194 protein-coding genes, 3 tRNA genes, 3 rRNA genes, 1 pseudogene and 1 riboswitch (2 of these 202 running past the window's edge) are annotated in these 230686 nt (G+C 54.5%); of the genes and pseudogenes, 76 read left to right on the top strand and 125 right to left on the bottom strand.

Annotation, left to right across the window (positions count from 1 at the left end; all coding sequences use genetic code 11):
• Both proA and proB read right to left on the bottom strand, forming a co-directional pair.
• Nucleotides 1–1103 carry the 5' portion of a glutamate-5-semialdehyde dehydrogenase gene (proA, locus tag AC6I8K_RS04125; RefSeq protein WP_483817955.1) on the bottom strand. 151 nt of this gene lie to the left of the window's left edge, so only the first 1103 of its 1254 coding nucleotides appear in the window; it begins with the start codon at nucleotides 1101–1103; its stop codon lies off the left edge, out of view.
• A 10-nt stretch (nucleotides 1104–1113) separates the two neighbouring features.
• Entirely contained in the window at nucleotides 1114–2217 is a 1104-nt protein-coding gene (proB, locus tag AC6I8K_RS04120) for a glutamate 5-kinase (protein ID WP_064740359.1), read from the bottom strand.
• 245 nt (nucleotides 2218–2462) lie between these two features.
• Here proB and ompC point away from each other — a divergent pair, with 245 nt between their 5' ends.
• Nucleotides 2463–3581 carry a porin OmpC gene (ompC, locus tag AC6I8K_RS04115; protein ID WP_064740358.1) on the top strand — a complete coding sequence of 373 codons (1119 nt, stop codon included), beginning with the start codon at nucleotides 2463–2465 and terminating at the stop codon, nucleotides 3579–3581.
• Between the two features lie 84 nt (nucleotides 3582–3665).
• Here ompC and crl read toward each other — a convergent pair whose 3' ends face one another.
• From crl to gpt, 3 genes are all read right to left on the bottom strand, one after another.
• Nucleotides 3666–4067 (bottom strand): sigma factor-binding protein Crl, encoded by a 402-nt coding sequence (crl, locus tag AC6I8K_RS04110; protein ID WP_008108946.1) that lies wholly within the window; start codon nucleotides 4065–4067, stop codon nucleotides 3666–3668.
• Nucleotides 4068–4168: 101 nt separating this feature from the next.
• Nucleotides 4169–5416 carry an esterase FrsA gene (frsA, locus tag AC6I8K_RS04105; RefSeq protein ID WP_497826266.1) on the bottom strand — a complete coding sequence of 416 codons (1248 nt, stop codon included), beginning with the start codon at nucleotides 5414–5416 and terminating at the stop codon, nucleotides 4169–4171.
• 121 nt (nucleotides 5417–5537) lie between these two features.
• A complete protein-coding gene (gene gpt / locus AC6I8K_RS04100; RefSeq protein WP_007887137.1) occupies nucleotides 5538–5996 on the bottom strand; it encodes a xanthine phosphoribosyltransferase in 459 nt (152 codons plus the stop codon).
• A gap of 255 nt (nucleotides 5997–6251) precedes the next feature.
• On the opposite strand from gpt, the gene pepD reads away from it, so the two are divergent.
• Nucleotides 6252–7712, top strand: a complete 1461-nt coding sequence (pepD, locus tag AC6I8K_RS04095) for a beta-Ala-His dipeptidase (protein WP_064741183.1) — start codon at nucleotides 6252–6254, stop codon at nucleotides 7710–7712.
• 161 nt (nucleotides 7713–7873) lie between these two features.
• Here pepD and dinB read toward each other — a convergent pair whose 3' ends face one another.
• Nucleotides 7874–8929: a DNA polymerase IV gene (gene dinB, locus AC6I8K_RS04090; RefSeq protein ID WP_483816865.1), complete on the bottom strand. Its 1056-nt coding sequence runs from the start codon at nucleotides 8927–8929 to the stop codon at nucleotides 7874–7876.
• Between the two features lie 243 nt (nucleotides 8930–9172).
• On the opposite strand from dinB, the gene dpaA reads away from it, so the two are divergent.
• Entirely contained in the window at nucleotides 9173–9916 is a 744-nt protein-coding gene (gene dpaA, locus AC6I8K_RS04085) for a peptidoglycan meso-diaminopimelic acid protein amidase (protein ID WP_064740355.1), read from the top strand.
• On the opposite strand, the gene AC6I8K_RS04080 is transcribed toward dpaA, so the two are convergent.
• Complete coding sequence (locus tag AC6I8K_RS04080) at nucleotides 9887–10654, bottom strand: class II glutamine amidotransferase (protein ID WP_064740354.1); 768 nt, start codon at nucleotides 10652–10654, stop codon at nucleotides 9887–9889. The two genes, dpaA and AC6I8K_RS04080, sit on opposite strands and share 30 nt — an antisense overlap.
• 48 nt (nucleotides 10655–10702) lie before the next feature.
• Complete coding sequence (gene lpcA / locus AC6I8K_RS04075) at nucleotides 10703–11284, bottom strand: D-sedoheptulose 7-phosphate isomerase (protein ID WP_064740353.1); 582 nt, start codon at nucleotides 11282–11284, stop codon at nucleotides 10703–10705.
• Nucleotides 11285–11527: 243 nt separating this feature from the next.
• On the opposite strand from lpcA, the gene fadE reads away from it, so the two are divergent.
• Complete coding sequence (gene fadE, locus AC6I8K_RS04070) at nucleotides 11528–13972, top strand: acyl-CoA dehydrogenase FadE (RefSeq protein ID WP_497826265.1); 2445 nt, start codon at nucleotides 11528–11530, stop codon at nucleotides 13970–13972.
• A gap of 163 nt (nucleotides 13973–14135) precedes the next feature.
• The gene (locus AC6I8K_RS04065; protein WP_497826264.1) at nucleotides 14136–15296 is read left to right on the top strand and encodes a pyridoxal phosphate-dependent aminotransferase; all 1161 of its coding nucleotides are present in this window, start codon (nucleotides 14136–14138) and stop codon (nucleotides 15294–15296) included.
• A gap of 61 nt (nucleotides 15297–15357) precedes the next feature.
• On the opposite strand, the gene katG is transcribed toward AC6I8K_RS04065, so the two are convergent.
• From katG to hpxU, 10 genes are all read right to left on the bottom strand, one after another.
• Complete coding sequence (katG, locus tag AC6I8K_RS04060; protein ID WP_064740350.1) at nucleotides 15358–17556, bottom strand: catalase/peroxidase HPI; 2199 nt, start codon at nucleotides 17554–17556, stop codon at nucleotides 15358–15360.
• 248 nt (nucleotides 17557–17804) lie between these two features.
• Entirely contained in the window at nucleotides 17805–18140 is a 336-nt protein-coding gene (uraH, locus tag AC6I8K_RS04055; RefSeq protein ID WP_483816862.1) for a hydroxyisourate hydrolase, read from the bottom strand.
• Nucleotides 18137–18631, bottom strand: a complete 495-nt coding sequence (gene uraD, locus AC6I8K_RS04050; protein WP_497826263.1) for a 2-oxo-4-hydroxy-4-carboxy-5-ureidoimidazoline decarboxylase — start codon at nucleotides 18629–18631, stop codon at nucleotides 18137–18139. The genes uraH and uraD overlap by 4 nt, the downstream gene beginning before the upstream one ends.
• Nucleotides 18632–18643: 12 nt before the next feature.
• Complete coding sequence (hpxK, locus tag AC6I8K_RS04045; RefSeq protein ID WP_497826262.1) at nucleotides 18644–19903, bottom strand: allantoate amidohydrolase; 1260 nt, start codon at nucleotides 19901–19903, stop codon at nucleotides 18644–18646.
• Nucleotides 19900–21135: a pyridoxal-phosphate-dependent aminotransferase family protein gene (locus tag AC6I8K_RS04040; protein ID WP_064740346.1), complete on the bottom strand. Its 1236-nt coding sequence runs from the start codon at nucleotides 21133–21135 to the stop codon at nucleotides 19900–19902. The genes hpxK and AC6I8K_RS04040 overlap by 4 nt, the downstream gene beginning before the upstream one ends.
• Before the next feature lie 21 nt (nucleotides 21136–21156).
• The gene (locus AC6I8K_RS04035) at nucleotides 21157–21888 is read right to left on the bottom strand and encodes an amino acid ABC transporter ATP-binding protein (protein WP_064740345.1); all 732 of its coding nucleotides are present in this window, start codon (nucleotides 21886–21888) and stop codon (nucleotides 21157–21159) included.
• On the bottom strand, nucleotides 21869–22525 hold the full coding sequence (locus AC6I8K_RS04030; RefSeq protein ID WP_007887184.1) for an amino acid ABC transporter permease: 657 nt from the start codon (nucleotides 22523–22525) through the stop codon (nucleotides 21869–21871). Before AC6I8K_RS04030 ends, AC6I8K_RS04035 begins: the two co-directional genes overlap by 20 nt.
• On the bottom strand, nucleotides 22522–23187 hold the full coding sequence (locus AC6I8K_RS04025) for an amino acid ABC transporter permease (protein ID WP_064740344.1): 666 nt from the start codon (nucleotides 23185–23187) through the stop codon (nucleotides 22522–22524). Before AC6I8K_RS04025 ends, AC6I8K_RS04030 begins: the two co-directional genes overlap by 4 nt.
• 3 nt (nucleotides 23188–23190) lie before the next feature.
• On the bottom strand, nucleotides 23191–23976 hold the full coding sequence (locus AC6I8K_RS04020; protein ID WP_064740343.1) for a transporter substrate-binding domain-containing protein: 786 nt from the start codon (nucleotides 23974–23976) through the stop codon (nucleotides 23191–23193).
• Nucleotides 23977–24168: 192 nt separating this feature from the next.
• Nucleotides 24169–25008, bottom strand: coding sequence for a MurR/RpiR family transcriptional regulator HpxU (gene hpxU / locus AC6I8K_RS04015; RefSeq protein ID WP_497827217.1), 840 nt, complete (start codon nucleotides 25006–25008; stop codon nucleotides 24169–24171).
• Nucleotides 25009–25236: 228 nt separating this feature from the next.
• Here hpxU and AC6I8K_RS04010 point away from each other — a divergent pair, with 228 nt between their 5' ends.
• Genes AC6I8K_RS04010 through hpxZ form a run of 4 tightly spaced genes read left to right on the top strand, consistent with a single transcriptional unit; the run spans nucleotide 25237 to nucleotide 28801 of the window.
• Nucleotides 25237–26823: a gamma-glutamyltransferase family protein gene (locus AC6I8K_RS04010; protein ID WP_497826261.1), complete on the top strand. Its 1587-nt coding sequence runs from the start codon at nucleotides 25237–25239 to the stop codon at nucleotides 26821–26823.
• A 12-nt stretch (nucleotides 26824–26835) separates the two neighbouring features.
• Nucleotides 26836–27021 carry an oxalurate catabolism protein HpxX gene (hpxX, locus tag AC6I8K_RS04005; RefSeq protein WP_061723592.1) on the top strand — a complete coding sequence of 62 codons (186 nt, stop codon included), beginning with the start codon at nucleotides 26836–26838 and terminating at the stop codon, nucleotides 27019–27021.
• On the top strand, nucleotides 27018–28415 hold the full coding sequence (locus tag AC6I8K_RS04000; protein WP_483816858.1) for an AtzE family amidohydrolase: 1398 nt from the start codon (nucleotides 27018–27020) through the stop codon (nucleotides 28413–28415). Before hpxX ends, AC6I8K_RS04000 begins: the two co-directional genes overlap by 4 nt.
• A gap of 2 nt (nucleotides 28416–28417) precedes the next feature.
• Nucleotides 28418–28801 carry an oxalurate catabolism protein HpxZ gene (hpxZ, locus tag AC6I8K_RS03995; protein ID WP_064740339.1) on the top strand — a complete coding sequence of 128 codons (384 nt, stop codon included), beginning with the start codon at nucleotides 28418–28420 and terminating at the stop codon, nucleotides 28799–28801.
• A gap of 766 nt (nucleotides 28802–29567) precedes the next feature.
• Here the strand turns inward: hpxZ and puuE are convergent.
• From puuE to AC6I8K_RS03980, 3 genes are read right to left on the bottom strand one after another with little or no spacing between them, the layout of a single operon-like run.
• Complete coding sequence (gene puuE, locus AC6I8K_RS03990) at nucleotides 29568–30527, bottom strand: allantoinase PuuE (protein ID WP_064740338.1); 960 nt, start codon at nucleotides 30525–30527, stop codon at nucleotides 29568–29570.
• 35 nt (nucleotides 30528–30562) lie between these two features.
• A complete protein-coding gene (gene hpxA / locus AC6I8K_RS03985; protein ID WP_064740337.1) occupies nucleotides 30563–31294 on the bottom strand; it encodes an allantoin racemase in 732 nt (243 codons plus the stop codon).
• The gene (locus tag AC6I8K_RS03980) at nucleotides 31291–32013 is read right to left on the bottom strand and encodes a GntR family transcriptional regulator (RefSeq protein ID WP_497826260.1); all 723 of its coding nucleotides are present in this window, start codon (nucleotides 32011–32013) and stop codon (nucleotides 31291–31293) included. Before AC6I8K_RS03980 ends, hpxA begins: the two co-directional genes overlap by 4 nt.
• Nucleotides 32014–32158: 145 nt before the next feature.
• Here AC6I8K_RS03980 and AC6I8K_RS03975 point away from each other — a divergent pair, with 145 nt between their 5' ends.
• Nucleotides 32159–33652 (top strand): NCS1 family nucleobase:cation symporter-1, encoded by a 1494-nt coding sequence (locus AC6I8K_RS03975; RefSeq protein WP_497826259.1) that lies wholly within the window; start codon nucleotides 32159–32161, stop codon nucleotides 33650–33652.
• A gap of 116 nt (nucleotides 33653–33768) precedes the next feature.
• Here AC6I8K_RS03975 and AC6I8K_RS03970 read toward each other — a convergent pair.
• A tRNA-Asp gene (locus AC6I8K_RS03970) sits at nucleotides 33769–33845 on the bottom strand.
• Nucleotides 33846–33979: 134 nt separating this feature from the next.
• Complete coding sequence (gene dnaQ, locus AC6I8K_RS03965) at nucleotides 33980–34711, bottom strand: DNA polymerase III subunit epsilon (protein ID WP_483816854.1); 732 nt, start codon at nucleotides 34709–34711, stop codon at nucleotides 33980–33982.
• Between dnaQ and rnhA the strand changes: the two are divergent.
• Nucleotides 34665–35232, top strand: a pseudogene (rnhA, locus tag AC6I8K_RS03960) (ribonuclease HI). The gene dnaQ and the pseudogene rnhA sit on opposite strands and share 47 nt — an antisense overlap.
• Here rnhA and AC6I8K_RS03955 read toward each other — a convergent pair.
• On the bottom strand, nucleotides 35217–35951 hold the full coding sequence (locus tag AC6I8K_RS03955; RefSeq protein ID WP_064740332.1) for a class I SAM-dependent methyltransferase: 735 nt from the start codon (nucleotides 35949–35951) through the stop codon (nucleotides 35217–35219). The pseudogene rnhA and the gene AC6I8K_RS03955 overlap by 16 nt on opposite strands.
• 40 nt (nucleotides 35952–35991) lie before the next feature.
• Here AC6I8K_RS03955 and gloB point away from each other — a divergent pair, with 40 nt between their 5' ends.
• Entirely contained in the window at nucleotides 35992–36747 is a 756-nt protein-coding gene (gene gloB, locus AC6I8K_RS03950) for a hydroxyacylglutathione hydrolase (protein ID WP_483816853.1), read from the top strand.
• 71 nt (nucleotides 36748–36818) lie between these two features.
• Nucleotides 36819–38192: a murein transglycosylase D gene (gene mltD, locus AC6I8K_RS03945; protein ID WP_483817953.1), complete on the top strand. Its 1374-nt coding sequence runs from the start codon at nucleotides 36819–36821 to the stop codon at nucleotides 38190–38192.
• Nucleotides 38193–38342: 150 nt separating this feature from the next.
• Here the strand turns inward: mltD and AC6I8K_RS03940 are convergent, their stop codons facing one another.
• Together AC6I8K_RS03940 and AC6I8K_RS03935 are read right to left on the bottom strand one after the other, a co-directional pair.
• On the bottom strand, nucleotides 38343–39146 hold the full coding sequence (locus AC6I8K_RS03940) for an endonuclease/exonuclease/phosphatase family protein (protein WP_483816852.1): 804 nt from the start codon (nucleotides 39144–39146) through the stop codon (nucleotides 38343–38345).
• A 148-nt stretch (nucleotides 39147–39294) separates the two neighbouring features.
• Nucleotides 39295–40473, bottom strand: coding sequence for an MFS transporter (locus AC6I8K_RS03935; RefSeq protein ID WP_497826258.1), 1179 nt, complete (start codon nucleotides 40471–40473; stop codon nucleotides 39295–39297).
• Between the two features lie 100 nt (nucleotides 40474–40573).
• Between AC6I8K_RS03935 and yafC the strand changes: the two genes are divergently transcribed.
• Entirely contained in the window at nucleotides 40574–41482 is a 909-nt protein-coding gene (gene yafC / locus AC6I8K_RS03930; protein ID WP_064740327.1) for a DNA-binding transcriptional regulator YafC, read from the top strand.
• A 13-nt stretch (nucleotides 41483–41495) separates the two neighbouring features.
• Here the strand turns inward: yafC and dkgB are convergent, their stop codons facing one another.
• The 7 genes from dkgB to gmhB all read right to left on the bottom strand — a co-directional run bounded on the left by dkgB (nucleotide 41496) and on the right by gmhB (nucleotide 48785).
• Nucleotides 41496–42299: a 2,5-didehydrogluconate reductase DkgB gene (dkgB, locus tag AC6I8K_RS03925; RefSeq protein WP_497826257.1), complete on the bottom strand. Its 804-nt coding sequence runs from the start codon at nucleotides 42297–42299 to the stop codon at nucleotides 41496–41498.
• A gap of 169 nt (nucleotides 42300–42468) precedes the next feature.
• Nucleotides 42469–42545 (bottom strand) — tRNA-Asp (locus AC6I8K_RS03920).
• A gap of 102 nt (nucleotides 42546–42647) precedes the next feature.
• Nucleotides 42648–42763 (bottom strand): 5S ribosomal RNA (rrf, locus tag AC6I8K_RS03915).
• Between the two features lie 227 nt (nucleotides 42764–42990).
• Nucleotides 42991–45898 (bottom strand): 23S ribosomal RNA (locus AC6I8K_RS03910).
• Nucleotides 45899–46112: 214 nt separating this feature from the next.
• A tRNA-Glu gene (locus AC6I8K_RS03905) sits at nucleotides 46113–46187 on the bottom strand.
• 87 nt (nucleotides 46188–46274) lie between these two features.
• A 16S ribosomal RNA gene (locus AC6I8K_RS03900) occupies nucleotides 46275–47817 on the bottom strand.
• The 16S, 23S and 5S rRNA genes sit together here with 2 tRNA genes alongside, the layout of an rRNA operon.
• Before the next feature lie 407 nt (nucleotides 47818–48224).
• On the bottom strand, nucleotides 48225–48785 hold the full coding sequence (gene gmhB / locus AC6I8K_RS03895; RefSeq protein ID WP_258144638.1) for a D-glycero-beta-D-manno-heptose 1,7-bisphosphate 7-phosphatase: 561 nt from the start codon (nucleotides 48783–48785) through the stop codon (nucleotides 48225–48227).
• A gap of 187 nt (nucleotides 48786–48972) precedes the next feature.
• Here gmhB and metN point away from each other — a divergent pair, with 187 nt between their 5' ends.
• The 6 genes from metN to proS all read left to right on the top strand — a co-directional run bounded on the left by metN (nucleotide 48973) and on the right by proS (nucleotide 54545).
• The gene (metN, locus tag AC6I8K_RS03890; protein WP_064737492.1) at nucleotides 48973–50004 is read left to right on the top strand and encodes a methionine ABC transporter ATP-binding protein MetN; all 1032 of its coding nucleotides are present in this window, start codon (nucleotides 48973–48975) and stop codon (nucleotides 50002–50004) included.
• Nucleotides 49997–50650: a methionine ABC transporter permease MetI gene (locus AC6I8K_RS03885; protein WP_008108449.1), complete on the top strand. Its 654-nt coding sequence runs from the start codon at nucleotides 49997–49999 to the stop codon at nucleotides 50648–50650. Before metN ends, AC6I8K_RS03885 begins: the two co-directional genes overlap by 8 nt.
• Nucleotides 50651–50687: 37 nt before the next feature.
• On the top strand, nucleotides 50688–51503 hold the full coding sequence (locus tag AC6I8K_RS03880; protein WP_064737494.1) for a MetQ/NlpA family lipoprotein: 816 nt from the start codon (nucleotides 50688–50690) through the stop codon (nucleotides 51501–51503).
• Between the two features lie 128 nt (nucleotides 51504–51631).
• Nucleotides 51632–52033, top strand: coding sequence for an envelope stress sensor lipoprotein RcsF (gene rcsF / locus AC6I8K_RS03875; protein ID WP_483816848.1), 402 nt, complete (start codon nucleotides 51632–51634; stop codon nucleotides 52031–52033).
• Nucleotides 52030–52737 (top strand): tRNA (N6-threonylcarbamoyladenosine(37)-N6)-methyltransferase TrmO, encoded by a 708-nt coding sequence (tsaA, locus tag AC6I8K_RS03870; RefSeq protein WP_064737496.1) that lies wholly within the window; start codon nucleotides 52030–52032, stop codon nucleotides 52735–52737. The genes rcsF and tsaA overlap by 4 nt, the downstream gene beginning before the upstream one ends.
• 89 nt (nucleotides 52738–52826) lie before the next feature.
• A complete protein-coding gene (proS, locus tag AC6I8K_RS03865) occupies nucleotides 52827–54545 on the top strand; it encodes a proline--tRNA ligase (RefSeq protein WP_064737497.1) in 1719 nt (572 codons plus the stop codon).
• 30 nt (nucleotides 54546–54575) lie between these two features.
• Here the strand turns inward: proS and arfB are convergent, their stop codons facing one another.
• Nucleotides 54576–54986, bottom strand: coding sequence for an alternative ribosome rescue aminoacyl-tRNA hydrolase ArfB (gene arfB / locus AC6I8K_RS03860; RefSeq protein WP_064737498.1), 411 nt, complete (start codon nucleotides 54984–54986; stop codon nucleotides 54576–54578).
• Nucleotides 54987–55200: 214 nt separating this feature from the next.
• Between arfB and AC6I8K_RS03855 the strand changes: the two genes are divergently transcribed.
• Complete coding sequence (locus tag AC6I8K_RS03855; RefSeq protein ID WP_483816846.1) at nucleotides 55201–55401, top strand: YaeP family protein; 201 nt, start codon at nucleotides 55201–55203, stop codon at nucleotides 55399–55401.
• Nucleotides 55388–55648 (top strand): Rho-binding antiterminator, encoded by a 261-nt coding sequence (gene rof, locus AC6I8K_RS03850; RefSeq protein WP_064737499.1) that lies wholly within the window; start codon nucleotides 55388–55390, stop codon nucleotides 55646–55648. Before AC6I8K_RS03855 ends, rof begins: the two co-directional genes overlap by 14 nt.
• Nucleotides 55649–55687: 39 nt before the next feature.
• Here rof and AC6I8K_RS03845 read toward each other — a convergent pair whose 3' ends face one another.
• From AC6I8K_RS03845 to rpsB, 21 genes are all read right to left on the bottom strand, one after another.
• On the bottom strand, nucleotides 55688–55996 hold the full coding sequence (locus tag AC6I8K_RS03845; protein ID WP_064737500.1) for a c-type cytochrome: 309 nt from the start codon (nucleotides 55994–55996) through the stop codon (nucleotides 55688–55690).
• Nucleotides 55997–56010: 14 nt separating this feature from the next.
• Entirely contained in the window at nucleotides 56011–57312 is a 1302-nt protein-coding gene (tilS, locus tag AC6I8K_RS03840; RefSeq protein ID WP_483816845.1) for a tRNA lysidine(34) synthetase TilS, read from the bottom strand.
• A gap of 54 nt (nucleotides 57313–57366) precedes the next feature.
• Nucleotides 57367–57756, bottom strand: coding sequence for a VOC family protein (locus AC6I8K_RS03835; RefSeq protein WP_064737502.1), 390 nt, complete (start codon nucleotides 57754–57756; stop codon nucleotides 57367–57369).
• 65 nt (nucleotides 57757–57821) lie between these two features.
• On the bottom strand, nucleotides 57822–59969 hold the full coding sequence (locus tag AC6I8K_RS03830; RefSeq protein WP_483816844.1) for a lysine decarboxylase LdcC: 2148 nt from the start codon (nucleotides 59967–59969) through the stop codon (nucleotides 57822–57824).
• 458 nt (nucleotides 59970–60427) lie between these two features.
• Complete coding sequence (accA, locus tag AC6I8K_RS03825) at nucleotides 60428–61387, bottom strand: acetyl-CoA carboxylase carboxyl transferase subunit alpha (RefSeq protein ID WP_064737504.1); 960 nt, start codon at nucleotides 61385–61387, stop codon at nucleotides 60428–60430.
• A 12-nt stretch (nucleotides 61388–61399) separates the two neighbouring features.
• The gene (gene dnaE / locus AC6I8K_RS03820) at nucleotides 61400–64882 is read right to left on the bottom strand and encodes a DNA polymerase III subunit alpha (RefSeq protein ID WP_064737505.1); all 3483 of its coding nucleotides are present in this window, start codon (nucleotides 64880–64882) and stop codon (nucleotides 61400–61402) included.
• A gap of 31 nt (nucleotides 64883–64913) precedes the next feature.
• A complete protein-coding gene (rnhB, locus tag AC6I8K_RS03815; RefSeq protein WP_064737506.1) occupies nucleotides 64914–65540 on the bottom strand; it encodes a ribonuclease HII in 627 nt (208 codons plus the stop codon).
• The gene (lpxB, locus tag AC6I8K_RS03810; protein ID WP_064737507.1) at nucleotides 65533–66681 is read right to left on the bottom strand and encodes a lipid-A-disaccharide synthase; all 1149 of its coding nucleotides are present in this window, start codon (nucleotides 66679–66681) and stop codon (nucleotides 65533–65535) included. The genes rnhB and lpxB overlap by 8 nt, the downstream gene beginning before the upstream one ends.
• A gap of 3 nt (nucleotides 66682–66684) precedes the next feature.
• On the bottom strand, nucleotides 66685–67473 hold the full coding sequence (gene lpxA / locus AC6I8K_RS03805) for an acyl-ACP--UDP-N-acetylglucosamine O-acyltransferase (RefSeq protein WP_064737508.1): 789 nt from the start codon (nucleotides 67471–67473) through the stop codon (nucleotides 66685–66687).
• Between the two features lie 3 nt (nucleotides 67474–67476).
• The gene (gene fabZ / locus AC6I8K_RS03800) at nucleotides 67477–67932 is read right to left on the bottom strand and encodes a 3-hydroxyacyl-ACP dehydratase FabZ (RefSeq protein ID WP_007893924.1); all 456 of its coding nucleotides are present in this window, start codon (nucleotides 67930–67932) and stop codon (nucleotides 67477–67479) included.
• 190 nt (nucleotides 67933–68122) lie between these two features.
• Nucleotides 68123–69148, bottom strand: coding sequence for a UDP-3-O-(3-hydroxymyristoyl)glucosamine N-acyltransferase (gene lpxD / locus AC6I8K_RS03795; protein WP_064737509.1), 1026 nt, complete (start codon nucleotides 69146–69148; stop codon nucleotides 68123–68125).
• A gap of 3 nt (nucleotides 69149–69151) precedes the next feature.
• Nucleotides 69152–69652 carry an OmpH family outer membrane protein gene (locus tag AC6I8K_RS03790; RefSeq protein ID WP_007893920.1) on the bottom strand — a complete coding sequence of 167 codons (501 nt, stop codon included), beginning with the start codon at nucleotides 69650–69652 and terminating at the stop codon, nucleotides 69152–69154.
• A 95-nt stretch (nucleotides 69653–69747) separates the two neighbouring features.
• A complete protein-coding gene (bamA, locus tag AC6I8K_RS03785; RefSeq protein WP_064737510.1) occupies nucleotides 69748–72159 on the bottom strand; it encodes an outer membrane protein assembly factor BamA in 2412 nt (803 codons plus the stop codon).
• 51 nt (nucleotides 72160–72210) lie between these two features.
• On the bottom strand, nucleotides 72211–73560 hold the full coding sequence (gene rseP, locus AC6I8K_RS03780; RefSeq protein ID WP_064737511.1) for a sigma E protease regulator RseP: 1350 nt from the start codon (nucleotides 73558–73560) through the stop codon (nucleotides 72211–72213).
• A 12-nt stretch (nucleotides 73561–73572) separates the two neighbouring features.
• The gene (gene cdsA, locus AC6I8K_RS03775; protein ID WP_064737512.1) at nucleotides 73573–74430 is read right to left on the bottom strand and encodes a phosphatidate cytidylyltransferase; all 858 of its coding nucleotides are present in this window, start codon (nucleotides 74428–74430) and stop codon (nucleotides 73573–73575) included.
• Between the two features lie 18 nt (nucleotides 74431–74448).
• Nucleotides 74449–75201 (bottom strand): (2E,6E)-farnesyl-diphosphate-specific ditrans,polycis-undecaprenyl-diphosphate synthase, encoded by a 753-nt coding sequence (gene ispU / locus AC6I8K_RS03770; protein WP_064737513.1) that lies wholly within the window; start codon nucleotides 75199–75201, stop codon nucleotides 74449–74451.
• Nucleotides 75202–75367: 166 nt separating this feature from the next.
• Nucleotides 75368–76570, bottom strand: a complete 1203-nt coding sequence (ispC, locus tag AC6I8K_RS03765) for a 1-deoxy-D-xylulose-5-phosphate reductoisomerase (protein WP_483817952.1) — start codon at nucleotides 76568–76570, stop codon at nucleotides 75368–75370.
• A gap of 114 nt (nucleotides 76571–76684) precedes the next feature.
• On the bottom strand, nucleotides 76685–77242 hold the full coding sequence (gene frr / locus AC6I8K_RS03760; RefSeq protein WP_064737967.1) for a ribosome recycling factor: 558 nt from the start codon (nucleotides 77240–77242) through the stop codon (nucleotides 76685–76687).
• 142 nt (nucleotides 77243–77384) lie between these two features.
• Nucleotides 77385–78110 (bottom strand): UMP kinase, encoded by a 726-nt coding sequence (gene pyrH / locus AC6I8K_RS03755; protein WP_007893903.1) that lies wholly within the window; start codon nucleotides 78108–78110, stop codon nucleotides 77385–77387.
• A 155-nt stretch (nucleotides 78111–78265) separates the two neighbouring features.
• Complete coding sequence (tsf, locus tag AC6I8K_RS03750; RefSeq protein ID WP_064737515.1) at nucleotides 78266–79117, bottom strand: translation elongation factor Ts; 852 nt, start codon at nucleotides 79115–79117, stop codon at nucleotides 78266–78268.
• 180 nt (nucleotides 79118–79297) lie between these two features.
• The gene (rpsB, locus tag AC6I8K_RS03745) at nucleotides 79298–80017 is read right to left on the bottom strand and encodes a 30S ribosomal protein S2 (RefSeq protein WP_007893898.1); all 720 of its coding nucleotides are present in this window, start codon (nucleotides 80015–80017) and stop codon (nucleotides 79298–79300) included.
• A 318-nt stretch (nucleotides 80018–80335) separates the two neighbouring features.
• On the opposite strand from rpsB, the gene map reads away from it, so the two are divergent.
• The 4 genes from map to AC6I8K_RS03725 all read left to right on the top strand — a co-directional run bounded on the left by map (nucleotide 80336) and on the right by AC6I8K_RS03725 (nucleotide 85553).
• Nucleotides 80336–81130: a type I methionyl aminopeptidase gene (gene map, locus AC6I8K_RS03740; RefSeq protein WP_064737516.1), complete on the top strand. Its 795-nt coding sequence runs from the start codon at nucleotides 80336–80338 to the stop codon at nucleotides 81128–81130.
• 70 nt (nucleotides 81131–81200) lie between these two features.
• On the top strand, nucleotides 81201–83855 hold the full coding sequence (gene glnD / locus AC6I8K_RS03735) for a bifunctional uridylyltransferase/uridylyl-removing protein GlnD (protein WP_064737517.1): 2655 nt from the start codon (nucleotides 81201–81203) through the stop codon (nucleotides 83853–83855).
• Nucleotides 83856–84042: 187 nt separating this feature from the next.
• Nucleotides 84043–84867, top strand: a complete 825-nt coding sequence (dapD, locus tag AC6I8K_RS03730) for a 2,3,4,5-tetrahydropyridine-2,6-dicarboxylate N-succinyltransferase (RefSeq protein WP_008108489.1) — start codon at nucleotides 84043–84045, stop codon at nucleotides 84865–84867.
• A gap of 293 nt (nucleotides 84868–85160) precedes the next feature.
• Nucleotides 85161–85553 (top strand): DUF3461 family protein, encoded by a 393-nt coding sequence (locus AC6I8K_RS03725; protein WP_007893894.1) that lies wholly within the window; start codon nucleotides 85161–85163, stop codon nucleotides 85551–85553.
• A gap of 41 nt (nucleotides 85554–85594) precedes the next feature.
• Here the strand turns inward: AC6I8K_RS03725 and AC6I8K_RS03720 are convergent, their stop codons facing one another.
• From AC6I8K_RS03720 to dgt, 4 genes are all read right to left on the bottom strand, one after another.
• Nucleotides 85595–86821, bottom strand: a complete 1227-nt coding sequence (locus AC6I8K_RS03720; RefSeq protein WP_497826256.1) for an alginate lyase family protein — start codon at nucleotides 86819–86821, stop codon at nucleotides 85595–85597.
• Nucleotides 86821–87978, bottom strand: coding sequence for a CdaR family transcriptional regulator (locus AC6I8K_RS03715; RefSeq protein WP_064737519.1), 1158 nt, complete (start codon nucleotides 87976–87978; stop codon nucleotides 86821–86823). The genes AC6I8K_RS03720 and AC6I8K_RS03715 overlap by 1 nt, the downstream gene beginning before the upstream one ends.
• A gap of 186 nt (nucleotides 87979–88164) precedes the next feature.
• A complete protein-coding gene (gene degP / locus AC6I8K_RS03710; RefSeq protein WP_064737520.1) occupies nucleotides 88165–89610 on the bottom strand; it encodes a serine endoprotease DegP in 1446 nt (481 codons plus the stop codon).
• Between the two features lie 136 nt (nucleotides 89611–89746).
• Complete coding sequence (dgt, locus tag AC6I8K_RS03705) at nucleotides 89747–91240, bottom strand: dGTPase (RefSeq protein ID WP_483816839.1); 1494 nt, start codon at nucleotides 91238–91240, stop codon at nucleotides 89747–89749.
• Between the two features lie 97 nt (nucleotides 91241–91337).
• Between dgt and mtnN the strand changes: the two genes are divergently transcribed.
• The 3 genes from mtnN (at nucleotide 91338) to AC6I8K_RS03690 (ending at nucleotide 93197) form a co-directional block, all read left to right on the top strand.
• Nucleotides 91338–92036, top strand: a complete 699-nt coding sequence (mtnN, locus tag AC6I8K_RS03700) for a 5'-methylthioadenosine/S-adenosylhomocysteine nucleosidase (protein WP_064737522.1) — start codon at nucleotides 91338–91340, stop codon at nucleotides 92034–92036.
• A complete protein-coding gene (gene btuF / locus AC6I8K_RS03695) occupies nucleotides 92029–92838 on the top strand; it encodes a vitamin B12 ABC transporter substrate-binding protein BtuF (RefSeq protein ID WP_497826255.1) in 810 nt (269 codons plus the stop codon). Before mtnN ends, btuF begins: the two co-directional genes overlap by 8 nt.
• Nucleotides 92839–92945: 107 nt before the next feature.
• The gene (locus AC6I8K_RS03690) at nucleotides 92946–93197 is read left to right on the top strand and encodes a hypothetical protein (RefSeq protein WP_064737524.1); all 252 of its coding nucleotides are present in this window, start codon (nucleotides 92946–92948) and stop codon (nucleotides 93195–93197) included.
• A 35-nt stretch (nucleotides 93198–93232) separates the two neighbouring features.
• On the opposite strand, the gene erpA is transcribed toward AC6I8K_RS03690, so the two are convergent.
• On the bottom strand, nucleotides 93233–93580 hold the full coding sequence (gene erpA, locus AC6I8K_RS03685) for an iron-sulfur cluster insertion protein ErpA (RefSeq protein WP_007893884.1): 348 nt from the start codon (nucleotides 93578–93580) through the stop codon (nucleotides 93233–93235).
• Nucleotides 93581–93779: 199 nt separating this feature from the next.
• On the opposite strand from erpA, the gene hemL reads away from it, so the two are divergent.
• Complete coding sequence (gene hemL / locus AC6I8K_RS03680; protein WP_064737525.1) at nucleotides 93780–95060, top strand: glutamate-1-semialdehyde 2,1-aminomutase; 1281 nt, start codon at nucleotides 93780–93782, stop codon at nucleotides 95058–95060.
• A 30-nt stretch (nucleotides 95061–95090) separates the two neighbouring features.
• Here hemL and fhuB read toward each other — a convergent pair whose 3' ends face one another.
• Genes fhuB through fhuA form a run of 4 tightly spaced genes read right to left on the bottom strand, consistent with a single transcriptional unit; the run spans nucleotide 95091 to nucleotide 101017 of the window.
• Nucleotides 95091–97067: a Fe(3+)-hydroxamate ABC transporter permease FhuB gene (gene fhuB, locus AC6I8K_RS03675; protein ID WP_497826254.1), complete on the bottom strand. Its 1977-nt coding sequence runs from the start codon at nucleotides 97065–97067 to the stop codon at nucleotides 95091–95093.
• Nucleotides 97067–97945, bottom strand: a complete 879-nt coding sequence (fhuD, locus tag AC6I8K_RS03670) for a Fe(3+)-hydroxamate ABC transporter substrate-binding protein FhuD (protein ID WP_483816835.1) — start codon at nucleotides 97943–97945, stop codon at nucleotides 97067–97069. The genes fhuB and fhuD overlap by 1 nt, the downstream gene beginning before the upstream one ends.
• 9 nt (nucleotides 97946–97954) lie before the next feature.
• Complete coding sequence (fhuC, locus tag AC6I8K_RS03665) at nucleotides 97955–98749, bottom strand: Fe3+-hydroxamate ABC transporter ATP-binding protein FhuC (protein WP_497826253.1); 795 nt, start codon at nucleotides 98747–98749, stop codon at nucleotides 97955–97957.
• Nucleotides 98750–98794: 45 nt separating this feature from the next.
• The gene (gene fhuA, locus AC6I8K_RS03660; protein ID WP_497826252.1) at nucleotides 98795–101017 is read right to left on the bottom strand and encodes a ferrichrome porin FhuA; all 2223 of its coding nucleotides are present in this window, start codon (nucleotides 101015–101017) and stop codon (nucleotides 98795–98797) included.
• Between the two features lie 334 nt (nucleotides 101018–101351).
• On the opposite strand from fhuA, the gene AC6I8K_RS03655 reads away from it, so the two are divergent.
• Nucleotides 101352–103178 carry a glycosyl transferase gene (locus tag AC6I8K_RS03655; protein WP_497826251.1) on the top strand — a complete coding sequence of 609 codons (1827 nt, stop codon included), beginning with the start codon at nucleotides 101352–101354 and terminating at the stop codon, nucleotides 103176–103178.
• A gap of 43 nt (nucleotides 103179–103221) precedes the next feature.
• Here the strand turns inward: AC6I8K_RS03655 and mrcB are convergent, their stop codons facing one another.
• Together mrcB and hrpB are read right to left on the bottom strand one after the other, a co-directional pair.
• Entirely contained in the window at nucleotides 103222–105774 is a 2553-nt protein-coding gene (gene mrcB / locus AC6I8K_RS03650) for a bifunctional glycosyl transferase/transpeptidase (RefSeq protein WP_497826250.1), read from the bottom strand.
• A 98-nt stretch (nucleotides 105775–105872) separates the two neighbouring features.
• The gene (hrpB, locus tag AC6I8K_RS03645; RefSeq protein ID WP_497826249.1) at nucleotides 105873–108347 is read right to left on the bottom strand and encodes an ATP-dependent helicase HrpB; all 2475 of its coding nucleotides are present in this window, start codon (nucleotides 108345–108347) and stop codon (nucleotides 105873–105875) included.
• A gap of 36 nt (nucleotides 108348–108383) precedes the next feature.
• Here hrpB and thpR point away from each other — a divergent pair, with 36 nt between their 5' ends.
• From thpR to panD, 9 genes are all read left to right on the top strand, one after another.
• Nucleotides 108384–108923 carry an RNA 2',3'-cyclic phosphodiesterase gene (gene thpR / locus AC6I8K_RS03640; protein ID WP_483817951.1) on the top strand — a complete coding sequence of 180 codons (540 nt, stop codon included), beginning with the start codon at nucleotides 108384–108386 and terminating at the stop codon, nucleotides 108921–108923.
• Complete coding sequence (gene sfsA, locus AC6I8K_RS03635) at nucleotides 108924–109628, top strand: DNA/RNA nuclease SfsA (protein ID WP_064737534.1); 705 nt, start codon at nucleotides 108924–108926, stop codon at nucleotides 109626–109628.
• A 264-nt stretch (nucleotides 109629–109892) separates the two neighbouring features.
• Nucleotides 109893–110348: an RNA polymerase-binding protein DksA gene (gene dksA / locus AC6I8K_RS03630; protein WP_007888770.1), complete on the top strand. Its 456-nt coding sequence runs from the start codon at nucleotides 109893–109895 to the stop codon at nucleotides 110346–110348.
• A 70-nt stretch (nucleotides 110349–110418) separates the two neighbouring features.
• A complete protein-coding gene (gene gluQRS, locus AC6I8K_RS03625; protein ID WP_497826248.1) occupies nucleotides 110419–111348 on the top strand; it encodes a tRNA glutamyl-Q(34) synthetase GluQRS in 930 nt (309 codons plus the stop codon).
• A 37-nt stretch (nucleotides 111349–111385) separates the two neighbouring features.
• Nucleotides 111386–112804 (top strand): polynucleotide adenylyltransferase PcnB, encoded by a 1419-nt coding sequence (gene pcnB, locus AC6I8K_RS03620; RefSeq protein ID WP_231102680.1) that lies wholly within the window; start codon nucleotides 111386–111388, stop codon nucleotides 112802–112804.
• On the top strand, nucleotides 112801–113286 hold the full coding sequence (gene folK, locus AC6I8K_RS03615) for a 2-amino-4-hydroxy-6-hydroxymethyldihydropteridine diphosphokinase (RefSeq protein ID WP_497826247.1): 486 nt from the start codon (nucleotides 112801–112803) through the stop codon (nucleotides 113284–113286). The genes pcnB and folK overlap by 4 nt, the downstream gene beginning before the upstream one ends.
• Nucleotides 113287–113328: 42 nt before the next feature.
• Entirely contained in the window at nucleotides 113329–114123 is a 795-nt protein-coding gene (gene panB, locus AC6I8K_RS03610) for a 3-methyl-2-oxobutanoate hydroxymethyltransferase (RefSeq protein WP_064737537.1), read from the top strand.
• Nucleotides 114124–114138: 15 nt separating this feature from the next.
• On the top strand, nucleotides 114139–114993 hold the full coding sequence (gene panC, locus AC6I8K_RS03605) for a pantoate--beta-alanine ligase (protein WP_483816827.1): 855 nt from the start codon (nucleotides 114139–114141) through the stop codon (nucleotides 114991–114993).
• Nucleotides 114994–115034: 41 nt separating this feature from the next.
• Nucleotides 115035–115415 carry an aspartate 1-decarboxylase gene (gene panD / locus AC6I8K_RS03600; RefSeq protein WP_007888760.1) on the top strand — a complete coding sequence of 127 codons (381 nt, stop codon included), beginning with the start codon at nucleotides 115035–115037 and terminating at the stop codon, nucleotides 115413–115415.
• 76 nt (nucleotides 115416–115491) lie between these two features.
• Here panD and AC6I8K_RS03595 read toward each other — a convergent pair whose 3' ends face one another.
• The 3 genes from AC6I8K_RS03595 to hpt all read right to left on the bottom strand — a co-directional run bounded on the left by AC6I8K_RS03595 (nucleotide 115492) and on the right by hpt (nucleotide 117922).
• A complete protein-coding gene (locus tag AC6I8K_RS03595; RefSeq protein WP_064737539.1) occupies nucleotides 115492–116262 on the bottom strand; it encodes an ABC transporter permease in 771 nt (256 codons plus the stop codon).
• The gene (locus AC6I8K_RS03590) at nucleotides 116259–117185 is read right to left on the bottom strand and encodes an ABC transporter ATP-binding protein (protein ID WP_064737540.1); all 927 of its coding nucleotides are present in this window, start codon (nucleotides 117183–117185) and stop codon (nucleotides 116259–116261) included. Before AC6I8K_RS03590 ends, AC6I8K_RS03595 begins: the two co-directional genes overlap by 4 nt.
• 200 nt (nucleotides 117186–117385) lie before the next feature.
• A complete protein-coding gene (gene hpt, locus AC6I8K_RS03585) occupies nucleotides 117386–117922 on the bottom strand; it encodes a hypoxanthine phosphoribosyltransferase (protein WP_064737541.1) in 537 nt (178 codons plus the stop codon).
• A gap of 165 nt (nucleotides 117923–118087) precedes the next feature.
• On the opposite strand from hpt, the gene AC6I8K_RS03580 reads away from it, so the two are divergent.
• On the top strand, nucleotides 118088–119377 hold the full coding sequence (locus AC6I8K_RS03580; RefSeq protein ID WP_497826246.1) for a cystathionine gamma-synthase family protein: 1290 nt from the start codon (nucleotides 118088–118090) through the stop codon (nucleotides 119375–119377).
• On the opposite strand, the gene cueO is transcribed toward AC6I8K_RS03580, so the two are convergent.
• Complete coding sequence (gene cueO, locus AC6I8K_RS03575) at nucleotides 119370–120959, bottom strand: multicopper oxidase CueO (RefSeq protein ID WP_497826245.1); 1590 nt, start codon at nucleotides 120957–120959, stop codon at nucleotides 119370–119372. The genes AC6I8K_RS03580 and cueO overlap by 8 nt on opposite strands.
• A gap of 177 nt (nucleotides 120960–121136) precedes the next feature.
• Here cueO and AC6I8K_RS03570 point away from each other — a divergent pair, with 177 nt between their 5' ends.
• On the top strand, nucleotides 121137–121484 hold the full coding sequence (locus AC6I8K_RS03570; protein ID WP_064737544.1) for a YacC family pilotin-like protein: 348 nt from the start codon (nucleotides 121137–121139) through the stop codon (nucleotides 121482–121484).
• Nucleotides 121485–121615: 131 nt separating this feature from the next.
• On the opposite strand, the gene yacL is transcribed toward AC6I8K_RS03570, so the two are convergent.
• The 3 genes from yacL to AC6I8K_RS03555 all read right to left on the bottom strand — a co-directional run bounded on the left by yacL (nucleotide 121616) and on the right by AC6I8K_RS03555 (nucleotide 125983).
• Entirely contained in the window at nucleotides 121616–121978 is a 363-nt protein-coding gene (yacL, locus tag AC6I8K_RS03565) for a protein YacL (protein ID WP_497826244.1), read from the bottom strand.
• 172 nt (nucleotides 121979–122150) lie between these two features.
• The gene (acnB, locus tag AC6I8K_RS03560) at nucleotides 122151–124748 is read right to left on the bottom strand and encodes a bifunctional aconitate hydratase 2/2-methylisocitrate dehydratase (protein ID WP_497826243.1); all 2598 of its coding nucleotides are present in this window, start codon (nucleotides 124746–124748) and stop codon (nucleotides 122151–122153) included.
• Between the two features lie 239 nt (nucleotides 124749–124987).
• A complete protein-coding gene (locus AC6I8K_RS03555) occupies nucleotides 124988–125983 on the bottom strand; it encodes an aldo/keto reductase (protein WP_497826242.1) in 996 nt (331 codons plus the stop codon).
• A gap of 98 nt (nucleotides 125984–126081) precedes the next feature.
• Between AC6I8K_RS03555 and AC6I8K_RS03550 the strand changes: the two genes are divergently transcribed.
• Both AC6I8K_RS03550 and AC6I8K_RS03545 read left to right on the top strand, forming a co-directional pair.
• Nucleotides 126082–127011 carry a LysR family transcriptional regulator gene (locus AC6I8K_RS03550; RefSeq protein ID WP_497826241.1) on the top strand — a complete coding sequence of 310 codons (930 nt, stop codon included), beginning with the start codon at nucleotides 126082–126084 and terminating at the stop codon, nucleotides 127009–127011.
• Between the two features lie 248 nt (nucleotides 127012–127259).
• Nucleotides 127260–127406 (top strand): Hok/Gef family protein, encoded by a 147-nt coding sequence (locus AC6I8K_RS03545; protein ID WP_137385164.1) that lies wholly within the window; start codon nucleotides 127260–127262, stop codon nucleotides 127404–127406.
• A gap of 144 nt (nucleotides 127407–127550) precedes the next feature.
• Here AC6I8K_RS03545 and lpdA read toward each other — a convergent pair whose 3' ends face one another.
• From lpdA to pdhR, 4 genes are all read right to left on the bottom strand, one after another.
• On the bottom strand, nucleotides 127551–128975 hold the full coding sequence (lpdA, locus tag AC6I8K_RS03540) for a dihydrolipoyl dehydrogenase (RefSeq protein WP_007888688.1): 1425 nt from the start codon (nucleotides 128973–128975) through the stop codon (nucleotides 127551–127553).
• Between the two features lie 173 nt (nucleotides 128976–129148).
• Entirely contained in the window at nucleotides 129149–131044 is a 1896-nt protein-coding gene (gene aceF, locus AC6I8K_RS03535; RefSeq protein WP_497826240.1) for a pyruvate dehydrogenase complex dihydrolipoyllysine-residue acetyltransferase, read from the bottom strand.
• A 14-nt stretch (nucleotides 131045–131058) separates the two neighbouring features.
• Nucleotides 131059–133725 carry a pyruvate dehydrogenase (acetyl-transferring), homodimeric type gene (gene aceE / locus AC6I8K_RS03530; RefSeq protein WP_064737559.1) on the bottom strand — a complete coding sequence of 889 codons (2667 nt, stop codon included), beginning with the start codon at nucleotides 133723–133725 and terminating at the stop codon, nucleotides 131059–131061.
• A 127-nt stretch (nucleotides 133726–133852) separates the two neighbouring features.
• Entirely contained in the window at nucleotides 133853–134617 is a 765-nt protein-coding gene (pdhR, locus tag AC6I8K_RS03525; RefSeq protein ID WP_064737560.1) for a pyruvate dehydrogenase complex transcriptional repressor PdhR, read from the bottom strand.
• Between the two features lie 513 nt (nucleotides 134618–135130).
• Between pdhR and aroP the strand changes: the two genes are divergently transcribed.
• From aroP to AC6I8K_RS03510, 3 genes are all read left to right on the top strand, one after another.
• Complete coding sequence (gene aroP, locus AC6I8K_RS03520; RefSeq protein WP_497826239.1) at nucleotides 135131–136486, top strand: aromatic amino acid transporter AroP; 1356 nt, start codon at nucleotides 135131–135133, stop codon at nucleotides 136484–136486.
• A 162-nt stretch (nucleotides 136487–136648) separates the two neighbouring features.
• On the top strand, nucleotides 136649–138055 hold the full coding sequence (locus tag AC6I8K_RS03515; RefSeq protein WP_483816820.1) for a glycoside-pentoside-hexuronide (GPH):cation symporter: 1407 nt from the start codon (nucleotides 136649–136651) through the stop codon (nucleotides 138053–138055).
• Nucleotides 138052–139005, top strand: a complete 954-nt coding sequence (locus AC6I8K_RS03510; RefSeq protein WP_497826238.1) for a glycoside hydrolase family 43 protein — start codon at nucleotides 138052–138054, stop codon at nucleotides 139003–139005. The genes AC6I8K_RS03515 and AC6I8K_RS03510 overlap by 4 nt, the downstream gene beginning before the upstream one ends.
• Here AC6I8K_RS03510 and ampE read toward each other — a convergent pair.
• On the bottom strand, nucleotides 138987–139841 hold the full coding sequence (ampE, locus tag AC6I8K_RS03505; protein ID WP_064737564.1) for a beta-lactamase regulator AmpE: 855 nt from the start codon (nucleotides 139839–139841) through the stop codon (nucleotides 138987–138989). The genes AC6I8K_RS03510 and ampE overlap by 19 nt on opposite strands.
• Nucleotides 139842–139857: 16 nt before the next feature.
• Entirely contained in the window at nucleotides 139858–140409 is a 552-nt protein-coding gene (gene ampD / locus AC6I8K_RS03500) for a 1,6-anhydro-N-acetylmuramyl-L-alanine amidase AmpD (protein ID WP_064737565.1), read from the bottom strand.
• A 182-nt stretch (nucleotides 140410–140591) separates the two neighbouring features.
• Between ampD and nadC the strand changes: the two genes are divergently transcribed.
• The 4 genes from nadC to hofC all read left to right on the top strand — a co-directional run bounded on the left by nadC (nucleotide 140592) and on the right by hofC (nucleotide 144690).
• A complete protein-coding gene (gene nadC / locus AC6I8K_RS03495; RefSeq protein WP_483816818.1) occupies nucleotides 140592–141488 on the top strand; it encodes a carboxylating nicotinate-nucleotide diphosphorylase in 897 nt (298 codons plus the stop codon).
• Between the two features lie 178 nt (nucleotides 141489–141666).
• A complete protein-coding gene (gene ppdD, locus AC6I8K_RS03490) occupies nucleotides 141667–142110 on the top strand; it encodes a prepilin peptidase-dependent pilin (RefSeq protein ID WP_483816817.1) in 444 nt (147 codons plus the stop codon).
• A complete protein-coding gene (gene gspE, locus AC6I8K_RS03485) occupies nucleotides 142110–143498 on the top strand; it encodes a type II secretion system protein GspE (RefSeq protein ID WP_497826237.1) in 1389 nt (462 codons plus the stop codon). The genes ppdD and gspE overlap by 1 nt, the downstream gene beginning before the upstream one ends.
• A complete protein-coding gene (gene hofC / locus AC6I8K_RS03480; protein WP_497826236.1) occupies nucleotides 143491–144690 on the top strand; it encodes a protein transport protein HofC in 1200 nt (399 codons plus the stop codon). The genes gspE and hofC overlap by 8 nt, the downstream gene beginning before the upstream one ends.
• Nucleotides 144691–144723: 33 nt before the next feature.
• Here hofC and AC6I8K_RS03475 read toward each other — a convergent pair whose 3' ends face one another.
• Nucleotides 144724–145764: a GMP reductase gene (locus tag AC6I8K_RS03475; RefSeq protein ID WP_064737570.1), complete on the bottom strand. Its 1041-nt coding sequence runs from the start codon at nucleotides 145762–145764 to the stop codon at nucleotides 144724–144726.
• A 218-nt stretch (nucleotides 145765–145982) separates the two neighbouring features.
• Between AC6I8K_RS03475 and coaE the strand changes: the two genes are divergently transcribed.
• The 3 genes from coaE to yacG are packed head-to-tail and all read left to right on the top strand — an operon-like array spanning nucleotide 145983 to nucleotide 147545.
• Nucleotides 145983–146591: a dephospho-CoA kinase gene (coaE, locus tag AC6I8K_RS03470; RefSeq protein WP_483816815.1), complete on the top strand. Its 609-nt coding sequence runs from the start codon at nucleotides 145983–145985 to the stop codon at nucleotides 146589–146591.
• A gap of 4 nt (nucleotides 146592–146595) precedes the next feature.
• Nucleotides 146596–147339, top strand: coding sequence for a cell division protein ZapD (zapD, locus tag AC6I8K_RS03465; protein WP_483816814.1), 744 nt, complete (start codon nucleotides 146596–146598; stop codon nucleotides 147337–147339).
• Between the two features lie 8 nt (nucleotides 147340–147347).
• Nucleotides 147348–147545 carry a DNA gyrase inhibitor YacG gene (gene yacG / locus AC6I8K_RS03460; protein WP_064737573.1) on the top strand — a complete coding sequence of 66 codons (198 nt, stop codon included), beginning with the start codon at nucleotides 147348–147350 and terminating at the stop codon, nucleotides 147543–147545.
• A 28-nt stretch (nucleotides 147546–147573) separates the two neighbouring features.
• Here the strand turns inward: yacG and mutT are convergent, their stop codons facing one another.
• Complete coding sequence (mutT, locus tag AC6I8K_RS03455; RefSeq protein ID WP_064737574.1) at nucleotides 147574–147969, bottom strand: 8-oxo-dGTP diphosphatase MutT; 396 nt, start codon at nucleotides 147967–147969, stop codon at nucleotides 147574–147576.
• A 186-nt stretch (nucleotides 147970–148155) separates the two neighbouring features.
• On the opposite strand from mutT, the gene AC6I8K_RS03450 reads away from it, so the two are divergent.
• Nucleotides 148156–148542, top strand: coding sequence for a winged helix-turn-helix domain-containing protein (locus AC6I8K_RS03450; RefSeq protein WP_483816813.1), 387 nt, complete (start codon nucleotides 148156–148158; stop codon nucleotides 148540–148542).
• 39 nt (nucleotides 148543–148581) lie between these two features.
• On the opposite strand, the gene secA is transcribed toward AC6I8K_RS03450, so the two are convergent.
• From secA to ilvI, 21 genes are all read right to left on the bottom strand, one after another.
• Entirely contained in the window at nucleotides 148582–151287 is a 2706-nt protein-coding gene (secA, locus tag AC6I8K_RS03445) for a preprotein translocase subunit SecA (protein WP_064737576.1), read from the bottom strand.
• Nucleotides 151288–151363: 76 nt separating this feature from the next.
• Nucleotides 151364–151864, bottom strand: coding sequence for a secA translation cis-regulator SecM (secM, locus tag AC6I8K_RS03440; RefSeq protein WP_483816812.1), 501 nt, complete (start codon nucleotides 151862–151864; stop codon nucleotides 151364–151366).
• Between the two features lie 274 nt (nucleotides 151865–152138).
• A complete protein-coding gene (lpxC, locus tag AC6I8K_RS03435) occupies nucleotides 152139–153056 on the bottom strand; it encodes a UDP-3-O-acyl-N-acetylglucosamine deacetylase (protein ID WP_497826235.1) in 918 nt (305 codons plus the stop codon).
• A gap of 101 nt (nucleotides 153057–153157) precedes the next feature.
• The gene (ftsZ, locus tag AC6I8K_RS03430) at nucleotides 153158–154312 is read right to left on the bottom strand and encodes a cell division protein FtsZ (protein WP_008108602.1); all 1155 of its coding nucleotides are present in this window, start codon (nucleotides 154310–154312) and stop codon (nucleotides 153158–153160) included.
• A gap of 71 nt (nucleotides 154313–154383) precedes the next feature.
• Nucleotides 154384–155640 (bottom strand): cell division protein FtsA, encoded by a 1257-nt coding sequence (ftsA, locus tag AC6I8K_RS03425; protein ID WP_007888634.1) that lies wholly within the window; start codon nucleotides 155638–155640, stop codon nucleotides 154384–154386.
• A complete protein-coding gene (gene ftsQ / locus AC6I8K_RS03420; RefSeq protein ID WP_483816811.1) occupies nucleotides 155637–156476 on the bottom strand; it encodes a cell division protein FtsQ in 840 nt (279 codons plus the stop codon). Before ftsQ ends, ftsA begins: the two co-directional genes overlap by 4 nt.
• Nucleotide 156477: 1 nt before the next feature.
• Nucleotides 156478–157398, bottom strand: coding sequence for a D-alanine--D-alanine ligase (locus tag AC6I8K_RS03415; protein WP_483816810.1), 921 nt, complete (start codon nucleotides 157396–157398; stop codon nucleotides 156478–156480).
• A complete protein-coding gene (gene murC / locus AC6I8K_RS03410; protein ID WP_483816809.1) occupies nucleotides 157391–158866 on the bottom strand; it encodes a UDP-N-acetylmuramate--L-alanine ligase in 1476 nt (491 codons plus the stop codon). Before murC ends, AC6I8K_RS03415 begins: the two co-directional genes overlap by 8 nt.
• 70 nt (nucleotides 158867–158936) lie before the next feature.
• On the bottom strand, nucleotides 158937–159995 hold the full coding sequence (gene murG / locus AC6I8K_RS03405; RefSeq protein ID WP_497826234.1) for an undecaprenyldiphospho-muramoylpentapeptide beta-N-acetylglucosaminyltransferase: 1059 nt from the start codon (nucleotides 159993–159995) through the stop codon (nucleotides 158937–158939).
• The gene (gene ftsW / locus AC6I8K_RS03400) at nucleotides 159992–161206 is read right to left on the bottom strand and encodes a cell division protein FtsW (RefSeq protein ID WP_483816807.1); all 1215 of its coding nucleotides are present in this window, start codon (nucleotides 161204–161206) and stop codon (nucleotides 159992–159994) included. The genes murG and ftsW overlap by 4 nt, the downstream gene beginning before the upstream one ends.
• The gene (murD, locus tag AC6I8K_RS03395) at nucleotides 161206–162522 is read right to left on the bottom strand and encodes a UDP-N-acetylmuramoyl-L-alanine--D-glutamate ligase (protein WP_497826233.1); all 1317 of its coding nucleotides are present in this window, start codon (nucleotides 162520–162522) and stop codon (nucleotides 161206–161208) included. Before murD ends, ftsW begins: the two co-directional genes overlap by 1 nt.
• 2 nt (nucleotides 162523–162524) lie before the next feature.
• Nucleotides 162525–163607, bottom strand: a complete 1083-nt coding sequence (gene mraY / locus AC6I8K_RS03390; protein ID WP_007888613.1) for a phospho-N-acetylmuramoyl-pentapeptide-transferase — start codon at nucleotides 163605–163607, stop codon at nucleotides 162525–162527.
• On the bottom strand, nucleotides 163601–164962 hold the full coding sequence (gene murF / locus AC6I8K_RS03385) for a UDP-N-acetylmuramoyl-tripeptide--D-alanyl-D-alanine ligase (RefSeq protein WP_497826232.1): 1362 nt from the start codon (nucleotides 164960–164962) through the stop codon (nucleotides 163601–163603). The genes mraY and murF overlap by 7 nt, the downstream gene beginning before the upstream one ends.
• Nucleotides 164959–166446, bottom strand: a complete 1488-nt coding sequence (murE, locus tag AC6I8K_RS03380; protein ID WP_497826231.1) for a UDP-N-acetylmuramoyl-L-alanyl-D-glutamate--2,6-diaminopimelate ligase — start codon at nucleotides 166444–166446, stop codon at nucleotides 164959–164961. The genes murF and murE overlap by 4 nt, the downstream gene beginning before the upstream one ends.
• Complete coding sequence (locus AC6I8K_RS03375; RefSeq protein ID WP_483816803.1) at nucleotides 166433–168199, bottom strand: peptidoglycan glycosyltransferase FtsI; 1767 nt, start codon at nucleotides 168197–168199, stop codon at nucleotides 166433–166435. Before AC6I8K_RS03375 ends, murE begins: the two co-directional genes overlap by 14 nt.
• A gap of 16 nt (nucleotides 168200–168215) precedes the next feature.
• Nucleotides 168216–168536, bottom strand: a complete 321-nt coding sequence (gene ftsL, locus AC6I8K_RS03370) for a cell division protein FtsL (RefSeq protein ID WP_008108617.1) — start codon at nucleotides 168534–168536, stop codon at nucleotides 168216–168218.
• Nucleotides 168533–169474, bottom strand: a complete 942-nt coding sequence (gene rsmH / locus AC6I8K_RS03365; protein WP_008108618.1) for a 16S rRNA (cytosine(1402)-N(4))-methyltransferase RsmH — start codon at nucleotides 169472–169474, stop codon at nucleotides 168533–168535. The genes ftsL and rsmH overlap by 4 nt, the downstream gene beginning before the upstream one ends.
• A gap of 2 nt (nucleotides 169475–169476) precedes the next feature.
• Nucleotides 169477–169935 carry a division/cell wall cluster transcriptional repressor MraZ gene (gene mraZ / locus AC6I8K_RS03360; protein WP_007885013.1) on the bottom strand — a complete coding sequence of 153 codons (459 nt, stop codon included), beginning with the start codon at nucleotides 169933–169935 and terminating at the stop codon, nucleotides 169477–169479.
• A gap of 493 nt (nucleotides 169936–170428) precedes the next feature.
• The gene (gene cra, locus AC6I8K_RS03355; RefSeq protein WP_497826230.1) at nucleotides 170429–171439 is read right to left on the bottom strand and encodes a catabolite repressor/activator; all 1011 of its coding nucleotides are present in this window, start codon (nucleotides 171437–171439) and stop codon (nucleotides 170429–170431) included.
• A gap of 197 nt (nucleotides 171440–171636) precedes the next feature.
• Nucleotides 171637–172128, bottom strand: coding sequence for an acetolactate synthase small subunit (gene ilvN / locus AC6I8K_RS03350; protein ID WP_064737588.1), 492 nt, complete (start codon nucleotides 172126–172128; stop codon nucleotides 171637–171639).
• 2 nt (nucleotides 172129–172130) lie between these two features.
• Nucleotides 172131–173855: an acetolactate synthase 3 large subunit gene (gene ilvI, locus AC6I8K_RS03345; RefSeq protein ID WP_483816801.1), complete on the bottom strand. Its 1725-nt coding sequence runs from the start codon at nucleotides 173853–173855 to the stop codon at nucleotides 172131–172133.
• 734 nt (nucleotides 173856–174589) lie between these two features.
• Between ilvI and leuL the strand changes: the two genes are divergently transcribed.
• From leuL to leuD, 5 genes are all read left to right on the top strand, one after another.
• Complete coding sequence (gene leuL, locus AC6I8K_RS03340; RefSeq protein ID WP_155726360.1) at nucleotides 174590–174673, top strand: leu operon leader peptide; 84 nt, start codon at nucleotides 174590–174592, stop codon at nucleotides 174671–174673.
• A gap of 93 nt (nucleotides 174674–174766) precedes the next feature.
• Nucleotides 174767–176329 (top strand): 2-isopropylmalate synthase, encoded by a 1563-nt coding sequence (gene leuA, locus AC6I8K_RS03335; protein ID WP_064737590.1) that lies wholly within the window; start codon nucleotides 174767–174769, stop codon nucleotides 176327–176329.
• A 2-nt stretch (nucleotides 176330–176331) separates the two neighbouring features.
• Entirely contained in the window at nucleotides 176332–177423 is a 1092-nt protein-coding gene (leuB, locus tag AC6I8K_RS03330) for a 3-isopropylmalate dehydrogenase (RefSeq protein ID WP_007885003.1), read from the top strand.
• A gap of 4 nt (nucleotides 177424–177427) precedes the next feature.
• Entirely contained in the window at nucleotides 177428–178834 is a 1407-nt protein-coding gene (leuC, locus tag AC6I8K_RS03325; protein ID WP_064737591.1) for a 3-isopropylmalate dehydratase large subunit, read from the top strand.
• A gap of 3 nt (nucleotides 178835–178837) precedes the next feature.
• Nucleotides 178838–179443 (top strand): 3-isopropylmalate dehydratase small subunit, encoded by a 606-nt coding sequence (gene leuD / locus AC6I8K_RS03320; RefSeq protein WP_064737592.1) that lies wholly within the window; start codon nucleotides 178838–178840, stop codon nucleotides 179441–179443.
• A 36-nt stretch (nucleotides 179444–179479) separates the two neighbouring features.
• Here leuD and AC6I8K_RS03315 read toward each other — a convergent pair whose 3' ends face one another.
• Complete coding sequence (locus AC6I8K_RS03315) at nucleotides 179480–180667, bottom strand: MFS transporter (protein WP_483816800.1); 1188 nt, start codon at nucleotides 180665–180667, stop codon at nucleotides 179480–179482.
• Nucleotides 180668–180921: 254 nt separating this feature from the next.
• Here AC6I8K_RS03315 and sgrR point away from each other — a divergent pair, with 254 nt between their 5' ends.
• The 4 genes from sgrR to thiQ all read left to right on the top strand — a co-directional run bounded on the left by sgrR (nucleotide 180922) and on the right by thiQ (nucleotide 186120).
• Nucleotides 180922–182583, top strand: a complete 1662-nt coding sequence (sgrR, locus tag AC6I8K_RS03310) for an HTH-type transcriptional regulator SgrR (RefSeq protein WP_483816799.1) — start codon at nucleotides 180922–180924, stop codon at nucleotides 182581–182583.
• Nucleotides 182584–182720: 137 nt separating this feature from the next.
• Nucleotides 182721–182816: riboswitch (TPP riboswitch) on the top strand.
• Between the two features lie 46 nt (nucleotides 182817–182862).
• Nucleotides 182863–183849 carry a thiamine ABC transporter substrate binding subunit gene (gene thiB, locus AC6I8K_RS03305; RefSeq protein WP_497826229.1) on the top strand — a complete coding sequence of 329 codons (987 nt, stop codon included), beginning with the start codon at nucleotides 182863–182865 and terminating at the stop codon, nucleotides 183847–183849.
• Nucleotides 183849–185435 (top strand): thiamine/thiamine pyrophosphate ABC transporter permease ThiP, encoded by a 1587-nt coding sequence (thiP, locus tag AC6I8K_RS03300; RefSeq protein WP_497826228.1) that lies wholly within the window; start codon nucleotides 183849–183851, stop codon nucleotides 185433–185435. Before thiB ends, thiP begins: the two co-directional genes overlap by 1 nt.
• Entirely contained in the window at nucleotides 185419–186120 is a 702-nt protein-coding gene (thiQ, locus tag AC6I8K_RS03295; RefSeq protein WP_064737597.1) for a thiamine ABC transporter ATP-binding protein ThiQ, read from the top strand. The genes thiP and thiQ overlap by 17 nt, the downstream gene beginning before the upstream one ends.
• On the opposite strand, the gene AC6I8K_RS03290 is transcribed toward thiQ, so the two are convergent.
• A complete protein-coding gene (locus tag AC6I8K_RS03290) occupies nucleotides 186117–186881 on the bottom strand; it encodes a DedA family protein (RefSeq protein ID WP_064737598.1) in 765 nt (254 codons plus the stop codon). The two genes, thiQ and AC6I8K_RS03290, sit on opposite strands and share 4 nt — an antisense overlap.
• Nucleotides 186882–187046: 165 nt before the next feature.
• On the opposite strand from AC6I8K_RS03290, the gene polB reads away from it, so the two are divergent.
• The 3 genes from polB to rluA all read left to right on the top strand — a co-directional run bounded on the left by polB (nucleotide 187047) and on the right by rluA (nucleotide 193145).
• Entirely contained in the window at nucleotides 187047–189407 is a 2361-nt protein-coding gene (polB, locus tag AC6I8K_RS03285; protein WP_483816795.1) for a DNA polymerase II, read from the top strand.
• A 152-nt stretch (nucleotides 189408–189559) separates the two neighbouring features.
• Complete coding sequence (gene rapA / locus AC6I8K_RS03280; RefSeq protein ID WP_497826227.1) at nucleotides 189560–192466, top strand: RNA polymerase-associated protein RapA; 2907 nt, start codon at nucleotides 189560–189562, stop codon at nucleotides 192464–192466.
• Between the two features lie 19 nt (nucleotides 192467–192485).
• Nucleotides 192486–193145, top strand: a complete 660-nt coding sequence (gene rluA, locus AC6I8K_RS03275; protein ID WP_497826226.1) for a bifunctional tRNA pseudouridine(32) synthase/23S rRNA pseudouridine(746) synthase RluA — start codon at nucleotides 192486–192488, stop codon at nucleotides 193143–193145.
• A 189-nt stretch (nucleotides 193146–193334) separates the two neighbouring features.
• Here the strand turns inward: rluA and djlA are convergent, their stop codons facing one another.
• The gene (djlA, locus tag AC6I8K_RS03270) at nucleotides 193335–194144 is read right to left on the bottom strand and encodes a co-chaperone DjlA (RefSeq protein ID WP_483816792.1); all 810 of its coding nucleotides are present in this window, start codon (nucleotides 194142–194144) and stop codon (nucleotides 193335–193337) included.
• 182 nt (nucleotides 194145–194326) lie between these two features.
• On the opposite strand from djlA, the gene lptD reads away from it, so the two are divergent.
• From lptD to apaH, 6 genes are read left to right on the top strand one after another with little or no spacing between them, the layout of a single operon-like run.
• A complete protein-coding gene (gene lptD / locus AC6I8K_RS03265) occupies nucleotides 194327–196708 on the top strand; it encodes an LPS assembly protein LptD (protein ID WP_497826225.1) in 2382 nt (793 codons plus the stop codon).
• Between the two features lie 54 nt (nucleotides 196709–196762).
• Nucleotides 196763–198058, top strand: coding sequence for a peptidylprolyl isomerase SurA (gene surA / locus AC6I8K_RS03260; protein ID WP_064737604.1), 1296 nt, complete (start codon nucleotides 196763–196765; stop codon nucleotides 198056–198058).
• Nucleotides 198048–199040 (top strand): 4-hydroxythreonine-4-phosphate dehydrogenase PdxA, encoded by a 993-nt coding sequence (gene pdxA, locus AC6I8K_RS03255; protein WP_064737605.1) that lies wholly within the window; start codon nucleotides 198048–198050, stop codon nucleotides 199038–199040. Before surA ends, pdxA begins: the two co-directional genes overlap by 11 nt.
• Nucleotides 199033–199857: a 16S rRNA (adenine(1518)-N(6)/adenine(1519)-N(6))-dimethyltransferase RsmA gene (rsmA, locus tag AC6I8K_RS03250; protein WP_064737606.1), complete on the top strand. Its 825-nt coding sequence runs from the start codon at nucleotides 199033–199035 to the stop codon at nucleotides 199855–199857. The genes pdxA and rsmA overlap by 8 nt, the downstream gene beginning before the upstream one ends.
• Nucleotides 199858–199861: 4 nt before the next feature.
• Nucleotides 199862–200239 (top strand): Co2+/Mg2+ efflux facilitator ApaG/CorD, encoded by a 378-nt coding sequence (gene apaG / locus AC6I8K_RS03245; protein WP_064737607.1) that lies wholly within the window; start codon nucleotides 199862–199864, stop codon nucleotides 200237–200239.
• Nucleotides 200240–200288: 49 nt separating this feature from the next.
• Nucleotides 200289–201158, top strand: coding sequence for a bis(5'-nucleosyl)-tetraphosphatase (symmetrical) ApaH (apaH, locus tag AC6I8K_RS03240; RefSeq protein ID WP_497826224.1), 870 nt, complete (start codon nucleotides 200289–200291; stop codon nucleotides 201156–201158).
• Between the two features lie 70 nt (nucleotides 201159–201228).
• Here the strand turns inward: apaH and folA are convergent, their stop codons facing one another.
• The 10 genes from folA to ribF all read right to left on the bottom strand — a co-directional run bounded on the left by folA (nucleotide 201229) and on the right by ribF (nucleotide 214971).
• Nucleotides 201229–201711 carry a type 3 dihydrofolate reductase gene (gene folA, locus AC6I8K_RS03235; RefSeq protein WP_064737609.1) on the bottom strand — a complete coding sequence of 161 codons (483 nt, stop codon included), beginning with the start codon at nucleotides 201709–201711 and terminating at the stop codon, nucleotides 201229–201231.
• Nucleotides 201712–201995: 284 nt separating this feature from the next.
• Entirely contained in the window at nucleotides 201996–203138 is a 1143-nt protein-coding gene (locus tag AC6I8K_RS03230) for a porin (RefSeq protein WP_064737610.1), read from the bottom strand.
• Nucleotides 203139–203377: 239 nt separating this feature from the next.
• Nucleotides 203378–206602 (bottom strand): carbamoyl-phosphate synthase large subunit, encoded by a 3225-nt coding sequence (gene carB, locus AC6I8K_RS03225; protein ID WP_483816787.1) that lies wholly within the window; start codon nucleotides 206600–206602, stop codon nucleotides 203378–203380.
• Nucleotides 206603–206615: 13 nt separating this feature from the next.
• Entirely contained in the window at nucleotides 206616–207764 is a 1149-nt protein-coding gene (carA, locus tag AC6I8K_RS03220) for a glutamine-hydrolyzing carbamoyl-phosphate synthase small subunit (protein WP_483816786.1), read from the bottom strand.
• Nucleotides 207765–208233: 469 nt separating this feature from the next.
• The gene (gene dapB, locus AC6I8K_RS03215) at nucleotides 208234–209049 is read right to left on the bottom strand and encodes a 4-hydroxy-tetrahydrodipicolinate reductase (protein WP_497826223.1); all 816 of its coding nucleotides are present in this window, start codon (nucleotides 209047–209049) and stop codon (nucleotides 208234–208236) included.
• 222 nt (nucleotides 209050–209271) lie between these two features.
• Nucleotides 209272–210225 (bottom strand): 4-hydroxy-3-methylbut-2-enyl diphosphate reductase, encoded by a 954-nt coding sequence (gene ispH / locus AC6I8K_RS03210; protein WP_064737614.1) that lies wholly within the window; start codon nucleotides 210223–210225, stop codon nucleotides 209272–209274.
• Complete coding sequence (gene fkpB / locus AC6I8K_RS03205; protein WP_064737615.1) at nucleotides 210206–210676, bottom strand: FKBP-type peptidyl-prolyl cis-trans isomerase; 471 nt, start codon at nucleotides 210674–210676, stop codon at nucleotides 210206–210208. Before fkpB ends, ispH begins: the two co-directional genes overlap by 20 nt.
• Nucleotides 210677–210679: 3 nt before the next feature.
• Entirely contained in the window at nucleotides 210680–211186 is a 507-nt protein-coding gene (lspA, locus tag AC6I8K_RS03200; RefSeq protein ID WP_064737616.1) for a signal peptidase II, read from the bottom strand.
• Nucleotides 211186–214005, bottom strand: a complete 2820-nt coding sequence (gene ileS, locus AC6I8K_RS03195; RefSeq protein WP_497826222.1) for an isoleucine--tRNA ligase — start codon at nucleotides 214003–214005, stop codon at nucleotides 211186–211188. Before ileS ends, lspA begins: the two co-directional genes overlap by 1 nt.
• 27 nt (nucleotides 214006–214032) lie before the next feature.
• Nucleotides 214033–214971, bottom strand: coding sequence for a bifunctional riboflavin kinase/FAD synthetase (ribF, locus tag AC6I8K_RS03190; protein WP_483816783.1), 939 nt, complete (start codon nucleotides 214969–214971; stop codon nucleotides 214033–214035).
• Nucleotides 214972–215289: 318 nt separating this feature from the next.
• Here ribF and rpsT point away from each other — a divergent pair, with 318 nt between their 5' ends.
• The gene (gene rpsT, locus AC6I8K_RS03185) at nucleotides 215290–215553 is read left to right on the top strand and encodes a 30S ribosomal protein S20 (protein WP_036619798.1); all 264 of its coding nucleotides are present in this window, start codon (nucleotides 215290–215292) and stop codon (nucleotides 215551–215553) included.
• Between the two features lie 53 nt (nucleotides 215554–215606).
• Here rpsT and nhaR read toward each other — a convergent pair whose 3' ends face one another.
• The 4 genes from nhaR to dnaK form a co-directional block, all read right to left on the bottom strand.
• On the bottom strand, nucleotides 215607–216509 hold the full coding sequence (gene nhaR, locus AC6I8K_RS03180; protein ID WP_064737619.1) for a transcriptional activator NhaR: 903 nt from the start codon (nucleotides 216507–216509) through the stop codon (nucleotides 215607–215609).
• Between the two features lie 35 nt (nucleotides 216510–216544).
• Complete coding sequence (gene nhaA, locus AC6I8K_RS03175) at nucleotides 216545–217723, bottom strand: Na+/H+ antiporter NhaA (RefSeq protein WP_483816782.1); 1179 nt, start codon at nucleotides 217721–217723, stop codon at nucleotides 216545–216547.
• 232 nt (nucleotides 217724–217955) lie between these two features.
• A complete protein-coding gene (dnaJ, locus tag AC6I8K_RS03170; RefSeq protein WP_064737621.1) occupies nucleotides 217956–219092 on the bottom strand; it encodes a molecular chaperone DnaJ in 1137 nt (378 codons plus the stop codon).
• A 104-nt stretch (nucleotides 219093–219196) separates the two neighbouring features.
• The gene (gene dnaK, locus AC6I8K_RS03165; protein WP_483816781.1) at nucleotides 219197–221101 is read right to left on the bottom strand and encodes a molecular chaperone DnaK; all 1905 of its coding nucleotides are present in this window, start codon (nucleotides 221099–221101) and stop codon (nucleotides 219197–219199) included.
• A gap of 298 nt (nucleotides 221102–221399) precedes the next feature.
• On the opposite strand from dnaK, the gene satP reads away from it, so the two are divergent.
• Nucleotides 221400–221960 (top strand): acetate uptake transporter, encoded by a 561-nt coding sequence (satP, locus tag AC6I8K_RS03160; RefSeq protein WP_483816780.1) that lies wholly within the window; start codon nucleotides 221400–221402, stop codon nucleotides 221958–221960.
• 29 nt (nucleotides 221961–221989) lie between these two features.
• On the opposite strand, the gene AC6I8K_RS03155 is transcribed toward satP, so the two are convergent.
• The 3 genes from AC6I8K_RS03155 to tal form a co-directional block, all read right to left on the bottom strand.
• Nucleotides 221990–223300, bottom strand: a complete 1311-nt coding sequence (locus AC6I8K_RS03155) for an MFS transporter (RefSeq protein WP_483816779.1) — start codon at nucleotides 223298–223300, stop codon at nucleotides 221990–221992.
• A gap of 112 nt (nucleotides 223301–223412) precedes the next feature.
• Nucleotides 223413–224000: a molybdopterin adenylyltransferase gene (gene mog, locus AC6I8K_RS03150; protein WP_497826221.1), complete on the bottom strand. Its 588-nt coding sequence runs from the start codon at nucleotides 223998–224000 to the stop codon at nucleotides 223413–223415.
• Between the two features lie 120 nt (nucleotides 224001–224120).
• The gene (gene tal, locus AC6I8K_RS03145; protein ID WP_064737626.1) at nucleotides 224121–225074 is read right to left on the bottom strand and encodes a transaldolase; all 954 of its coding nucleotides are present in this window, start codon (nucleotides 225072–225074) and stop codon (nucleotides 224121–224123) included.
• A gap of 213 nt (nucleotides 225075–225287) precedes the next feature.
• Here tal and yaaA point away from each other — a divergent pair, with 213 nt between their 5' ends.
• Entirely contained in the window at nucleotides 225288–226064 is a 777-nt protein-coding gene (gene yaaA, locus AC6I8K_RS03140; protein WP_064737627.1) for a peroxide stress protein YaaA, read from the top strand.
• Nucleotides 226065–226242: 178 nt separating this feature from the next.
• Here yaaA and thrC read toward each other — a convergent pair whose 3' ends face one another.
• The 3 genes in view from thrC to thrA are tightly spaced (at most 3 nt apart) and all read right to left on the bottom strand, a layout consistent with a single transcriptional unit that may run on beyond the window.
• Nucleotides 226243–227526, bottom strand: a complete 1284-nt coding sequence (gene thrC, locus AC6I8K_RS03135) for a threonine synthase (RefSeq protein WP_483816777.1) — start codon at nucleotides 227524–227526, stop codon at nucleotides 226243–226245.
• A 3-nt stretch (nucleotides 227527–227529) separates the two neighbouring features.
• Nucleotides 227530–228459 carry a homoserine kinase gene (gene thrB, locus AC6I8K_RS03130; protein ID WP_497827216.1) on the bottom strand — a complete coding sequence of 310 codons (930 nt, stop codon included), beginning with the start codon at nucleotides 228457–228459 and terminating at the stop codon, nucleotides 227530–227532.
• Nucleotides 228460–228461: 2 nt separating this feature from the next.
• A protein-coding gene (gene thrA, locus AC6I8K_RS03125; protein ID WP_497826220.1) for a bifunctional aspartate kinase/homoserine dehydrogenase I crosses the window boundary here: on the bottom strand, nucleotides 228462–230686 show its 3' portion. It continues 238 nt past the right edge of the window; only the last 2225 of its 2463 coding nucleotides appear in the window; its start codon lies beyond the right edge, outside the window — the gene reads right to left on this strand; it ends in the stop codon at nucleotides 228462–228464.

The following is a 230686-nucleotide window of genomic DNA, read 5'->3' as shown; positions in this document are numbered from 1 at the left end:
GCATTAACGTATACCGCGGATGAGTCAACCTGGTTGACGAAGCGATTGGCGTTACCAATGCTGCGCGTCAGAATGCCATCAGAATGCTGCGTGCCGTGCTCACGGATATGCGCGATGGCTTCATCGATATCCGCCACCAGCTTGACGTTAAGATCGTTGGACAACCATTCGTCATCATAATTTTCCGCCTGCACCGCGACCACTTCGGCGGCACCGTTTTGCAGCAGCGCCAGCACATTTTCGTCGGCGTGCAGCGCAATGTTCTCTTGCGCCATACGTTGCAGGAATGCAGGAATAAAGCGATCGGCTTGATCGTTATGGATCAGCAGCGTTTCAAGCGAGTTGCAGGCGCTTGGGCGCTGCTTCTTCGCGTTGACGATCACCGCCAGCGCCGCCTCTGTCTCCATGGTTTCATCGAGATAAAGATGACATACGCCGATGCCGCCGGTGATCACCGGAATCGTCGAATTCTCGCGACACAGTTTGTGCAAACCTGCGCCGCCGCGCGGGATCAGCATATCGACGTAGCGATCCAGCTTCAGCAGCTGATTGACCAGTTCACGATCCGGGTTTTCAATCGCCTGTACGGCACCCGCCGGTAAACCGTGCTGGGTCAGCGCATTTTGGATCACGCGCACCGTGGCCGCGTTGGTGCGGTAGGTTTCTTTGCCGCCCCGCAGAATCGCCGCGTTACCGGTTTTCAGGCACAGCGACGCGACATCAACGGTGACATTCGGGCGCGCTTCATAAATCACACCGATAACGCCCAGCGGCACACGACGACGTTCGATGCGTAAGCCGCTATCAAGCTGGCCGCCATCCATCAACTGACCGACCGGATCCGCAAGGCGACACACCTGACGTACGTCATCCGCAATGCCCTTCAGGCGCTGCGGATTGAGCGTCAGGCGATCGAGCAGCGCTTCGCTCATGCCATTTTGGCGCGCATCTGCCAAATCCTGCGCGTTTGCCGCCAGAATATCGGCGCTTTCCGCTTCCAGACGATCGGCGATGCTGAGTAGCACCTGATTTTTTTGTTCGGTGGAGAGTGCTGCCAGTTTGTACGACGCAGCACGCGCCGCTTTACCCATCTCTTCTAACATCATCCGCTCCTTAACTGACGATCATGTCGTCGCGGTGCACGGCGACCGGACCATATTCGTAACCGAGAATCTCGCCGATTTCCTGGCTGTGATGTCCGGCAATCATGCGCATGGCATCGCTGTTATAGCGCGTCACACCGTGGGCAATATCGCGCCCCTGCAGGCTACGAATGCGGATCACTTCACCGCGTGAGAAGTTGCCCTGCACCTCACGAATGCCTTTTGGCAGCAGCGAGCTGCCGCGCTCTAGCATGGCGGCCAGTGCGCCATCATCAATGGTGATTTCACCCGCGGGCGGTGCGCCAAAGATCCAGCGTTTACGGTTTTCCAGCGGTGACTGCTGCGCGTGGAAGCGCGTGCCAACCGGTTTGCCATACAACACGTCGCTGATCACGTCCGGACGACTGCCAGCGGCGATGATCACATCGATCCCCGCGCGGCACGCCACGTCCGCCGCTTGCAGCTTGGTCGCCATGCCGCCCGTTCCCAGGCCAGACACGCTGCCCCCTGCAAGGGTGCGCAATGCGTCGTCGATCTGGTGCACGTCGCTGATCAACTCCGCTTCAGGATTGGTGCGCGGATCGGCAGTGAACAGCCCTTGCTGATCGGTCAGCAGCAGCAGTTTATCGGCGCCGCCGAGCATTGCCGCCAGCGCCGACAGGTTGTCGTTGTCGCCCACTTTGATTTCTGCAGTTGCCACCGCATCGTTTTCGTTAATCACCGGCACGATGTGGTTGTCGAGCAGCGCGCGCAGCATGTCACGCGCGTAAAGGAAGCGTTCACGATCTTCCATATCGGCGCGCGTCAGTAGCATCTGACCGATATGAATACCGTAAATAGAAAACAGTTGTTCCCACAGCTGAATCAAACGGCTCTGCCCCACCGCAGCCAACAGCTGCTTTGAGGCGATGGTGGGCGGCAGTTCGGGGTAACCAAGGTGTTCGCGTCCGGCCGCAATCGCGCCAGAAGTGACGATAACAATGCGATGGCCCGCGGCGTGCAACTGCGCACACTGACGCACCAACTCCACCATGTGCGCCCGATTCAGCCGACGTGAACCGCCGGTGAGGACGCTAGTACCCAACTTGACCACAAGGGTCTGACTGCCACTCATGTTTTTCCTGCCATATAAGAAAAAAATCTGCGAAGGGACGTTTTATCAGGAGTGAGCAAGGAAGCCAACAACAGCAAGGGGAAAAGCACAAAAATCCCCGGACAATGCGCTAGACCAAAAGTTCGCAATTAACAAGAAATCCGAAAAAATGTCATAAAACGTTCATCGCCAACCGGTAAAAAGTCCGTGTTTTACAAAACCTTTCACGGGTACAACAAATTTTACTCATTGGGATTGATAGCAAAATGAAGAAGAGCACACTGGCATTCGTTGTATCAGCGCTGGCACTGGCTTCCACCGCAAACGCTGCAGAAGTTTATAACAAAGATGGTAATAAACTGGACTTCTACGGCCGTGTTAAAGCTGAACATTACTTCAGCGATAACGCGTCAAGCGACGGCGACAAATCTTATGTGCGTATCGGTTTCAAAGGCCAGACGCAGATTAATGACCTGATGACCGGTTACGGTCAGTGGGAATATCAGTACAACGTGAATAACTCTGAAGGTTCTGATGCCAACAACGGCAACAAAACCCGTTTGGGCTTTGCCGGTCTGAAATTCGGTCAATACGGTTCATTCGACTATGGGCGTAACTACGGCGTACTGTACGACGTAGAAGCCTGGACGGACGTCTTCCCAGAATTCGGCGGCGACGGTACTGCGCGTACCGATAACTTCATGACTGCACGTGCCACCGGCGTGGCAACTTACCGCAATAGCAACTTCTTTGGTCTGGTTGATGGCCTGCGCTTCGCGCTGCAATACCAGGGCAAAAACGATTCCACCAGCGCCAACGCACGCGGTAGCGCTACCGATACGTCTCGCCAGAACGGCGACGGTTACGGCGCATCTCTGGGCTACACCATTGGTGATACCGGCATCAGCGTGATGTCCGCCCTCACCTCTTCCGATCGTACTAATCAGCAGCAAGCGCGCGCATACGGTTCAGGTGATAAAGCGGATTCATGGGGCGCGGGCATCAAATATGATGCTAACAGCGTTTACCTGGCGGCCATCTACACCGAAACCCGTAACATGACGCCGATCAGTGGCACGGACACAGCGACCGGCGCATCAGTATCAGGTGCGGCGAACAAAGCGCAGAACATCGAATTGGTTGCTCAGTATCAGTTCGACTTCGGCCTGCGTCCTTCTATCGGTTACGTTCAGACTAAGGGCAAAGACATCGAAGGTATCGGCGATGCGGACCTGGTTAAGTACATCGATGTGGGCGCGACTTACTACTTCAACAAAAACATGTCGACCTTTGTTGATTACAAAATCAACCAGTTGAGCGACGACAACCGTCTGTCACTCAACAACGATGATGTTGTAGCCGTTGGTCTGACTTACCAGTTCTAAGACGTTGGCTTTACCCTCAATGTGTCGATAAAAAAAGAGCCGGCTCATCACCGGCTCTTCTCTTTTTAAACCCTTAAATACCTATCAGGCGCTCAGTTTCACCGGCTCTTCTTTAAAGCCTTCCGCCGGTCGCAGATCGAGTTTCTGTTCCAACAGCATCGCTTTCAGACGCTCATGGAAATTACGCAGCGTGCTTTCCACTTTGGCATTGTTCTCTTTGCCTTTGATTGTCGCAGCGCCCCAATCACCCGCTTTATCAAACAGGCCAAAATGATATTCGTAAGTGAAGTGATCTTCATAGGCTTCCAGCGTCATCCACCAGCCCCAAAACTCACGCAGTTCTGGCGCAGGCTTAACATTGACACACGCTGCCAGGCAATCGAAGAAGAAGCGTGTCTCTTCACATTTGCCTTCACGGATATACGGCCCCAATTCGGTGAAGCGCTTAAGCAGGCGACTACGGGGGTGACCACTCGGTAATGTCATCTCGTTTCCCTTAACCCTTTAAATGGCACTTCCAGCTTTCCATTAACAAAAAATGGAAAATCCCGGGTATTAGTTGTAGCAGAGCTGTGTCGTTTCGCCAGTTAGTTTTTCAACTGTTTTTCAATCCAGTCACAAATTTGATTCAAGGCTTTGTCAAAACTGGCAAACACCGGCTTAGCAGGAATTGCCAGCGTCTTGCCCTGCGAGGATGAATTAGCAATCAACTGGGCATCCGCTTCCGGACCGAAAATATCGTCCGGCCAATATGCCGCCAGCATGGGCGTTGGCGTGCGGCGTCCCAGCAAACCTTGCACTTTAAGGGAATAGCGATTGAGCTCCGTGCGCAGATTACTGTCGGAAGTGGACGACATGCCAAGACGGCTCGCCAGCATATCCATGTACATGTCCGGCAACTGCTGCTGCTGTTGCGCATCTACAAACACGCTATGCACCATCGCCCCCAGCGTCGCAACCGCACGCACCCGCGGCACTTCCAGATAAGCCAAACGTGTTGCAACGTTGGCGCCAAAACGATAACCCAGCAGCGCCACACGCGTGTGATCGATCCACGGCACATTGCTCAACTCGCGCAGCACCTGTTGATGTACCTGGCTGGTGTCCTGATTGAGTGTCCATTTACTGCTGAATCCGACTGACGGCATATCCAGCGTCAGCATGGCAATGCCGCGCGGGGCGAGATAGTCATGGAACAGGCGATAGTGATCGCTCTGCAGCGAATCAAGACCGCCGCACAGCAGCACCGTGGGATACGGCGCTTCCGCCTGCGCTGGCATGTGCAGGAAGCCGGTAACCGGACTGCCACCGCTCATCGGGAAGGTCAGGGATTTCAGTTCACCCGGCAGACGCTGCGTGGCCTCTTCGTAGGCGCGATTGGCCAGCACCTGGGCCTGATCGGCCAGCTCGTCGCCCTTGATATACGGATACGCTGCGAGGCTGAACAGGTTGGCGGCATGCAGCCAGTGTTGTCCCGCCTCGTCATGGTTCGCGCTTTCCAATGCGCGCTGCTGCCAGATGGCCGCCTGCTTTGACCACTCATAATTCCAGTTGCCGCCGCGATAGCCAATCACGGTATCAAGCAAAGCCTCATTGGTGCGTTCGAAGTTGCTCACCGCAATACGCGCCAGCACTTCGCTGATCTCCTGCGGCAACAAACCGCGCCATGTCCACAGCAGTTTGTTCAGCATGCGATACCAGCCGCGCTGCGTATCGCCTTCGAGGGCGTTATGCACCTGCACCGGCGCGTGATGCTGGCGGTGTACTAATGAGGAGGTCTCCGGGTGTTTAAAACGCGGTTTGAAAAGTTCTTCGCTCAGGTTTTTATCCGACATCTCAGCTATTCTCCTGCCAACAACGTGGCGATGGCTAAGAGTGTACTGCACCCGTCATACGTGCGCGAGGCGCAGAAAGCACAACGCCCGGCATAACCGGGCGTTGTTTGCGATGCATCAATTAGCTTTTAACGATAGGCGGGATGTACACCACGCCCATGTCCCAAGGCTGCTCGATCCAGGTATTCTGCGGGATATCGACAATATAGTCGTCCACTAACGCACGGCCGGCGGGCTTGGCGAAGATGGTGCAGAAGCGCGCTTTGGGATACATGTCGCGGATCGCCTGCGCGGTGCCGCCGGTATCAACCAGGTCGTCAATTACGATGAAGCCTTCACCGTCGCCTTCGGCACGCTTCAGCACTTTCATTTCGCGCTGATGATCGTGATCGTAGCTGGAGATGCACACGGTATCGACATAGCGAATACCCAGTTCACGTGCCAGCAGCGATGCCGGAACCAGACCACCACGGCTTACCGCGATGATACCTTTCCACTGTTCCACAGGAAGCAGGCGCTGGGCCAGTTTACGGGCATGGATTTGCAACATGTCCCAGGTTACGACGTATTTTTCGCTCATATAAAGGAATCCCGGCCAAGAAACTTGGCTTAAAAAATATGCAAGGGGGAAAAGGTTGCGCGAGATTATAAGGATCTGACGCCTTAAAAACCAGCACCTGTCTTACTGGTTGCAGGTTTTTAGCGCGCCTGATTGCGCACCCGGCGAGAAACAGTGATATTCTCAGGCCCATCACGTCAGATTTTCTGACGACGATTTTCACTGGAAACCCGCGTGCGTGCGGTCTGTCCGCCACGCTGACACAGGAGATGCATGGTGTCTGAATTGTCGCAACTTTCACCCCAACCGCTGTGGGATATTTTTGCCAAAATCTGTTCCATTCCACACCCTTCTTACCACGAAGAAGCGCTGGCCGAACACGTTGTAGGCTGGGCAAAAGAGCAAGGTTTTTGGGTTGAGCGCGATCAGGTTGGCAACATCCTGATTCGTAAACCCGCGACCGCTGGCATGGAAAAACGCACGCCGGTGGCGCTGCAGGCGCACCTTGATATGGTGCCGCAGAAGAACAATGACACGGTGCACGACTTCACCACCGATCCGATTCAGCCGTACGTTGATGGCGAATGGGTGAAAGCGCGCGGCACCACGCTGGGCGCGGATAACGGCATTGGTATGGCTTCAGCGCTGGCAGTACTGGCTGACAACAGCCTGATTCACGGCCCGCTGGAAGTGCTGCTGACCATGACCGAAGAGTCGGGCATGGACGGTGCATTTGGTTTACAGCCGAACTGGTTGCAGGCTGACATTCTGATCAACACCGACTCTGAAGAGGAAGGTGAGATCTATATGGGTTGCGCCGGTGGTATCGACTTCATCACCACCCTGCCGCTGACCCGTGAAGCGATTCCGGCTGGTTATGAAACGCTGAAGCTGACGCTGAAAGGCCTGAAAGGCGGCCACTCTGGTGCCGACATTCATCATGGTCTGGGCAACGCCAACAAACTGCTGGCACGTTTCCTGGCGCTGCACGCGCGTGAACTCGATGTACGTCTGATCGAATTCACCGGCGGTACGCTGCGTAACGCCATCCCGCGTGAAGCTTTCGCTACGCTGGCGATCGACAGCCATAAAGTAGACGCGCTGAAATCTGCTGCGGCACATTTCCAGGCGACGCTGCTGAACGAGCTGGGCATTAAAGAGAAGAACATCGCTGTGGTCACCGAGTCGCTGGCGCATCAAGGCCAGGCACTTAATGCAGATAGCCGCGATCGTTTCCTCAATCTGCTGAACGCCACGCCAAACGGTGTGATCCGTAACTCCGACGTCGCCAAAGGCGTGGTGGAAACCTCGCTGAACGTTGGCGTAGTGACCATGGATCGCGACAATGCCGAAATCATCTGCCTGATTCGTTCACTGATCGATACCGGCAAAGATTGGGTAGTGGAAGTTCTGACTTCGCTGGCCGAGCTGGCGGGCGCAAAAAGCGCACCGAAAGGCGGCTATCCTGGCTGGCAGCCCGATGCCGATTCACCGGTGATGGCGCTGACGCGTAAAACCTATGAAGCGCTGTTTGGCAAAACGCCAAACATTCAGGTGATTCACGCCGGTCTGGAGTGTGGTCTGTTCAAAAAGCCGTATCCGAATATGGATATGGTTTCGATCGGTCCAACCATCACCGGCCCGCACTCACCGGATGAGCAGGTACACATCGAGAGCGTCGGTCTGTACTGGAAACTGCTGACCGGGCTGCTGAGCGTGGTGCCCGAAAAAGCGTAAATTTATGCTTTGTTGATTGGTCGCCATGAATGGCGACCCTACGTTTAATTCGCTGAGTTTTCGTAGGGTGCGCATTCATGCGCACCAGCATATATCGTCGATTTATTGCTTATGTGAGCGGCATTACGGCTTCGGTCGGTTTTTTTATTGATGCCGCATTTTCATAATCCCAACACCAACTGCCGCTCCAGCTGCGGATCAACCATCGTGACATGCAATCCCACCAGCCGTACGCCGCGCCCTGCCCGACGCTCATCCCACGCCTGACGCGCTACCGCAATGATGTCGTCTTTATTCAGTACCGGCCAAACATGTTCCTGTGTGGTTTGCTGGAAGTCGTTGAACTTCAGCTTTACGCCTTGCCTTGCGATCTGTTTATCCGGCTTGATAGCCGTTAAACGGCGCTCCAACTCAGCATAAAGAAAATCAATAATTTCCAGACACTGTTCCCAGCTATGGATGTCTTCCATCAGCGTGCGCTCAACGCCGAGCGATTTGCGCTCACGCTCGACCACCACATTTCGCTCGTCGATGCCGTTGCTGCGTTCCCACAAGATGCGGCCAAATTTGCCAAAGCGTTTAAGTAGCAGTACCAGATCGGTACGCTGCACATCGGCGCAGGTGCGCAAACCCATCTCTTCCAGCTTTTTGGTTGCGACTTTACCTACGCCAGGAATTTTGCTCAGCGGCAACGTCAGTAAAAAATCGGCCATCGCGTCCGGTGTAATCACATATTGCCCGTCGGGTTTGTTGAGATCGGAAGCGATTTTGGCGAGGAACTTAATCGGCGCAATACCCGCGGAAGCGGTTAAGCCGGTTTCACGCAGGATATCGGCGCGAATCGCCTGTGCCATAAGCGTGGCCGAGCCATGACAGTGCAGGCTATCGGTAACATCCAGATAGGCTTCATCCAGCGACAGCGGTTCAATCAGCGAAGTATAACGCGAGAAGATGTCACGGATCTGATGGGAAGCTTCTTTATACGCCTCAAAACGGCCAGGCAGCAGCCGCAGATGCGGACAGAGTTTGAGCGCCATGCCCGTTGGCATCGCGCTGCGCACGCCATATTTGCGTGCCGGATAATTGGCGGTACTGATTACCCCACGTTGCACACGGCTACCACCGATAGCGATAGGAATATCACGTAAAGAGGGATCGTCGCGCATCTCAACCGCTGCATAAAAGCAGTCCATATCGACATGAATAATTTTGCGCATACGCCCTCCGAATACTGGGTAAGTATACAGTAGAGAAAAATATCGGCAATAATTGTTGAGTGAGAGATTAAAGTTTACAAATATTGGGTCGTATTCCTTTTAGGAACGCGCCATTTTCTAAGACATCGGCTTGATTAAAAGCCAGACAATGTTAATGTTGCGCTGCGATAGCGGATATTTCCGATAATGCAATACCCGGACGCTTAGCGTCATCGTCTCTCTTCACTTCAAGGTATCTACAGAATGGGCAGAATCGCATTATTGCTTGCGATGATTCTTATGCCAGCCCTTAGCTGGGCAATTAACCCCGAGCCTACGCAACCGCTGGCTCCGGTGAGCAAAGAGTTAAAGAAACAATTAATTGGTACACCTGTATTTATTCAGATTTTCAAGGAAGAGCGTACGCTGGAACTGTACGGCAAAATCGGCAATGAATATCGTTTGCTGGACAGCTATCGCATCTGTAATTTCTCTGGCGGTTTAGGGCCTAAACGTCGCCAGGGCGATTTCAAAAGTCCGGAAGGCTTTTATAACGTCAAGCTAAACCAGTTAAAACCTGATAGCCGTTTTTATCGCGCCATTAATACCGGTTTTCCCAACCAATACGATCGCGCCAAAGGCTATGACGGTAACTATTTAATGATTCACGGTGATTGCGTATCGATTGGTTGCTACGCGATGACCAATGCGTCAATGGATGAGATCTTCAACTACACCAACGCCGCACTGCGTAATGGTCAGCAGGAGATTCAGGTCAACATCTATCCATTCCGCATGACAGACAGCAACATGCAGCGCCACCGTTATTCGACTTACATTACCTTCTGGCGTGAACTGCAGCCGGGCTATGCCTACTTTGCGAAGTACCGTGTGCCGCCCACCGTGAACGTGACGGCAACCGGTCAATATGCGGTGAACAACACGCCAGCGATTTCGACGCTGGATGCTGCCTCGAAATCATTCCTGGCGCTCACCCAGACAAAATAATGCCCACTCGCCTGGCACTATCCGGTGCCAGGTTTCATTTCCCGTCAGCGGTTGCGTGGCAATCACCGTCACCACATCTTTTGGCGTGGTCTGCTGCTGAAAATCAATCTCCACATCTTGATCGAGCAGCGTGGCTTTGCCAAACGGCGCGCGACGCGTAATCCAATAGAGATTGGTCGAGCAAAACGCCATTAAGTAGCGCCCGTCTGATAACAGCATGTTGAACACGCCCTTCCCACGCATTTCCGCTGCCAGCTCGGCAATATAGCGGAACACCGCTGGCCAGTTGCCCGGCGTGCGTGGATAGCGCTCGGTGAGTTTATGCAGCATCCAGCAGAAGGCCTTCTCGCTGTCAGTTTCACCGATGGGGCGGAAAGGCCCGGTATCCAGTTGTCGATATCCTTTGAGCTGGCCATTGTGCGCGTAGGTCCAGTTACGGCCCCACAGCTCACGCGTGAACGGATGGGTATTTTCCAGCGACACTTCACCACGATTCGCCTGGCGGATATGCGCGACTACCGAATGCGATTTGATCGGATATTCCTGTACCAAACGGGCAATCGGTGAGTTATAGCTCGGCTGCGGATCTTTAAAGGTGCGGCAGCCTTTACCTTCGTAAAAGGTAATGCCCCACCCATCTTTGTGCGGCCCGGTTCCACCGCCACGCTGCACCAGACCGGTAAAACTGAAACAGATGTCCGTTGGGACATTGGCGCTCATCCCGAGCAATTCGCACATAGCAACCGCCTTAAGTTAGCACCTCTCACACGCGGCGAGAGGAACGCATCATGACTTAACCATCTCTTTTTCAATCAACAGCATCAGGATATGGATCACTTTAATGTGGATCTCCTGAATGCGATCGGCATAGCCAAAGTGCGGTACACGAATTTCAATATCCGCTGAACCTGCCATTTTGCCCCCATCTTTGCCGGTCAGGGTGATCACTTTCATCCCCTTCGCGCGTGCCGCTTCAACGGCTTTAATGATGTTGGCTGAGTTACCGGAGGTGGACAGCCCCAACAGCACATCACCTTCGCGCCCTACCGCCTCGATATAGCGTGAGAACACGTAGTCGTAACCAAAATCGTTGCTGACGCAGGAGAGATGGCTGACATCAGAAATGGCAATCGCCGGGTAGCCAGGACGGTTTTCACGATAGCGGCCAGTTAACTCTTCAGCAAAATGCATCGCATCGCAGTGCGAGCCGCCATTACCGCAGGAGAGCACTTTACCGCCCGCTTTAAAGCTATCGGCCAGCAGAACGGCGGCGCGCTGAATCGCGTGAATATTGGCTTCGTCACTCAGGAACGTATTGAGCGTATCGGCTGCTTCATTGAGTTCTGAGCGAATAATGTCCTGATACATAGAGATGTCCTTTAGAGGAAAGATTGACCCGGCAAGTTTAACGGAATGGGAGTAAGCCGCAAAGCGCCCGCAATAAGGAAAAGCGCGGCGTCTCGAGGAAGTTTGGCAGTTGTTGCGCATCCTGCAACGAATTTGTGAGATGCGTTGTAATTGCGATGTAAACAGATTGATAAATTTTATCCCATATTCTAAACCTACACCCATAACAGGTCAGACCTCTTACTACTTATGGAGTGGTTCATTATGTTGGTTGCCTCAATCGTTGCGACGCTGATTCTGCTTAGCGTTTTGTTCTACCACCAGATTTCACTGCAACTCAGCAGTGTCATCTCACTGCTGTGGACCGGCGCGCTGGCCGCGGCGGGCGTGTGGACGCCATGGATGTTACTGCCGCTGGCGATCATTCTGCTGCCGTTTAACCTGCCCGTGATGCGCCGCAGCCTGTTCTCTAAACCGGCGCTGAACAGTTTCCAGAAAGTGATGCCGCCGATGTCGCGCACCGAAAAAGAGGCGATCGACGCCGGTACCACGTGGTGGGAAGGCGATCTGTTCCGCGGCAAACCGGATTGGCAGAAGCTGCACAATTACCCGCAGCCGCGCCTGACTGAAGAGGAGCAAGCCTTTATTGATGGCCCGGTTGAAGAAGCCTGCCGCATGGCGAATGACTTCGAAATCACTCATGAAATGGCCGATCTGCCGCCGGAGCTGTGGGCATATCTGAAACAGCATCGCTTCTTCGCCATGATCATTAAGAAAGAGTATGGCGGCCTGGAATTCTCAGCCTATGCGCAGGCGCGTGTGCTGCAGAAGCTGGCGGGCGTGTCCGGTATTCTGGCCATCACCGTCGGCGTACCTAACTCACTTGGCCCAGGTGAACTGCTGCAACATTACGGTACCGATGAGCAGAAAGATCATTATCTGCCCCGCCTGGCGCGCGGTGATGAGATTCCTTGCTTTGCGTTGACCAGCCCGGAAGCGGGTTCTGATGCCGGCGCAATTCCCGATATCGGCGTGGTGTGCATGGGCGAGTGGCAAGGTCAGCAAGTGTTGGGCATGCGTCTTACCTGGAACAAGCGCTATATCACGCTGGCACCGATTGCCACCGTGCTTGGGCTGGCGTTTAAACTTTCCGATCCGGATCATCTGCTGGGCGATACTGAAGAACTCGGCATCACCTGCGCATTGATCCCAACCCAGACACCGGGTGTGGAGATCGGCCAGCGCCACTTCCCGCTCAACGTGCCCTTCCAGAACGGCCCGACGCGCGGCCAGGATATTTTCGTACCGATTGATTTCATTATTGGCGGCCCTTCGATGGCCGGCCAGGGCTGGCGCATGCTGGTGGAGTGTTTGTCGGTCGGTCGCGGTATTACGCTGCCATCGAACTCAACCGGCAGCGTGAAAAGCATTGCGCTGGCGACCGGTGCGTATGCGCATATCCGTCGTCAGTTCAAAGTCTCCATCGGCAAGATGGAAGGTATCGAAGAACCGCTGGCACGCATTGCCGGTAATGCTTACGTGATGGACGCCGCCGCTACGCTGATCACTAGCGGCATCATGCTCGGTGAAAAACCGGCAGTGCTGTCGGCGATTGTGAAGTATCACTGCACCCATCGCGGTCAGCGCACCATTATCGACGCCATGGATATCGCCGGTGGGAAAGGCATTATGCTGGGCGAAAACAACTTCCTGGCGCGGGCTTATCAGGGGGCTCCCATTGCCATCACCGTGGAAGGCGCCAATATCCTGACGCGCAGCATGATCATCTTCGGCCAGGGCGCGATCCGCTGCCATCCGTGGGTGCTGGAAGAGATAAATGCCGCCGCGAAAAACGATGTGGTGACCTTTGACCGCGCACTCTTCAGCCATATCGGCCACGTGGGCAGTAATAAAGTACGCAGCCTGTGGCTGGGCTTGACCGGCGGTCGCACCAGCGCCACGCCAACCCGCGACGCCACGCGCCGCTACTATCAGCACCTTAACCGTTTGAGCGCGAACCTCGCGCTGCTGTCAGATGTGTCGATGGCGGTATTGGGTGGCAGCCTGAAGCGTCGTGAGCGCATCTCGGCACGTCTCGGCGATGTGTTAAGTCAGATGTATCTGGCCTCCGCCACCCTGAAGCGCTATGACGATGAAGGTCGTAACGAAGCCGATTTGCCGCTGGTACATTGGGGCGTGCAGGATGCGCTGCATCAGGCCGAAGTGGCGATGGATGACCTGCTGCGTAACTTCCCGAATCGCATGGTTGCCGGTGCGCTGCGATGTGTGATTTTCGCTGGTGGTCATCACTGCCCGGCGCCGTCCGATAAACTGGATCACAAACTGGCGAAACTGCTGCAGCTGCCCTCTGCAACACGCACCCGTTTGGGCCGCGGCCAGTATCTGGCACCAAGCGCGCATAATCCTGCCGGTCAATTGGAGCAAGCATTACAGGACGTGATGGCAGCCGAAGTGATTCACGATCGTCTGTGCCAGCAGCAGAAAAAGCACCTGTCGTTCACCCGGCTGGATGCACTGGCACAGCGTGCACTGAAAGAAGGCTGGATTGATCAGAATGAAGCGCAGGTGCTGATCCGCGCTGAAGCCAGCCGCCTGAAAGCGATTAACGTGGATGATTTTGCACCGGAAGCACTGGCAGTGCCAAAGCCGCAAGGTAAGCCCACCGCGCGAACAAACGAAGCCGCGTAAAACACTAAAGCCTCCCTCTGGAGGCTTTTTTTTCGTTTAGTTTTCAATGTGTCGATCTGTTTAGACCTCTAAGCGTCTGGATTGCCCTATATTCTCATCCTGTTTATAGTGACAACGACATGAGGTGACTTCGCAACGACATTCGTGCTTAAGGCCATAAACAATGACGCAGCCCAACCTGATCCCCGAGAGCAAATTACCGGCGCTCGGCACCACTATTTTCACGCAAATGAGCGCACTGGCGCAGCAACACAACGCCATTAACCTTTCGCAAGGCTTCCCCGATTTCGACGGTCCGCGCTATTTGCAAGAACGTCTGGCCTATCACGTTAGCCAGGGCGCCAACCAATATGCGCCGATGATCGGCGTACTGCCGCTGCGTGAAGCTATTGTAGAGAAAACCGCTGAGCTGTATGGTCACACGCCCGACGTCAACAGTGACGTCACCGTGACAACCGGCGCGACTGAAGCGCTGTACGCCGCGATTACCGCGCTGGTACGTGAGGGTGACGAAGTGATCTGCTTCGACCCAAGCTATGACAGCTACGCGCCTGCCGTGCAGCTGGCGGGTGGCGTATTGAAACGCATCGCCTTGCAGCCGCCTGGTTTCCGCGTGGACTGGAGCGAATTCCGCAGCCTGCTGAGCAGCAAAACCCGCTTAGTGATTCTGAATACGCCGCACAATCCTTCCGCCACCGTGTGGCGCAAAAGCGATTATGCCGAGCTGTGGCAGGCAATTGCGGAGCAGGAAATCTATGTGCTGAGTGATGAAGTGTACGAGCACATCTGCTTCACCGCAGAAGGCCATGCCAGCGTGTTAGCCCATGCCGAACTGCGACAGCGTTCGGTTGCGGTGGCGTCATTTGGTAAAACTTTCCATATGACTGGCTGGAAAGTAGGTTACTGCATCGCGCCTGCTGCAATCAGCGCTGAAATCCGCAAAGTGCATCAGTATCTGACCTTTTCGGTCAATACGCCGGCGCAGTTGGCGATTGCCGATATGCTGCGTCAGGAGCCAGAGCACTACCGCGAACTGCCGGAATTTTACCGCGCACGCCGCGACCGCTTTGTTCAGGCACTCTCCACCAGCCGTTTTAAGGTGCTGCCCTGTGAAGGCACCTATTTCCTGCTGGTGGATTATAGCGCGATTTCCGATTTGGATGACGTGAGTTTCTGTCAGCTGTTGACCAAAGAAGTGGGTGTGGCAGCCATTCCGCTCTCGGTATTCTGCGCCGATCCCTTCCCGCATAAGCTGATTCGTCTGTGCTTTGCCAAACAGGAAGCCACGCTTGACGCTGCTGCGGAGCGTCTGACTCAGCTTTAAACATTGTCTTTGAAGTAATAAAAAAACCCCGGCAAGCCGGGGTTTATTTTTCCTTGATGAATTACAGCTCGAAGCGATCCAGGTTCATCACTTTGGTCCATGCAGCCACGAAGTCGGTAACGAACTTCTGCTTCGCATCGCTACTGGCGTAAACTTCAGCCAGCGCACGCAAAATCGCGTTCGATCCAAACACTAAATCGGCACGCGTGGCGCTGAACTTAACTTCGCCACTCAGACGATCGCGACCTTCAAACAGCTCTTCGCTCTCATCGGTCGCTTTCCACGCGGTGCGCATATCCAGCAGGTTAACGAAGAAGTCGTTGCTCAGTACGCCAACACGATCGGTGAACACGCCGTGTTGGCCGCCGTCGAAGTTGGTGCCCAGCACGCGCAGACCACCTAACAACACCGTCAGTTCTGGCGCGCTCAGCGTCAGCTGCTGTGCTTTGTCTAATAGCAACGTTTCGGTTGAAGAACCTTTCGCGCTACGACGATAGTTACGGAAGCCGTCGGCCAGCGGCTGCAGGAAGTTGAACGACTCCACGTCGGTTTGATCCTGACGCGCATCGACACGGCCCGGCGTGAACGGCACTTGCGTTGCCACGCCCGCTGCGGCGGCGGCCAGCTCAATACCCACGCTACCCGCCAGCACAATGACATCGGCGAGTGATGCCTTGCCCGATTCCTGCTGAATCTTCTGCAAGGTTGGCAGCACATCCGCAATAACGCTGGCATTCACCGCCCAATCTTTTTGCGGCGCTAATGCCAGACGCGCACCGTTGGCACCGCCGCGTTTGTCGCCACCGCGGAAAGTCGAGGCCGAGGCCCACGCGGCAGAAACCAACTGGCTGACGCTCAAGCCTGAAGCGGCAATGCGCGCTTTGATATCACTGATATCTGCAGGCGTTGGCTGATGGGTGGCCTGCGGTAACGGATCCTGCCAGATCAGATCTTCCTTCGGCACTTCCGGACCGATATACCGCGCTTTTGGTCCCATATCGCGGTGTGTCAGTTTGAACCACGCGCGTGCAAAGGCTTCGTTGAACGCCTGCGGATCGTTAAGGAAGCGGCGCGAGATCTTGCCGAACTCTTCATCGAAACGCAGCGTCAGATCGGTCACCAGCATGGTCGGCTTACGTTTTTTCTCGGGATCAAACGGATCCGGGATAATCGCTTCGGCATCAACCGCTTCGAACTGGATCGCGCCCGCCGGGCTGTGCGTCTGTACCCATTCGTATTTGAACAGGTTCTCGAAGAAGTAGTTGCTCCACTGCGTTGGGGTTTGCGTCCACACCACTTCTAAGCCTGAAGTGATGGCATCTTTACCCACGCCGCTGGCGTAGCTGCTGGTCCAGCCCAGGCCCTGTGCTTCAATCGGTGACTCTTCAGGATCGACGCCCACATGGCTGGCTTCTGCCGCACCGTGCGTTTTACCCAACGTATGACCGCCAGCAATCAGCGCCACGATCTCTTCGTCGTTCATGCCCATATTGCCGAAGGTGGCACGAATCGCCGGCGCGGCAGATTTTGGATCGCCGCTGGCTTCCGGACCTTCCGGGTTCACGTAGATCAGGCCCATTTCGGTGGCACCCAACGGGGCGTTGGCAAGCGCTTCTGGATGGCGATGCGCCAGCCATTCGGTTTCGTGGCCCCAATCCACATCCATATCCGGTTCCCACACATCTTCACGACCGGCACCAAAGCCGAAAGTGCGGAAGCCGGCATTTTCCAGCGACACATTGCCCGCCAGAATATAGAGATCGGCCCAGGAAATTTTTTGACCATATTTTTGTTTCACCGGCCACAGCAGGCGACGCGCTTTATCGAGGCTGACGTTATCCGGCCATGAGTTAAGCGGGGCAAAACGCTGCTGACCACGACCTGAACCGCCGCGACCATCGATGGTGCGATATGTACCCGCGCTGTGCCACGCCATGCGAATGAACAGCCCAATATAGCTGCCCCAGTCGGCTGGCCACCAGGATTGCGAATCGGTGAGAAGTGCACGGATATCGGCTTTTAATGCGGAGTAATCAAGCTTGCTGAATTCGTCGCGGTAATTGAAAGTGTCACTGAGCGGATTGGAACGGTTGGAGTGCTGGTTTAACAGATCGACACGTAGCATATTCGGCCACCAGTCGCGGTTGGACGTCCCGCCACCGGCGCCGCGCGCCAAAACACTCTTCTCTTCAGATGCCCCGTGATGAAAGGGGCATTTACCTGAGGCTGCTGCATTATCGTTATTGTCGTGCGTGCTCATTTTTCGGCTCCATTGGCTTCACATTACTTTCTAATATGCGACTAAGATTAGCCGTACTTTAGTCAAGAATATATTTGGATGAACCGAAGGTTTTGATAGTTGCTGGCTTTCAAGCGCAGCCGTGTGATGTGAGCCACATTTTAGGTTTATTAAACGCATCTGTCGTAGCGGCGCAATTTATTGCGCATCCTATTCGCGATGGAATGCGCGATAAATCGCGCCGCTACGACCGGTGCGAGGGAGATGAATCAGCTACCGCGATAGGTTGACCACGACCACGGCGAGATGAGAAACGGCAGATGATAATGGCTGCCCGTGGCAGCAATCACGAAATCAATCTGCGCACTGACATACAGCGCATCGCGCCCTTCAGCGGCAAAGTAGTCGCCGATCTCCGCCGTCAAACGATAATGACCCGGCGCGAGCGGCTCGGGCGTCAAATCTTTGATGCGCCCGTCGCTGTCAGTTTTGCCTTCCACCAGCGGCAGCCACCCTTCCGGGCTGTTCTGCTCCAGCGAAACCGCCACGCCAATCGCCGGTCTACCCAGCGCGGTATCGAGAATATGCGTCGTAATAGTGCTCATGTGATGCTCTCCTTCAGCCGTAACAGGGTGATTTCTCGCAGCTGCGTCAGCGCTTCACGCTGTTCAGTCTGTGCATCGTTATTGAGACGACGCTGCAATTCCGCCAGCATCTCCTCGCCGCTGCGCCCTTTAGCGCGAATCAAAAATACCTGACCAAAACGCTGCTCGTAGGTTTGATTGCCGGCCAGCATCGCCAGCTGGAGCGCGCCGTCCGCCTGCTGCATCGCCGACTGCTCACTGCGCGACAACGCCGCTTCCTTGTCCGCTCCCGCCACCTTGTCGCCAATGCGTGGATGGGCGCTCAGCGCCTGCGCCAGATCATCGGCTTGCCACAACTGACCCAGGCGATCGGATTCGGCCTGTAACGCCGCGATGTCGGCAAAAGGCCGTGCCGCCACCAGCGCCTGTTGCCACGCTGGAATCGCCACACAGTGCGCAATGGTCGCCTGCGCGGCTTGCGGTGAGAGCTGATTAAAACTTACCAGATCCATATTTCGCTTCCTTTAAGCACGGGCGATGTCGCAAACCGCTTGCAGATAGGCCTGCACGCCCAGCGCCACATCGTCCGCCTGCACCGACTCCGCCGGATGATGGCTGATGCCGCGATGGTTGCGCACAAACAGCATGCCGACCGGCCAGCGCTCGGCGATGGCAATCGCATCGTGGCCCGCGCCGCTCGGTAGCGACAGACTGCGCCCCTGCACCGTTTCCACCGCGTGACTCAGCGCCTGCTGTAAGCGCGCATCACAGGCGGTGGCGGCAATGTGGTAATACTCATTGGCATTAAAAGTGAGTCCGCGACGCAGTGCAATCGCCTGTGCCTGGGTGAGCAGCGTGGAGAGCAAGCGCTCCAGCGGCTCATCCTGCGGGCCGCGTACGTCAAGCGACAGCTGCACTTCGCCGGGAATCACGTTGACCGCGCCCGGTAAACAGCTCAGCGTACCGACCGTCGCCACCAGCTGCGGGTCGTGCTCGGCGGTGGTGTGTTCGATAAACACCATCCATTCGGCGGCGGCGGCCAGCGCATCTTTGCGATGCATCATCGGCACGGTACCGGCGTGACCGGCTTCTCCGATAAAACTGCAGTTAAGACGACGCGCGCCATTGATCGCCGTGACCACGCCGAGCGCTAAATCTTCCTGTTCAAGACACGGACCTTGCTCAATATGCAGCTCCAGATAGGCAGCGATATCATTCACATCGCGCGCTGCATCAAGAATTTTTGCCTCATCGAAACCGACATCCTGCATCGCTTCCGCCACGGTGATGCCGTTGCCATCGGGATGTGTTACCCAGCTGTCGGGCCAGCTGCCGGTAATGCCACGACTGCCGAGCAGCGTGATGCCGAAGCGCGTGCCCTCTTCGTCGCCAAAACCCACAATCTCAATCGCCAGCGGCAAACGCTGTTGACGATCGTGCAGCCACTGAACGGTTTCGATGGCGCTTAACACGCCGAGCATGCCGTCATAGCGACCGGCATTACGCACCGTATCCAGATGCGAACCGAGCAGCAGCGCCTGCGCGCCCGACTGTGCCGCTTCATAGCGGCCACAAATATTGCCCACCGCATCCTGCCACGTCGTCATGCCTGCGGCCTGCATCCATTCGCCGACGCGCGCGTTGGCACGCAGCTGTTCCGGTGACAGATAAACGCGCGTCAGGCCATCTTCGCTTTCGCTGATCTCCGCGAGGGCGTCACAGCGCGCCATGACGCGAGCGGCGGCAATTTGCGCCTCGCTGGCAGTCATCAGGCTTTGATTCATGCGCGGCTCCCGTAGAGATCCCATGCCGCTTGCATCGCCGCACCTTGCGTGGTGCGGAAGCCAACATGATTCAGCACCGCTTCCAGCGCGCTTAAGGTTTGCATCACGCAATCTTTGCGCGCGTTGTAGCCCATGGTGCCGATGCGCCACACTTTGCCATGCAGCGGACCAAACGAGGTGCCGATTTCAATGCCGAAATCCTCCAGCACCAACTTACGCACCTGATCGCCATTTACGCCCTGCGGGATCACCACGCCGAGCACGTTATTCATTTTGTGTTTAAGATCGCCGAAGGTTTCCAGGCCCATGCCCTGAATCCCTTTCAGCAGCGCCTCGCCGTGCAGTTTATGGCGCGCGATGCCGTTATCCAGTCCTTCCTGCATCATCAGGCGCGCACATTCACGCGCGCCAAACAGCGCGGTAGTGGCTTCGGTATGGTGATTAAGGCGTTCCGGACCCCAGTAATCCATGATCATGCCAAGATCAAAATAGTTGGAGTAGATCATCTCGTCGTCGCCATCCTGATGTTCGGCGGTGCGGATGCCCTCTTCCACGCATTTGCGCTTGCGGATCACCGCTTCCATCTGCGGGCTCAGCGTGATCGGCGAGGTGCCGGACGGTCCGCCAAGGCACTTCTGCATCCCGGCAGAGACCGCATCGAGGCCCCACGCATCGGTTTCCAACGCATTACCGCCGAGCGAGGCGGTGGCATCGGTATAGAACAGCACGCCATATTTCTGGCAAATGGCGCCCAGCTCTTCCAGCGGCTGCAACATGGTGGTGGACGTATCGCCCTGCACCGTCAGCAGCAGGCGCGGCTGCACTTTTTTGATCGCATCTTCAATCTGATCCGGCGTGAATACTTCGCCCCACGGCACGTCGATGGTATGCACTTCCGCGCGGCAGCGGCGGGCAATTTCACACAGCAGATGACCGAAGCGGCCAAACACGGGCACCAGCACTTTGTCGCCCGGACGGATCGCCGACAGCAGAATCGCCTCGATACCGGCGCGTGAAGTGCCGTCGATCAGCATCGTCCAGCGGTTTTCAGTGCGGAATACGCCACGGTATAGCGCCATCACTTCGTTCATGTAGTGCGTCATCGCCGGATCGTACTGACCAACCAACTGGCTCGACATGGCGCGCAGCACGCGCGGATCGGCGTTGATCGGGCCCGGTCCCATCAGCAGACGCTGTGGCGGATTGATTTGCGAAAACTGGCTGATATCCATGAGGGTTTCCTTGTTATTCGTTTACAGACGCACCGTCGAGATAAACTGTTTCAGCTCCGCGGTTTGCGGATTGGCGAACAGCGTTTTGCTGTCGCCCTGCTCCCAGACGCGCCCCTGATGCATAAAGACCACACGATCGCCCACGTCGCGGGCGAAGTTCATTTCATGGGTGACGAGAATCAGCGTCATGCCTTCGGCGGCTAATTGCTCCAGCACTTTCAACACTTCGCCCACCAACTCGGGATCGAGCGCTGAGGTGATCTCATCACAGAGTAAAACTTTAGGCTGCATTGCCAGCGCACGGGCAATCGCCACGCGCTGCTGCTGGCCGCCAGACAGATTGGCAGGGTAATAATTGATGCGCTCACCGAGGCCGACTTTCTCCAGCATCTGTGTCGCCAGTGCGCGGCATTCGGCTTCGCTTTTCTTCAGCACGCGACGTGGTGCCAGCATCACGTTTTCCAACGCCGTCATATGCGGGAAAAGGTTGAAGTTCTGGAACACCATGCCGACCGAGCGGCTAATTTCACGCGCTTGTGATTCACGATCGGTGATGGTCATGCCACCGAGTTTGATGCTGCCATCCTGATAACCTTCCAGCCCGTTCATGCAGCGTAGCAAGGTACTTTTGCCCGATCCGCTGCGGCCGATAATCGAGATCACTTCGCCGTGGTCGACATCGAGATCGACCCCTTTCAGCACATGGTTGTCGCCGTAGTACTTCTGTACCTGATTAATGGTGATGAGCGGCATTGAATTTTTTCTCCAGGTACTGGCTGTAACGCGACAGCGGATAACACATCAGGAAATAACCGAGCGCCACCAGGCCAAATACCTTGAACGGCTCATAGGTCACGTTATTCAAAATGGTGCCGGCTTTAGTCAGCTCGACGAAACCGATAATCGAGGCCAGCGCAGTGCCTTTGATCACCTGCACGGCAAAACCCACGGTGGGTGCAATGGCAATACGAATCGCCTGCGGTGCGACCACGCGAAACAGCGTTTGACCAAAGGTCAGGCCAAGACAGCGCGATGCTTCCCACTGCCCTTTTGGCAGGGCGCGAATGCTGCCGTACCAGATATCCACCAGAAACGCGCTGGTGTAGAGCGTTAAGGCCAGCGAGGCGGCAGTCCAGGGCGCCACATCGATGCCAAACAAGCCAACACCGAAGAAGGCGAGAAACAGCTGCATCAGCAGCGGCGTGCCCTGAAAAAGCTCGGTGTAAGCGCGCACCAGGCGCATTGGCCATTTACGCTTCAGCAAGCGCATAAACAGCAGCGGCAAAGTCACCAACGTGCCGCCAAAAAACGCCACCAGCGAGAGTAAAATTGTCCAGCGCGCTGCCAGCAGCAGGTTACGCAGGATGTCCCAGTCGGTAAAAGTCGTCATGCCGGCTGCGCTCCCAACCATTTACGTCCCAGCGCCAGCAGCAGTTGGCGCATGGCAATCGACAACGCCAGATAGATCAGCGTGGTCACGAAATAGACCTCAAAACTCAAAAAGGTACGCGACTGAATCAGGTTGGCGGCGAAGGTCAACTCTTCGTACGACACTTGCGACACCACCGATGAGCCGAGCATCACAATGATGCATTGACTGACCAGCGCCGGATAAATGCGCTGCAGCGACGGCGGCAGCACCACGCGGATAAAGGTTTGCGTGCGGGTTAATCCCAGCACGCGCCCTGCTTCCCACTGACCGCGCGGCGTCACCTGAATCCCGGCACGAATGATTTCGGTGCTGTATGCCCCAAGGTTAATCAACATCGCCAACAGCGCGGCTTCGCCCGCCGTCAGTTTCAGGCCCAGATTGGGCAAACCAAAGACGATAAAAAACAGCTGCACCACAAATGGCGTATTACGGATCAGCTCGACATACACGCCCCAGATGCGGCTCGCCCAGCTCGGTTTGCCGCTGCGCAGCGCCGCGCCGAGAATGCCGAGGCTGACACCGCCGACAGTGGCGAGCACGGTGATCTGAATCGTGACCCACAGCCCGGCCAGCAACTCTGGCCAGTGCGGCCAGAGATCTGCAAAATTAAGTTGCCCCATGTTTTATGCGCCGAGATTGGCTGGCAGCGGCGCTTTGAGCCACTCTTCCGACAGCGTGTTCAGCGTGCCGTCTTTGATGCCTTGCTCAATCAGCGCATTCACTTTGTCTTTCAGTGCCGGCTCACCTTTTTTCAGGCCGATGTAGCACGGCGAATCTTTCAGCATGAACTGGGCCACCGGCGCTTTTTCGGCGTTCTGACGCGCAATCGCTGCCACCACCAGGTTGCCAGTGGCAACGTACTGCACCTGGCCAGAGAGGTAGGCCGACAGCGTGGTGTTGTTATCTTCATATCGCTTCACCTGCGCTTCTTTCGGGGCGATATCGCTTAACACCATGTCTTCCACCGCACCGCGCGTTACGCCAATGGATTTGCCGCTCAGCGCCGCCGCATCTTTCAGCGTTTCACCTTTCGGACCAAACACGCCGAGGAAGAACGGCGCATAAGCGCGGGTGAAATCGATCACTTTTTCGCGCTCGGCGTTTTTGCCCATGCTGGAGATCACCAGATCGACTTTATCGGTTTGCAGATACGGCACACGGTTGGCACTGGAAACCGGCACCAGCTGCAACTTCAGTTTCATCTGTTTGGCCAGATACTTCGCCATGTCGATATCGTAGCCCTGCGGTTGCAGGTCAGTACCGACGGAACCGAACGGCGGGAAGTCTTGCGGGACGGCGACACGGATCACGCCGCGCTTCTGAATATCCTGCAACTGATCGGCCATCGCACTCCCGACCTGCGCCATCAGCAATGCCGCGCCCGCTACCGCCAATAATACTTTTTTCATTATGCACCCCGGTGAGTTTACGTGAAACAAAAGATTCTTGATGAATCATTCTGCAACTAATGTGCCAACCGCAGTGCCGATAAATGAAAGGGGAAAAAGCGGGGTTTTTCTTAGCAGGAGGCAGCAAAAACGGGCATCAAGCCCGTTTGAATTAACGATCTAAAATAGTGCATTGCACCATTATGGCGCCCGCTAACGGTGTTCGAGCTCATCAAGATGCTGATAGAGATCGGCGATTTGGTGGATACGTTGACGCCCTTGCGACAACATTTCGTGCAGTAAGGCGTTGGCCAGCAGGTTAATCAGGCTCATGGCGGAAGCATAGCTATCAAAGGCGGAAACGCTGTCGAGTGGCGCGCACAGTTGCCAGCGCGCCAGCGTAATGATGCCCTGCGCCTGCGGCTCACACAGCGCCAGCACCGGAATGTTGCTCTGCTGCAGTTGCTGCATTAAAGGGCGAATGATGCGTGGACGGCGGCGAAACGCCATCACCACGACAATATCGTCGGGCGTGATATCCACCAGCTCTTCGCCCAGCGTCTGGCCCGGCTGTGGCAGCACATGCACCTGCGGGCGCGCCTGCATCAGCTGCTGACGCAGGTGCAGCGCCACCGGATAGGCGTTACGCATACCAATGATAAACACCCGTTTAGCCGAGCCCAGCGCGGTGATCACGTCGCCAAACTGCTGCGGATCGATGCTGTTCACCCATTGTGTCAGGTTCGCCATCTCTTGCTTATAGTGGCGTGACAGCAGCGTGTTGCCCTGCACCGCATCGCGGTTGTCGGTGAGCGGCATACCGCTCTGGCGCAGGATGCGCAGCTCATCGCGCATATCCTTGTATTTCTCGTAACCGAGACGCTTGAACAAACGGCTGACCGTGGCCTTCGAGACGCCGCTCAGCCGCGCCAGCTCGGCGCTGTTGTAGCTGATCAGGTCATCAAAATGGTCAAACACGAAGTCGGCAATGCGCTGCTCCTGCGGCGACAGTTGCGGGTAGTGACTACGAAGGCGTTCATCAAGTTGTTTCATCATCGGTCCTGTAACTTTCGTTTCACCACAAGCTAGCATAAATCGATCCAGATTGATGTCCGACCAAAACTGGAACAGCTCTTGCTTAGATTTGTGCAGTATCTACCAGGTGCGCATAAATGCGCACATTCCGTAGCGGCGCAATTTATTGCGCGATAAATCGCGCCGCTACGGAATGTGCGGGGGATTAAACAGCGTACTCACATAAGAACAAGAGAAGAAATTACTATGATACAGAGCAACATGGCGCCGTTAGGCATGGCCGTTACGCCACATCATCTCGCCAGCGAAAGTGCGCTAGCCGTGCTGCGCGAAGGCGGCAATGCGCTGGAAGCAATGGTGGCCGCCGCCGCGACTATCGCCGTGGTTTATCCGCACATGAACGGTTTGGGTGGCGATGGCTTCTGGCTGGTGGTGCCGCCCAACGGCGATCCCATCGCCATTGACGCCAGCGGCGCTGCCGGAACGCTCGCTCATGTCGATTTCTATCACGGTGAAACCCATATTCCGCATCGCGGACCGAAAGCCGCATTAACCGTCGCGGGCACCGTGAGCGGCTGGCAGGAAGCGTTGACGCTGGCGCAGGAACTCGGCGCGACGCCGCTGCCGTTAACCCGCCTGCTACGCGATGCGATTCGCTATGCCGCCGATGGGATCCCGGTCACCGCCTCGCAAGCCGCTGCCACCGCCGCCAAGCAGCACGAGTTACAGCATCAACCCGGTTTTGCCGCCACCTTCCTGCCGGACGGTAGCGTGCCGATCGCCGGTAGCCGTTTTACCCAACCCGCGCTGGCGAATACGCTGAGCATGCTGTGCGAACAGGGGCTGGAAAGTTTTTATCGCGGTGAACTGGCGCATCATCTGGCACGCGAAATGACCGCGCTGGGGATGCCGATCACGCTGGAAGATTTGCAGACGCACCACGCTCGGCGCTGCACGCCGCTGCATCTGGCGCACAGTGAAGGCGATATCTGGAACATGACGCCGCCGACGCAGGGTTTGGTGTCGCTGGCGATCCTCGGCATTACCGATCGGCTCGCAATGGCAGACGCCGATGAAGCGCAAACCGTGCACCGCATCGTCGAAGCCACCAAAAAAGCCTTCGCGCTGCGCGACCAGCACATTACCGATCCGCGCCACATCGACATCGATGTACAAAGCCTGCTGGATGCTGAGCATCTCAGCACGCTGGCGGCGCAGGTGGATGACCAACACGCCGCGTCATGGGGTACCGGGCGCGGACCTGGCGACACCGTGTGGATGGGCGTGATGGACAGCAGCGGGCTGGCGGTTTCCTTTATCCAGAGCATTTATCACGAATTCGGCAGCGGCGTGGTATTGCCGGGCACCGGCATCACCTGGCAAAACCGTGGCGCCGCCTTCAGCCTGCAACCCGACCACTTACTGACGCTGCAGCCGGGCAAACAACCGTTTCATACCCTTAACCCTGCCGCCGCACGCCTGAAAGATGGCCGCACCATGGTTTATGGATCGATGGGCGGCGACGGCCAACCACAAACCCAGGCAGCAATTTTCACCCGTCACGTGATTCAGGGGCATCCGCTGCAACAGGCGGTGAGCGCGCCGCGCTGGCTGCTGGGCCGGACATGGGGACAATCATCCGATTCCCTCAAGCTTGAAGCGCGCTTCGCCCCAGAAACGGTACAGCAGCTGCGCGCGCTCGGCCATGAGGTTGAACTGCTGCCCGATTTCAGCGAAGTGGTCGGCCATGCGGGTGCGATCGTTCGACACAACAACGGCATGCTGGAAGGCGCGTTCGATCCGCGCAGCAACGGCAGCGCCGCCGGTTTCTAACGGAGAGTAATCATGAGTTCACAACCGGACTGGGCCACCTACATCGCCCAAATGGAGCAGATTCTGGCGCTGGAGCTGGATGATGCGCGCCGCGCCGAGCTGCTGACGCAGTTCAACCGCATCGCCGCGATGGCCGAGCCGCTGATGGCGCTGCCACTCGACGATCGCCTGGAAGTGGCGGGAGTCTTTCATCCATGAAGCTGTCATCATTATCGATTAACGCCCTGCAGCAGGCGCTGAGTCAGGGCGAGATCAGCGCCCGCGATATCGCGCAAACTACGCTGGCGGCGATTGAGCAACACAACCCGGCCATCAACGCCTGGACCGAAGTCACCGGCCAGCGCATGCTGCGCGAAGCCGATCAGATCGATCAGCAGCGCCAGCGTGGCGAGAGCTTGCCGCCATTGGCCGGCATTCCCTATGCGGTGAAAAACCTGTTTGATGTCGCCGGACACAGCACCCTGGCCGGTGCCAGCCTGTTCAGCGAACGCGCGGCGGCACGCGATGATGCGTGGGCGGTGAACAAACTGCGTCAATCCGGCGCGCTGCTCTCCGGCATGCTGAATATGGATGCCTACGCCTACGGCTTTACCACCGAAAATACCCATTACGGCGCGACGCACAATCCGCGTGATGTCACCCGCGTGGCGGGCGGATCGTCAGGCGGTTCGGCGGCGGCGGTTGCAGCCGGTTTGGTGCATTTTTCACTCGGCACTGACACCAACGGCTCGATCCGCGTGCCCGCTTCACTGTGTGGCATCTTCGGTCTGAAGCCGACCTTTGGTCGCCTGTCGCGCAGCGGCAGCCACCCGTTTGTCGCTAGCCTTGATCACATCGGCCCGTTTGCCCGTTCGGTAGAAGATTTGAGTCTGGTTTATGACACTTTACAAGGTGCCGATGCCAGCGATGCCTTCCAGGCCGCGCAGCCGGTTGCGCCGGTCAGCGCAGGGCTAAGCATGGGTGCAGAAGGTGTGCGCAGCGCGGTACTTGGCGGGTTCTTCTCAACCTGGTGCAGCGATGAAGCGCGCGCCGCCGTGGCGGTTGTCGCCAAAGCGTTAAATGCCGTGGAGGAAGTCAGCTTACCCAATGCTGAAATCGCGCGATCGGCAGCCTTTATCATGACCGCCGCAGAAGGTGGTAATCACTACTTGCCACTGCTGCGCAGCCAGCCGGAACAGTTCGAGCCTAATTCGCGCGAGCGTCTGCTGGCCGGTGCGATGCTGCCATCAGCATGGTACGTGCAGGCACAGCGTTTCCGTCGTCACTTCCAGCAGCAGGTGCTGCCGCTGTTTGATCAGTTCGACGTGCTGATTGCGCCTGCCACGCCGTGCACTGCCACCACCATCGGCCAGGAAACCATTCATATTAACGGCCAGGATTTGCCGACGCGCGCCAGCATGGGCATGCTGACCCAGCCGATTTCTTTCCTCGGGCTGCCGGTGTGTACCGTGCCGCTGCACACCGCCAGCGGCTTGCCCATCGGTTTGCAATTGATCGCGGCACCGTTTAAAGAACATCTGGCACTGCGCGCCGCCTGGGCGCTTCAACAGCAAGGGCTGACGCTGCCACAAACTACCTTAATGGACGCCTGAGAATGACATCTGAAGATATCGATCGTCCGGCGGTACTCGCCGAAGTCACCGCCGCCTTTTACCGTTACGAACAAGCGCTGATCGGCAATGATGTTGAGGTGCTGGATGAACTGTTCTGGCACGACCAACGCACCGTGCGCCTCGGCGCAGGCGAGAATCTGTATGGCATCGACGAGATCCGCGCGTTTCGCGCCGCGCGCCCGTCAAAGGGCCTGGATCGTACGCTGCGCAATACGGTGATCACCACTTTTGGTGATGATTATGCGGTGTGCAGTACTGAGTTTACGCGTGAGGGTGTGGAGAAGATTGGGCGTCAACAACAGACGTGGGTGAAGATGCCTGGCGGCTGGAGAATCGTGGCAGCGCAGGTTAGCTTGATGAGCTGAGGGCGCAGCGTTTCGCCTTGATTGGCAAACAGACTGCTGCTTTCAACTTCAAGTGCAAGGTCAAGGGCGGTTTCGTTCGGCTTTCAGCCGACCGACCCAGGGGAGGCAGTCGCCCCTCCCCTGGGAACCCGGGCTTTTCGGCAGCACACTCGCCCGCTACGCGGGTTCCCTCGTCAAATCCCACTTCCTGACGGACCGGCCCTGATTCGCCATCCTGGCTCAGCAGGCCCTTTCGCCGCCGTCCTGGCGGCTCATCCTGGAAGCAGGCTTCTCCTCGGCGAGAGTGATGCCGACTCAACACCCCCGCGGTAAGCTTTCAAATAAAATCAAAACAACATTATCGCGATGCGATCTCTTGTTAGGGCAGAGATAAAATCAAAATAATACTATCGCGATACGATCTCTTTTTAGGGCAGAGGTTTGGCGGCTGGGTGGGTGTCGTCAGAATTGCCGAACGGAGGGGGAAATTCCAGGATGAGCCGCCAGGACGGCGGCGAGAGGCTGCGCTGAGCAGGAGCGAATCGCAGCCGGTCCGTCAGGAATTCACCTGAAGTGAGGGGACCGCGTAGCGGCAATTCTGCCGACAAAGAGACCGGGTCCCCAGGGGAGGGGCGACTGCCTCCCCTGGGTCGGTTGTCCGCAGGACAATCGAAACCGCCCTTGACCTTGAAGTTGCCTTTAAGCCTTTAAGCCTTTAAGCCTTTAAGCCTTTAAGCCTTTAAGCCTTTAAGCCTTTAAAAGCAGTCTGGCAGCCCGCCAGCGCCCCTCAAGCATCCGGCGCGGGATGCGTCTTAATCCAGTGATCGGCAATTTGCTGCCGGGTACACACCCACACATCCTCATGCTGCTGAATATGATCGAGAAAACGCTGCAATCCACGGAATTTCCCCGGCCGTCCCAGTAAGCGGCAGTGCATACCAATCGACATCATCTTCGGCGCGCTTTCCCCCTCTTCGTACAGCACATCAAAGGTGTCGCGCAGATAGGTGAAGAACTGCTCTGCCGTATTAAAGCCCTGCGGCGAGGCGAAGCGCATGTCGTTGCACTCCAGCGTGTAGGGAACGATCAGGTGCGGTTTAACCGTGCCATCCTGACAGGTGACCTGCGTCCAGAACGGCAGGTCGTCGCCATAGTAGTCGCTGTCATAGCTGAAGCCGCCCTGCTCTACCACCAAACGTCGGGTGTTGGGGCTGTCGCGGCCGGTGTACCAGCCGGTTGGCGCTTTGCCGAACAAATCGGTCAACACGTCCACCGCCTGCTGCATATGCTGGCGCTCGGTTTTGGCATCCATCGCTTGATAGTGGATCCAGCGCCAGCCGTGGCTTACCACGTCGTAATCGGCCGTTTTAATCGCCTCGACGATGTCCGGATGACGCGCCAGCGCCATCGCCACGCCAAACACCGTGAGCGGCAAACCGCGCTTTTGAAACTCATTATGGATGCGCCAGAAACCGGCGCGCGAGCCGTATTCATACAGCGAATCCATCGACATATGGCGATCGGCGTAGCTGGCGGCGCCGATGATATCGGAAAGAAACTGCTCGGAACCGGCGTCGCCGTGCAGCACGTTATTCTCGGCACCCTCTTCGTAATTGAGGACAAACTGCACCGCAACACGCGCCTTGCCTGGCCACTGCGCATGCGGCGGATTGCCGGCATAGCCGATTAGATCGCGTGGATAGTTTTTGTTGAAGCTGTACTCTTTCTTTTCAGATACATCATTCATTCTGCAAGTTCCTGTCGTCAGTCCTCAACCAGCACTTAGTTTAGGTGCTGAAATGCCCCGCTGAGCGGTTTTTCGAGGGGATAATCGAGATCGCCATGCTTGCTGGTGCCAAAGCCTAACGCCACCAGCGACTCCACCATTTTTACGGCGGCGCTGACGCCGTCGATCACCGGTAATCCCAGTTCTTTGGTGAGATCCTGCGCCAGCGCGGCCATGCCGCCGCAGCCCAATACAATTGCGCCGCTGCCATCTTCGCGTTTGGCCTGAATGCAGCGCTGACGCACTTTCTCCTGCGCCACGCCGCTGCCGTCTTCCAGCGCCAGCACCGGCAGATCGATGGCATGCAGCGCAGCACAATGGTGGGTAAAGCCGTATTGCTGCAGCAGATGCCGCGCAATCACCAGCGTACGTGGCAGGGTAGTGACGATCGAGAAGCGGGTCGCCACCAGCGTGGCGGTGTGCATCGCCGCCTCTGCAATGCCGATCACCGGTCCGCTCGCCAGTTCGCGCGCCGCCAGCAAACCCGGATCGCCGAAGCAGGCAATGATATGGCCGCTGACGCCTTGCGCTTTGCCGCGTTTGACTTGCTCCAGTACGCCAATCGCCGCAATGGCTTCATCAAAATGGCCTTCAATCGACGGCACGCCGTGGCTCGGGCACACCGCCAGAATCTCGGTGCCCGGCGCGGCAACAGCACGCGCGGCAGCACCGATGGTTTCGGTCATCGCCAGGCTGGTGTTGGGATTGATCACCTGAATCAGGCTCATGATGCCGCTCCTTTGTTACCGGCAAATAACCGGGAAAAATCAGGCAAGGTTTCGCCGCTGCGCTCAAAGTGCAGGCTGGCAACAATGTGTTCGAAGTGATGCTGCAGCGAGGCGGTTAACGCCGGCAGATCTTTTTTCCGCAGCAGATCCACCAGCCGATCGTGATGATCGCAACGGCAGCCGCGCTGCCAGGGCGCACCGTAAGCCGCGATCACCAGCGACGAGCGCTGCGTCAGGCGCGTCACCAAATCGGTAAGCACTTCGTTGCCAGAAATCGCCTGCAGCTGAATATGAAAAGCGGCGGAGAGACGAATCGCTGCGGCACCATCGTGCTGATCGTGTGCTTGCTGTTCTTCCTCGATAAGTGCCGTCAATGCCGCGATGTGCGGAGGCTGCACGTGACCTATAACCGTAGGTAAGTTTGCGCACTCCACTAAACTGCGGGTGGCAAAGATGTCGCGTGCTTCATCCACCCCCGGCGTCGCCACGTGTGCACCACGCCTGGGCGACAAGGTGATCATTTGCACCGCGGCGAGGCGTTGCAGCACCTTGCGAATGCCGGTGCGGCTCACGCCGAAGACATCTGACAACGCTTCTTCTGGCAATTTACTGCCCGGCGGCAGTTGATGCTCAACGATGGCGGTAAGAAGCGCCTGATAGATAGGTTCATCGCGATCGTTCAGATCGGCAGCCGTTTTCTGGCCTGTTTCACTCTTCATTACCTGCTCCGGTAAGTGACTGTGTGTTGCACATCGTATACGTGAAATTAATTTTTTGTATACAAGAAATCAATTCTGGCCTGGATCCTGCAATACCGTTTCACGCTGTGATTATTCTTCCATGATGTAGAGAGGAGCAGGTTTCATGCCAAATCATTCTGAAGTGACCTCGCGGGTGGCCTCTGAAGCCAACGCGCAATACAGTCCGCGCCTGTGTAACGACGATCTGGCGCCAACGCGCGACCAGAATTGGTCGTGGTACAACATCTTTTCTTTCTGGATGTCCGATGTGCACAGCATGGGCGGTTATGTGGTAGCCGCCAGCTTCTTTACTTTAGGGCTGGCGAGCTGGCAGGTGCTGCTGTGCCTGTTAGTGGGCATCTGCATCGTGCAGCTTTGCGCCAATCTGGTGGCCAAACCCAGCCAGATGGCGGGCGTGCCCTATGCGGTGATTTCGCGTCAGGCGTTTGGTGTGTTTGGTGCCAATATTCCGGCCATCATTCGCGGATTGATCGCTTTCGCGTGGTACGGCATCCAGACTTATCTGGCAGCCAACGCACTGATGCTGGTGCTGCTGAAGTTCTTCCCAACGCTCAGCAGCATGACGCAAAGTAGCTGGCTCGGCTTATCGCAGCTGGGCTGGTGCTGTTTCGGCGTGATGTGGTTACTGCAGGCGATGGTGTTCTGGCATGGGATGAGTGCGATAAAACGCTTTATCGATGTCGCCGGTCCGGCGGTATACGTGGTGATGGTGGCGCTGGCCGGCTGGATTGTATACAAAACCGGTTTTGACGGCATCTCCTTCACGCTGGCCAGCAAACAGTTAAGCACCGGCGAGCAAACCTGGCAGATGATCACCGCCACCGCGCTAGTGGTCTCTTACTTCTCCGGTCCGCTGCTCAACTTTGGTGACTTCTCGCGCTACGGTAAGAGCATGGGCGAAATTCGTCGCGGTAACCGCTGGGGATTACCGTTCAACTTCCTGCTGTTCTCGATTGTGACCGTGGTGATTGTTTCTGGCACCCAGTCGCTGTTCGGCAGAATGATCACCGATCCGATTGAGACGGTTAGCATGGTCGGTAACGATGTGGCGGTGGCGATTGGTCTGCTGACTATGATTATTGCCACCATCGGCATTAATATCGTGGCGAACTTTGTCTCGCCAGCGTTCGACTTCTCTAACTGCTCGCCACAGAAAATCAGCTTCCGTACCGGTGGCATGATTGCCGCCGTTGGCTCGGTATTGCTGACGCCGTGGAATTTGTTCCAGTCACCGGAGTTGATCCACTATACGCTGGATGTGCTGGGTGCCTTTATCGGCCCGCTGTTCGGTATTCTGATTGCTGATTTCTACCTGATTAAACGCAGCAAGGTGTACGTGGACGATCTGTTTGATGATACGCCGAAAGGGTGTTATTGGTATCGCGGCGGCTTCAATCCTAAAGCGATTGCGGCGCTGCTGCCGTCAGTGGGCATTGGCCTGGTGATCAGCTTTATTCCCTCACTCCACGCCGTGGCGAACTTTAGCTGGTTTATCGGTGTGGCTTTGGGTGCGGGTTGCTATCGCTGGCTGGCGCGTGCTGACCGTGAAGCGTCTGTGGCGGCGTACCGCGCGACGGTGGCGGTGCAGAAGGATTAATGGTGTGGTGGTCGCCATGAATGGCGGCCCTACGTAGGATGTGTAGGGCTGGCATTGATGTCAGCCAGGAAAAGCAAAAAGCCGATGCATTTCTGCATCGGCTTCTTTAAATAGATTGGCGGAACGGACGGGGCTCGAACCCGCGACCCCCTGCGTGACAGGCAGGTATTCTAACCAACTGAACTACCGCTCCGCGCTTTGTTCCCCGTCGAGAACGAGGCGCATATTAATAGCAGCTTTGGTACCCGTCAACGCTTTTTCTGTGGGAATGTTTCGTTTGGCGTTTTTTTCAGCTTAACGTCGGTTTTACAGGCAAAAACAGCCGTTTTACAGTCGCCACAGGCAACTGCCGCCCTTCTTCTGCACTAAATCCAGACGCCCTTCATGCGCCATAATCTCTTCATCACTGGCACTGACCACGCGCAGACCCGAACTCGGACGTACAATGCGCTGAATACTTTCCCCCGAGCCCTGGCTGTTTTGCTCTCCCTCCAGTGAAAACGACAGCGAGGTTTGACCGCCGGTCATCATCAGGAAAACTTCCGCCAGAATCTCGGCATCGAGCAGTGCGCCGTGCAACGTACGCTTGCTGTTATCGATTTCATAACGGTTGCACAACGCATCAAGGCTGTTGCGCTTGCCGGGGTACATCTTACGCGCCATCGCCAGACTATCGGTGATCTGGCAGAAGGTTTCGGTTTTGCCGATATCCCGCTTCAGCATACCGAATTCGTAATCCATAAAGCCGATATCGAACGATGCGTTATGGATCACCAGCTCCGCGCCACGGATGTACTCAAGAAACTCATCGGCGATATCGGCAAAAATCGGCTTATCGGCGAGGAATTCATCGGCGATACCGTGCACGCCGAACGCTTCCGGATCCACCAGCCGATCGGGTTTCAGATACATGTGGAAGTTGTTGCCGGTCAGGCGACGGTTGATCACCTCAACCGCACCAATTTCAATGATGCGATGTCCTTCATAATGCACACCGATCATGTTCATGCCGGTGGTTTCGGTATCGAGGACGATCTGGCGGTTATTTGCAGTGCTCATAGGACTCGTTTTATGTCAGACTTGGCGTTTTGTCAGAAGGAAGTCTACCAGAGATGCGCAAACAGGTAGAAATATTCACCGATGGATCCTGCCTGGGCAATCCCGGTCCCGGCGGCTACGGCGCCATTCTACGCTATCGCGAACACGAAAAATTGTTCAGTACCGGTTACCGCCTCACCACGAATAATCGCATGGAATTGATGGCCGCCATCGTGGCACTTGAAGCCTTAACGCAGCCGTGTGAAGTGGTGATCAGCACCGACAGCCAATATGTTCGTCAGGGTATCACCAGTTGGATCCATAACTGGAAGAAGCGCGGCTGGAAAACCGCCGATAAGAAACCGGTGAAAAATGTCGATCTGTGGAAACGGCTCGATCTGGCACTCAGCAACCATGAAATCAAGTGGGAATGGGTTAAAGGCCACGCGGGGCATCCGGAGAACGAACGCTGCGACGAACTGGCGCGCAGCGCGGCGGGAAATCCTACCCAGGATGATGTCGGCTATCAGGTTGAATCCTGATCCTTCACTTCGCGAAACTGGCGCGTCACGTTAACCGTTTGACGTAGCTGGCTTTGACTCAGATTCTTCTTCATTTTGGTGGGCGTTAACGGGAACGTACGTTTACGTGCCACCACAATGTTCAGACAGCCTAGCGCCGGCAGATGCGCGCTGATCACCTTGCCTCCCTGCCGATGCCACGGCACCACCTGAAAACGCGTGCGGTAAACCACTTCATAATTCAGCAGACTTAGCCAGTCGAGCAAACGCACCTGGCTGAACATGCGCCCACTCCATGGCGCGCGTGAATGCAAACCCGGAATGCCTTTGCTCATCCCTAATAGACTGAAGGGATTGAAGCCGCTAATGATCATCCAGCCATCATCGATCAACACCCGATCTACTTCGCGCAACACGCGATGCGGATCCTGGCTCCAGGACAAGGTATGTGCGAGTAAACAGGCATCAACGGATTTAGATTCAAAGGGTAATTGTGTGTTATTGGCGATCACTTGTAGCTCATCGCCCTCAATGCCCACATTCACCTGATGCGATATGGCACACTGGCTGGTATTGATTTCTGCGCTTAGGCTACCAATTTTAAGCATATGAAAGCCATACAGCTTGCCGAGATAAGGCTGCAGTTGCTGAGTGAGTGCGTCGCGAAAATAGTCCCCCATTGGCATATCGCGCCAGGAGCGCGGTGCAGTCAGGATTTGGCGCGTTTTAGCTGGCTTCATGCTCTACCATTTTCCTTTTTCTACGACCTGAGAGGTGTTTATGAATCTTACCAGTATTCCCGCATTGCAGGATAACTACATCTGGACACTGACGGACGATGACAATACATGTCTGATTGTCGATCCCGGCGAAGCGCAGCCAGTGCTGGATAAACTGAGGGCGAATCGCTGGCAACCCGTCGCGATTTTGCTGACGCATCATCATCACGATCATGTCGGCGGCGTGAACGAACTGTTGCAGCACTATCCCGATTTGGAGGTTTTCGGTCCACAGGAAACGGCAGATAAAGGGGCAAAGCGCATTGTGGCTGAGGGGGATGAATTTACCCTGCTTGGGCTTAGCTTCCGCGTCATCGCAACGCCTGGTCACACTTTAGGACATATCTCATATTTCAGTTCCCCTTATCTTTTCTGTGGTGACACGATGTTTTCTGGCGGCTGCGGACGCTTATTTGAAGGCACGGCAGAACAAATGTTTGAATCATTTCAAAAGCTTAATCAGCTTCCTGAAGATACCCTCATTTGCTGTGCGCATGAGTACACTTTATCCAATATGAAGTTTGCTGCGGCTATTCTGCCTCACGACCCTAAAATTTTGGCAAGGTATCAGCAAATTAAGGACTTACGCGCGGAAAACCGCATTACTTTACCTACAAAACTGGCCTTAGAGCGGGAAATAAATTTATTTTTGCGCACGCAAGATGCTGATTTAAAACAGGCTTTAGGAGCTAATGTCTCATCGTCAGCGTTATGGCAAACTTTCGCTGATCTACGCGAGAAGAAAGACCGCTTTTAATATTTGAGGTTGTGTTGTGCCAGACCGTCACGTATAGTTGCTCGTCTTTTAAGCGAACTATTGACACACACATGAAGGCTAAAGCGATCTTACTCGCCTCGGTCTTGCTGGTGGGATGTCAGGCATCAAGGAATGACGCCAATATCCCCGTTCAGCATGCACAGAGTCTGTCTTCAGCTGGTCAAAGTGAAAATGGAAAGTACGGAGATCGATTGTTGTCGCCGCGATGGCAGGATGATGGAACAAGCCTCGCAGAAGATACCGATCTCTGGAATCACATTAGTGACGAGTTGAAGATGGGGATTCCGGAAAACAGCCGGATCCGCGAACAAAAAACAAAATTTTTAAGAAATAAGAGCTATCTCCACGATGTAACATTACGGGCAGAGCCGTACATGTACTGGATAGTCGAGCAGATACAGAAACGTAAAATGCCGATGGAACTGGTACTGCTACCCATAGTGGAGAGCGCTTTTGACCCACACGCAACCTCTTCTGCAAATGCCGCTGGCATCTGGCAGATCGTTGCACAAACGGGCAAAAACTATGGTTTGAAACAGAACCAATGGTACGACGGACGCCGCGATGTGGTGGCCTCAACCAAAGTAGCGCTGGATATGATGCAGCGTCTGAACGGCATGTTTGACGGTGACTGGTTACTGACCATTGCTGCCTATAACAGCGGTGAAGGGCGTGTGCTGAAGGCGATGAAACAGAATAAGGCGCGCGGTAAGCCCACTGACTTCTGGAATTTATCGCTGCCACGCGAGACCACGGTTTATGTACCTAAAATGTTGGCCTTGAGTGACATCCTCAAGAACAACAAGCGTTACGGTATCAAACTGCCGACCCCGAACGAAAGCCGTGCATTGGCTCGCGTTGAAGTGGGACAGCAGATTGAACTGACGCAGGCCGCTGATATGGCCGGTATGTCTCTGAGTAAATTGAAGACATTTAATGCCGGTTATAAAAACGGTGCTACTGCGCCAAATGGACCGCACTACATTATGGTGCCAAAGTCCAACGTTGCTAAGTTGCGTGATTCACTGGCTTCCGGTGATATCGCCTCCGTGCAGCCCACCGAAATGGCGAAAGTCAGCGCGGCGGGAAACAGCTACACGGTACGCAAAGGCGACACCTTGTCTGGTATTGCCAGCAAGCTTGGCGTAAGCGTCAGTGCACTGAAACAGCAGAACAATCTGCGCAGCGCTTCAGTTCGTACCGGTCAAACTCTGACCGTCAGCGGCAAAGCGAGCACGCAATTGGCTGATAACGGCAACAGCATCACCTACCGTGTACGTAAGGGTGATTCTTTTGCCAGTATTGCAAAACGTCACGGTGTGAATACCAAAGACGTTATGCGCTGGAACAGTGAGGCTAAAGACATTCAGCCGGGCGACAAGCTCACGCTGTTTGTGAATAATAGCGCAACACCTGATACCTAATGCCCCGAAAAGGCTGACTTTTGTCAGCCTTTTTCATTTTCTACTTCCGTTAAATTCTGCATATCCCTTCTTCAGGTACTTATTGCCCTTCGCAGCACCCTCTTCAGATGAACGTTGATTGTTGCGAGGTGGGAGCTCGAGCGTATTAACTTAACGCTCAATGCCGTACAGAGAGTTGAACTCAACCAGCAGAGGATTGTGGTCGGAGGCGCGAGTCACCAGCACAGAAGCTTCACTGACCTTCATGTCGCGGTAGAAGACGAAATCCAGCGGGCGACCAAAGGCTTTGCGACGATGATCATCGGTGAAGTTCACCTCACGCAGTGACATCTCACGTGCAAAGCGATACAGCGCGTTCATCCGCTGTCGGCTCCAGGCGTTGAAATCTCCCGCCATGATCACTGGCCCACGATGATGCTGAATCTGTTCGCCAATCGGTCCGAGCTGTTTGCTGTAGACATCAACACCGAGGCTGAAATTCACCGCGTGAATATTTACTACCATTAGCATTTCGCCAGTGGGCAACGGATAAGCCGTAACCAGCGCAGATTTGGCCAAACGTAGCAACGGCTCACGCTCGCGAAGTGGGCAGCAGTAAACAGGATGCGCAGACGCCAACGTCATGACACCAGAAGGATGTTGCGGTAAGACAAAGGCTGGCACCTGATCGGCCGCGAGATAGTGACTGGTGGCGAATTTGACCAGTTCAGGCGTGGCCTGTGCCTCTTGCAGCAGTACAAGATGGGCATCTTTGCCAAAACCTTGCAGGACCGACATCCATTCTGCACGCTGTTGCTTGAAGATATTCCAGACTAAAACCCGCAGGGTGGGATCGGCTGGCAAGGGTGCACCAGGCGGCAATGCCTGTCCAGGATGCAGCATTGCCCCCGGCGGAAAGATCCGCTCTGCTGGCTGACCGGCTACATAACGCATTGAATAAGTTTTTTTCCGCACTTTCCCGCCTGACTGGTTTACGACTCGTACTTCACCTGACTGTTATAGGGATTTTAGCGCGGGGTTTCAATTGGTGTTCTGGATTGTCGGAATTCACCTCACAGCATACCAACGCAAAAGCCTGCCACTTGGCAGGCTTTTATGCGTATTATTCCATCGCCATCGCCGTCATTGGTTTATCAAGTTGACCACTCAATCGCACCAGCAGCAGCGCACCCAATACAATCACCGCGCCAACCCAAGGAGTTTGTGCCAGTCCATAATGCTCAACAATATAACCACCTACCGTTGAACCCAGTGCAATACCAATATTGAATGCCGCGATATTCAGGCCTGATGCAACATCTACCGCGCCTGGCGCATAGTGTTCAGCTTTCTGCACCACATAAACCTGCAAACCCGGTACGTTAGCAAAAGCGAAGATGCCCATAATTAATACTGTTACCACTGACATGAAGTGCATGCTGGCAGTGAACTGGAACACCATTAGCAAAAGGGCCAGCGCCATAAAGATCAGTGTCAAAGCGGGAACAGCACCACGTCGATCGGCCAGCTTGCCACCCCAAATATTACCGACGGCGACCGAAACACCATAACCCAACAGAATAACGCTTACCGCGGTGGGTGAGAAACCAGCCAGTGACTGCATCATTGGCGCAAGGAAAGTGAAAGCAGTAAATACGCCCCCATAGCCCAGCGCAGTAATGGCATAAATCAGCAGCAGACGAGGATTAATCATCACACGCGCCTGCTGTGCCAGCGTTGTCGCGGGGGGTTGTGCAATGTTGCGCGGAATAAGCAGTTGGCTTGCCACTAAAGCAATGACCCCGAGTAGCGACACAGCCAGGAAACTCTCACGCCAGCCAAAGTGTTGCCCAATGAGCGTACCCAACGGCACCCCTGTCACTAATGCTACGGTCAAACCGCCAAACATGATGGCAATAGCACTCGCCGCTTTCTCTTTGCTTACCAGGCTGGTCGCAATCGTCGAGCCGACAGAGAAGAACACACCGTGAGCAAGGCCGGTAAGCAATCGGGCTATTACCAGCGTTTCATAGTTTGGTGCCAGCCAGGCCACCAGATTGCCGACGGTGAAGAGCGCCATCAATCCCATCAGTAATTGTTTGCGCGCTAATTTGCCGGTTAATGCAGTTAACACCGGAGCGCCAAAGGCTACACCCAAAGCATAAATTGAGACCAGCATTCCCGCAGAAGGCAGCGTAATACTGAGTTGTTCAGCGATAGTTGGGATCAGTCCAACAATGACAAATTCTGTCGTTCCGATCGCATAGGCACTGATAGTCAGCGCCCAAAGTGCAAGTGGCATAATTAACTCCCAATAAGGTTTCGATGGGCGTTAGTATTGCCGCATGCTTTAATGACAAAAAGATGCAAAGTGAGAATAGACTTTTGCTTTTGGAGGGATAATGAAAGCATCGTCAGATGAGCTAAAGGTGTTTATCGCGGTAGTGGAAAGTGGCAGCTTTAGCCGCGCAGCAGAACAATTGCAGATGGCTAATTCAGCGGTAAGCCGTACCGTTAAGAAGCTGGAGAATAAACTGGGTGTCGCATTATTAACGCGCACTACACGCCAGTTAGCGCTTACTCTTGAAGGCGAGCATTACTTTCGCCGCGTGCAGAAGTTGATGCAGGAGATGTCTACAGCCGAGAGTGAGCTGGTTGAGCGTCAAATGGCACCAAAGGGCATACTGCGTATTGATGCAGCTACACCCGTAATTTTGCATCTGTTACTGCCGATAATTAAACCTTTTCGCGAACGCTATCCAGACGTAACCTTGTCGCTGATTTCTTCCGAGAGCTTTATTAATCTCATTGAACGCAAAGTTGACGTTGCGATTCGCGCTGGCAATTTGGCGGATTCATCGCTGCGCGCTCGCCTGCTATTTATTAGCTATCGCAAGTTAGTAGCGACACCCGCTTATGTAGCGAAGCATGGATTTCCTGCGTCAGTGGCTGATTTAAAACAGCATGAATGCCTCGGCTTTGTGGAGACGCCACGGTTAAATCGCTGGCCTGTCGCCGAAGTAGGCGGCGATCTTTATGACATCATTCCGACAATGTATTCAAACAGCGGCGAAACGCTTAAACAGTTGGTTCTGAATGATCAAGGCATTGCTTGTTTATCCGACTTTATGGTGGATAAAGAGATTGCGGATGGCACCTTTATTGAGCTATTGGCTGATCAGCGTGTTCCGGTAGAGATGCCGTTTAATGCGGTCTATTACAGTGACTTGGGTGTTAGCCAACGTGTCAGGGCGTTTATCGACTTTCTGAGTGAGTGGGTGAAAGACCAGCCCTGGCGAGTGCAGGGCTGATTAATGAGCATGATTAATCCCAGTTTGGTGCCAGCCCTTCTGGACTCACTAAACGCTGTTGGCGATCCAGTGTTGCAATGCTTGCCATATCTGCATCATCCAGTTGCAGGTCAACCGCAGCCATATTGCTGGCCAGGTTTTCACGTTTAGTGGATGACGGAATTACCGCATACCCTGACTTCATTGCCCATGCCAGAACAACCTGAGCCGGAGTAGCGTTGTGCTTCTGTGCAATCGTATTAATCACCACATCCTTTAGCGCCTCTCCATAAGCCAGCGTCATGTAAGAAGTAATGTGAAGACCCTGCTGTTTTGCGAAATCAACCACCTGGCGGTTCTGCAGGAAAGGGTGAAGCTCAATCTGGTTAGTCGCAATATTTTCCACACCTACCGCGTCTATCGCCTGTTTCATCAGGGCAATAGGGAAGTTTGAGATACCAATCTGACGCGTCAGACCGGCTTCTTTTGCTGCCATCAACGCCAACATGCTCTCTTTGACTGACACCGCAGATCCCGGTGAAGGCCAGTGGATCAATGCAAGATCGACATAATCGGTGCGCAGTTTTTTCAGACTCTCTTTTAAACTGGGGATTAACTTCTCAGCTGAAAGATTCTCAATCCATATTTTGGTGGTCACGAACAACTCATTACGCGCTATACCACTCTCGGCGATTGCCTGCCCCACAGCCGCTTCGTTTTCGTAGATTTGCGCGGTATCAATAGTGCGGTACCCAAGTTCCAAAGCATTTTTAACTGAATGAATTACAACATCGTCTTGCAGACGGAAAGTACCTAAACCAAAGGCGGGGATAGTCATGATTTCCTCATCGTATAGCGTTATGTTTCGATGGGAACTATTCTGGCAGGTTTATTGTTGCTGAAAAATCCGCTTATAAGCAGAAGAATTTTGATTATTTATCAACAATAATGGTGAAATCATAGACATGAAAAAGCCCTGACTTTTCAGTCAGGGCTTATCAATTAAGTGGCGGAACGGACGGGGCTCGAACCCGCGACCCCCTGCGTGACAGGCAGGTATTCTAACCAACTGAACTACCGCTCCACCGATTCTGTACTGATATCAGACAATCTCTCTGATTTCAGGTGTTTCGCCCTTCCCGCGTCACGGAGAAGGTCACGACCCGATAAGGGGTCTTAAATTGATGCCTGGCAGTTCCCTACTCTCGCATGGGGAGACCCCACACTACCATCGGCGCTACGGCGTTTCACTTCTGAGTTCGGCATGGGGTCAGGTGGGACCACCGCGCTAAAGCCGCCAGGCAAATTCTTTTCGCTCTGTCCTGTGTCTTTTACGCTGCTGCTGCGTTGGCCGCACTCGCGCTACTCCGTCACATACCCTCGTATGCTCCGTCGTATCGTCTCGTTTGCCGCCTTGCTTCAGCGCAAAATCCTTCGGACTTAACTCCGCAGGACAAAACTGGATTCTTTATCCGGTAAAACAAGTTGAAAATTTCAGGTCTCTCAGACCAAAACGCCTCTGGCGTTGTAAGGTTAAGCCTCACGGGTCATTAGTACCGGTTAGCTCAACGCATCGCTGCGCTTACACATCCGGCCTATCAACGTCGTAGTCTTCAACGTCCCTTCAGGACCCTCAAGGGGTCAGGGAGAACTCATCTCGGGGCAAGTTTCGTGCTTAGATGCTTTCAGCACTTATCTTTTCCGCACTTAGCTACCGGGCAATGCCATTGGCATGACAACCCGAACACCAGTGGTGCGTTCACTCCGGTCCTCTCGTACTAGGAGCAACCCCCCTCAATTCTCCAGCGCCCACGGCAGATAGGGACCGAACTGTCTCACGACGTTCTAAACCCAGCTCGCGTACCACTTTAAACGGCGAACAGCCGTACCCTTGGGACCTACTTCAGCCCCAGGATGTGATGAGCCGACATCGAGGTGCCAAACACCGCCGTCGATATGAACTCTTGGGCGGTATCAGCCTGTTATCCCCGGAGTACCTTTTATCCGTTGAGCGATGGCCCTTCCATTCAGAACCACCGGATCACTATGACCTGCTTTCGCACCTGCTCGAGCCGTCACTCTCGCAGTCAAGCTGGCTTATGCCATTGCACTAACCTCCTGATGTCCGACCAGGATTAGCCAACCTTCGTGCTCCTCCGTTACTCTTTGGGAGGAGACCGCCCCAGTCAAACTACCCACCAGACACTGTCCGCAGCCCGGATCACGGGCCTACGTTAGAACATCAAACATTAAAGGGTGGTATTTCAAGGTTGGCTCCACGCAGACTGGCGTCCACGCTTCAAAGCCTCCCACCTATCCTACACATCAAGGCTCAATGTTCAGTGTCAAGCTATAGTAAAGGTTCACGGGGTCTTTCCGTCTTGCCGCGGGTACACTGCATCTTCACAGCGATTTCAATTTCACTGAGTCTCGGGTGGAGACAGCCTGGCCATCATTACGCCATTCGTGCAGGTCGGAACTTACCCGACAAGGAATTTCGCTACCTTAGGACCGTTATAGTTACGGCCGCCGTTTACCGGGGCTTCGATCAAGAGCTTCTCCTTGCGGATAACCCCATCAATTAACCTTCCGGCACCGGGCAGGCGTCACACCGTATACGTCCACTTTCGTGTTTGCACAGTGCTGTGTTTTTAATAAACAGTTGCAGCCAGCTGGTATCTTCGACTGGCTTCGGCTCGGGGAGCAAGTCCCTCCACCTACGCGCCAGCGTGCCTTCTCCCGAAGTTACGGCACCATTTTGCCTAGTTCCTTCACCCGAGTTCTCTCAAGCGCCTTGGTATTCTCTACCTGACCACCTGTGTCGGTTTGGGGTACGATTTCGTGTTACCTGGAGCTTAGAGGCTTTTCCTGGAAGCAGGGCATCAGTTACTTCACCACCGTGGTGGCTCGTCGTCACGCCTCAGCCTTAAGACACCCCGGATTTACCAAAGATGTCAGCCTACACGCTTAAACCGGGACAACCGTCGCCCGGATAACCTAGCCTTCTCCGTCCCCCCTTCGCAGTAACACCAAGTGCAGGAATATTAACCTGCTTCCCATCGACTACGCTTTTCAGCCTCGCCTTAGGGGTCGACTCACCCTGCTCCGATTAACGTTGAACAGGAACCCTTGGTCTTCCGGCGAGCGGGCTTTTCACCCGCTTTATCGTTACTTATGTCAGCATTCGCACTTCTGATACCTCCAGCAGCCCTCACAGGCCACCTTCAACGGCTTACAGAACGCTCCCCTACCCAACAACACATAGTGTCGCTGCCGCAGCTTCGGTGCATGGTTTAGCCCCGTTACATCTTCCGCGCAGGCCGACTCGACCAGTGAGCTATTACGCTTTCTTTAAATGATGGCTGCTTCTAAGCCAACATCCTGGCTGTCTGTGCCTTCCCACATCGTTTCCCACTTAACCATGACTTTGGGACCTTAGCTGGCGGTCTGGGTTGTTTCCCTCTTCACGACGGACGTTAGCACCCGCCGTGTGTCTCCCGTGATAACATTCTTCGGTATTCGCAGTTTGCATCGGGTTGGTAAGCCGGGATGGCCCCCTAGCCGAAACAGTGCTCTACCCCCGAAGATGAGTTCACGAGGCGCTACCTAAATAGCTTTCGGGGAGAACCAGCTATCTCCCGGTTTGATTGGCCTTTCACCCCCAGCCACAAGTCATCCGCTAATTTTTCAACATTAGTCGGTTCGGTCCTCCAGTTAGTGTTACCCAACCTTCAACCTGCCCATGGCTAGATCACCGGGTTTCGGGTCTATACCCTGCAACTTAACGCCCAGTTAAGACTCGGTTTCCCTGCGGCTCCCCTATACGGTTAACCTTGCTACAGAATATAAGTCGCTGACCCATTATACAAAAGGTACGCAGTCACCCCCATAAATGGAGGCTCCCACTGCTTGTACGTACACGGTTTCAGGTTCTGTTTCACTCCCCTCGCCGGGGTTCTTTTCGCCTTTCCCTCACGGTACTGGTTCACTATCGGTCAGTCAGGAGTATTTAGCCTTGGAGGATGGTCCCCCCATATTCAGACAGGATACCACGTGTCCCGCCCTACTCTTCGAACTCACAGAATGTGCACTTTCGTGTACGGGGCTATCACCCGGTATCGCGCGACTTTCCAGACGCTTCCACTAACGCACAAACTGATTCAGGTTCTGGGCTGTTCCCCGTTCGCTCGCCGCTACTGGGGGAATCTCGGTTGATTTCTTTTCCTCTGGGTACTTAGATGTTTCAGTTCCCCAGGTTCGCCTCGCAACACTATGTATTCATGTTGCGATGATGCACTGAGTGCACCGGGTTTCCCCATTCGGACATCGTCGGCTGTAGCGGTTCATATCACCTTACCGACGCTTTACGCAGATTAGCACGTCCTTCATCGCCTCTGACTGCCAGGGCATCCACCGTGTACGCTTAGTCGCTTAACCTCACAACCCACAGGCGTTTTTCAACGCTGCAGACTGCAAGCATTTGAGAGACTCGAACATGTCGTTATTCATTTCCTATTACGGAGAAATGAGCCAACACGTCGTTTCAATTTTCAGCTTGTTCCGGATTGTTAAAGAGCAATATCTCAAACATGACGGTTACGTCAGTTTTGAGATATTTCGTGGAGACACCTTTCACCTGTCACCAAGCAAGTGGCGTCCCCTAGGGGATTCGAACCCCTGTTGCCGCCGTGAAAGGGCGGAGTCCTAACCGCTAGACGAAGGGGACACGATGTGTCACGACTTCGCAGCCGTCTTGCTCATTACTTTCTATCAGACAATCTGTGTGAGCACTACGCGGGAAGGTATCTTCAGGTAAGGAGGTGATCCAACCGCAGGTTCCCCTACGGTTACCTTGTTACGACTTCACCCCAGTCATGAATCACAAAGTGGTAAGCGCCCTCCCGAAGGTTAAGCTACCTACTTCTTTTGCAACCCACTCCCATGGTGTGACGGGCGGTGTGTACAAGGCCCGGGAACGTATTCACCGTAGCATTCTGATCTACGATTACTAGCGATTCCGACTTCACGGAGTCGAGTTGCAGACTCCGATCCGGACTACGACGCACTTTATGAGGTCCGCTTGCTCTCGCGAGGTCGCTTCTCTTTGTATGCGCCATTGTAGCACGTGTGTAGCCCTACTCGTAAGGGCCATGATGACTTGACGTCATCCCCACCTTCCTCCAGTTTATCACTGGCAGTCTCCTTTGAGTTCCCGGCATTACCCGCTGGCAACAAAGGATAAGGGTTGCGCTCGTTGCGGGACTTAACCCAACATTTCACAACACGAGCTGACGACAGCCATGCAGCACCTGTCTCAGAGTTCCCGAAGGCACCAAAGCATCTCTGCTAAGTTCTCTGGATGTCAAGAGTAGGTAAGGTTCTTCGCGTTGCATCGAATTAAACCACATGCTCCACCGCTTGTGCGGGCCCCCGTCAATTCATTTGAGTTTTAACCTTGCGGCCGTACTCCCCAGGCGGTCGACTTAACGCGTTAGCTCCGGAAGCCACTCCTCAAGGGAACAACCTCCAAGTCGACATCGTTTACGGCGTGGACTACCAGGGTATCTAATCCTGTTTGCTCCCCACGCTTTCGCACCTGAGCGTCAGTCTTTGTCCAGGGGGCCGCCTTCGCCACCGGTATTCCTCCAGATCTCTACGCATTTCACCGCTACACCTGGAATTCTACCCCCCTCTACAAGACTCTAGCCTGCCAGTTTCGAATGCAGTTCCCAGGTTAAGCCCGGGGATTTCACATCCGACTTGACAGACCGCCTGCGTGCGCTTTACGCCCAGTAATTCCGATTAACGCTTGCACCCTCCGTATTACCGCGGCTGCTGGCACGGAGTTAGCCGGTGCTTCTTCTGCGGGTAACGTCAATCGGTAAGGTTATTAACCTTACCGCCTTCCTCCCCGCTGAAAGTACTTTACAACCCGAAGGCCTTCTTCATACACGCGGCATGGCTGCATCAGGCTTGCGCCCATTGTGCAATATTCCCCACTGCTGCCTCCCGTAGGAGTCTGGACCGTGTCTCAGTTCCAGTGTGGCTGGTCATCCTCTCAGACCAGCTAGGGATCGTCGCCTAGGTGAGCCATTACCCCACCTACTAGCTAATCCCATCTGGGCACATCCGATGGTGTGAGGCCCGAAGGTCCCCCACTTTGGTCTTGCGACGTTATGCGGTATTAGCTACCGTTTCCAGTAGTTATCCCCCTCCATCGGGCAGTTTCCCAGACATTACTCACCCGTCCGCCACTCGTCACCCAAGGAGCAAGCTCCTCTGTGCTACCGTTCGACTTGCATGTGTTAGGCCTGCCGCCAGCGTTCAATCTGAGCCATGATCAAACTCTTCAATTTAAGTTTGATTTGCTGCAACGAGTGCAGCGATGCTCATCTGTAAAACGTCATAATGAATTTCATTATGTGTTCACTCGTGAGACTTGATATTTTTTGCGTCCGGAGACGCTGATATCAATCCTGCGAGTGCCCACACAGATTGTCTGATAAATTGTTAAAGAGCGTTGCGAGCAGCGGGTTAACCGTCTGTCGCGAGGTGGCGTATATTACGCTTTCCTCCTTCGGAGTCAAACACTTTTTTCAGCGCTTTCATCCGGCGGGGTGAATTTCCTCACTCCCTGCTGAGCCGTCCGCGTTGCCGCTTTGCCGTCTCAGTGGTGGCGCATTATAGGGAGTTATTCGGAGCTGACAAGTGCAAATTTCAAGTTTTTTACCGTTCGCTTGAAATTTGCGCAAAAGGCCCGTTTTTAGGCCTTTTTGATGCGTGCAGGTAGCTCTGCCAGGCTATTAATCACCCAATCGGCCGCCGCTTCACCTTCTGCCGTTACCGGCTTGCCGCTTCTCACCAATACTTTTGTGCCTACGCCTGCCGCTAACGCCGCCTGCATATCTTCTATTTTGTCGCCTACCATATAAGAAGACGCCATATCGATATCCAGATGCTGCTGCGCGGAGAGCAACATACCCGGCTGCGGCTTACGGCAATCACACTGCTGGCGATAAGCTTCTACTGTTGCATCCGGCAAATGCGGACAGAAATAGATACCATCCAGATCAACATCACGATCGGCCAGCGACCAATCCATCCATTCGGTGAGCTGCATAAACTGGTCTTCAGTGAACATGCCACGCGCAATACCCGACTGATTGGTCACCAGCACCAACGCATAGCCCATCTTCTTGAGCGCCTGTAGCGCTTCGATAGTGCCATCAATGAATTCGAAATTATCGATTTCATGAACATAACCATGATCGACATTTAATGTGCCATCACGATCCAGAAAAATAGCGGGGACTTTGTTCGCCACGTAGAAACTCCTGCTGAAAATGTGTCGCTAAGTATCGCATGATTGCGTATAGCGAGAGAATGGCAGATTGAATGACTCCGATTGATTTAGCCGTCTGGATGCCTTAACATCCATACAAATTTCGCCCAGCCCTGCTGAGTGAATCCCGATACACCACGGACAATGCTACACGATAATAAATAAACCAATGATTAAATTAGAAAATATCACCAAAGTGTTCCAGCAAGGTTCACGCACCATTCAGGCGCTGTCAAATGTCAGCCTGCACGTGCCTGCTGGACAGATTTATGGCGTCATCGGTTCATCCGGTGCCGGTAAAAGTACATTGATTCGCTGCGTCAATCTGCTGGAGCGCCCAACGTCTGGACGCGTGCTGGTTGATGGTCAGGAATTAACGACTCTCTCATCTGGTCAATTGACGTTAGCACGCCGCCAGATTGGCATGATTTTCCAGCACTTTAATCTGATGAACTCGCGCACCGTGTCCGGTAACGTGGCGCTGCCATTGGAGTTAGGTAATCTTTCACGCGAACAAATAAAGAAGCGCGTTAGCGAATTGCTGGATCTGGTGGGGTTATCCGACAAGCACGATAGCTGGCCAGCTAATCTGTCTGGCGGACAAAAGCAACGTGTCGCGATTGCCCGCGCACTGGCGAGCAATCCTAAAGTGCTGCTGTGTGATGAAGCCACCAGCGCACTGGATCCTGCTACCACGCGTTCCATTCTGGCGCTGCTGAAAGACATTAACCGTCGTCTCGGTATTACTATTCTGTTGATCACCCACGAAATGGATGTGGTGAAACGCATCTGCGATCAGGTTGCGGTAATCAGCAATGGTGAGTTAATCGAGAAAGATAGCGTCAGCGAAGTGTTCTCGCATCCCAAAACGCCGCTGGCGCAGCAATTTATTCAATCTACATTGCATCTGGATATTCCTGACGACTACCAGCAACGCATGACGCCACAGGCCGCAGCTGACAGCGTGCCGCTGCTGCGTCTGGAGTTCACCGGCAAATCGGTCGATGCTCCCCTACTGTCTGAAGCGGCGCGTCGCTTTAACGTTAATAACAACATTATTAGTGCGCAGATGGATTACGCCGGTGGCGTGAAATTCGGCATCATGCTGGCCGAAATGGATGGCAGTGAAACAGAGACACAAGCCGCAATTGCCTGGCTGAAAGAAAATCATGTGAAAGTAGAGGTGTTGGGTTATGTCTGAAGCGATGATGTGGTTATTGACGCGTGGCGTCTGGGAAACGCTGATGATGACCTTTGTCTCCGGTTTCTTTGGTTTTGTGCTCGGTCTTCCGGTCGGCGTACTGCTGTATGTCACGCGTCCCGGCCAGATTCTGGCCAACAATGCGCTTTATCGCGTGCTGTCCGCACTGGTGAATATCTTCCGTTCGATTCCGTTTATTATCCTGCTGGTGTGGATGATTCCATTCACCCGTGCCATTGTCGGAACCTCAATTGGTCTGCAAGCCGCCATCGTGCCGCTGACCGTGGGCGCTGCGCCGTTTATTGCACGTATGGTGGAAAACGCCCTGCTGGAGCTGCCAACCGGATTGATCGAAGCGTCACGCGCCATGGGCGCCACGCCGCTGCAAATCGTGCGTAAAGTCCTGCTGCCGGAAGCGCTGCCAGGTCTGGTGAATGCCGCTACAATTACCCTGATTACGCTGGTCGGCTACTCCGCGATGGGCGGAGCCGTTGGTGCTGGCGGTTTGGGCCAGATTGGTTACCAATATGGCTACATCGGTTATAACGCCACTGTTATGAATACCGTGCTGGTTCTGCTGGTTGTGCTGGTCTATTTAATCCAATTCTGTGGTGACCGCATCGTGCGTGCTGTGTCCCATAAATAAGCAAGCAACATCAATAGTCCTCTATTAAGGAAAGGATATGTCTTTTACATTTAAAAAGATTGCCGCTGTGGGTGCTCTGATTGGCGCAATTGCGTTGGCAGGATGCGATCAGAAAGAAAAAGATCCAAACCACATTAAAGTGGGTGTCATTGTCGGTGCTGAGCAGCAGGTTGCTGAAACTGCAGTTAAAGTAGCGAAAGAGAAATATGGCCTCGATGTTGAGCTGGTGACTTTTAACGATTATGTGCTGCCAAATGAAGCGCTGAGCAAAGGCGATATTGATGTAAACGCCTTCCAGCATAAGCCATATCTGGATCAGCAGATCAAAGATCGTGGTTACAAACTGGCCATCGTAGCGAATACTTTCGTTTACCCAATCGCAGGCTACTCGAAGAAAATCAAATCACTGGACGAACTGCAGAACGGTTCACAGGTTGCTATCCCGAACGATCCTACTAACCTGGGCCGTTCCCTGTTGCTGCTGCAGAAAGTGGGCCTGATCAAATTGAAAGATGGTGTTGGTCTGCTGCCAACCTCGCTGGATATCACCGAGAACCCAAAAAATCTGAAGATTGTTGAGCTGGAAGCACCACAGTTGCCACGTTCACTTGACGATCAGCAGATCGCACTGGCGGTAATCAACACCACTTACGCCAGCCAGATTGGCCTGACGCCAGCAAAAGATGGCATCTTCGTGGAAGACAAAAATTCACCTTATGTGAACCTGCTGGTGAGCCGTGAAGACAACAAAGACGCTGAGAACGTGAAGAAATTTGTGCAGGCCTATCAGTCAGACGAAGTGGCTGAAGCGGCCAACAAAATCTTTAACGGCGGCGCAGTAAAAGGCTGGTAATTTTCACCTTTAATGCCTTGTAGGGCGGCTTCGGCCGCCCTTTCTTTTGCCATAAATTGCACCTGACTTGTTATTTATTGTCGTCCTTGTTTCAATAACGCCACTTTTTATTACTTGAGGATGTTGCCATGCGTTTTTTACCGCTCTGCTTGTTGGCATTGATGCTAACCGGGTGTGTGCGTGAATATCACCCGATAAGCAGTGCTCCTTCTCGTCCGCAACAGGCATCCAGCGAACCACAACGCAAACCGGCACCACGTCCGGCTCCGGTGAAGATCTACACCGATGCAACCGATCTGGTCAGCAACCCGTTCCGCGATTTGGGCGAAGTATCCGCTGAAGATTGCCAAAGCAGTAGCCAGGATTCACCTCCTAACATCAACACCGCGCGCAAACGCCTGCAGATCAAAGCCGCTGGCATGAAAGCCAACGCCGTCCTGCTGCATAAGTGCGAAATTGTGACCAGCACGCCAGGATGTTATCGCCAGGCCATTTGCCAGGGCTCCGCACTGAAAGTCTCGAATCAATGAGTGAGTTTGCCTTCGCGCAAATCGGCGTGATTCGTTCGCCGTGGAAAGAGAAGTTTGCCGTCCCGCGCCAGCCCGGTCTGGTGCAGGACGGCGGCGGCGAACTGCATCTGCTGCCGCCTTACAATCAGCCGGAAGCGGTGCGCGGGCTCGAAGACTTTAGTCATTTATGGGTGCTGTTTGTGTTCCATCAAACCCTGGAAGGTGGCTGGCGTCCGACAGTACGTCCACCGCGCCTCGGCGGAAATGCACGGATGGGCGTGTTTGCCACCCGTTCAACCTTCCGCCCTAATCCTATCGGCATGTCGCTGGTTGAGTTAAAAGGCATTCGCTGCGAGAAGCAGCAGGTGATCTTGCAGCTCGGCAGCCTCGATTTAGTCGATGGCACGCCTGTGGTGGATATCAAACCCTATTTGCCGTTTGCCGAAGCGCTACCTGAAGCGCGCGCCGGTTTTGCTCAGACGGCGCCCGACGCCACTATGCCTGTACGCTTTTCGCCGCTGGCGCAGAGCCAGCTTCAGCAGCAGCTAAAAACCTATCCGCAGCTGGCGCGTTTCATTAGCGAGGTACTGGCGCAGGATCCGCGTCCGGCTTACCGTAAAGGTGAGACCGAAGATCGAGAATATGCTGCCTGGCTACTCGACTTTAATGTGCGCTGGCGCATTGATGAGGCGGGAACCGAGGTGATCGCCCTCGATCCACGCTAAAACTCGCTTTTGAGTGCTTGATCTCGCTGTTACACTAGCCGCCAGAAAAAATTTGTCAGTTTCCTTCCGTATAACTGGAATCGTAATCAATGCGTACTACTCAATATCTGCTCTCCACTCTGAAGGAGACACCTTCCGATGCAGAAGTGATCAGCCACCAGCTGATGCTGCGTGCCGGCATGATCCGCAAACTGGCTTCGGGTCTCTATACCTGGTTACCAACCGGTATTCGCGTACTGCGAAAAGTTGAAAACATCGTGCGTGAAGAGATGAACAATGCTGGCGCGATTGAGATCTCCATGCCGGTGGTTCAGCCTGCCGATTTGTGGGAAGAGAGTGGCCGTTGGGAGCAGTACGGCCCGGAACTGCTGCGCATTAAAGATCGTCACGAACGTCCTTTCGTGCTGGGTCCAACTCACGAAGAAGTGGTCACCGATCTGATCCGCAACGAGCTGAGCTCTTATAAGCAGCTGCCGCTGAATCTGTATCAGATCCAGACCAAATTCCGCGACGAAGTACGCCCGCGTTTTGGCGTGATGCGTTCACGTGAATTCATCATGAAAGATGCTTATTCGTTCCACACCACGCAGGAATCGCTGCAGGAAACCTACGACGCGATGTACCGCGCCTACAGCCAGAGCTTCAGCCGTATGGGCCTGGATTTCCGCGCCGTGCAGGCTGACACCGGTTCTATCGGCGGCAGCGCATCACATGAATTCCAGGTGCTGGCGCTGAGCGGTGAAGATGATGTGATCTTCTCTAGCGAATCGGATTATGCGGCCAACATTGAGAAAGCCGAAGCGTTAGCCCCAGCCGGTGAGCGTCCGCAGGCAACAGAAGCCATGACGCAATTCGATACGCCAAACGCGAAAACAATCGCCGAACTGGTTGAGCAACATCAGCTGCCGATTGAGAAAACCGTCAAGACGCTGTTCGTCAAAGCCACCGAAGAGAGCGGCCACACGCTGGTTGCCCTGCTGCTGCGCGGCGATCATCAGCTGAACGAAATCAAAGCCGAAAAGCTGGATATCGTGGCTGAACCGCTGGAGATGGCAAGTGAAGAAGAGATCCGTGCGCTACTGGGTGCTGGTCCAGGCTCTCTCGGCCCGGTCGGTTTAACCCTGCCCGTGATCGCCGATCGTACCGTGGCGAAAACCAGCGACTTCTGCGCCGGCGCGAACATTGATGGCAAGCATTTGAGCGGCATCAACTGGGGACGCGATCTGCCAGAGCCACGAGTGGAAGATATCCGTAACGTGGTAGAAGGCGATCCAAGCCCAGACGGCAAAGGCACGCTGTTGATTAAGCGCGGTATCGAAGTGGGTCACATCTTCCAGCTCGGTACCAAGTACTCTGAAGCGATGAAAGCGGCGGTACAGGGCGAAGATGGCCGTAACCAGGTGATGACCATGGGTTGCTACGGTATCGGTATCACGCGTGTGGTGGCGGCGGCGATTGAGCAGAACAACGACGAGCGCGGCATCATCTGGCCAGCAGCGTTAGCCCCGTTTGAAGTGGCGATTTTGCCTATGAACATGCACAAATCTTTCCGTGTGCAGGAATTAGCAGAAGAGCTGTACAACACGCTGCGTGCCAAAGGCATCGACGTAATTCTGGATGACCGTAAAGAGCGTCCAGGCGTGATGTTTGCCGATATGGAGCTAATTGGCGTGCCGCACACCATCGTGATTGGCGATCGTAATCTCGATAACCAGGAAATTGAGTACAAGGCGCGTACCGCCAGCGAGAAGCAGATGATTAAGCAACATGACATCGTCGACTTCCTGGCAAAAGCCCTGAACAAGTAACGCAAAAACGCCTCCCGCTGGAGGCGTTTTTTATTGCACCTTTCCGCGCATCGCTTTCACGTTACTGCGGCGGGTTTTACCTTCCAGCCGCCTCACTTTAGAACCGTGCGTGGGTTTGGTCGCGCGCCGGACCTTTTCCACCGTGGTTAACTCCTGAATCAGATTAATCAACCGCTGCACGGCCGCTTCACGATTCATATCCTGGCTACGATGTTCCTGTGCTTTGATGATCACCATACCTTCCGCGGTGATCAAATGGTGGCTCGCCGCCAGCAGTCGCTCTTTGTAAAACGGCGGCAGCGACGATGCATTGATATCAAACCGCAGGTGAATAGCCGTGGAGGTTTTATTCACATGCTGTCCGCCCGCACCTTGCGCACGGATGGCACTGAGCTCCACTTCATTATCTGCAATTGAAACGGACCGAGACAGCATAATCATCTGTCACCTACCGTTTGGCTCGACGTTGTGTCGCGTAATAACATGTTCATCAACTTAACCTTTTGTGCGCACGCTGAGTGCATGAGACCAGCGCGAATTGTCACTTTTGCCCATTTCCTTGCATCATTCCCGTGACGACCGGGCTGATTTCCATGAAATTCCTGTGATATAGTCGCCTATCATCCAGAGTATCAACTCTGCTGAGGAGGTGTATGTGCAAAAGTATTGTGAGTTAGTTCGCCAGAAGTATGCCGAAATTGGTAGCGGCGACCTTGGGTATGTGCCAGACGCCATAGGTTGTGCGTTGAAGGCTCTCAACGATATTGCCGCTGATTCTGCGCTAAACTCTTCTGTCAGGGAACAAGCAGCGTATGCCGCTGCAAACTTATTGGTGAGCGACTATGTTGACGAATGAAGCCTACAAACCCATCAACTGCGATGATTACGACAACCTCGAACTCGCCTGCCAAAAAAACTGGACGCTGTCGCTGGCGTTAAAAAACGGCGATCAGCTCAAGGCGAAAGCCGTGGACATGGTCTCACGTAAAAACGTCGAGTACCTTGCCGTCGATCTCTCAGGCGAGACCCGCGAAGTGCGGCTCGACCACATCGCCAGCTTCACACATCCGGAGCTGGGCACCGTCGTCGTTAGCGAAGAGTAAAACCTCTCTCGGGCGGGAATCCCATCCCGCCCACCTCGCTTAAGGCTTTAACGAACTGTAATACGCCGATAAATCTGCCATATCCTGATCGCTCAATCCCGCTACAAAGGCTTTCATCACTTCCGCCTGGCCGCCGCTACGCTCGCCTTTCTTGTAGGCTTGCAGCGAATGCAGCAGATAAGGCGCATGTTGACCGGCCAGATTGGGGTAGAGCGGCACCGCGCTTTTGCCCTCCGCACCGTGACACGCCATGCAGCTTGCCGCTTTTTGCGCGCCAGCATTCACATCGCCATCGGCAAACGCCGGTAGCGCCGCAGCGAATAACGTCGCTGCCATCCAAAGTTTCATCATTGCTCTCCATTTTATTGTTGTGGCAACCAGATCGCCTGCCAGCCTTGCTCATTGCTGGCCGCACCTTCGCGGGTAATAAACAACCCTGGTGCGCTTATTAACGTCTGATTGAAGTAAATCAACGGGATACGTTCGCGCAGCCAGGGCGCAATGCCCAACTCTTGCCACAGCTTTTTCATCTCGCGGCCACCGGCGCGCCCCAGCAGGTGATAATAGCCTTGCGCCTGGAAGCGGATAGTGATCGCTTCATCCAGTGCAGGCTGACGCAGTTCAGCAACCTGCTTATTCGCCTGAAGCGAGCCTAAACCTGCCGGTAAAACGAGCGGCTGAGTGCGGTCCTGCCAGGTTAGCGAGTGCTGACTTAGGGATGGTTGTGGTGTTAACCAGTAGAGTTGTTGCCGATAGCGACGCAGCTCAAATGCGCCGAAGCACAAACACGGTTTGGCATCTTCACGGCTGTTGATGACTTCATCGGTAATGCGTTTCAGCGCCTCGCGCGAAGGCATCGCACCGCCCTGTTGAGCAATCCAGCGGCGCAACAACGCATGCCGCCTCGCTTCGCTCATGTTGAGCAACGGTGGAAAATGCAGTGCGCCCTGCGCATCGCTAAGCTGTGCCAGCTGCTCCGCCAGCAACTCGTCGAGCAATTGCTCCTGCTCACCGCAGAGTGCGGCACTGCGCGCGCTGGCGGCGCTGAAGTGCGGCCAGCGCGCCTGCAGCAGCGGTAAAACCTGCTGGCGCAGGAAGTTGCGGTCATAGCGGCTATCGGCGTTGCTTTCATCTTCAATCCAGCGCAGCTGATGCTCGGCAGCATAGTCTTCCAGCTGTTGACGGCTTACGTCGAGTAACGGGCGCCAATGCAGGTGATCGCCAACGCAACGCTGCTGTGGCATCGCAGCCAAACCCGCCGGTCCGCTGCCGCGTTTTAATGCTAGCAGCAGCGTTTCAGCCTGATCGTCGAGGTGCTGGGCGGTAAGTAAGTGCTCACCGGGTTGCAGCTGCTGAAATAGCGCCTGATAGCGCGCCTCGCGTGCAGCTGCCTCTATGCCGCTATCGCGGCCATCAACCTGTACCTGCATCACCTCACAGGGAATCTGCCACTGCTGGCAAATCTCCTGACAATGCATCGCCCAGCTATCAGCATTGGGGCTCAAACCATGATGGACGTGTAACGCACGCACGCGCAGCTTTGGCTGCTGACGTTGCCAGCAGACTAATTGATGCAGCAGCACGGTGGAATCGAGTCCGCCGCTGAACGCCAGCACATAGCCAGCGTCGGGTGTCAGCAGCGAAGCAAGATGAGATAAAGACATAAACGCGTTCCGTCCGAGCAAGCCACCGAATTGCGGCTCGCAGCGGACGCTAGTTTACGCCTGATACAGCTCCAGCGGCAAACCGTCCGGATCGGGGAAGAAGGTGCAGGCTTTGCCGGTTAACGCATCAATACGAATCGGCTCACATGTGACGCCCTTCTCTGCCAGCGCCGAAATCGACTGTTCAACATCCTCTACGCAAAACGCCAGATGACGAAGACCGCAGGCTTCAGGCCCACTGACGCGTGGCGGTGGCGAAGGGAAAGAGAACAGCTCGATGGTGTAAACCCCGTTCAGACCAAGGTCACCTTTCCACGAGTCACGCTCGGCACGGTAATATTCACCCAACAATTCAAAGCCCAGCACATCACAGTAAAACGCCTTACTGCGCTGATAATCGGTGGCAATAATGGCAATGTGGTGGATCTGTTTTATCTGCAGCATAGCGGCTCCGGTTTTCACATAAGCCGCTTACCCTACGTGGCAAATACGGCGTTGGAAAGAGGTGATTATCCGACTTCTTCACGTAGCACGCGCACCAGATAGCGGCCATCGTCGGTGAGCGTCGCACCATGAATGTCGGTTTCGAAGCCAGGATAGTGTCGACCAATAGTGCAGAGCATCAGCAGAAAATCGAGCACTGAACGGCTCTCTTCCGTGATCATCTCACCCGGCATCACCACTGGCACGCCTGGCGGATACGGCAGAATCATGTTGGCCGAAATACGCCCCACCAGCTCGCGGATATCAACCGTTTCCACCTGCCCTTTTACCTGGCGCTGGAATGCCTGATGCGGCGTCATCTTCATCTCGGGTAGCACGTCGAATGCTTTCAACATCAAGCGCGGCAGATCGTGTTGCAGGATCAGTTGATGAATGCCCTGCGCCAGCGTCTGAATGCGCATGTTGCGGTAAAAATCAGGATCTTCGGCATACAGATCCGGCAGCATATTTTTTACCCGCAAATTGAGATCGTAAGCACGCTTAAATTCCGTCAGCCCACGCAACACGCTCATGGCTTTGGTTTTATCGATGCCAATGCTGAACAGGAACAGCAGATTGTACGGCCCAGTTTTCTCAACCACGATGCCGCGCTGATCGAGGAACTTGGCCACCAATGCGGCAGGAATGCCCTCTTCTGCCATCTTGCCCAATTCGCTCATGCCTGGCGTCAGGATGGTGACTTTGATCGGATCGAGGTACATGTGATCGCGATCGGCATTGGTGAAACCGTGCCAATCCTCTTCGCCCGGCTGGATCGGCCAGCATTCAGCTTGATCAACCTGCTCCGGCTGCCAGATATCAAAGAACCAGCCGTCGCACTCTTCACGCAAGCGCTGAATCTCACGGCGAAAATGCAGCGCCCGTTCGACCGAGCGGTTGATGAGTCGTTTGCCCGGATTGCCACGCAACATTGCCGCCGCGGTTTCAATCGACGAGACAATCGCGTAGCTCGGCGAGGTGGTGGTGTGCATCATGTAGGCTTCGTTGAAGGTGTGCTCGTCGTAATCGCCTTTGATGTGAATCAGCGAAGCCTGTGAGAACGCGGCCAGCAGTTTATGCGTCGATTGCGTTTCATAGATCACTTTGCCAGGAATACGATCGCCACTCATGCCGCTTTTACCGGCATAGATTGGATGGAAATTGGTATAGGGCACCCACGCGGAATCAAAGTGGATCGATGGCACATCCAGCGTCTGTTTGATGAACTGCGTGTTATACAGCAGGCCATCGTAGGTTGAGTTGGTGATGACCGCATGCACTGGCCAACTGGCGCGCGGCGTGGCGTTGACCTTCTGCTGGATGCTATCACGCGTAAACTCGCGCTGTGGAATGCCGCCGAGAATCCCCAGCGCATTGCGCGTCGGTTTGAGCCAGATTGGGATGATGTCGCTCATCATCAGTAAATGGGTCAGCGATTTATGGCAGTTGCGGTCAATCAGCACCGTGCTGCCCGCTGGAGCCGCATACATGCCGACGATTTTGTTCGAGGTTGAGGTGCCGTTGGTCACCATGTAGCTTTGTTCGGCACCAAAGGTGCGCGCCACGTACTCTTCCGCTTCCAGATGCGGGCCGGTGTGATCGAGCAACGATCCCAATTCCGTTACCGAGATCGAAACATCGGCTTTTAAGGTATTTGAACCGAAGAAGTCATAGAACAAGCTGCCCACCGGGCTTTTCTGAAAGGCGCTACCGCCCATGTGGCCTGGCGTACAGAACGTGTATTTTCCCTCTTTCACATAGGTGAATAACGCTTTGGTCAGCGGCGGCGTGATGTTGTCGATGTACTCATCGGTGTACTGACGAATATGCAGCGCGATGTCATCGGCAGCGCTTAAGGCATATTCAAAGAAGTGCAGCGCCATGCGCATCTCATTGATGCTGACATCCATTTGCGAATGAGTGTTGATGAAGGCATACAACGGCAGATATTCATTGAGCTGATTGATGTCGCTACACAGCGCCAGACTGTAATCGTCCCAGTCAAAAATCACGCCGCAGATGCGCGGATTGTGTTCAATCAACTTCAGCAGGTCGCTGGCATTATTGGGGTAAACGGTTTGGAAGCCTTGTTGCTTAAGGGCAGCATCCAGTTCGCGAATAGGCTCATCTTTGTAGAAAGCGCCGTGCGGTCCCATGATCGCAATAATATTCAATGCTCACCTCCTGTGGTGTTGTGGCACTGAATAAGGATAGCGAAAAGCGGACAAGGATGGACCTGGAATGCTCTGCTGTTGAGTTGTTAAAAAACAGCGCGATAAATCGCGTAATGCTTGTCAGTCAAGAGATGAAAAACCCAACTACCTGGCGCACACCTTGTAGCGGCGCAATTTATTGCGCGATAAATCGCGCCGCTACAATGTATGCAGATCCAACGTTAAAGCCATGATAAAGCCAGAGGGGACAGAAAAGACCCGCCCGAAGAGCAAAGCGTCCGAGCCAGGATGGCGAGGCCGATCTGCATGGATGCAGGTATTCTTTGCGATCGGGCGGGTTTTTTTTGGACCTTGCACTGAAGTCACAGCTATATCGTCAAACCAGGTAGCCATGTATGGCTACCCTGCAGGCATAAAAAAAGCGGACCGAGGTCCGCTTCTTGCTATAGCCTAATGTCTCAAGCGTAGCCGTAGTTCATCAGGCGCTGATAGCGACGGTTGAGCAACTCTTCGGTGCTTAACACATCGAGATCGGCCAGATCCGCTAACAGTTGCTGCTTCAGGCTGGCAGCGATATCCAGTGGATGACGATGCGCGCCACCCAGCGGTTCAGGAATGATGGAATCGATAAGCTTCAGCTCTTTCAGACGCTCAGCCGTGATACCCATCGCTTCCGCAGCCAGCGGTGCTTTGTCGGCGCTTTTCCACAGGATCGATGCGCAACCTTCCGGTGAAATCACCGAATAGGTGCTGTACTGCAGCATGTTCACTTTGTCGCCCACGCCAATTGCCAGCGCACCACCGGATCCGCCTTCGCCGATTACGGTACAGATCACCGGAATTTTCAGGCCAGACATTTCACGCAGGTTGCGCGCGATCGCTTCAGATTGACCGCGCTCTTCTGCACCGACGCCCGGATATGCACCCGGCGTGTCAATGAAAGTGATCAGCGGCATCTTAAAGCGTTCAGCCATTTCCATCAGGCGCAGCGCTTTGCGATAGCCTTCCGGTGCCGGCATACCAAAGTTACGACGGATTTTCTCTTTGGTTTCGCGACCTTTCTGATGACCAATGATCATCACTGGACGACCGTCGAGACGGGCAATACCGCCAACAATCGCTTTATCATCGGCATAAGCACGATCGCCAGCCAGTTCGTCGAACTCATCAAACGCGTTGCGAATATAGTCCAGTGTATAAGGACGCAGTGGATGACGCGCGAGTTGCGCCACTTGCCATGCGCCTAAATCGGAGAAGATTTTACGGGTCAGCTCGACGCTTTTTTCACGCAGACGCTGCACTTCTTCATCCAAATTAATATCGTGTTTCTCATCCGAACGGCCAATCGATTTTAACGAGTCGATTTTCGCTTCAAGCTCTGCGATTGGCTGTTCAAAATCCAGGTAATTAAGACTCATAATGTTCCTGTTTTAGTCAAACTCCAGTTCCACCTGCTCCGATCCTACTAACGACCGCAAATCGTTGAGTAAACGATCGCTGGGCGAAATTCGCCACGCTGCACCAAAGCGTAGCTTCGCCCGCGCATCGGCTCTCTGATAGTAGAGATGCACCGGAATGGTCCCGGAGCGATGAGGCTCCAGAGACTGGCGGAGACGGTTTAAAAGCTGGTCATCAATTTGCCTGTCCGTCAGCGAGATAGCAAGTCCGCGCGCGTATTTTTCCCGCGCTTCGTCGATGTCCATCACTTCTCGAGCGGTCATTTTAAGGCCACCGCTAAAGTCATCAAAGCTGACCTGTCCACTGACGATCAGGATACGGTCCTTCTCCAGCAACTGCTGGTATTTATCTAACGCATCGGTAAATAACATCACTTCAAGACGACCTGAACGATCGTCAATCGTACAAATACCAATTCGGTTACCGCGTTTAGTGACCATTACGCGGGCGGCAATCACCAGCCCCGCGGCGACGGTTACTTTACCACGATCTGTCGGATGCATGTCTTTCAGCCGCATGCCGCCGACATAACGTTCAATTTCTTTCAGATACTGATTAATGGGATGGCCGGTGAGATACAGCCCCAGCGTCTCACGTTCGCCATCCAGTTGAATTTGTTCCGGCCACGGCGTGATGCTGGCGTAGGATTTCTCAACCTGCTCCGGCTCTTCCGCCAGCACGCCGAACATATCGGCCTGACCGATGGCTTCGGCTTTGGCGTGCTGATCGGCCGCTTTTAATGCATCGCCGAGCGCACTCATTAAGGCCGCACGATGCGGGCCGAGACGATCGAACGCGCCCGACATGATCAATTTTTCCATCACGCGGCGGTTGATCTTTTTGGTGTCAGTACGCGCGCAGAGATCAAACAGCTCTTTGAAGTAACCGCCTTCGTTACGCGCATCAATGATCGCTTCGATCGGACCTTCGCCCACGCCTTTGATCGCGCCGATGCCGTAAACGATCTCGCCTTCGTCATTGACGTGGAACGGATACAAACCTGAGTTGATGTCCGGCGGCAGCACTTTAAGGCCCATACGCCAGCATTCATCGACCAGGCCAACCACTTTCTCGGTGTTATCCATATCGGCGGTCATTACCGCCGCCATGAACTCTGCCGGATAGTGCGCTTTCAGCCACAGCGTTTGATAAGAAACCAGTGCGTAAGCAGCGGAGTGCGACTTGTTAAAGCCATAACCGGCGAACTTCTCCACCAGATCGAAGATTTTCATCGACAGTTCGCCGTCGACGCCCATCTTCTCCGCGCCGTCCTGGAACACCGAACGCTGCTTCGCCATCTCTTCGGGTTTCTTTTTACCCATCGCACGGCGCAACATGTCCGCGCCACCCAAGGTGTAGCCGGACAGCACCTGGGCGATCTGCATCACCTGTTCCTGATACAGAATGATGCCGTAGGTCGGCTCCAGCACCGGCTTCAGGGTTTCGTGCTGCCACTGAATATCCGGATAAGAAATCTCTTCGCGGCCGTGCTTACGGTCGATAAAGTTATCTACCATGCCCGATTGCAGCGGTCCCGGACGGAACAGCGCCACCAGTGCGATCATATCTTCGAAGCAGTCCGGCTTCAGGCGTTTGATCAGATCTTTCATGCCACGCGATTCAAGCTGGAACACCGCGGTGGTTTCCGAGCGCTGCAGCATGTCGAAGCTTTTCTTGTCATCCAGCGGGATGGCGGCGATATCAATCGGTGGCAACCCCTGCTTTTCACGGCGTGGGTTAATCATCTTCAACGCCCAGTCGATGATGGTGAGCGTACGTAGGCCGAGGAAGTCAAACTTCACCAGCCCGGCATATTCCACGTCATTCTTATCAAACTGGGTAACCGGGAATTGCCCGTTTTCATCGCAGTACAGCGGCGCAAAATCGGTGATTTTGGTCGGCGAGATCACCACACCACCGGCGTGTTTACCGGCGTTACGCGTCACACCTTCCAGTTTACGCGCCATGTCGATCAGCGCTTTCACCTCTTCATCTGCCTCGTAGATCTCCGGCAGCTGCGGTTCAGCCAGGAAAGCTTTTTCCAGCGTCATGCCCGGATCTGGCGGAATCAGTTTGGAGATACGATCAACAAAACCGTACGGATGGCCAAGTACACGCCCTACGTCGCGAATTACCGCTTTCGCCGCCATGGTACCGAAAGTAATGATCTGCGATACCGCATCACGACCATACATATCGGCCACGTGATCGATCACCTGATCGCGCTTCTCCATGCAAAAGTCGACGTCAAAATCGGGCATCGAGACACGTTCCGGGTTCAGGAAACGTTCGAATAGCAGGTCAAACGCCAGCGGATCGATATCGGTAATTTTCAGCGCATACGCCACCAAAGAACCGGCGCCCGAGCCACGGCCGGGTCCCACTGGGATCCCGTTGTCTTTAGACCACTGGATAAACTCCATCACGATCAGGAAGTAGCCAGGGAAACCCATCTGGTTGATAACGGTAAGTTCGATCTCCAGACGTTCATCGTATGCCACGCGTTTTTCTGCGCGCACCGCAGGATCCGGGAAGAGGAATTGCATACGCTCTTCCAGACCTTCACGCGACTTCGCCACGAGGAAGTCTTCGGTACTCATGTCACCGGTTGGGAACTGCGGCAGGAAGTATTCGCCGAGGCGTACCGTTACGTTACAGCGCTTAGCAATCTCTACGCTATTTTCCAGCGCTTCCGGGATGTCCGAGAACAGCTCGCACATCTCCTCTTCACTGCGCATATATTGCTGAGGACTGTAATTACGTGGACGCTTTGGATCGTCCAGCGTATAGCCGTCATGAATCGCGACGCGAATTTCATGCGCATCAAAATCTTCTTCATTCAGGAAGCACACTTCGTTAGTGGCAACGACGGGAATCCCTTCGGCAATTGCCAGCTCGACCGCGGCATGCAGATAAGCTTCTTCATCTGCGCGACCGGTGCGCATTAATTCAAGGTAATAGCGATTCGGGAAGTGTTCCTGATAAAAGCTCAAACACTGCGCCACCATGGCGCTATTCCCGCGCAGCAGGCTACGTCCCACATCACCGCGACGTCCGCCCGAGAGCAGAATCAGGCCTTCACCCAATTCCAGCAGCCAGTCACGATCGATGATCGGGCCCGCAATGCCGTAACCGCGCTGATACGCACGCGAAATCAGCAAAGTCAGGTTTTGATAACCGGTGTTATTGGCCGCCAGCAGAGTCAGCTGCGTCAGCTCATCGCCCATCAGTTCACTGGCAACCTGGAAGTCCGCACCGACAATCGGTTTAACCCCCGCGCCGTGCGCACTACCGTAAAAACGCACCAGCCCGCACAGGTTGATGTAGTCGGTAATGGCGATCGCCGGCATGCCAAGCGCAGCCGCCTTCTTGATCAAAGGTCCGGTTTTCGCCAGACCATCAACCATGGAGTAGTCACTGTGGACGCGCAGATGTATAAAACGAGGTTCAGCCATATCAGTTTCCGGTTAAAACAGCGTCAGGCTATTAAAGCGTAGTTGGCTGGCGGGCTGCCAGCACGTCGGCATCAATCAGAGCGTTACGCACCGGCGCAAAGCTGCGACGATGATGAGGTGTGGCGCCGTGCTGCGTCAGCTTTTCCATGTGCAGCGCAGTTGGATAGCCTTTGTGCTGCGCAAAGCCATATTGCGGGAACAAAAGATCCAGCTCGGCCATTTCACGATCGCGCGTGACTTTGGCGATGATCGAGGCGGCACTGATCTCTTTCACCAGGCTATCCCCCTTCACTACCGCCTGCGCGGGCATCGGCAGCGCGGGGCAACGGTTACCATCAATCAGTACAAAGTCTGGAGCAATGTGCAAACCCGCTACCGCGCGCTGCATCGCTAGCATGGTGGCGTGCAGAATATTGAGCTGATCGATCTCTTCCGGCTCAGCACGGCCAAGACTCCAGGCCAGCGCTTTCTCTTTAATCTCGTCATACAGCGCCAGACGGCGTTTCTCTGATAACTTTTTCGAGTCTGCCAGTCCCGCAATCGGGTTAGCAGGATCGAGGATCACCGCCGCAGTCACCACGGCGCCAACCAGCGGACCGCGCCCGACTTCATCAACGCCAGCAATCAGCTGCGCGTTGGGATAAATAAACTCAGCCATTGATGATCTCCAGTACCGCATCCGCCGCTTGCTCATCAGCATTCCAGCGAATCTGTTGATGCAGTTCGGTGAAAGTATTAAGCAGCACTTCACGCTCAGGGCCGGCGTGCAGCAACGGCTCCAGTGCCGCGGCTAACGCTTCGGGCTGACATTCATCCTGCAGTAACTCTTTGACCAATTCACGACCGGCCAACAGATTTGGCAGGGAAACGTACGGTGTTTTCACCAGACGCTTTGCCAACCAAAAGGTAAACGGCTTCATGCGATAACCGACCACCATCGGACATTTCGCCAGCATGCACTCCAGCGCGGCGGTGCCGGACGCAAGAATAGCGGCATCGCTGGCCAGCATCGCCTGACGGCCTTTGCCATCCAGCAAATGCATGGGCAGTTCTGGCGCCACTTCAGCTTTGATCTGCTCAAACTGCTCGCGGCGTTTGGCATTAACCAGCGGTACCACAATTTCCAGCGTTGGATAGCGCTGACGCAGCAACTGCGCGGCGCGCAGGAAATCGGCGCTGAGCATTTCGACTTCCGCACCGCGACTGCCTGGCAATAAGCCAAGGCAAATCGCCTCTGCGGCAATGCCTAACTCGCGGCGCGCCGCCAGCTTATCGGGCTGTAGCGGCATCGCATCAGCCATGGTATGACCGATAAAACGGCACGGCACGTTAAAACGATCGTAGAAGGCTTTTTCGAACGGCAAGAATGCCAGAACCAAATTGGTGTTGCGGCCGATTTTGAAAACGCGCTTTTGACGCCACGCCCAAACGGAAGGACTGACGTAATGAATCGTGCGAATACCTGAGCGCTTAAGGCTACCTTCCAACGTAATGTTGAAATCAGGCGCATCAATGCCAACGAATACATCCGGCTTGAGTTCCGTGAAGCGCTGCGTCAGGTCACGACGAATCTTCAGCAGACGCCGCAGGCGTCCCAGCACTTCGACGATGCCCATCACCGCCAACTCTTCCATCTCATACCAGGCTTCGCAGCCTTCGGCCTGCATCAGCGGGCCGGCCACGCCAACAAAGCGCGCATCAGGATGACGCGCTTTTAACGCACGGATGAGTCCTGCACCAAGAATATCGCCGGAGGTTTCTCCGGCGACCAGGGCAATCGTTAGGGGACGCGCTGACATGGATTAACGAATCAATCCACGCGTTGAACGGGCAAAGAAATCATAGAAAGGCTGCACTTCGCTGTGTTGTTTCGCCAGCAGTTCAATCTCTGGTTTCACTTCATCCAGCGTTTTGCCGCTGCGGTACAGCAGTTTGTACGCGTTGCGAATGGCGTGCAGTGCTTCTTTACTAAAGCCGCGACGCTTCAAACCTTCGATATTAATACCGTACGGCGTGGCGTGGTTGCCCTGCGCAATGACATAAGGCGGCACATCCTGTGCGACGCCTGAACAACCGCCAACCATCACATGAGCACCAATGATGCACCACTGATGTACCGCAGTCATACCGCCGATAATCGCGAAATCATCAACGGTAACGTGACCGCCCAGCGTGGCATTGTTAGCAAAGATGCAGCGATTACCGATCACGCAGTCATGCGCGATGTGAGCATTCACCATCAGCAGGTTATCACTGCCAACTTTGGTCACGTTGCCACCCTGCGTGGTGCCACGATGAATGGTGACGCTCTCGCGGATGCGGTTGCGATCGCCAATTTCAACGCGCGTCGGTTCACCAGCATATTTCAGGTCCTGATTCACTTCACCAATGGAAGCAAATTGGTAGATCTGATTGTCTTTGCCGATGCGCGTGTGGCCGTTCACCACCACGTGCGATTTGAGTACCGTACCTTCACCAATTTCTACATTGGCGCCGATAAAGCAGAACGGGCCGATGTGAACATTAGCGCCGATAATGGCACCGTCTTCAATGACAGAACTGGGATGGATATTGGCGGTTGAATCAATCACTTATTATGCCTCCCGGCTACGGGCACACATCATGGTCGCTTCACAGACAATTTTGCCGTCAACGGTGGCCACACCTTTAAAGCGCGTCAGACCACGACGGGTTTTCTCGAATGTCACTTCCATGATCATCTGATCGCCCGGCACAACCGGACGCTTGAAACGGGCTTCATCGATACCAGCGAAGTAATAGAGTTCGCCTGGTTCCAGTTTTCCAACGCTTTTGAACGCCAGAATACCGGTCGCTTGCGCCATCGCTTCCAGGATCAGAACGCCTGGGAAAATCGGCTTACCAGGGAAGTGTCCCTGGAAAAACGGTTCGTTAACAGAAACGTTCTTCACCGCGCGCAGGTATTTATGCTCTTCAAAATCCAGCACGCGATCAACCAGCAAGAAAGGATAGCGGTGTGGCAGCAGTTCTAAAATCTCTTCAATTTTCAGAGTATGCGTTTCAGTAGTCAAAATACTCTTCCTGTCCTAAAAATTCTGATGGCAACAATAACACGGCCTGCACCGATCAAAATGATCTTCCGCAGGCCGCAAATTAGTTCGGGGCGTTTCGCTTTCTTACGTTACCTGCTGCCATCTCGGGTTACCCCAATCTGGAAGAAAGTACACTTCTTGTTATGAAAGCGAGTAGCGTGGGATGCGTTTAGTCGTCTTTGCCGACCTTACGTTCGATGGCTTTTAAGCGTTTGCTTATTTCATCGATGTTCATCACCAGCGCTGCTGTTTTACGCCATGTTTTGTTGGGTTGCAGTGGAATACCCGACGAATATACGCCTGGCTCTGTGATCGGGCGCATTACCATGCCCATGCCGGTTACGGTCACTTTGTCACAGATTTCCATATGGCCGTTAATGACGCTGGCGCCGCCAATCATACAGTAACGTCCAATCTTCAGACTACCCGCCATGATCACACCACCCGCAACTGCGGTGTTATCACCAATCACAACGTTGTGCGCAATCTGACACTGGTTATCTATGATAACACCATTGCCGATCAGAGTGTTATCCAGCGCGCCGCGATCAATGGTGGTACAGGCACCAATTTCTACCCGATCACCAATCACGACGGTACCCAGCTGCGGGATTTTCACCCAATTGCCACGATCGTTAGCATACCCGAAACCATCAGCACCAATTACCGTGCCCGACTGAACCAGACAATCCTGGCCCATTTGGATTTCGTGATAAATGGTGACGTTAGCCCACAAACGTGAGCCGCGACCGATGCGCGTCTGCTTACCAACAAAACATCCGGCGCCAATAACGACGTCGTCACCCAGCTCTACGCCGGATTCGATCACCGCATTTGCACCTACCGAAACATTCTTACCCAGCTTAGCCGTTGCATCGATCACCGCACTGGGCGCGATATTCTGCGCGGGCTGCGGCGTGGTGTCCAGCAGTTGTGCCATACGGGCATAAGTCAGGTAAGGATTTTTCACCACCAGGGCGGCCGTTTTACACCACTCCAGATCCGCTTCCGTCAGCACCACGGCTGAAGCCTGGATAGCAGCGAGTTGCTCGCGGTAGCGGCTGTTTGCAAGAAAAGTGATTTGGCCAGTTGTGGCGGATTGCATAGAAGCAATGCCGGAGATGACGATATCGCCATCTCCGTGCAATTCTGCATCCAACTGCTGGGCTAAATCAGCCAGTCGAATTGATGACATCAATTATTTAACCTGTTTTACAACGTCAGCAGTGATGTCTTTAGCATCAGAAGAAGAGTACAGCACGGCCTGAGAATCCAGGACCAGATCGTAACCTTCGCTTTTCGCTACAGACTGCACAGCGGTCTGGATTTTAGCCAGCAGCTTGTTACGCTCCTGCATCTGACGAGTTTGGTTGTCTTTGTCAAAAGCCTGTGCTTTTTGTTCAAAGGCAGCGCGCTCAGAAGAGATTTGCTTCTCTTTCTTCGTGCGGTCGCTCGCTTTCATGGTCGAAGCATTACGCTGCAGATCCTGAATTTCTTGCTGGATCTTCTGCTGCTGAGACTGGAGGTCAGAGGCGCGGCTCTGGAATTCGCCTTCCAGTTGTTTAGCAACCGCGGCACGCTGCGGAGACTGCTGGAAAACCTGGCTCAGGTTTACGACGGCAACTTTATCAGCCGCTTGGGCACCCGCAGAAGCAGCTAATGCAACACCCAGAGCAGCAGCACAGAACAACTTTTTCACTATAAACTCCTTACCTCAACGTGTGTGTTTGCAGCGTGTCGCATCATTAAGCGACACGCATACAAGACGGTATTTTCACTTCCCTGCTCAGAGCATTACCATGTTTTACCGATGTTAAACTGGAATTGCTCTGACTTGTCTCCCTCGACTTTCTTCATCGGCTGGGCGTATGAGAACACCAGCGGTCCTAACGGTGACATCCACTGCAGTGCCACACCGGCAGAGACGCGAATGTTATTAGGATCGCTGTAGTCTGGCACACCCGCCGCACGTGTTTCTGCGGTGTTCTGCCATTTGGTATCCCAAACGGTACCGGCATCCATAAACACCGAGGTACGCACAGAGTTTGCATACTTCTCGCTCAGGAACGGCGTTGGCGTAATCAGCTCAAGGCTGGCAATCGCCATAGCGTTACCGCCGACCGCATCATCCGACTTACAGACGCCGTTCGGATCAGAGATGTTACAGGTTGACGAGCCATCGTTCAGATACGCAGCTTTAGGACCAATGGTGTTGGACTGGAAGCCACGAACCGTGCTCGAACCACCGCCGTAGAAGTTCTCATAGAACGGCATCTCTTTACCATTAAGTCCGTCACCATATCCTACACGGCCACGGCCTAATACCACCCACGTACCATCGCGGTTCAGCGGCACATATTGCTGGCTATCCAACGTCGCTTTGTAGAATGCGTTATCAGAGCCAGGAATAGTCACTTTACCGTTCAGGTTGGTACGGTTACCGCGCGTTGGGAAGAAGCCGCGGTCTAAGGTGTTATAAGTCCAACCGTAGTTGAAGGTGAAATCATCTGCAGAGAAATCACCGTCATCATTTAAGCCCTGATGACGACCGACCGAATCCAGATAACGCCACATCGCAACCTGTGGACGCATGTTGGACAGGTCGTTATGCACGTAACCTAAGCCAACACGCAGCGTGTTGTTTTCATTGACCGGGAAGCCCAGCGTACCGTCGAGACCATAACTTTTGTTGGTATAGTCAGACAGATCCGCGTCGTCGGCTTTAAAGTCGTTATAGAACAAGCGACCGCCGAGGCTCACACCATCAACCGTGAAGTACGGATCGGTCAGTGAGAATTCAGCATAGGTCTGATAATCATTTTTGGTCCCGCTGATGCCGACGGTGTTACCGGTGCCGAGCCAGTTTTCCTGGGTCACGCCAACCTGGAAGCTCACGCCACTTTCAGTACCGTAACCGACACCAAAGTTGAAGGTACCGGTGTTACGTTCTTTCACCTTGTAGACCACATCAACCTGATCCGGTGCACCCGGAACACGTTGCGTATCAACGTCAACGGTTTCGAAGTAACCGGTACGATTCAGACGCTCTTTACCCTGATCGACCAGGTCGCTGCCCAACCAGGCACCTTCCATCTGACGCATTTCACGGCGCAGTACTGAATCTTTTGAGGTGTCGTTACCTTCAAAACGCACTTTACGCACGTAGTAACGGTTGCCCGCATCCACGTTGATGTGCAGTTTGACAGTTTTGTCAGCATCGTTAATTTCAGGCTGCGTCATTACGCGTGGATAGGCGTAACCATAGCGGCCCAGCAATTTCTTGATGTCATCTTCCATTTGGGTGACTTTGGTGCCGTTATACAGCTCACCCGCTGGAATTCTGGTCATCTTTTCGATTTCAGCAGAATGGCCCGCCATGCTGCCGTTCACAATCACGCCGGCAATCTTGTACTGATCGCCTTCGTTAATGTTCACGGTGATGTAGATGCCTTTTTTATCTGGCGTCAGGCTCACCTGCGTAGAATCAATGTTGAAACGCGCATAACCGCGATCCAGATAGAAGCTGCGCAGGGTTTCGAGATCGCCCGCTAACTTCTGCTTCTGGTATTTGCGATCGCCAACGACGTTCCACCACGGCACTTCATCTCGCAGTGAGAAGCGGGAGATCAGTTCGTCAGAGCTGAAAGCTTTATTGCCAACGATATTGATCTGCTGGATCTGCGCCGAAACGCCTTCCTGGAAGACGAATTTCAGATCGACACGATTGCGCGGCAGTGGCGTAGCAATCGCTTTGACGCTGGCGGTGTATTTACCGACGCTGTAGTAGAAGTCTTCCAGGCCCTTCTCAATGGCTGAGAGCGTGGTGCGATCCAGCGCTTCGCCAACGCGCACGCCAGAAGCTTCGAGGTTCTGTTTCAGCTGATCTTCTTTCACCGCTTTGTTGCCGGAGAAAGTGATGTTGGCAATGGTTGGACGCTCTTTCACCTGAACAATCAGGGTTGTACCGTCACGCAGAACCTGCACATCTTCAAAGTTACCGGTGGCGAACAGTGAGCGAATGGTGTTTCTGACGTCATCGTCATTCACCGTATCACCGACACGTACCGGCATGCTGAGCAGAGCCGCGCCGACGGCGACTCGCTGGAGACCTTCGAAATGAATGTCCTTCACTACGAAATCGTCTGCACCGTAAACGGTGGCGCTGCTAAACAGCAGCGACGCTATGAGCAACTTTTTCATCGCCATCGTTGTTATGCGTTTTCCTAACACATCCCGCGCCTGTATGCGTTCCAGCTATTACAGACGTGAGAAATCATTGAAAAGTGCAAGCCCCATTAACAGCACTAGCAAAATTGAGCCAATGCGATAACTAAAGTCCTGAACTCGCTCGGACACCGGTCCACCTTTGATCTTTTCGATCGCCAGAAAGAGCAGATGACCACCATCTAAAACCGGCAGAGGGAACAGGTTAATGATGCCCAGGTTGACGCTGATGAGCGCCAGGAACATCAGGTAATAAATTACCCCGTACTCTGCTGATAACCCGGCACCTTGCGCGATAGAAATCGGCCCGCTCAGGTTATTCAGCTTCACATCCCCGATTATCAACTTGCCCAGCATGGAGACTGTTAGCTTCATCAACTGCCAGGTTTTTACACTGGCTTCGCCGATCGCCGCAAAAGGTCCATACTGCCTTACCGTTTTGTACTCATCAGGCAGCGGAATCACACGCGGTATGACACCCGCAAAGCCTTCCGCTTCGTTGCCCGGTTTTGCTTCCGGCGTTAGTGTCAACGCCACAGGTTCGCCGTTGCGCTCAATATCTAGCGCCATGTTTTTACCCGGGTTATCCCGTACCTGTGCCGCAAAAGCCTGCCACTGTGACAATGGCTGACCATCGACTTTAACGATCCTATCGCCCGCTTGCAAACCAGCATTGCTTGCCGGAGAGTTTGCCTGAACTTCGGCTAAGGTCGTTTCAATCTGCGGCCCACGTGGACGAATACCTAAAGCGACCACCGGATCCTGTTTATCAGGTTCGAATTGCCAATCGCGCAAATTTAATTGCTTTTGCTGCGTGGCTTCTTCGCCAAATTGCGAGACGGTAAGCGTTGCATCGCTGTCGCCGATTTTACCGATCAGCGCCATACGCACAGCATCCCAATCAGGCGTTTCGATACCATCTACCGCTTTAAGTTCCATGCCAGAGTTAATTTGCGCTTCAGCAGCGACGGAACCGTTCAGAATTTCACCAACTACCGGGCGTACACCAGGTACGCCGTGGATGAATACTACCCAGTAAGCGAAGATGGCAAAAATGAAGTTAGCGATGGGGCCGGCCGCGATGATGGAAGCACGCTGCAGCACGGTTTTATTATTAAAGGCTTGATGACGCAGTTCGGCGGGAACGCTCTCAACGCGTTCGTCGAGCATTTTGACGTAGCCGCCGAGGGGAATCAGCGCGATGACATACTCAGTGCCCTGACGATCGGTACGGCGCCACAACGCTTTGCCAAAGCCAATCGAGAAACGCTCGACTTTGACACCGCAGCGGCGCGCCACCCAAAAATGGCCAAACTCGTGCACGGTAATCAGCACGCCAAGCGCCACGATAAAGGCGGCAAAACTCCAGAGTATACTCAACATCGTCGGCTATCCTCAGAGGGTGCGGAACACCAACAGCAGCAGGCAGGCAAACACCGGCACCGCAGCCGTCAGGCTATCAATACGATCGAGAATACCACCGTGCCCCGGAATCAAGTTACCGCTGTCTTTAATGCCCGCTTCACGCTTAAACATACTTTCTGTCAAATCGCCCAGGACTGATGCCAGGGTGGCGATTACCGCACAGATGATCAGCGTGCCCGGCGCAACTGAGAGCGGTGCCAACAGTGCAAACAGCCAGGCTATGATGGCAGATGACAATAGGCCGCCGAAGAATCCTTCCCAGGTTTTACCTGGAGAGACTTTTGGGGCCAGCTTATGTTTGCCAAACAGACGACCAAACATGTAGGCACCGGAATCGGCTCCCCAGACAAGGAACATCACGAACAGTAGCCACCAGGCACCGGCGAAGTGGTCGGTATCATAATGATACTGACGCAGCGCCATCATGCCCCAGAAGAAGGGAATCAAGGTGAGCAGGCCAAACAGCAGGCGCAACGAACGCGAATGGCGCCACAGCGCGGCAGAAGCAGGATAAAACAGCACTAAAAATAGCGCGACAACCCACCAGCCCAGCGATGCCCAGAGCGAGCCTTCCATCTGGAATTGGTGCAGGTTGCGTTGATAGGGTGCAAGGGTAAACAGCATCGCGGACAGCAATAGCCCGCATAGCACGGCCAGCCAGATACGTTGCTGACGCGTTTTCATACCAGCAAACTGCCCCCATTCCCAGGCGGCAAGCATGCAAATAATGATAGTAATGATCGCAAAACCGGACAGGGGTAACCAGAACAGTGCAGCGATCACCAGCGGAATCAAAATCAACGCGGTAATCAGACGAGACTTCAGCAAAGGTTACCCCCAAATTGCTTAGGCGCCGCCTGGTGCAGTACCGCCATAGCGTCGCTCCCGCGTAGAGAATGCATTCAGTGCACCTTCAAAAACGTTTTCATCAAAATCAGGCCAAAGAACATCGGTAAACCAAAACTCAGCATAGGCGATTTGCCACAGCAGGAAGTTGCTAATCCGATGCTCTCCCCCGGTCCTTATCACTAAATCCACTGGCGCCAGCTCCTGCATACACAGATACGGAGCCAGGCTTTCTTCGGTAATCTGGTCAGGACGCAGTATGCCTTCCTGAACCTGTTCGGCCAATTTTCTGGCACCCTGGATAATATCCCAACGGCCGCCATAATTAGCAGCAATGTTAAGGGTCAGTCCATTATTTTGCTGAGTCAGTTCCTCGGCGCGGCGAATGCGTTCCTGAATACGGTTATTGAAACGGCCGATATCACCAATGACGCGCAGACGCACATTGTGCTTGTGCAGGCTTTTGACTTCGCTGTCTAATGCCCAGACAAACAACTCCATTAACGCTGTCACTTCCTGAATCGGTCGGCTCCAGTTTTCACTGCTAAACGCATAAAGCGTGAGCGCTTCCAGTTTATGGCTAACCGCAAAGCTGACAGCCCGGCGTACTGATTTTACCCCGGCTTTGTGGCCTGAAATACGCAGTTTGCCCTGATTTTTTGCCCAGCGACCATTACCATCCATAATGATGGCCACGTGACGTGGCGTGCAGTACGACTCGTCATCGATTGTATTGTGATTGTTGGACGACATAACGCGTAATAATTCCTTTCATCAGAAATGCTGTGGTTTCTGAATACATTGCGCCTGCAGCAAAATCCGGCAAACACGCCAGATGACATCGAAACAATGTCGGGCTGTGAAACGCGAGCGAGCGACTATACCATTTTCACCCAGAGCGAACAAATAGCGGGAACTATCAACCTGCTAAACGAAAGCGCGGTAACAATTCATTAGCACGCACACGTGCTAATCGATCGATCTCCATTACCTCGTCAATGCTGTCCGGCTCCTGACAATTCAGGGACGCCAGCACTTCGCTGTTGATGGCGGCGATATCGGTAAAGCGAATCTGGTGCTGCAGAAAAGCTGCCACCGCCACTTCATTCGCTGCGTTCAGCGACGTTGTAGCGGCCTGACCTGTGGCACAGGCATCAATCGCAAGCTTCAGGCAGGGATAGCGCTCGTAGTCCGGCTCGGCAAACGTCAACGACTTCATGCGAGTGAAGTCGAGCGGTGTTACACCGGCAGAGATACGTGCTGGCCATGCCATGCTATGCGCGATGGGCGTTCGCATATCTGGAGAACCCAATTGCGCCAGCACACTGCCGTCGCAATAACGCACCATCGAATGGATAACCGATTGCGGATGCAGGATCACCTCCATCTGCGCGTCAGTCGCATTAAACAGCCAGCGGGCTTCAATGTATTCAAGACCTTTATTCATCATGGTGGCCGAATCGACAGAGATTTTACGCCCCATTGACCAGTTCGGATGCGCACAAGCCTGATCCGGCGACATACCGGCTAAATCCGCTAATGGCGTGTCACGAAAAGGACCACCCGATCCCGTAAGGAGAATCGACTCGATGCCGTTCCCCCGCAGATCAGCGTACCCCAACTGATGCTGTATGGAAGCGGGTAAACTCTGAAAAATGGCGTTGTGTTCGCTATCGACCGGCAGCAATTGCACCTGATGTTGGCGTACCGCCTCCATAAACAGACGGCCGCATGTGACAAGCGATTCTTTGTTTGCAAGCAACACGGTTTTACCGGCGCGAATCGCCGCCAATGTGGGCTGTAAACCTGACGCGCCAACAATCGCAGCCATCACCTGATCCACCTCATCCAGCGCAGCCAGTTCGCAGGCGGCTTGAACGCCGGAGAGCACTTCGGTATTCACGTTGAGTGCTTTCAGTCGCTCACGCAGCGCTCGTGCGGAGGTCTCGTCGGACATCGCGGCATAGCGCGGTTGGAATTGCAGGCATTGCTCAGCCATCAACGCCACATTCTGGCCAGCCACCAGCGCAGTCACCTGATACAGTTCAGGATTTGCGGCAATGACCGCCAGCGTGCTGGTACCAATGGAGCCGGTCGATCCCAGCAGAGTTAATCGCTTCATCATGCTATCCCTGTGAAGTCGTGGAGGGTGCCCGCAACGGCGCCGGACACAATGTAAAACGCCGCCAGAGTCGAACACGTCTCTGAACGGCGTTTTGAAAAGCAGTTGATGGAATTAGAAGTCCATCAGTTCCTTTTCTTTATCGGCCAATGCCGCATCAACACTCTTGATGTGCGCATCGGTCATTTTCTGGATCTCGTCCTGCGAACGACGTTCGTCATCTTCGCTGATCTCTTTGTCTTTCAGCAGCGCTTTGATCTTGTCGTTCGCGTCACGGCGGACGTTACGCACAGAAACACGGCCCTGCTCAGCTTCGCCACGTACGATCTTGATCAGGTCTTTACGACGCTCTTCGGTCAGCGCTGGCAGCGGCACACGAATATCGGTACCGGCAGAGCTTGGGTTCAGACCCAGATCAGAGGTCATGATCGCTTTCTCAACTGCAGCGCTCAGCGAGCGATCAAATACGTTGATTTTCAACGTACGTGAATCCTCTACCGTCACGCTAGCCAGCTGACGCAGCGGCGTAGGTGTACCGTAGTAAGGAACCACAATGCCGTCGAGCAGTGAAGGAGAAGCACGGCCGGTGCGTACTTTGCTGATGTTGTTTTTGAATGCATCCACGCATTTTTCCATGCGCGTGTCTGCATCTTTTTTAATGTCGTTAATCACGTTGAAACCCTTGAATTCGGTTGACCTGGCCATTTCCGGGCTAACCGGAAGCGGTATCGATAAACATCGATCATCCTAATTGCTGCGCGATGACAGAGCATCGCGGCAAAAGAATATACCTTATTTTAACGTGCGTCGGGTATTAATGCGTAATCAGGGTGCCTTCTTTTTCACCCATTACTACGCGACGCAGTGCGCCAGGCTTGTTCATGTTGAAGACGCGGATAGGCAGTTTGTGGTCACGCGCCAGCGTAAAGGCCGCGAGATCCATCACTTTAAGCTCTTTATCCAACACTTCTGCATAGCTTAGTTGGTCATAAAGCGTGGCATCCGGGTTTTTTACCGGATCTTCAGAGTAGACGCCGTCTACTTTGGTGGCTTTCAGTACCACGTCGGCTTCAATTTCGATGCCGCGCAGGCAGGCTGCAGAGTCAGTGGTAAAGAACGGGTTGCCGGTACCGGCCGCAAAGATAACGACGCGGTTATTGCGCAGCAGGCTGATCGCTTCTGCCCAGCTGTAGTTATCACACACGCCGTTCAGCGGAATCGCTGACATCAAGCGTGCATTGACATACGCACGGTGCAGCGCGTCACGCATTGCCAGGCCATTCATCACGGTTGCCAGCATGCCCATATGGTCGCCGACCACACGGTTCATGCCCGCCTGAGCCAGGCCTGCGCCGCGGAACAGGTTACCGCCACCAATAACCACACCCACCTGGATGCCCAGTTCAACCAGCTCTTTCACCTCTTGCGCCATGCGGTCAAGCACGCTCGCGTCGATGCCAAAACCTTCGGCACCTTGCAGTGCTTCGCCACTCAGTTTTAGCAGGATACGTTGATATACAGGTTTTGCGTTGGTCGCCATGGTCGATTCTTCCTGGAAGATATGATGAAAAGGAGAAGTAAAATCTGGTCGATCATCCGCAAAGCCCGCGAGAAAAGCTATTGGGATGAGACTGAAAAGTGCTGCACTAAATTGCAGACAAAAAAGAACCGCCTATTGGCGGTTCTTTCGGACCATTAAGACTGTTTGGACATTGCAGCAACTTCTGCTGCGAAGTCAGCGACAGCTTTCTCAATGCCTTCACCCACTTCGAAGCGGATGAAGTTGATGACGTCAGCGTTTTTCTCTTTCAACGCCTGGCCAACAGTTTTGCTTGGGTCGATAACGAAAGCCTGACCAGTCAGAGAAACTTCGCCGGTGAATTTCTTCATGCGGCCTTCAACCATTTTCTCTGCGATCTCTTTTGGCTTACCAGACTGCATGGCGATGTCCAGCTGAACCTGGTACTCTTTATCAACCACGTCTGCAGATACGTCTTCTGGCTTAACAAATTCTGGCTTGCTTGCAGCGATGTGCATGGCAACTTGCTTGCTCAGCTCTTCGTTAGCACCGGTGGTAGAAACCACAACACCGATACGCGCACCGTGCTGATAGCTGTTCAGCTCAGCACCTTCCAGGATAGCAACACGACGGATGTTGATGTTCTCACCGATTTTTGCAACCAGCGCTACGCGTTCTTCTTCGAACTGCGCCTTCAGAACTTCCACATCGGTAACTTTGCCAGCAGCTGCTGCATCCAGAACCTTGTCAGCAAACGCCTGGAAACCGCCATCTTTAGCCACGAAGTCGGTCTGGCAGTTTACTTCCAGAATCACGGCGAAGCCGTCAGCGATTTTGGTTTTAATCACGCCATCAGCAGCAACGTTGCCTGCTTTTTTAGCGGCTTTGATTGCGCCAGATTTGCGCATGTTCTCAATCGCCAGCTCGATGTCGCCATTCGCTTCGGTCAGCGCTTTTTTGCAGTCCATCATGCCTGCGCCAGTACGCTCACGCAGTTCTTTTACCAATGCAGCGGTAATATCAGCCATTCCAGAATCCTCGATTCGTCTCTGTGTGCTCACACACTGTCAGAAACTTGTTGCGGAAAATTTACTCTGCCCCGCTCTCAGATGTGAGCGTGACAGACTTAGATAAAATAAAGGGGCCTGAACGGCCCCCTTAACAGATAACATCTGATGTCTAAGGGCTCTTAAAAAGAGCGAACCTTATTAAGCTTCAGCAGCTTCTTCAGCCTGCTCAGCCAGGTCCTGTGAACGGCCTTCGCGCACGGTAGTGGCAACGGCAGTCAGGTACAGGCTTACAGCACGGATCGCATCGTCGTTACCTGGGATAACGAAGTCAACGCCGTCTGGATCAGAGTTGGTATCAACGATAGCAAATACTGGGATACCCAGGTTGTTTGCTTCTTTGATAGCGATGTGCTCGTGATCAGCGTCAACAACGAACAGTGCATCCGGCAGACCGCCCATATCTTTGATACCGCCCAGGCTGTTTTCCAGCTTGGCCAGTTCGCGAGTGCGCATCAGCGCTTCTTTCTTGGTCAGTTTGTCGAAAGTACCGTCCTGAGACTGAGACTCAAGATCTTTCAGGCGTTTGATTGACTGACGAACGGTTTTCCAGTTAGTCAGCATGCCACCCAACCAGCGGTGGTTTACGAAGAACTGGTCGCAGCTCAGCGCTGACTCTTTTACCGCTTCGGCAGCAGCGCGCTTAGTACCAACGATCAGAATCTTACCTTTACGGGAAGAGATCTTTTTCAACTCAGCCAGAGCGTCGTTGAACATTGGCACAGTCTGCTCGAGGTTGATGATGTGAACCTTGTTACGTGCGCCGAAGATGAATGGCTTCATTTTCGGGTTCCAGTAACGGGTCTGGTGACCAAAGTGAACACCAGCCTTGAGCATGTCGCGCATTGAAACAGTTGCCATGATTACCTCTAAAGTTTGATTTGGGGTTGGGCCTCCATGTATCCCATACGACCGACCTCTTTCAAGGCACCCCGGCGTATGTGTCGATACATGTGTGTTTTAGTACACATAATGAGTTTTATGCGTTTCCTGCCAGCCAAACGTCGGCGACAGAGAATCGTCGGCGCGCTTTATACCACAATGCGCAGGAATACGCCAATAGTAGTTAGCTTGAGCAGGCGCAGACAATCGCTATTTGGCAGCCCATTTGCTGGCTGCTAACATGACTGCCACAGAACTCATTATTGTCGAAAATTTCGACGATCGCGGATTAATTTAATGGCCATTTCAATTAAAACCCCTGAAGAAATCGAAAAAATGCGCGTCGCGGGCCGTCTTGCCGCTGAAGTGCTGGAAATGATCGCACCGCACGTGGTGCCTGGCGTGACCACCGGTGAACTGGATCGTCTCTGCCACGAACACATCACGCAGAAGCAGCAGGCTATTTCCGCCTGTCTCGGCTATCACGGCTTCCCGAAATCGGTGTGTATTTCGGTGAATGAAGTGGTTTGTCACGGTATCCCAAGCGACGATCGCGTGTTGAAAGACGGTGACGTGGTTAACGTCGACGTCACGGTGATCAAAGATGAATATCACGGCGATACCTCAAAAATGTTCATCGTCGGTAACGCAACCATTCAAGGCGAGCGCCTGTGTCGCGTTACTCAGGAAAGCCTGTATATCGCGTTGCGCCTGGTAAAACCGGGTATTCGTCTGCGTGAGTTGGGCCGTGCGATTCAGCAGTACGTCGAAGCTCAGGATTTCTCGGTGGTACGCGAATATTGTGGTCACGGCATCGGTAAAGGTTTCCATGAAGAGCCGCAGGTCCTGCATTACGACGCGGATGACAGCGGCGTGGTATTGCAAGCGGGCATGACTTTCACCATCGAACCGATGGTCAATGCCGGTGATTACCGCATCCGCACCATGAAGGATGGCTGGACCGTGAAAACCAAAGATCGCAGCTTGTCCGCGCAGTATGAGCATACTATTGTGGTGACAGAAAACGGCTGTGAGATTCTGACGCTGCGTGAAGATGACACCATTCCAGCGGTGCTCGAAAACGTCGCGTAATCATCTTCCTGACAGTACCAGGCCGGCTTGTAGCTGGCCTTTTTTATGTGCGTAATGATGAGGCATGTTGATGAGTGGTAGCGTGACCGAAGCAGTACACAAAGGCCTGACCGATTCCCCCGCCAGTTGGCCCGATGACGCCCTGACGCGCGACAAGCTCAAACAGTATCTTGAGCAATTCCAGCAACATCTGGGCATCGCATTTGATGCGGGCACCGATATCGAATCCCTGATCGATGCCCGCACGCTATTTATCGACCGCTTATTACGTCGTCTGTGGCGCTTCTTTGGTTTCGACCAGATGAAAGAGATCGCGCTGGTTGCCGTGGGTGGCTATGGTCGCGGCGAACTGCACCCGCTCTCCGATATTGATGTACTGATCCTCAGCCGCCAGCCGCTGGACGACGCCGCCGCGCAGCGCACCAGCGAGCTGCTGACGTTGATGTGGGACCTGAAGCTGGAAGTGGGTCACAGCGTACGTACGCTGGAAGAGTGCTTGCTGGAAGGCTTATCCGATCTGACGGTAGCCACCAACCTGATCGAATCGCGTATGCTCACCGGCGATGTCGCGCTGTTTCTCGAACTGCAAAAGAACATCTTCAGCGATGGCTTCTGGCCATCGTCGCGCTTTTTCGCCGCCAAAATTGAAGAGCAGCAGGAGCGCCACCAGCGCTATCATGGCACCAGCTACAACCTCGAACCGGATATCAAAAGCAGCCCTGGCGGCCTGCGTGACATTCACACGCTGCAATGGGTCGCGCGCCGCCACTTTGGCGCCACGACTATGGATGAGATGGTCGGTTTCGGCTTTATCACCGAAGCGGAGCGCAATGAAATTAACGAATGTCAGGAGTTTCTGTGGCGCATTCGCTTTGCGCTGCACTTAACGCTGCCGCGCTATGACAACCGCCTGCTGTTTGATCGCCAGCTGACCGTCGCCCAGCGCCTCAACTACCTGGGTGAAGTCAACGAGCCGGTTGAGCGCATGATGAAGGACTTCTACCGCGTCACGCGCCGCATCGGTGAACTCAATCAAATGCTGCTGCAGCTGTTCGATGAAGCGATTCTCGCACTGTCGACCACCGAAAAGCCGCGCAACATTGATGACGATTTCCAGATTCGCGGTGACCTGATCGACCTGCGCGATCTCACGCTGTTTGAGCGAGAGCCGCAAGCCATCCTGCGTATGTTCTACGTGATGGTGCGTAACGAAAACATCAAAGGCATTTACTCCACCACGCTGCGTCAGTTGCGCTATGCGCGCCGCCACCTGAAACAGCCGCTGTGCCAGATTCCGCAAGCGCGAGAAACTTTTATGGCGATTCTGCGTCATCCGGGTGCGGTAAAACGCGCGCTGCTGCCGATGCATCGTCACAGCGTGTTGTGGGCTTATACGCCACTGTGGGGCAATATCGTCGGTCAAATGCAGTTCGACCTCTTCCACGCTTACACAGTGGATGAACACACCATTCGCGTGCTGCAGAAGCTGGAAAGTTTTGCCGATGAAGCCACGCGCCCGATGCATCCGCTGTGCGTGGAACTTTGGCCGCGTCTGCCACAGCCGGAGCTGCTGCTGATGGCCGCGCTGTTGCACGATATCGCCAAAGGCCGCAACGGCGATCATTCGATTCTTGGCGCGCAAGATGCGCTTGATTTCGCCGAATTACACGGCCTGAATTCACGCGAAACGCAGCTGGTTGCCTGGCTGGTACGCCATCATTTATTGATGTCCGTGACCGCGCAGCGCCGCGACATTCAGGATCCCACCGTTATTCAGCAGTTCGCTGAGGTGATGCAGAACGAAAATCGCTTGCGCTATCTGGCCTGCCTGACGGTTTCCGATATCTGCGCCACCAATGAAAGCTTGTGGAATAGCTGGAAGCAAAGCCTGTTGCGCGAGCTGTTCTTCGCCACCGAAAAACAGTTACGACGCGGCATGGAAAATAGCCCGGATCTGCGCGAACGCGTGCGCCATCACCGCCTGCAAGCGCTGGCGCTACTGCGTATGGAAAACCTCGATGAAGAGCGTTTGCACCATATCTGGAGCCGCTGCCGCGCCGACTATTTCCTGCGTCACACGCCGAATCAGCTCGCCTGGCACGCGCGTCATTTGATTCACCACGATCTTAATAAGCCGATGGTGCTGGTCAGCCCGCAGGCTACGCGCGGCGGCACAGAGATCTTTATCTGGAGTCCGGATCGCCCACACCTGTTTGCGGCGGTGGCCGGCGAGTTAGATCGACGCAACCTCAGCGTGCATGATGCGCAGATTTTTACCAGCCGTGACGGCATGGCGATGGATACCTTTATTGTGCTGGAGCCGGATGGCAGCCCGCTGGCTGCCGATCGTCATCCGCTGATCATTCAGGCGCTGGAACAAGCCATCACGCAAAACGAATGGGTGCCGCCGCGTACGCGTCGCCAGTCAGCGCGTCTCAAGCATTTCAGTGTCGATACAGAAGTGAATTTCCTGCCGACACACACCGATCGCCGCAGTTATCTGGAATTGGTCGCGCTCGATCAGCCCGGCTTGCTGGCGCGCGTAGGTGAAGTGTTTGCCGATTTGGGCGTATCGCTGCACGGTGCACGCATCAGTACGATTGGTGAGCGGGTTGAGGATCTTTTCATCCTTGCCGATAGCGAGCGGCGTGCGCTTGGCGTGGAAATGCGCAATGTGTTGCAACAGAGGTTGACAGAGGCCCTTAATCCAACCGATAAACAGTGACCTGGCTTTCATCCTTCACGTTGCAGGTGCGTTGGCTTTCCTCGCTCACCCCGATCACATACTGATGTATGCTCCCGGGGATTTGCTGCGTCGCCGCCTTCCTGCATCATGAAGGATGTTTGCCAGGTAATTTTACTATGTACGCGATCTGGCGTGCATTCCGCTATGACAGAATCAGGAAATAAATATGCAACAGTTACAGAGCGTTATCGAATCTGCCTTTGAGCGCCGCGCCGACATCACGCCATCTAGCGTAGACAGCGCGACCCGCGATGCTATCACCCAGGTTATTGGCCTGCTGGATAGCGGTGAACTGCGCGTGTCTGAAAAGATCAACGGTGAGTGGGTAACGCATCAGTGGCTGAAGAAAGCTGTACTGTTGTCGTTCCGCATCAACGACAACCAGGTAATGGAAGGTTCTGAAACCCGTTTCTACGATAAAGTGCCGATGAAATTTGCTGGCTGGGATGAAGCGCGCTTCAAAAACGCCGGTTTCCGCGTTGTACCACCTGCTGCAGTGCGTCAGGGCGCATTCATCGCGCGTAATACCGTGCTGATGCCTTCTTACGTCAACATCGGCGCTTATGTTGATGAAGGCACCATGGTGGATACCTGGGCGACCGTGGGATCTTGCGCGCAGATCGGTAAAAACGTCCACCTGTCAGGCGGCGTGGGCATCGGTGGCGTGCTGGAGCCGCTGCAGGCTAACCCAACCATCATTGAAGATAATTGCTTCATTGGTGCACGTTCAGAAATCGTTGAAGGCGTGATCGTCGAAGAAGGTTCAGTAATCTCCATGGGCGTTTACATCGGCCAAAGCACCAAAATCTTCGACCGCGAAACGGGCGAAGTGCATTATGGCCGCGTTCCAGCCGGTTCTGTCGTGGTTTCAGGAAACTTGCCTTCTAAAGATGGCAGCTACAGCCTGTACTGCGCGGTAATCGTGAAGAAGGTTGATGCTAAAACACTGAGCAAAACAGGTATTAACGAGCTGTTGCGTAGCATCGACTAAGCTTCTCCTGCCTTAAAATCTTCCTGACGGGCCTGCTTACAGGCCCGTAATTATTTGTTTACACCCCCGCCTGATTTACCTGTTTCGCGCCGCGAATTAACACGTGCGTTTATTTTTCAAACAGTTCATAATCCGCGCCAAGTTAACTCCGGTCGCGCACTGTTCATCCCGGTTTTTGTGTCTACAGTTGATTAAGTATGCCGTAAGCGTTCCGGTTGCCGCGTTTCTGCTGCATCCCGAATGATGATGATAGTCCTGCGCGCTCACCCACTCTTAGATGGAATATAAACGCTATGTACGACAACCTGAAAAGCTTAGGTATCAGCAACCCTGACGACATCGACCGTTACAGCCTGCGTCAGGAAGCAAACAACGACATTCTTAAAATTTACTTCCGCAAAGACAAAGGTGAATTCTTCGCCAAAAGCGTGAAATTCAAATACCCACGTCAGCGTAAAACCGTTGTCGCCGATCACACCAGCCAGGGTTACAAAGAAGTTCAGGAAATCAGCCCGAACCTGCGTTACGTGATTGATGAGCTGGACCAGATTTGCCAGCGCGACCAGGTTGAAGTGGATCTGAAGCGTAAAATTCTGGCGGATCTGCGCCATCTGGAAAGCGTGGTCTCTAACAAGATCGCTGAGATCGAATCTGACCTCGATCAGCTGACCCGCAATAATCGTTAATTTCCCGCTTTAGATGAGAGGCCAGCTAATGCTGGCCTTTTTTATGGCTGCTGATAAGGCAGCGAAAGCAGCCAGGTATCGCGCTGTGCCTGCAGCACCGCCCCACTTTGTTGATCCGTCCATCGCGTCTGCGTGATCCACTGCTGATAACGCGGCTGCTGCAGGCTGTTGTCAGCCATTGAAAGCAGCGGAATGATCCTTTGGCTCACCCGATCGCGGTTTTTCCACGGCCAGACTTTGTTGGCATCGCTATAGGGCGCCATCGCGTCAAGCGCATCCAGCAACGAACCGCTTTGCTGCTGGTTATGCCATAAATCTCCCAGCCCCGCCTTACTGGCAAGCTGCGCCAATGCGGTAAGAGCCTGCAGATTGAAGTAGCTGTAATGGAAGGATCGGGTGCGCGCCAGCTCGGCTGGTTGGCTGCCATCGGCACGAATTTGCAGCGCAAGTTTACTGCGTGCCAGCGCCACCATCGCTTTTACCGTCTCGCGATCGCCCAGATACCACGCTATTCCCGCCACCTGCGTGCAATACCAACTGCCATGATTATTCGCCGCCGCCGCTTCCTTGAGTGCTAGCGGATTGTGCCGCAGCCAGTGCAGATACTCGCTAAACCACTGCTGCATCGCCTGCTGATCTGCAGGCTGCCAGCCCGGCGCGTTGCGAAGCAAGGTCAATGCATCCACCACGCGCGTGGCAAAATAGCGCCCATCCAGCACGCCATCATGGCGTCCAGCGGATCTTCCCGGAATGCCTTGCGCAAAATTGAGGTTGGGATGCATACGGCTGTCGGGATGGATAAACCAGTGACGCATCATCGCCAGCGCTTTATCGGCATAGCGTTGATCGCCAGAGAAATACCAGGCCAACGTTAGTGCCTGGAAATCGGCAGTAAAACGCGCCAGCCGCACGCCATCACTCTGACCGTTTTTACTGGCGGGATTCACTTCGCCGTCGCGACGCTGCCACGGCAGGCCGTCGGCTTTGCTGGCATCCGGCCACCAATAGGCGCTTAGGCTCAAATAATCCTGCTTCGAACCGCTCGGCGGCAGCATGCCTTTATCTATGACGCTGGGATTGGGATGCTTCAGCGCGTTGTCTGCCTGCTGTTGCAGCTGATGCCAGGCTGCGACCGTCGGTGGCGCAGCGCGATGCTGCGTCAGCTGCTGCTTAACCCGCTGAAGATCGCTTAATGACAGAAAGGCCGGTTCGTTGGCCATACTTATTGCGCTGTACAGCCACACTAGCGCCATCCACAGTGTCTTCATTAACTCTGCTCATCCAGTTGTAGCGCCACATACAGCAGCAAACGATCGTCAAAGTTGCCCAGATCGAGTCCGGTAAGCTCGGAAATACGATTGAGTCGATACTCCAGCGTATTACGATGAATAAACAGCGCGCGTGCTGTCGCGCTGGGTTGCACGTTATGGCTGAACCATGCCACCAGCGTGCGTCGCAGCAAACCATTGTTATCCATACTTTTTAGTTTCACCAATGGGCGCGCCAGTTCGTTGGCCTGCCAGCCGCCGCGTAAACTGTCGAGCAGTACCGGCAGCACCAGATCCTGATAAAAATAGCTGCGCTGTTCGGGCATGCGCTGCTTGCCCACCATCATAGTGGTGCGCGCGGTGCGGTACGAACGTGCGATGCTGCCGGGGCCGGTAAAGTAGTTGCCGAGCGCAATGCGCATCCGCACTTGCCCGCTCTCCTTCATACGTTGCAGCAGTTGATCAACCCGACGACGATGATCGTCCTGATCGTAGCGCCCATGCGCATTCAGTGCCGGTTTTAGCACCACCATTTCAGTGAGTGAAACAATCGCAATCAGGTTGTCACGTTCTGGCGTGGTCAGCAGCGTTTGTAACTGCTGGAGTTCGGACATGGCGCTATCAACGCCGAGCTGACCGCTGTCAACTTCCACCACCGCAACCACACGTGGCTGATTAAGATCGATACCGAGCCGCTGCGCCCATTCGCTCAGCGCTGGCGATAAGGTTTCGCTGCGCACCAGATTCAGCACCAGCTCTTCACGCAAACGGCTGTCCTGCGCCAGCATATGCAGCAAACGCGCCTGTTCCAGCATCATTTCGGCGGTCATACACACCAGCTCGCCGTAATGACGCAGCGTCGCCGGTTGACCGGTCAAACCGATAACGCCGACGATGTCGCCATCAATACGTAGCGGCAAATTGATGCCAGGACGCACGCCGTGCAGATGTTTTGCCACCGCTTCATCAATATCCACTACGCGGCCTTGAGACAGTACCAGCAGCGCCCCTTCGTGCAATTCGCCAATCCGCTCACGATCGCCACTGCCAATGATGCGGCCGCGCGCATCCATCACGTTGACATTGCTATCAATAATTTGCATCGTGCGGGCAACAATATCCTGAGCCAGTCGCGCATCGAGATGATAAGTGGCCATCAATCACTCCGGAGAAAAGGACGAACCGACAGAATACGCATCCTTTTAAGGCGCTGACATTGTGCAACTGCACATAGCCAAGGAGATTCTGCGGGATTTGCGGTAAGCGTCACATTCAGTACCGGACATTTGCACAGACATAAAAAAGGCGAGCCAAAGCTCGCCTATTATCAATAACCTGGAAACTTACTGCATCAGCAGATACAGACTGCTATCACCGCGCTGTACGTTCAGTGCCAATACAGAAGGTTTCGTGTCGAGTACCTTACGCAGCTCGCCGAGATTCGCCACGGCTTGCTGGTTTACGCCCAGAATCACGTCACCTTTCTTCAGTCCGATACGCGCCGCAGCGCTGCCTGCTTTCACATTATCGACACGCACGCCTTTCTGGCCGTTAGTATCGATATTACTGAGATCGGCACCTTCAATACCGGTGTAAATGGTGGCCGACTGCACTTTATCCTGCGAGCTCTGTTGCAGTTCAACCGTGATATTCACCGGTTTACCCTCGCGCAGCAGACCGAGCTGCAGCTTGGTGCCGACCGGCAGCGAGCCCACTTCTGCACGCAGTGCCGCGAAGCTGGTCAGCGCTTTACCGTTCATTGACACCACCACGTCACCCGCTTTCACTCCAGCTTTTGCCGCTGCGGAGTTCGGCAGCACCTGGCTGACAAAGGCGCCGCGCTGCGCATCGACTTTCATCGCTTTCGCCAGCTCGGAATTCAGCTCGGTACCCATAATGCCCAGTTCGCCACGTTTCACCTGGCCGTATTCCACCATCTGCGCGGTGAGGTTTTTCACCATCGAGCTGGGGATAGCAAAGCCGATACCGATGTTGCCGCCGTCCGGCGCCAGAATCGCGGTGTTAATCCCGATCAGTTCACCGTTAAGGTTAACCAGCGCACCCCCGGAGTTACCGCGGTTAATCGCTGCATCGGTTTGGATGAAGTTTTCATAATTTTCAACGTTCAGGCCGCTGCGGCCCAGCGCCGAAACAATCCCTGAGGTCACCGTTTCACCGAGGCCGTATGGGTTACCGATCGCCACGGTATAATCACCCACACGCAGGTCGTCAGAGTCGGCAATCTTAATCGCCGTGAGGTTTTTCGCGTCCTGCAGCTGAATCAGCGCGATATCAGACTGCGGATCTTTACCAATCACTTTGGCGTCGTAGCGACGGCCATCGCTGAGCTGCACCTGGATTTTAGTGGCGTTATCCACCACGTGGTTGTTGGTCACCACATAACCTTTATCCGCGTTGATCACCACCCCGGAGCCGAGCGCACGGAACTGCTGTTTCTGCGCGTTAGCACCGCCATCCGCGCCGCCGCCATCACCGCCACCGTTTTGGCACATTGGCGAACTCTGGAACGGTGAACCGTCCTGGCAGAACGGAGAATTATCACCAAAGAATTGCTGGAACTGCTGTGGCATACGCGGCGTTTTAACCGTGGTGCTGCCTTCAACACTGATACTCACCACGGAAGGCATGACTTTTTCCAACATGGGTGCCAGGCTTGGCAACTGTTGGCTTGAAGAAGAAGCGCTCTCCGCGGCGAAAACGCTCACAGGGCTCAATGCCGTTGCGCCGAAACTCAGCGCCAACGCCAGCATAATTGTGTTTTTTTTCATTTATCTGTGTCTCTCTAAGAATGACGGCCAGACCATTGCTGTGGTCGTGATGGTGAGATTAAGTTTTTAGCGCGAAGTTCCTAATAAAGTTTTAGGCAAAGGTAAAAAATTGTTCTTCGTCTTTACAATTCTGCGCTTATTCAACCGCCATTAAACGACGATATTCATCCCAGGCATAATTGTCTGTCATCCCACTAATGTAGTCCTGAATCAGACGCGCACGATAATAACGTTCCCACAATAGGCGCTGATATTTATGCTCAACGATTAATGAACGCATGTGTTGTTGATAGGCTTTACGGTGTTTTCCGGAAAGCTTATGAAACAGACGTGTTTCAATCGGATGCTTTGCCAGAAAATCCTCGTTCATCAAGGTAGTAAACTGTTCATAGTTTAATAAAAGCAATGACTGGTATATTTCCAGCAAACCTTTAATTACACGGTAACCCTGCAATTCCAGCTGCTCGACTTCTGGATGATTAAACACTTGCTGACGCGCGACGGTTTTAAATAATGTCAGTAAGCGCCCTTCTTCGCCATCATCCTCCAGTAAAGCGTGATTAAAATCGCCCTGGAAAATAGCCGGTAAGTTATCGATGAACCGCTTAACCGCATGGCTGACCAATACGTTTTGTACATTTACCCGTAACGACATAAAAAATTGATCGCTGATACTGCGGCGTTTTTTCTGATTAGCCTCTTTCCACGCATCGCCGATAGTCCGGCTGAATACATCACCGCTTTTTACTGTGCCCCAGACGCCGAGCAAATGTTTATACAGCGTTTCAACATCGAAGATGTCTTTTTCTACGGCGTCATCCAAATCGGCAATGCAATAAGAGATGTCGTCGGCGGCTTCCATTATCCAGGTAAGCGGGAAACGATGATGTTCTTTAATATCGGTGGCTTCACGCAACTCGGCCACATATTCGCGTTCGGATAAGTAGAAGCCTGGTTTTTTCATTAATACACTGAAGGCCGCCGGTTTATCGCCTTGCCACCATGCGGGGGCAGTATATTTTAAAATGCAGGCCACCTGCGCATAGCTGAGATTGAGCTGCAGCAATGTATGCACCAAACGAATCGCCTGCGCATTACCTTCGAAATGGCATAAATCCTGACGAATCATGGCATTTAACTGGTCGAACGCTGAGCGCTCGGCCTCATTGGCAACGCCCGCTACCAGCGGGTCGACAAGCTCGGCAGGTAAGTTATCGTCGAACCAATCATTGATCGCCGCTTCCCCAAAATGCCCAAACGGCGGATTGCCGACATCGTGCAGCAGACAGGCCATCTCAATCAGGCTTTCGAATGCACCTTCAAACTCATCCAACCCATAATTGGCCAGCCCGCCGCCCTGCGTTTTCAGCGCTTGCAGAATCTCTTTGGTGATATAACGCCCGGTTTGCTGCACTTCCAGTGAATGCGTCAGACGCGAACGCACCGCCGCATTGCGTTCCAGCGGAAATACCTGCGTTTTCTGCTGCAGACGACGAATCGCCGCGGAGTTAATAATACGTCCGCGATCGCTTTCAAAATGGCGGGTAATAAAGTATTCCCCTTCGGGATCTTTGCGGCTGGTATAAGGGCGAGTGAAACTGATCTTCTTCCTGAAATTGATCGTCGCCATAATTACCCCTTATATTTTCGTGAATTCTTCCTCAATCAGCCATGTTAGACTATGCCTCACTTTTGCGGGTTACATCCATTAAATTAGCGAGATTCTTATGAAAGTAGGCATTATTGGCGCGATGGAGCAGGAAGTTACTCTGCTGCGTGACAAAATCGAAAACCGCCAGACGTTGACGCTGGCTGGCTGCGAAATTTACACCGGCACGCTAAACGGTGTTGAAGTTGCGCTGCTGAAATCAGGCATTGGCAAAGTCGCCGCCGCGCTAGGCACCACGCTGCTGCTGCAACTGTGCAAACCCGATGCGGTGATCAATACCGGTTCTGCTGGCGGATTAGCCCCCACGTTGAAAGTGGGCGATATCGTGGTATCGGATGAAGTGCGCTATCACGATGCCGATGTGACCGCATTCGGTTACGAGCCAGGCCAGATGGCCGGTTGCCCCGCCGCTTTCGTTGCGGATGACACACTGATTGCCGCTGCTGAACGGGTTATCAAGCAGCTCGACCTCAACGCGGTACGCGGTTTGGTGGTGAGCGGCGATGCGTTTATCAACGGAGCTGAACCGCTGGCGCGTATCCGTACCACTTTCCCGCAGGCGATTGCGGTAGAGATGGAAGCCACCGCCATCGGTCACGTTTGCCATCAGTTCAACGTGCCTTTTGTGGTGGTACGCGCGATTTCTGACGTGGCCGATCAGGAATCACACCTCAGCTTCGACGAGTTCCTCAGCGTTGCGGCAAAACAATCGTCACTGATGGTAGAGAACCTGCTGGTTCAGCTGGCGCGTGGCTAAACCCCTTATTTTCGGGCTGTTGCTGCTGTGTAACAGCCTGTTCGCCGCCGCACCGCGCGTTATTACCCTTTCGCCACATCTGACGGAATTGGCCTTTGCCGCCGGCATTACGCCAGTGGCAGTCAGCGCCTTCTCTGATTTTCCCGCGCAGGCTAACGCGCTGGAACAGGTTGCGAACTGGCAAGGCATCAAGGTTGAACGCATTCTGCAATTAAAACCCGATGTGGTGCTGGCGTGGCGTGGCGGTAATCCGCAGCGGCAAATCGAACAGCTGCAGCGTTTCGGTATTCCGGTTAAGTGGATTGATCCTCAAACCATCGATCAAATGATTGATGCGCTGGCGGCATTACAACAGTGGAGTCCACAACCACAACAAGCCATTGATGCGGCGCAGACATTACGTGCGCAGGAAGCGGCGCTGCGCACGCAGTATCAACAAAGCACACCGATCCCGCTGTTTTTGCAGTTTGGTCAGCAGCCGCTATTTACTGCTTCGCGTAACACGATGCAAAACCAGGTGATTGAGTTGTGTGGTGGCCGGAATATTTTTGCCGATAGCAGCGTGAGTTGGCCGCAGGTGAGCCGCGAACAAGTGTTGCTGCGCCATCCGCAGGCGATTGTGATCGGGGGTGATGCCGCGCATGCCGCCAGCATCGCCAGGTTCTGGCAGCCTCAGCTGGATGTGCCAGTGATCGCCATCAACGACGACTGGCTAAGCCGACCCGGTCCTCGCATGCTGTTAGCGGCAAAACAGTTGTGTGCCGATTTACATCCGACGAAAAAAAGCACCATAAAAGATTAAAGATTCGGCAGAAATTGTCGTAAATCATACTACAAGGCGCAGCAGCCACGTATGCTCTGTGCCCATTTTAGCGCTTAGCGCCATTTTGTCTTCACCAGGAACTATTCATGACCAGAGCACTGCTGCTGGCCATAGGGCTCGTGATCGCTGCACCACTGAGTGCAGCCACGTCCACCGGCTCTATTGCCGTCACCTTGACGTTATTCTCGCGTTGCGATATTTCACGCCAGAACGAACACACTCTGCCGACCGTTAATTGTGGGCGCCACTTCAGCGCGCAACCGCGCATTAGCGAACGGATATTAAAACGCGATGCCACGCGCCGTGAATCTACGCGTTTAGTGACCATTGAGTGGTAGGAATCTGGCTGCCAGAACGACAGCCAGAAGCAGCATTAGATGCTGAAGGAAGAACCGCAACCGCAGGTGGTTTTGGCATTCGGGTTAGTTACGATGAAGCGTGAACCTTCCAGGCCTTCGGTGTAATCAACCGAACCGCCCACCAGGTATTGCAGGCTCATGGGATCCACCACCAGCGCCACACCTTGTTTCTCGATGGTCATGTCGCCGTCATTCATTTGATCGTCAAACGTGAAGCCATACTGGAAGCCGCTGCAACCGCCGCCGGTGATATAAACGCGCAGTTTCAGCTCAGGATTCTCTTCATCAGAAATCAGGTTTTTCACTTTTTTTGCTGCTGCATCAGTGAATTGCAAAGGCAGCGCTGCTAAGTCGTCACTCATCTTTAACTCCGGGTAAACGTCGAGGTCAGAAAACGACCTTAATTTCGCTATTATCTGCCAGCCGTCCAGTGCAATCAAGTCTCAAGCTTGACACTGCGTGCCGCCGCATGCGCATGAAAGTATATACCCTAAACTTTAGCGCAAGCCGTTATTCCCGTAGAATGGCGCCAGATTTTTCCCGAACAGCAGGAGCAGAACAATGAGTAAGTCAGAAAACCTGTATGCCGCAGCGCAGCGCCTGATCCCCGGCGGTGTGAACTCCCCGGTACGTGCATTTACCGGTGTGGGCGGTGTGCCGCTGTTCATCGAACGCGCTGACGGTGCGTATCTGTATGACGCTGACGGCAAAGGCTATATCGATTATGTCGGTTCGTGGGGCCCAATGGTGTTGGGTCATAACAACGCCAATATCCGCAATGCGGTGATTGAAGCCGCCGCGCGCGGTCTGAGCTTCGGCGCACCGACTGAGATGGAAGTGAAAATGGCCGAGCTGGTGTGTGAGCTGGTGCCCAGCATGGACATGGTACGCATGGTTAACTCCGGTACCGAAGCCACCATGAGTGCGATTCGCCTGGCGCGCGGCTTCACCCATCGCGACAAAATCATCAAGTTCGAAGGCTGCTACCACGGCCACGCCGACTGCCTGCTGGTGAAAGCCGGTTCAGGCGCGCTGACGCTCGGCCAGCCAAACTCGCCGGGCGTACCGGCCGATTTCGCCAGGCACACGCTGACCTGCACCTATAACGATCTCAGCACCGTACGTGCGGCTTTCGAGCAATATCCTGACGATATCGCCTGTATCATCGTTGAGCCGGTAGCAGGCAACATGAACTGCATTCCACCGCAGCCGGACTTCCTGCCAGGCCTGCGCGCGCTGTGTGACGAATTTGGCGCACTGCTGATCATCGACGAAGTGATGACCGGCTTCCGTGTCGCGTTGGGCGGCGCTCAGGCGTATTACGATGTGACGCCAGATCTGACCTGTCTCGGTAAGATCATCGGCGGCGGCATGCCGGTGGGTGCTTTTGGTGGTCGTCGCGATGTGATGGATGCGCTGGCACCCACCGGTCCGGTTTATCAGGCCGGGACCTTGTCAGGTAACCCGATTGCCATGGCAGCGGGCTTCGCTTGTCTGTCGCAAATTGCGCAGCCAGGCACGCACAGCACGCTGACCGATCTGACCACTCAGTTAGCACAAGGCTTGCTGGCTGCGGCGAAGGCAGAAAATATTCCGCTGGTCATCAACCACGTTGGCGGCATGTTTGGGATTTTCTTCACCGATGCCGATGAAGTGACTTGCTATCAAGACGTCACGCAATGTGACGTTGAACGCTTTAAGCGTTTCTTCCACCTGATGCTGGAAGAAGGCGTTTATCTCGCGCCTTCCGCCTTCGAAGCTGGCTTTATGTCGCTGGCGCACAGCAAAGAAGATATCCAACGCACTATCGATGCCGCACGTCGCAGCTTCGCGCAGCTGTAAATAACAAGGGCGCCGACTGGCGCCCTTTTGCTATGCCCGCCGCAATAGCCAGATAAAGTACGGTGCGCCGAAGAAGGTCGCCATCAACCCGGCTGGAATCTGATCCGGGAACGCCAGCATCCTGCCGCACCAGTCAGCGAAGATCATTAATCCCCCGCCCAACATGCCGGCCATCAACACCTGCGGTAATGCACGGCGGAAACCGAGCATGCGCACAATATGCGGTGCCATCAAGCCAATAAAGCTCAGCGGCCCAATGGTTAACGTTGCCGTGGCAGTCAATGCCGCCGCCAGCAACAGCAGACTTAGGCGAGAAGTCGTCAACGCCATGCCCGCCGAACGCGCGGTGGCGCTGCCGAGTGGCAGCAGCGTCAACCAGCGACTTGCCAGCGGGGCCAGCGCAATCAGCACGATTCCTACCACTGCGCTTTGCACGGCCTGCTGCATATTGATGTTGTAGGTTGAACCGGAAATCCAACTCAGCAAGCCGCCCATTCGCGGGTCGCCACTGGCCAGCAGCACCATCAAAATAGTGACAAATGCGCTATTGAGCGCCATGCCCGCCAGCAGCATGCGTTCTGGCGAGAAACCGCCGCGACTGGCCACCAGCATAATAATCAACAATGTCATGGCCGCGCCCAGCGCACCGGCTGGCAGCAACCACGCCACCGCATCGCCTGGCACGAAGAACATCATTACCACCACACCACACGCCGCGCCCGAGCTGATGCCCAACACTTCCGGACTCGCCATGGGATTGCCGGTCAGGCGCTGGATCAGCGCGCCCGCCACGCCGAGCATCATGCCGACGATCAGCGCTGCCAGCACACGCGGTGCGCGCCACGGCAGCAATTGCTGCAGCATGTCGCCGCCCACCCATGCAAAGCCGTGGGCATCACGACCAAAGGTAATGCCAACCCAGCTGAACACGCCGAGAATCAGTAATCCGAGCAGGCACCAGCGCAAAACGTTCTGCCGCTCAGTCGGCACGCTATCACCCTGATTAAGTGCTGGCGGCACCGATCCCGTGCGCAGGCGCGGCAACAGCCACAGCAAAATGGGCACGCCGATCAGCGCGGTCGCCGTACCGGTAGACACTTCACGCCAATGGCGGGTGAGCCACAACACGCTCTGATCCGCCAGCCACAGCAGTAACGCACCAATTAACGGTGCCAGCAGCATGCGGCTGACCAGACGACGTCCGCCCAGTAACTTCGACAACAGCGGCGCGAACAGGCCAATAAAGCCGATGATGCCCGCAACATTGACCAGCTGTGCGCTGAGCAAAATTGCCAGCGCCAGCGCAGCAATACGCGCCGCCGACAGTGCCAGACCCAAGTTTTTCGCCACGCCATCGTCGAGCCCCATCAGCGTGAGAGGCCGCAGCAGCGCCAGCGCCACCACAAATGCCAGCAGCAGACGCGGCCACAGCTGCGCCACATTGTGCCCATCCAGCTGATTCAACGCGCCGGTGCTCCACAGGAACATGTTCTGCAGCTGATCGTGATTAAAGATGGCGAAGATTTGATTCACCGAACCGGCATATAAACTCAGCACGAGGCCAGCCAGAATCAACGTCACGGGTGACAGACGTTTGCCCCAAGCCACACCGAAGACCAGAATGCCGACAATCAGCGCGCCGCCCATCGCCGCAAACTGCTGCGTGAGCTCGCCGCCCGGCAAATGCCATAACGTCGCCACCGTAATGCCCAGCTGAGCCCCCGACGACACGCCGAGCGTGGTGGGTTCCGCCAGCGGATTGCGCAGCACCTGTTGAAACAGTAAACCGGCCAGGCCAAGACCCGCGCCGACCAGCAGCGACAGCGCCAGCCGCGACAGCAAACTGTGATGAAATACCACTTGCTGGATATTGTTGATGTCAGGCGCGAAAAACGCCTGCGACCACTGATCGCCTGGCAGCGCCTGGCGCAGATTGGTATAGGTTAATGCCAACGCCAGCAGGAAGACGGCACTTAGCAGCGCGACGGGAAAAAGACGATTGCGCATCAGTGCGACTCCAGCGCGTGTTCCAGCACGCGGACAAATTTCAGCGCTGAATAGGTCGCGCCGTAATACCACACCGCCGGAGCGCGCTGGAAACGTTGCGCCCGGACAAACGGCAGCGCCTGCCACAGCGCGCTGGCCATCACTTGCTGCATGTCACGATCGTTATCATGATCGAAGCAGATCACCTGCACATCACCGACTTCTGCCAGCCGCTCTAATCCCACTACCGCGCTCCCCCAGAAGTTGGTTTCACCTTGCCACGCATTGCTTAACCCAAGGGTTTCCATCACTTCAAGGAACAAGCTGTTTTTACCGAAGGTAATCGCGTGGCGGCTATCCATCAGCGACATCAGCAGCACCGGACGATCGGCCCACGGCTTAAGACGTTCACGCGCCGCCGCCAGTTGTTCATCCACAAACAGCAAATGCTGCACGGCCAGCGCTTCACGTCCAAGACGCGCGCCGAGCGCCAGCAGCGAATGACGCGCGGTGCTCAGCGGTTTGCCATCGCCGCTGTTGAGGTCAAAGCCCATGGTGGGTGCGATGCGCTGCAATTTATCCAGCGCCGGGCCGTAACCCTTCGAGTGCAGGATTAGCGCAGGTTCGAGCTGTGTCATCAGCTCCAGATTGGGTTCGGTGCGCAGACCGATATCGATAACGCTGGACGGCAGCGGCGGATCGCCAACCCAAATGTTGTAGTTGTGCATGTCGGCCACGCCGAGTGGCGTCACGCCGAGCGCCATCAGCAGCTCCACCGGCAGCCACTCCAGCGCCAGAATGCGCTGTGCATCCGGCACAGCGGCACGCAGTGGCAACGCAGACATCATGGGAGAAAGCGCCAGCGCCGTCAGCAGGCGGCGGCGGGAAATGTCGAACATGGCGTGGCCTTAGTAAACGAAACTGACGGGCGCGCCGCCCAGCGGATGCGGCAAAATGCCCATCGGAATACCGTAAATGGTGCCCAGCACATCGGCCTGCATGATCACTTCAGGGCCGCCTTCGGCAATCACTTCGCCACCGCGTAACGCCACCAGACGATCGCAATAGCGTGCTGCCATGTTGAGATCGTGCAATACCGCAATCACCGTCAGCCCACGTTCGCGGCTAAGACGTTGAATCAGCGCCAGCACATCAACCTGATGCGCGATATCCAGCGCCGAAGTGGGTTCATCCAGCAGCAGGCAGCGACTGTTCTGCGCCACCAGCATCGCCAGCCACGCACGCTGGCGCTCACCGCCTGAAAGGCTATCTACCAAGCGCCCAGCGAAAGGTTTTAATCCTACCAGCGTAATCGCTTCGTCCACGCGATCGCGATCTTCCTGACCATAACGGCCCAGCGCTCCGTGCCACGGATAGCGACCAATGGCTACCAGCTCACGCACCGTCATGCCTTCCGCCGCAGGAAGTTGCTGTGGCAGATACGCGACCTGGCGCGCAAATGCTTTGCTGCCCCAGCTCTCCACCGCCTCCTCATTCAGCAATACGCGCCCTTCACTCGCCGCATGGTGACGACCGAGCATTTTTAGCAGCGTGGATTTGCCTGAGCCGTTATGGCCAATCAGCGCGGTAACTTTGCCCGCTGCAAAGGTGAGAGACAGCGGATGCAACAGCGTGCGGCCTGGCACACGAAAACTGACGTTATCCAGCCTGAAGGTGGTTTCTGCATGGTGCGGATGCTGCATGATAATCCCTGGTTAATGGGCGCCTAAGCGCCCTTTTTATCAGTATCAGAAGCGGAAGGTCGCGGTACCAACGATCTGGCGCTCAGCGCCCCAATAGCAGGCGTAATCGCGGTAGCAGCTGGCGACATATTCACGGTCGAACAGGTTATTCACATTAACGCCGATGGTTGAGCCCGGCATACCAAAGCGTGCGAGATCGTATTTCAGTGCGGCATCAACGGTGGTGTAACCGGCTACGTCGAAGTTTTGGTTTGAGTTACTGCCGTTCTGCTCTGTATCGGCGTACAACCCTTTGCTCTCACCCACATAACGCACACCCGCACCCACGGTCACGCCCGACAACGCCGTCTCATGGAAGGTGTAATCGCTCCACAGCGATGCCATATGCTTCGGCACCTGCACCGGCGTTTTACCCTTGAGATTTGTGTCTTCGGTGTATTCCGCATCAGTGTAGGTATAAGACGCGGTCATATTGATGTTGGCATTCAGCGCCGCTTTAGCTTCCAGCTCCACGCCGCGTGAACGGATCTCTCCACTCTGAATACTGGCAAATGGATGATTAACCGTGTCCGGATCGGCCGTCAGGTTTTTGGTTTTGGTCAGCTGATACACCGCCGCCGTCAACACCACCGGACGGTCTTTCGGTACGTATTTCACCCCCGCTTCATACTGTTTGGCACGCGAAGGATCGAAGGCTTCGCCACCATAAGTCGAGCCCGCATTCGGGATAAAAGCTTCGCTGTAGCTGAAGTAAGGCGCGATGCCGTTATCAAACACATAGTTCAGACCGCCACGCCAGGTGAAAGCCTGATCGTTCTGACGATCAACTTTATCCGTTACGCGGTCGTAGACCGAGTTCATGGCGTAATCGTAGCGGCCGCCAAGAGTGAACACCCAGCGGTTCCACTCCATCTGATCCTGTGCATACAAGCCGGTTTGACGTTGCTTATTAAGATGCTGATAAGGGTCGGCAAACGGCGTCACGCTATCGTTGCCGTATTGCGGATTTACCGCACTCAACGGTGATGCAGTACCAAACTGCGCATCAATGTCGTTGCGGGTGCGCTGGAAATCGACACCCAGCAACAACGTGTGATCAACCTGGCCTGTGGCGAATTTGGCCTGTGCCTGGTTATCGACGGCAAACTGATTGAGTTTTTCATTGGAAACCGCTGAACCGCGGGTGATTTGTTGCGATGCAGGAAGATAACCATTGCCATAAATACTACGATAATCGGTTCTCAAATCCGCATAACGCAGATTCTGTCGTACCGTCCATGTCTCGTTGAAACTGTGCTCGAAGTTGTAGCCCACCATCTTGGTGCTGCGCGAAATCTTGTTGCTGTCTTCGCCTTCATCAAAGTTGGTTGGCAATTTATAGCTGCTGCCGTCCGGGCGCGTCATCCCCACCACGGTGCCCTGACGCGGCAACCAACCGTAGTAGCCGGTTTCCGGTTCGTTCTGGAAGTAGGTCAGCAGATCGAAGCGCGTGTTTTCATCCGGACGCCAGCTGAACGATGGCGCGATGGTATAGCGCTTCTCTTTATTCATATCCTGCTGTGCGTCGGCGCTGCGTGCGAGTCCGGTCAGGCGATAGCTGTAAACGCCGTCATCATCCAGCGCGCCGCCGAAATCGAAACCGGTGGAAAACTGATTATCGGTGCCCATCTGGAACTGCACTTCACGCAGCGTCTCCTGCGTTGGACGCTTGCTTACCAGCGACACTACGCCGCCCGGATTACTCTTGCCATACAGCACCGAAACCGGACCGCGCAACAGCTCGGCACGCTCAAGAAAATAGGGATCGATAGCGAACTCAGAGTAGTTATCACCCTGTAGTTTTAGGCCATCAAGATATTGGTTGGTGTTGGTTTCGCTGAAGCCGCGAATCGACAACGCATCGATCACATTGGAGCTGCCGCGATTACCGGTTAATACGCCTGGCGTGTAGTTGAAAGCCCCTTTCACGCTGGTGACGTTTTTCATCGCCATCTCTTCCTGCGTGACCACAGAGATTGACTGCGGGTTCTTCTCAATCGGCGTATCGGTTTTGGTGCCAGTGGCGCTGCGTTTGGCTGCGATGGTCGGCGACGGGCCCCACGCTTTCTCTTGTGCGACGCCGCTGCCACCGTCGGCGCTAACCACCACGGTATCTTCAGCCAGCGCCTGTGCGCTTAACGTGCCCAACGTCAGGGAAATAAGCCAGGCCAGTGGACGGCGGGATGAGCCTGGACGTAAAGAACAAGGATGAGTCTTTCGCGTATTCATAAATGAGGTCTCTCGAAAAAAGTCGATGCAGGCGAATACAAACGAGAATGATTATTATGACGGACGGATTTTAGGCGAAATCCCGCCATATTCGCAACGTCTAATGGCTGTTGGCGGGGCGTTTGCGACCAGATCGCGCATGTTTATGATCGAGAATAATAAAAATGCATCGAAGCATTTCGCTGCCCCTTTAACGGAAGGAGCATTGCCGCAAAGAGGAAGTTCATTCCCTTCCAGAAGCCGCTTTCAATCGCGATAAATAAGACAATCAACAATTTATAAAGTGGCCCGATATTTGCTTACAGCAGGCATCCCTCTTCATACAGACCATGTCATGCCCTCAATAAACTGGAATATTGTTGAACGCGTTATTTTCATCAATTTAAAAAAACGCAAAGACCGATTAACCCGCATCACCAGGCAGCTCAAAAAACTGGGCGTGCCGAGCGACAAAATCGTACGTCTTGATGCGATAAAACATGAAAAAGGGTTCATCGGCTGTACGCAATCGCATATCGCGGCGCTGGAGATGGCGCGGGACAACGGCTGGGATCGCGTGCTGATTCTTGAAGATGACTTCGCCTTTAATGAAACACAGGCGAATTACGACAATCTCAATCGCTACTTTACCGCTCTGCCCAACATTAACTGGCAGGTGGCTTTCCTGGCGGCAAATTATCGTCGGGTAACGCCGTTAAACAGCGTGAACTATATTGTACGTGCCAATTTCGCATGGTGCGCATGTGCCTATATTGTTAACCAGCACTATTACGCCACCTTAATCGGGAATTATCGCGCGGCGCTACACGCTCAATTGCAGGGCGGCGCACAGGCAGACTATGCCCTGGATGTGCATTGGAATAGCCTGATGCAGCGGGATCTGTGGCTGGGCATCTTCCCCAACGCCGGTGCACAGCGCCTCGATAAAAGCGATATCGAAAATAGAACGGTAGATTACCGCACGCTCTTCAGAAAGCCGTTAAGTCAAATCGTTGCGCCTGCTAAATTCACGCCCTCCACCTCCGGCCCAATTAAAGTCGACTTTTACTTCCAGTGGCCGCCGGGCTGGACGAACTTTGAATCCGTGATTGACGCGATGCAGGCCAACCCCGCGTTCGATTGCCGCATCGTGGTGGTGCCATACCTCAACTGGAAGGCGAGCGATGTTAATGGCGACATTCAGCGCGGCATTCTGCGCGACAGAGGGCTCGACTACACAGGATTTGAAGCGTATCGGTTGGAGGAGCGTCAGCCGGACGTGGTGTTTCTGCAGAACCCTTACGACGAAGCGCGACCCGAAGCGTTTCGCAGCGAATATTTGCACGAGCGCGGCGTGAAGATCGCTTACATCCCTTATGCGCTCGACAGCGGCATCAGTGAAGAGGTCCAGCGCTATCAATTTAATTTGCTGTGCCAGAATCTGGCGACGTGGATTTTTTCTCGTTCGGCGCGGCATAAAGCGGAGTTTGGTATTCAGTGCGACGCGGGCAACGACCACGTTTATGTGACGGGTCACCCCAAGTTTGACCATTATCAGCGACGCTTTCATCTCCACGACGAGAAGCCAGCCACAAAGGTCAAAACGTTGCTGTGGACGCCGCATTTTGTGCTGCCTGACGGTCGCAAAATGTCTACCACCTTCACGATCTACGGCGCAGCTTTTTTAAAGCTGATTGAACGTGACGATATCCATCTGATCATTCGCCCTCACCCGCTGCTGAGTCAGTGGATGGGGGATGCTAGCCCAGCCGCGCGCAGCCTCTATCACCAACTGCTTAATGCCGCACAACATCGCGCTAATGTGGAGTGGGATAGCGGGCATGAATACAAACTCACTTTTGCCCGATCGGATGCATTGCTCGCCGACGCGGGTTCATTCTTGTTCGAATATTTGCCGTCGAACAAACCGATTCTCTACCTGACTCATGAAAGCTGTTATGGCCTGAATCGCACCGCTGACTTTATCTATAACGCCTACGACGTGGCCTGGCAGGAGGAGGATATTTTCACTTTCGTCGACAATATCGTCGCCGGACGCGATCCGATGAAAGCCAGCCGGGGGCAGGTTTTGATGGAAGAACTGCAAATTGAAGAGAAAACGGCAGGTGAAAAAATCGCTGACATTATTTGTGCCTCGCTAAGACCATTCAACAAGACTTAAGTATGAAAAAGGGCGCCGCAGCGCCCTTGGTTTTCTCGGCAACTTATTTGCTGCCGAACATATCTTTAATCCAACCTGCCACGCCGTCAGAATCTTTCTGTTCATTCTGCGGTTGCTGTTGTTGCTGCTGTTGCTGTTGTTCCTGCTGTTGCTGTTGCTGCAACTGCTGCTGTTGTTGCTGAACCTGCTCTTGCTGCTGCTGACACAGCGCATTCGGATCCAGAGACCAGACTGGCAGCGAACGCCATGTGCTGCTGCCCGTACCGCAGATAAAGTTACCGGCAGAATCGACATTCATCTGCGTGATATCTTCCGGCGGCGTCAGCACCAGCGGCATCGGTGCCTGGTTGTCGAGATAGCGGCGGTAAAGCTGCATCGCACCGCTGGCCCCGTAGAGCTTCGAACTCTGGTTGTTATCGCGGCCCACCCAGGTAATCGCCACTTCTTTGCCATCAACACCGGCAAACCAGCTGTCGATCAGATCATTGGTGGTACCGGTTTTGCCCGCCAGATGGGCTTTAGGATAACGCGCACCCAGCGCACGCGCCGTACCGTGATCCGCCACCTGCTGCATGGTGTAAAGCGTCAGATACGCAGCCTGCGCCGGTTCAACCCGCTGTGCCTGTGGATAGCTCTGATACAACACGGTGCCATCTTCGGCAATCACCGAGCGTACAGCGGAAAGGTCAGCGCGGTTACCGCCGCTGGCGATCGACTGGAACGCCTGCGCCACTTCAATCGGCGTCAGGTTCAATGCACCCAACAGCATAGAGGGCACCGGATGCAGCTGATCTTTCGGCACGCCCAGCTTGGTCCAGGTATCCATCACCGCGTTCAACCCCAGCGTCATACCCAAATTGACCGTTGGCACGTTCATGGAGTTGGTTAACGCATCTACCAGCATCACTTTGCCGCTGAAACGACGATCGTCATTCATCGGTTTCCAGATGGTGCCATTCGGCTGTTTCAGCGCAATCGGCTCATCGGCGATCCAGCTGTTGAGGCGATAGCTGTTCGGCTGGCTCAGCGCGGTGAGATAAGTCGCCGGTTTTGCCAGTGAGCCAATCGAACGACGCGCCTGCAGCGCACGGTTATAACCGGCAAACTGCGGATCGGCCCCGCCGACCATGGCGCGTACTTCACCACTGAAGCGATCCACCACCACCATCGCGGTTTCCAGATCTTTCAGGCCACGCTGTTTTTTCAGCGTTGGAATACCTTCAATGACCGCTTTCTCGGCAGCATCCTGCGAGATCGCATCCAGCGTCGTGAAAATCTTCACGCCGGAGAGATCTTTCATTTTGTCGCCGAGTTTAGCCTGCAGCTCGTTGCGCACCATCTGCATAAACGCCGGCTGTGGCGTGATCACGCCGCCTTTCGGCTGCACGCCAAGCGGACGTGCCGACAGCATGTCATACAGTTCCTGATCGATAACGTTCTGCTGCTGCAGCAAACGCAGCACCAGATTACGTCGCTCCAGCGCCAGTTTCGGGTTGCGCCACGGATTATACAGCGACGCCCCTTTCACCATGCCCACCAGCATCGCCTGCTGATCGAGGCTCAACTCATCCACCGGGCGACCGAAATAGTAAAGACTCGCCAGCGGGAAGCCGCGGATCTGATCGTTGCCGGTCTGGCCGAGATACACCTCATTGAGATACAGCTCGAGGATGCGATCTTTGCTGTAGCGCGCATCCATGATCACCGCCATATAGGCTTCACGCGCTTTACGCCACAGCGAACGCTCGTTGGTGAGGAACAGGTTTTTTACCAACTGCTGCGTCAGCGTACTGCCGCCCTGCACCGCTTTACCGGCGGTGATGTTGGCGAGGAACGCACGACCAATCGAATACGGGCTAATGCCGTCGTGCTCGTAGAAGTGACGATCTTCGGTGGCGATCAAGGTGCTGACCAGCAGATCCGGGAAACCGGCGCGCGGCACGAACAGACGCTGCTCACCGTTCGGTGACTGCAACATGGTAATCAGACGCGGATCGAGGCGGAAGAAGCCAAAATCACGCCCGGTATCGAGGTTTTTAATCTCGCTCAGCTCATCGTTGCTAAACGTCAGGCGCGCGTTAATCTGCCCTTCTTTGCTGTCCGGGAAATCAAACGGACGGCGTAGCAGGTCGATAGTATTGCCTTTGACGCTAAATTCGCCCGGACGGGTGATGCGTGACACTTCGCGATACTGCGTGCCTTCTAGCAGCGCAATCATCTCTTTTTTGTCGTAAGACATACCCGGTTCAAGGCTTACCATGCGGCCATAAACGGCGGCAGGCAGTTGCCACACTTTACCGTCAATGCGGCTGCGGATTTCCGAGTCGAGATAGACGCCCCAGGCCGCCATCACCACCACAAACACCAGGAAGAGCTTGATCAACCAGCCTAACCAGCGACGTTTGCCGCGTGGCGGACGTTTTCCTTTACCTTTACCTTTTGGTGGCACCGGTCCACTCTCCTCATCTTCTTCGTCAAAATCGTCCTGATCGATATCATCATCAAGTTCCCTGCGGCGACCCCGACGCGCAGTGCTGCGCGGCGGCTTTGGCGCTTTTCCTTTGCGCCCAATAGGTTCGCGATCGTTCCCAGACATGCTTTTAGTCTCCAGGTATTGCTACGGCGGCGGCCGTTACTCTAACTGCTTTCTCGTGCTGCGCATGGCAGAACCCTCTGAATTCGATCCACAGCGTTTCACGATGAAAATTTCTTGGTCCGCCTTGTGGGTAAGGCGTTGGCCGGATCGTCCGGCCACGGATGCTTTGGATAGCGCCCTTTCATCTCTTTCTGCACTTCGGGATAGGCACCGCGCCAGAACGCCGCGAGGTCACGGGTGATCTGCAACGGACGGTGCGCGGGTGAGAGCAGTTCCAACACTAGCGGTACGCGGCCATCCGCCACCGCCGGATTTTGTGCTTCGCCAAACATCTCCTGAATCCGCACCGCCAGCGCAGGCGGCTTATCCGCATCATAGCGGATCGGCAGTCGGCTTCCGGTCGGCACAGTGTAATGAGTTGGCAGCACAGTATCCAGCCGCTGACGTTGTGACCATGTCAGCAAATGTAATAATGCGCTGACAAGATTGATGCTCTGCAATCCTTTCAGATCGCGCACCGCGCTCATCTCCGGCAGCAGCCAGTTCTCCAGCGTGTCGAGCAAACTCTCATCGTCCAGCGGCGGCCACGCCTCTTCCGGCAACCACTGCGCAGCACACTGTACCCGCAAGCGTAGCTGCTCAGCGTCCGCTTTCCAGCCCAACACCGACAATCCTTTTTCGCGGATCCAGCGCAGCATTGCCGGATGCAATATTTCAGCTTCTGGACGCGCCTGCGGCTGCGCTTTTAGGACCAGCGCACCAATGAGTTCGCGTTTCCACGCACGCAAGGTGCCTTTCTCTTCATCCCACTCCACGTCGGTACGCTGCTCAATCAGCGTGGGACACGCGCGGCTTAGCGCGTCGATATCCACCGGCAGCGCCAGTAACATGCGCGCATCGGCGGCGCTGGCCCCCTGTAACAGCGTCGGCGCAATCAGCCACTCGTAGCGGCTCAAACCATCCTGCTCGTTAAGCATCGCACCAATGCCGTTCGCCAGCTGATAACGTGCGCTGTCGCCACGACGCTGCGCCAGACGATCGGCAAATCCGGCGGCTAATAGCTGCGGGAACAGGTCAGGATTCACGCTGCCGCCGCTGGCGTTGAGACGCTTTTGCCACTGCCGTGCGCGACGCTGCCAGTGCGACTGCGGATGATTGAGTGCATCGCGCAGATCGGCGCTGCCGCTGCGCGGAGGATCTTCCAGAATCGCCACCAGCAGCGCGGCGCTGGCGATGGCATCGTTGTTTTGCCCGGCAGCAACCAGAATCGCGCTTAGTCGCGGATCGCTGCCCAGCGCAGCCATTTTGCGGCCACGCGCATTGAGCGTTTGGTTCGTCATCGCGCCTAAGCGGGTTAACTGCTCGCGCGCCGCGCGCAGGTTGCGCGGCGGCGGCATGTCGAGCCAGCTAAGCTGTGCCGCATCCTGACAGCCCCACTGCAGCAAATCGATCTGCAGCGAGGTTAAATCGCTATTGAGGATCTCCGGTTCACTCTGCGCTGCGGCTCTTAATGCCTGCTCCTGCGGCAGTAGATGCAGACAGATTCCGGGTTCGAGTCGTCCGGCACGCCCGGCGCGCTGCGTCATTGAGGCCTGGCTGATGCGCTGGGTTTGCAGCCGCGTCACGCCGCTGCGCACGTCAAACTGCGCCGAACGCTCCAGCGCGCTGTCCACCACTAAACGAATGCCTTCAATCGTCAAACTGGTTTCGGCGATGTTGGTTGCCAACACCACTTTGCGACGTCCCGCTGGAGACGGCAGAATCGCGCGGCGTTGCGCATCCAGCGATAACGCGCCATATAAAGGAGAAAGATCCACCTCGTCACTGACCCGCGCTTCCAGCTCACGCTTCACCCGGTCGATCTCCGCCACACCGGGCAGGAACAGCAGCAGCGACCCCGCTTCTTCGCGCAGCAGTTGGGCGACCTCGCGCGCCACCGCGTCTTCAAAGCGTTGCTGGCTATTGAGTGAGGCATAGCGGCGCGTGACCGGGAAACTGCGGCCCTCCGAGACCACAAAAGGCGCATCCGGCAGCAACTGACGCAGCCGCTGGTTGTCGAGTGTTGCCGACATCAGCAGGATTTTCAGATCGTCGCGCAGTCCTTGCTGCACATCAAGCAGCAGCGCCAGCGCGAGATCGGCCTGCAGGCTGCGTTCGTGGAATTCATCGAGAATCACCAGCGAAATGCCTTCCAGCATCGGATCGCGCTGCACCATGCGCGTCAGAATGCCTTCGGTGACCACTTCGAGGCGCGTGTTAGCACCACAGCAGTTTTCACCGCGCATGCGATAGCCGACGATGCCGCCCGGCTGCTCGCCAAGTTGTTCCGCCAGGCGCTGTGCCACATTGCGCGCCGCCAGGCGACGCGGCTCCAGCATGATAATACGGTCAGGCAATGCGGCGTATTGCAGCAGCTGTAACGGCAGCCAGGTCGATTTACCTGCGCCGGTCGGCGCCGCCAGCAACACCTGCGGCGACTGCGCCAGCGCGGCCAGCAACGCAGGCAATACCTCGCTTACCGGTAACTCACTCAAACTCAACTCCCCAAATGCCTGTGCTAAGATGGCGCGCATTGTAGCACTCTGAGGCGCGGATTACCGGAGGCCAACCTGGCAACGCAACGTCTGTTTTTTGCTCTTGAACTGCCCGACCCACTCCAGCAACAGCTGGTGCAGTGGCGCGCAGATAATTTTGCCGCCGAGGCCGGAAAACCGGTGGCGGCAGCTAACCTGCACCTGACGCTGGCGTTTCTCGGCGAGGTCAGCGATGAGACTTCACGCAGGCTGCAACTGCTGGCCTCACGCATCGAACAGCCCGGTTTTGCCCTCGATTTGGATGATGCCGGTCACTGGCCGCGTCCCGGCGTGGTGTGGCTGGGCTGTCAGCGTGCGCCGCGCGGATTGCTGCAGCTCGCGAGCCTGCTGCGCGCGCAAGCGGCACGCCATGGTTGCGCGCAAAGTCCGCAGCCGTTTCATCCGCACGTCACGCTGTTGCGCCACGCTGCGCCAAACATCGCGCTGCCACCGCGCGGTTTTCACTGGCGCGCCGAAATCCAGCATTTTGCGCTGTTCGCCTCAAACCTGACGCGCGGCCGCACGCGTTATCAGGCGTTGGCCCGCTGGCCGCTAGTATCATCCACAGGAGAGTAAATGGAGTTCGATCCGCCGCTCAAACCCGCCCGTTTGATTGCCCGTTACAAGCGTTTTTTAGCCGATGTGGTCACGCCAGAAGGTGACACGCTGACCATTCACTGCGCCAATACCGGCGCGATGACCGGCTGCGCCACACCCGGCGATACCGTGTGGTATTCGACGTCCAGCAGCGCCACGCGAAAGTATCCGCACAGTTGGGAGCTCACCGAAACCCAACAAGGCCACTGGATCTGCGTGAATACGCTGCGTGCCAACCCGCTGGTGCGTGAGGCGCTCATGCTCAACATGATTCCGGAATTATCCGCTTACAGCCGCTGCCAGCCTGAAGTGAAATACGGCACGGAAAAAAGCCGAATTGACTTTCTGCTGCAAGCGGAGGGCCGATCGAACTGCTATATTGAAGTTAAGTCCGTCACCCTTTTACAAGAAGGTAAAGGCTATTTTCCGGATGCCGTGACGACTCGTGGACAGAAGCATCTGCGCGAACTGAGCACTATCGTGGCAGAAGGCCATCGAGCCGTTTTGTTGTTCGCAGTTTTGCATACGGGGATTGAGGACGTTTCCCCGGCACGCCATATCGACGTGCGATACGCAGAACTACTGGAACAGGCGCAGCGCTGTGGTGTAGAGGTGTTAGCGTATCAAGCTCAGATATCGCCGTTAAAGATGTTACTGACGCGTCCGATTAACGTAGCGTTGTAATATTTATAGCAATTTGATGTGATAGGAATGTTCTGGGCGAGGCGCTGAATACGCGATTGTTCAGAGGCTTGTCAAGTAGTGGTCAGGATTAATTGCCAACCTTGATTGCTTCTGCTATTTATAGCGGCCTGTTTTTTTCCCTTTATGGGAATCGATAAACCCTAAGTAATTTGAGTTGCAGGATGGCGGCAACAGATTGAACGCAGCCAACACACCCGCAGCTTGAAATATGGTGGGTAGTGCGTGTTATCCAGGAGAAACAACATGCAAGAAGGGCAAAACCGTAAAACATCGTCCCTGAGTATCCTCGCCATCGCTGGAGTGGAACCGTATCAGGTGAAACCGGGCGAAGAGTATATGAACGACGCCCAGCTAGGCCATTTCCGTAAGATTCTGGAAGCCTGGCGCAACCAACTTCGGGATGAAGTAGATCGCACTGTGTCGCATATGCAGGACGAAGCTGCCAACTTCCCGGATCCGGTCGACCGTGCCGCACAGGAAGAAGAGTTCAGCCTGGAATTGCGTAACCGCGATCGTGAGCGCAAACTCATTAAAAAGATTGAGAAAACGCTCAAGAAAGTGGATGACGACGATTTTGGCTACTGCGACTCCTGCGGTGTAGAAATTGGTATTCGCCGCCTTGAAGCGCGTCCGACTGCCGATCTCTGCATTGACTGCAAAACGCTGGCAGAAATCCGCGAGAAGCAGATGGCTGGCTAATGGCCGTCAGAAAATTGCTACCGCACAGCCGGGAGAATCCCTGTTTTCCCGACGTGCGGTACACTTCATTATGAGTACTTCATCCTGCATTGGGCGCTTCGCTCCCTCCCCTTCTGGTGACCTGCATTTTGGTTCGCTTATTGCTGCCTTAGGCAGTTACCTGAGTGCGCGCGCGCAACAGGGACGCTGGCTGGTGCGAATCGAAGACATTGATCCCCCGCGTGAAGTTCCCGGTGCCGCAACGCGTATTCTGCAGCAGCTGGAACATTATGGTCTTTACTGGGATGGCGATGTTCTGTGGCAGTCACAGCGTCATGAAGCGTATCGCGCAGCATTAAGCTGGCTGCAAACCCATCGTCAAAGTTACTTCTGCACCTGCACTCGCAGTCGCGTTCAGCAGCTGGGCGGTTTTTACGACGGTCATTGCCGCGATGGGCAATTACCGGCAGAGAACGCCGCGCTGCGCCTGCGCCAGCACGCGCCGGTTTTCGGCTTTGACGATCGGCTGCGTGGCCATTTGCAGGCTGAATCGCAGCTGGCACAGGAAGATTTTATTATCCACCGCCGGGATGGATTGTTTGCTTACAACCTGGCGGTGGTGGTCGATGACCATTTTCAGGGCGTGACGGAAATTGTGCGCGGCGCGGACTTGATTGAGCCAACGGTGCGCCAGATTGCGCTGTATCAGCAGTTTGATTGGCCAGTGCCGGATTACCTGCATTTGCCGCTAGCGGTAAATCGTGATGGCAACAAGCTTTCCAAGCAGAATCATGCCCCCGCGTTGCCCGACGGTGACGCGCGGCCGCTGTTAGTGCAGGCATTGCGCTTTCTTGGTCAGCCGGTTTCGCCGGGCTGGCAGGATGAATCGCTGGAAAGCCTGCTGAAACAGGCGATCGCACAGTGGAATATCCGCCTGATTCCGTTGCAGAACGGTCTGATAGGCGATGAAACGACATCGCCATTCCTAAATGGTTCTCAACAGGCTATGATTAGCCGCTGATTTTATTAACACCCTTTTATCACTGTCGAGGTGTCCCATTTTTACCCGAGTCGCTAATTTTTGCCGGAGAGTCCTCAAGCGTGATGAGGAGGCGCCTGAAGAGGTGGAAACTGAGAGTCCAAATCTGATGACTGTCATTCCACGAGAAAGCCACAACATCTCACGCAAAGATATCAGCGAAAACGCCCTCAAAGTGCTCTATCGCCTGAATAAAGCCGGATACGAAGCCTATCTGGTTGGCGGCGGCGTGCGCGATTTGCTGCTCGGCAGCAAGCCAAAAGATTTTGATATCACCACCAACGCCACGCCTGAGCAGATGCGTAAGCTATTCCGCAACTGTCGTTTGGTGGGGCGTCGTTTCCGTCTGGCGCATGTGATGTTCGGTCCGGAAGTGATCGAAGTTGCAACCTTCCGTGGTCATCATCAGGAAGAGAGCGAAGAAGATCGCAATAGCTCACAGCGTGGCCAGAACGGTATGCTGCTGCGTGACAATATTTTCGGCAGCATAGAAGATGATGCGCAGCGCCGCGATCTCACCATCAACAGCCTCTATTACAGCGTGGCGGATTTCACCGTGCGCGATTATGTGGGTGGCTTGCACGATTTGCAGGAAGGCATCATTCGCATGATTGGCGATCCGGAAACGCGCTACCGCGAAGATCCGGTGCGTATGCTGCGCGTGGTGCGTTTCGCCGCCAAGCTGCAGATGCGTATTGCGGCAGAAACCGCCGAGCCGATTCCGCGTCTGGCAACGCTGCTGAATGACATCCCTCCAGCACGTATGTTTGAAGAGTCGCTCAAGCTGCTGCAGGCGGGTTACGGCTACCGCACCTATCAAATGATGCGTGAATATCAGCTGTTCCAGCCGCTGTTCCCGATGCTAACACGCGGTTTCACCGCTGAAAGCGACAGCCTGATGGAGCTTATGCTGGCGCAAGTGCTGAAAAATACCGATACGCGTATTCAAAATGATATGCGCGTCAATCCGGCCTTCCTGTTCGCCGCGATGTTCTGGTATCCGCAGCTGGAATCCGCCGAGCGCATTGCGCAGGAAAGCGGTCTGACTTATTACGATGCTTTCGCGCTGTCGATGAACGAAACGCTGGATGAAGCCTGCCGCGCGCTGGCGATTCCGAAGCGTATTACCACGTTGATTCGCGATATCTGGCAGCTGCAGTTGCGCATGTCTCGCCGCCACGGCAAACGTGCATGGAAGCTGATGGAGCATCCTAAGTTCCGTGCCGCCTACGATTTGATGGCGCTGCGTGCCGACGTGGAAAAGAATCCTGAACTGCAAAAGCTGACACATTGGTGGGGCGAGTTCCAGGCCGCTGCGCCGGTGCAGCAGAAAACCATGATGACGACGCTGGGTGACGATCCGGCGCCGCGCCGTAAACCGCGCCGTCCGCGCCGCCGTCCAACCGGGCCACGTCGCGATACCAACAGCGCACAATGACCCGCGTTTTCCTCGCTTTAGGCAGTAATCTGGCCGATCCGCTGCATCAGGTTGATGCAGCGTTGGCCGCGCTGGATGCCCTCCCGCACACCTCACGTATCGCCACTTCATCGTTGTATCGCACACCGCCATACGGCCCACCGGATCAGCCTGATTACCTCAATGCGGTCGTTGAGCTGGAAACTGCGCTGGAAGCCGAAGCGCTGCTCGACCATACGCAACGCATTGAACTGGAACATGGCCGCGTGCGCAAAGCCGAACGTTGGGGACCGCGCACGCTGGATCTCGACATCATGCTGTTTGGCAACGCGACAATTAACACGCCGCGCCTGACCGTGCCGCATTACGATATGCACAATCGCGCCTTTATGCTGGTACCGTTGCTGGAAATTGCCCCGCAGCTGGCGCTACCAAACGGTCAAACCTTGTCTACCCTTCTCGCCCGGCTCAATCGCAGCGCTATCCGTTTGTGGTCTGAGTAACCCGTAGTACACTGCGCGCATCAGAAAACTCTGGAGCGTGTGATGAAACCAACAACCCTCTCCCATTTACGCCAACTGAAAGCCAGCGGTCGCAAATTTGCCACGCTGACGGCGTATGACTTCAGTTTTGCCCGTCTGTTTGCCGATGAAGGCATTCAGGTGATGTTGATTGGTGACTCGCTCGGCATGACCGTGCAGGGCCACGAATCGACTTTACCGGTCACCGTGGCGGATATCGCTTATCACACCGCCGCCGTGCGCCGTGGCGCACCGCTGGCACTGCTGATGGCCGACTTGCCATTTATGAGTTACGCCACCCCAGAACAGACGTTCAGCAACGCTGCGCAGCTGATGCGCGCCGGTGCCAATATGGTGAAACTGGAAGGCGGCGAATGGCTGGCGGAGACCGTACGTATGCTGACCGAGCGCGCCGTGCCGGTGTGCGGTCATCTGGGCCTGACACCACAATCGGTGAACATCTTCGGTGGCTACAAAGTGCAAGGCCGTGATGAAGCCGCCGCCGACCGCCTGCTGGCCGATGCGCTGGCGCTGGAAGCGGCAGGTATGCAGCTGCTGGTGCTGGAGTGCGTGCCGGTGGCGCTGGCGGAACGCGTCACTAAAGCGCTGTCTGTGCCGGTGATCGGTATTGGCGCGGGCAACGTGACTGACGGCCAGATTTTGGTGATGCACGACGCCTTTGGCATTACCGGCGGCCACATTCCTAAGTTTGCCAAAAATTTCCTCGCCGAAACCGGCGACATTCGTGCGGCGATTCGCCACTATATCGCCGACGTTGAAGCGGGCCTCTATCCCGCCGCTGAACACAGTTTCCAGTAAATCAGGAGATTTGCAGTGCTGATCATTGAAACACTCCCGATGCTGCGCCGTGAAATTCGTCGCTGGCGTCAGGCAGGCAAACGTATCGCGCTGGTTCCCACCATGGGCAACCTGCATGACGGACATCTGACGTTGGTCGATGAAGCGCGTGAACGTGCCGACATTGTGGTGGTATCGATTTTCGTCAACCCAATGCAGTTTGAGCGTCCCGACGATCTGGCGCGCTATCCGCGTACGCTACAGGACGATTGCGAGAAGCTTAATCGTCACAGTGTCGATGTCGTATTCGCCCCCGCGCCGGCCGAAGTCTATCCGCAAGGTCTCGACAGCCAGACGTTTGTTGAGGTGCCGGGCTTATCCTCGCTGCTGGAAGGTGCCAGCCGTCCGGGCCATTTCCGTGGCGTTTCCACCGTGGTGAGTAAACTGTTCAATCTGGTACAGCCAGACATCGCGTGCTTTGGCGAGAAAGATTTTCAGCAGCTGGCAATTATCCGCAAGATGGTGGTGGATATGGGCTTCGATATTGAGATTGTTGGCGTGCCAACGGTGCGGGCTAAAGATGGTTTGGCGCTGAGTTCGCGCAATGGCTATCTCACCGCCGACGAGCGTAAAATCGCGGCAGGTCTCAGCCAGGTGATGAACAACATGGCTGAACGTCTGAGCAACGGCGAGCGTCATGTCGAAGAGATTATTGAGCAAGCGGAAGTGGCGCTGCGTGAGAAGGGTTTCCGTCCGGACGGATTAGCGATTTGCGATGCCGAAACCTTACAACCGTTAAACGTCGACAGCCAGCGTGCGGTGATTCTGATGGCCGCATGGCTCGGCAATGCGCGATTGATCGATAATCAGCAAGTGGATCTGACGGAGTAGTTTTCCGTCGTTTATTGGCAGCTTAACAAGGTTAGACAGTTATGATTCGCACCGTACTTCAAGGCAAACTGCACCGCGTAAAAGTCACCCAGGCAGATTTGCATTACGAAGGTTCCTGCGCCATTGACCAGGATTTCCTCGACGCATCCGGCATTCTGCAGTATGAAGCCATCGACATCTACAACGTCACCAACGGCCAGCGTTTTTCCACCTACGCTATCGCCGCCGAGCGTGGTTCGAAGATTATTTCAGTTAACGGTGCCGCCGCACGCTGCGCCTGCGCTGGCGATATTATGATCATCTGCTCTTATGTGCAGGTAGAAGATGAAGTCGCCCGCAGTTGGCAACCGAAAGTCGCCTACTTCGAAGGTGATAACGAAATGAAGCGCCTCGCCAAAGCGTTGCCGGTTCAGGTAGCCTGATACAACAAGGGCGCGGTTTTTACACCGCGCCCTTGTTATTTCGTAGGGTCGCCATTCATGGCGACCGCGACCATCATTACGTACGCAATCCCCGTCCACGCTGAATCAACGTATACACCAGCACATAAAACACCACGATAAAGGCGATCAGCACCGACAGCGTGAACACCAGCGGCACATCGTTGATACCGAGGAAACCGTAACGGAAGCCGCTGATCATATACACCACCGGGTTCAGCTTCGATACCGCTTGCCAGAATGGCGGCAGTAGCGTCAACGAATAGAACACGCCGCCAAGATAGGTTAATGGCGTCAGCACGAAGGTCGGAATCAGGCTGATATCATCGAAAGTACGCGCGAAGACCGCATTCAGCAGGCCCGCTAACGAAAACAGAATCGCCGTCAGCAGCAGCGTGATAGCCACCATCGACCATGAATGGACGTGGAACGGGACGAAGAACAGCGAAATCGCCGTCACCAAAATCCCCACACACACGCCGCGTGCCACGCCGCCACCGACATAACCGGCGATGATGATATGCGTGGGCACCGGCGCCACCAGCAGCTCTTCAATGTTGCGCTGGAACTTGGCGCTAAAGAACGACGATGCCACGTTGGCGTAAGCGTTGGTGATGACCGCCATCATGATCAGGCCCGGCACGATAAACTGCATGTAGCTGAAACCGTGCATATCGCCGATACGTGAACCAATCAGGTTGCCGAAGATGATGAAATAGAGCGTCATGGTGATCACCGGCGGCACCAGCGTCTGAATCCAGATGCGGGCAAAGCGGTTAATCTCTTTACTCCAGATGCTCTTGAGCGCCACCCAATACAAGTGCGTCATGCTTTCACTCCTGTTTTTCCCTGTGTCAGGCTAACGAACAGCTCTTCAAGGCGGTTAGCTTTATTTCGCATACTCAACACCTGCACGCCCTGCGCGCTCAGCTGACTGAACACGCTATTCAAACCTTGCTCGCGCATGACTTCTACTTCCAGCGTAGAAGTATCCACCAGACGATACTGGAAGCCATCAAGTTGCGGCAGCGGGCTGCGCGGGGCGAGATCCAGAATGAAGGTTTCGGATTGCAGCTTGGAAAGTAAACCTTTCATCGAGGTGTTTTCCACCAGCTCGCCGCTCTGGATAATACCGATATTGCGGCACAGCATCTCCGCCTCTTCCAGATAGTGCGTGGTGAGGATGATGGTGGTGCCTTTGATATTCAGCTCTTTCAGGAAACTCCACATTGAACGACGCAGCTCGATATCGACGCCGGCGGTGGGTTCATCCAGGATCAACAGCTTCGGCTCATGCATCAGCGCACGCGCGATCATCAGGCGACGCTTCATGCCCCCCGAAAGCATGCGCGCACGTTCGTTACGTTTGCCCCACAAATCGAGCTGATTGAGGTATTTTTCCGCGCGCTTGTTGGCTTCGGCGCGTTCGACACCGTAATAACCGGCCTGATTAACCACAATCTGCATCACGGTTTCAAACGGGTTGAAGTTGAATTCCTGCGGCACCAGTCCGAGCTGACGCTTGGCGTTGACCACATCTTTTTGCAGGTCATAGCCAAACACCCGCACGCTGCCGCCAGATTTATTCACCAGCGAACTGATAATGCCGATGGTAGTGGATTTTCCGGCACCGTTTGGCCCCAGCAGGGCGTAAAAGTCCCCCGCTTCCACATTAAGATCGAGTCCTTTCAGCGCCTGTACGCCGCCGGGATAGGTTTTGGTCAGCCCGGAAATTTCCAGTGCATATGTCATTGCGAATCCATACCTTGTTGTAGTGACATCAAAGGCCTATGAAATGATAGTGCGCGCGAATCTGCATGCGCTGTCGCGGGTCATTAAGATTAAGAAATCAATGGAGTTTAGCAGAGAGTCAAGCCAGCCCATAAGTCATTGACTCACGGGCTGCGCAGTTTATCGCAGGCGGGGGAGATTAGCCTTGGACGATTGTGCGGTTATTCACCGGTCGGGATAACTTTGCCGATATACGGCAAATGGCGATAGCGCTGGGCGTAATCAATACCAAAGCCCACCACGAACTCATCCGGTATGGTGAAGCCGACGTATTCCACGGTGACATCCACTTCACGACGCTCGGGCTTATCCAGCAAAGTACAAATCGCCAGCGACTTTGGCTCACGCAGGCGCAGGATTTCACGCACTTTACTCAGCGTGTTGCCGGAATCGATGATGTCTTCAACGATCAACACATCTTTGCCACGAATATCCTCATCAAGGTCTTTGAGGATTTTCACATCGCGGGTGCTCGACATGCCGCTGCCGTAACTTGACGCCGTCATGAAGTCGACTTCATGCGGCACGTCGATGGTGCGGCATAGATCGGCCATAAACATAAAGGAGCCGCGCAGCAGACCCACCAACACCATTTCGCTGCCGCTGTCGCGGTAGTTTTCGCTAATCTGCTTGCCCAGTTCGGCAATACGGGTTGCGATCTCTTGTTCGGAGATCATCACGTCGACGGTATGTTTCATTGCATGCGTCCAATTACGGTTTTTGGAAAGCCACGAAGTCTATCATAGTCGCGCTGACGTCTAACGCCGCGCACAGAACGCAAACGATTCCGTGGCGAAATTTATCGCGCTGGCGTTAACTGTAGTGACACGTCCGCCCCTTCACCGTTGAGTTCTGGAGTTCCTATGACCGCTTCATCCAGTAAAAAGACCAGGATTGGTACGCGCGAGTTGCACCCGGAAACGCAGATGTTGAATTACGGTTACGATCCGCAGCTATCGGAAGGCGCGGTGAAACCGCCGGTGTTTCTCACCTCCACCTTTGTGTTTAACAGCGCGGAAGAGGGACAGGATTTTTTCGATTTTGTCGCCGGACGCAAGCAGCCGCCAGAAGGCAAAAGTGGCGGATTGGTCTATTCACGCTTTAACCATCCCAACAGCGAAATCGTTGAGGATCGGCTGGCGGTATATGAAGGCGCTGAAAGCGCGGCGCTGTTCTCCTCCGGCATGTCGGCGATTGCCACCACGCTGCTGACGTTTGCGCGTCCGGGCGAAGTGATTCTGCATTCTCAGCCGCTGTACGGCGGTACCGAAACCCTGCTGAGCAAAACGCTGCACGATTTGGAGATCAAAGCGGTGGGTTTCAGCGATGGCACCAATGAAGACAAGGTGCATGAAGCGGCGAAGCTGGCGTGGCAGCGCGGACGCGTGGCGCTGATTTTGATTGAGACCCCCGCCAATCCCACCAACAGCCTGGTAGACATTCAGTTGATGCAACAAGTGGCGGATGTGATTGCGCAGCAGCAAGGTTCACGGCCAATCCTCGCCTGCGATAACACGCTGCTCGGCCCGGTGTTTCAGCATCCGTTGCAGCACGGCGCGGATTTGTCGCTCTATTCACTGACCAAATATGTCGGCGGGCATTCGGATTTAATTGCTGGCGCAGTGCTCGGCAGTAAAGCGCTGGTCGGCAAAGTGCGCTCGCTGCGCAGTGCCATCGGCACGCAGCTGGATCCGCACTCCAGCTGGATGCTTGGCCGCTCGCTGGAAACGCTATCGCTGCGCATGGAGAAAGCCACCAGCAATGCCGGGCAAGTCGCGGCGTTTTTGCGCGATCATCCGCAGGTGGAAAAATTGCATTGGCTGCCGTATCTGGATGCGGAGAGTCCCGCCGGTAAAACCTATCAGCGTCAATGCAGCGGCGCGGGTTCAACCTTCTCATTTGATATTCGTGGTGGGCAACCGGCAGCGTTCCGTTTCCTTAATACGCTGGAACTGTTCAAGCTAGCGGTGAGCCTCGGCGGCACCGAATCGCTCGCCAGCCATCCTGCCAGCACCACCCATTCGGGCGTGCCGCAGGATGTGCGGCAGCGCATTGGCATTAGCGATGCCACCGTGCGCTTGTCGATTGGTATCGAGCATCCTGATGATTTAATCGAAGATATCCGCCTGGCGCTGGAAGCCTCGGCTAACTGACGCTAAAACCGAGCATCATGCCGGTATCTTCATGCTCCAGCAGATGACAATGCGCCATATAGGCATGGTCGGCATTGGCGACATAATTGAAGCGCACCAACACTTCGCTGCGCCAGCCGTTGACGCTGACCATGTCTTTCCAGCCGGCGCGATGTGCCGCTGGCGGCTTGCCGTTTTCTGACAGAATGCGGAACTGCGTGCCGTGAATGTGGAACGGATGCAGCATGTGATCGCCTTCGCCGGAGATGGTCCACTTCTCCAGCTTGCCTAATTCGACATTGAACATCGGCTTAGTCATGTTGAACGCCTGGCCGTTGATCTTGTTACCATTGTGGAAATCATACGCGGCGGCTTTACCGTGGCTGCCGTGATTCATCGCCATATCGCCATGATCCATCGGCTTAGTGCTGTTACTCATGTCCATATTGCCGTGATCCATTTTCATGCCGGCCATGGCTTTATCGCCGTAACGATCCCTTAGCGCCTGCATACCTTGCTGATCGAGTTGCGGATCCATCATCAGCTGCAGCCAACGGCTTTGCAGGCCGTCAGTGGAAGGGACCGGCGGCAGATCCACCAACTGGTCTGGCAACGTGCCGCTCGCCATCACACGCAGCGGCAGTATGTTGACCAGCGGCAGCGGCTGATCGAACGGCGCCAGCGTCATGCCCATCTGCGTGACCGGCAGCGTCACCACGTCGAAGGCTTTGCCATCTGAGGTATCCACCAGCACTTCAAAACGCTCGCCCGGCAACAGCGGCAGGCTCGAAACTTTCACCGGCTCGGCCAGCAAACCGCCGTCGCTGCCGATCACATACAGCGGACGTTGATCGCTGGTGGCGATATGCAGTGAACGCGCGTTACAACCGTTAAGCAAACGCAGGCGCAGCCAGCCGCGTGGGACTGCATGCTGTGGATATTGTACGCCGTTCGTGAGCATCAGATCGCCGAACCAGCCGACGGCGGCACGCATAATATCAAGCTGATAATCGATTTGCGTGCCCGCTTTGTTCAACTGCTTATCCTGGAAAATCAGCGGCACATCGTCTTCGCCCCACTGCATCGGTAAACGCAACTGACCGGATGCTTCATCTTCCAGCAGCACTAAACCGGCAAGGCCTTGCGCTACCTGGTAACCCGTTTTGCCATGTTGATGCGGATGGAACCAGCAGGTCGCGGCGGGTTGATCGGGGGTGAAACTCACCTGACGCGTGGCACCCGGCGCAATGATGCCCTGCGGTCCACCATCAACATCACCGGGAATTTCCAGTCCATGCCAGTGCAAGGTCGTTGCCTCAGGAAGCTGGTTATGGATATTCACCGTGACGGCTTTTTCACGCTGCAGACGCAGCGCGGGACCGAGCAATCCTCCGTTGTAACCCCAGGTTGGCACCGCTTTACCGTTCCATTGGCTGCTGCCGGCCATGGCGGTCAGCGTGTATTGGCCGCGTGCGTCAGGTTCCAAAATGGAAGGGATCGGCAATAAGGGGCGCGTGGCGGCCATTAGTGAACGGCTCCACAGCGGCAGCGCACCGGCGGCGCTGAGTGCGGCAGTCAATTTTAGAAAATGACGACGTTGCATATTCTTATCCTTATCGTGAATATGGGCACAGCGTAAACCTTTACCCTGAGGGAGGGTCAAGTCCTGAAACAGAATGCGCCGAGAAAAAGCGGGGGAATGGCCCGAAAGGGCAAATTTAGCGGAATAGCGGCAATAACTGTGCTAACGTCAATAAATTGTCCCTTGTTGAGAATGATTATGACGAAAGGCATCAAGATCCTGCTGCTGGCGGGACTCCTTGGCTTCTCCTCCACCAGTTTTGCTCTAAGCGAATCCGAAGCTGAAGATCTGGCAGACCTCACCGCCGTGTTCGTTTATCTCAAGAACGATTGTGGTTATCAGGATTTGCCGGACGCGCAGATTCGCAAAGCGCTGGTGTTTTTCGCCCAACAGAACCGTTGGGATTTAAGCAACTACAGTAACTACAATATGAAGTCGCTTGGCGAAGAGAGCTACAAGGATTTGAGCGGCATCGCCATTACCAACGACAAAAAATGTAAGTCGCTGGCGCGCGATTCGTTGAGTTTACTGGCTTACGTTAAGTAATCAGCCCAGCCCTCTTCCACGGGAGAGGGCGACGCGGCGCATTGTGAGGCTAATTCCAATCCCAGCCACGCCAGCGCAATGCGCGGCTTGTCACAGCCAACTCGCAGCAGGAACGCGTCAATGCGTCAGTGTTATTTACCGGCTAAAAACCGCCGATAAGCCGCAATCACCGCGAGGAAATCTTCCACGCCGCAGAATGACAGGCTCTCTTCATCGTAATAGGTCATGCCCTCTTCTATGCCGTCATCTTCCAGCGCCAGCTGGTTGGCACGAATCATCACCTCCTCTTCATCCAGCCACAGCGTGTATTCATGCCCAATACGCTGCCACTGATTGATGGTCCCTTTGACCTGTTGCGCGGCGGCTTCGACTTCATCCAGCAAGGGTAAATTGTCTTTGACCTCTTCGTTGAACCAGTGCCCCACCGCTTCGTGGTCCATCGACATACGCACTTTGACCTGGCCGGTTAAATCACGCAGAAATTCATACTCCATGGGTTTGCCTCATACTGATGACGCGCCGTGCGGCACCGTCTTAGTGCATTTTGTGCGCAGCACGCTGAATAAAGTGGGATCGCGCTCGCATTATGCCTGGAGATACCAACGGAAAAAAGCGCATAAAAAAAGGGACGATTTTCATCGTCCCCTTGTTCATCCTGAAAACCGATTAAACGGCAGTCTGGAAGATCACGCTATCCGCTTTGTCAGTGTACTGTCCCAGCTGATCAAAGTTGAGGTAACGGTAAGTGTCTGCCGCGGTCTTATCGACCTGCAGCATAAACTGTTGGTACTCGTCCGGCGTTGGCAATTTACCGAGTAGCGAGGCTACCGCGGCCAGTTCAGCCGATGCCAGGAAGACGTTCGCACCATTACCCAGACGGTTCGGGAAGTTACGCGTGGAGGTGGAAACCACCGTCGCGCCATCCTTCACTCGCGCCTGGTTACCCATGCACAGTGAACAGCCCGGAATCTCGATACGCGCGCCGCTCTTACCGAACACGCTGTAATAGCCCTCTTCAGTCAGCTGCGCGGCGTCCATTTTAGTCGGCGGCGCAACCCAAAGACGGGTTGGCAGCTGGCCTTTATGGGCATCCAGCAGTTTGCCGGCTGCGCGGAAGTGACCGATGTTAGTCATGCACGAACCGATAAATACTTCATCGATTTGCTCGCCCTGCACGTCAGACAACCAACGTGCATCGTCTGGATCGTTCGGTGCACAGAGAATGGGCTCTTTAATGTCCGCCAGATCGATGTCGATCACCGCAGCGTAGTCAGCATCCGCATCGCCTTCCAGCAGTTGCGGATCGGCCAGCCATTTTTCCATGCCTTCAACGCGGCGCTCCAGCGTACGACGATCGCCGTAGCCTTCCGAGATCATCCACTTCAGCAGCACGATGTTAGAGTTCAAATACTCGATAATCGGCTCTTTGCTCAACTTGATTGAACAACCGGCGGCAGAGCGTTCGGCTGATGCATCTGAGAGTTCAAATGCCTGCTCAACTTTCAAGTCTGGCAGACCTTCAATTTCCAGAATGCGTCCAGAGAAGATATTTTTCTTCCCTTTCTTCTCAACGGTCAGCAAGCCAGCTTTGATTGCGTACAGTGGAATCGCGTGGACCAGATCGCGCAGAGTGATGCCAGGCTGCATTTTACCTTTGAAACGCACCAGCACCGATTCCGGCATATCCAGCGGCATCACGCCGGTCGCAGCCGCAAACGCCACCAGACCCGAACCCGCCGGGAAGGAAATACCAATTGGGAAGCGGGTGTGTGAATCACCACCGGTTCCTACGGTATCTGGCAGCAGCATACGGTTCAGCCAGCTATGAATAATACCATCACCCGGACGCAGCGAGACGCCGCCACGGTTCATGATGAAGTCTGGCAGCGTATGGTGCGTGGTCACGTCAACCGGCTTCGGATAGGCCGCGGTATGGCAGAAGGACTGCATCACCAGATCAGCGGAGAAGCCGAGGCACGCCAGATCTTTAAGTTCATCACGGGTCATTGGACCGGTAGTGTCCTGAGAACCGACAGACGTCATTTTGGGTTCGCAGTAAGCGCCCGGACGAACACCTGCTACGCCGCATGCACGACCGACCATTTTCTGCGCCAGTGAGTAACCACGGGTGCTGGCGGCAACATCTTTGGCTTGCACGAACACATCGCTGTGCGGCAAACCGAGTGATTCGCGCGCTTTGGTGGTTAAGCCACGACCGATAATCAGCGGAATACGACCACCCGCACGCACTTCGTCCAGCAGCACCTCGGTCTTCAGCTCGAAGGTCGCCAGCAATTCGTCGGTTTCGTGATTGCGCACTTCGCCTTTATACGGGTAGACGTCGATGACATCGCCCATGTTCAGGCGATCAACATCAAGTTCGATTGGCAATGCGCCAGCATCTTCCATGGTGTTGAAGAAGATTGGAGCAATTTTACCGCCGAGGCATAAACCGCCGCCCTTTTTGTTCGGCACATAGGGGATATCGTCGCCCATAAACCACAGCACCGAGTTGGTGGCGGATTTACGTGAAGAACCGGTACCGACCACATCACCGACATAAGTCAGTGGGAAGCCCTTGGTCTGCAGCGCTTCGATCTGTTTGATCGGTCCAACGTTACCGGCATCGTCGGGTTCGATACCTTCACGGGCGTTTTTCAGCATCGCCAGCGCGTGCAGTGGAATATCCGGACGTGACCATGCATCCGGCGCCGGGGAGAGGTCGTCGGTGTTGGTTTCGCCGGTCACTTTGAACACGGTGGTGGTGATTTTTTCAGCCAGTTTTGGACGCTTCTGGAACCATTCGGCATCGGCCCAGGACTGGATGATTTTTTTCGCGTGTGGGTTACCCGCTTTCGCTTTCTCTTCGACATCGTAGAAGTTATCGAACATCAGCAGCGTGTGGGACAAGGCTTCGCCAGCAATCGGTGCTAAGGCTTCATCTTCTAACGCTTCAATCAGCGCATGGATGTTATAACCGCCCTGCATGGTGCCCAGCAGCTCAACGGCTTTTTCGCGAGTAACCAGAGGAGAGTGGGCTTCGCCCTTAGTGACAGCTGCCAGGAAACCGGCTTTAACATAAGCCGCTTCATCAACACCTGGTGGGACACGGTTGACCAACAGGTCGGTCAGGAATTCTTCTTCACCCGCTGGCGGGTTTTTCAGCAGTTCAACCAGCGCGGCCATTTGGGAAGCATCTAACGGCTTAGGTACGATTCCCTGGGCAGCACGCTCGGCAACGTGCTTACGGTATTCTTCTAGCACGACGTTCTCCTCGCTCTCATTGTATAGCTTTCCGGCGCACCCCTTGATGCTGTCGAACAGTAGGGTGAGGTGCCCGGTTCCGCGTGGGGCAGCATAGCAGCATTTCGCCTGATTGTTAATCTGTTTACAAAAAAGCAACATCCGCGCGTTATTTAGCAGGTTCGTCTGCGGATTGCGCGCGATCACATAAAAAAGCAGGCGTTGAAAGCCTGCTTGCTGCATAAATGAGGAGAAAACGATTATCGATCGACCAATATAAACTCGCTGTCGTTATAACGTGCGCCCTGAATATTGTGCACGCTGAACAGCTCATCCAGCGTGGCGACATCAACCCCGCGTAATGTTAAATCGGCGGCGGCGCAGTTCTGTTCCAGATGGGCGATTTTACTGGCTCCGGGAATCGGCACGATAAAGTCACCTTTCGCCAGCACCCACGCCAATGCTAGCTGGGCGGCTGTAGCGTCATAACCTGCAGCCATCGCAGAAAGTTGATTCACTAACTTCTGGTTATGTGCCTGCGCATCCTGCTGGAAACGCGGTAAAGAACGACGGAAATCATCTTCGGCTAAGCTCGAAGCCGCCGGGAATTTCCCGGTCAGGAAGCCGCGTCCCAGCGGACTATAAGGAACAAAGCCCACCTTAAGTTTACGGCAGGTGGCGAGAATCTCCTGCTCAGGGTCGCGCGACCACAGCGAGTATTCGCTTTGTAGCGCCGAAATCGGATGCACCGCGTGGGCACGGCGTAACGTAGCGGATGAAACTTCCGACAGGCCGAGATACTTTACTTTTCCTTCGCGTACCAAATCCGCCATCACCCCCACCACCTCTTCGATTGGCACGGCCGGATCGAGGCGATGCTGATACAGCAGCTCAATCGTCTCTACGCCGAGACGTTGTAGCGATCCCTCGACCGCGCGTCGGATATGTGCGGGATCGCTATTTACGCCGGTAACCCGCTGCCAACCTTCACCCTGTTCGGTGATGCGGAAGCCAAATTTTGTGGCCACTTTGATATCGCTGCGGCCTTTGATGGCTTTCGCCAGCAGGGTTTCATTAAGAAAAGGACCGTAGACTTCGGCGCTATCGAGGAAATCGACGCCCAGCTCAAATGCGCGCGCCAGGGTATTCAGCGCCTGCTTTTCATCATTTTGACCATAGGCGAAGCTCATGCCCATGCAGCCTAATCCCAGCGCCGAAACCTGTAATCCCTGATTGCCTAATTGACGTTGTTGCACGGTTTTATCCTCTTAGCTGTTGGTGTTAATGTTATAAACCTCAGCAATCACGGCAACAATTGAGCTATTTTTGCCGATTTAGTGAGTAAAACTCAGCAATGAATAATTACCGTGCGTCTATGCAGGAACTGGAAATGTTTGCTGCCATCGCGCAGCACCTGAGCTTTCGTAAAGCAGCCGAGGAGCGCAACGTCACGCCTTCCAGCCTGAGCCATGCGATGCGACATTTCGAAGCGCGCCTGGGCGTGCGTCTGCTGAACCGCACCACGCGCAAAGTTGCGCTGACCGAAGCGGGAGAACGCTTTTTACAACGTATTCAGCCTGCTCTGGCCGATCTGGCGCAAGCGGTAGACGAGCTCAATGACTGGCGCAGCGATCCACGCGGCAATTTGCGTATCAGCATGCCGCGATCGGCGGAAGCGCTGTTCTTCAATGCGCTTATTTTGCCGTTCTTACTGCGCTATCCCGAGATCACGCTTGAGATCGATAGCAACGATTCGCTGCTGGATATCGTAGAGGCTGGGTTTGATGCGGGCGTGCGCTACGGCGATGTGTTGGCGCAGGATATGGTGGCGGTGCCATTTGGCGCGCCGATGCGAGCGCTGGCGGTGGCGAGCCCAGCCTTTATAGCTCAGCACGGCATACCGTGTGAACCCGCTGAGTTGCTGCAGTTCCCCTGCATTGAGCGACGCTTCCCGAGTGGGCGACGTTATCGCTGGGAATTCTGGCAGGATGGCCGCCGACAGGAAGTGGCAGTGAAAGGTGCATTAGTGCTGGATAACAATGAACGGATTTTACAGGCGGCGCGTGCAGGCGTGGGCATTGCTTTTTTGCATGAAGGCACGGTGCGGAAAGATTTAGAACGCGGCGATTTAATTGAAATACTCACCGAATTTACTGCGCTAGAAGAAGGATTCTGGCTCTACTATCCAAGTCGTAAATATCTTTCAGCGCCACTGCGGAATTTTATTGACTGGCTTAAGGAAACGAACAACCAATTAAATACATCCATTACGCGATCTATTTAAATAATTAAATAAAAACAAAATGATTAATTTAAATAACTTTAAAATTAAGGTGAAATAAAAAAATTTTGGCGTAGACTGCCTGCGGGCGCTTGATGCAACTTGCTTCAAGCTGAAAAGATTGAGGTAGGTTGTGGAGCGTAAAATCGTGCAGTTAACTTTCATTAACCGCACGAGCAAGCAACATACCCTAACACCTAGACAATGTCAGGGTAGTCGCTTGCTCGTGCTAAATCAAGAGGAACGTGACTATGAAGTCAATATTCAGCAAGCTGATTATCAGCGGGCTCATTCTATTAGGATTGTGTCTGGTTAATCGCAGTTCACTCTGTGAATTACGATTACGGATATTCACTGCTGAATTATCGGCTGTTATGGCTTACGAAGCACAACAGTAAAACTTCACTAGCGGGAGTTCGCTCCCGCTATTCCGGCATTGCGCATGTGTTGGCTCACGCGCCTTTTTTCTTTCTTTTATTAAACAGAACCACTAATAAAAAACGGCTCCTTAAAGGAGCCGTTAATTTATTTAAAGCGGAAAATTATTTCTTTTTCGCTTTTGGATTCGGCAGGTCCGTGATGCTACCTTCGAATATTTCGGCGGCCAGGCCGACAGACTCATGCAGCGTTGGGTGCGCGTGAATGGTCAGTGCGATATCTTCGGCATCACAGCCCATTTCAATCGCCAGACCAATTTCACCCAGCAGCTCGCCGCCGTTGGTCCCGACAATCGCGCCACCGATAACACGGTGCGTTTCTTTGTCGAAGATCAGCTTGGTCATACCGTCTGCACAATCAGAAGCGATCGCACGGCCTGAAGCCGCCCACGGGAAGGTGGACACTTCGTAGCTGATGCCTTTCTCTTTGGCTTCTTTCTCGGTCAGACCAACCCAGGCAACTTCTGGCTCAGTATACGCAATAGATGGGATCACTTTCGGGTCGAAGTAGTGCTTCAGACCGGAGATCACTTCCGCCGCTACGTGGCCTTCATGCACACCTTTGTGCGCCAGCATTGGCTGACCCACGATGTCACCGATGGCATAGATGTGAGGTACGTTGGTGCGCATCTGCTTGTCGACGCGGATGAAGCCGCGATCGTCCACTTCCACGCCCGCTTTACCGGCATCCAGACCTTTACCGTTTGGTACACGGCCAATCGCCACCAGCACCGCGTCGTAACGCTGGGCGTCAGCGGGCGCTTTTTTGCCTTCCATCGATACGTAAATACCGTCGTCTTTCGCTTCAACCGCGGTGACTTTGGTTTCCAGCATCAGATTGAATTTCTTGCTGATACGCTTGGTGAAGACTTTAACCACGTCCTTATCGGCAGCCGGAATCACCTGGTCGAACATCTCAACCACGTCGATCTCTGAACCCAGTGCTTTGTAAACGGTGGCCATTTCCAGACCGATGATGCCACCGCCCATGACCAGCAGACGCTTCGGCACTTCTTTCAGTTCCAGCGCATCGGTAGAGTCCCACACGCGCGGATCGTTGTGCGGAATAAATGGCAGTTCGATTGGACGAGAACCGGCCGCGATAATCGCGTTATCGAAGTTAATGGTGGTTGCGCCACCTTCACCTTCTACCACCAGCGTGTTAGCACCGGTGAATTTGCCGAGGCCAGTCACCACCTTCACTTTACGACCTTTCGCCATACCCGCGAGGCCGCCAGTGAGCTGGTTGATAACCTTCTCTTTCCACGAACGAATTTTGTCGATGTCAGTTTGCGGCTGGCCAAACACGATACCGTGCTCTTCGAGGGCTTTTGCTTCGTCGATCACTTTAGCGACGTGCAGCAGCGCTTTTGACGGGATACAGCCTACGTTCAGACAAACACCGCCGAGGGTGCTGTAACGCTCAACGATTACGGTTTCCAGACCTAAATCAGCGCAACGGAAGGCTGCAGAGTAACCTGCAGGACCTGCCCCAAGTACCACGACTTGAGTTTTAATCTCTGTACTCATCATGACCTCTTGTTTGATTACCGGCAGTCAGGAAAAAGCTTTTCCCAAGCTCTAATGCCCTATATCCGCCGGGACATTTCACCGCGAGAGTTTACAGAATTGTTAACAAACTGCCAACCGCGGCAACATTGAATGCTTACAACAAGGCCGGCTTACGCCGGCCTTGATTAACGTCACATCACCAGACGGCGAATGTCGGACAGTGTGTTGTTGATGATGGTGATAAAGCGCGCACCATCAGCACCGTCGATCACGCGGTGGTCGAAGGAGAGTGAGATTGGCATCATCAGACGCGGCTCAAACTCTTTACCGTTCCACACCGGCTCCATCGCAGACTTGGAAACACCGAGGATAGCCACTTCCGGCGCATTGACGATCGGCGCGAAGTGCGTGGTACCCAAGCCGCCAAGGCTGGAGATGGTGAAGCAACCGCCCTGCATGTCGCCGGCGGTCAGCTTGCCATCACGTGCTTTCTTAGAGATCGCCATCAGCTCGCGCGACAGTTCAGTGATGCCTTTTTTGTTCACATCTTTGAACACCGGAACCACCAGACCGTTTGGCGTATCCACCGCCACACCGATGTTGATGTATTTCTTCAGCGTCAGTTTCTGTGCATCTTCAGACAGTGAACTGTTGAAACGTGGCATCTGCTCAAGAGCCGCGGCAACGGCTTTCATGATGAACACCACTGGCGTGAATTTCACATCCAGTTTACGTTTCTCCGCTTCAGCATTCTGCTGCTTACGGAACGCTTCCAGATCGGTGATATCGGTTTTGTCGAAGTGCGTAACGTGCGGGATAACCACCCAGTTACGGCTCAGGTTAGCACCGGAGATTTTCTGGATACGGCCCAGTTCCACTTCTTCGATTTCGCCGAACTTGCTGAAGTCCACTTTCGGCCAAGGCAGCAGACCTGGCAAGCTTCCGCCGCTGGCTGCTGCAGCCGGAGCCGCTTCAGCGCGTTTCACCGCGTCTTTAACGTACGTCTGCACGTCTTCTTTCAGAATGCGACCTTTACGGCCGGTGCCTTTGACTTTCGCCAGGTTAACACCGAACTCGCGCGCCAGACGACGAATCACCGGGGTAGCGTGTACGTAAGCATCATTCTCCGCGAACTCGCTCTTAGCATCCGCTTTCGCTGCTGCTGGGGCCGCTGCAGGTTTCGCTGCTTCTGCCGCTGGAGCCGCTTCCTGTTTGGCTGCTGGAGCCGCAGCCGGTGCCGCGCCTTCCACTTCAAACACCATAATCAGTTTACCGGTGCTGACTTTATCGCCCGTCGACACTTTCAACTCTTTCACGGTACCGGCAAACGGTGCTGGCACTTCCATTGAGGCTTTGTCGCCTTCAACCACAATCAATGATTGCTCAGCAGCAACTTTGTCGCCCACTTTCACCAGGATTTCGGTGACTTCAACTTCATCGCCGCCAATGTCTGGCACGTTGACGTCTTTCGCGCCAGAGGCCGCAGGTGCTGCTGCTGGAGCCGCTTCCTGTTTGGCTGCTGGAGCCGCAGCCGGCGCTGCACCTTCGGCTTCGAACACCATGATCAGTGAACCGGTATTCACTTTATCGCCGGTGGCGATTTTGATCTCTTTCACCACGCCCGCGAACGGCGCGGGTACTTCCATTGAGGCTTTGTCGCCTTCAACGGTGATCAGCGACTGCTCAGCAGTCACGGTGTCGCCAACTTTGACCAGAATCTCGGTGACTTCCACTTCATCGCCGCCGATGTCTGGTACGTTGACCTCTTTGCTGACCGCAGCGGCAGCCGCCGCTGGAGCAGGCGCAGCGTCCGCTTTCTTCTCTTCTGCTGGCGCTGGCGCCGCTTCTGCGGCACCTTCAGCGTCAAAGATCATGATAAGCGAGCCGGTTTCTACTTTGTCGCCGGTTGAGATTTTGATCTCTTTGATCACGCCCGCCTGCGGCGAAGGCACTTCCATAGAGGCTTTATCGCCTTCCACGGTGATCAGCGACTGTTCAGCTTCAACTTTGTCGCCCACCTTTACCAGGATTTCGGTGACTTCAACTTCGTCCGCCCCGATGTCCGGCACGTTAATTTCGATAGCCATTACTCTCTTACCTCTTATGCCAGACGCGGGTTAACTTTATCGGCGTCGATATTGAACTTGGTGATTGCTTCTGCCACCACTTTCTTATCGATATCGCCGCGTTTAGCCAGCTCACCCAGCGCAGCCACAACCACATACGATGCATCCACTTCGAAGTGGTGACGCAGGTTTTCACGGCTGTCGGAGCGACCGAAGCCATCGGTACCCAACACGCGATAATCACTGGAAGGCACGTAGCTGCGAACCTGTTCTGCGAACAGCTTCATGTAGTCGGTCGATGCGACGGCCGGTGCTTCGTTCATCACTTGCGCGATGTACGGTACGCGTGGCTCATCAGTTGGGTGCAGCATGTTCCAGCGCTCACAATCCTGACCATCACGCGCCAGCTCGGTGAACGAGGTCACGCTGTAGACGTCAGAAGCGATGCCGTAATCTTTCGCCAGGATCTGCGCGGCTTCACGCACGTGACGCAGAATCGAACCTGAACCCAGCAGCTGCACTTTGCCTTTGCTACCTTCTACGGTTTCCAGCTTGTAGATACCCTTACGGATACCCTCTTCCGCACCCTGCGGCATCGCCGGCATGTGGTAGTTTTCGTTCAGCGTGGTGATGTAGTAGTAGATGTTTTCCTGCGCTTCGCCGTACATACGCACCAGGCCATCTTGCATGATGACCGCGATTTCGTACGCGTAAGACGGATCGTAAGAGATACAGTTCGGGATAGTCAGCGACTGAATGTGGCTGTGACCATCTTCGTGCTGCAAACCTTCGCCGTTCAGTGTAGTACGACCGGAGGTGCCGCCGACCAGGAAGCCGCGCGCCTGCATATCGCCGGCCAGCCACATCAGATCGCCGATGCGCTGGAAGCCGAACATCGAGTAATAGATGTAGAACGGAATCATCGGCAGGTTGTTGGTGCTGTAAGAGGTCGCCGCCGCCAGCCAGGATGAACCTGCGCCCAGCTCGTTGATCCCTTCCTGCAGAATCTGGCCTTTCTCGTCTTCTTTATAGTAAGCAACCTGCTCGCGGTCCTGCGGGGTGTACTGCTGACCGTTCGGGCTGTAGATACCAATCTGACGGAACAGACCTTCCATACCGAAGGTACGGGCTTCGTCGGCAAGGATCGGAACCAGACGATCTTTGATCGACTTGTTCTTCAGCATCACGTTCAGGGCACGCACGAAAGCGATGGTGGTGGAGATCTCTTTATTCTGCTCTTCCAGCAGCGGACGGAACTCTTCCAGCGTTGGCATTTCCAGCTTCTCGCTGAACTCCGCCTGACGCGTTGGCAGATAGCCGCCCAACTTCTCACGCTGACCGTGCAGATAGTTGTACTCTTCAGAGCCTTTTTCGAAGGTGACGTAGGGCAGCTCTTCGATTTTGTCATCGGCCACTGGCACATTGAAGCGATCGCGGATGTAGCGAACGCCATCCATGTTCATCTTCTTAACCTGGTGCGCGATGTTTTTACCTTCGGCCGTGTCGCCCATACCATAACCTTTAATGGTATGTGCCAGAATCAGCGTTGGCTGACCTTTGGTCTCCTGCGCTTTTTTCAGTGCAGCGTAGACTTTCTTCGGATCGTGGCCGCCGCGGTTCAGCGCGAAGATCTCTTCGTCTGACCAGTCTTTCACCAGCGCTGCGGTTTCCGGGTATTTACCGAAGAAGTGCTCACGCACGTACGCGCCGTTACGGGATTTGAAGGTCTGGTAATCGCCATCAACGGTTTCGTTCATCAGCTGAATCAGCTTGCCGCTCGTGTCCTGGCGCAGCAGTTCATCCCAGCGACCGCCCCAAATCACTTTGATCACGTTCCAGCCAGCACCGGCAAAGATGCCTTCCAGCTCGTTGATGATCTTACCGTTACCGGTGACCGGGCCATCCAGACGCTGCAGGTTACAGTTGATGATGAACACCAGGTTGTCCAGCTTCTCGCGGGTGGCGATGGTGATCGCACCTTTGGATTCCGGCTCATCCATCTCGCCATCGCCGAGGAAGGCGTAAACGGTTTGTGCTGAGGTGTCTTTCAGACCGCGGTGTTCCAGATACTTCAGGAATTTCGCCTGATAGATCGCGTTCAACGGACCCAAGCCCATTGATACGGTTGGGAACTGCCAGAAGTCCGGCATCAGTTTCGGGTGCGGGTAAGAAGAGAGACCTTTGCCCTGCACTTCCTGACGGAAGTTGTTCATTTGATCTTCGGTCAGACGACCTTCAAGGAAGGCGCGGGCGTAGATACCTGGAGAAATGTGACCCTGGAAGAAAACCAGATCGCCGCCGTCTTTGTCGCTACGCGCGCGGAAGAAGTGGTTAAAGCACACTTCATAAATGGTCGCGGAAGACTGGAAGGAGGACATATGGCCGCCCAGCTCCAGATCTTTCTTCGACGCACGCAGCACCGACATAATGGCGTTCCAACGAATTGCGGAACGGATACGACGTTCAAGAGAGGTGTTGCCCGGATAATCCGGCTCATCTTCAACAGCAATAGAGTTAATGTAGTTGCTGATTGCAGAGGAACCTGCGGCAACTTTCACGCCACCTTTGCGTGCTGCGCTCATTACCTGATCAATCAGATACTGCGCGCGCTCAACACCTTCTTCACGGATGACCGATTCGATCGCTTGTAGCCAATCACGAGTTTCGATCGGATCCACGTCATTCTGTAAACGTTCTGACATGGGGTGTATTCCTTATCTGTGTCTAATACGTTGAAATTATCAGGAGCCTGTCTGCTTGTGCTTTGTTTCTGGTTCACAGCACAAGAAGACAGGCCCGTCGTGTTTTCCGCACGTTCGTTGCCGTGCGTTATTCCTTACGTTGCTGTAAACGACGCAGGGAGCGTTCACGACGACTCTGCTCCCGACTTCTATCCAGCAAGATTTCCTCAATGAACGCCAGGTGACGATGAGATGCCTCGCGTGCTTGTTCTGGCTCACGCGCCACAATCGCCTCGTAAATACTGGCGCGGTGACCACTCACTTTCGCCAGCATTTCCCGACGAGCGTAGAGCAATTCAAAATTCTGACGAACGTTTTGTTCCAGCATAGGGCCCATGGAACGTAGCAGATGCAGCAGCACCACATTATGGGCTGCTTCTGTGACAGCGATCTGATACTTCATCACGGCATCGGCTTCTGCGTCGAGATCGCCGCTGTCCTGTGCCTGCTGGATGTGAAGATGGCAGTCACGGATGCGCTGCAAATCTTCATCGGTACCCCGCAGCGCCGCGTAATAGGCAGCAACGCCTTCCAGCGCGTGGCGGGTTTCCAGCAGGTCAAACTGAGATTCTGGATGTTCGGCAAGCAGACCGACCAGCGGGTCGCTCAGGCTTTGCCAGAGATTTTTCTGGACGAAGGTGCCGCCGCCCTGGCGACGCAACAGCAGACCTTTAGCTTCCAGGCTCTGAATCGCTTCGCGCAAGGATGGACGTGAGACATCAAACTGTTTCGCCAGTTCACGCTCGGGGAGCAGTTTTTCACCCGGCTGAAGTGTCCCTTCCATAATGAGGGATTCCAGCTGCTGCTCAATCGCATCGGAGAGCTTAGGTTGGCGAATTTTACTGTAAGCCATCTTCCCTTCTTATCAGCCAAACGTCCGGAGTAAATTGGTAATACCAATTGAAAAATGGTGCCGGTAAAGTAACAAAGTATTCACCTTGTGTCTATATGGACGCGGTCACAGTTCAGGGGAAGATCGTAGGGCTGCTGCGCTAACCCACCGGGATAAAGCGAGAAAACGGCAGGCCTCGCCAAATGTTAATGAATTGCACTTTTACCTAACCTTACACTGAGTTAGCCGCCCTTCAGCCGCGCAACTATAAGGGAAACCTATTCGTGTTAGCGGTTTTTTCATGGCAGAAAGAATGTGATGGGTTGGTAGAGGATGCTGCTGCTTTTTCAGTCATCTCTCAGCACAAAAAGCAAAAGCAGGTGCAAAGCAGCGCGCTTATCACTATTCTGAACGCCGTGGTAGCTCATGCATGCACACAGCACGCCAGATACCGTAAAGAAAAGAATACATTAAGGTCAACAGCCTTAGCGTGCGCGCACTGCAGGCGCACAATAACAACATCACGAGGTTTGTATGGAACAACAGCAAGGCGACACGCTGCACCGCGGCTTGAAGAATCGCCATATTCAGCTGATTGCGCTGGGCGGAGCCGTAGGTACTGGCTTGTTTCTGGGCAGCGCATCAGTGATTAAGTCGGCCGGTCCTGCCGTTATTCTCGGTTATGCGATCGCCGGTTTTATTGCCTTTCTGATTATGCGCCAACTGGGCGAAATGGTGGTTGAAGAGCCGGTTGCCGGCAGCTTTAGCCATTTCGCCTACAAATATTGGGGCAGCTTTGCCGGTTTCGCCTCGGGCTGGAACTACTGGGTGCTGTATGTGCTGGTGGCGATGGCTGAGCTTACCGCCGTCGGTAAATACGTGCAGTTCTGGTGGCCAGATTTCCCAACGTGGGCCACGGCTGCCATCTTCTTTGTGCTGATCAACGCCATCAACCTGACCAACGTGAAAGTGTTTGGTGAGATGGAGTTCTGGTTCGCGATTATTAAAGTGGTTGCGGTCATCGGCATGATTCTGTTCGGTGGCTGGTTGCTGTTTAGCGGCAACGGTGGCCCGCAGGCCAGCGTCAGCAACCTGTGGGATCAGGGCGGCTTCCTGCCACACGGCATGACCGGATTAGTGATGATGATGGCGATCATCATGTTCTCCTTTGGTGGTCTGGAGCTGGTGGGTATCACCGCCGCAGAAGCCGACAATCCGCAAGAGAGCATTCCTAAAGCCACCAATCAGGTGCTGTGGCGTATTCTGATTTTCTATATCGGCTCACTCGCCGTGCTGCTGTCGCTGCTGCCGTGGACACGCGTGACGGCGGATACCAGCCCGTTTGTGCTGATTTTCCATGAGCTGGGCGATGCCTTTGTTGCCAACGCGCTGAACGTGGTGATCCTGACGGCGGCGTTGTCGGTCTACAACAGCTGCGTTTACTGCAACAGTCGTATGCTGTTTGGCCTCGCGCAACAAGGCAACGCGCCGAAAGCGCTGCTGAAAGTTGATAGCCGCGGCGTACCGGTTGCTACCATTCTGGTCTCTGCCGTTGCAACCCTGCTGTGCGTACTGATCAACTACCTGATGCCGGGCGAAGCTTTTGGCCTGCTGATGGCGTTGGTGGTGTCTGCGCTGGTGATCAACTGGGCGATGATCAGCCTCGCGCACCTGAAATTCCGTAAGAAGAAAGATCAGCAAGGCGTGACCACCCGCTTTAAAGCGGTGCTCTATCCGCTGGGTAACTGGATCTGCTTAGTGTTCCTCGCCGGTGTGCTGGTGATCATGCTGATGACGCCGGGTATGGCGATTTCGGTATGGCTAATTCCGGTGTGGTTGGTGATTCTGGGTATCGGTTACACCATCAAGAACAAACTACAGAAAGTCTAATGTTGTTCCCTGCCCGGCACGCTGTTGCCGGGCAGCACTTCTGATCTGGCTCACACTTTTCTTCGCCCGCGCGTTTTGTCCATCATCCCGACCATTTGCTCCCCAGCAGATTACTGATTTTGCACAGATAATTTCTGCTCATCATATCGCTGGAGACGATCAATGAAAGGAGCAGCCCTCTCGTTCAGAGAGAAACTGGGATACGGCATGGGCGATGCCGGATGCAACATGATTGGCGGTGCCATCATGCTGTTCCTCAATTATTTCTACACTGATGTATTCGGTTTAGCCCCGGCGCTGGTCGGCACGCTACTGCTGTCGGTGCGCGTACTCGACGCCATCACCGATCCCATCATGGGCGCCATTGCCGACCGCACGCAAAGCCGCTGGGGCCGTTTCCGCCCGTGGCTACTGTGGGTTTCCGTGCCTTACGTGCTGTTTAGCGTGTTGATGTTCACTACGCCGGAGTGGAGCTACGACAACAAAGTCATCTGGGCGTTTGTCACCTACTTCCTGATGTCACTCACTTACACCGCTATCAACATTCCTTACTGCTCGCTGGGCGGCGTGATAACCAACGATCCCGGTGAGCGCGTGTCCTGTCAATCGTATCGCTTCGTGATGGTGGGCATCGCCACGCTGATTCTCTCGCTTTCGCTACTGCCGATGGCCGAGTGGTTTGGCGGCGACAACAAAGCACGCGGCTATCAAATGGCGATGAGCGTGCTGGCGCTGATCGGTTTGGTGATGTTCCTGTTCTGCTTTGCCACAGTGCGCGAGCGCATTCGCCCTGCGACGCCGAGCAACGATGATTTAAAACAGGATCTGCGCGACGTGTGGAAAAACGATCAGTGGGTGCGCATTCTGCTGCTGACCTTCTGCAACGTCTGCCCCGGATTTATTCGCATGGCCGCCACCATGTATTACGTCACCTGGGTGATGGGGCAATCAACACATTTCGCCACGCTGTTCATCAGCCTTGGCGTTATCGGCATGATGTTCGGCAGCACACTGGCAAAAATCCTCACCGATCGCTGGTGCAAGCTCAAGGTGTTCTTCTGGACTAACATCGCGCTGGCGCTGTTCTCCTGCGGCTTCTACTGGATCGATCCGCATGCCACCGTGGCGGTGGTGATCGCCTACTTCCTGCTGAATATTCTGCACCAAATTCCGTCTCCGCTGCATTGGTCACTGATGGCCGACGTAGATGATTATGGCGAATGGAAAACGGGCAAACGCATCACCGGCATGAGCTTCTCCGGCAACCTGTTCTTCCTCAAGGTCGGACTGGCCGTTGCGGGCGCGATGGTCGGTTTCCTGCTATCGATTTATGGCTACGATGCCGGCGCGAAACAACAAGCACCTCACGCCATTAACGGCATCATGCTGCTGTTCACCGTGATTCCGGGGGTGGGATATTTGATTACTGCGGGCGTAGTGCGGTTAATGAAAGTCGATCGCAATTTAATGCGTACGATTCAGGCCGATCTGGCACTGCGCCGTACTCATTCACACGCCATATCCCCTATCGCATCCGCTACGACTACGCAACCAGGAGAGATCAAATGAGCTGGCCCAACCCTTTTATTACGCAACGCGCCGATCCCTTCATTCTTCGTCACGCCGATGGCTACTATTTTATCGCCTCGGTGCCGGAATATGACCGGCTAGAGCTTCGTTACGCGACCACGCTGGCTGGCCTGATTGAGGCTGAAGCCGTTACGGTGTGGCACAAACCGGATACTGGCCCCTTCAGCGCGCTAATTTGGGCACCGGAACTCCATCACATTAATGGACAATGGGTGATCTATTTTGCCGCCGCGCCAACACGCGCGATTAAGGACGGTTTGTTTCAGCACCGCATGTATGCGCTGGTGTGCGATGATGCCGATCCGCTGAGCGGTGACTGGCAACCTTGTCGTCGCGTGCATACGCCCATCGACTCCTTCTCTCTTGATGCCACCTACTTCCATCATCAAGGCAAACACTGGTATCTGTGGGCGCAAAAGGATCCGGCGATTCCCGGTAACTCCAATCTTTATCTCGCCGAGTTGCTTAATCCGTGGACGTTGAAAAGTGCCCCGCTGATGCTGAGCCGACCCGAGTACGAATGGGAATGTGCGGGGTTCAGCGTCAATGAAGGTCCGGCGGTGATTCAGCATGGTGATAAGCTGTTTGTCACCTATTCTGCCAGCGCGACCGATGAAAATTACTGTCTGGGGATGTTAAGTATTGATGTGTTGGCCGATCCGCTCAACAGCAGCGCCTGGCACAAATCTGCACGGCCGGTATTTGCCACCAGTTGGGATAATCAGCAATACGGACCAGGGCATAACAGCTTTACGGTGGATGAAGCGGGAAGAGCGGTGCTGGTGTATCACGCACGCAATTACACGGAAATTGAGGGCGATCCACTGTGGGACCCGAATCGCCATACGCGATTGAAATACTTCGACTGGCGCGCAGACGGCACACCGGATTTCGGTGTACCGCCAGCCGATCACACCAGCGTGCCGTAGATGGTCAACAGTGCGACAACCACCACCAGCACCAGGGAAATGCGTTTCGCCAACGCCACCGCAACACGTGGCGTTTCGACTTTATCCATGTGTGGATCGCGTGCCAGCGAGAACTGCGCCAGGCTGGTCAGCACCTGATATTGCGGGCGATGCAGATCGCCTAACGCGGCAAACCATGCGGGCAGCGCACGTTCGCCATGGCCGAGCAGCGCGTAGGCCACCCCCGCTAAACGGACGGGAATCCAGTCAAGCAGGTGCAGCAGACGATCAACGCCAGACTGCGAGCGCTCCAACGGCGAGTGATGTTTCGCCAGCCAGCTCTGCCACGCACGCAGAAATGCATAGCCCACCAGCAGCACCGGGCCGTACGGGCCCCCCACCACAAACCAGAACAGTGGTGCAAGATAGAAGCGGAAGTTAATCCAAATCAGTGCATTCTGCAGTTCCCGCAAGAATTCGCGCTCGCTGCACTCAACGGGCACACCGTGAATCAACGTCAGCTCGGCCGCCATCGCCTGATGGGCCGCTTCATCGTCATGGCTCGCGGCTTTGAGATAGTTGTGATAGTGCAATCGCACCGATCCAGCGCCGATACACAGCAGTCCCACCACAATCCAGAACAGCAATTGCGCCACGCCAAACAGAATACCTTTCAGGCTCCATACCACCAGCCAGACGATCAGCATCGCGATGACGGTCATCATCAGCGTGCGCAGTAAGGAAAAACGCTGACGACCACGGAACAACGGCTCCAGCCGATGATCCAGCTGCCAGTGTTCACCTAACTTAAAAAGGCGTTCCCAACCTAAAACTAATAACAAGCTAAACAACGTCATACCTGCTCCTGCTGTCTCAGGGATTCTCCTGCCGGATGGATTCTTTATAACGCGACCAGTCAAAAGATGAACCGGGATCGGTTTTCCGCTCTGGTGCGATATCGCTATGGCCGGTGATGCGCGCAGGCGTCAACGGATAGTGCTGCAACAGGAGATGAGTCACCTGTTGCAAAGTCGCGTACTGCGCATCGGTATAGGGCAGCGTATCGGTGCCTTCCAGTTCAATGCCCATCGAAAAATCGTTGCAGCTTTCACGTCCTTCAAACTGTGAAACGCCGGCGTGCCAGGCACGCTGATCGAAAGAGACGTATTGCACCAGCTCGCCGTCGCGGCGGATTAAACAGTGCGCCGCCACGCGTAAATGGGCAATGTCAGCAAAATAGGGATGCGCATCGGCCGGCAAGGTGCCGGTAAACAACCGATCAATCCACGGTCCGCCAAACTCACCGGGCGGCAAACTGATGTTGTGAATCACCAGCAGCGAGGGCACTTCATCATTTGGACGCTGATTGAAGTGTGGTGAAGGTACTTTGCGCGCGCTGGTAATCCAGCCCTCTTCCAGTTTCATGCTGTTAAATCCTAAGCAAAATCAGGCTGAGAATACCATGTTTCATCCAGCAGGCTTGCGACTTAATGCGCCGGCGAGCGCGAGTTCAGGATACTAAACATTTCACCCGTAGCAACTGGCATTGGCCAATAAATCAGGCTAAGGTGAGCGCACGAAATCTCGTCTTGTGGAGTGGCAAAACCATGGCAACGCGTCGTTACGATCCCGATCATCGCCGTCAGGAACTGATTAAACGAATTGAGCAAGATATTCCGGAAGCCGTGGCCCGCGCGCTCCAGGAGGATCTCGGCGGTGAAGTGGATGCGGATCGCGACATCACCGCATTGTTGCTGCCCGCCGAGAAGCAAGCGGTCGCAAAAGTGATCACCCGTGAACCCGGTGTTTTTTGTGGTAAACGCTGGGTGGAAGAAGTGTTTATCCAACTTGGGAACAAAGTTACCCTCACCTGGCATGTCGAAGATGGTCAAACGCTGGTTGCCGATCAGTTACTGTTCGAACTTACAGGCCCAGCGCGCCTGCTGTTAACCGCTGAACGTACCGCGCTCAACTTCGTGCAAACGCTGTCTGGCGTTGCCAGCGAGGTCAGCCGTTACGTCGCCCTGTTAGCGGGTAGCGAAACCCAACTGCTCGACACACGCAAGACCTTGCCCGGCCTGCGTACCGCACTTAAATATGCCGTGCTATGTGGTGGCGGTAACAACCACCGTTTGGGCCTCTCGGATGCCTTCCTGATAAAAGAAAACCATATTATCGCCAGCGGTTCGGTACGCAATGCGGTGGAAAAAGCCCTGTGGCTTTCGCCCGATGTGCCAGTGGAAGTTGAAGTCGAATCACTAACCGAACTGCAGGATGCCATTGATGCTGGTGCAGACATTATCATGCTGGATAACTTCAGCCTTGAAATGATGCATGACGCGGTAGTGCTGACCAACAAGCAAGCGCTGCTGGAAGTCTCTGGCAACGTGACGGAAGCCACACTGCCACAGATTGCCCAAACCGGTGTCGATTATGTTTCCGTGGGAGCGCTGACCAAACATGTGCACGCGCTGGATCTGTCGATGCGTTTCAGCGAGATTTGATGCCCCGATTTCGCCGCCTTCCTGCGCGGCAGAGTTGCGAGATGGCTTCCAGAATTCTGTTATCCTCACTGTAATCGTGACGATTCTCTGCGCGATGCTTTCCAGCCTCGCGCACACCTGACTTCCGCTTTCCTTCCCGCTTTTCTACCTTAGCGGCTCCACAACAAGGAGCTTTACTATGGAAAGACAACGCGGTTTTACGCTTATCGAATTGATGATTGTGATTGGCATCGTTGCCATTCTCAGCGCCATCGGTTTACCGGCCTATCAAAACTACCTGCAACGCGCAGCGCTTACTGACATGCTGCAAACTATGGTGCCCTACAAAACAGCCGTTGAACTGTGCGCCATCGAACGCGGCGGACCCGCACAATGTCAGGCGGGACAACGTGGCATTCCTGCGGCCAAAGGTTCGCGCTATGTGGCAACGCTTAGCGTGGTTAACGGTGCGATCAACCTGACCGGGCAGGAAAGTCTCAGCGGACTGACGGTCGACATGTTGCCCATCTGGAGTGCTGCCGATGGCACCTTGAGCTGGCAACGCAGCTGCGCCAGCGATAACAGCAGCCTGCGCGATAGCTGCCTTGAACAGTTCCGCTTTGCCGATAAGGATGCCAACTGATGGAGAATCCTCATGCTCAGCTGCAAGCTTTGTGCGCACGTTATCAGGCGGTTATTTTACACCATGACACTACGCTTCTCCGGGTTGCAGTAGCAGAGACGCCCGATCCGTTGCTGCTGGAGGCGCTGCAGTTCGCTAGCCAATGCAAAGTCGATGTTGAATGCTGGCCTGCGGCGCGACTTGAACAGTTGCTACACGAACCGGAATCGGCGGTCGCGCCACGTGAACATGCCAGCGCAGAGTCTGCGATTAATGCAGTGGACCAGATTTTGCGTCAGGCAATTCAGCGCCGCGCATCAGATATACATTTCGAACCGCAACGCCATGGATTGCGCGTGCGTCTGCGCATTGATGGCGTGTTACACAAACTGTCTCAGCCGTTAGAAGCGCAACCTGCTGCGATTCTGGCGCGCCTGAAAATCCTGGGCGGATTGGATATCGCCGAACGGCGTTTACCGCAGGATGGGCAGTTTACGCTCGAAATAGACGACAAGCTGGCGGCATTTCGTCTCTCCACGCTGCCGATTAGCCAGGGTGAAAAAGCCGTGGTGCGTCTGCTGCAAAGTGAAAATAGCGCCATTACGCTTGATAAACTCGGCATGCCCGCTGCACAGCTACGTTTGCTTAAGAACGCGTTAGCGAAGCCGCAAGGTTTGATTCTGGTTACAGGCCCCACCGGCAGCGGTAAAACCTTCACCCTTTACAGCGGATTAAGCGCACTTAACGTGCCAGAAAAGAATGTATGTAGCGTGGAGGATCCAGTTGAGATTCCGCTGGATGGCATTAATCAAACGCAGATTCAACCGCGCAGCGGGCTCGATTTCAATCGTGTGTTGCGCGCACTGCTGCGTCAGGATCCCGATGTCATTATGGTAGGCGAAATCCGTGATGCCGAGACGGCCAGCATCGCCGTTAAGGCAGCACAGACCGGTCATCTGGTGCTGTCCACTTTGCATACTAACTCGACCGCTGAAACGCTGACGCGCCTGCGTCAGATGGATATTCCCGGTTATCTGCTCGGGCCCGCTTTGCAATTAGTGGTGGCGCAGCGTCTGGTCAGGCGCTTATGTATGCATTGCCGTCAGCCGGGACAAGCCATCGCCCACCTGCCAGCTGAACTTTGGCCGGGCACACTGCAAACCTGGCGAGCACCAGGCTGCGATCACTGTTTCTCCGGCTATTACGGGCGGCTAGCGCTGTTTGAAGTGTTGCCGGTGACCAGCAAATTGCAGAATGCTATCTCAGCAGATATGCCGCTCGAACATCTGTTAACGCTGGCAAATGAACAGGGAATGAAGACCTTGCTGACTGCGGGTTTGGAAGCGGTAAGTCGCGGCGATACCTCATTTGAAGAGATGCAGCGCGTGGTGGGCCTCGGCGATGGCTAATCTCTATCATTTTCGCTGGCAGGCGCTCGATACAATGGGTGTGTTGCAGGATGGCGAGTCGCTCAATGCCAACCAGGATGCGCTGCTCAATCAACTTTCCGATCGCGGAATGCTACCTGTGAGCTGGCTGCGCGGAAAATGCTGGCGCTCGCGCGACTGGAAGTGGCAACAGAAAATTGACCTGGTGCGGCAACTGGCGACGCTACTTAAAGCCGGCTTACCGCTGGCGGAAAGTCTGATTTTGCTGGCAGAAGGCCATCCACATGCCGGTTGGCGGATATTACTGAAAGGATTGCAACGCCGCGTCATCGCCGGTGAGCCCTTCTCACAGGCATTGCAAGAGTGGCCGCAGATCTTTCCACCGCTGTTCCCCGCCTTGATGCAGGTAGGCGAGTTAACCGGTCAACTCGATGAGTGCTGTCGCCAATTGGCGCAGCAGCAAAGTAAGCAACAATACTTACGGCAAAAAGTGGTGAAGGCGCTGCGTTATCCCCTGTTTATCTTGCTGGTGGCGCTTGGGGTCAGTGCTGGCATGCTGCTTTTTGTTTTGCCTGAATTTGTCTCCGTCTATGCCAGCTTTGATGCACCGCTGCCTGCTTTTACAGCTGCGGTAATGGCGCTGTCTGAACTGCTGCAGAAAGCCGCACTGCCGCTGATGCTGGTATGCGCCGCAGTATTGGGAATTGTGCAACAGACTTATCGGCGCTCAATACCATGGCAAAAGCGCGTACATCAATGGTTGTTGCGCATGCCGCTGTTATCACCACTATGGCGCGGCGGGCAGCTCAGCCAGATTTACGCCATACTGCAACTTACCCAGCAATCCGGTTTAACGTTGCTGCAAAGTCTCCAGGCGGTGGAAGTAACGCTGGTATCACGTTTGTGGCGCGATGCCATTATTCAGTTGCAACAGCATATCGCTGCAGGTGCGCCACTGCATCAGGCGCTGCAACAGCATCTACTGTTTACACCCCTTTGTGCCCAGCTAATCCGAGTGGGCGAAGAAGCGGGTGCGTTGGATGTGATGCTCGCGCGACTGGCGGAATGGCATGAATCGCAAACATTAGCGCGAGCTGATGCTCTGGCTGCATCGCTGGAACCGATGATGATGGTGGTAATTGGCGGGATTGTTGGCACATTAGTGATTGCGATGTATCTGCCGGTATTTGGTCTCGGCGATGCGATTCGTTAACGGGCACACGCGATGCGTGCCCATAATCTGTGATCAGCGAGTAAACACGCGGTTCTCTTGTTCAGCGACGCGGATAAAGGTGGTGCGTTTAGTCAGCTCTTTCAACCGCTCCGCACCCACGTAGGTACAGGCCGAACGTAAACCGCCGAGAATATCTTTAACCGTCTCTTCAACCGGACCGCGCACCGGCAAGCGCACAGTCTTACCCTCTGCCGCACGGTATTGCGCGACACCGCCTACATGGCGTTTCATCGCCGATTCGGAGCTCATGCCGTAGAACAGCATAAATTTCTCGCCCTGCTCTTCAACGATGGTTCCTTCGCACTCGTCATGTGCCGCAAGCATGCCGCCGAGCATGGTGAAATCCGCACCGCCACCGAAAGCTTTGGCAATATCACCTGGAACCGAGCATCCACCGTCACTGACGATCTGTCCGCCTAAACCGTGTGCGGCATCCGCGCATTCAATAACCGCAGAAAGCTGAGGATAACCAACGCCGGTCTTTACGCGTGTAGTGCAAACCGAACCTGGGCCAATACCCACTTTGACGATGTCTGCACCAGACAAAATCAACTCTTCCACCATTTCACCGGTGACCACGTTGCCTGCGCAGATGGTTTTACCTGGGAAGCTTTCACGTACTCGCAGCAGGAACTGGACAAAGTGCTCTGAATAGCCGTTAGCAACGTCGATGCAGATGAAATTGAGCTGTGGCGATAACGCCAGAATGGCGGATAACTTAGTGAAGTCTGATTCTGAAGTCCCGGATGAGACCATCACATGACTCAGCACCGCTGCAGGAACGCGCTGCACAAATGCCTGCCACTCTTGCACGTTGTAATGTTTATGCACTGCGGTGAGGACATTAAAACCTGCCAGGGCTTCAGCCATCGTGAAAGTGCCGACGGTATCCATGTTGGCGGCAATAATCGGAATGCCACTCCAGCTCAAGCCTGAGTGTTTAAAGGTGAAGGTGCGTTCCAGTTCAACCTCGGAGCGACTTTTCAACGTAGAACGTTTTGGGCGGATCAAAACATCTTTAAAGCCCAGTTTTAGATCTTCTTCAATGCGCATAGCTGATTGTCCTGGTTAGTGAAGACGAACCGCGGTTCGGGTAGCGCTCACGGCTCCAGTGTCGTTATCATACGCGTCATTCGTTCCGCGACAAGACTGCGAATTTCACTTTATTTAGGCTACAATCCCTTAAATTTAGCTGAGAAAAATGATTGTGATCATGCTCTCATCTTGCTGTGGTTGATCGCCGCTCACGATATAAATTTTGCGAGAACGCTATGCCTTATACCGTTGCGCTCACCGGCGGCATTGGCAGTGGTAAAACCACTATTGCCAACGCTTTCGCAGCGCTAGGCGTTGATATTATTGACGCTGATGCCATTGCCAGAGAAGTCGTTGAGCCTGGAACGCCGGCCTTAAAGGCGATCGCTCAACGTCATGGAGACACCATTCTCACGGCAGAAGGCACGCTCTACCGTGCACGGCTTCGTGAAATTATTTTCCAGCAGCCGCAAGAGAAAAACTGGCTTAATCAATTGCTTCATCCACTCATTAACGCTCGCACGCAACAATTAAAGCTATTGGCGACTTCACCTTATGTGCTTTGGGTGGTGCCGTTATTGGTCGAAAACGGCTTACAGCATCAGGCCGATCGTGTGTTAGTCGTGGATGTGGATACCGCCACACAGTTGCAACGCACACAACAGCGGGATGGCATTTCATTGAGTCAGGCCAAAAGTATTCTCGCCGCACAGGCCAGCCGCGAACAGCGCCGAGCCTGTGCGGATGACATCATTGATAACAGTGGTACACCTGAGCAGGTGCTACCGCGCGTTGCTGAGCTTCACCAGCGCTATCTACGGCTGGCAGCAACCGGAAAGGATTAACATCATGAGCACTGTTGTTCTCTTTGAACACCCTCTGAATGAGAAGATGCGCACCTGGCTGCGCGTTGAGTATCTGATTGATCAGTTGCATGAGACCGTGCCGGTAAACGGTTCGGTATCGGCACTTGGCGTTTTCCGTATCCTCAGCGATTTATTGGATATTTTTGAACGTGGGGATATGCGTACCGAATTGCTAAAAGAACTGGAGCGCCAACAGCAAAAATTACGCGCGTGGCTGGATGTGCCAGGCATTGACGAACTGCGCGTTAATAATTTGCGCCAGCAGTTGAAACAATGCTCGAGCGAATTAATGGCTGCACCGCGTATGGGCCAGCAATTACGTGAAGATCGGCTGGTTGCTCTGGTGCGTCAGCGTCTGAGCATTCCCGGCGGCTGCTGCAGTTTCGATCTACCAAGCCTGCATATTTGGTTGCACCAGGAACAAGCCGTGCGTGATGTTCAGGTGAATAGTTGGCTGGAGTCACTGAATCCACTGCGTAACAGTTTGACGATGATCCTCGATTTAGTGCGCCAGTCTGGCATATTTCGTCACCAAACCAGCCTCAATGGCTTTTATCAGGATAATGCCGAAGGATCTGATTTACTGCGCCTGCAATTAACGCTGGAAGATGCGCTGTATCCGCAAGTTTCGGGCCACAAAAGCCGCTATGCGATTCGTTTCCTGCCGTTAGACAGTGAACGTGGAGAAGTACCCGCCCGACTGAATTTTGAATTAGCTTGTTGTTAGAGGACGTTATGCCGGAAGAGATGATTACTGTACCTTGCCCCAACTGTCGTCGCGATGTGATTTGGGATGAATTAAGCCCGTGGCGTCCATTCTGCAGTAAACGTTGCCAACTGATTGATTTAGGTGAATGGGCTGCAGAAGAAAAACGCATTCCCAGCAGCGGCGACCAGATGGACAGCGATGACTGGAGTGAAGAACAGCAATAAATAAGAAAGGGGCTTAGCGCCCCTTTACTTAAATCTCGCCAGCCACTAATCGGCTAATCAATTCATGGTTCGCTGGAGGAAACTCATCCGCGACCAACGCCTGCTGGTCCACCCAACGTTGTGGCTGACCTTCTCGGCCATAAGGTTCACCGTTCCAGCCTTCGACCAGAAAGAAATGCAGAGTAACGCGCAGATCTTCATAACTGTGATCGGCTTGGCCAATCGCACTTGCCAAGGTGACTTCAATACCCGTTTCTTCCATCAACTCACGCTTGAGCGCCTGCTCAGCGGTTTCATCCTGTTCAATCTTTCCGCCAGGAAACTCCCATTTATTCGCCATGTAGGAGCTTGCCGCGCGCTGTGCAAGAAAGATTTGATGTTCTGTATTGCGAATGATGCCCACCGCAACCTGCAGGTGTTTCATAAGCTGAATTCCGCTTTTAATAAATGAGCGCTGAGTGTAAATCAGACATCGGATGATGTTAACCACTGAGAGGAAAGTGACGTATCGCGCCGCACAAAAGCTGTTGATTAAGACATGTCGTAATGATCGCAACCGGGAATGTTGGGAATACTCGCAGCCACTTTCTTCTGCCAAACCCGATTACCTATGGAATTCAAAGAAACAACGTTTTTGGCGCAAAATACGCCGGAACAATTACATGCCTTACGCCATCTGGTATTTCACGACATCCTGACCTTAGACAGCGCTCAGAACACGCTGACATGGTGGCCTGAAAACAAAATCATTCCGTTGAATGAAGCGCAAAAACGATTTTTTTCCTGCCTATTGCTGAAGATCACCTCAAAACGTCAGATTATTGCCACGGTGTGGAATGAGAGCTATCCGAGCATCAGCGACAACAATTACCATCAGCTACTGTTTCAGAGCCGGGCACTGTTGAGGCGCTCCGGCTTGCCTGATGGTCTGCTGGTGACGTTGCCATATCATGGCGTGCGCCTAAACGAAGAGAAACTCATGGCGATAACACGCTAAACGCCAGTAAAAAAAAAGGAGCCCTAAGGCTCCTTTTTATCAGGCCAGACGACCGTGACACTGTTTGTATTTTTTACCGGAACCACATGGGCAAAGATCGTTACGGCCCACTTTACGTTCTCCGCCTTGTGCGGCTAACGCTTCGGCTGCTGCGGTGGCATCGTCAACATGGCTCAACTGTTGCTGCTGCGCTAAACGTTCCGCTTCTTCACGGCGCTGCTGCTCCATCGCTTCAACTTCTTCTGGCATGCGCACCTGAACTTTGCTCAGGGTGCTGATCACTTCGTATTTCAGTGACTCCAGCATCGCCGCAAACATAGAGAAGGATTCGCGCTTGTATTCCTGCTTCGGATCTTTCTGCGCATAACCGCGCAGGTGGATGCCCTGACGCAGATAATCCATCGCCGCCAGGTGCTCTTTCCACAGTGAATCCAGCGTTTGCAGCATCACGCCTTTCTCGAAGTTGCGCATCATCTCTTCGCCGACCACTTCTTCTTTAGCAGCATAGCTTTCCGCCGCGTGGGTCATGATGCGTTCGCGCAGCGTCTCTTCGTGCAGATCGGGCTCTTTATCCAACCACTCAGCAATGGGCAGATTGAGATCGAAGTCATTACGCAGACGCTCTTCCAGACCAGCAACATCCCACATCTCTTCCAGCGACTGCGGAGGAATGTAGGTATCAATGGTGGTTTTGTAGACATCCTCACGAATGCTGTTGATGGTTTCAGACACATCAGACACATCCAGCAGTTCGTTACGTTGGCTGTAAATGGCGCGACGCTGATCGTTGGCAACGTCATCGTATTCCAGCAGCTGTTTACGAATATCAAAGTTACGGCTTTCAACTTTACGCTGAGCGTTGGCAATTGCTTTGGTCACCCATGGATGCTCAATCGCTTCGCCTGGCTTCATGCCCAGTTTACGCATCATGTTAGATACACGATCTGAAGCGAAGATACGCATCAATGCATCTTCCATCGACAGGTAGAAGCGTGAAGAACCGGCATCCCCCTGACGACCCGCACGACCACGCAGCTGGTTATCGATACGGCGAGATTCGTGACGCTCAGTACCAATGATATGCAGACCGCCCGCAGCCAGCACCGCATCGTGACGCAGCTTCCAGGCTTCTTTCATCGCCTGAATCTGTTCTTCGGTTGGCTCGTCCATCGCGGCAAGCTCAGCCTGCCAGCTACCGCCCAGCACGATATCGGTACCACGACCGGCCATGTTGGTTGCGATAGTGACCGCTGCAGGTTGACCCGCCTGAGCAACGATATCCGCTTCGCTGGCGTGGAACTTGGCATTCAGTACGCTGTGTTTAATGCCCACGCGCGTCAGTTCGTTAGAAACGACTTCCGATTTTTCAATCGAAATGGTACCCACCAACACCGGCTGCCCTTTGGCAGTGCAGGCACGGATGTCTTCGATAATAGCGTCGATCTTCTCTTTTTCGGTCATGTAGACCAGATCGGCCATATCTTTACGCACCATCGGACGGTTGGTTGGTACCACGATAGTGTCGAGCTTATAGATGGAGCTAAATTCAAATGCTTCGGTATCCGCGGTGCCGGTCATACCAGCCAATTTCTCGTAGATACGGAAGTAGTTCTGGAAGGTAATGGAAGCCAGCGTCTGGTTTTCATTCTGAATTTCCACGCCTTCTTTCGCTTCAATCGCCTGATGCAGGCCATCAGACCAGCGGCGACCTTGCATGGTACGGCCGGTGTGCTCATCAACGATGACCACTTCGCCATCTTTTACGATGTAATCAACGTCGCGAGTGAAGAGCGCGTGAGCACGCAGCGCCGCAGTAACGTGGTGCATCAACATGATGTTAGTCGGTGAGTAGAGTGACTCGCCTTCTACCATAATGTTTTGGCTAACCAGCAGTTCTTCAACTTTTACCAGACCGCGCTCGCTCATGTGTGCCTGGCGCGCTTTTTCATCAACCCAGAAATCACCTTCACCCTGGAAAGTTTCAGAGTCTTCTTTTTCCTGACGCACCAGATGCGGAATGATTTTGTTAACTTTGGTATACAGCTCAGAACTGTCTTCAGCTGGGCCAGAGATGATCAGTGGCGTACGGGCTTCATCGATCAGAATTGAGTCAACTTCATCAACCAATGCGTAGTGCAGTTTTCGCTGCACACGTTCTTCCGGGCTGAACGCCATGTTGTCGCGCAGGTAGTCGAAGCCATATTCGTTATTGGTGCCGTAAGTAATATCAGCGGCATAGGCTGCACGCTTCGCCACGGCAGGCATATTTGGCAGGTTAATACCGATGGTCAGGCCCAGAAATTCGAACAATGCACGGTTGTTTTCGGCATCACGCTGCGCCAGATAGTCGTTGACGGTAACCACGTGCACACCTTTGCCGCTCAGCGCATTTAGGTAGGCTGGCAAGGTCGCAGTTAGGGTTTTACCTTCACCGGTACGCATCTCTGCGATGCAGCGCTCGTTCAACACCATGCCGCCAATCAGCTGTACATCAAAGTGACGCATACCGAATACGCGCTTACTCGCTTCGCGTACGGTGGCAAAGGCTTCTGGAATCAGGCTTTCAAGGCTTTCGCCTTTTTTCAGACGTTCACGGAACAGGTCGGTTTTCGCTTTCAGCTCGTCATCAGAGAGCTTCACGAAATCTGGCTCCATCTTGTTAATGACGTCGACGATTTTGCGCATACGGCGCAGAGTACGATCATTGCTGCTGCCGAATACTTTAGTTAACATTTTGATTAACATGATAAATTTTTCTCAATTCAGCCGTGATCTCACGGACTGCAAAATCTGATACAGGGTGTGGAAAAAACGTTAGCAGTTAAGCAGGGAAAGGCCCGGCGCGGATGCCATGAATAGCAGCCTGCCAGTCAGCAGAGGAATGGATGTGCGGTTCGTTGTGACGCAAGTTTTGTTGCGGCTCAACTACAGTCAGTGCTTGCGCGGGAGAGGTCAGTAACGCCTGAAGCGAACCAATCAACGCCAACCTTTGTGCCGCTAGCGGCACAGCTTGGTCGGACTCCGCCTGAGCCGGCGGTGTCATGCTAAAGGAAAGGTGGCGGATAACCGTGCGGATCGCGTGCTGATGCCAATAATCGACGTTGAAATTCGGCCGACGAGCGCTTTCCTGCAAGCGAATCAGGTGATCAAAATGGACAACATTGCCAACAAACAGGCTGCTGATCGGTGAATCGGTCGCCTTGGGCTCAGAGCTTTGCGCGCAAGCAGGCAAACCTAAGCTGGCCGCAACCATCCCCAACAGGAGATGTGGCCAGAAATAGCGTCTGCCTAATTGTCGCCAGCGTGAGAAAATCCCGATCACAATCCGTCCACAATGCATTGAATAAAGTGATAAAGCGGGTGCAATAATCTGCGTTACCCAGCTTATATGAGCGCCAGATGATAGCACTTATGTGGGACTTCGACACCAGTGATTAAAGGGCCTTCGGCGGAATTCACGTTTTTTTGTACAGGGTTTCGCCAGTCACAACAGCGAAATGAGATCGGTTTTGCAGGATTAAAAGCGAGGTAATAAAAAACGGCAGGCTCAACTGACCGGAGAGGGTGTCAGCGAAACCTGCCGTTTTATTTCTGACTTACGCCAGAACTAAATTTGGTGCTTTAAATGCCAATGGCAGTTCAGCTTCATCTTCGAAGGTTGCCCATTCCCAGGCTTCCTGCTTAGCCAGAACCGCTTGCAGCAACTTATTGTTCAACGCATGGCCCGATTTAAAGGCGGTAAAAGCGCCAATAACGTTATGGCCGCACATGAATAAGTCGCCGATCGCATCGAGCATTTTATGACGAACAAATTCGTCTTCAAAGTGCAGACCGTCTTCATTTAATACGCGGAAATCATCGAGGCCAATCGCACAATCTAAACTACCGCCCAGGCACAGGCCTTTAGACTGCAGATATTCGATTTCACGCATAAAGCCAAAAGTGCGCGCACGGCTGATTTGGCGAACAAAGTTCTCAGCCGAGAAGTTGAGCTGGTAACGCTGCGAGCTTGAGTCAATCGCAGGGTGTTTGAAGTCGATAGTAAAGTCGAGTGAAAAACCGTTGTACGGCTTAATCTCGGCCCACTTATCGCCATCTTCCACACGCACCGTTTGTTTAACACGGACGAATTTCTTCGCGCTGTTCAACTCTTCGATGCCTGCATCCATCAGCAGATAGACAAAAGGCGCGGCACTGCCATCCATAATCGGGATTTCCGGTGCATCAACTTCAACGATAATGTTATCGATGCCCAAGCCCGCCAATGCAGCGTTCAGGTGTTCAACTGTTGAAATACGCACGCCTTCATCATTCACCAGGCAAGTACTAAGCATGGTGTCGCGCACATATTTTGCATCAGCCGGGAAATCTACCGGTGGATTCAAGTCAGTGCGACGATAGATGACCCCGGTGTTAGCCGACGCAGGGCGTAACGTCAGTGTGACTTTCTTGCCGGTATGTAAACCGACACCAGTCGCCTGAACAATACGTTTTAATGTCCTTTGTTTGATCATCGCTTTATCTCGCAATATTACCCTTCCGACCGCCAGTATAAATTACCAGCGGGGGAATACTTTAGCACAAAGAGCGGAGAATCCCAATTCTCAGGATATTCTTAGTCTGCCTGCTTACGCAAGAAGGCTGGAATATCAAGGTAATCGGGTTCTTTGCTGGATGCTGCTGGCTGATCATTTACCACTTTCGCAGCCGGTTTTTGCTCTTGCGGCAGCGGCGCCATGCCGTGCTGCTGATAGCGATGATCCATTACAGGCTGCGTGGCCGGTTTGTTAGTCACCAAGGTGATTTCCGGGCGCTTATCCATGCCAATGCCAGTCGCAACCACGGTTACACGCAGTTCGTCGTTCATCTCTGGATCCAGAGAAGTACCGATAACTACGGTTGCGTTATCAGATGCGAAGGCGCGGATGGTGTTACCCACGGTTTCGAACTCATCAAGACGCAGGTCGAAGCCCGCAGTGATGTTGACCAGCACGCCGCGTGCGCCGGACAGATCGATATCTTCCAGCAGTGGGCTGGAGATCGCCATTTCTGCCGCTTCTTCTGCACGATCTTCACCGCATGCCACGCCTGAACCCATCATGGCGTAACCCATTTCTGACATCACGGTACGCACGTCCGCGAAGTCGACGTTCATCAGGCCAGGACGAGTAATCAGTTCAGCGATACCCTGCACAGCACCTTTCAATACGTCGTTGGCTGCGCCAAATGCATCGAGGAGAGAAATGCCGCGACCCAGAACTTTCAGTAGCTTGTCGTTTGGAATAGTGATCAGTGAATCGACATGCTTAGAGAGCTCAGCGATACCCTGCTCAGCAAAAGCCATACGCTTTTTGCCTTCAAAGTTGAATGGCTTCGTCACCACCGCAACGGTCAGGATACCCAAATCTTTCGCCACTTCCGCCACAACTGGCGCCGCACCGGTACCGGTACCGCCGCCCATGCCGGCTGCGATGAATACCATGTCTGCACCATCCAGCGCAGCACGCAGTGCTTCGCGATCCTCTTCCGCAGAGTTACGACCCACTTCTGGGTTCGCACCTGCACCGAGACCTTTAGTAATATTGGTCCCGATCTGGATCGTCTGGCCGACCGCTGTTTTACGCAACGCTTGTGCATCGGTGTTCACAGCGAAGAATTCCACACCTTCGATACGCTCGCGTACCATGTGCTCTACGGCGTTGCCACCGCCACCGCCGACGCCGATGACTTTAATCACCGCGTCATTGGTTAATTCCATAGGTTCAAACATGATTTCTCTCCGTTATGTGCCTGTCGCCTGGAGATCATAAAAATTGCCAGCATGATCTCCTTTTTCAAAAATTAAAATTCTTTCTTCAGCCAGCTGTTGATTCGCTTAAACCAGTTGCCCACTGAAGCACGTTTTTCCGTTTCTGCATCACCGTTCATGTGTGACTCTTTGCCGTAATGCAGCAGGCCTACTGCCGTAGAGTAATACGGCTCCTGCGCATAATCCGTCAGCCCGGTGATGTTAAGCGGCTGTCCAATGCGCACTTGCGTGTGGAACACGCGCTGTGCGCAGGCTGCCAAACCTTCTATCTGCGCCGCACCACCGGTCAGCACGATACCGGCCGCCAGATGATGTTTTACGCCTTGCTGGCGCAGCTGCTCCTGTAGTTGCAGAATCTCGTCATTAACCAGATTCAACAGTTCGGTATAACGCGGCTCGATCACTTCAGCCAGCGTTTGACGTTGCAGGCTACGCGGTGGGCGCCCACCAACGCTCGGCACTTCGACATTTTCGTCTTTGCCAACAATCGAGCCTAATGCACAACCATGACGCACTTTAATCGCTTCTGCGTCTGTCGGCGGTGTTCCAAAAGCGTAAGCGATATCGCTGGTTACCACGTTACCTGCATACGGGATCACTTTGGTATGACGCAGTGCACCGCCAGTATAGACAGCGATATCCATTGTACCGCCACCGATATCAACAACACAGACTCCCAGCTCACGTTCATCTTCAGTCAACACTGAGAAACTGGAGGCCAGTCCGGCAAAAATCAGTTGGTCAACTTTCAGGCCGCAACGTTCAACGGCTTTGACAATATTTTTTGCCATATCGTTGTGACAGGTGATCAAATGTACTTTCGCCTGCATACGCACGCCGGAAAGTCCCACTGGATTCTTGATGCCTTCCTGATAATCGATGGCATATTCCTGCGGAATAACATGCAGGATGCGATGCTCATCACGAACGCGAACGGATTTGGCCGTATGCACCACGTTCTCTACATCATCCTGAGTCACTTCCTCTTCCGAAATCGGAACCATCCCGATTTCGTTCTGGCAACTGATATGTTTGCCCGATAAAGCAAGGTAGACCGATGAAATCTGGCAATCTGCCATCAATTCAGCCTGATCGATGGCGCGTTGTACGCATTTCACCACCGATTCAAGATCGTTTACGCCGCCTTTATCCATACCGCGAGACGGGCAACTGCCCACCCCAATAATATTAACCATACCATCGGGCAGAATTTCCCCAACCAGGGCGGACACCTTCGCGGTGCCAATTTCGAGTCCTACTACCAGTTTTCTGTCCGTTGCCTTGATCATTGTGGTTTAGCCTGTGCCTGGTTCTGTTGCTGATTACTGTCCTGTGGCTCAATCGGTGCAGCGGCCCAACCTACTGCGGCGCCGGAGTCATAGCGCAAATCAACGTATGTGATGCGCTGGTTCTGACTCAGGCCCTGCTGCTGCAAATCCGGATAAAGCTCAATAAAACGGTTCAGACGCTTCATGGTATCGCTACGACCTAATTCAATGCGCACATCGTCACTGGTCACTAATTGCCACGAGCGCCGCGCCGTCATCGACGCGACCTTCAGGGTAAACTTGTTAGCCTTCAATACATCACTCATGGTGTGATAGCCGGCTAACACCTCGTTTTCACTGCCTTCCGGACCGTACAACATCGGCAAGGTTTCTTTGCCAACGTGACTGGCCGGGACGCTGAAGGAGACACCATCGGCGTCCACCATATGTGAGTCGTTCCAACGTGCAACCGGAACATACTCCACCAGATTTATCTTCAGCTCATCAGGCCACTGCTTCCGCACACTGACCTGCTTAATCCAGGGTAAACGTTCAATCTGCTGCTGGATGATATCCACGTTCTGCGACATGAACGTTCCCGGCGCGCCAAGGGATAAAATGGCCTGGCGAATATCATCATGCGTGGTGTAGTGGGTTTGACCCGTCACCACCAGCTTCGATAGCGGCAAGCGTGATGCGTCATTCATCCACTTCAGCACCACAAGGCCGCCCGCCACCATAATGCCCAACACAATCAGCAGGAACACCATGCCAAACAGTCGCGCACCGTTGCTTCGCCCGGAGCCTGTACGCTCCTGAGGTTCGCGATTGCGTACTCGTATCGCTGCCTGAGACATATCAGTCAGCCAGCTCCAGAATACGCGCCACCAACTGCGGGAAGCTGTATCCCGCCTGCTTAGCGGCCATCGGCACTAAACTGTGGCTGGTCATGCCTGGCGAGGTATTCACTTCCAGCAGTTGGAAATTACCCTCACTGTCAGCCATCACATCAACGCGACCCCAGCCGCTGCAACCCAATGCACGCCAGGCTGCCCACACCAACGTCTGCAATTCAGCTTCCTGCTCAGCGCTTAAACCGCTCGGACAGAAGTATTCAGTATCGTCAGAAATGTATTTAGCTTCATAGTCATAGAACTCGCTGGCAGTTTTAATTCTGATCGAAGGCAGAATTTGCTCACCCACGATGCCTACGGTGTATTCTGCGCCGCTCAAAAAAGCCTCGATTAGCACGTCATTATCGTGGCGGAATGCCTCATCCAGCGCGGCGGGCAACGCTTCCGCACTGTTTACGCGGCTGATGCCAACGCTGGAGCCTTCACAGCTTGGCTTTACAAACAGCGGCAAACCCAGCGCTTCAATGGCGGCGATGGTATCTGCATCTAAACCTTGTTCGTGCTGCTGACGCGTCAACCAGACGAATTTGCCTGATGGCAATCCCCTGCCCTGCCACAGCAATTTGCTACGCAGTTTATCCATGGTGATAGCCGAAGCCATTACACCGCTGCCGGTATACGGCAGTTGCAGAAAATCCAGCACCGCTTGTAGCGTGCCGTCTTCACCACCACGACCATGCAAAGCAATAAACGCTTTAGCGAAGCCCTGCTGTTTCAGATTCAGTACCGACACATCACGCGTATCAACAGCGTGAGCATCAATGCCCATTTCACGCAGTCCGGCCAACACCGCCGCACCTGACATCAGCGACACTTCGCGCTCTGCCGAGGTGCCGCCCATCAATACGGCTACCTTCTCAGTCATGACGCGCCTCCGCCTTTACCGCAGGCTGCAATTCGCTTTCGGCCAGCTTACGGGCAATCTTGCCTATGTTACCGGCACCCTGAACGATCACCAGATCGTCGCCCGACAGTAATGGCGCCAGGGCGTCTGGCAACGCGTCATGCTCAGAGACCAGAATCGGATCAACCTTGCCGCGATTACGAATCGCTCGGCACAGTGAGCGGCTGTCGGCGCCTGGAATTGCGGTCTCGCCCGCCGGGTAGACATCCAGCATCAGCAGCACATCCACCTGTGAAAGCACATTGGCAAAATCATCAAACAGGTCACGCGTACGCGTGTAGCGATGCGGCTGGAACACCATCACCAGCTTCTTCTCTGGCCAGCCTGCACGAGCGGCTTTGATGGTGACATCCACTTCGGTGGGATGATGGCCGTAATCATCGACCAGCATCGCGCTGCCCGGGTTGCCATTGACGGCAGCGGTATCAAACTCGCCCAGTACGTCAAAGCGGCGTCCGGTGCCCTGGAAACTCTCCAGCGCGGCCAGAATCGCGTTATCGTCAATGCCTTCTTCGCTGGCTACAGCGACCGCCGCTGCCGCGTTCAAGGCGTTATGACGGCCAGGCGCATTCAGCGTCACTTTCAGCTCCGGCTTATCGTGGCGGAGGATAGTAAAATGTCCTCGCGCGCCGCGCTGCTCATAATTCTCAATGCGCACATCAGCGTCATCGCTAAAGCCGTAGGTTGTCACCTGGCGGCCTACGCGCGGAATCAGATCACGAATCACCGCATCATCCACGCACATCACTGCACGTCCATAGAATGGCAGGTTGTGCAGGAAGTTAATGAAGGTCTGCTTCAGGTTCTCAAAATCGCCCTGATAGGTGTCCATGTGATCCGCTTCAATGTTGGTGACAATCGCCACCATTGGTTGCAGATGCAGGAAGGACGCATCACTTTCATCTGCTTCGGCGATCAAATAACGACTGCTGCCCAGACGTGCATGCGTGCCGGCTGCTTTAACTAATCCACCGTTAACGAACGTCGGATCCAAGCCACCTTCCGCATAAATACTGGTCACCATTGCGGTAGTGGTGGTTTTACCGTGCGTGCCAGCGACGGCAATGCCATGACGGAAGCGCATCAGTTCGGCCAACATCTCAGCGCGGCGAATCACGGGAATGCGCTGCTCGCGCGCGGCCACCAGTTCAGGGTTATCCTGCGACACGGCAGTCGACACCACGACAACGCTGGCATCGGTGACGTTTTCCGGGCGGTGATTGAAATAAATCGTCGCGCCCAGCGCAGCCAGATGCTGTGTTACCGCGTTCGGCGCCAGATCAGAACCGCTGATGTGATAGCCTTCATTCGCCAACACTTCGGCAATACCGCCCATGCCAGCACCACCGATGCCGACAAAGTGAATGTGCCGGACGCGACGCATCTCGGGCACAATAGAACGCAGTTTTGCCAATTGTTGTGTATTCATCTGTTTCAATTACCTGTTTTTCCCGTTTGTACCTGCTGAAGGTACGGGCCAAATCATCTGGCCGATTAATTTACTTCGCGACACGTGCCACTTCATTTGCAACCCGCTCGGTTGCATCGGGAATCGCGACCTGACGGGCTTTTTCTGCCATCGCCAGTAATGTTTTGCGATCCCAGTGACGCAGCGTGTCCGCTACCACAGCCGCCGTAAATTGCGGCTGCTCGAAAATTTTGGCTGCGCCCGCTTTTTCCAGCGGCAACGCATTCCAGTACTGCTGACGATCTTTATGCTGAAACGGCACGAAAATCGCCGGTAAACCAGCGGCAGCCACTTCGCTCACCGTTAATGCACCTGAACGGCACACCACCACATCAGCCCATGCATAGGCTTCGGCCATGTCATCGATAAATTCGGTGACCTTATGTTGTGGCTGGCCAGCTGTGCGATAAGCCTGCTGCACGATTTCCAGCCCACCTTTACCGGTTTGATGCCAAACCGTAATGGCTTCGCCCAACTCTGCGGCCACTTGCGGCACGGTCTGGTTGAGGATGCGCGCGCCCTGGCTGCCACCGACTACCAGCACACGAATCGGGCCGAAACGTCCGCTCAGTCGCTCTGCCGGTAACGGCAACGCTAACACATCGGTACGCACCGGATTTCCCACCACTTCAGCGGTGGGAAACGCGCCTGGAAATGCCTGCATGACTTTGGTGGCGATTTTCGCCAGCCATTTGTTGGTCAGCCCGGCAATACCGTTCTGCTCATGCAGCACCACCGGAATACCGCAGCTCCATGCCGCTAAGCCGCCGGGACCTGAAACGTAGCCGCCCATGCCCAGCACCACATCCGGCTGCCAGCGCTTCATGATGCGGCGCGCCTGGCGCCATGCATTGAAAATGCGTACCGGTGCCAGCAACTGCGCTTTCACGCCTTTACCGCGCAACCCGCTGATGCGGATAAAATCAATTTCGATGCCGTGTTTTGGCACCAAATCTGCTTCCATACGGTCAGCGGTTCCCAGCCAGCGGACCTGCCAGCCTTGTTCCATCAGGTGATGGGCTACGGCCAGACCGGGGAACACGTGTCCGCCAGTACCGCCTGCCATGACCATCAACCGTTTGCCACTCATCGAACACCTCGGGTAAACGCCTGCGCTTTCGCCAGACGCGTTTCATAATCAATGCGCAATAAAAACACGATTGCAGTCGACATAATGATCAAGCTCGAACCACCGTAACTGATCAGCGGCAGTGTCAGACCTTTGGTCGGCAGCATACCTGCGGCTGCACCGACATTCACCAGCGCCTGAAAGCTAAACCACACGCCAATTGAGCAAGCGAGGAAGCCTGAGAAGCGCTGATCGATTTCCAGAGCACGGCGCCCAATCGACATCGCGCGAAAAGCGACGAAGAATACCATCAACAGCGCTAAAACCACACCGACATAACCCAACTCTTCACCGATGATGGAGAAGATAAAGTCGGTATGTGCTTCTGGCAGATATTCCAGTTTTTGTACCGAGTTGCCTAAGCCCTGTCCCCAGAACTCACCGCGACCAAATGCCATCAGGGATTGCGTGAGCTGGTAGCCGCTACCGAAGGGATCTTCCCACGGGTTCCAGAAGGAGGTCACGCGGCGCATACGATAAGGTTCGGCGATGATCAGCAGCACCACAGCGAAAATACCGGAACCGATAATGGCCAGGAACTGCCACATTTTCGCACCCGCGAGGAACAACATCGCCAGTGTGGTAACAAACAACACCACCACGGTGCCGAGGTCCGGCTGCGCCAGTAATAGAACTGCCAGCACCACCATCACACCCATCGGCTTACAGAAGCCCCAGAAGTTATTACGCACCTCTTCTACCTTGCGTACCAGATAACTGGCGAGATAGCAGAACAGCGTTAACTTCGAGAGCTCAGCCGGCTGAATACGCAGTGGGCCAAGCGCGATCCAGCGCGATGCGCCGTTGACTGAGCTACCGACGACCAAAACGATCAGCAGCATCACGACCGAAACCATTAACATCACGTTGCTGTAGCGCTGCCAGAAATCCATCGGGATACGCAATGTCACCAGCGCCATGCCGAACGCCAGCGCGATATAAAACGCATCACGCTTGGCAAAGTAGAACGGATCTTCATTCAGACGTTGACCGACTGGCATCGACGCCGATGTCACCATCACAAAGCCTATCAGCGCCAGCCCAAAGGTCAGCCACAGCAGCGTGCGGTCATACAGCACCACCGGCGCATCATCATTCTCGCGTGCGCCCATCACCCAATCGCGCAGGCGCAGTGACAGATAGTTGGCGATACCGGCTCCAGGAATGCGCATCAGCTCAACTCCTTCGCCAGTTGCGCGAACTGATCGCCGCGCTGTTCAAAATTACGGAATTGATCGAGGCTGGCGCAGGCTGGTGATAACAGCACCATATCGCCGGCTTTCACCTGAGCAGCAATCTGCGTCATCGCCTGCTGCATCGTGTCGGTGCGTGTTGCGATCGCCGGACGCAGTGCCGCTAAGGCATCACCATCGCGGCCAAAACAGAACAGCTTCACGTTGTCACCTTGCAGATAGCGCGCCAGCGGAGTGAAATCAGCTGCCTTGCCGTCGCCGCCAAGCAGCAGCCACAAGGTTCCTTTTACCTGCAGGCCATTCAGTGCCGCTTCGGTGCTGCCGACATTGGTGGCTTTGGAATCGTTAATCCAGCGCACGCCATTAGCTTCATGCACCAGCTGGAAGCGATGTGCGAGGCCGGTAAACGTCGTTAAGGCTTTCAGGCTTGAAGCTCGCGGAATGTTCACCGCATCAGCCAATGCCAGCGCCGCCAGTGCATTGGTGTAATTGTGCTGGCCGACCAGCGTCATCTCATCCGTATTCAGGACTTTCTCGCCCTTTGCCCGCAGCCAGATGCTGCCCTGCTGCTGATTGAGATGATAATCGCCGAGATTAATGCCGAAGCTGACACAGCGCTGATCAACACCGCGCACAGGCATGGTCATGCCATCGTCAGCATTCACCACGCAGACGCTGGCGTTTTCGTAGATACGCAGCTTGGCCGCACGATACTGCTGCATGCCCAGCGGATAGCGATCCATATGATCTTCAGTAAGATTGAGGATCGTCGCGGCCGCGGCTTTAAGACTGTGTGTGGTTTCCAGCTGGAAGCTGGAGAGTTCGAGCACATAAAGTTGTGCTGGCGATGTCAACAGGGTTAACGCCGGCAGGCCGATGTTACCGCCAACTCCCACCGACCAACCTGCTGCACGGGCCATTTCGCCAACCAGCGTCGTCACGGTGCTTTTGCCGTTCGAACCGGTAATCGCCACAATCGGTGCCTGAGCTTCACGACAGAACAGCTCAATATCGCCAATAATCTCAATGCCTGCGTCAGCAGCTTCGCTTAAGGCTGGATGTGCCAGTGCGATACCCGGACTAGCAATAATCAGATCCGACGCCAGCAGCCAATCGCTGTTGATACCGCCAACATAGCGCTCAACCGAGGCTGGCAGCTTGTCCAGTCCCGGCGGCGAGACACGGGTATCCATCACGCGTGGCGTAACACCTTGCGCGAGGAAGAAATCAACACAGGAGAGACCCGTAATGCCTAATCCGATGATGACGACTTTTCTGCCCCGATAGTCAGCCATGATTAACGTACCTTCAGCGTTGCCAGGCCAATCAGCACCAGCATCAGCGAAATAATCCAGAAGCGCACGATGACGCGCGGCTCCGGCCAGCCTTTCAATTCATAGTGATGGTGAATCGGTGCCATGCGGAAAATGCGTTGACCGCGCAGCTTGAACGAGCCCACCTGAAGAATGACCGACAGCGTTTCCACAACAAACACACCGCCCATAATTAGCAGCAAGAATTCCTGACGCAGCAGCACTGCGATGGTGCCGAGTGCGCCACCCAATGCTAAAGAGCCGACATCGCCCATGAACACTTGCGCGGGATAGGTGTTAAACCACAAGAATCCGAGGCCCGCCCCGACGATTGCGGTACAGACAATCACCAGCTCGCCCGCATGACGTAAATAAGGAATGTGCAGATACTCTGCGAACTTGACGTTACCGGTCGCCCACGCCACCAGCGCAAAACCAGCCGCCACGAAAACGGTAGGCATAATAGCCAGGCCATCAAGGCCATCCGTTAGGTTTACGGCATTACCGGTTCCGACAATCACGAAGTAAGCCAGTACCACGTAGAACAGGCCCAACTGCGGCATCACATCTTTAAAGAACGGCACCACCAGTTGTGTTGCAGGTGTGTCTTTACCCGCAATAAACAGCGCGAAAGCAACTGCAAGGGAAATCACGGACATCCAGAAATACTTCCAGCGCGCGATCAAGCCTTTGGTGTCTTTGCGTACCACTTTGCGATAGTCATCGACAAAGCCGATGATGCCAAAACCCACCAGCACCACCAGAACACACCAGACATACGGATTCGACGGATAGGCCCACATCAGCACCGAAATAGTGATAGAGGTGAGGATCATCACGCCGCCCATGGTTGGCGTGCCGCGTTTGCTGAAGTGCGATTCTGGGCCGTCGTTACGCACCACCTGGCCGATCTGCAGTTTCTGCAGCCAGGCAATTAGACGCGGGCCCATCCACAGAGAAATGAACAAAGCGGTCAGCAGGCTGACAATGGCGCGAAACGTCAGATACGAGAAGACGTTAAAGCCGGAATAAAATGCGACCAGATGTTCGGCCAGCCAGACTAGCATGTTCCTTTCTCCTGTAAGCTCTGTACTACCTGCTCCATGGCGGCACTACGTGAACCTTTAACCAAAATAGTGATGTCCTGATGTTCGGACAGCAATGTGCGTAAACGTTCAGTCAATGCGGTTTTAGTGGCGAAATGCTCGCCTTTACCGCTGCTTTCACCAATCAGTTGACTCAACGTTCCCGTACTCAACACGCAATCAATGCCTGCGGCTTTAGCCGCATCGCCGACCTGCCGATGACATAGTTCAGCTTCATCACCCAATTCCGCCATATCACCGACCACCATGACGCGATAACCCGGCATATCGCCCAGCACCTGCGCGGCGGCAGTCATTGATCCGACATTGGCGTTATAGCTGTCATCCAGCAGCAGTTGATTCTCCGCCAGACGAATCGGGAACAATCTACCAGGAACAGGCTGCAAGGTTTTAAGGCCAGTTTGAATCGCAGTCAGCGGCACATCTACGGACAACGCTAGCGCTGCAGATGCTAACGCATTCGCGATGTTATGCCGGCCCGGCAGCGGCAATTCCACGGCGATATCGCCGCGTGGCGTATGCAGCGTGAACCGCGTGGCATCTGCTCGCAGTACGATTTCACTGGCGCGGAACTCTGCATCAGCCATGGGCTGCGGCGAGAAGCGCCACAGCGTTTTATCGACAAACTGTGATTGCCAGTTGGCAAGATCGTTGCTGTCAGCGTTGACGATAGCGGTGCCGTGTACCGGCAAGCCGCCAAATATTTCGCCTTTCGCTTTTGCCACACCTGCCAGCGAACCAAAGCCTTCAAGATGGGCTGCGGCAAGGTTATTCACCAGCGCGGTTTCCGGGCGAACCATATCTGTGGTGTAAGCAATTTCGCCCTGATGGTTAGCACCCAGCTCAATCACTGCGTAAGCATGTTCTTTGGTAAGACGCAGCAGCGTCATCGGCACGCCGAAGTCATTGTTCAGATTGCCCGCGGTATAGAGTGTTTCGCCACACTGGCGCAAAATCGCGGCGGTCATCTCTTTAACCGAGGTTTTACCGGATGAACCGGTCAGCGCCACTACGCGTGCTTTCGCCTGCTGGCGCACCCACGCGGCGAGTTGTCCAAAGGCAATGCGCGTATCAGCGACCACCACCTGCGGTACAGAAATCGGCAGCAGCTTGCTGACCAGCAGCGCCTGTGCACCGTTGGCCATGGCGTCGCTGGCGAAATCGTGGGCATCAAAACGTTCACCCACCAGCGCCACAAACAGGCTGCCGGAGGTCACTTTGCGTGTATCGGTGGTGACATCAGAAATGGTTAAATCTGTGCCATGCAGCTGTCCGCCGCTGATGTCTGCCAGCGTTTTGAGAGAAACAGGAATCATGCCATCACCCCCAACAAACGGGCGACGGTGTCGCGATCGGAGTAATCTAAACGGCGATTGCCAATGATTTGATAATCTTCATGGCCTTTTCCTGCGACCAACACGATGTCATCCGGGCTGGCTTGCATAACTGCGTTGGTTACCGCCTGCGCACGCCCTGAAACCACGCGCGCGCGGCCCGGATCGAGCAGACCGGTAAGGATGTCATTCACAATCGCCATCGGCTCTTCGCTGCGCGGGTTATCGTCGGTAATCACCACGATGTCGGAGAATTGCTCCGCAATCGCGCCCATCAGAGGACGTTTGCCTTTATCACGATCGCCGCCGCAGCCAAACACACACCACAGCTGACCTTTACAGTGCAGACGTGCCGCTTCCAGCGCTTTTTCCAGCGCATCTGGCGTGTGAGCATAATCGACAACCACCGTGGGTTTTTCTGACGCGGTGAACACTTCCATGCGGCCACAAACCGGCTGTAGCTGCGGTGCAGTTGCCACCAGCGCATCAAGCGGATAATCCAGCACCAGCAGCGTACCCAGCGCCAGCAACAAGTTGCTCACGTTGAAAGCGCCCATCAGGCGGCTATCAAATTCGCCGTTGCCCCAGCTGGAGCTAAATTGAATATGTGCACCGCCGTCGTGATAATTCACCGCCGTGGCTTTGAGCCAGCGGCCATGACAGCCAGATGGTAAATTGTCGTCTATGGTGACTGCCACGGCATCGGGCAAGTTAGCCAGCCAGCGACGCCCAACGTCATCATCAGCATTGATGATCGCTTCAGCGACCTGATGCTCAGAGAACAGTAACCATTTAGCCGATTCATAGCTCTGCATATCACCGTGGTAATCAAGGTGATCGCGGCTCAGGTTAGTAAATACCGCAGCCGCAAACGGCAATGCTGCGACGCGATGCTGCACCAAACCGTGAGAGGAAACTTCCATTGCCGCCAGGGTTGCGCCCTGTCTGACCAGATCATTCAGGACATGCTGCACATCCACCGCAGAACCTGTGGTGTTTTCAGTTGCCACCAGTTGACCGTAAAGGCCATTGCCCACCGTGCCCATTACTGCACCGGTTTCACCCAGCAGATTAGCCCATTGCGCCATCAACTGAGTGGTGGTGGTTTTACCGTTGGTGCCAGTGACACCAATTAATTTCAGTTTGCTGGCAGGCTGCTGATAGAAGCGTCCGGCTAATGCAGAGAGGCGCTGCTGCAACTGCGCCAGATAGATAACCGGGACGCCATGCATCTCGCGGATATCTCCATCGCTGGCCTCACCTTCGGCTTCGGCAATTACTGCCGCAACGCCTTGAGCGATAGCCTGCGGAATAAAACGACGTCCATCAGCATGATGGCCCGCCACGGCGATAAACAGATCGCCAGAAGCCGCAGCGCGGCTATCTAGTGTCATGTCACGGAGTGGACGCGCCGGCGCACCCGGCACCCACGGTGCCAGTAAGTCGCGCAGGTTACGATCTGTCACTTGATCCCTCACTTCTATTCTTTACCAACTCGTTTTTATCAACTGTCGGCAGCGCATCAGGTTCGATATTCATGGTACGCAACACGCCGCCCATGATGGCGCCAAACACCGGTGCTGAAACCGCACCACCATAATATTTACCGGCCTGGGGATCGTTGATCACCACCACCAGCGCAAAACGAGGACGGCTGGCAGGCGCAACGCCTGCGGTATAAGCAATGTATTTGTTGACGTAACGTCCGTCCGGCCCAACTTTCTTGGCGGTACCGGTTTTAATGGCAATGCGATAGCCTTTGATAGCGGCTTTAACCCCACCACCGCCTGGCAACGCAACGCTCTCCATCATGTGCATCACCGTTTTCACCAGGTCTTCCTGAAAAACGCGCTCACCCGCCACTGGCGGGTCAACTTTGGTGATGGACAGCGGGCGATTGACGCCGTAACTGCCAATGGTTGCGTAGACTCGCGCTAACTGTAACGGCGTTACCATTAGCCCGTAGCCGAAAGAGAAGGTGGCCCTCTCTATGTCAGACCACCGTTGTTTTTGAGGGTATAAGCCACTACTTTCCCCGACCAGCCCCAAATTGGTCGGTTTACCCAGTCCAAAGCGCGCGTAAGTATCTACAAGTGCTGAGGAGGGCATCGCTAACGCCAAACGTGAAACCCCGACGTTACTCGACTTCTGTAAAACCCCGGTAAGGGTCAATTCGTTGTAACGCGCCACGTCTTTGATCTCATGACCATTAACGCGGTACGGCACGGTATTCAGTACGCTGTTTTCTTTCACTACACCGCGCTGCAGCGCCGTCATCACTACCATCGGTTTTACGGTAGAGCCCGGCTCGAAGATGTCAGTAATCGCGCGGTTACGCATCACGTCCTTCGGCGTGTTGCTGAGATTATTGGGGTTATAAGCGGGGCTATTCGCCATCGCCAGCACTTCACCGGTGTTCACATCCACCAACACTGCCGTGCCCGATTCCGCTTTGTTGAACGCCACGGCGTTATTCAGCTCGCGATATACCAGTGCCTGCAAACGTTCATCAATACTCAGCGTCAGGTTATGCGCCGCACGACTGTCCACGGAGGAAATGTCTTCGATGACGCGGCCGTTGCGGTCTTTGCGTACGGTACGTTCGCCCGGTGCGCCGGTCAGCCATTTGTCGAAGCTTTTTTCGATGCCTTCGATACCTTGACCATCGATATTGGTGAAGCCAATCAGGTGCGCAGTGACCTGGCCTGCTGGATAATAGCGGCGCGACTCTTCACGTAAGTAGATGCCCGGCAGTTTGAGTTTTTTTACATACTCGCCAATCGCCGGGTTGACCTGACGCGCCAGATAAATAAAACGCCCTTTTGGGTTGGCGTTGACGCGTGCTGCCAGCTGATCAAGCGGAATCGATAACGCATCCGACAGTGCTTTCCAGCGACTATCCAGCGACACGCCGCCGTGCTCAGCGAGCTCTTTCGGATCGGCCCAAATCGCATTCACCGGCACACTCACCGCCAGCGGACGACCTGCACGATCGCTGATCATGCCGCGCGCGGTGGGAACTGATTGAACGCGCAGCGAACGCAAATCGCCCTCTTTCACCAGCTTGTCAGGGTTGATCACCTGCAACCACGCTACGCGTGAAAGCAGTCCGCCCAGCGCCAGTAAAATGCACCCGCACAGTAACGCAAAGCGCCAGCTTACAAAGCTGGCCTTATTTTCTTGTTTTTTTATCTTCAGCGTTTTGCCTGCGCCACTCATTAAGTTCTGCGATTCCTTATTTCTGCACCACAATATTTTCCTGTGAAGGATCAACATGCTGCATTTGCAGTTTATCGGTTGCTATACGCTCTACGCGGCTATGATCGCCAAGAGCGTTCTCTTCAAGAATCAGGTTGCGCCATTCGATATCGAGCGCATCACGCTCCAGCACCAGTTGCTCACGCTGCGCCGTTAGCAAGCGCGTCTTGTGCGTGGTGGTCACGACAATTACCGAAGACACCAGCACCGCGATCAGCAGCAACAGCGGGATCTTGCCAAATCGCAGCAAGTCCCCACCGATAACACCAGGTAAGCTGTGGCGCTCGTTGCCAATCATGAAGCCGTTCTCTCCGCGATACGCAACACCGAACTGCGCGCACGTGGGTTTTCGTTCACTTCGGCTTCACCTGGAATCAGCTTGCCCAGCGTTTTCAGTTCACGACCGCCTAACGCTTTGAGCTGCGACTCCGTCATCGGAATGCCGGCTGGCACCTGTGGACCACGGCTCTGATCGCGCATAAAACGCTTCACTAAGCGATCTTCCAGTGAGTGGAAGCTGATGATCGACAACCTGCCGCCAGGCGCGAGAACCGACAATGCCCCTTTCAGCGCGGTATCGATCTCTTCCAGTTCGCTGTTAATCCAGATGCGGATCGCCTGGAAAGTACGCGTTGCCGGGTGCTTAAATTTGTCTTTGACTGGCATCGCGGCGGCAATCACCGTCGCCAGCTCTTTGGTACGCGTCATCGGCTGCTCGCGATTGCGTTCGACGATGGCGCGCGCAATACGTTTACCAAAACGCTCTTCGCCGTAGGTTTTGATCACGAAAGCGATATCCGCCTCTTCCGCGCTCATTAGCCATTCAGCAGCCGATTGCCCGCGCGTTGGGTCCATACGCATATCCAGCGGCCCATCACGCATAAAGGAGAAGCCACGTTCGGCATCATCCAGCTGCGGTGAAGAGACGCCCAGATCGAGTAGAACGCCATCGATCTTGCCGGTCAGACCGCGCTCTTCGACGTATTCTGCCAGCGCCGAAAACGGCCCGTGGACGATCGAGAAACGAGGATCGTTTATCTCAGCGGCTGCGGCTATCGCTTGCGGATCGCGATCAATCGCTATCAGTTGCCCTTTCTCGCCAAGCTGCGAAAGGATTAAGCGCGAGTGACCGCCGCGACCAAAAGTGCCATCGATATAAATGCCGTCTTCCCTGATATTGAGGCCGTTTACCGCCTCATCCAGCAGCACTGTGGTGTGTTTGAAATTTTCCTGCATAGCTATAGCGACAAGTCCTGCAACCGCTCAGATAAAGGCTCCTGAGCCGACTGTTCTGTGTCAATATCGTCCTTAACTTGTTGATACCAGGTCTGTTCATCCCACAGCTCAAACTTATTGAACTGTCCAACCAGCATCACTTCTTTGGTCAGGCCGGCATGTTGTCTTAGCGTGTTCGCCAGCAACAAACGGCCCGCATTATCCATCTGACACTCACTAGCATGTCCTAACAGCAATCGCTGCACGCGACGCTCGGCTGGATTCATGCTGGATAAGCGAGACAGCTTTTTTTCAATGATTTCCCATTCGGGCAAGGTGTAAAGCAGCAGGCATGGTTGATGGAGGTCAATGGTGCATACCATTTGCCCCTGAGACTCTGCGACAAGCAATTCGCGATAGCGTGTTGGTACGGCTAATCGCCCTTTACTGTCGAGATTGACTAACGTTGCTCCACGGAACATGCCAGCCTTACCCCTCAATCACCCGTTTTCACCACTTTATCCCACTTTTTACCACGAAACGAGTTTACGGAGCCGATGAAATCCTTGTCAAGCCGCAACGGCAAGTGAATATCACTATTTACATGGAGTGAAATTAATCGGAGAAGGGAATAAATCCACATTAAATGGCAAAATAAATAATTAACCTGATGAATAGTTGAATAAAATTTTTCGCAATGTGAAAAATGGCGAAAAATAAAGCGCTTTTGCAATGAAATATATTTACCCTGCAATCTGCGACAGGGGCTGCATTTTAGGGGATTTCTGAAAAGAAGCCTAGCGACTTCACGCCAGCTCTGCTGCGCCTTTCTGATGAACATGTAAACAATTAAGAAAAGTCAGGAAGGTTAAATTGTTAGCTGGAGTGGCGATAATTTACGCTTTTTTACGCCATGAGCTTAAGAGGAATTATTTGCAGGGTAAATTAGACGTGGGCAGCTAACCGCCCACTCGTTCATTTTGGGCGGCGGCTTAATTGTCCGCGGCGGAATAAATTACGGCGAATACGTGTTAAACCCGGCTTTGGTTTACGCGGTTCATCTAATGACGCTAATACCAGTTCCAGCACCCGTTCAGCCACATCGCGATGACGCTGACCCACCGCTAATACTGGGCACTCAAGAAAATCCAGCAATTCATGGTCGCCAAAGGTGGCAATCGCCAGGTCAGTTGGTAAACGACCATCGCGCTTCAGCGTAATGTCCATCACGCCCTGTAGCAGGCCAAATGATGTGGTAAATAACGCTTCTGGCATCGGATGCTCTTCAAGGTACTTTTCAAACAGTGTTGCGGCGGCGGCACGATCAAAGCTATTACAGTAGATGTAGTTGATCGGGCGTTCATCTCCTTTCCATGCGTCTCGGAAGCCCAGTTCACGCAGGAAACTTACCGACAATTCCGGCAGCGCGCCAAGGAACAGTACATTCTTCACCGGTAGCTGCCGCAATTCAGCCGCCAGCGCCTGCGCGTCATCCTGATCGGCGCCAACCACGCTGGTAAAATGCTCACGATCTAGCGCACGGTCCAGCGCGATAATCGGTAAAGGATCGTTAATCCAACGCTGATAGAACGGATGTTCTGGCGGTAATGAAGTAGAAACGATGATGGCATCGACCTGACGCTGCAACAGATGCTCGATACAGCGCATTTCGTTATCTGGCTGATCTTCCGAGCAGGCAATCAGCAGCTGATAGCCGCGCTGACGCGCCTGACGCTCCAGATAATTAGCAATCCGCGTGTAACTGGTGTTTTCCAGATCAGGGATCACCAGACCAATTGAACGTGTGCGTCCGGCACGCAGCCCGGCAGCAACGGCATTAGGGTGATAATTGTGTTCACGCACCACCGCCATGACTTTTTCGACGGTTTTTTCGCTGACACGATACTGCCGCGCTTTGCCATTAATTACATAGCTGGCCGTGGTACGCGACACGCCTGCCAGGCGCGCAATTTCATCCAGTTTCACGGTGACACCTTAATTCTGATAAGCCAGCGCTGGCGAAAATATCCGCAGAGTAGCTATGGGTAAAACATTTGTAACATCTAACCGCAGAAAACTACGCCGAGCAACCGCTTTTCTCTCGCATCCTGGATAAGTGCATAAAATAAAAAAACCCGGCATTTCGCCGGGTTAGAATCAGATGAAATCGTGACTTTAGGTGATTAACGCATAACGCGATCGCCACGCGAGACGCCAACGATTCCTGAGCGCGCCACTTCAACAATTTCTGCTACGTCACGCACGGTATTGAGAAACGCGTCGAGTTTATCGCTGGTGCCAGCCAGCTGAACCGTGTAAAGCGTTGACGTGACATCGATGATCTGACCACGGAAAATTTCCGCGCTGCGCTTTACTTCTTCACGGCCGTAACCGCTGGCCTGGATTTTCACTAGCATGATCTCGCGCTCAACATAAGCGCCCTGCCCCAGCTCGCTGACACGTAGCACATCAACCAATTTGTGCAGTTGCTTCTCTATCTGCTCCAGCACTTTCGCGTCGCCGACCGTCTGAATGGTCATACGTGACAAGGTGGGATCATCGGTTGGGGCCACCGTCAGGCTTTCGATGTTGTAGCCACGTTGAGAGAATAGCCCCACTACGCGGGACAATGCGCCGGATTCGTTTTCCAGCAGAACTGATAATACACGACGCATAATTAAGTCCTCTCCGTTTTGCTCAACCACATCTCATCCATCGAACCACCCCTAATTTGCATCGGGTAAACGTGCTCACTGCCGTCAATATTTACATCCACGAACACCAAACGGCCTTTCGCCAGCGTGTCCAGCGCCAACTGGAGCTTCTCTTCCAGTTCTGCAGGATGCTGGATCGCAATACCAACGTGGCCATATGCCTCGGCCAGACGAACAAAGTCAGGCAGTGACTGCATGTAGGATTGCGAGTGACGGCCAGAGTAAATCATGTCCTGCCACTGTTTAACCATGCCAAGGAAGCCGTTGTTGAGGTTCAGCACCAGCACCGGCAAATCGTATTGCAGCGCGGTCGACAGCTCCTGAATGTTCATCTGAATACTGCCATCGCCGGTCACGCAGATAACCGTCTCATCCGGCAATGCCATCTTCACACCCAGCGCAGCAGGCAGGCCGAAGCCCATGGTGCCTAAGCCGCCGGAGTTGATCCAACGACGCGGCTTATCGAACTGGTAGTAAAGAGCGGCAAACATCTGATGCTGACCGACGTCAGACGTGACGTAAGCTTCGCCTTTGGTCAGACGACAAATGGTTTCGATCACCGCCTGTGGCTTGATTTTGTCACTGGTGCGATCAAATTCCAGGCACTTGCGGCCACGCCAGCCCTCAATGGTCTGCCACCAGTCTCGTAAGCTATCGAGTTCCTGCTTTGCATCGCTCTGCGACAGCAGCTCGAGCATCTGAGCCAGCGTCTGCTTCGCATCACCGACGATCGGAATGTCCGCGCTGACGGTTTTGGAGATCGAGGTCGGATCAACGTCGATATGCATAATGGTGGCGTTCGGGCAGTACTTTGCCAGATTATTGGTGGTGCGATCGTCAAAGCGCACACCAATACCGAAAATCAGATCGGCGTTGTGCATGGTCATGTTGGCTTCGTACGTGCCGTGCATGCCAAGCATACCAACGCTCTGACGGTGCGTGCCAGGGAAGACACCCAAGCCCATCAGCGACATGGTCACCGGAATGTTCAGTTGTTCTGCCAGCTGCAACAGTTCTGCTTCGCAGCCTGACATAATCGCCCCGCCGCCCGCGTAGATTACCGGCTTATGTGCCGCCAACAGCGTCTGCAGCGCGCGCTTAATCTGGCCTTTATGGCCCTGGATGGTCGGATTGTAAGAGCGCATGCTCACGGTTTCCGGCCAGACGTATGGCAATTTGTTGGCTGGATTCAGAATATCTTTTGGCAGATCGATCACTACCGGACCCGGACGACCGCTCGCCGCCAGCCAGAAGGCCTTTTTCAGCACCGTTGGGATCTCTTCGGTGTTTTTCACCAGGAAGCTGTGCTTCACTACCGGACGCGAGATGCCAACCATGTCGCATTCCTGAAATGCATCGTAACCAATCAGCGAAGAAGGCACCTGACCCGACAGAATCACCAGTGGAATGGAATCCATGTAGGCGGTTGCAATGCCGGTAATGGCGTTCGTGGCACCCGGACCGGAGGTCACAAGTACAACACCGACTTCGCCAGTCGCGCGCGCCAGGCCATCAGCCATGTGCACTGCACCTTGTTCATGACGGACCAATACATGGTCAATCCCACCGACCGTTTGCAGCGCATCATAAATATCGAGCACTGCTCCGCCCGGATAGCCGAATACCTGCTTAACGCCCTGATCGATTAACGAACGGACGACCATTTCGGCTCCTGACAACATCTCCATTTTCTGCCTCCAGGCTTGAGGGACTGAATCCACTGACGTTCGCGTTTCCCGCACGCCACTGATATCCGGCCCCCGATCGCCAATTAAGATCAAAACCTTATGTTTATGCTCAGAAGACGGCGTTCATTTCCGCCTTCCAGGTACAGGGAATCTACTTGAGTTAATTCTTTTAAGAGTAGGTCGATTACCATAACCGCAGACAACCCGAGCTGCAAACGCCAGGATGCTAGCGCGAGTCTGAACCGGCAATAAAGGCACTGATGCGTGATTATCGCCTGGGAGGATTAAACTAATCCTTAGTCATAACCGCAGAGGAATATGCTGGTTTAGAGATTATTTGCAGCGTGTTCTGAGAAATATGATTTTCATATTGCCTGACCACTCAGTCCACAATCTTTTGTGATAATTATTTTCTGGCGGGATTATCTATAAACAGGCTTAATCACATCATATTACTCTACACAACAAGTCTTATCTTGTTTTATACACCCTGAAGAATTCTGATTTAAAATAATAACTATCAATAACTTAAAATAAATTCTACTTTCCAGGTAATTTTCTAGTCCGCCGAATTTACTCATTCCGTCAATAATTAATGTCAATGCTCTGCTCTGCCGAAAAATCGCAGCAGATCGCCCTCTTGGTTTTGTAGAAATACCCTTGCAGTTAAGGTTGACTTCACGCGTCGATTGCAGTACCAATATGTGCAGCACATAATTTACGAGGTTTGATTCATGTTTCATTCTTTCCGCCTACTCGGTCTACTACTAAACGCATCCAGTTTGCGCGGTAGACTCGTGGGCGGAATCAGTAACTGATTCGAACCTACTGAAGTTTAAGAAACCCGCGCCAATGCGCGGGTTTTTTTATGCTCGTAGCACCGGCAACGTTAATGCATAAGGAAGATTACGATGAGCCAGCAAGTTATTATTTTCGATACCACTCTGCGTGACGGCGAACAGGCTTTACAGGCCAGCCTGAGTGTTAAAGAAAAACTGCAGATCGCTCTGGCGTTGGAACGTATGGGCGTGGATGTGATGGAAGTGGGATTCCCCGTTTCTTCTCCCGGCGATTTTGAATCCGTACAGACCATCGCGCGTACCATCAAAAACAGTCGCGTTTGTGGACTGGCACGCTGCGTTGAGAAGGACATTGACGCTGCATACGAATCACTGCGTGTTGCTGAAGCATTTCGTATTCACACCTTCATCGCCACTTCACCGATGCACATCGCCACTAAACTCCGCAGCACGTTGCCTGAAGTAATTGAACGCGCGGTACATATGATCAAACGCGCCCGCAACTACACCGATGACGTAGAATTCTCCTGTGAAGATGGTGGCCGTACCCCAATCGATGATCTGTGCCGCATGGTTGAAGCCGCTATCAATGCCGGTGCGACCACCATCAACATTCCAGACACCGTTGGCTACACCTTGCCAGGCGAATATGCCAACATCATCGGCCAGTTGGTGGCTCGCGTTCCGAATATCGATAAAGCCATTCTCTCTGTTCATACCCATGACGATTTGGGTATGGCGACCGGTAATGCCATCGCCGCGGTATTGGCCGGTGCGCGTCAGGTAGAAGGTACCTTGAACGGTTTAGGCGAGCGCGCCGGTAACTGCGCGCTGGAAGAAGTGATCATGGCGATTAAAACCCGTCAGCAGATTATGAACGTGCACACCAATATCAATCATCAGGAAATCTACCGCACCAGCCAAACCGTGAGTCAAATCTGCAACATGCCGATTCCGGCCAACAAAGCGGTGGTCGGTTCCAACGCCTTCGCCCACTCTTCGGGTATTCACCAGGATGGCGTGCTGAAAAACCGCGAAAACTACGAAATCCTGACGCCAGAATCCATTGGCCTGCACAAAATCCAGCTGAACCTGACCTCACGTTCTGGTCGTGCCGCCGTTAAACATCGCATGGAAGAGATGGGCTACAAAGAGTCAGATTACAACCTCGACACCTTGTACGACGCCTTCCTGAAGCTGGCCGATAAGAAAGGTCAGGTATTCGATTACGACCTGGAAGCCTTAGCCTTTATCAACAAACAGAACGAAGAGCCAGAATACTTCCAGCTGAACGAATTTAACGTGCAGACCGGTTCCAGCGTGACCGCCACTGCATCGGTGCAGTTGGGCTGCGGTGAAGAGACCAAAGCCGATGCAGCAACCGGTAACGGTCCAGTTGATGCCGTTTATCAGGCCATCAATCGCATTACCGGTTTTGAAGCCGAACTGATCAATTACAAGTTGACTGCAAAAGGCCACGGCGAGAACGCGTTGGGCCAGGTAGATATCGTGGTTCATTACAACGGTCGTAAATTCCACGGCGTGGGCCTGGCGACCGATATCGTCGAATCATCAGCTAAAGCGATGGTGAACGCGTTGAACAATATTTGGCGTGCTAAGCAGGTGGAAAAAGAACTGCAGCGTAAATTTAAAGATCAGAAGGAAACGGTGTAACTATGTCTAAGTCTTCTCATATCGCGGTATTACCAGGCGACGGAATTGGTCCGGAAGTGATGGCGCAGGCCATGAAAGTTCTCGACGCAATTCGTACGCGTTTCGACATGCGTATCACCACCAGCGAATATGATGTTGGCGGTATCGCCATCGATCGTCATGGTGAACCATTGCCACCGGCTACTGTTGCCGGCGCAGAACAAGCGGATGCGATTCTGTTTGGTTCGGTAGGTGGTCCAAAATGGGAACATCTGCCACCCGCTCAGCAGCCAGAGCGCGGTGCGTTGCTGCCGCTGCGTAAGCACTTCAAGCTGTTCAGCAACCTGCGTCCCGCTGCGCTGTATAAAGGCCTGGAAGCGTTCTGCCCGCTGCGTAGTGATATCGCCGAGCGTGGTTTCGATATCCTGTGCGTGCGTGAACTGACTGGCGGCATCTACTTCGGTCAGCCGAAAGGCCGTGAAGGCAGCGGCCCGCATGAGCGCGCCTTTGACACCGAGGTTTATCACCGCTTTGAAATCGAGCGCATTGCCCGCATCGCCTTTGAATCTGCCCGCAAACGTCGCAACATCGTCACCTCTATCGATAAAGCGAACGTTTTGCAGACGTCAGTCATGTGGCGCGAGATTGTGAACGAAGTGGCAAAAGACTACCCGGATGTGCAACTGAGCCACATGTACATCGATAACGCCACCATGCAGCTGATTAAAGATCCATCACAGTTTGACGTGCTGCTGTGTTCTAACCTGTTTGGCGACATCCTGTCAGACGAATGCGCCATGATTACCGGTTCAATGGGCTTGCTGCCGTCGGCCAGTCTTAATGAAGAAGGTTTCGGCCTGTTTGAGCCTGCGGGCGGATCGGCACCGGATATCGCGGGTCAGAACATTGCCAACCCGATTGCGCAGATTCTGTCGCTGTCGCTGCTGCTGCGTTACAGCCTGAATGCGGATGACGCTGCCGCTAGCATTGAACGCGCCGTGAGCCGCGCGTTGGAAGCGGGTTATCGCACCCGTGATTTAGCCGGTGACGGCAAAGCCGTAAGCACAGATGAAATGGGCAGCATCATTGCCGGTTTTATCGCCGAGGAAAAATAATAAAATGAAAAGCTTATACCAGAAGTTATTTGATGCACATGTCGTCAACGAAACGTCAAATGAAACGCCGTTACTGTATATCGATCGCCATTTGATTCATGAAGTCACGTCACCGCAGGCCTTTGATGGCCTGCGTGCACACGGCCGCAAAGTGCGTCAGCCGTCGAAAACCTTCGCCACCATGGATCACAACGTTTCCACTCAGACCAAAGACATCAATGCGTCGGGTGAGATGGCACGTATTCAGATGCAGGAGCTGATGAAGAACTGTGCTGAGTTCGGCATTCAGCTGTATGACCTGAATCATCCGTTCCAGGGCATCGTGCATGTGATTGGGCCGGAGCAAGGTATGACGTTGCCGGGTATGACCATCGTCTGCGGCGATTCCCACACGGCCACCCACGGCGCATTTGGTTCACTGGCATTCGGTATCGGTACTTCCGAAGTTGAGCATGTGTTTGCCACGCAAACCCTGAAACAGGGCCGTGCGAAGACTATGAAAATTGAAGTGCTGGGTGAAGCTGCGCCGGGCATTACCGCCAAAGACATCGTGTTGGCGATCATCGGTAAAACCGGCAGTGCGGGTGGTACCGGTCACGTTGTCGAGTTTTGTGGCCCCGCAATTGAAGCGCTGAGCATGGAAGGCCGCATGACGCTGTGTAACATGGCGATTGAAATGGGTGCCAAAGCGGGCCTGGTTGCGCCGGATGACACCACATTCAACTACTTGAAAGACAAACAATTTGCGCCGAAAGGCGAGCAGTGGGAACAAGCCGTTGCTTACTGGCGCACATTGAAATCAGACAACGATGCCAAATTCGACAGCATCGTCACGCTGCACGCGGAAGATATTGCACCGCAAGTGACCTGGGGCACCAACCCAGGCCAGGTGATGGCGGTGGATCAGGCGATTCCGAATCCACAATCGTTTGCCGATCCGGTTGAGCGCGCCTCGGCGGAAAAAGCGCTGGCTTACATGGATCTGCAGCCCGGTATCAAATTGACTGATGTGGCGATCGATAAAGTGTTTATCGGCTCCTGCACCAACTCACGCATCGAAGATCTGCGTGCCGCAGCCGCCATTGCTAAAGGTCGCAAAGTGGCGCCAGGTGTAGTGGCGATGGTGGTGCCAGGTTCTGGTCCGGTGAAAGCACAAGCCGAAGCCGAAGGTCTGGACAAAATCTTCCTTGAAGCCGGTTTTGAATGGCGTTTGCCAGGCTGCTCGATGTGTCTGGCGATGAACAATGATCGTCTGAACCCGGGCGAACGCTGCGCATCAACCAGCAACCGTAACTTTGAAGGTCGTCAGGGCCGTGGCGGACGCACGCACCTGGTGAGCCCGGCGATGGCCGCTGCCGCCGCCGTAACCGGTCGCTTTGCCGACATTCGTGAATTGACTCAGGGAGCTTAAGCCATGGCGAACAAATTTACTCAACACACCGGCATTGTCGCGCCATTGGATGCCGCCAACGTCGACACCGATGCCATCATTCCGAAGCAGTTTTTGCAGAAAGTGACGCGTACCGGTTTTGGCGCGCATCTTTTCCACGACTGGCGCTTTGATGACGATGCTGGCACCAAGCCAACCGCCAGCTTCGTGCTCAACAAACCCGAATTCAAAGGCACCAGCATTTTGCTGGCGCGCGAGAACTTCGGCTGCGGCTCTTCACGTGAGCATGCGCCGTGGGCACTGACCGACTTCGGTTTCCATGTGGTGATCGCGCCAAGCTTCGCGGACATCTTCTATGGCAACAGCTTCAACAATCAGTTGCTGCCAGTGAAGCTGAGCGATGAAGAAGTGGATGAGATGTTCAAACTGGTTGCCGCACAGCCGGGCGTCACCTTCACGGTGGATCTGGAAGCGCAGACGGTGAGCGCGGGCGATAAGACCTACAGTTTCGAAATCGACAGCTTCCGCCGTCACTGCATGATCAACGGCCTCGACAGCATTGGCCTGACGCTGCAACACGAAGCGTCAATTACCCGCTACGAGACCAATCAGCCCGCGTTTTTACGCTAAGGCACTAAGGGCGACATGCTGTCGCCCTTCTCTTTTCTATCTATCCACAACATCTCTCACGCGTGACGCCAATCCCAACGCCAACACCGCAAGCCCCAACGCCAGCCAGTAAACCGACTCATGACCAAAGCGCTCGCTCATGGTGCCCTGAATGATGCCGGCGATAATCATGCCGGTGGAAATCGAGGTGGTGAACAGCGTCGTCGCCGCGCCCGCACGTCCGGGCATTAAATCCTGGAACCACAACATGCCAATCCCGGCGATGATGCCGATAAACGCGGCGTTAAACAGTTGCAGCACCATCAACGCTGTGCGCGACTGGAACATGACCAGTCCGAAATAAAACACAATTCCCGCCACCAGCGCCAGCAGCATCAGTTTGCGTTTGCCGGTACGCCGCGCGTAATGCCCTGCCAGCAGCATGATCGGAATCTCCAGCCCGGCGGCGGTGCCCATTAATAACCCCGCCAGCTTCTCCGGCAGGCCAAGTGTGGTGCTGATATACAGAGGCATATCAATAATATACATGGTGTTGCACGCCCACATGGTGACAGAGGCGATAAAAAGCAGCCGCACCTGGCTATCCTTCCACGGGCTAAGCTGCGTTAGCACCTCTTCAGGCGATGCCACCACGCGTGGCACCGATGGCAAGGTGCGCCAGATCAGTAGCATACTCAGCAGAAAGATTCCCGCCGCAACGCAAAACAGCGTCACAAAGCCATAGTTGAGCGCCAGCGCGAACGACAGCGGCGGCCCGATCACCCACGCCAGTGACAACTGCGCACGCATCACCGAGCTGAACATCACCACTTCACGCGCCGACTGATCGGCATATTCACGCGCGAGGGCGAACACCTGCGGAATCGACACGCTAGCCAGCGCAGACAAAAACACGCCTAGCGTCACCAGCGTTAAATAGTGGCGATTGAAGGCAAACAGCAGCGCATTCAGCGTTGCCATCAGGCAGCAGAACAGGATCAGGTTGCGGCGATCGCCCTTATTATCGGAGCGTTTCGCCATCAGCAGGCTGATCACGATTCCCGCTATCGCATTGATGGTAAAGAACAAGCCCACCCAGAACGGGCTCACCTGTACTTCGCGCGTCAGGAACAGGCTCAGCGTCGGTGCCTGTAATGCACCGGCCACGCCGGTCATAAACGACACAGCCATAAATGAGAGATAGACCGGATTGACGCGGCGTTGGCGCGTTAACAGCGATTTCATGCAGAAATCCCTTTGCGGTTAAAAATGGGTAGAGAAAAGAGGGTAGAAGATTCTACAGCAAAACGAAAAAAGCCAGCAGATAAAGCGCTGCTGGCGGTGAAAATGCACCCTACTCAGAAAAGGTTCCACATTGGCGGAACCGCTGTTAGAGCGCCATTCATTGCTGAATGCCTCCCGCTCTTCCATTGCCGGGCAGTATGCCTCTAATATGAGGCAGGAAAAACTGAGCGATTCTGAGAAGGAGTTCCCCTTTTATGTCCTCTGCACGTCTGCAACAGCAATTCATCCGCTTATGGCAAAGCTGCCAGGGCCAGGATCAGGAAACGACCTTGAACGCGTTGGCCGAACGGCTGCATTGCTCGCGTCGGCATATGCGTAACCTGCTCAACGCCATGCAAGGTGAAGGCTGGCTGATTTGGCAGGCGGAAGCGGGACGTGGCAAGCGCTCAATGCTGAGTTTCTGCTACACCGGCTTGGCACTCCAGCAACAGCGTGCCGAGGATCTGCTGGAGCAGGATCGTATCGATCAGCTAGTACAGTTAGTGGGCGATAAAAATCAGGTGCGCCAGATGATCGCGGCACATTTAGGCCGTAGCTTTCGGCAAGGCAAACACATCCTGCGCGTGCTTTATTATCGTCCGCTGCCTAATCTACTGCCCGGTTCGCCGCTGCGCCGTTCAGAAACCCATCTGGCAAGGCAAATTTTCAACGGTCTGATGCGTATAAATGAGGAAAAGGGGGAAATCGAGCCCGATATTGCGCATCACTGGCAGCAAACCTCACCGCTGCACTGGCGCTTCTTTCTACGCCCGGCGATTCGTTTTCACCATGGCCGTGAACTGGAGATTGACGATGTCATTGCCTCACTGGAACGCGTGCGCAGCCAGCCGCTGTTTTCACATATCGAAAAGCTGCATTCGCCCGCGCCCTGGACGCTGGATATCCATCTTAGTCAGCCCGACGATTGGTTACCATGGCTGCTGGCAAGCGTCAGCGCGATGATCCTACCGCGCGAATGGCCGACCCTACGTCAGTTTTCTCGCCAGCCGATTGGCACCGGGCCTTACAGCGTGGAGCGTAATCAGCAGACACAGCTGAGAATTGCCGCCTTTGATGACTATTTTGGCTATCGCGCGCTGATTGATGATGTGTCGATTTGGGTGCTACCCGAGATCAGCGATGAACTGGTGTATGCCGGGGTAAAACTGCAGGGCGAAACCGCGGATGAAAAATCGGAAGAGAGTCGACTGGAAGAAGGCTGTTATTTTCTGCTGTTCGATCAGCGTTCTGCCTTGGGCCGCGACGCGCATTTCCGCCGCTGGGTGAGCTATCTGTTCAACCCCATCGCCTTATTAAATCATGCTGGCGTTGGCTATCAGCGTTACTGGTTCCCGGCCTATGGCCTGCTGCCGCGCTGGCACCATCGCCGCGATCTCACACCTGCCGACAAACCGGCAGGATTAACCCAACTAACGCTGAGTTGGTATAGCCATCACGTCGAGCATGAAGGCATCGCCAACGCGTTGCGCCCGCTGCTGGCACAGCACGGTGTGGAGTTAATCACGCGGGAGGTGAGCTACGAAGTGTGGTTTGAAGGCAAAAGCGAAAGTGACATTTGGCTCGGCAGCGTCAACTTTACCCTGCCGCTGGAGTACGCGCTATTCGCCCAACTGTTCGAGCTACCGCTGATGCATCACTGCATCCCGATTGATTGGCAAGGCGATGCGGCGCGCTGGCGGCAGAAAGATTTACCCCTTGCTGAATGGAGCAAACAATTGATCGACAGCGACTATCTGCACCCTCTTTTTCATCATTGGCTGCTGCTGGAAGGTCAACGCAGTATGCGTGGCGTGCGACTGAATACACTCGGCTGGTTTGATTTCAAATCGGCCTGGTTTGCACCGCCGGAGCTGTAAATAGGTGACCATAAATGGCGACCCTACGTTTAAAGAACGCGGTTTCGTAGGGTACGCATTCATGCACACCGAGCAGAATGGAACAAGACTTCCGGCCCATGATCCTTTCACGCTGTCCTATAAATGACTAGAATGAGCCGTTCTCAACGGGGTGCCTTGATGTCAGGGCTGAGAGAAACCCGTCGAACCTGATCCGGCTAATACCGGCGTAGGGATTTGAGATGTATCACTCCTCAGATCCTTTGCGACTCAACTTATCTTCTCCTCAAGGAGCGCAAAGTGTTAAACAAAGTTCTGCCTGTGTTGCTGCTGGTTGCTGTACCGGCTTTCGCAGCCAAACCGATTCTGACCGTTTACACCTACGATTCATTCTCTGCCGATTGGGGTCCCGGCCCGGCGGTGAAAAAAGCCTTCGAAGCGCAGTGCGACTGCGAGCTGAAGTACGTGGCGCTGGAAGATGGCGTGTCACTGCTCAATCGCGTGCGAATGGAAGGCAAAAACAGCAAAGCCGATGTGGTGCTGGGACTGGATAACAATCTGGTGCAGGCGGCAGAGAAAACCGGCCTGTTTGCTAAAAGCAGCGTCGATACACACGCTTTGCAGCTGCCGGATGGCTGGCATAACGACACCTTCATCCCGTTCGACTATGGCTACTTTGCCTTCGTCTACGATAAAAACAAGCTGAAGAATCCGCCCAAAAGCCTAAAAGAACTGGTCGAAAGCCCGGAAAAATGGCGCGTGATCTATGAAGATCCACGTACCAGCACGCCGGGCCTTGGCCTGTTGCTGTGGATGCAGAAAGTCTATGGCGAAAACGCGCCTGACGCATGGCAGAAGCTGGCACAAAAAACCGTTACCGTTACCAAAGGCTGGAGCGAAGCTTACGGTCTGTTCCTGAAAGGCGAAGGCGATCTGGTATTGAGTTACACCACGTCTCCGGCTTATCACATCATCGAAGAGAAGAAAGAGAACTACGCCGCGGCCGAATTCAGCGAAGGCCACTATTTGCAGGTGGAAGTTGCCGCACAACTCGCCAGCAGTAAACAGCCCAAGCTGGCGCAGCAGTTCATGCAGTTTATGGTTTCTCCTGCCTTCCAGCAGACCATTCCCACCGGCAACTGGATGTATCCCGTCATCAAAAGCGATCTTCCTGCCGGTTATCAAGCGCTACAGGTGCCCGCTAAAGCGTTGCAATTCACGCCAGCCGACGTGGCCGACCATCGCGCCGCATGGATCAGCGCATGGCAACGCGCCGTTAGCCGCTAATGCCAGGTTGGTTAATTCCCGGTTCGCTCACCGCGCTATTGCTGTGCGCGGTAGCGCTGCTGGCGTTTGGCGCCTTGGTGATGGTTGCACCGGCCACCGACTGGCGCGCGCTGCTCGACGACAGCTATCTGCATCATGTGCTGCTGTTCTCGTTTGAGCAGGCGTTGCTCTCAGCGCTGCTGTCGGTGCTGCCCGCGATTCTGCTGGCACGCGCGCTCTATCGTCGCCGTTTCCCTGGCCGCAATCTGTTGCTGCGCCTGTGCGCCATGACGCTGGTGCTACCGGTGCTGGTGGCGGTGTTTGGCTTGCTTAGCGTTTACGGTCGCAGCGGCTGGCTGGCGCAACTGTGCGCGGCCCTCGGCTTTGACTACCACTTTTCGCCGTACGGCCTGCAGGGCATTCTGCTGGCGCACGTCTTCTTTAACCTGCCGCTGGCGACGCGCCTGCTGTTGCAAGCGCTGGAGAGCATTCCCGGCGAGCAGCGGCAAGTCGCCGCCCAACTTGGCCTGCGCGGCTGGAATCTATTTCATTTGCTGGAGTGGCCGTGGCTACGCCGTCAGATTTTGCCCACAGCGGCGCTGATCTTTATGCTCTGTTTCGCCAGCTTCGCCACGGTGCTGGCGTTGGGCGGCGGTCCGCAGGCCACCACGCTGGAGCTGGCGATCTATCAGGCGCTGAATTTCGATTACGATCCGGGTCGCGCGGCGCTGCTGGCAATGTTACAGCTCGGCTGCTGCTTGCTACTGGTATTGCTGAGCCAGCGCTTTAGCAAAGCCATTCCCGCCGGAAGCCAAAGCATTCGTGGCTGGCGCGATCCGCAGGATTCATGGCATGCGCGCGTTGCCGATACGGTATTGATTGGCCTGGCGCTGCTGCTGCTGTTACCACCGCTGGCAGCGGTGGTGGTGGATGGTTTGCGCGGCGGCGTCGCCGGTGCGCTACAACAAGCGGCGCTCTGGCAAGCCACCTTTACCTCGCTGCGTATCGCCGTGGGTGCCGGGGTGCTCTGTGTGGTGCTGACCATGATGCTGCTCTGGAGCAGTCGCGAACTGCGTCAGCGGCAGAATATGATCGCCGCGCAGGCGATGGAAATGAGCGGCATGCTGATTCTGGCGATGCCGGGCATCGTGCTAGCGAGCGGTTTCTTCCTGCTGTTCAACGCCACCATCGGGCTGCCACAGCGCGCCGATGGCTTGGTGATCTTCACCAACGCATTGATCGCCATTCCCTACGCCATGAAAGTGCTGGAGAATCCGATGCGTGATATCAGCGCCCGATACAGCCAGCTGTGTTCCTCACTCGGCATCGCGGGTTTCAACCGCTTGCGACTGATTGAATTGCGCGCGCTGAAACGCCCACTTGCTCAAGCGCTGGCGTTTGCCTGCGTATTGTCGATCGGTGATTTCGGCGTTGTCGCGCTGTTTGGCAGCGCCGATTTTCGCACGCTGCCCTTCTATCTGTTCCAGCAGATTGGCGCCTATCGCGGCGCGGACGGTGCCGTCACCGCGCTGCTGCTACTGTTACTCTGCTTGCTCCTCTTTACACTGATGGAAAAATTACCGGGCCGCCATGCTGACACTGAATAACCTCACTTACCTTTATCAGCATCTGCCGATGCGCTTCAGTTTTACGGCGCAGGCGGGTGAACGTCTGGCGATCCTCGGCCCGAGCGGCGCAGGCAAAAGCACCTTGCTGAGCCTGATTGGCGGCTTTTTGCCGATCAATCAAGGCGCGCTGGTGATGAACGGCGTTGATCATACGCACAGCGTGCCATCAGCGCGGCCGGTGTCGATGCTGTTTCAGGAGAACAATCTTTTTCCGCATCTGACGGTGCAGCAAAACATGGCGTTGGGTTTACATCCGGGCCTGAAACTGACGCGCGATCAGCAGCAGCAGCTGGCCGACATCGCAGAACAAACCGGCCTGCAGCCGATGCTAGCGCGTTTGCCGGGTCAGCTCTCCGGCGGTCAGCGTCAGCGCGTGGCGTTGGCGCGTTGCCTGTTGCGCAATCAGCCGATTTTACTGCTGGATGAGCCCTTTTCCGCGCTCGATCCGGCGCTGCGTGGTGAGATGCTCCAGTTGGTGCGTTCGGTGTGCGAAAGCCGCAACATCACCTTGTTGATGGTGTCGCATAGCCTGGAAGATGCGCAACAGATTGCGGCGCGCAGTTTGGTGATCGTTGATGGGCGCATTTACTGGGATGGCAGCACGGAGAGTTTAGTGCGGGGCGAAAGTGAAGCAGCCGCCATCCTTGGCGTGCAACGTCGTTAAGCGAAGAACACTTTCCCTAACAGCTGGCGGAAGATCGGCATCATCGGATGGAACTGGATGGCGATAAACGCGCCCAGACCGATCGTCGCCATTAACGGTGCCAGCCAGCGCAGGCGCGCGGTCGGCAGATATTTCGTTGCCCAATCAACGGTTTTCCCGCTGCGCCACCAGCGCCACAGTAACCAGCCACCGAGCCACAGCAGCAGCGCCACCAGCAGCAGTAACCATTTAAAGTTGCCGCCCTGTGCCGCCTGCGGCACATCAATCGCCACGCCCGCCAAAATGCCCGGCATCAAATACGCTGGCGGCCAGAGAATGCAGCCGATCAAATTGGGCGGCAAGAACTTGCGCACCGGCAGTTCCAGCATACCTGCCGCTAACGGAATCAGCGGACGCGTTGGCCCAACAAAACGGCCGACCAGAATGGTGAACATGCTGTGCTGGTGCAGTGCATGCTCGGTTTTATCCAGCAAACCCTGGTACTTTTTCAGATATTTCCAGCGATGCAGCGGCCCCTGAAACTTCCAGCCGATGCCGTAAGAGACCCAATCGCCGATTAAACAACCCACGAATCCGGCCGCCCACGCGGGATAAAGACCAATTTGTCCACTACCAACCAGCGCCCCAAGGCTGGCCATTAATACCGTGCCCGGCAACAGCAATCCCACGAAGGCCAGCGACTCAAGGAAGGTCACCAGCGCCACGGCGATCAGCGCGTACTCCAGCGATTGCGAAAACAGGTGTTGAATCCAGGCTTCCATAAATATCCTCTGCGGAATATAGAGGCTGGATTGTCCAGAGCATACCTACAGGCGTCAAGGCAAGAATTGTAGAACGATGTTGACAAAGTGGTGGCAATCTCGCCTGCTGAGACACTGTATAAACATCCATGTTATACTGAATGCAATTCATTCTCTGGAGTTACCGTGACCGATCCGCGCGCAGGTTTTCTGCTTACCCGACATTGGCGAGATACGCCGACCGGCAGCGAAGTGGTGCTGTGGCTGGCAACCGACAACGGCCCGCAGCGGCTGGTGCTGCCTGCGCAGGAATCGGTGGCGTTTGTTCCCGAGGAGTTTCGTGCGCAAACCGAGGCGCTCATCCACGGTGAGCGCCACACGCGCCTGCAAGCGCTGGAGCTGAAGGATTTTCGCCGACGTCCGGTGTTTGGCCTCTATTGCCGCAGCAATCGCCAACTGCAAAACCTGGAAAAGCGCCTGCGCGAGAACGGCATTTCCGTCTACGAAGCCGATATTCGCCCACCCGAACGCTACCTGATGGAGCGCTTTATCACCGCGCCAGTGTGGTTTAGCGGTGAAATGCGCGGTGACAGCGTGGTCAACGCACGCCTAAAACCGCATCCTGATTACCGTCCGCAGTTGAAATGGGTGTCGCTGGATATCGAAACCACCCAGCATGGCGAGCTCTACTGCATCGGGCTGGAAGGCTGCGGCCAGCGCCAGGTTTACATGCTCGGTCCGCCCAACGGCGATGCCAGCACGCTTGATTTTGAGCTGATTTATGTGGATAGCCGCCCACAGCTGCTGGAGCAGCTCAATGCCTGGTTTGAGCGGCATGAACCGGACGTGATTATCGGCTGGAACGTGGTGCAGTTCGATCTGCGTGTATTGCAAAAGCATGCCGACCGTTACGGCATTCCGCTGCGCTTAGGCCGCCAGAAGCACGCGCTGGAGTGGCGCGAGCACGGTTTTAAACCCGGCGTGTTCTTCGCGCAGGCGACGGGCCGCTTGATTATCGATGGCATCGACGCGCTCAAATCCGCCTTCTGGGATTTTCCCTCTTTCAGCCTTGAAGCGGTATCGCGCCAGCTGCTGGGTGAAGGCAAAGCCATTGATAATCCGTGGCAGCGCATGGAGGAGATTAACTGGCGCTTCGCCAACGATAAACCGGCGCTGGCGAAATACAATCTCAAGGATTGCGAGCTGGTGACGCGCATTTTCCAGCACACCGCCATCATGCCGTTCTTGCTGGAACGCGCCACGGTGAACGGTTTAGCGGTGGATCGTCACGGCGGTTCGGTGGCGGCGTTTGGGCATCTCTATATTCCGCGCATGCACCGCGCCGGTTTCGTGGCGCCTAATCTCGGCGAAGTGGCGCCGGAAGCCAGCCCTGGCGGCTACGTGATGGATTCGCGTCCCGGCCTGTATGACTCGGTGCTGGTACTGGATTATAAAAGTCTGTATCCCTCGATTATTCGTACCTTTCTCATCGATCCGGTCGGTCTGGTGGAAGGCCTGGCGCATCCGGATGATGTTGATTCGGTCCCCGGCTTCCGCAACGCGCGTTTTTCCCGCGACACGCACTGTTTACCCGCGATTGTCGAGCAGATCTGGCAAGGTCGCGAAGCCGCTAAGCGCGACAACAATAAACCGCTGTCACAGGCGCTGAAAATCATCATGAATGCTTTTTACGGCGTGCTCGGGACCAGCGCTTGTCGTTTCTTCGATCCGCGCCTGGCGTCATCCATTACCCTGCGCGGCCACGCCATCATGCAGCAAACGCGCGAATTGATTGAAGCCGAAGGCTTTGATGTGATTTACGGCGATACCGATTCTACCTTCGTCTGGCTGAAAGGCGCGCGCAGTGAAGCGGAGGCGGCGGCAATGGGTCGTCACCTCGCCGAACGTGTTAATGGCTGGTGGCAGCAGCATCTGCAATCCACGTATGGGCTGAAGAGCGCGCTGGAGCTTGAGTATGAAACCCACTTCAGCCGCTTTCTGATGCCGACCATTCGCGGCGCCGAACAGGGCAGCAAAAAGCGTTACGCCGGCCTGATCCGCAGCGACAGTGGCGAGCGGCTGGTGTTTAAAGGCCTCGAATCCGTACGCACCGACTGGACGCCGCTGGCGCAACAGTTCCAGCAGAACCTGTATGGCCGCATTTTTCGTGGCGAACCGTGGCAGGATTACATCCGCGAAACAGTGGCGCAATTGCTGGCAGGCGAGCTCGACGATCGTCTGGTGTATAAAAAGCGGCTGCGTCGCGCACTGAAAGATTACGAGCGCAATGTGCCGCCACACGTGCGTGCCGCGCGTCTCGCCGATGAGCACAACCGTAAGTTACAGCGGCCGTTGCAATATCAAAACGGCGGCTCGATTCGCTATGTGATGGCGACGGCAGGACCGGAACCCCTGGAGGCGCGTAACACGCCTCTCGACTACGATCACTACGTCACCAAACAGCTACAACCGGTGGCTGACGGTATTTTACCGTTTGTCGGTGATGACTTTGCTACACTGATTACTGGGCAGTTGGGGCTTTTTTGACAGGTGACGAATGCCTTGCCATCCAGTACCATAGCGCCCTTCCTGATTCTCACCGCACACACAATCTGACCAAACACCCGTTTGGCGGTTGGGTATTGCCTGAGTGCAGGTGAACTTCTTTATGGCATGTAAGAGAGTCGAGCAAAAAATATATGGTTTTTACACTGGGTCAGCGCTGGATTAGTGATACGGAAAGTGAACTGGGACTGGGCACGGTTGTCGCGATTGATACGCGTATGATCACCATGCTTTTTCCGGCAACCGGCGAAAACCGCCTGTATGCTCGAAATGATGCTCCGGTTACTCGTGTGATTTTCAATCCGGGTGACACCATCACCAGCCATGAAGGCTGGCAGATGTGCGTCGATGAAGTCCGCAACGAAAACGAGTTAATGACTTACATCGGCACGCGTCTCGATACCGAAGAAAACGATGTGGTGATGCGTGAAGTGATGCTGGACAGCAAATTGGTGTTCAGCAAGCCACAGGATCGCTTGTTCGCCGGCCAGCTCGACCGCATGGATCGCTTTGCGCTGCGTTTTCGTGCGCGTAAATATCATAGTGAGCAATATCGTTTGCCGATCAGCGGCCTGCGCGGTATGCGCACCAATCTGATCCCGCATCAGCTGCACATCGCGCACGATGTTGGCCGTCGCCATGCGCCGCGCGTGCTGCTGGCGGACGAAGTGGGCCTGGGTAAAACCATTGAAGCCGGGATGATCATCCAGCAACAGCTGCTGGCCGGTCGCGCCGAACGCGTGCTGATTGTGGTGCCGGAAACGCTACAACATCAGTGGCTGGTGGAAATGCTGCGTCGCTTCAACCTGCGCTTTGCGCTGTTTGATGACGATCGCTACACCGAGGCGCAGCACGACAGTGATAACGCGTTTGAAACCGAGCAGCTGATAATCTGCTCGCTCGATTTTGTGCGCCGAAACAAGCAGCGTCTTGAGCTGTTGGCGGATGCCGATTGGGATCTGTTGGTAGTCGATGAAGCGCACCATCTGGCATGGAGCGAAGACGCACCGAGCCGCGAATATCAGGTTATCGAGCAGCTGGCAGAAAAAACCGCGGGCGTATTGCTGCTGACGGCAACACCAGAGCAGCTGGGATTAGAGAGCCACTTTGCGCGTCTGCGCCTGCTCGATCCCAATCGTTTCCACGATTTCGGCCAGTTTGTTGAAGAACAGCAACATTATCGTCCGGTGGCCGATGCGGTGAGTTCGCTGCTAGCCGATCACGCCATCAGCAAAGATGAAATGAACCTGATTAACGATCTGATCGGCGAACAAGATATTGAGCCGCTACTGCAAGTGGCTAACAGCGATCGCGACGGCAAAGAAGACGCGCGTAAAGAGCTGGTCTCAATGCTGATGGATCGCCACGGCACCAGCCGCGTGCTGTTCCGTAACACGCGTAACGGCGTAAAAGGCTTCCCTAAACGCGAGTTGCATCAGATTCGTTTGCCACTGCCCGCGCAGTATCAAACCGCCATTAAAGTCTCCGGCATCATGGGCACGCGCAAAAGCGCAGAAGAGCGCGCGCGTGACATGCTGTATCCGGAGCAGATTTATCAAGAGTTTGAAGGCGATAGCGGCACATGGTGGAACTTCGATCCGCGCGTTGAATGGCTGATGGGTTACCTCACCAGTAACCGCAAAGAGAAAGTGTTAGTGATCTGCGCCAAAGCGGCCACCGCGCTGCAGTTGGAGCAAGTCCTGCGTGAACGCGAAGGCATTCGCGCCGCCGTGTTCCACGAAGGTTTATCGATTATCGAACGCGACCGCGCTGCGGCTTTCTTCGCCTCCGAAGAGGATGGCGCACAGGTGTTGCTGTGCTCGGAAATCGGTTCTGAAGGCCGTAACTTCCAGTTCGCCAGCCGTTTGGTGATGTTCGATCTGCCGTTCAACCCGGATCTGCTGGAGCAACGTATCGGTCGTCTCGATCGTATCGGCCAGATGCATGACATCCAGATTCTGGTGCCGTGGCTGGAAAAAACCGCGCAGGCGGTGCTACTGCGCTGGTATCACGAAGGGCTGGATGCGTTTGAGCATACTTGCCCAACCGGCCGCGCCATTTATGACAAAGAGTACAATCAGCTGATTGAATACCTCGCTGCGCCGGAAAATCCGCAGGGGCTGGATGAATTCATCACGGAAAGCCGCAAGCAGCATGATGCGCTGAAGTCACAGCTGGAACAGGGCCGCGATCGCTTGCTGGAACTTAATTCCAATGGCGGTGAAGCGGCACAGGCGCTGGCGAATGCCATCGGTGAGCAGGATAACGATACCGATCTGGTTAACTTTGCGCTGAATCTGTTCGATATCGTCGGTATTAATCAGGAAGACCGCAGCGATAGCCTGATTGTGCTGACACCATCCGATCACATGCTGGTGCCGGATTTCCCGGGCCTGCCGGAAGAGGGTTGCACCGTGACCTTTAACCGCAACCAGGCGCTGTCGCGCGAAGATACCCAGTTTATTACCTGGGAACATCCGCTGATCCTCAACGGACTCGACCTGATTCTTACGGGTGATACCGGCAGCTGTGCGCTGTCGCTGCTGAAGAACAAAGCGCTGCCGGTGGGTACGCTGCTGGTCGAGATGATCTATGTGGTTGAAGCGCAAGCGCCGAAAAGCCTGCAGCTCACTCGCTTCCTGCCGCCAACGCCAGTGCGTTTGCTGATGGATCGTGCCGGCAATAATCTGGCGGGCAAGGTCGAGTTTGAAAGCTTCAACCGTCAGTTGAATGCGGTGAATCGCCATACCGGCAGCAAGCTGGTGAATGCCGTGCAGCAAGATGTGCATGAGATTCTGACCCAGGCGGAGAAAGTCATCGTACCGGAAGCGCATGCGATTATTGCGGCGGCGAAAGTGGAAGCCGAAGAGAAACTCGGTGCTGAACTGTCACGTCTCGAAGCGCTGCGCGCCGTTAACCCTAACATCCGTGATGATGAGGTTGAAGCGCTGGAAAGCAATCGCACACAAGTATTGGAAAGCCTGGGCGATGCGGGCTGGCGTCTGGATGCACTGCGCCTGATCGTGGTCACACACCAATAATGTTCAGGACCACGATGTCATGCTAATGGAAGCCTACAATCCGCCGCTCGAACCTTGGCTGCATATTCTGTACCAGGACGAGCACATTATGGTGGTGAATAAACCGAGCGGGTTGCTGTCGGTGCCGGGCCGTCTGGAGGAGCATAAGGATAGCGTGATGACGCGCATCCAGCGTGATTTCCCGCAGGCGGAATCGGTGCACCGTCTCGATATGGCAACCAGCGGCGTGATCATCGTGGCCTTGAATAAAGCGGCTGAGCGTGAGCTGAAGCGCCAGTTCCGTGAGCGTGAGCCATCCAAGTACTATGTGGCGCGCGTTTGGGGACATCCAGCGGCAGAGGAAGGTTTGATCGATTTGCCGCTGATTTGCGACTGGCCGAATCGGCCTAAGCAGATGGTGTGTTTCGAGAACGGCAAGGCGGCGCAAACCGAGTATCAGGTGCTGGAGTATGAAACGACGAACAGCGCGCGCGTAAAACTTAAGCCGATTACCGGCCGTTCACACCAGTTGCGCGTGCATCTGCTGGCGTTGGGGCATCCGATTCTTGGCGACCGCTTTTATGCGCATGAAGAGGCGCTAGCGATGGCACCGCGTTTGCAGCTGCATGCCGAGTCGCTGACGATTACGCATCCGGCGTTTGGCAATAGCATGACGTTTAGGCAGCCAGCGGATTTATAGCCATAAAAAAGGTCGTCATCAAAAACGTAATGCCGCTCACTTAAGTTAGTAATTGCCTGGTTATGCAGGTGCGCATGAATGCGCACCCTACGAAAACCCAGCGCTGTAAACGTAGGGTCGCCATTCATGGTGACCGATTCACGCTTAACTGACGAGCATTACGTCATCAAAGACGACCTTATATGACGCTTATTTGAATCCTTTCTCCTTACGAATCAAATCGTAAGCGGCCTGAATCTCCTGCGCCTTCTGCTTCGCCATCTCCATCATCTCCGGCGGTAATCCTTTCGCCACCAGCTTGTCTGGATGATGCTCGCTCATCAGTTTGCGATAAGCGCGCTTGATGGTGGTGCCATCATCGCTGCTTTTTACGCCCAGCACGCTGCAGGCATCTTCCAGCGTTGGACCGCGTTGCGTCTGCTGATACGCACCACCGTGTGAAGAGCCGCCGCCAAACTGCTGACCGCCCTCCATCATGCGCAAGAACTGATCGAACTGCGCCCGCGAAATGCCCAGCTCTTCGGCAATTACATACAGTACCTGGCGTTCGTTAGGATGCAGCGAACCATCGGCGAAGGCGGCCTGAATTTGGATTTCCAGAAACATCCGAATCAGATCGAAACGACCAAAGCAGGCACTGCGCAATTCGCGTAGTTTACTGCGCAGCGGATAGTCGCTTTGCTTCCCTTCGCGAAACGCACGCTGCGCAGCGGTACGCGCATTGCCGTGCAGCTGCATGCGATCCATAAATAAGGAGGCAATCTGGATATCCGCTTCGGTGACGCGCCCTTTTGACTTGGTCAAATGGCCCATCACCTGGAATGTCGTACTGAAAAACAGCGTTTGACGCGCTTGGTTGTTGGCGAAATAGCCCTGTCCTTTTACGCTGCGCACTTTGTCAAACATGTGACCAATGATCAGACCCAGTACAATGCCCCAAAAGCCTGCCCCGGAAACTATCCCGAGCGCCAGACCAATTACTTTTCCCCAGTAGCGCATAAACTCCTCAATTCGCCATGCTTGCGGCTGAAAATTGCATTATCATACCTGTCATTTATCTCAGCGCCTAACGGCAACGCGGGCAGACAAGGATTAACACTGGCGCAACGCCGGGCAGTAAGTTAGTCTCTGACCGGATTGTCGGCATGATGCCAGTTTTCATGGAATTATCGAAACCGCGTATGAAAAAACGTATACCTACCTTGCTGGCTACCATGATTGGTGCAGCGCTTTATAGCCAGTCATCACTCGCCGACGATCTGATGTCGCAGTGCATGCTGGGCGTGCCGAGTTACAACCGCCCGCTGGTTAATGGCGATACCAACTCGCTGCCGGTCACCATCCATTCTGATTCAGCCAAAGGCAATTATCCGGATGACGCGGTGTTCACCGGGAACGTCGATGTGCAGCAGGGCAATAGCCGCCTGCGTTCCGACGAAGTGCAGCTGCATCAACGTCAGCAGGATGGGCAAACCACGCCGGTTCGTACCGTGGATGCGCTGGGTAATGTGCACTATGACGATAATCAGGTCATCCTCAAAGGTCCGAAAGCCTGGTCGAATCTGAACACCAAAGACACCAACGTGTGGAACGGTGATTATCAGATGGTTGGCCGTCAGGGCCGCGGCGATGCCGATCAGATGAAACTGCGCGGTAATAATCGCTACACCATTCTGGAAAACGGCAGCTTTACTTCCTGCTTGCCGGGTTCCAACAGCTGGAGCGTGGTCGGTTCCGAAGTGATTCAGGATCGCGAAGAAGAAGTTGCGGAAATCTGGAACGCCCGCTTTAAGCTCGGCAATGTGCCGGTATTTTATAGCCCCTATCTTCAGTTGCCGATTGGCGATCGTCGCCGCTCCGGTTTCCTGATCCCGAACGCGAAATATGGCAGCAGTAACGGCTTCGAGTTTATGCTGCCGTATTACTGGAACATTGCGCCGCAAGCTGATGCCACTATCACACCTCACTACATGGAAAAACGCGGCCTGCAGTTGCAGAACGAATTCCGTTATTTGACGGTGTTTGGCGCGGGCTTAATGGAGCTGGATTATCTGGCGTCTGACGACCAGTACAACAAGGACAAAGCCTCTCGTCCATCCGTTCGGGATGATAAAGATGATGACCGCTGGCTGTTCTACTGGCGTCATGCGGGCGTTTACGATCAGCATTGGCGCTTTAACGCCGACTACACCAAAGTCAGCGATCCGTATTATTTCAACGATCTTGAGTCGAAGTACTACAGTTCCACTGATGGTTACGCTACACAGAAGTTCAGCTTCGGCTATGCGGATACAAACTGGGACGCTACGCTTTCGAGCAAAGACTTCCAGGTCTTCGGTAACACCAGTAATAGTAACGTATACCGAGCTCAGCCTCAGCTCGATCTGAACTTTTATCAGAACGACATCGGACCATTTGATGGGCGCGTATATGCACAGGCCGTTAAATTCACTAACGTTAACAGCCGCATGCCCGAAGCGACACGTCTGCACGTTGAGCCAACGCTGAATCTGCCGCTCTCAAATGGCTGGGCAAGCCTCGATACCGAAGCAAAATTCCTGGCGACCCATTACCAGCAAGAACATATCAATGCCTATAACAACGGAGAGATTCCAAACGTAGCAGGTGCAAGCGGGCAACTGGATAGTTCAGTAAACCGTACCCTGCCGCAATTCAAAGTTGATGGCCGCTTAGTCTTTGATCGTGCAATGGATTGGCAGCCGGGCTACACGCAAACGCTGGAACCACGCGTTCAGTATCTTTACGTCCCGTATCGTAATCAGAGCAATATCTATCCGTACGACTCCACGCTGCTGCAAAGTGATTACACCGGCCTGTTCCGCGATCGTACTTACAGCGGCCTGGATCGCATCGCTTCGTCTAACGAAGTAGCAAGCGGTGTGACCACACGTATTTATGATAACGATCTGGTTGAACGTTTTAACGTTTCTGTGGGTCAAATCTACTCGTTTACCCCGTCTCGTACCGGCGTAAACCAGACGAACGAAGAAGATGACACCGGCAGCCTGGTGTGGGCCGGCGACACTTACTGGAAAATCAGCGATCGCTGGGGCGCGCGTGGCGGACTGCAATATGACACGCGCCTCGACAACGTCGCCCAGGGTAATGCGGTAGTTGAGTATCGCCAGGACGCCGATCGTATGGTGCAGCTGAGCTATCGCTATAGCAGCCCCGAATACGTCGCGCAGGCGCTGAATAACTCTAACCTGGTGACTGACCCGATCTACAAAAACGGGATTTCACAGGTCGGCGCCACGGCCAGCTGGCCAATTGCTGATGCCTGGTCACTGGTGGGCGGTTATTACTACGATACCCGCAACAGCCGTCCGGCTGAGCAGCTGGTTGGCCTGCAGTACAGCTCGTGCTGCTATGCCATTCGTCTGGGTTACGAACGCAAGATCAACGGTTGGGAAAACAACGACAGTAAGTATGACAACCAAATCTCATTCAACATTGAGCTGCGTGGTCTGAGTTCCAATTATGGCTTAGGCACCAATGAAATGCTGCGTCAGGGCATTATCCCTTACCAGCGCGCTTTCTGATGTTGTGATGTTTGACAGGCTCTCCCGCAGTGCGGAAACAACAATGGATAAAGTATGAAGAACTGGAGAATGCTGATTCTTGGTGTAGCGATTACCGCTAACACTGCGTTCGCAGCCCCACAAGTGGTTGATAAAGTTGCCGCCGTCGTGAATAACGGCGTGGTACTGGAAAGTGACGTTGATAACATGATGCGCACCGTGAAATCACAGGCGCAGCAGGCAAACCAGCAACTCCCTGATGACAAAACCTTGCGTCATCAGATTCTTGAACGCCAGGTGATGGATGCCATCATTCTGCAGATGGGCGAAAAAGCGGGCGTTCAAATCAACGATCAGCAACTGGATCAAGCTATCCAGAACATTGCCGCACAGAACCGCATGAGCCTTGACCAGCTGCGTAGCCGTCTGGCCTACGACGGTATGAACTACAACGATTACCGTGCGCAGATCCGCAAAGAGATGCTCATTTCAGAAGTGCGTAACAATGAAGTGCGTCGTCGCGTCACTATCCTGCCGCAGGAAGTGGATACGCTGGCCACGCAGGTTGGTGCACAGAATAAGCAAGGTACTGAACTGAATATCAGCCAGATTCTGCTGCCGTTGTCAGAAAATCCGACGCAACAGCAGGTTGACGATCAGGAAACACTGGCGCGCCAATTGGTTACTCAGCTGAAAGGCGGAGCCGACTTCGGCAAGCTGGCGGTGACTTACTCTGCCGATCCGCAGGCACTGAAAGGCGGCAATATGGGTTGGGGCAAAATTGAAGAGTTGCCTACGCTGTTCTCTCAAGCGTTAAGCACCGCGAAAAAAGGCGATATTGTCGGGCCAATCCGTTCTGGTGTGGGCTTCCACATCCTGAAAGTGAATGACCTGCGCGGCGAAAGCAAAAATATTTCGGTGACGGAAGTACATGCGCGCCACATTCTGCTGAAGCCGTCCCCAATCCTCACTGATGCTCAGGCGCAAGCCAGGATCGAACAAATCGCTGCCGACATTAAAAGCGGGAAAACCACCTTTGCTGCCGCAGCTAAACAATTCTCAGACGATCCAGGTTCAGCCAATCAGGGCGGCGATCTCGGCTGGGCAGCCCCAGAGATTTACGATCCGGCGTTCCGCGATGCCTTGCTGAAATTGCAGAAAGGTCAGGTTAGCCAGCCCGTTCACTCCTCATTTGGTTGGCACTTGATCCAATTGCTGGATACGCGTCAGGTTGATAAGACCGATGCCGCGCAGAAAGAGCGCGCCTACCGTATGCTGTTCAACCGTAAATTCGCGGAAGAAGCGCAAACCTGGATGCAGGAACAGCGCGCCAGTGCTTACGTGAAAATTCTGGATAACAATGGTCAGTAATTATCGTGTGGTGATCACGCCCGGCGAACCTGCCGGGATTGGTCCCGACCTCACCGTTCAACTGGCACAGCAAAACTGGCCGGTTGAACTGGTGGTCTGCGGCGACGGCGAGCTTTTGCGCCGTCGCGCTGCGTTACTGGGTTTGCCGCTGTCGCTGCGCGATTATCAGCCTGGCATCGCGGCACAACCGCAGCAGGCCGGCACGCTCACGTTACTGCAAGTCGATACCGCACAGCCGGTGACCGCCGGTGAACTCAACGTGATGAACAGTCATTATGTGCTGGAAACCTTGGCGCGCGCCTGTGATGGTTGCCTGAACGGTGAATTCGCCGCGCTGATTACCGGTCCGGTGCACAAAGGCGTGATCAACGATGCGGGCATTCCGTTTACCGGTCATACCGAGTTTTTTGCCGATCGCGCCGGTGGCGATTTAGTGGTGATGATGCTGGCAACGGAAGAATTGCGAGTGGCATTAGCCACCACGCATCTGCCGCTAAAGGATGTGTCTGCCGCAATTACTCGCGACACGTTGCATGAAGTGATCACCATTTTGCATCGCGACCTGCAGCAAAAGTTTGGCTTATCGAATCCTCATATCTTCGTCTGCGGCCTCAATCCGCATGCGGGCGAAAGCGGCCATATGGGCCGCGAAGAGATCGATATTATCATTCCGGCCCTCAACGAGCTGCGTCAGCAAGGCATGCAACTCACCGGCCCCCTGCCGGCCGATACGCTGTTCCAGCCGAAATACCTGCAACATGCCGATGCGGTTCTGGCGATGTATCACGACCAGGGCTTACCGGTGCTAAAATTTCAGGGGTTTGGCCGCGCGGTAAACATTACGCTTGGCCTGCCCTTTATCCGGACTTCCGTCGACCACGGCACCGCGCTTGAATTAGCCGGTCTGGGCCAGGCAGAACCGGGCAGCTTTATCACGGCGCTTAATCTCGCCATCACTATGATCAAGAGCAGTAATGAATAATCGCGTCCATCAGGGGCATTACGCCCGTAAACGTTTCGGGCAAAACTTCCTGAACGATCAGTACATTATCGACAGCATTGTCTCCGCAATTCACCCACAAAAAGGTGAAGCTATTGTGGAAATCGGCCCTGGCTTGGGTGCGTTAACCGAACCGGTAGGCGAACGCCTGGATGAGCTGACCGTTGTCGAGCTGGACCGCGACCTCGCCGCGCGTCTGCAAACGCACCCGTTCCTTGGTCCAAAGCTGACCATTTTCCAGCAGGATGCGATGACCTTCGATTTCGCTGCGCTGGCGCAGGAAAAAGGTCAGCCGCTACGCGTGTTCGGTAACCTGCCGTACAATATCTCGACGCCGCTGATGTTCCACCTTTTCAGCTATACTGGCTCGATTAAAGACATGCACTTCATGCTGCAGAAAGAAGTGGTGAATCGCTTAGTCGCGGGTCCGGGTAGCAAAGCTTATGGTCGTCTGAGCGTGATGGCGCAGTATTATTGCCAGGTCATTCCTGTGCTCGAAGTGCCACCAGAATCGTTCACACCGGCACCGAAAGTGGATTCGGCCGTGGTGCGTTTAGTGCCGTATATGCAGCCGCAGTATCCGGTCAGCGATATTCGTCTGCTGAGCCGTATTACCACTGAAGCCTTTGGTAAACGTCGTAAAACGCTGCGCAACAGCCTCGCTCATATGTTTGCAGCTGGTGCGCTGGATCAATTGGAAATCGATGCCTCGCTGCGTGCAGAAAATGTTTCTGTGGCGCAGTATTGCCAACTGGCCAACTGGTTGAGCAAGCATCAGGCTGAAACTCCGGAGAGTTGAGTGCATGAGTGAACTGGCCCGCGTCTGTATCCATGTGCATAGTCAGTATGTGGAATCGCAATCCTTGCCCGACGAGGATCGCTACGTGTTTGCCTACACCATCACCATTCGTAATTTGGGGCGCCGCAACGTACAGCTGCGCAGCCGCTATTGGCTGATCACTAATGGCAACGGTCGCGAAACGGAAGTGCAAGGTGAAGGTGTGGTAGGCGAACAGCCGCACATTGCTGCCGGCGGCGAGTATCAGTACACCAGCGGCGCCATTCTGGAGACGCCAATGGGCACCATGCAAGGTCACTACGTGATGATCGATGATGCGGGCGAAGAGTTCCACGTCGAGATTCCGGTGTTCCGACTCGCGGTGCAAACCCACATTCACTAATCCTCCTCCGCCCGGCCTGTCCGGGCGGCGCGTTTTAATCGGACTGACAATGAGTACATACCTGATTGGCGATATTCATGGCTGTTATGACGAGCTTCGTGCGCTGTTGGCGCAGGTTGATTTCGATCCGCAGCAAGACACCTTGTGGCTCACCGGCGATTTGGTGGCGCGCGGCCCCGGCTCGCTCGACGTACTGCGCTACGTGAAATCGCTCGGTGATTGCGTGCGCCTGGTGCTCGGCAATCACGATTTGCATTTGCTGGCGGTGTTTGCCGGTATCAGCCGCAATAAACCAAAAGATCGCCTGACGCCCCTGCTGGAAGCCGATGATGCCGATGAACTGATTAACTGGTTACGTCGTCAGCCGCTGTTGCAGGTGGATGAAGAGAAAAAGTTATTAATGGCGCACGCTGGCATCACGCCGCAGTGGGATCTGGAGACGGCGCAACTGTGTGCGCGTGAAGTTGAAGCGGTGTTATCCAGCGACAGCTATCCGCTGTTTCTTGACGCCATGTACGGTGACATGCCGAACAATTGGACACCGGAGCTGAGTGGCCTTGCACGATTACGCTTTAGCACCAATGCGCTGACGCGCATGCGCTTCTGCTTCCCGAACGGCCAGCTGGATATGATCTGCAAAGAGTCGCCTGAATCTGCCCCGCCACCGCTTAAGCCATGGTTTAGCGTGCCGAGCAAGATCGGCAGCGATTACACGCAGATCTTTGGGCATTGGGCTTCACTGGAAGGGAAAGGCACGCCAGAACATGTGATTGGTCTGGATACCGGCTGCTGCTGGGGCGGGACCCTGACTCTGCTGCATTGGGAAACCAAACAGTATTATGTGCAGGCCTCCAATCGCGATCAGGCGATGGCCGACAGCGCGGTCAGCGCGCATCCACCGTTGAGTGATACGCCATAAAATAAAAACCCCGCAATATCAGCGGGGCTTTTTTGCACAATAAATCGCGCTGCTACAGTTGCGTGCGATGTTATTTACGGCGGTCAAGAACCTCGAAGCAGTAGCTGTGGGAGTTCTGCTCATCGGCGTCGTGGAACTCGCTAAAGGTAGACTGCCACTCATCCGGTTCGTAATCCGGGAACTGCGTATCCCCTTCTACTTCCGCATCGATATGGGTCAGATAGAGACGATCTGCGCGCGCCAGCATCTGCTCATAAACGCGCCCACCACCAATTACCATCATCTCTTCGACATCACCCGCCGCTTTCACCGCTTCTTCCAGCGATGTTACCCAGGTGACGCCTTCGTGGTTGCCCGGTTGGCTGCTGACCACGATGTTCAAGCGTCCAGGAAGCGGACGGCCAATCGATTCAAAGGTCAGACGACCCATAATCACAGGTTTATTCAAAGTATTACGTTTGAACCACGCCAAATCTGCTGGCAGGTTCCAAGGCATGGCGTTTTCCATACCAATAATGCGATCCGCTGCCAGTGCCGCGATCAGACTAATCATGTTAAAAGACCTACTGGAAAAATTGGCGCCATCATACGTAAAGGCGAAACTTTCGTCGATAGGCCGACCCCGCTATTTGCGTAAAGCTCCGATGCCACCGCACTTTTGTTATTGGACAGAGTTTTACACCGACTTTCCCGCTAATAGCGGGGAGAGGCGCCATAAATTGCCGGCGAAGCGGCACAACGCCACGCGAAACGTCGCATTCTCGGTATGGCTGTGTAAAGAAATGCGCACTCTATGCCACAAAAGAAAACGGCTCCTGCAGGAGCCGTTGAGACGATTTAGAAATCGTAGCGCAGACGTACCAGATTCACATTACCCAGTGACTTGTCGGTGCTGGAGGTAATGACATATTCGTAATCAACACGGAAGCCGTAATCCAGCTGCGCGCTCACGCCGACGCCGTTATCGATACGTTTGTAGTCACGTCCGTTAACGAATTCCAGACGGTCACCCATGAAGTAAGGCTGGATAGATTTCACCGCATACTGACCAATTGGGAATTTGTAGCCAGCAAAGTATTCAATGCCCCACGCGTCATCCGCGAAGTAGTTGTTCACGGTATTGCGTTTGGTTGGGGAGAAGTTCTCATACCAGCCTGCACCGGCTGATAGTGTCCAGTTATCTGGCGTCCAGCTCAATGCGGTACCGTAGATATTCTGGTCGTAGCGCTTGCTGTCACCATTACCTGGATTGCGGATGTCTGCGCGCGTGTAATTCCACGCGGTACCCCATGCGAGGTCTTTGGTGATGTGGTAGTTAACACCCAGCGAACCGCCGCCTTTACGTTTGTAGCGCAAACCGTTGCCTGGCAGATATTCGTTATCTTCAAACAGGTAAGACGCATACACATCCGCATCGCCGAAGGTGTTTTTATACTTCAGCATTTTACGCGAACGGTACGAGCCGTCGTAGTCGCCATTGATACCGTTACCCGGCGCCTGGGCCAGCATGTCGTAATCCCAGATATCAGTTTTCGCGCCAACAACATCGTAGTAAACACTGTTCTGCTGGCCAAAGTAGAGTTCACCTAACGTGGCGCTCTTGAAGCCGGTATAAAGTTGGCGACGCGATGTGTTATTCGCCCCATCCGCATGATGATGGTCCCAACCCCACCATGCCGGGAAGTTAACGCCCAGCTCGTAGTAACCCACCCAGCTTACATCATCAAACAGGTAGTAATTCGCGGTGAAGCGGAAGCGTGAACCGCCGTCATAGCCATTACGTTTATAGGATTGGTCGTTCACACCATTCTGATGCTGGAACTGTGGACGAATACTGCCGCCCACTTTGAAGTCGAGACGGCTGAGCGGATCGCCCGCTTGTGGATCCTGCTTGAGTAAAGTAATTTCCGCCTGGCTGGCGAGTGGCGCCGCTGCGAGTAACGCAGCAATAGCGCTGAGAGTGAAAGCACGCATTTGCATTTTTTATATCCCAGTTAAGGTGAGCGCTCTATTGGTGAGCGAGCAAAATAGTACGGTGCGCTGACTGGGTTCTTATTTATAATTTTGTGCGGATATTCCGATGTGTAAGCTTTTTCGCATCAACTGATAAAACATATGTCAAATCAACAGGATTTTTACAGATAACGATATTCAGGTAGCGGGAAAACAGCAAAAAAAACGGCCCCCGCAGGAGCCGTTGATGTGTAGCCAGCTGGGAATCAGCCTTTAATTTGCGCGTGCATTTCCTGCACCGAAATCACTTGCTCAGTCGGATCCGCATTCAACGCCATCGCCGTCGCGAAGCCGCCGTTCAGCGTAGTGTCGTAATGCACTTTGTACTGCAGCGCACTGCGGCGAATCAGTTTGGAGTCTTCAATCGCCTGACGTCCTGCGGTGGTATTAACGATGTAGGTATATTCGCCATTCTTCAGACGATCCTGAATGTGCGGACGACCTTCATGCACTTTGTTCACCAGACGTGGATTAATCCCCGCTTCACCCAGCACCACGGCGGTACCGTGTGTCGCATCCAGCTCGAAACCAAACTTCTGCAGTTTCGCCGCCAGGTCGACGATGCGTTTCTTATCGCCTTCACGCACGGACAGCAGCGCGCGACCGGTTTTCTTCATGTTGCTCTGTGCGCCCAGCATCGCCTTGGCGAAGGCTTCAGCGAAGGTGCGTCCAACGCCCATCACTTCACCGGTAGAGCGCATTTCCGGGCCGAGAATCGGGTCAACGCCTGGGAACTTGTTGAACGGCAGCACCACTTCTTTCACCGAGTAATACGGTGGAATCACTTCTTTGGTGACGCCCTGCTCAGCCAGCGTTTTACCTGCCATCACGCGCGCAGCAACTTTCGCCAGCGCGACGCCAGTGGCTTTCGACACGAACGGCACGGTACGCGCGGCACGCGGGTTAACCTCAATCAGGTAAACCTCATTGTCCTTCACCGCGAATTGCACGTTCATCAAGCCACGCACGTTCAGCTCAAAGGCCAGTTTTTCCACCTGCTGACGCATCACGTTTTGGATTTCAGTGCTCAGCGTGTAGGCCGGCAGTGAACATGCGGAGTCACCGGAGTGCACGCCCGCCTGCTCGATGTGCTCCATGATGCCACCAATCAGTACACGTTCGCCGTCGCAAATCGCATCAACATCGACTTCTACCGCATCATCGAGGAAGCGGTCCAGCAACACGGGCGCATCGTTAGAGACCGACACCGCCGTCTGGAAATAGCGCTTCAGGTCGATTTCGTCGTAAACGATTTCCATCGCACGGCCGCCCAGCACATAAGAAGGACGCACCACCAGCGGATAGCCGATACCGGCCGCTTTCTCAACTGCCTGCTCCAGCGTGGCAACCGTGGCGTTAGCCGGTTGCTTCAGGCTCAGACGATCAACCGCCTGCTGGAAACGCTCACGGTCTTCCGCGCGGTCAATGGAGTCCGGGCTGGTACCAATCACCGGAACGCCTGCCGCTTCCAGCGCGCGCGCCAGTTTCAGTGGCGTCTGGCCGCCGTACTGCACGATGACGCCTTTCGGCTGCTCGATACGCACGATTTCCAGCACGTCTTCCAGCGTGACAGGCTCGAAGTACAGACGATCCGAGGTGTCGTAATCGGTTGATACGGTTTCCGGATTACAGTTGACCATGATGGTCTCGTAACCGTCTTCACGCAGCGCCAGCGCTGCGTGCACGCAGCAGTAATCGAACTCAATGCCCTGGCCGATACGGTTTGGACCGCCACCCAGAATCATGATTTTTTCACGATCCTGATTTGGATTAGCTTCGCACTCTTCCTCGTAGGTTGAGTACATATATGCGGTGTCGGTTGCAAATTCGGCGGCACAGGTATCAACGCGCTTATAGACCGGATGCAGGTTAAATTGCTGGCGCAGCTTACGGATTTCGCCTTCTGATACGCCCGCCAATGTAGCCAGACGCAGGTCGGCAAAGCCTTTACGCTTCAGCGCCCGCAGGAATTCCGCATTCAGCGAATTCACACCTTCGCGCTCAACCTGCTCTTCCAGACGCACCAGCTCTTCAATCTGTACCAGGAACCAGCGGTCAATGTTGGTGAGATTGAACACGCCATCCACCGACATGCCGGCGCGGAACGCATCGGCGATGTACCAGATACGGTCGGAACCGGCATCTTTCAGTTCACGGCGAATGCGCGTCAATGCTTCGGGATCGTCAAGGCTGACTTTCGGGTCGAAACCGTTGGCACCCACTTCCAGACCGCGCAGCGCTTTCTGCATCGATTCCTGGAATGTCCGGCCAATCGCCATCACTTCACCGACGGATTTCATCTGCGTTGTCAGGCGGTCGTTGGCACCGGCAAACTTCTCGAAGTTGAAGCGAGGGATCTTGGTCACGACATAGTCGATTGATGGCTCGAACGATGCCGGCGTTAAGCCGCCGGTGATATCGTTCATCAGCTCATCGAGGGTGAAGCCCACCGCCAGTTTTGCCGCCACTTTGGCAATCGGGAAACCGGTGGCTTTCGAGGCCAGCGCTGACGAACGCGAAACGCGCGGGTTCATCTCGATGACAATCATGCGGCCATCTTTCGGGTTCACCGAGAACTGCACGTTAGAGCCGCCGGTTTCTACCCCGATTTCACGCAGTACCGCCAGCGAGGCGTTACGCATGATTTGGTACTCTTTATCCGTCAGGGTTTGTGCAGGGGCGACAGTGATAGAGTCACCGGTGTGGATGCCCATCGCATCGAAGTTTTCGATTGAGCAGACGATGATGCAGTTGTCGTTTTTATCACGCACCACTTCCATCTCGTACTCTTTCCAGCCAATCAGCGACTCGTCAATCAGCAGCTCATTGGTCGGCGACAGGTCCAGACCGCGTTCGCAAATCTCTTCGAACTCTTCGCGGTTATAGGCGATGCCGCCGCCGGTGCCGCCCATGGTAAAGGAAGGACGGATGATGCACGGGAAGCCAACGTCTTCGGCCACCGCCAGCGCTTCTTCCATGGTGTGCGCGATACCGGAACGGGCAGTACCCAGACCAATACTTTTCATCGCCACATCGAAACGGCGACGATCTTCAGCTTTATCAATCGCATCGGCAGTCGCACCAATCATGGTCACGCCGAACTCAGCCAGCACGCCCTGACGCTCCAGCTCCAGCGCACAGTTCAGCGCTGTCTGGCCGCCCATGGTGGGCAGTACCGCATCCGGGCGCTCTTTTTCGATAATCTTGCGGACCACTTCCCAGTGAATCGGCTCGATGTAAGTCGCATCGGCCATTTCCGGGTCGGTCATAATGGTGGCCGGGTTCGAGTTCACCAGAACGACGCGGTAGCCCTCTTCACGCAGCGCTTTACACGCCTGCGCACCGGAGTAGTCAAATTCACATGCCTGGCCGATAACGATCGGGCCAGCACCAAGAATCAGGATGGATTTTATGTCTGTACGTTTTGGCATCAATGGCTCCTGATTACTTCGCGTTAGAACGGTATGCTTCGATCAGTTCGATAAAGTGATCGAACAGTGGTGCCGCATCGTGCGGGCCTGGGCTCGCTTCCGGGTGTCCCTGGAAGCTGAAGGCCGGTTTGTCCGTGCGATGAATGCCCTGTACGGTTTGGTCGAACAGCGACACATGCGTCACGCGCAGATTGGCTGGCAACTGGCTATCATCAACCGCAAAACCGTGGTTTTGCGCGGTGATCATCACGGTATTGTTGTCGAGATCTTTTACCGGATGGTTGCCGCCGTGATGGCCAAGTTTCATCTTGATGGTTTTGGCACCGCTCGCCAGCGCTAACAGCTGATGGCCAAGGCAGATACCGAATACCGGGACATCGGTTTTCAGGAACGCCTGAATGGCGTTGATGGCGTAATCGCACGGCTCTGGGTCGCCAGGACCGTTCGACAGAAAAATACCGTCTGGATTGAGGGCCAGAACGTCTTCCGCCGGCGTTTGCGCCGGTACTACCGTCAGGCGGCAGCCGCGATCTACCAGCATGCGCAGGATGTTGCGCTTAGCGCCGTAATCGTAAGCCACTACATGGAACGGCAGCTCTTCCGCCGTTTTCTGCTCCGGCAGGTCACCTTCCAGTGTCCAGCTACCTTGCTGCCACGCGTAGGTTTCAGCGGTGGTCACTTCTTTCGCCAGATCCATGCCTTTCAAGCCAGGGAACGCCTGCGCTTTCTGCAGCGCCAGTGCGGCATCCGGATTATCACCCGCAATAATGCAGCCACTCTGTGCGCCCTTCTCGCGCAGCAAACGGGTCAGTTTGCGCGTGTCGATATCGGCGATGCCAACGATGTTATTGCGCTGCAGATAAGCTGACAGACTTTCTTCACTGCGGAAGTTGCTGGTAATCAGCGGCAGATCGCGAATAACGAGGCCTTGAGCATGGATTTGGCTGGATTCTTCATCGGCGGCGTTAACGCCAACATTGCCGATATGGGGATAAGTGAGGGTAACGATTTGGCGGGAATAGGAAGGATCAGTGAGGATTTCTTGATAACCGGTCATTGAAGTGTTGAAAACAACTTCTCCCACTGCCGACCCCGTAGCCCCGATGGCCCGACCGTGGAATTGGGTTCCGTCTTCCAGAACCAAGAGCGCTGACTTAATCAAAACATCCTCCAGGGAATAAACAGTCACAATATTTGCATATTAATTCAAAAGCAGTGCCAGAATCAATGCAAAACCCGCCTGAGTACTCGAATTTTGGCAAATTGCGCGCATTCTAATGATCGCCCCGCACCTTGTCTACACCATGTGGTTATTTTTTTGTATATTTCGGGCAACTGAATGTTAAAAACGGTGAAAGGCGATAAAAGAGTGAGATAACTCGGAAAAATAATCGATTGCCTTACGGCGATAATGGCAAAGTGGTGCTAGCACGCATAAATTTTTGACCAAATGGTCAAAATTAGCCACATAAAGCATCACAACCACAAGATAATAACTACAAATAGAAGCTTAAACAACGAAAACAAACAAGATGCTTATTTTTAGATAAAATTAAGGGCAATGATTCCATTGCCCTCGTCAATCAAGGTCTTACCGATTGAAATAACCACATCACGATGGTTCACAACACTCACAACACCGATAAATCCAGCACATCACGCATATCATAAAGGCCAGATTTCTTGTTCTTTAACCAACTTGCCGCTTTAACTGCACCATTTGCAAAGGTCATGCGGCTGGAAGCCTTGTGGGTAATCTCGACACGCTCACCAATATCTGCAAACATGGCAGTATGTTCACCCACGATATCGCCAGCACGCACGGTAGCAAATCCGATGGTTTGCGCTTTACGCTCACCGGTATGACCTTCGCGGGCATACACCGCGTGCTCATCCAGATTCCAGTTCATGGCATCGGCAATTGCTTCCCCCATCGCCAACGCGGTTCCTGAGGGTGCATCCACCTTATGGCGATGGTGCGCTTCGACAATTTCAATATCCGCGTAGTCGCCCATCACCTTTGCCGCCTGCTGTAGCAGGTTCAGCACCAGATTGACGCCCACGCTGAAGTTAGCGGCAAATACGATACCAATCTCTTTCGCTGCCGCGCGAATTGCTGCTTTGCCCGCTTCATCAAACCCGGTGGTACCGATCACCATCGCTTTATTGTGCTGGCGGCAAAACGCCAGATAGTCCAGCGTGCCTTCCGGACGAGTAAAATCGATCAGGACATCAAAGTCGTTAACTACCGTGTGCAGATCGTCAGTGACAATTACGCCCGTTTTACCGATGCCCGCCAATTCGCCAGCATCAACGCCCAGCAACGACGAACCGCTACGCGCCAGTGCCGCGCCGAGCGCAACCCCTTCCGCCTGTTGTACAGCCTGAATCAAATTGCGTCCCATGCGACCCGGCGCACCAACGATAGCAATGCGGATTTCACTCATAATTATTCATTCCTGATACAAATCTATGCATGTAAAGCGTAAACAGGTTAACGGTCAGATAACAGTCACGCCACAATAATAAAGGGATAATAAGAATTTTATGCCAGCCGCGAAACATTATCAGTAAAAGCAATCCCGCATGCTGGAAGTAGGATTTTCTGCAGCGACAGGCAAAGAAAAGGCCGAACAATGTCGGCCTGATTTTACTGCGCGGCGAACCGCTTATTGCACGTTACGCACGTCGACACGCAGTTCTTTCGGTACTTCAAACACGATGTTCTCTTCGCGGCCAATCAGCTCAATCGCCGCTTCACCACCAAGCTCACGCAGACGCTGAATCACCTGCTGCACCAGAATATCAGGAGCCGAAGCGCCTGCGGTGACACCGATGACCTGCTTATCTTTGACCCACTCTTCCTGGATGTCATCGGCAGAATCAATCAGCTTCGCCAGCTTACCGGCACGCTGCGCCAGTTCGGCCAAACGGTTCGAGTTAGAGGAGTTTTTCGATCCTACGACCAGCACCACTTCAGCATCACGCGCCAAAACGCGTACCGCTTCCTGACGGTTGGTGGTGGCGTAGCAGATATCATCTTTACGTGGACCGATAATTGCCGGGAAGCGCTGACGCAACGCATCAATCACGTCCGAGGTATCATCGACGGAAAGCGTGGTCTGTGTCATAAAGCACAGGTTGCTCTCATCTTTCACGTTCAGCTTGAACACATCTTCCGGTGACTCGACCAGATACATGCCGCCGTTAGGATTGCTGTACTGGCCCATGGTGCCTTCCACCTCGGGATGCCCTGCGTGACCAATAAGAATCGCTTCAACGCCTTTACGGCTGGCGCGCGCCACTTCCATATGCACTTTGGTTACCAGCGGACAGGTGGCATCAAACAGCATAGTGAGGTTACGTGCTTTCGCTTCAGCGCGCACCGCTTGCGATACGCCATGAGCGGAAAAGATCAGAATGGCGTTATCCGGCACTTCTGCGATCTCTTCAATAAAGATCGCGCCGCGCTCGCGCAGGCTGCTTACCACGTAGCGGTTATGCACCACTTCATGACGCACGTAGATAGGCGCGCCGTACATCTCCAGCGCGCGTTCCACGATGCTGATGGCGCGATCAACGCCTGCGCAAAAACCGCGTGGATTAGCTAACAGGATTTGCATCGTTGGCCTCCAGCACCGGATCAATCTCCAGCACTTCAATGTCAAACTGAATGCGCTGACCCGCCAGCGGATGGTTGAAATCCACGGTAATCGAGTCGCCGGAAACCTCACGAATCACGCCAGGCATTTCGCTGCCACCCCGTCCGCTGAACAGCATAATGGCACCGACTTCCGGCTCGCCCGCATCGTTAAAGTCACGGCGCGAGAAGTACTGAACCAGATCCGGGCTGGTGCCGCCAAACGCATCTTCCGGCTCCAGCGTAAACGCGTGCTTATCGCCCACTTTACGCCCGATCAGTTGCTGTTCCAGCGCGCCCGACAGGCTGCCATCACCCAGACGGAACAGCGCAGGTTTGCCGTTGGCGCGCGTGGATTCGGCCGTCGAGCCATCCTCCAGCTTCAGCGTAAAATGCACCAGCAACGCGCTATCGCGCTGAACTAAGTCTGTCATCAGTTACCCTTTCTGTTTAGCCGGTTTGCCGTTCGGGCTGAGAAAACCTTCCAGTACCACCAGCGCCGCACCGATGCAGATGGCGCAGTCGGCAATGTTAAAGGTCGCGAAGTGCCAGTCGCCGACATAGAAGTCGATAAAATCGACCACAAAGCCGTGATACGAACGGTCAAACAGGTTACCCAACGCCCCGCCGATAATCAGCGCGTAGGCAATATTGGTTAATTTGTTGCTGGCAGCGTTGCGATACATCATCACCAACAGCGCCACAACGATGGCAATGGCAATGCCGGCAAAGAACCATCGCTGCCAGCCGCCTTTGTCCGCCAGGAAGCTGAACGCTGCGCCGTAGTTGTGCGCGTAAAACAGATTCAGGAACGGCATCAGCGGCTGCGTTTCATGTAGCATCATGTTATCCATGACCCACATCTTGCTGCCAAAATCGATGGCGATCACTACCAGCACCAGCCAAAGCCAACGCAAACCGGTTGAAGAGAGCGCTTTACTCATTAGGCAAATTTCCGCTGTTCGCCATTGCCGGCGACGTTGGTGTAGCAACGACCACACACCGCAGCGTGCTCCGGGTTCTGACCAACGTCAGTAGTGTAATGCCAGCAGCGCGGACATTTCTCACCTTCTGCTTTGTGCAGCGCGATTTTCAGACCTTTAAACAACTCGCTCTGCTGCGCTTCATCATTGGCAGTGGCGTAATCCGCCACGGTTGCACCTGAAGTTAACAGGACGAAACGCAACTCATCGCCCAGCGCCTGCAGCTTGGCTGCCAGCTCGGCATCCGCATACAGCGTAACCGTAGCTTCCAGCGCGCCACCAATGCGTTTGTCACTACGCGCTTGCTCAATCACCTTGTTCACTTCGCCGCGGACTTTCAGCAGATCATCCCAGTAGGCGTCGTTTAGCGCTTCGTTATCCGCCAGACCAAACAAATCTTGATACCACTCTTCGGTGAACACGTATTTCGCGCGCTCGCCCGGCAGATAGCCCCAGATCTCGTCTGCGGTGAAGGACATGATTGGCGCCATCCAGCGCACCAGCGCTTCAACGATATGCCACAGCGCAGTTTGGCAGCTGCGACGCGCCAGACTGTCGCCTTTCGCGGTGTACTGACGATCTTTGATCACATCGAGATAGAACGAGCCCATTTCGATGGAGCAGAAGTGCATCAGACGCTGCACCACTTCGTGGAAATCGTAGTTTTCGTAGGAGTGCACGATATCCTGCTGCGCTGCCAGCGCACGGCCAACCGCCCAGCGATCCACTACCACCATCTCTTCCGGCTTCACGCTATCGGTCGCCGGGTTGAAGCCCGCGAGGTTAGCCAGCAGGAAACGCGCGGTGTTACGGATGCGACGATAGCTGTCCGCGGCACGCTTAAGGATTTCATCGGAGACCGCCATCTCACCGGAGTAATCGGTAGAAGCGACCCATAGACGCAGAATGTCCGCGCCCAGCTTATCCATGACATCTTGCGGTGCCACGGTGTTGCCGATCGATTTCGACATCTTGCGGCCCTGACCATCAACGGTGAAACCGTGCGTCAGTACCTGACGATAAGGCGCTTTGCCTTTCATCGCGGTAGAGATCATCAGAGAAGACATAAACCAGCCGCGATGCTGATCCGAACCTTCCAGATACATATCCGGCGTATGACCACCGAATTCCGGACGCGCATCCACTACCGCGTAGCTGGTTGATCCAGAGTCGAACCAGACGTCTAAGGTGTCTGGCACTTTGACGTACTGGTCAGCATCGTCGCCCATCAGATCGCGCGGATCGAGATCCCACCACGCCTGAATGCCGTCCTGCTCAACCAGTTTGGCCACTTTCTCCATCAGCTCCAGCGTATCCGGGTGCAGTTGCTCGCTCTCTTTATGCACGAAAAGCGACATCGGCACGCCCCACGTACGCTGACGTGAGATACACCAATCCGGACGGTTGGCCACCATCGCTTCGATACGCGCCTGGCCCCAATCCGGGATCCACTGCACGCCTTTGATCTCTTTCAGCGACTGCGCACGCAGACCTTTCTGATCCATGCTGATGAACCATTGCGGCGTGGCACGGAAGATGATCGGCGTTTTGTGACGCCAGCAGTGTGGGTAGCTATGCAGCAGCTTCTCAACGTGCAGCAACGCGCCCTTCTCTTTCAGCAACTCAACGATCATGTCGTTGGCTTTAAAAACGTTCACACCATCCAGCGTTGGATATGTGCCTGGCAGATACGCGCCATCTGGGCCCACCGGATTGGCGGTTTCCAGGCCGTATTTCTGCCCGATTACATAGTCATCCGGGCCGTGACCTGGCGCGGTATGTACGGCACCGGTACCGGCTTCCAGAGTAACGTGCTCACCCAGAACCACTTTGGAGTGAACCTGCTCAAGGAACGGATGCTGGAACAGCTGCAGCTCTAGCGCCGCACCGTTGCATTCGCCCAGCACGTTCCACTCGCTGATGCCGGCGCGCTTCATCACGCTCTCGACCATCTCTTTAGCGAGGATCAGGCTGCGGCCTTCAATCTGTAGCAACTGGTATTCAAATTCCGGATGCAGTGAGATACCGCGGTTTGCCGGCATGGTCCACGGTGTGGTGGTCCAGATAACCAGTGAAACCGGGCCTTCTGACGCGGTGACGCCGAACTTCGCGCGCACAGCATCAGCATCCAGCGCATTAAACATGACGTCGATGGAGGGCGAGGTTTTGTCGTAATACTCAACTTCTGCTTCAGCCAATGCCGAGCGACAATCCATGCACCAGTGCACCGGCTTAGCGCCTTTATGCAAATGACCATTGCCGATGATTTTACCCAGCGCGCGGATGATGTTGGCTTCGGTCTGGAAATTCATCGTCAGATAAGGACGATCCCAGTCACCCAGCACGCCGAGACGGATAAAGTCATTTTTCTGACCTTCAACCTGCTCTGCCGCATATTGACGGCAAGCCGCACGGAATTCAGCCGCGCTCACTTTCTCGCCCGGCTTACCAATCATCTGCTCAACTTTGTGCTCAATCGGCAAGCCGTGGCAGTCCCAACCTGGAACGTATGGCGAGTCATAGCCCGCCATGCCTTTCGACTTAACGATAATGTCTTTCAGAATCTTGTTAACGGAGTGACCAATATGAATGCTGCCGTTCGCATACGGAGGGCCATCATGCAAAATAAAGGTTTTTTTCCCTTTTTTGGCTTCGCGGATGATGCCGTACAGGTTGTCATCATACCAACGTTGCAGCATTCCCGGTTCACGCTTGGCCAGATCGCCACGCATCGGGAACCCCGTTTCCGGCAAATTCAGGGTAGATTTATAGTCACTCATCAGATTCTCGATTCCGTATTTCGGTCATTAAACCGGTGTTTTTAGCCCAAAGAATTGGCGGGCCGTCACCACATCTTTCGCAATTTGTTCTTTCAGCGCGTCCAGCGAAGCGAAACGCTGTTCATCGCGAATCTTCTGTTTCAGCACCACTTCAATGTGACGCCCATAGAGATTCATATGTGTGTCGAGCAGATGAACTTCAAGCTGCTGACGTAAACCTTTTACCGTTGGGCGCGTACCAATATTGGCCACGCCGGGCAGCGGCTGATCGCCGAGGCCTGACACTTCCACCGCAAACACGCCTTTAACCGGCGTAACGGTGCGACGTAAAGGGATATTAGCCGTTGGAAAACCGATGGTTCGCCCGAGTGCATCGCCATGCACTACGCGACCTGAGATGCTGAACGGATGGCCCAGCAGTGCTTCAGCTTGCGCAAAATCATCCTGCGCCAGCGCCTGACGTACGGCCGTGCTGCTGATGCGCTTGCCGCTATCACAATATGTCTGGGTGCTGATGACCTCAAAGCCATACTCCGCACCGGCTTTCTGTAATAACAGGAAATCCCCCTGGCGACCAGCGCCGAAGCGGAAATCATCGCCGACGGCAAGGAACTTGACGTTCAGCTTGTCCACCAGCAATTCAGAAATAAAACTCTGCGCCGAATGCGCAGCGAGGCGTCGTTCAAATCGTACGCACAAAACGGTATCGACGCCGACTTGTTCGAGATACTTCAGCTTTTCACGTAAACGCGTAAGGCGCGCCGGTGCTTTATCACCGGCAAATAACTCAAGTGGTTGTGGCTCAAATACCATTACCACCACCGGCAGATTGCGAGAACGTCCTTCGGCAATGAGTTGCGACATCAAAGCCTGGTGGCCGCGATGTACGCCGTCGAAATTGCCAATGGTTAGGACGCAGCCGCGATGCTGCTCTTTCAGATTATAAATACCGCGGATAAACTTCATGGCTGACTCAAACCGGTGGAAATCGGCGGATTATACCCTTGAATGGCGTTTAGGTTAACCCGTATACGTGCCTTTCCTGCTTCTGGAGCGGGTTATTCCACGCGTGGCCAGTTGCTTAGCAAGGATCTGAAGATTTTTGCTGCGAAATACTGTATTCAGCGCCGCGTTGCTGGTAGAATCCTGCGCCATCAATTACGTAATCGAGTGTTGTTTTTGAAACGACGCTTATTTGCACAAATCCATTGACATAAGAAGGCGCAAAAGGCATAGTCCTCGGCCTTTGATTTGTCCATATAGATCACATTTGGGAGTTGGACCTTGGCTAATATCAAATCAGCTAAGAAACGCGCCGTAACATCTGAGAAACGTCGCAAGCATAACGCAAGCAACCGTTCAATGATGCGTACTTTCATCAAGAAAGTATACGCGGCTATCGCAACAGGCGACAAAGCTGCTGCGCAGAACGCATTCAACGAAATGCAACCACTCGTGGACCGTCAGGCTGCTAAAGGTCTGATCCACAAAAACAAAGCTGCACGTCATAAAGCAAACCTGACTGCACAGATCAACAAACTGGCTTAATCGCCCGTCTGTTCATCGCTTTGTAAAAAAGAACCGGCGCTTAGCCGGTTTTTTTATGCCTGTGATTCAGTGGTAAATAACGTGCTGAAGTCGCGGTGGCAGATCCGCTGAACTGCGGGATGCTGAATCATACGTTCGGCAAAAATGACGTGATACTCCTCCATTACCGCATCCAGACGGCCAATCTCCTGAATGGCGTCGTCACGATAAATCTCGCCGCCATAAAGCGTGGGAGCCACAAATATCGCGTTGTTCAGCGCACCAAATGCCTTCATTAAAGCCGCATCATCAAACTCACCCAGAATCTCCACCTGCAAGCCCTGGCCATGAATCCAGTTCAGCAACTTACGTCCCAGCATTGAGCGACGGCCTGGAATCAACAAGCGACGTTCTTCGAGGCAGGCCGGAAATGGCAGCGTCGGCAAAGGCGTGTTGCACCAGAAGCTGATGGGGCACTCGCCCAGCTTGACCGAAAACAGCCCTTCCTGCTGTGTTGAATCAATTGGGCAATCGGAGAGGATCATATCCAGTTTGTGCTGGCTAAGCTGTTCCAGCAGCATCTCGTGGGTTGATTCAAAGCAGCGCAGATGGATTCTCTCCTCAGCCACCACCGCCGCCTCAAGCACCTTGCTCACCAGTTGCTTTGACAGCGCATCCGCTACGCCAACATCAAACAGCAGATGCGACTCTTTGCGGTAGTTAACGATATCCAGCATCTCCTGGCTTAGCATGAACATGCGGTCGGCATAGCGAAACACCAGCTGCCCAAGTTCCGTCGGCACTAAACCGCGTCCCTGACGGCGAAACAGCACGCCGCCCAGCTGCTCTTCCAGCGATTTAATTTGGCCGGTAACGGTCTGGGGAGCCAGACACAGTACATCCGCCGCGCGCACCACCGAGCCGGTTTTACACACCTGCCAGAAATAGTAGAGATGATTAAAGTTGAGCTGATTCATCGGCAAAAAAAGGAGGCTTTCGCCTCCTTCCTCTATTAACGCAATTTAATTCGTAGCAGCGTATAACCAATTATCGCCGAAAGCAGCGAACCGCTGAGAATCCCCAGTTTGGAGAACGTCACCAGTTGCTCATGTGCGGCATCAAAGGCCAGCGAGCTGATAAAGATCGACATGGTGAAACCGATACCGCACAGCACACCGATCGCCATGATATCGCGTATCGTGGTGCCCGCCGGTAATACCGCCAACCGCCATTTAACCGCCAGCCAGCAGAACAGTGTGATGCCCAAGGGCTTCCCAATCAGCAAGCCGAGAATGATGCCGAGTGGCTCTGGCGACAGCGTATCCATAAAGGTAATGCCGCTAAGGGAAATACCGGCGTTGGCAAAGGCGAACAACGGCAGAATCAGCCAGTTTACCCAGGGCATTAAGCCATGCGCTAAATGCTCGGCCGGTGAATGACCGTTCTTTTCTTCCAGCGGCACGAAGAAGCCGACAATGACACCCGCCAACGTCGCGTGGACACCGGACTTAAGCACCGCCGTCCACAGCACAAGACCAACCAACATATAGATGGCGATATTACGCACACCGCAGCGATTAAGAATGGCCAGCAGCACGATCGCACCCGCCGCCACGCTCAGCGACAGCACGGAGAGATCGCTGGTGTAGAACAGCGCGATAATCACGATGGCGCCAAGGTCATCAATAATCGCGAGCGCCATCAGGAACACTTTCAGTGCAGTCGGCACGCGGCTGCCCAACAGCGCCAGTACGCCTAAGGCAAAGGCAATGTCGGTAGCGGTTGGAATCGCCCAACCGTTACGTGCGATAGGATCGCCGTGATTCAGCATCAGGAAAATCAGTCCCGGCACCATCATGCCGCCAAGCGCAGCAATGACCGGGAAAATGGCGCGATCGCGACTGGCGAGCTCGCCGGTGATCAGTTCACGTTTCACTTCTAAACCAATCATGAGGAAAAACAGTGCCATCATGGCATCGTTGATCCACAGCAGCAGATTTTTACTGATGTCTAATGCGCCAAAGCGAATCTGCACCGGCTCCGCAAGAAACGATTGGTAACCTTGAGCGGTCTCCGCGCTGTTAGCCAGAATCATTGCCGCAACGGCCGCCAGAATCAGCACCATACCGTTGCTGGCGTCACTGGCAATAAAGCTTTTCAATAAGCTTCGAATAGAACGGGGTTTGTTCACAACTCCTCCTGAGTAGAGACATTTAGGCTGAGAAGTGTAGCGACTCAAACACCTCGTTAAAAGCAGCTTATTTCTCAGTGAATGCTCGATAATACCGATACATTTCGATGGCATTGTTGGCGCACATCAAGCGGCAGGCAAATTGAGCATATATCAGGAGCGACGCGTTGGCGGCGAAACAAAAAAAAAGCGGAGAGTTTCCTCTCCGCTTCGTTATGCAAACCAGACGGGATTAACGCGTTAAATCGTCAAAGAACTTCTTCACGCCGTCGAGGAAGCTTTTGGAGCGCGGGCTGTTTTTCTCGCCGCTCGGGCCACCAAAACTCTCTTCCAGTTCACGCAGCAGCGCTTTCTGTTTGTCGTTGAGGCTGACTGGCGTTTCCACCACCACACGACACAGCAAATCACCTACTGCACCACCACGCACCGATTTCACGCCTTTACCGCGCATGCGGAACAGCTTGCCGGTTTGCGTTTCAGAAGGCACTTTCAGGCTCACACGACCATCAAGCGTCGGTACTTCAATCTCGCCGCCCAATGCTGCCATCGCAAAGTTAATCGGCACTTCGCAGTACAGGTTGTTATCTTCACGCTCGAAAATAGGGTGTTTTTTAACCGAAACCTGAACGTATAGATCGCCCGCTGGTGCGCCGTGTTCACCCGCTTCACCCTCGCCGGTCAGACGAATGCGATCGCCGGTGTCCACGCCTGCAGGGATTTTCACCGACAGGGTTTTACTACGCTCAACGCGACCGTGACCATGACATGCATTGCAGGGATCTTTGATCACTGAACCGCGACCGTGACAGGTCGGACACGCCTGCTGCACGGTAAAGAAGCCCTGACGCATTTGCACCTGGCCTGCACCATGACAGGTATGACAGGTCTGCGGTTTGGTTCCCGCTTTTGCGCCGCTGCCGTGGCAGACATCGCACTCTTCCAGGGTTGGAATGCGGATCTCTTTGGTCACGCCGCGTACCGCTTCTTCCAGCGTTAGCTCCATGTTATAGCGTAAATCGGCGCCACGTGAGGCACGCTGACGGCGTCCACCACCAAAAATATCGCCAAATACGTCGCCAAAGATATCGCTGAAATCAGCACCGCCGCCGCCACCGAAACCACCGCCGCCGCCCATGCCACCTTGTTCAAAAGCTGCATGACCGTATTGGTCGTAGGCCGCGCGCTTCTGCGCATCGGTCAGAATTTCGTAGGCTTCCTTAATTTCTTTAAACTTCGCTTCGGCTTCTTTATTGTCCGGATTACGGTCCGGATGGTATTTCATCGCCAGGCGCTTATAAGCCTTTTTGATTTCACGCTCATCAGCGGATTTAGAGACGCCTAAGATCTCGTATAAATCACTCTTAGCCATATTTGTTCTGCCCTTAACATGATCGCACGGGCGTGGAGAAATCTCCTACGCCCGTGCTGGTTTCAACGGCTGTCAGGCCAGTCGTCGCGCCCGGTCAGGGGCAATTATTTTTTGTCTTTAACTTCTTCGAACTCAGCGTCGACAACGTCGTCATCTTTCTTCGCAGAAGCTTCGCCTGCATCAGCGGCTTGACCTTGCTGCTGTGCCAGCTCCATCAGCTTGCTGGACACTTCCATCAACGCCTGCATTTTGGCTTCGATTTCCGCTTTGTCTTCGCCTTTCAGCGCCGTGTTCAGCTCGGTCAACGCAGCTTCGATCGGTGCTTTATCGTCAGCAGACAGTTTGTCGCCCGCTTCGTCCAACTGCTTACGGGTGCTGTGCGAAATCTGATCGCCTTGGTTACGGGTCTGAACCAGCTCTTCGAACTTACGGTCAGACTCGGCGTTAGCTTCCGCATCACGCACCATTTTTTCGATCTCTTCTTCGTTCAGACCTGAAGATGCCTTAATGGTGATCTTCTGCTCTTTACCGCTGTTTTTGTCTTTCGCAGACACGTGCAGGATACCATCGGCATCGATGTCAAAGGTGACTTCGATCTGCGGCATACCGCGCGGTGCAGACTGAATACCATCGAGGTTGAACTGGCCCAGTGATTTGTTATCGCCTGAACGCTTACGCTCACCCTGCAGCACGTGAATGGTCACGGCAGACTGGTTATCTTCAGCCGTCGAGAACACCTGGCTGTGCTTAGTTGGGATAGTGGTGTTCTTGCTGATCAGCGACGTCATCACGCCACCCATGGTTTCGATACCCAGCGACAGCGGGGTAACATCCAGCAGCAGAACGTCTTTCACTTCACCCGCCAACACGCCACCCTGAACCGCAGCACCAACCGCTACCGCTTCATCCGGGTTCACGTCTTTACGTGGCTCTTTACCAAAGAACTCAGTCACTTTGGCCTGAACCATTGGCATACGCGTTTGACCGCCGACCAGGATGACGTCGTTGATGTCTGAAACAGACAGGCCCGCATCCTGCAGAGCGACTTTCAGCGGCTCGATTGAACGTGCAACCAGATCTTCAACCAGTGATTCCAGTTTCGCACGGGTCACTTTGATGTTCAGGTGCTTAGGACCCGTTGCATCCGCCGTGATGTACGGCAGGTTCACGTCAGTCTGCTGCGCTGAAGACAGCTCGATCTTGGCTTTCTCTGCGGCTTCTTTCAGACGCTGCATTGCCAGTGGATCGTTGTGCAGATCGATGCCCTGATCTTTCTTAAATTCGGCCACCAGATAGTTAATCAGACGGCTATCGAAGTCCTCACCACCCAGGTGGGTATCACCGTTGGTTGCCAGAACTTCAAAGGTTTTCTCGCCATCAACTTCATCGATCTCAATGATAGAGATATCGAAAGTACCGCCGCCCAGGTCGTATACCGCAATGGTGCGGTTGCCCTGACCTTTATCCAGACCGTATGCCAGTGCGGCTGCGGTTGGTTCGTTGATGATACGTTTTACTTCCAGACCCGCGATACGGCCGGCATCTTTGGTCGCCTGACGCTGCGCATCGTTGAAGTAGGCTGGAACGGTGATAACCGCTTCGGTTACTGCTTCACCGAGGAAATCTTCCGCGGTTTTCTTCATTTTTTTCAGCACTTCAGCAGAGATCTGCGGCGGTGCCATTTTCTGGCCTTTCACGTCCAGCCATGCATCGCCGTTATCCGCGCCGATGATTTTGTATGGCATGATTTTAATATCACGCTGTACTTCTTCGTCCTGGAAGCGACGGCCAATCAGGCGCTTGATCGCGAACAGGGTATTCTGCGGGTTGGTCACAGACTGACGTTTAGCCGGTTGACCTACCAGAGTTTCGCCATCCTGTGCATACGCAATGATCGACGGCGTGGTGCGATCGCCTTCGGCGTTTTCCAGCACGCGTGCTTTACCACCATCCATAACTGCAACACATGAGTTGGTTGTACCCAAGTCAATACCAATAATCTTACCCATCTAAACATCTCCCACTTAAATTCTTTGCCAATTAGGGTTGTGAAACAGAGATGCGGTCAAACTGACCACTTTCAACTGCTGAAGCAGGCTTTTTTTGCTGCCTCACAACGCTCGATGACAAGTAAATGGGGCCGGTTCGATGCGCATCAAGGGTTAAAACTAAAAAAAATTTCATTCTCTGGTCGATTCAGATCAAAGTTGGCCAAAAAGAGGCCGCTTATTATGCAGCGCCTCGCGGCCTTCAGCGGTTGCGTAGCGAAAACAACTCACCACATTTAAACGCGGCTTCTGAGGAATTATGAGCAACACCACGCTGGCGAATCCCGCCCCGTTGGGCCTGATGGGATTCGGTATGACCACCATCCTGCTCAACTTACATAACACCGGCCTGTTTGCGATGGATGTGATCATCCTGGCGATGGGTATTTTCTACGGTGGCATCGCGCAAATCTTTGCCGGGCTGCTGGAATATAAGAAAGGCAACACGTTCGGCCTCACCGCTTTCACCTCTTACGGCAGCTTCTGGTTAACATTGGTGACCATTCTGCTGCTGCCGAAACTGGGGCTGGCAGCTGCGGCCGATGGCCACTTCCTTGGCGCATACCTCGCGCTGTGGGGCGTGTTCACCGCATTCCTATTCTTCGGCACTCTTAAGTCACCGAAAATGTTGCAGTTTATCTTTGCCAGCCTGACGCTGCTGTTTGCGCTGTTGGCGATCGGACACCTGACCGACAACGCAGGGCTGCTGCGTTTTGCCGGCTGGATAGGCATCATTTGCGGATCAAGCGCGTTCTATCTGGCGATGGGCGAGGTGTTGAACGAGAAATTTGGTCGCACAATTTTGCCGATTGGCGAATAAAAAAACGGAGCCGATGGGCTCCGTTTTTGTTAGGACGAGTGCAGCGACATATCTAACTGCGCATGCTGCTGACGGCTATCGTGCCACAGCCAGATGCCCACCATAAAGCCAATGACCGCCAGCGCCAGCACATACCATGCCGGTGCCATTGGCGTCAGGCTCATCATCAGCGTCACGCTAATCGGCGTCAGACCGCCAAAAATCGCGTAAGCGACATTGTAAGAGAATGAGATGCCCGTAAAACGCACCGGTGCCGGAAACGCGCGCACCATGACAAACGGCACTACGCCTACCACACCAACGCTTAATCCCGCTAAGCCATACCAGACAAACAACATTTGCGGCGTGCCGCCAAGCTGATGGAAGAAGTTCCAGCTACCTACGGCCAGCAGCAGCGAGCCCACCATCAGGGTTCGCGCCGCACCGAAGCGATCCACCAGCCATCCGGCGATAACGCAGCCCAGCAGCAGCAGGATGGTAGCGAAACTGTTGGCTTGCAGGCTGAGCGCGGCGGGAATGCCATGCTGTTTTTGCATCAGCGTCGGTGCCATCAAAATCACCACCACGATGCAGGCCGATAGCAGCCAGGTAAGCAGCATCGAAATCACAATGCCGCGCTTGTGGCTGGCCAGGATGGTTTGCAGTGGCAATTTATCGGCCAGCGCCTTACGCTGCTGCATCTGCTGGAACACCGGCGTTTCATGCAACCAGCGGCGTAAATACATCGCCAGCAGGCCAAAAATGCCGCCAAGGAAGAAGGGAATGCGCCAGCCATGATCGCGAATCGCCGCCGGTGATAGCGTGGTGTTCAGCACGGTCGCCACCAGCGAACCCAGCAAAATGCCCGCGGTTAAGCCCGCCGTCAGCGTGCCGCAGGCAAAGCCGATGCGTTTCTCGGGAACATGTTCGGCGACAAATACCCATGCGCCTGGCACTTCACCGCCAATGGCCGCGCCTTGCAGCACACGCATTAGCAGCATCAACAACGGCGCAGCGATGCCGATGCTGGCATAAGTGGGCAGTGCGCCCATCGCCAGCGTGGGCAGCGCCATCAGCAGAATGCTGAGGCTGAACATCTTTTTACGCCCCACTTTGTCACCAAAGTGCGCCATGATAATGCCGCCTAACGGACGCGCCAGATAACCGGCAGCAAAGATGGCGAACGTCTGCACCTGACGCAGCCATTCAGGAATGTCTGGCGGGAAGAACAGCTCACCGATCACCGCGGCGAAGAAAACGAAAATGATGAAGTCGTAGAATTCCAGCGCCCCGCCAAGGGCAGCCAGCGACAGGGTTTTATAGTCCTGCCCGTTGAGTCGACGCGTTGCGTGCGTATCCATAATCCAGCGGTATCCAGAGGCTAAATAAAGGGCATGTAAAGATTGGATTACTATACCGTCAATTTTTTGCCACACCAGTGCCGCTGGATTTTATGCCTGAAAACGCCGATTTTTAGTTATTTGTCTCACGACGGGCACTTTTAGGACGAAAAGCTGCTACGACATCGCGGTTGGTTTCCACATACGGCCCTTCCAATAGCTGTAAACAATAGGGTACAGCGGCAAAAATACCTGGCACTTTTACGGTGCCATCTTCGGCTTTAAGCCCTTCCAGCGTCTCTTTAATCGATTTTGGCTGACCCGGTAGATTGAGGATCAGCGATTGTTTGCGAATCACGCCAACCTGGCGCGACAAAATGGCCGTTGGCACAAACTGCAGGCTAATTTGGCGCATCTGCTCGCCGAACCCCGGCATTTCACGATCGGCGACGGCTAGCGTGGCATCCGGCGTGACATCGCGTCGCGCGGGTCCGGTGCCGCCGGTGGTGAGTACCAAATGACAGAACAGCTCATCGACCAGCTCGCAGATCGCCTGTTCAATCATCGGCTGCTCATCCGGCACCAGACGCGTTTCAATTTCAAACGGCGTCGCCAGCGCGGCAGTGAGCCAGCTTTCTAATGCCGGAATGCCCTGATCCTGATAGATGCCGTTAGCAGCACGATCGGAAACAGAAATTAAGCCAATACGTAAAGTATCCATAGAGTTATCGCTGTGGTTGGCTGCAAGGCAGCAAATGACGTGAGAAGTAAAAAGGATAATACAAGAAGTGAGGAAAAAACGTAAAACCGTGGCAGCAGGTCGCCGCCACGGCACATCACCTTACAGCAGTTCGGCGATCATCTTCTCAAGTTTGCCCTGATCGATGGCAAAGTTGCGGATACCTTCAGCCAGTTTGGTCACGGCCATTGGATCCTGGTTGTGCTGCCAGAAGAACTCAGCTTCAGTCATCTTCGCTGGACGCGCTTTCACTTCGCCGGTGTAGCTCAGTTTACGCTCAACGGTACCTTCGCTCTCAGCCAGCTCTTTCAGCAGGCCCGGAGAAATGGTCAGACGGTCGCAGCCAGCCAGCTCAATGATTTCGCCGACGTTACGGAAGCTCGCGCCCATTACCACGGTTTCATAACCGTGCTGCTTGTAGTAGTTGTAGATTTCAGCCACAGATACCACGCCTGGATCTTCGTGTGCGGCGTACTCTTTCTTGTCGGTATTCTGCTTGTACCAGTCGAGGATACGGCCAACGAATGGCGAGATCAGGAACACGCCCGCTTCCGCACATGCACGCGCCTGTGCGAAGGAGAACAGCAGCGTCAGGTTACAGTTGATGCCTTCTTTTTCCAGCTGCTCAGCAGCACGGATGCCCTGCCAGGTTGAGGCCAGTTTGATCAGGATACGGTCATTGCTGATGCCAGCATCGTTGTACAGTTTGATCAGGCTACGCGCTTTAGCGATGCTCGCTTCAGTGTCGTAAGAGAGGCGCGCATCGACTTCAGTCGAGATGCGACCTGGGATCAATTTGAGAATTTCCAGACCAATGTTGACGGCCAGCTTGTCAGAAACCAGCGCCAGCTGATCTTCTTTGTTGCTGCTCTGCTGACGTGCCCAGGTAATAGCTTCGTCAATCAGTTTGCGGTATTCAGGGATTTGAGCGGCGTTGAGAATCAAAGAAGGGTTCGTGGTAGCGTCTTGCGGCTGATACAGTTTCATCGCCGCGATATCACCGGTGTCGGCGACCACAGTAGTCAGCTGACGCAAGGAAGTAAGTTTGTCCGTCATGGTTCTCTTTCTCTTAGGTTGACTGTCAGGGTGTAAAAGGCTGTTGCGATAATATCACGCACAAGTGACGGCGCAACACCACGAAGTGCCCTTTACGATAGCGCTAACAAATGGCAGTGATTTGCCGATCCATGCCGCTTTTTTGCTACACTCCTTGCGACAATTTTCCCTTCAATTCCCTGATAAACCTGCGGGTCAAAGAGGACGTACACGATGCTGATGGTTATCTCGCCAGCGAAGACACTGGACTATGAAAGCCCGCTGGCGACTCAACGTTTTACCCAACCGGCGCTGTTAGAAAAATCACACCAATTAATTGACGTGGCGCGCGATCTTTCCCCGGCGCAAATCAGCTCATTGATGGGCATCAGCGACAAGCTGGCGCACCTGAATGCCGACCGTTTTAACCAATGGCAGCCGCCCTTCTCGCTGGAGAATGCCCGTCAGGCGATTCTGGCGTTCAAAGGTGACGTCTACACCGGTTTGCAGGCAGAAACCTTCAGCGACGGCGATTTTGACTTTGCCCAGCAGCACCTGCGCATGCTCTCCGGCTTATATGGCTTGCTGCGTCCACTCGATTTAATGCAGCCCTATCGTCTGGAGATGGGGATTAAGCTGGCGAATCCGGCCGGGAAAGACCTTTACGGCTTCTGGGGCGATCTGCTGACAGAGAAGCTCAACGAGGCGATTGCTGAGCAAGGCGATGAGGTGCTGATCAATCTGGCATCCGATGAGTATTTCAAAGCCATCAAGCCGAAGAAGCTCAACGCCGAGTTGATCAAGCCGGTGTTCCTGGATGAGAAGAACGGCACATTTAAAGTCATCAGCTTCTACGCCAAGAAAGCGCGTGGCTTGATGAGTCGCTATGTGATTCAGCAGCGCCTGACCAAGCCAGAACAGCTGAAGAAGTTTGATGTGGACGGTTATTTCTTTGATGCGGCAGAAAGCAAAGATAATGAGCTGGTGTTTAAACGCCGCGAGCAGAAATAGTTTAGCAAGCGCTGCCCTGGATTGTGCTCGCTGCCCCCCTCCTCGGTCCTCCCCCATAAATGGGGGAGGAAGATGCTGCAATATGTGAGTTTGGAAGCTGCATGTGGCAGCATCTCCTTCCCCCGCTTGCGGGGGAAGGCCGGGATGGGGGACAGCGAGCACTTACCCCAGTCAGCACTTACTTCAGTAAAAACGCCCGCAGCTCGGCGAAATCGCCTTTCAGATTGTGCGACAGCAGCGGCAAATCGGCGCGCTCGGCCAACTCTTTCGGCAGCGGCAGATCCTGACCCAGGATCTCGTCCACACTCTCTTTAAACTTCGCTGGATGCGCCGTGCCAAGGAACAGGCCATATTCGCCCTCTTGCAAGTTATCGCGCAGCAGACGATAAGCAATTGCCGCATGCGGTTCAGAGATATAACCAATTTCTGCCAGCTCGCGCATGGTAGTTTGGGTGGTTTCATCAGAAACCGCGCCGTACGCCAGATCGGTCAAACGCCAGGTTTTGCGACGGAACAGCTCTTCCACGCGCGGCCAGTTGTTCGGCTGGCTCACATCCATCGCGTTCGATAGTGTTGCTACCGTGGCGTTTGGCTGCCAAGCGCCGTTGCCGAGGAAGCGCGGCACGGTGTCGTTAGCATTGGTCGCGGCGATAAAACGCTTGATCGGCAGACCCAGCGATTTCGCCAGCAGACCCGCCGTCAGGTCACCAAAGTTACCGCTCGGCACGGACACCACCAGCTGGTTGCGTTTCTCTTGTGGCAGTTGCGCCACCGCTTCGAAGTAGTAGCAAATCTGCGCCAGCAGACGGCTAATGTTGATGGAGTTCGCCGAGTTCAGGCCAATCGCCTTCTTCAGCTCTTCATCATCAAACGCCTGCTTAACCAGCGCCTGACACGCATCGAAATCGCCTTCAACCGCGATGGTTTCGATGTTCCCGCCCAGCGTACAGAACAGTTTTTCCTGCAGCGGGCTGATTTTGCCCTGCGGATAAAGAATCACCACACGCACGTTTTCCATGCCATAAAACGCATGTGCAACGGCAGCGCCGGTATCGCCTGAAGTGGCGGTCAGAATGGTGATCTGCTCATCCGCGCCGCTCACATACGAGAGCATCTGCGCCATAAAGCGGCCGCCGAAGTCTTTGAATGCCAGCGTTGGACCGTGGAACAGTTCCAGACAAGCAACATCTTCGCTGACCTTTGCCACGGGCGCCGGGAAAGCAAAGGCGTTTTTCACGCGCTCAGCCAGCTGATGCGCGGCAATCTCATCACCAATGTAGGCAGACAGAATTTTGCTGCTGCGGCTGACGAAATCCATCTCCAGCATGGCATCGATATCGGTCAGTTCAAATTCCGGCAGCTCGAGCGGGAAAAACAGCCCTTGCTGCGAGCCGAGGCCCTGTTTAACGGCCTGAGCAAAACTAACCTGCTCGTTGTGATCCTTAAGGTTGTAGAGTTTCATGCGTTATCCCAATTTACGTGCGCCAGCCGTATCAAGACGGCAGATGTGGACGAAACCTTCTTCATTCTGCAGATAGTGCTGGCTTAGCCAGTCCGCCATCCGCTGTGCCGTTGCCATCTCGTTGCAAACGGCGAAAAGTGTCGGGCCGGAACCCGAAATGCCGCACGCCAGCGCGCCAATATCCTGCGCCGCTTTACGCGCATCGGCGAAGCCTGGCAGCAGTTTGGTGCGATATGGCTCCGCGATAACATCCTGCATAAGTTTAGCCGCAAGCCCAGGCTGACGCGTATGACAGGCGTGAATAAAGCCAGCCAGCAAGCGACCATGTTTGATGGCATCTTCTTTGCGGTATTGCGCGGGCAGAATAGCGCGCGCTTCGGCGGTAGAGACTTTAATCCCCGGATAGGCCATTACCCACAGCCATTCGTCAAAACACGGCACCTCCTGGCTGATAATGCCGTTCTCTTCAATCATCAGCTGCACGCCGCCGAGGAAGCATGGCGCCACGTTATCGTAATGCACGCTGCCGGAAATACGCCCTTCCAGCTCGCCCATCAGCGCCAGCAGTTCGGTATCGTTCAGCGGCTTGCCACAGAATTCGTTCATCGCCATTAGGCCAGCCACCACCGAGCAGGCGCTTGAGCCGAGGCCGGAACCGATCGGCATATTCTTTTCCAGCGTCATCGCCACGGGAACCTGCTTACCAATCGCCTGGCAAAAACGTTCCCAGCACTGATAAACAATGTTTTCCTGCGGATTGGTCGGCAGCTTGCTGACAAAGCGCCCGGAGTTCACCAGGCTAAAGCTGTCGGCAGCTTCCACGGAAACGCAGTCACCTAGTAAGGTGCCATCCACCGGCGAAACCGCTGCGCCCAGCACATCAAAGCCGACGCTAACGTTACCTATTGAGGCCGGTGCATAAATTTTTACCATCATCAAACTCCCAACTTCCACGACAGCGTACGCAACAGGTCGGCAAACACGCCAGCCGCTGTGACATCATTCCCTGCACCATATCCACGCAGAACCAGCGGGATTGGCTGATAGTAGCGGCTGTAGAATGCCAGTGCATTCTCACCGTTTTTCACTTTGTACAGCGGATCGTTGCCGTCCACCGCATCAATCTTCACTTTGCAGACGCCGCCTTCTTCAATCGCGCCAACAAAGCGTAATACTTTACCTTCGTCACGTGCTTTGGCAACGCGCGCGGCAAAGGCGTTATCCAGTTCTGGCAGACGTTCCATAAACTGCTCAACGTCGGCGATATCCGTCAGGCTGGCGGGCAGCAGCGGTTCGATCTCGATATCGCTCAGCTCCAGCTGATGCCCGGCTTCACGCGCCAGAATCAGCAGCTTCCGCGCCACATCAGTGCCAGAGAGATCGTCACGCGGATCCGGCTCGGTAAAGCCCATCTCACGTGCCATTTTGGTCGCTTCCGACAACGAAACGCCTTCATCGAGCTTGCCGAAGATAAAGGAGAGCGAGCCCGAGAGAATACCGGAGAACTTAATCAGTTCATCACCGGCATTCATCAGGTTTTGCAGGTTTTCGATCACCGGCAAACCGGCGCCGACGTTGGTGTCATACAGGAACTTACGGCGCGATTTCTCTGCGGCCGCACGCATCTGCTGGTAGTAATTCCACGACGAGGTATTGGCCTTTTTATTCGGCGTCACTACGTGGAACCCTTCACCGAGGAAATCCGCATATTGATCGGCGACCGCCTGGCTAGAGGTACAATCGACGATCACCGGGTTCAGCAAATGATACTCCTTCACCAAACGAATCAGACGCCCCAGATTGAACGGCTCTTTGGCTTCGCTGAGTTCCGCCTTCCAGTTGCTGAGATCGATACCATGCACGTTGGTTAACAACGCACGCGAGTTAGCGATACCGCACACGCGCAGCTCGATATGCTTCTGTTTCAGCCACGTCTGCTGACGATGCAGCTGATCCAGCAGCGCCGCGCCAACACCGCCGACGCCCACCACGAACACTTCAATCATCTGATCGGTGGCGAACAGCATCTGATGCACCACACGTACACCGGTGGTGACTTCATCGTTGCTCACGACGACCGAGATGGAACGCTCAGACGAGCCCTGAGCAATTGCCACAATATTGATATTCGCGCGCGCCAGCGCCGAGAAGAATTTGGCCGAGATGCCGCGCAGCGTACGCATGCCATCGCCAACCACCGAAATCACCGCCAGCTGTTCCAGCACGTCCAGCGGATCGAGTAAGCCATCTTTCAGCTCCAGATAGAACTCCTCTTCCAGCACGCGACGCGCCCGCGCCTGCTCGCTTTGCGGTACGCAGAAGCTGATGCTGTATTCCGAAGAAGATTGGGTGATCAGCACCACCGAAATGCCGGTGCGTGACATCGCCGCGAAGACGCGTGCCGCCATGCCCACCATGCCTTTCATACCCGGACCCGAAACGTTGAACATCGCCATGTTATTCAGATTGGTGATGCCTTTAACCGGATTTTCATCCAGCTCGCCTTCACCACCGATCAAGGTACCCGGCGCTTGCGGGTTAGCGGTATTTTTGATCAGGCAAGGAATCTGGAACTGGGCGATCGGCGCGATAGTGCGAGGATGCAAAACTTTGGCGCCGAAGTAGGAGAGCTCCATCGCTTCCTGATACGACATCGATTTCAGTAAGCGCGCGTCCGGCACCTGACGCGGATCGCAGGTATACACGCCGTCGACGTCAGTCCAGATTTCACAACAGTCCGCACGCAAGCAAGCAGCCAACACGGCGGCAGAATAGTCAGAGCCGTTACGGCCCAGTACCACTAACTCGCCCTTCTCATTGCCGGCAGTGAAACCGGCCATCAGAATAAAGTGATCGGCCGGAATCTGGCTGGCAGCGATGCGACGCGTGGATTCGGCAATATCGACGGTGGATTCGAGGTAATGACCAATCGCCAGCAGTTTCTCCACCGGATCGATGACGGTCACTTTGTGGCCGCGCGCTTGCAGCAGCGCTTCCATAATGGCAATCGACAGTTTCTCGCCACGGCAGATGATGGCGGCGTTGACGGCGTCCGGGCATTGGCCCAGCAGGCTGATACCGTGCAGCACTTGCTTCAGCTGCGCAAACTCCAGCTCAACGCGGGTTTTCAGTCCGTCATAATCAAAGCCTGGCTGCGCGT

This window comes from Pantoea sp. X-Soil-ISGK-421 (assembly GCF_059730785.1).
Note: the sequence above shows the minus strand (reverse complement) of the source record. Positions and strands in the feature narration are given on the sequence as shown.

What these genes read in the sequence shown, in the direction of transcription:
- proB (WP_064740359.1), bottom strand. Translation starts at nt 2,217, where the DNA reads ATGAGTGGCAGTCAGACCCTTGTGGTCAAGTTGGGTACTAGCGTCCTC.
- ompC (WP_064740358.1), top strand. Translation starts at nt 2,463, where the DNA reads ATGAAGAAGAGCACACTGGCATTCGTTGTATCAGCGCTGGCACTGGCT.
- crl (WP_008108946.1), bottom strand. Translation starts at nt 4,067, where the DNA reads ATGACATTACCGAGTGGTCACCCCCGTAGTCGCCTGCTTAAGCGCTTC.
- frsA (WP_497826266.1), bottom strand. Translation starts at nt 5,416, where the DNA reads ATGTCGGATAAAAACCTGAGCGAAGAACTTTTCAAACCGCGTTTTAAA.
- gpt (WP_007887137.1), bottom strand. Translation starts at nt 5,996, where the DNA reads ATGAGCGAAAAATACGTCGTAACCTGGGACATGTTGCAAATCCATGCC.
- dinB (WP_483816865.1), bottom strand. Translation starts at nt 8,929, where the DNA reads ATGCGCAAAATTATTCATGTCGATATGGACTGCTTTTATGCAGCGGTT.
- dpaA (WP_064740355.1), top strand. Translation starts at nt 9,173, where the DNA reads ATGGGCAGAATCGCATTATTGCTTGCGATGATTCTTATGCCAGCCCTT.
- AC6I8K_RS04080 (WP_064740354.1), bottom strand. Translation starts at nt 10,654, where the DNA reads ATGTGCGAATTGCTCGGGATGAGCGCCAATGTCCCAACGGACATCTGT.
- lpcA (WP_064740353.1), bottom strand. Translation starts at nt 11,284, where the DNA reads ATGTATCAGGACATTATTCGCTCAGAACTCAATGAAGCAGCCGATACG.
- fadE (WP_497826265.1), top strand. Translation starts at nt 11,528, where the DNA reads ATGTTGGTTGCCTCAATCGTTGCGACGCTGATTCTGCTTAGCGTTTTG.
- AC6I8K_RS04065 (WP_497826264.1), top strand. Translation starts at nt 14,136, where the DNA reads ATGACGCAGCCCAACCTGATCCCCGAGAGCAAATTACCGGCGCTCGGC.
- katG (WP_064740350.1), bottom strand. Translation starts at nt 17,556, where the DNA reads ATGAGCACGCACGACAATAACGATAATGCAGCAGCCTCAGGTAAATGC.
- uraH (WP_483816862.1), bottom strand. Translation starts at nt 18,140, where the DNA reads ATGAGCACTATTACGACGCATATTCTCGATACCGCGCTGGGTAGACCG.
- uraD (WP_497826263.1), bottom strand. Translation starts at nt 18,631, where the DNA reads ATGGATCTGGTAAGTTTTAATCAGCTCTCACCGCAAGCCGCGCAGGCG.
- hpxK (WP_497826262.1), bottom strand. Translation starts at nt 19,903, where the DNA reads ATGAATCAAAGCCTGATGACTGCCAGCGAGGCGCAAATTGCCGCCGCT.
- AC6I8K_RS04040 (WP_064740346.1), bottom strand. Translation starts at nt 21,135, where the DNA reads ATGGATATCAGCCAGTTTTCGCAAATCAATCCGCCACAGCGTCTGCTG.
- AC6I8K_RS04035 (WP_064740345.1), bottom strand. Translation starts at nt 21,888, where the DNA reads ATGCCGCTCATCACCATTAATCAGGTACAGAAGTACTACGGCGACAAC.
- AC6I8K_RS04030 (WP_007887184.1), bottom strand. Translation starts at nt 22,525, where the DNA reads ATGACGACTTTTACCGACTGGGACATCCTGCGTAACCTGCTGCTGGCA.
- AC6I8K_RS04025 (WP_064740344.1), bottom strand. Translation starts at nt 23,187, where the DNA reads ATGGGGCAACTTAATTTTGCAGATCTCTGGCCGCACTGGCCAGAGTTG.
- AC6I8K_RS04020 (WP_064740343.1), bottom strand. Translation starts at nt 23,976, where the DNA reads ATGAAAAAAGTATTATTGGCGGTAGCGGGCGCGGCATTGCTGATGGCG.
- hpxU (WP_497827217.1), bottom strand. Translation starts at nt 25,008, where the DNA reads ATGAAACAACTTGATGAACGCCTTCGTAGTCACTACCCGCAACTGTCG.
- AC6I8K_RS04010 (WP_497826261.1), top strand. Translation starts at nt 25,237, where the DNA reads ATGATACAGAGCAACATGGCGCCGTTAGGCATGGCCGTTACGCCACAT.
- hpxX (WP_061723592.1), top strand. Translation starts at nt 26,836, where the DNA reads ATGAGTTCACAACCGGACTGGGCCACCTACATCGCCCAAATGGAGCAG.
- AC6I8K_RS04000 (WP_483816858.1), top strand. Translation starts at nt 27,018, where the DNA reads ATGAAGCTGTCATCATTATCGATTAACGCCCTGCAGCAGGCGCTGAGT.
- hpxZ (WP_064740339.1), top strand. Translation starts at nt 28,418, where the DNA reads ATGACATCTGAAGATATCGATCGTCCGGCGGTACTCGCCGAAGTCACC.
- puuE (WP_064740338.1), bottom strand. Translation starts at nt 30,527, where the DNA reads ATGAATGATGTATCTGAAAAGAAAGAGTACAGCTTCAACAAAAACTAT.
- hpxA (WP_064740337.1), bottom strand. Translation starts at nt 31,294, where the DNA reads ATGAGCCTGATTCAGGTGATCAATCCCAACACCAGCCTGGCGATGACC.
- AC6I8K_RS03980 (WP_497826260.1), bottom strand. Translation starts at nt 32,013, where the DNA reads ATGAAGAGTGAAACAGGCCAGAAAACGGCTGCCGATCTGAACGATCGC.
- AC6I8K_RS03975 (WP_497826259.1), top strand. Translation starts at nt 32,159, where the DNA reads ATGCCAAATCATTCTGAAGTGACCTCGCGGGTGGCCTCTGAAGCCAAC.
- dnaQ (WP_483816854.1), bottom strand. Translation starts at nt 34,711, where the DNA reads ATGAGCACTGCAAATAACCGCCAGATCGTCCTCGATACCGAAACCACC.
- AC6I8K_RS03955 (WP_064740332.1), bottom strand. Translation starts at nt 35,951, where the DNA reads ATGAAGCCAGCTAAAACGCGCCAAATCCTGACTGCACCGCGCTCCTGG.
- gloB (WP_483816853.1), top strand. Translation starts at nt 35,992, where the DNA reads ATGAATCTTACCAGTATTCCCGCATTGCAGGATAACTACATCTGGACA.
- mltD (WP_483817953.1), top strand. Translation starts at nt 36,819, where the DNA reads ATGAAGGCTAAAGCGATCTTACTCGCCTCGGTCTTGCTGGTGGGATGT.
- AC6I8K_RS03935 (WP_497826258.1), bottom strand. Translation starts at nt 40,473, where the DNA reads ATGCCACTTGCACTTTGGGCGCTGACTATCAGTGCCTATGCGATCGGA.
- yafC (WP_064740327.1), top strand. Translation starts at nt 40,574, where the DNA reads ATGAAAGCATCGTCAGATGAGCTAAAGGTGTTTATCGCGGTAGTGGAA.
- dkgB (WP_497826257.1), bottom strand. Translation starts at nt 42,299, where the DNA reads ATGACTATCCCCGCCTTTGGTTTAGGTACTTTCCGTCTGCAAGACGAT.
- metN (WP_064737492.1), top strand. Translation starts at nt 48,973, where the DNA reads ATGATTAAATTAGAAAATATCACCAAAGTGTTCCAGCAAGGTTCACGC.
- AC6I8K_RS03885 (WP_008108449.1), top strand. Translation starts at nt 49,997, where the DNA reads ATGTCTGAAGCGATGATGTGGTTATTGACGCGTGGCGTCTGGGAAACG.
- AC6I8K_RS03880 (WP_064737494.1), top strand. Translation starts at nt 50,688, where the DNA reads ATGTCTTTTACATTTAAAAAGATTGCCGCTGTGGGTGCTCTGATTGGC.
- rcsF (WP_483816848.1), top strand. Translation starts at nt 51,632, where the DNA reads ATGCGTTTTTTACCGCTCTGCTTGTTGGCATTGATGCTAACCGGGTGT.
- tsaA (WP_064737496.1), top strand. Translation starts at nt 52,030, where the DNA reads ATGAGTGAGTTTGCCTTCGCGCAAATCGGCGTGATTCGTTCGCCGTGG.
- proS (WP_064737497.1), top strand. Translation starts at nt 52,827, where the DNA reads ATGCGTACTACTCAATATCTGCTCTCCACTCTGAAGGAGACACCTTCC.
- arfB (WP_064737498.1), bottom strand. Translation starts at nt 54,986, where the DNA reads ATGATTATGCTGTCTCGGTCCGTTTCAATTGCAGATAATGAAGTGGAG.
- rof (WP_064737499.1), top strand. Translation starts at nt 55,388, where the DNA reads ATGTTGACGAATGAAGCCTACAAACCCATCAACTGCGATGATTACGAC.
- AC6I8K_RS03845 (WP_064737500.1), bottom strand. Translation starts at nt 55,996, where the DNA reads ATGAAACTTTGGATGGCAGCGACGTTATTCGCTGCGGCGCTACCGGCG.
- tilS (WP_483816845.1), bottom strand. Translation starts at nt 57,312, where the DNA reads ATGTCTTTATCTCATCTTGCTTCGCTGCTGACACCCGACGCTGGCTAT.
- AC6I8K_RS03835 (WP_064737502.1), bottom strand. Translation starts at nt 57,756, where the DNA reads ATGCTGCAGATAAAACAGATCCACCACATTGCCATTATTGCCACCGAT.
- accA (WP_064737504.1), bottom strand. Translation starts at nt 61,387, where the DNA reads ATGAGTCTTAATTACCTGGATTTTGAACAGCCAATCGCAGAGCTTGAA.
- dnaE (WP_064737505.1), bottom strand. Translation starts at nt 64,882, where the DNA reads ATGGCTGAACCTCGTTTTATACATCTGCGCGTCCACAGTGACTACTCC.
- rnhB (WP_064737506.1), bottom strand. Translation starts at nt 65,540, where the DNA reads ATGGCTGAGTTTATTTATCCCAACGCGCAGCTGATTGCTGGCGTTGAT.
- lpxB (WP_064737507.1), bottom strand. Translation starts at nt 66,681, where the DNA reads ATGTCAGCGCGTCCCCTAACGATTGCCCTGGTCGCCGGAGAAACCTCC.
- lpxD (WP_064737509.1), bottom strand. Translation starts at nt 69,148, where the DNA reads ATGTCATCAATTCGACTGGCTGATTTAGCCCAGCAGTTGGATGCAGAA.
- bamA (WP_064737510.1), bottom strand. Translation starts at nt 72,159, where the DNA reads ATGGCGATGAAAAAGTTGCTCATAGCGTCGCTGCTGTTTAGCAGCGCC.
- rseP (WP_064737511.1), bottom strand. Translation starts at nt 73,560, where the DNA reads ATGTTGAGTATACTCTGGAGTTTTGCCGCCTTTATCGTGGCGCTTGGC.
- ispU (WP_064737513.1), bottom strand. Translation starts at nt 75,201, where the DNA reads ATGTCGTCCAACAATCACAATACAATCGATGACGAGTCGTACTGCACG.
- ispC (WP_483817952.1), bottom strand. Translation starts at nt 76,570, where the DNA reads ATGAAGCGATTAACTCTGCTGGGATCGACCGGCTCCATTGGTACCAGC.
- pyrH (WP_007893903.1), bottom strand. Translation starts at nt 78,110, where the DNA reads ATGGCGACCAACGCAAAACCTGTATATCAACGTATCCTGCTAAAACTG.
- tsf (WP_064737515.1), bottom strand. Translation starts at nt 79,117, where the DNA reads ATGGCTGATATTACCGCTGCATTGGTAAAAGAACTGCGTGAGCGTACT.
- rpsB (WP_007893898.1), bottom strand. Translation starts at nt 80,017, where the DNA reads ATGGCAACTGTTTCAATGCGCGACATGCTCAAGGCTGGTGTTCACTTT.
- map (WP_064737516.1), top strand. Translation starts at nt 80,336, where the DNA reads ATGGCCATTTCAATTAAAACCCCTGAAGAAATCGAAAAAATGCGCGTC.
- glnD (WP_064737517.1), top strand. Translation starts at nt 81,201, where the DNA reads ATGAGTGGTAGCGTGACCGAAGCAGTACACAAAGGCCTGACCGATTCC.
- dapD (WP_008108489.1), top strand. Translation starts at nt 84,043, where the DNA reads ATGCAACAGTTACAGAGCGTTATCGAATCTGCCTTTGAGCGCCGCGCC.
- AC6I8K_RS03725 (WP_007893894.1), top strand. Translation starts at nt 85,161, where the DNA reads ATGTACGACAACCTGAAAAGCTTAGGTATCAGCAACCCTGACGACATC.
- AC6I8K_RS03720 (WP_497826256.1), bottom strand. Translation starts at nt 86,821, where the DNA reads ATGAAGACACTGTGGATGGCGCTAGTGTGGCTGTACAGCGCAATAAGT.
- AC6I8K_RS03715 (WP_064737519.1), bottom strand. Translation starts at nt 87,978, where the DNA reads ATGGCCACTTATCATCTCGATGCGCGACTGGCTCAGGATATTGTTGCC.
- degP (WP_064737520.1), bottom strand. Translation starts at nt 89,610, where the DNA reads ATGAAAAAAAACACAATTATGCTGGCGTTGGCGCTGAGTTTCGGCGCA.
- dgt (WP_483816839.1), bottom strand. Translation starts at nt 91,240, where the DNA reads ATGGCGACGATCAATTTCAGGAAGAAGATCAGTTTCACTCGCCCTTAT.
- mtnN (WP_064737522.1), top strand. Translation starts at nt 91,338, where the DNA reads ATGAAAGTAGGCATTATTGGCGCGATGGAGCAGGAAGTTACTCTGCTG.
- AC6I8K_RS03690 (WP_064737524.1), top strand. Translation starts at nt 92,946, where the DNA reads ATGACCAGAGCACTGCTGCTGGCCATAGGGCTCGTGATCGCTGCACCA.
- erpA (WP_007893884.1), bottom strand. Translation starts at nt 93,580, where the DNA reads ATGAGTGACGACTTAGCAGCGCTGCCTTTGCAATTCACTGATGCAGCA.
- hemL (WP_064737525.1), top strand. Translation starts at nt 93,780, where the DNA reads ATGAGTAAGTCAGAAAACCTGTATGCCGCAGCGCAGCGCCTGATCCCC.
- fhuB (WP_497826254.1), bottom strand. Translation starts at nt 97,067, where the DNA reads ATGCGCAATCGTCTTTTTCCCGTCGCGCTGCTAAGTGCCGTCTTCCTG.
- fhuD (WP_483816835.1), bottom strand. Translation starts at nt 97,945, where the DNA reads ATGTTCGACATTTCCCGCCGCCGCCTGCTGACGGCGCTGGCGCTTTCT.
- fhuC (WP_497826253.1), bottom strand. Translation starts at nt 98,749, where the DNA reads ATGCAGCATCCGCACCATGCAGAAACCACCTTCAGGCTGGATAACGTC.
- fhuA (WP_497826252.1), bottom strand. Translation starts at nt 101,017, where the DNA reads ATGAATACGCGAAAGACTCATCCTTGTTCTTTACGTCCAGGCTCATCC.
- AC6I8K_RS03655 (WP_497826251.1), top strand. Translation starts at nt 101,352, where the DNA reads ATGCCCTCAATAAACTGGAATATTGTTGAACGCGTTATTTTCATCAAT.
- mrcB (WP_497826250.1), bottom strand. Translation starts at nt 105,774, where the DNA reads ATGTCTGGGAACGATCGCGAACCTATTGGGCGCAAAGGAAAAGCGCCA.
- hrpB (WP_497826249.1), bottom strand. Translation starts at nt 108,347, where the DNA reads ATGCGCGCCATCTTAGCACAGGCATTTGGGGAGTTGAGTTTGAGTGAG.
- sfsA (WP_064737534.1), top strand. Translation starts at nt 108,924, where the DNA reads ATGGAGTTCGATCCGCCGCTCAAACCCGCCCGTTTGATTGCCCGTTAC.
- dksA (WP_007888770.1), top strand. Translation starts at nt 109,893, where the DNA reads ATGCAAGAAGGGCAAAACCGTAAAACATCGTCCCTGAGTATCCTCGCC.
- gluQRS (WP_497826248.1), top strand. Translation starts at nt 110,419, where the DNA reads ATGAGTACTTCATCCTGCATTGGGCGCTTCGCTCCCTCCCCTTCTGGT.
- folK (WP_497826247.1), top strand. Translation starts at nt 112,801, where the DNA reads ATGACCCGCGTTTTCCTCGCTTTAGGCAGTAATCTGGCCGATCCGCTG.
- panB (WP_064737537.1), top strand. Translation starts at nt 113,329, where the DNA reads ATGAAACCAACAACCCTCTCCCATTTACGCCAACTGAAAGCCAGCGGT.
- panD (WP_007888760.1), top strand. Translation starts at nt 115,035, where the DNA reads ATGATTCGCACCGTACTTCAAGGCAAACTGCACCGCGTAAAAGTCACC.
- AC6I8K_RS03595 (WP_064737539.1), bottom strand. Translation starts at nt 116,262, where the DNA reads ATGACGCACTTGTATTGGGTGGCGCTCAAGAGCATCTGGAGTAAAGAG.
- AC6I8K_RS03590 (WP_064737540.1), bottom strand. Translation starts at nt 117,185, where the DNA reads ATGACATATGCACTGGAAATTTCCGGGCTGACCAAAACCTATCCCGGC.
- hpt (WP_064737541.1), bottom strand. Translation starts at nt 117,922, where the DNA reads ATGAAACATACCGTCGACGTGATGATCTCCGAACAAGAGATCGCAACC.
- AC6I8K_RS03580 (WP_497826246.1), top strand. Translation starts at nt 118,088, where the DNA reads ATGACCGCTTCATCCAGTAAAAAGACCAGGATTGGTACGCGCGAGTTG.
- cueO (WP_497826245.1), bottom strand. Translation starts at nt 120,959, where the DNA reads ATGCAACGTCGTCATTTTCTAAAATTGACTGCCGCACTCAGCGCCGCC.
- AC6I8K_RS03570 (WP_064737544.1), top strand. Translation starts at nt 121,137, where the DNA reads ATGACGAAAGGCATCAAGATCCTGCTGCTGGCGGGACTCCTTGGCTTC.
- yacL (WP_497826244.1), bottom strand. Translation starts at nt 121,978, where the DNA reads ATGGAGTATGAATTTCTGCGTGATTTAACCGGCCAGGTCAAAGTGCGT.
- AC6I8K_RS03550 (WP_497826241.1), top strand. Translation starts at nt 126,082, where the DNA reads ATGAATAATTACCGTGCGTCTATGCAGGAACTGGAAATGTTTGCTGCC.
- AC6I8K_RS03545 (WP_137385164.1), top strand. Translation starts at nt 127,260, where the DNA reads ATGAAGTCAATATTCAGCAAGCTGATTATCAGCGGGCTCATTCTATTA.
- lpdA (WP_007888688.1), bottom strand. Translation starts at nt 128,975, where the DNA reads ATGAGTACAGAGATTAAAACTCAAGTCGTGGTACTTGGGGCAGGTCCT.
- aceF (WP_497826240.1), bottom strand. Translation starts at nt 131,044, where the DNA reads ATGGCTATCGAAATTAACGTGCCGGACATCGGGGCGGACGAAGTTGAA.
- aceE (WP_064737559.1), bottom strand. Translation starts at nt 133,725, where the DNA reads ATGTCAGAACGTTTACAGAATGACGTGGATCCGATCGAAACTCGTGAT.
- pdhR (WP_064737560.1), bottom strand. Translation starts at nt 134,617, where the DNA reads ATGGCTTACAGTAAAATTCGCCAACCTAAGCTCTCCGATGCGATTGAG.
- aroP (WP_497826239.1), top strand. Translation starts at nt 135,131, where the DNA reads ATGGAACAACAGCAAGGCGACACGCTGCACCGCGGCTTGAAGAATCGC.
- AC6I8K_RS03515 (WP_483816820.1), top strand. Translation starts at nt 136,649, where the DNA reads ATGAAAGGAGCAGCCCTCTCGTTCAGAGAGAAACTGGGATACGGCATG.
- AC6I8K_RS03510 (WP_497826238.1), top strand. Translation starts at nt 138,052, where the DNA reads ATGAGCTGGCCCAACCCTTTTATTACGCAACGCGCCGATCCCTTCATT.
- ampE (WP_064737564.1), bottom strand. Translation starts at nt 139,841, where the DNA reads ATGACGTTGTTTAGCTTGTTATTAGTTTTAGGTTGGGAACGCCTTTTT.
- ampD (WP_064737565.1), bottom strand. Translation starts at nt 140,409, where the DNA reads ATGAAACTGGAAGAGGGCTGGATTACCAGCGCGCGCAAAGTACCTTCA.
- nadC (WP_483816818.1), top strand. Translation starts at nt 140,592, where the DNA reads ATGGCAACGCGTCGTTACGATCCCGATCATCGCCGTCAGGAACTGATT.
- ppdD (WP_483816817.1), top strand. Translation starts at nt 141,667, where the DNA reads ATGGAAAGACAACGCGGTTTTACGCTTATCGAATTGATGATTGTGATT.
- gspE (WP_497826237.1), top strand. Translation starts at nt 142,110, where the DNA reads ATGGAGAATCCTCATGCTCAGCTGCAAGCTTTGTGCGCACGTTATCAG.
- hofC (WP_497826236.1), top strand. Translation starts at nt 143,491, where the DNA reads ATGGCTAATCTCTATCATTTTCGCTGGCAGGCGCTCGATACAATGGGT.
- AC6I8K_RS03475 (WP_064737570.1), bottom strand. Translation starts at nt 145,764, where the DNA reads ATGCGCATTGAAGAAGATCTAAAACTGGGCTTTAAAGATGTTTTGATC.
- coaE (WP_483816815.1), top strand. Translation starts at nt 145,983, where the DNA reads ATGCCTTATACCGTTGCGCTCACCGGCGGCATTGGCAGTGGTAAAACC.
- zapD (WP_483816814.1), top strand. Translation starts at nt 146,596, where the DNA reads ATGAGCACTGTTGTTCTCTTTGAACACCCTCTGAATGAGAAGATGCGC.
- yacG (WP_064737573.1), top strand. Translation starts at nt 147,348, where the DNA reads ATGCCGGAAGAGATGATTACTGTACCTTGCCCCAACTGTCGTCGCGAT.
- mutT (WP_064737574.1), bottom strand. Translation starts at nt 147,969, where the DNA reads ATGAAACACCTGCAGGTTGCGGTGGGCATCATTCGCAATACAGAACAT.
- AC6I8K_RS03450 (WP_483816813.1), top strand. Translation starts at nt 148,156, where the DNA reads ATGGAATTCAAAGAAACAACGTTTTTGGCGCAAAATACGCCGGAACAA.
- secA (WP_064737576.1), bottom strand. Translation starts at nt 151,287, where the DNA reads ATGTTAATCAAAATGTTAACTAAAGTATTCGGCAGCAGCAATGATCGT.
- lpxC (WP_497826235.1), bottom strand. Translation starts at nt 153,056, where the DNA reads ATGATCAAACAAAGGACATTAAAACGTATTGTTCAGGCGACTGGTGTC.
- ftsZ (WP_008108602.1), bottom strand. Translation starts at nt 154,312, where the DNA reads ATGTTTGAACCTATGGAATTAACCAATGACGCGGTGATTAAAGTCATC.
- ftsA (WP_007888634.1), bottom strand. Translation starts at nt 155,640, where the DNA reads ATGATCAAGGCAACGGACAGAAAACTGGTAGTAGGACTCGAAATTGGC.
- ftsQ (WP_483816811.1), bottom strand. Translation starts at nt 156,476, where the DNA reads ATGTCTCAGGCAGCGATACGAGTACGCAATCGCGAACCTCAGGAGCGT.
- AC6I8K_RS03415 (WP_483816810.1), bottom strand. Translation starts at nt 157,398, where the DNA reads ATGACTGAGAAGGTAGCCGTATTGATGGGCGGCACCTCGGCAGAGCGC.
- murC (WP_483816809.1), bottom strand. Translation starts at nt 158,866, where the DNA reads ATGAATACACAACAATTGGCAAAACTGCGTTCTATTGTGCCCGAGATG.
- murG (WP_497826234.1), bottom strand. Translation starts at nt 159,995, where the DNA reads ATGAGTGGCAAACGGTTGATGGTCATGGCAGGCGGTACTGGCGGACAC.
- ftsW (WP_483816807.1), bottom strand. Translation starts at nt 161,206, where the DNA reads ATGCGCATTCCTGGAGCCGGTATCGCCAACTATCTGTCACTGCGCCTG.
- murD (WP_497826233.1), bottom strand. Translation starts at nt 162,522, where the DNA reads ATGGCTGACTATCGGGGCAGAAAAGTCGTCATCATCGGATTAGGCATT.
- mraY (WP_007888613.1), bottom strand. Translation starts at nt 163,607, where the DNA reads ATGCTAGTCTGGCTGGCCGAACATCTGGTCGCATTTTATTCCGGCTTT.
- murF (WP_497826232.1), bottom strand. Translation starts at nt 164,962, where the DNA reads ATGATTCCTGTTTCTCTCAAAACGCTGGCAGACATCAGCGGCGGACAG.
- AC6I8K_RS03375 (WP_483816803.1), bottom strand. Translation starts at nt 168,199, where the DNA reads ATGAGTGGCGCAGGCAAAACGCTGAAGATAAAAAAACAAGAAAATAAG.
- ftsL (WP_008108617.1), bottom strand. Translation starts at nt 168,536, where the DNA reads ATGATTGGCAACGAGCGCCACAGCTTACCTGGTGTTATCGGTGGGGAC.
- rsmH (WP_008108618.1), bottom strand. Translation starts at nt 169,474, where the DNA reads ATGCAGGAAAATTTCAAACACACCACAGTGCTGCTGGATGAGGCGGTA.
- mraZ (WP_007885013.1), bottom strand. Translation starts at nt 169,935, where the DNA reads ATGTTCCGTGGAGCAACGTTAGTCAATCTCGACAGTAAAGGGCGATTA.
- ilvN (WP_064737588.1), bottom strand. Translation starts at nt 172,128, where the DNA reads ATGCGTCGTGTATTATCAGTTCTGCTGGAAAACGAATCCGGCGCATTG.
- ilvI (WP_483816801.1), bottom strand. Translation starts at nt 173,855, where the DNA reads ATGGAGATGTTGTCAGGAGCCGAAATGGTCGTCCGTTCGTTAATCGAT.
- leuL (WP_155726360.1), top strand. Translation starts at nt 174,590, where the DNA reads ATGTTTCATTCTTTCCGCCTACTCGGTCTACTACTAAACGCATCCAGT.
- leuA (WP_064737590.1), top strand. Translation starts at nt 174,767, where the DNA reads ATGAGCCAGCAAGTTATTATTTTCGATACCACTCTGCGTGACGGCGAA.
- leuB (WP_007885003.1), top strand. Translation starts at nt 176,332, where the DNA reads ATGTCTAAGTCTTCTCATATCGCGGTATTACCAGGCGACGGAATTGGT.
- leuC (WP_064737591.1), top strand. Translation starts at nt 177,428, where the DNA reads ATGAAAAGCTTATACCAGAAGTTATTTGATGCACATGTCGTCAACGAA.
- leuD (WP_064737592.1), top strand. Translation starts at nt 178,838, where the DNA reads ATGGCGAACAAATTTACTCAACACACCGGCATTGTCGCGCCATTGGAT.
- AC6I8K_RS03315 (WP_483816800.1), bottom strand. Translation starts at nt 180,667, where the DNA reads ATGAAATCGCTGTTAACGCGCCAACGCCGCGTCAATCCGGTCTATCTC.
- sgrR (WP_483816799.1), top strand. Translation starts at nt 180,922, where the DNA reads ATGTCCTCTGCACGTCTGCAACAGCAATTCATCCGCTTATGGCAAAGC.
- thiP (WP_497826228.1), top strand. Translation starts at nt 183,849, where the DNA reads ATGCCAGGTTGGTTAATTCCCGGTTCGCTCACCGCGCTATTGCTGTGC.
- thiQ (WP_064737597.1), top strand. Translation starts at nt 185,419, where the DNA reads ATGCTGACACTGAATAACCTCACTTACCTTTATCAGCATCTGCCGATG.
- AC6I8K_RS03290 (WP_064737598.1), bottom strand. Translation starts at nt 186,881, where the DNA reads ATGGAAGCCTGGATTCAACACCTGTTTTCGCAATCGCTGGAGTACGCG.
- rapA (WP_497826227.1), top strand. Translation starts at nt 189,560, where the DNA reads ATGGTTTTTACACTGGGTCAGCGCTGGATTAGTGATACGGAAAGTGAA.
- rluA (WP_497826226.1), top strand. Translation starts at nt 192,486, where the DNA reads ATGCTAATGGAAGCCTACAATCCGCCGCTCGAACCTTGGCTGCATATT.
- djlA (WP_483816792.1), bottom strand. Translation starts at nt 194,144, where the DNA reads ATGCGCTACTGGGGAAAAGTAATTGGTCTGGCGCTCGGGATAGTTTCC.
- lptD (WP_497826225.1), top strand. Translation starts at nt 194,327, where the DNA reads ATGAAAAAACGTATACCTACCTTGCTGGCTACCATGATTGGTGCAGCG.
- surA (WP_064737604.1), top strand. Translation starts at nt 196,763, where the DNA reads ATGAAGAACTGGAGAATGCTGATTCTTGGTGTAGCGATTACCGCTAAC.
- pdxA (WP_064737605.1), top strand. Translation starts at nt 198,048, where the DNA reads ATGGTCAGTAATTATCGTGTGGTGATCACGCCCGGCGAACCTGCCGGG.
- rsmA (WP_064737606.1), top strand. Translation starts at nt 199,033, where the DNA reads ATGAATAATCGCGTCCATCAGGGGCATTACGCCCGTAAACGTTTCGGG.
- apaG (WP_064737607.1), top strand. Translation starts at nt 199,862, where the DNA reads ATGAGTGAACTGGCCCGCGTCTGTATCCATGTGCATAGTCAGTATGTG.
- apaH (WP_497826224.1), top strand. Translation starts at nt 200,289, where the DNA reads ATGAGTACATACCTGATTGGCGATATTCATGGCTGTTATGACGAGCTT.
- folA (WP_064737609.1), bottom strand. Translation starts at nt 201,711, where the DNA reads ATGATTAGTCTGATCGCGGCACTGGCAGCGGATCGCATTATTGGTATG.
- AC6I8K_RS03230 (WP_064737610.1), bottom strand. Translation starts at nt 203,138, where the DNA reads ATGCAAATGCGTGCTTTCACTCTCAGCGCTATTGCTGCGTTACTCGCA.
- carB (WP_483816787.1), bottom strand. Translation starts at nt 206,602, where the DNA reads ATGCCAAAACGTACAGACATAAAATCCATCCTGATTCTTGGTGCTGGC.
- dapB (WP_497826223.1), bottom strand. Translation starts at nt 209,049, where the DNA reads ATGAGTGAAATCCGCATTGCTATCGTTGGTGCGCCGGGTCGCATGGGA.
- ispH (WP_064737614.1), bottom strand. Translation starts at nt 210,225, where the DNA reads ATGCAAATCCTGTTAGCTAATCCACGCGGTTTTTGCGCAGGCGTTGAT.
- fkpB (WP_064737615.1), bottom strand. Translation starts at nt 210,676, where the DNA reads ATGACAGACTTAGTTCAGCGCGATAGCGCGTTGCTGGTGCATTTTACG.
- lspA (WP_064737616.1), bottom strand. Translation starts at nt 211,186, where the DNA reads ATGAGTAAAGCGCTCTCTTCAACCGGTTTGCGTTGGCTTTGGCTGGTG.
- ileS (WP_497826222.1), bottom strand. Translation starts at nt 214,005, where the DNA reads ATGAGTGACTATAAATCTACCCTGAATTTGCCGGAAACGGGGTTCCCG.
- ribF (WP_483816783.1), bottom strand. Translation starts at nt 214,971, where the DNA reads ATGAAGTTTATCCGCGGTATTTATAATCTGAAAGAGCAGCATCGCGGC.
- nhaR (WP_064737619.1), bottom strand. Translation starts at nt 216,509, where the DNA reads ATGAATCAGCTCAACTTTAATCATCTCTACTATTTCTGGCAGGTGTGT.
- dnaJ (WP_064737621.1), bottom strand. Translation starts at nt 219,092, where the DNA reads ATGGCTAAGAGTGATTTATACGAGATCTTAGGCGTCTCTAAATCCGCT.
- dnaK (WP_483816781.1), bottom strand. Translation starts at nt 221,101, where the DNA reads ATGGGTAAGATTATTGGTATTGACTTGGGTACAACCAACTCATGTGTT.
- satP (WP_483816780.1), top strand. Translation starts at nt 221,400, where the DNA reads ATGAGCAACACCACGCTGGCGAATCCCGCCCCGTTGGGCCTGATGGGA.
- AC6I8K_RS03155 (WP_483816779.1), bottom strand. Translation starts at nt 223,300, where the DNA reads ATGGATACGCACGCAACGCGTCGACTCAACGGGCAGGACTATAAAACC.
- mog (WP_497826221.1), bottom strand. Translation starts at nt 224,000, where the DNA reads ATGGATACTTTACGTATTGGCTTAATTTCTGTTTCCGATCGTGCTGCT.
- tal (WP_064737626.1), bottom strand. Translation starts at nt 225,074, where the DNA reads ATGACGGACAAACTTACTTCCTTGCGTCAGCTGACTACTGTGGTCGCC.
- yaaA (WP_064737627.1), top strand. Translation starts at nt 225,288, where the DNA reads ATGCTGATGGTTATCTCGCCAGCGAAGACACTGGACTATGAAAGCCCG.
- thrC (WP_483816777.1), bottom strand. Translation starts at nt 227,526, where the DNA reads ATGAAACTCTACAACCTTAAGGATCACAACGAGCAGGTTAGTTTTGCT.
- thrB (WP_497827216.1), bottom strand. Translation starts at nt 228,459, where the DNA reads ATGGTAAAAATTTATGCACCGGCCTCAATAGGTAACGTTAGCGTCGGC.